We start from the raw sequence: 226700 nt of genomic DNA on the forward strand, positions 1-226700 counted from the left end.
GGCTGGGGCGCCAGCGGGGGCTTATTAGGGGAGTTTTGAGTGGGAATTGAGCTGATTTGACCTGGTTTGGTGGGGCGGGTGAGGCGTGTGTGAGGTAGCGGTTCGTGCTGCTGCCCGTTTCGGCATGGTCTGAAATGCTGGTTTCGCCCTGCTGGGCGAGTCCCTTTTGGCAGTTGCCCCAAAAGGAACCAAAAGGTCTTGCCCCTGCATCCGGGTCTCGCTTCGCTCGACTTCCCTCATTCCATCGCTGCTCCGAGGGTCGCCGCGTAAGGGCCATCCATGGCCCTTCACGGCTCTCGCGGCATCAATGCCGCTCGCCCCTCTACGCAGCGATTCCATTCGGCCTCCTGATGGGGCGTCCGGCGGAGCCTGAGGGTTGGTCGATCAGACGGTAGGCTGGGTTAAGCCCGCTCTTGAGTTTTCGGTTTCTTGCACAGCCCAACAGACGATGCCGAACGCCCCGTCAGAAGGGTGAGTGGAATCGTTGCGTAAGGGGTTGAGCCGCATGGATGCGGCGAAAGGCTTAAAGGGCCACGGATGGCCCTTGTAAGCCGCCCCCTGAAGCGACGATGGAGCGAACGAACCCGAAGCGAAGCGCAGGGCCGGATGCAGGGGGCAAGCGTTTTTGCTTACTTTTTCCGCGTCTGGAAAAAGTGAGTCGCCCAGCAGGGCGAAACCGATGCTTCAACCACCTCGCAAACAGGCCTTACAACCAAAACGACCCAGCGCCTCAGTTAGTCCCCCCCAAAAAAAACGGTGAGCCAATTCAACCCCCATCCCATTCATCCAACCGTCACATCTATCTGTTTCCGTGCCCTCACGCACTGGCGCGCACCCCGCCACGGAGACCCGATGAAATCCCTGCTCAAGCTCCACACCCTCACCCTGCTCGGCCTCGCCTTCGCCGCCAACTTCGGCCTGCAGGTCTACCTGGCGACCGGCCAGATCAAGCCCTGGGCCGACATCAACTGGATGGACGTCGCCGGCGAAGGCGGCTCGGCCATGCTCGCGCTGGCCTGGCTGATCATGCTGCTGCACAGCCGCCCGGCCGGCCGTGTGACCCGGTTGCTGGCGCTGGGCCTGGCATGCGTGTTCTTCTCCTGGTGGATGGACACCCTGGACGAATTCATCCAGCTGCCGGAACTGGCGATCTGGGACAACTGGCTGGAGACCGCGCCGATGCCCGTCGGCCTGCTGCTGCTGACCCTAGGCATCTACCACCTCAATCAGGAACAACGCGCCATAAGTCAGCAGATGAGCAAGCGCGAGAAAGGCTTCCGCGAGCACCGCCTGTTCGACAAGCTCACCCCATTAGGCGCTGCGGAATATCTGCGCCAGCAGGTACAGCAGGCGCTCGGTCACGCCCAGGCGGAACAGCAGCCGCTGTCGCTGGTGGTCGTGGACCTGGACGATTTCAACGCCATCAACCAGCGCTACGGCCAGGCCGAGGGCGATGCGGTACTGCAGGCCATGGCGCAGCTGCTGTTACTCAACCTGCGTCGCCAGGACCTGCTCTGCCGCCTGGCCGGAGATCGCTTCGTCGCGGTGTTGCCGAACACGGGCGAGACCCAGGCCCGAGTGATCGCGGATGAACTGCAGCAGGCCGTGGCCAGCCTGACGCACAAAACCGCGCAGCACGGCGAACGGGTACACCTGCATGCCAGCACCGGCACGGTGATGGCCTTCAACGAGGATGCCGAACAGCTGCTCAAGCGCCTCAACCTGAACCTGGCCAAAACCAAGCAGCAGCTTTCGCGCTGCGCCTGAGGAAGGGCCATGACTCCCGGTTACGATTGCGATACACGCTTTATCGCGGCACATCACCAGCCAGCCGTACTGATTGATCTGGCGTTGTCACGAGGCATCGACAGCCACCAATTACTGCGCGGCAGTGGGCTGTTCTATGAAGACGTCGTGGGCGGCCAGGCGCGGATCAGTCCTCTGCAGTTTCTGGCCCTGATTGGAAACGCGCAGCGCTTGCTTGGGGCGGACGACAGCAGCTTTCTGTTGGGCCAGCGTTTGCTGCCCGGCCACTACGGCGAGGTGAGCCACGCACTGACCCATGCCTGCACGTTGCAACAGGCGCTGGAACAACTGCAGCGATTCCGCGCGCTGCTCAGTCCGCTGCTGACGCCCCGAGTGGTGTTCGACGAGCAGCAGGCATACCTGTACTGGACCGACAGCTGTGGTTCCGGTGATCAGCAGCGATTTCTCACCGAGGCCAGCCTGACAGCCGTGGTTGCAATGAGCAGACGCCTATCCGGCGAGCGCCTGCCGTGGCGCTTCCACCTCGCCTACCCGCAACCGCGGCATGTCGAGCAGTACTGGGTGCACCTGGGCGAGCAGCTGACGTTCGCCAGTCAGATGACCATGATGAGCCTGCCGCTGGAATATCTGTACAAGCCGTGGCCTGGCGCCTCAGCCACCGCCGGACAGGTCGCGTATCAGGCGAGTTGCGCGCAGCTGGAAAGTCTTGGCTGGCCTGGCAGCTTTATCGATCAGCTGTATGACTATCTGTATGGGAACATTCGCGAGCCGTTGAATCTGGAGCGCGTCGCCCATGCTTTCGAGATGAGCCCTGCCTCGCTAAAGCGCAAGCTGCACAAGCACGGCACGGGCTTTCAGGAGCAGCTGGATCAGGTGCGCAAACATGTAGCGCTGTACCTGTACCAGATGAAGGGCTACAGCAACGATGAGGTTGCCAGTTACCTGCGCTTCAACGACACCACCAATTTTCGCCGCTCATTCAAACGCTGGACCGGTCTGGCGCCTAGCAGCCTGCGCCAGCTATTCCAAAGCTGAACCGGCCAGGCGAGTCGCCGCGCCTCGCCTGTTGCCTCGCTATCGGTCGGCTCGAAGTTCGGGATGTGCGACCTTTGCTTGAGTTGCCTGTGCTTCGTTCGCATCGCGCCGATGACTCAAGGTGGTCAGCGCTCGACGCAGCAACAGCGCTGCGATACCGGCAACTGCGAGAAAAGTGATTAGCACCGGTATGGCTTGTTGGTTTATGCGTCTGGCTCATCCTTGGTAAAGGGTCGCGGTCGCGATAGCGTTTTGATACTACCGGCGATTTTGCGCGAATGCCATTGCCGCAGCGGTCCTTGATGATCAAGGCACAGGTGCATTCTCGGACAAACGGTAGGACCCAACCGGTATCTGGCGAGTCGTATTTGCATCGTTACGCTTAATAACTCGTACCTGAGGGAGCCGATCCAGATGCATCGGGAATACACTAGGCAATACCATCAACTGCGTACCCACATCGAACGGATGCTCGACAACGGCGCAGTGATTGCTGAACGAGCGCCGCTGACGATCAGACGAGGGAATCAGGTTTATCAAGTCGCTTGCGGCATGCTGATCAGCGAGCAGAGCGCCCGCTGATACAACCACACCCGTAATCGCCACCGACCCCAGCTACCAAAGCGAACCGTGAGGGTCACACTACCTTGTCGACGGTCACCCGGTGCAGGGTTCCGCTCCCCTGCTCGAAGGCGCTGACATTGGCCAGTGTGGTCTCGGCAATATTGGTCAGCGCTTCAGCGGTGAAGAACGCCTGATGTCCCGTGATCAAGACATTGGGAAAGGTCGTCAGGCGCATGAACTGGTCGTCACTGATGACCCGCTGTGACAGGTCCTGAAAGAACAGGTTTTCCTCTTCCTCGTAAACATCCAGGCCCAGGCGACCGATCTTTCCGCTCTTCAGGCCATCAATCACCGCGCGCGTATCGACCACGCGGCCCCGGCCAGTGTTAACCAGCATCACACCCCGCTTCATCTGAGCGATTGCAGCGTCATCGATCAGATGGTGGGTTTCGGGTGTCAGTGGGCAGTGCAGCGAAATGATGTCCGCCTCCTCAAACAGCTGCTCCAGCGGCACGTAAGTGACGGACGCCTTTGCATCAGCGCTGGGGAAAGGATCATGGGCCAGTACCCTGCAGCCGAAACCACGCATGATGTCAGCGAAGATAAGACCGATCTTGCCGGTGCCAACGACGCCGACTGTCTTGCCGTTCAGGTCGAAGCCCAGCAGGCCATCGAGAGAAAAGTTTCCCTCACGAACGCGGTTATAGGCCCGAAAGGTCATTCGGTTGAGGCTCAGGATGAGCGCCACCGCATGCTCGGCTACCGCATGCGGCGAGTACGCCGGCACGCGCACCACGGTCATCTCTAGCCGCTCTGCCTCTGGAAGGTCCACGTTGTTGAAACCGGCCGAGCGCAGGGCGATCAGCCTGGTGCCATTGGCGTGTAGGAGCTGCAGTACTTCGCGGTCGAGCTTGTCATTGACGAACACGCAGACACCGCTGAACCCTGAAGCCAACGCTGCCGTTTCAACAGTCAACCGAGCGTCCAGGTAGACCAGTTGGTGCTGGTGCACCTGGTTGGCCTGATCGAGAAAAGTGCGGTCGTAGGGTTTGGTACTGAAGACGGCGATGCGCATGGACTGGCCTCCTCGCGAAACGGGATAAGCGGGCGACGGTACCCGTCACTTGATCTAACGAACGAAGCTAAAGGCAACCGCCCTACCGTTCAGCGAGACAGGCAAGGCCTGTATGACCTCACGCCAGCCCGTCGAATCGGGCATAAGGATTGCTGCAGGGCAACCGGTAGCCAAGAAAGCTGACCTTCGGATTGGTCTTGTTCTGCTGCCGCAGGTAATCAGTCGAAACCATGAAGTCCGTTAACAACCGGCGTTCGAAATTATCGACTCGCAGATCAGTGTAGGGCGTCCCTACACCGGTTTCCTGACGAATTTTGTAGAGCCCCATCAATGCAGTCAGCTTCTCCGAGCCGTAGTGGTTAGCCATTGCATCGACAAACTTGCGCTGGTCCTCCGGACCCATCTGGAAATTGCCCACCAGACGCTGCAGCAGTTGCGGAATGAAGACCTGGCGGTCCTCGTAGACCCAGGCGCCCGACCCGACCGCCACCAGACCAAGCGCGGCGGCGGATGAAAACAACAACGTACGACGTTTCATGGGCATTCCTTAGCTATAAAGCAGGTCGGCAGCACGAATGGATAAGGCGGCGGCCGTCAGGCTGGGGTTTGCCGGCGAGCAGCTCGGGTAGGTCGCGGTACCCACGACCACAAGGTTGCGCATCTTGTGATGCAGCATATGGCTGTCTACCACCGAACCGTCATCGGCCTGCCCCATGCGCAGCGTGCCCTGTACATGCGACTCGGTGAGACGCCACTCCCTGAAGTTGATCGACTCCACCGGCAGCGGCGCGAGCAGTTTTTCAAGGCTGTCCAGACCGTACTGAACCCCCTTCATGCCGTAATCCGACTCGCCCCGGTAATCGATGATCGCCTGCCCGGTCTGCGGGTCGATGACGACCCGGTTCTCCACATTGGGCAGGTCTTCGCTGACCAGCATCAACGGCAGGGTCTGGTTCCAGCGTCCGATTTCCGGACGCAGCCCATACGGCCAGCGATTTTCAAAGTAGACCAGACACGCCGAGTGATCCTTGCGGAAGTCACCGTCGTACAGGGAGTAATTAAGGCCAGTGGTGATAGTGCTTCCATCGAAATTGCCCAGGCCATCGAGATAGACCTCGACGTTGGCGCCAACCTGCTCGTGCAGGCCCATGCCGGTTTCGCCGAAGTTGATATCCGAACGCAACAGAATCGCAGGGCTCTGAATAGCATTAGCGCCCAGTACGAAAACGTCCCCGAACACTTTGAATTCCTGCCCTTCGGAGCGGATCGTCACGCCTTTGATGGTGTTGCCCTGATATTCGAGCGTACGTACTTCGGTCTTCAAGCACACATCCACCTTGGGGTGGCGATACAACTCGGCCAGGCCATTCTGCGCGGTGAACTTGGCATTCATCGGGCAGAGGTTACAGGTGGCATTGGCACAGCAGACACCACGGGTGCCGGTCGCAACCCGAGCGCGCCCGGTCGGCATGATGAAATGATGGTCGGGCATGGCCTCCTTCATCAGCATGTCGATGGAGGAGCCTTTGTGCGGCGGTTGAGGGAATGGCTGACTGCGAGGTAGCACGCGAGTCATGTCGGGGTCGCCGGCGATCGACATGATCTGCTCGGCCTGGCAGTAGTAAGGCTCAAGCTCGGCATAGCTCAGCGGCCAATCGTTACCGACGCCGTATCGAGTTCGGATGGCAAAATCGCTGGGGTGCAGACGGGGGGTTTGCGAGTACCAGCAGTTCATTCCGCCGCCGAGAGCGATGGTGGTGTTCCAGGGCTTCTCGCCGCGATTGTCGTAGGTGGACTCGGGTTTGATAGCCGAACTGCTCTGGGTTTTGATCTGCCAATCCCAGGGATGGAAGTCGCCCCACTCAATGATCAGCGCACGACCGGTGAGATGCTTCAAGGCTTCGGTGAGGAAGAAGCTCGAACCAAAACCAGACCCGATTACAACGAGCTCATAGTGTTCTTTGTTGATGTCCTTTGCGCTTACCCGGTTGATCTCCACGACCGATTCCCTTACTGCTGCAGCCTCATCGAAAACAGGCTGTCCAATCATTTACACGTCAGCAATGTCCCGCTGCGCAGCGCATGTCACCTGCTTAAACCCGGCGTATCGCTAAGACACGCTCTGGGAAGCCAGTTCTACGTGACCTTTGAAACGAAGCGGAGTTCCAGCCTGCTTAAGTCCTTGCGCGCGATGGGCTAGTCATTCAAGCCTTCCGATAGCCATCCTCGTACCCGGCGCCGGTCACGCCAGGAGGTCAGCTGATGGGTGAACGGGCTCTCCGGCACCAGCCGGCATTCCGGATTGCTGAGGTCGCCCAGCTTGAAGCGGCGCAACACACCCAGCGGGTGACGCTCTGGCCCGTAAAACGCCACTGCGCGGATTTCCAAGCAGTGGAACTGCCAGTCACCCACTGGCTGGTGGCCCTGAAGCTCGATGCCGTTGAGCTCGGCAACTCGCCGCAACATGCCTTGAAAAGTGCCTACGTGAATGAAATCACCACTGCTTAACGGCCCTTGGTGGGTGGTCTGGTGGATGGCGAGATCCGGCGGCACGTCGTCTTCCATGCTCTGGCGAATGTCGGTGATATCCACTTCCAACGGCCCACGTGACGTCACTATCGAGACCACGAGCTGATTGATGAACATCGGCTCGGCACTCATGTTGGAAATGATGCAAAGCGAGCCGAGACCCTTGCCAGCGCCTCGATTGATCAGCAGGCTCGGCTGACGCTGTCGTCTGAAGTTTCGCAAGAGCAAGTGCGCGTAAAACATCCACACCAAAAGCGTGCTCAAGGAGATCACTAAGGAAACGAGCTGCTGGTTCTTCATTAACCAATCGATCATGTAGGGCCTCGGTAAGTGATTCCCAGCTGAGACAGTCCAAACCCGACTGGGTGCCCCACCCCCATTCGGTGAGCGCCGCTCAATGCGGGGCCCGTCCAGCAGCAGGCACGAACGAACGCCAGCTGCTGCTGGTCCGAAACATGGAGCCCGCCAACAGTCGAGGGAAATCAAATGAAGAGCTTGAACATCGCTTCGTCAGTGTTACTAGCCCTGCTAGCAACGACCGCGTCGGCCAGTCAGGAACCGACTGAGCATGAGCCGGCCGACAGCAACAGCCAGGCCCAGCAAGACCTCGATAACGAGGCAAGCGCGCACGGCTACCAGAACCCTACCGGCGAAGACCCGCAACCGCGTCTGACCGAAGACACGATCGAAAATGCTCATGGAGACGACGAGGACATGAGCAACGGAGAGGAGCCTCAGGAGCGCTGATCGGCGATACGCGCCGCCATTGGCAGTTGTTGATCACCATCAGCTTGCTATCACGGCCCTCTGCGCGGGCCGTCTCGGCGTACGAGCCAAGCAGCAGGATGCTGCAGCGCGCCGCCGGAGTGCATGGCTACATTAGCCTTGAGCCGCAGCCGGGCGGCTGCGGCAGGTGAGTAAAACACACGGCTAATCGACGGCGCGCCTGAGCGTGAAAGCGCCCCGCAGCTCCCCGGCCTTGAAGCCACGAGCCTCATCCTCCGGGTAGTACTCGTCAATCAACGCCGCGAGTTCGGGCTTGATAGCTTCTCCATGACAGGCAAGGCAGCCCTCGCCAGTGGGAATGGCCTTCATCAGTCGAAACTCGCCGTCCACCACCTCGGCATGCGACATGCTCTGCAGCGGCTCACCTTGCGCAGCGCGCTGTTGAAATTGCTCGAGCACGGCGCGCTCCCAGGGATCGGGCGCATTACTCCGGTTGCGCAGTTTCAATGCCGTGCGACCCACCCGCCAAGGCGCCTCGCTATGCTCGGCAGTGATCTGCGGCGCCAGTTGCTGACAGGCTTGCACCGCCTGTTGCGGCCCGCCACTTTCCACCGCCGACTTCACCGTGGCCATCAGCTGCTGCTGAAACGGAGGAATGAGCGACATCCCCTCCTTGATCAACGGATCCAGGGGATCAGCCTGGGCGGACAAGCTCAACGCCAAACAGCTCAAGGGCAACAGATAGCGCATGAAAACTCCTTGCTGGCCTCGCGGCCGAATGCGATGAATGGAATTCAAATTCAACAGGGCCGGCGTTCATCGAACCGTCCTGCGACCAGGCAGCTTCGGCGCTGCGACGGACTTCCTAGGGGCCGCCGCGCGGGATGCGCACGCCAGCGCCGAAAAGCATATGTATTTAACTGTCTAGCCCTACGGCGAAGCGCTTCAGCGGCCTCCGCGCCCAGCTGCCATTTGCTTTAGCGGGTGTTCGGCTTCAGCACTCAGCCTGCCAACTCGCTGTGCAGCCGCGTGCCATGCAACAGGTTATCTGCCAAAGGGCAACGGCGTTCCACCTCGGCGAGGAATTCCTGTTTCTGCTCCAACGTCATGTCAGCATCGATCTCTACCCGCAGGCGCACTTCCTCGAAGCCGGGCCGCCCGCTGGTGTCACGCCCTAGCAACCCGGCCGGATCGTAGTCCGCCTCGACTTCGAAGCGCATGCCGCGCAGCTCCACCTTGCGCTGGTGGGCGAGGAAACGACCGATCGTTCCGAAGCAACCTGCAAGCGCCGCCAAGACCAGCTCCAGCGGACTCGGCCCAGCATCAGTACCGAACGCGGCACGCGGCTGGTCGATCAGCACCCGGTGATTGCCGCAGTCCACTTCGATTGCGAAGCCGTCACCCATACTGCCTTGAACACTGATGGTCTTCATGTGCGGTCTTGTCCTTAAGTAATGAGCCTTAAGTATTGAGCGAGCGGCTGGTGACGAAGCGCGAAAGCATCGAATGCTTTCCTGGCAGCGTTTTTCAGCTCTCGCTCATCACTTAACAACAATATAATATCTATTTTGATATTTTGTTTCCAGGCAAATCTACTTCCCGTCAGGCCTGCCAAACAAGCCCACCTGGTCAGATAAGGAATTCACGCAAGGAGCGAGGGCTTAGTACGGTGGTCGGAACCCAGCACTGCCCGCGGAGAAATCTGGCGAAACAGAGTGACGCGACATAGAGACGCAGAGGATGCAGAGCGACGCTGCCGCTAGGCAGAAAAAATCACAAAAACGAAAAAGCCCCGTGAATCATCTGATTACGAGGCTTCTTTAAGAATGGCGGAGAGATAGGGACACTCCGCCGAATTTGATACAAACCATCGTATCCGTGGCGTCTAGCCGGCATGCGCCCTTTTGGGTAGACTTTCTGGGTAGAAGCAGGAGATACGATATGCCAGATCATCTGGTTCAAAAAGGCGGTACATGGCACGTGCGATTGGACATTCCGAAGGACGTCCGATGGCATCACCTTTATCTGGGTAAAAGCGTACTCACGAAAACGTTAGCGACCGGCAATCGTCAATTGGCGAAAGAACTAAGTAGGCCAATTCTGGGGGAGTGGCAAAGGACATTTCGAGAAATCAGAGAACGAAAACTGTCCCCAACTTGGAAAATCGCTGCGGAAAAAATTGCATCCGAGTACGCGGACGCGGTTATAAAAGCAAAAGATGATTCTGATTGGGACAATGCCAAGGAACGCAGAATGCTTGGCATTGCTTCTATCATTCGAGAATATGGCATTGACGAAGATGATGAAGCTCTGAGTGACCTTGGACAAATCGCCGTCATGTTTGAGCGGCCTAAGATTGTGATAAACGATTCATTAATCAAGCAGTTCCATGAATCCCAAAAAAAATTGGTAATGGAAAAAACTGCATCAGCCCAAACATCGAATATCAAAAAACTTGCACATTACCTTTCAGTCCATGCACTTCCACTTGAGCACAAATCCGTAAGCCAATATATCGATTCGCTTGACCTTTCAAAAAAGACCAAGCAAAACGTGTTATTTGCAGGCAACGCTTTCTGGAGATTTTTGATGAAGAAGGACTCAGCGTTAAAGGAAGTGGCAAACCCATTTCAAAACCATGAATTGCCAGCGACCCCAAAAGGAAAACGAAAAAACAACAGTTATCGCCCTTTCGAGCGTCAAGATGTTGAGGACCTTTATCGGGCCGCACTCGAGCGAAAGGACATACCACTTGCTGCGATCATCAGGATTGGCGCCTACACGGGCTGCCGGATTGAAGAGATATGCCAATTGACTCGACATAGGGTGAAAGGCTCATACATCGAAATAATTGAAGCAAAAACCGAAGCAGGAAATCGCCAAATACCGATCCACAAAAACATACAACAATTGCTTAACGAGTTAGCGGAACAAAGCGAAGACGGCTTTCTGATACCAAGCAGCGGAAGAAACAAATACGGCATACGTTCGGACTCACTTTCCAAACGATTCGGCAGGTTGAAAAGTAAAGCAGGATTCGACAGCCGTTATGTTTTCCACAGTATTAGAAAAACAACGGCGACAATGCTTGAACATGCTGGCGCCCCTCCTTTAGTGATTATTGCATTGATGGGGCATGAGACCAAACAGATCACTTTTGATCTTTATTCAGCCGGCCCTAGCCTTGAGCAGAAACGGTCTGCCATCGACATGCTAGCGTTCAATTTTGATTGATCAAACCGTCATCTTGATTGCATCAAACGAGCCAGATCATTTCGTGTTTAGAAACCGCAAATCTTGGGGTAAGCTGAAAGGGTATTAACAATTCAGAACCCTTTTGCATTATTCCGGCCTACCCCACACGCACTGGCCGCCAGATTCTAAACGCAAGACTTACAACCACTACCATATCGAGACACACCCCGGCACGACTGGCGTCGAGCTGTAAAAGTGCCTGGGATAATTATTTCTCATTTGTGTAAGGGAAGAAGTGAGTGAGACGCAAAGGAATGCGTCCCTGTGAAGATCGACGGTCGCCGAAATAAAACAGCAGAGGATACCCAACACAGTCAAGAACTATCGAAATGAAAGAATACAATTTACAAAGATTCATGGGAACAGAAATCAACTGCAACTCAAATCGTCCGTGCACACTCAGGTACATAGAAGACCTATATGTACTGAGCAACTTGAGCGACACAATCTTCAAGAAACCGCTTGGTTTCCATCTGCGCATAAGATTAAACGAAGACGTGTCCATGGCGAAATTCAGTGCAATGCTGTCGAAGCACTATAGGAAATCAGGTTACAACCCATTACGATATACGGTAAAAGAAACCGATGATACCGGCGTGCATTATCATATCGCGATTGTAATTGATGGCAGAAAAAACAAGAAATCAAGCATCTCTCATATCCTGGCAAAATTACAACAAGCTGGTTATCTTCATGACTACAAGGTGATAGCACATAACACCCATCCTTTTGGGCATCCGCTGGAACACCAAATTGATAAGGACTCTTATTTCAGATGGATGTCATACCTGGCAAAAACAAAAACCAAAGCCACAGGAAAACAAAACAGTTCGCCTAGCAAAAAACTTGCATCATTGATAAAGGACTGGAGAGCTCAGGGAAAGCCAGACTTGAGGATAAATGTGGAAGTTTCAGCGACAAACTTATCTACGTACATGGATGAAACCGAATTTTCAAAGCCGGAAACTGAAACGGCATTTCATAATTATTATATAAATGCTTTAACTGTCTTTGGTTCACATACGAACACCGCTTCAAAGGCCCTACAAGACCCCTGTAAGCCCTGTATCTAATGCACCCTGTACCACCATAGCCATACGACGTCCAGCGCACCGCACAGACCTTACCAGGGCTATCTTACAAGCATGAAAAAAGGAGCCTTTCAGCTCCTTTTTTGTTGATCCAAGTCCAACCGGTGCTAAGCCAGAACAGCTTGCACTTGGACGGGTTCCTCATAATCAGCGCTTTCAATTTCACGCTTTACACGCATGGGGTCGGCCATCCACTTGATAACAACATCCCCAGCACCACGCCCGGTGATAACTACGGTACCAAATCCAAAAATACGTCCAATTATTCCTTGCTTGATCACAATCGACTCGATTGCGTTCAATCGCATCTCATCTGTTTTTCGCGAGATGATTCCATGCTTATAGATGACACGCTTGTTTGTCACGCCTTGTTCAGTAAATTTCCAAGACAGCCATACCAGCACGGCTGGAATAAGCCAAATACCAGCTGTTAACAAAGCGAATGTGAAATGCAACATCAGTACCGCTTTTACGATCCAGTGATGCTTGAAGATTTCTTTAACGGCCTCGCCTCTGGAAAGAGACTGTTCGATGTATGTCATGCCCTACCCTCCCTGTGAATGGCATTTTGCCATGCGGGAAGGATACTCAATGGTGCTGCACATTGTCACCTAACGGAACGGATCAAAAACGACCGTATTTGATACCAGAAAACTGGATTCGCTAAAGGGTGTCAAAAAATTGGGATTGACAATTTGAACCCCTTACGAACAATGACACCACATTTTTGAGCCAAGGCGCTTAGCTATGAGTCGTGTATTCCTGTACGCCCGAGTATCAACAACCGATCAAACTACGGCGAACCAATTGCACGAGGTTGAGGTTGCAGGATTCGACATTAAACCCGCCAGGGTCGTAGAAGAACAGGTCAGCGGCAGCGTACCTACATCCGAACGGAAAGGGTTTCAAAGCCTGCTGGCCAAAATGGAGGAGGAGGATATTCTTGTTGTCACCAAGCTTGACCGTTTGGGGCGGAATGCTATGGATGTGCGAACAACCGTCGAAGCACTCCACTACAAAGGCATCCGGGTTCACTGTCTCGCTCTAGGAGGGGTAGACCTTACCTCGCCGGCTGGAAAAATGACGATGCAGGTACTTGGGGCTGTGGCTGAGTTTGAACGAGACCTTCTGATTGAACGAACCCAAGCAGGTTTACAACGAGCTAAAGCCACGGGAACAAAGCTTGGGCGTCCAAAGGCTGCGTCTTCAGATGCAGTGCAAAAGATGAAAGCAGAAGGACTTTCCCAATCAATGATTGCCAATCAGCTAGGTGTCAGTCTTTCCACGATAAAACGTCTATGGCAACCAATGTGCAACAGGATGCAGTAGAAGACTCACGCCCCACCTACCGGCGAGGAAGCGATAGAACACTTCTAACCAAAACAGCAAAGAAATCAGCGCCCTAGGACAGACCTAGGCAATTACATTGGTATTCCTTTTTTTATGGCAAACTTCATAGCTTTGCTTAAAAGAATACCATTCAATGCATCTACATGATCTTTAAGAATAGGCGCTGACATTTCAGAGAACACGCTATACAAATTATTCTCTGACTTGAAGTCTCGATCAATAAAGCTCTTCCCATCAAAATATCCAGAAAAGAATCTATTCCTGTTATTCCCATGAGAGACGAGAAGATCAAAAACAACCATACCGGTCACATTAGAATCGGTTAATTCTTTTTCAACATCTGAAATGTGCTCAAGCGGACTTTCAATATCAGCAGCAAGTACTACCGCCGAAACATCGTGATTCTTGCCGTTATGTCTTTCAACAAGAAATAGATTCTTCACTATGGAAGCCTCTTGCAAGATTTATCGATTAACCCACAAACCTCATCACAGATACGAATAGCATCAGCAGCTGAAAGCGTTCTCGTCGCCGCCAAGACCGAGCTCATATGGAAAGTACCATGCCGCTGGGCTCGCCAATAAGTGTAGCACTCCCCAAGCGCCTCTGCCGTGCCCTGATCACAAACTGCAGCATGGTCCGGAGTCAAACTGTAGGTTGTCTGATCAGTATTTTTCAGGAAGTACTCACCGATTTTAGAGGCCTCACCGGGTCTAAAGTTCCGCGAAAGCAACTGAATCAGGAAACCTTCCAGGCCCCGCAAAGCTGGGAACGAGACAGCGGAGTAATCTTCCAGCTCGATATCAACCTTACACAAAGCAATAGAACACGAGATTTGCTTTCTAATATTCTCGTCCACCAAGTGATGGGTGGCTGGAATCTTATTCAAAAGCTCTGCTTTAACCTGAGCCCCCGTGACTGGTATTTTGAAAACACCAATTTGCTGAGCCAACAAGTCTTGGTAATTTAGTACATTACAGAAAAAATCATTTATCAGTATCGCCGTATTTAAAAAGCGACCCTGGAACTGTATCGACTTATTATTAAACTGCTTGATACGAACCACATCCCCAAACTTACCTTTTGCAGAAAAGACTTTACAGTGCGCTTCTTGATTTAACTCTTGAATTTCAACTTCTTCAGACTGAAGGAACTCAAACAAATCAGCGAATTGTTGCGGGTCTAAATTTCTAACGGTAAATTCCATTCTTTTTGGAGATACAACACAACACTTGTCCTTGACTTCGTTAGCAAATTTGTCGAAATGAGCATCAAGGCCAACAGCCTTACCTACAGTATAAAGCCCACCTTTCTTCGGAAAGAACTTGAGCATAGTTCTTTCACCATCAAAACTGAAGGTGTATTTCAATTCTTTGGGATTAGTCGAATTAGAAGTAACATCCAAAGCTCCAGCATCAACTAAACACTTTTCAACGGCTTCAATGTTCAGTAAAAGGTCTGCAAATGGGCTCTTACTTGCCATCGTCTAATCCTTGATGTGCGTGCAGCACCGATCCGTGCCCGCGAGAAAACGCCAGATTATGGGCTGTGCCTAAGGAACGACGCAATGCCTTCCTCGACAGCTACCCTCATTTTTCGCAACGAGAGCACCCGCTAGGAAACAACGAGCAGGATCAACCCTGTCACCCAGTAGCCGTCAAAGTCTCGCAACACATTGCACTTGGGTAGAACTGCTGGGTAGAACCCCAGAGCGAAAAGCCCCGTAACTCATTGAATTACGGGGCTTTTTATGTGGTGGCGGAGAGATAGGGATTTGAACCCTAGGAACTGTTGCCAGTTCAACGGATTTCGAATCCGTCCCGTTCGGCCACTCCGGCATCTCTCCAGCGGCGCGCATCATAGCAGTTCAGTGTGTTTTGTCTAACCCCAACTGCGCAGATTTTTTAGCGATGCCGTAGCAGGACAGCGATCCTGAGCGCATTAAACTCCCCGCTGGTTGCCAGCCGATCAGCTGGTCAAGCGCGTCAGTGCTTCACGGTATTTATCGGCAGTCTTCTGTGCAACATCAGCTGGCACTGGCGGGGCTGGCGGCTCCTTGTTCCAGCCGGTGGACTCGAGCCAGTCGCGGACAAATTGCTTGTCGAAGCTTGGCGGGTTGCTGCCTTCAGCGTAACTGTCTGCGGGCCAGAAGCGGCTGGAGTCAGGAGTAAGCACTTCATCCATCAGTGTCAGCTCGCCGTTTTCATCGAGGCCGAACTCAAACTTGGTATCAGCGATGATGATGCCACGCGTCGCAGCGTATGCCACGGCAGCGCTGTACAGCGCGATTGAGGTGTCGCGCACCTTCGCCGCCAGCTCTTTACCAATGATGCCTTCGCATTGCTCGAAGGAAATGTTCTCGTCGTGATCACCCACGGCTGCTTTGGTGGACGGCGTGAAGATCGGTTGCGGCAGCTTGGCCGCTTCTTTCAAGCCAGCTGGCAGCTGGATCCCGCACACGGTTCCACTCCGCTGATACTCCTTCCAGCCTGAGCCAACGATATAGCCACGCACGATGGCCTCCACTGCAACCGGCTTCAGTCGCTTGGCCACCACCGCCCGCCCCTCAACCTGGGGCAGCTCCTCGGCTGGCACAACGTCCTCTACCTTGTCACCAGTGAAATGGTTGGGGACGAGCTGCGCGAGCTTGTCGAACCAGAAGTTGGAAATTGCGGTAAGGATCTTGCCCTTCTCGGGTATCGGCTCGGCAAGGATCACGTCAAACGCGGAGAGCCGGTCGGTAGCGACCATAAGCATGCGCTTGTCGTCGATTTCGTACAGATCACGCACCTTGCCAGAATAGATTTTTTTCAGGCTCAGGGAGCTGGGAGAGGTCATGGCTTTTCTCGCGGTTGCCGAACCTACGCTGGCTTGCGCAACAGCGCAGACACAACGACTGGATCAATCATCAAACGAAACAGGCGAAACCGAGAGGTTTCGCCTGAATGGATTGGGGCGGACTGTCTCGTAGAGTCAGTCCAAGCTGTCCTTGAGCATGTTCAGCACGCGTCGGGACACATCAGCCGGAGCGACGGTGTCGAGGTCCTTGTCGAGGGTGACCTGAACCTTGCCGCCCACATCAGTTACGCGTACCTGATAGCGTTCGGCGCGGGCCTCGATCTCTTCGCGGTCAGGCGCTCCACCGAAGAGCCGGGAGAAGAAACCAGGTTTCTCATCCGGATTCGCCGCACCTTCCGACAGGTTGATGTAGTAGACGCCGAGGCTTCGATCAAGGTCCTCGACGAGAATATCGCTCGCCGCCAGCGCGCGACCGATACTCGACCAACCACGGTTGAAGTCCGTATCGAGCTGCAGCACCGGCTCGCCGCTACCGGCCTCACTCAGCGTCACACGGCTTGGCGCGTCATACTCGCGCTCAGCCAGCAGCGAGGCTGAGCCACCCTGGACGGTGCTGCTGTTCAGCCCAGCCTGCAACTCATCAAGCAGAACCCGATCGCGCTCCGCATCGATCGGCGCGGCCGGCCAGGCAACATTGGCACTGCTGCCTGCAGGACGTTGAACACTGACCAGGAAGATCTCACTGGTATCGCGCTGCACACCTGGCTCGACGCGAAGCCGGACGCGGGTCTCGCCTTCACCCAGTCCAAGATTGCGTACCAGCGCCGGCGCGAGCTGATCACGGGTCTGCCAGGCCGTGACGAACTCACCAGTCTGCGGTCGCTCTTCGGCAATCTGAAAGCCATTGTCGGTAAAGAACTGACGGGCTGACGCCCACACCTGCGAAGGCGCTCGCATTGCAACAAGCCAACGCGCATCTTCGGAAGTCTGCAGGCTGTACTCGCTCACCTCTTCGGCGGCGACCAGACGTTGCGGACGGGGCACTTCGTACTCGCCTGTCGCGCGGCTGTCGGCTACCTGCTGAGGGATCGGCAGCAGCGGCTCGATCGGGCGCAGCTCCGCATCGCCAGGCACCTGCATTGGCGGCACCTGTTGTGCCTGCAGGTAGTCGCTGCCACGGTCGCGGAAATATCCGTCTTCACCCCATAACCAGCCACAACCGCTGGTTCCAGAGATAATCAAGGCTAGGGTCGAGAGGCCGGCCAAACGCTTCATGCATGTTCCTTCATTAATAAACCAGTACACCTGAACTATCAGGCCAGCACACCTGACTGACGCATCGCCGCGCGAAGCGGCTCGTGGCAACGCTGGCTCAGCCAGGTAAGCGGCAGGCGAATGCCCTCCGGTATCAGGCCCATCTCATGCAATGCCCATTTCACCGGAATCGGATTGGCCTCGAGGAACAGCGTCTGGTGCAGCGGCATCAACAGCGCATTGATGGCGCGCGCCTTCTCTGCATCGCCAGCAATGGCAGCGGCACACAGCTCGCTCATCGCGCGCGGAGCAACGTTCGCGGTAACGGAGATGTTGCCCTTGCCGCCCATCAACATCAGCTCAACGGCAGTAGCGTCGTCGCCGGAGTAGACAAGGAAGTCATTAGCCACACGATCAAGCACCTCCTGACCGCGCTTGAGGTCACCGGTCGCTTCCTTGACGCCTACGATGTTTGGCACTTTCGCCAAGCGCTCGATGGTTTCAGGGAGCATGTCACAGGCGGTACGTCCAGGGACGTTGTAGAGGATCTGCGGAATCGCTACAGCTTCGGCAATGTGACGGAAGTGAAGATACATCCCTTCCTGCGTCGGCTTGTTGTAATACGGCGTCACCAGAAGGCAGGCGTCGGCGCCGGCCTGCTTGGCGTTTTCAGTGAGTTCGACGGCCTCGCGGGTGGAGTTGGCCCCTGTGCCTGCGATTACCGGAATGCGGCCGTTGACCTGATCAACAACGCGACGGATGACTTCAATGTGCTCGGATACTTCGAGCGTAGACGCCTCACCAGTGGTACCGACTGCAACGATTGCATTGGTGCCTTCCTGAAGATGGAAGTCGACAAGCTTGCTCAGGCTATCCCAATCAAGGCCACCTTGCGCGTCCATGGGAGTGACCAACGCCACCATACTGCCCGCAATCATGCAACCCACTCCTGCCGGAAAAAGAGAGGCGTAATGGTACAAGGCTCCCGAGCGCTTTGCGAGCACGCTGGAGGCATCACCCGCCGGAACGACTGAGCGTCGAAGTGGCAGGCGATTGTCGCCCCCAGTTCACGCATTCCCACTGACGACGCTTTTCGCTACCCTTAGCTGTTTTCGGCTTGGCTGGCCGACCGATTCATCACCGCCAGGAATCTGCATGTCCACCCCCCCAGTACCCCGAGAACAGTTTCTCGTCATCAGCGCCATGGGCCGTAGCCCAATGGCGCTCACCAATGTGCTTTGCCGAGCCAGCAACGAGAACCGCTGCGCCGTGGTAAGCACGCGCCTGACCCGACACGGAGAATGCTGTGCTCTGGTCCTGGAAATCACCGGAACCTGGGACGCGCTTGCTCGAATGGAGACGGCGCTACCCGGCCTGGCCAAAAAGCACGAGTTCACCACCAATGTAGTGCGCAGCGAAGCGCTGGAAACCCGACCGCAAGCGCTGCCTTATGTGGCGTATGTCAGCTCGGCCTATCGGCCTGACATCCTCAACGAGTTGTGCCAGTTCTTTATCGATCATCGTGTCGAACTTGAAGCCCTCACATGCGACACCTATGAGGCGCCGCAAACAGGCGGCACCATGCTTAACGCGACCATGACCGTGACGCTGCCGGCCGGCACGCAGATCAGCTGGCTGCGGGACCAGTTTCTCGATTTCGCCGATGCCTTGAACCTGGATGCATTGATAGAGCCCTGGCGCCCCCAGAACCCTTGAGTAGGATAATCACTATGTCTGTTGCCATTGACCAACCCGTGCCAACCTTCCAGGCACAGGCCACCAGCGATACACAGGTCAGCCTCGAGGCGTTGAAGGGCAAGCAGGTGGTCCTGTACTTCTACCCGAAGGACAATACTCCGGGCTGCACCACCCAGGGCCAGGGCTTTCGCGACCAGCACGACGCCTTCGTCGCCGCCAACACGGTCGTATTCGGCGTATCGCGGGACAGTCTCAAAACCCACGAAAACTTCAAGGCCAAACAGGGCTTTCCCTTCGAGCTGATCTGCGACAAAGACGAGCAGCTTTGTCAGATATTCGACGTGATCAAACTGAAAAAGCTTTACGGCAAGGAGTATCTGGGCATAGACCGGAGCACCTTCCTCATCGACGCTGACGGCGTGCTGCGGCAGGAATGGCGCGGGGTGAAGGTGCCTGGGCATGTCGAAGCTGTGTTGCAGGCCGCACAGGCATTGCAGCAGCGCTAAAAAACTGCGTAGCGGGCCGCAGCGCTAGACCACACGCGAGCCCGCCTTCACTTGCCAGCTGATTGCCGCCAGCGCGGACGGCCCAGCAGCTACCCGACGTGATCCACCACAGGCACCGTAGCCGACCGACGCGGCCACGCGTACAGCACTGCCTTGAACAGAGTGGCCAGCGGAATCGCGAAGAACACGCCCCAGAAGCCCCATAGGCCGCCGAACAGCAACACTGCACAAATGATCGCAACGGGGTGCAGGTTCACCGCTTCAGAGAACAACAGCGGAACCAAAACGTTGCCGTCCAGGGCCTGGATGATGGCGTAGGCCACCATCAAATAAATGAACTGATCACCCAGCCCCCACTGAAACAAGCCGATCAAGGCAATTGGAATGGTCACAACCGTCGCACCGATATAAGGCACGACGACCGAGATCCCGACAAGCATCGCCAGTAATGCCGCGTAATTCAGTTCCAGAGCGGCGAAAACCGCATACGAGACCACCCCGCAAATCAGAATCTCGATCGCCTTGCCGCGGATGTAGTTGGCGATCTGTACGTTCATTTCCTGCGCCACCTGAGTGATCAGCCCACGCTCGTGCGGCAGGTAACCACTGAGCCAGTCGTTGATCTGCTGGCGATCCTTGAGAAAAAAGAACACCAGAATAGGCACCAGGATCAGGTAGATCATCAGGCTCAACAGCAGAGGCAGGCTCGACAGCGAAGAGGTGAGCATGATCTGACCGTAGCGACCGACTTCGCCCCGAATGAAATCGATACCGCGCAGTACCTGCACTTCGGTGAGCAATTGAGGATAGCGCTCGGGCAGAAGAAGCAGCAGCGACTGCCATTCGACCAGCATCCGCGGCAGCTCGTTGAACAGCGTCAACACCTGCTGCCACATCAACGGCGCCAAAAATAGAATGCAGACGGTCAGCAAGCCGATGAACATAAGAAAAACCAACCAAACCGCTACCAGATGCGGCAGCTTGATTCGCTCCAGCGCGCCGACCAACCCTTGCATCAGGTACGCCAGCACCAGCCCAGCGATCACCGGGGCCAGCATGTGGCCAAGGGTCAGCACGGTCGCAAAGGCGACCACCAGCAACACCCCAAGGACCACCGCTTCCTCGTCCGAGAAATAGCGATGAATCCAGCCCCGCAACACGTTTAGCATATGCTTTCCTTAGCGGCCGTCAGGCCTTGCGCAGCCAGTAACGATAGAGACCTTCTTGCGCCTCTTCGTGAAGCAGCGAGTGGCCAGCCAGCTTGGCGAAACTACGAAAATCGCGTTGCGACCCGGGGTCTGTTGCCGTGACTTTCAATACTTGCCCGCTGGCCAACTGATTAAGTTCCAGTTTCGCCTTGAGCAGCGGCATCGGGCAGTCCAGCCCAACCGCATCCAGCTCAGCATCGCAGGCCATGCCGGGGGCGCCCTGTTGAGTCATGTTCATCTCCTCGAAAGGGCTGCAGGATACCGAGCTGCGCCCGGCTCTGGCCAGCGACCCGAGCACAAGGCTACAGTAGCGCTCCCGCCTTGAAGAGCCAGTCTGGATGAAATTGCTGCGCCCCACCCTGCTCACACTCGCCTGCCTGATCGGCCAGCCAGTGATAGCAAATGACCTACCCTCGCTCGGTGACTCCAGCTCGGGCATCGTCTCGCCAGAGCAGGAGCACCAGCTGGGCAGAGCCTGGCTCAGCCTGTTACGCGGCCAAGTCCCGCAGCTTTCCGATCCACTGCTCAAGGATTATCTGGAGCGCAGCGTCTACCGCCTGGCCGAGACCAGCCAGCTACAGGATCGTCGCCTGGAATTCGTACTGCTCGACAGCCCGCAGTTGAATGCCTTTGCCGCGCCGGGGGGCATCATTGGGGTCAATGGCGGATTGTTCCTTCATGCGCAGACTGAAGCCGAGTACGCCTCGGTACTCGCGCACGAACTGGCCCACCTGTCGCAACGCCATTTCGCTCGCGGGCTGGAAGCGCAGAAACGTATGCAGCTACCGCTGATGGCGGCCATGCTTGCCGGCGTCGTCGCCGCTGCGGCCGGTGCAGGCGATGCCGGCATCGCGGCGATCATCTCGACCCAAGCGGCAGCCATTCAGTCTCAGCGTCGTTTCTCCAGACAGAACGAGCAGGAAGCCGACCGGATTGGCATCATCAACCTCGAACGAGCTGGCTACGCCCCCCGCGCCATGCCTGAGATGTTCGGCCGCTTGATGCGTCAATATCGTTATGACCAGAAGCCGCCAGAATTCCTCCTCACTCACCCAGTCACCGAATCGCGTATTGCTGACACCAAGAACCGCGCAGAGCAGTACCCCGACACCGGCGTCGAAGATAGTCTGCGGTATCAACTTCTGCGCGCGCGCATGGACCTTAAATTCGAAAGCACGCCTGGAGTCAGCGCCAAGCGCTTCCGCGCGATGCTAGCCGACGATCCGAACCTGGACGCGGCTCGCTATGGCCTGGCACTGGCGCAGATGAAAAGCGGCCAGCTGAAGGAAGCAGAGGCGAACCTCGAGCCATTGCTGGCGAAGGAACCGGAAGATACAACCTACAACCTGGCCCAGATCGAGCTGGATATCACTGCTAACCGTCTAGCCGCCGCCCGCAAGCGCATGCAGACCCTGCTTGGCCTTTACCCGGGAAATTATCCGGTACGCCAGGCGAACATCGATCTGCTGATCAAGGAAACCAAACTGCAGGATGCTGAGCAGCAGCTCAACGCACTGGTCGAAGCCCGGCCGCAGGACCCGGATATCTGGTATCAAGTCGCAGAAATCCGCGGGCTCACCGGCAACATCATCGGTCTGCACCAGGCCCGCGCAGAGTATTTTGCGCTTGTCGGTGATTACGATCAGGCGATCGAGCAGCTGGACTTTGCCAAACGTCGCTCGGACAATTTCCAGAGCGCGGCACGAATCGATGCCCGGCAACAGCAGCTGATCGAAGAAAAGCGGATGGTGGAGGATATGTTGCGCTGAGTCATGCTGCGACCGAAAGCTGCGGCATGACTCAGACCGACAGCCGGCCCCGCGTGCAGCGTCAGGCGTTGCCAGCCTGCCGGATGCGCGCAGCCTGAGTGAATTCCAGCATGCGTTTGAGCGGCTTGATCGCTCGCGGAATCAATGCCGGATCGACCGTTATCTCGTCACGGCCAGTGCGCAGGCAATCTAGCGTGCGCTCAAGGGTATTCATTGCCATCCACGGGCAATGAGCGCAACTCCGGCAGGTCGCCCCACTGCCAGCTGTCGGCGCCTCGATGAACTGCTTGTCAGGGCAAAGTTGCTGCATCTTGTAAAAGATCCCCCGGTCTGTAGCGACGATGAACATCGGGTTGGACAGGGTCTGCGCAGCCTTGATCAGCTGACTCGTCGAGCCTACTGCGTCGGCAAGCGCGATCACCGATTCGGGCGACTCGGGATGAACCAATACAGCCGCATCGGGGTACAGCGCTTTCATGTCCTCCAGCTGCTTCGACTTGAACTCCTCGTGGACAATGCAGGCACCGTCCCATAACAGCATGTCGGCACCGGTTTCACGCTGCACATAGTTCCCGAGGTGCTTGTCGGGAGCCCAAATGATCTTTTCGCCGTTGTCCATGAGGCTCTCGACAATCTCAAGGGCGCAACTGGAGGTGACGACCCAATCGGCACGCGCCTTCACCGCAGCCGAGGTGTTGGCGTAAACAACGACGGTACGCTCTGGATGTTGGTCGCAAAATGCCGAGAACTCCTCGACCGGGCAACCCAGATCCAAAGAACAGGTGGCCTCCAGCGTCGGCATCAGGACGCGCTTCTCGGGATTGAGAATCTTTGCAGTTTCACCCATGAACTTGACGCCTGCGACAACTACGGTCTGCGCGCTATGTTCATTGCCGAATCTTGCCATCTCCAGCGAATCCGAAACGCAGCCGCCGGTCTCCTCGGCTAACGCCTGGATCACCGGGTCGGTGTAATAGTGGGCAACCAGCACCGCATTCTGCCGCTTCAACTCGGCGGCGATATCGCTGCGCAACTGCGCCTCCTGCTCGGACGTCAGCGGCTTGGGCTGCTTGGCCGCCAGATGAGCCTGCACAAGAATACGTTCGGGTATTTGCGTCATGTTCGCTGGTTCCTGCAAGCACGGCGGTGTACGAGCCGCCGATTATAGCCATCGAGGCCGAGAATACGGACGTAGCGAAAGGAAAGGTGAAGCGAGGAAAGACCGAGCATTTCACCCCTGCCGTTACCAAGGGGGCGGAATACTAGCCGAAGCTTTCAGAAAAGTGAAAGCGGATGGGGGAACAACAAAATACTGCCCTGAACTGAAAAGCCCGCCGACTTGCGTCCGCGGGCTCTGCATCACTTGCCTTTGAGCATGTGTCCACGCTCTTCGAGATTGGTGTGCCAATCCATTGCCTCGTGCAGAAGGTGTGGCGTCTGCCCGCCCTTCTTGCACGCCGCGTCGAAGTAAGCGTTCAAAGCTTCGCGGTAGGATGGGTGCACGCAATTATCGATGATCGCTCGCGCACGCTCACGCGGCGCCAGACCACGGAGGTCAGCCAGCCCCTGCTCGGTCACCAGGATGCTGACGTCGTGCTCGGTGTGGTCGACATGAGCGACCATCGGGACGACGCTGGAGATATTGCCACCCTTGGCGATCGACTTGGTGACGAAAATGGCCATATGCGCGTTACGAGCAAAGTCACCCGAACCGCCGATGCCATTCATCATCTTGGTGCCGCCAACGTGGGTCGAGTTGACGTTGCCATAGATGTCAAACTCGAGTGCGGTGTTGATGCCGATGATGCCGATACGACGCACAAGCTCCGGATGGTTGGAAATTTCCTGCGGACGAAGTACCAGCTTGTCCTTGTACTTTTCCAGGTTGCCGAAGACGCGGTTGTTGCAGCGCTCGGACAAGGTGATGGAGCAGCCGGAAGCAAAGATCATCTTGCCCGCATCGATCAGATCGAAGGTGGAGTCCTGCAGCACCTCGGAGTACATAACCAGGTTCTCGAACGGCGAATCGATCAGACCGCACATCACAGCATTGGCGATGTTGCCGATACCGGCCTGCAGCGGGCCGAGGCTGTTGCTCAGTCGGCCTGCATCGACTTCCTTCTTGAAGAAGTGGACCAGGTGGTTGGCGATAGCTTGAGTCTCATCGTCCGGCGGCGTGACTGTGGAATAGGAGTCAGGCTGGTCCGTAACGACGATAGCAGCGATCTTGGCCGGATCGATCGGGATGGCACCTGTGCCGATGCGGTCATCGACTTTCAGCAGTGGAATCGGCTGGCGATTCGGGCGCTCACCCGGGATGTAGATATCGTGCAGACCTTCCAGGTTGGGGTTGTGCGCCATGTTCAGCTCGATGATCACCTTGTCGGCAAACAGAGCCAGGTTGGCGGAGTTACCCACCGACGTGGTCGGCACGATGTGACCCTCTTCAGTGATCGCAACGGCCTCGATGATGGCAAGATCGGGTTTCTTGATCTGATGGTTACGCATCTGCTCGACGGTATGCGACAGGTGCTGGTCGATGAACATGACCTCGCCCGCGTTGATCGCCTTGCGCAGCGCTGCGTCTGCCTGGAATGGCATACGGCGGGCCAGGAGGCCAGCCTCAGCCATTAGGCCGTCCAGGTCGTTGCCTAGGCTGGCGCCGGTGATCAGGCTGATTTTCAGTGGGTTTTCCTTGGCGCGCTTGATCAGCGCCATGGGAACGGCCTTAGCCTCACCGGCACGGGTAAAACCGCTCATGCCGACAGTCATGCCGTCGAGAACATGGGTAGCGGCCTCGTCGGCGCTCATGACCTTGCTATGCAGGGAGGACAAGCGGATGCGATCAGAATACATTTGAGCCTCAAACCACTGTGAAATCGGAAGGTCGCAGTCTAGTACGTTTAAAGACGCTCGGGTCACATACCAAGGTCGTAGAGGAACTGACCTTAATAACCGTGTCCCACACAAGTTCTTGTTAATTTATAAACTGCGGGTATAAAAAAGCCGGATGACCTTTCGGCCTCCGGCTTTTTTCGTTCCCTAAGGGAATTTGGTGGGTCGTGTGGGATTCGAACCTACGACCAATTGGTTAAAAGCCAACTGCTCTACCAACTGAGCTAACGACCCGACGCGGAGCGCATGATACTGATTTGATTGAGTAAATCAAGTTTTTTTTGAAATCACTTGTAGCGGGTGACATCAGGGACACCAGCTTCGTGGAAGCCGGCTGCACGTAATCGGCAGCTGTCGCACTTGCCACATGCGCGCCCCTCTTTATCTGCCTGATAGCAGGAAACGGTCATGCTGTAGTCGACACCTAAACGCTCGCCAGCTTGGATGATCTCGCCCTTACTCAGCTTCTGCAGCGGGGCATGAATGGAAAACCCATGTCCTTCTACACCCGCCTTGGTGGCGAGATTGGCCAGCCGCTCAAAGGCCTCGACAAACTCCGGACGACAATCTGGATAGCCTGAGTAGTCGACTGCATTCACACCAATGAAAATGTCCCGGGCGCCAAGCACCTCAGCCCAACCCAAGGCCAGCGAAAGAAACAGGGTGTTGCGTGCCGGCACGTAGGTGACAGGTATTCCTTCTCCTAGCTCTTCAGGCACGGCGATACGGCTATCGGTCAAAGCCGACCCGCCGATCCCGTTGAGATTGATCCCAATAACCTTGTGCTCAACTACGCCCAAGTGCTGAGCCACCCGCTCCGCAGCCTGCAGCTCTGCGCGATGACGCTGGCCATAATCGAAACTCATGCTGTAGCAGACATAACCGTCAGCCTTGGCCATAGCCACCACGGTGGCGGAATCGAGCCCGCCGGATAAAAGCACTACCGCCTTTTTGCCAGTCATCATGAATACCTATTGAATACCGCTGCGAGCCGCAGCAACCCACCGCCGGTCAGTGCCCCGGGGCATCGTTCCAGAGAATTTTGTGCAGCTGCAGCTGCAGACGCACCGGAAGGTTATCGCGGACGATCCAGTCGGCCAGCGCGCGCGCTTCCACCTGTCCGTGACTAGGTGAAAACAGCACCTCACTCACCCGCGCATCCAGCCTGTACTCAATCAGCTTTGATACTGCCCAGTCGTAATCTTCGCGAGAACAGATCACAAACTTGATTTGGTCATTCGGCGTCAGATGACCAATGTTCTCGTAGTGGTTACGCGCCAACTCTGCCGAACCTGGGGTTTTCAAATCCACTACCCGACTCACCCGCACATCAGTCATCGATATGTCCAGCGCCCCACTGGTCTCCAGCGATACTTCATAACCGGCATCGCATAGACGCTCCAGCAGTGGGATGCAGTTCGGCTGAGCCAGCGGCTCACCACCGGTAACGCACACATAACGCGGTCGATACTCGGCGATACGGGACACAATCAAATCGAGCGACATGACTTCACCGCCGTTGAAGGCGTAAGCGGTATCGCAGTACTGACAGCGCAGGGGGCAGCCGGTCAGGCGGACAAACACAGTGGGCAAGCCACTGGTACGCGTCTCCCCCTGCAGCGAGTAGAAAATTTCGGAGATTCGTAAAGTTGGATGCATATCAGCCACGGGCGTGACGGCTAAACAGGCCATCCGCCTCCGTTGCGGGAAGGGGGCGCGATTCTAACGAAAAAACCCGCCGGATGGGCGGGCTTGGAAGCGGAGCAAAGTTTAGCTCTATCGATTCAGCTGACGCTGGGCCAACTGCGCAGCCGAGCTATTCGGGTAATCTGCAACGACCTGACGAAGAATTCCGTTGGCCTTATCACGGTTACCCAAACGCAATTCCACATCAGCGAGCTTGTACAACGAATCAGGAACTTTGTTGTGCTGGGGGTAAGCCTGACTAACCTTGGCGAACGCCTGTCCAGCACCCTGCAAATCTCCCTTGGCGAGATTCACTTCTCCCAACCAATACTGGGCGTTACCAGCATAGGGACTGCTCGGATACTTGCGGAGAAAAGCAGCAAAGGCCTGACTGGCCTTATCGAAGTCTTTTGCCTTGATAAGGTCAAATGCGGCGTCGTAATAGAGCTTTTCCTTTTCAGGATCGGCCGATTGACTGCCTGCCGTTTGCGGCGCAGAGCCACCGTTTGGAGCCTGTACCGGACCACTGGCATCGATGGCACCAGTAGCTGAAGAGTTCTGACTGGCCGATCGGCCCGTGGAGCCGTTCGACAAGCGACGATCTAAATCTTGATAGCGTTCCAGCCCTTCTTGTTTCAGGCGCTGAATCTCATTCTGTTGCACTTCCAACATCCCGCGCAATTGCGCGATCTCTTCCTGCATTTGCTGCAACTGCACGAAGAGCATGCCCTGCGCCGAAGACGGAGCTGACGCCCCGCCTCCGACATAGGCACCGCCAGTATCTGCCCCGGCCGAATAACCCGACCCGCCTGCACCACTTTGGGCTTGCGAGTCATAGTCAACAACCGGAACCTGAGCTGCCACAGAGAGTGGCAGACCAAGTGCAAGAAGCGTCAGAGCATAACGGTGCTTGAGCATGGCTAATTACTTACGCAGTTCAACGCGACGGTTCTGAGCCCAGGACTGCTCGTCGTTGCCCATGGCAACTGGGCGCTCTTCACCGTAGGAAACCAGCTCCAGCTGTGCAGGCGATACGCCCTGCAGAACCAGGTAACGCTGAACAGCTTTGGAACGACGCTCACCCAGAGCCATGTTGTACTCGCGAGTACCACGCTCGTCAGTGTGGCCTTCCAGAACAACGCGGTTGCCAGCGGACTTCAGATCCTTGGCATGAACGTCCAGAGCGCGCATGGCTTCCGGCTTCAGGTCCGAGCTGTCGTATTCGAAGTAGAAAGTAGTGATAGCGCGCAGAGCAGCTTCTTCGCTCATGCTGCCGTCAACGGCACCGCTATCAGCACCGTAACCAGCGTTTGGATCAATGGCAGTGGAGCCTTCGCCAGAGTCGTCGCCACCCTTGGACGAACAACCAACAGCTACGGCCATAGCCAGAGCCAGCGCAGCGAACTTACCGAATTTCAGCATTTCCATGTGTAACAACCCCAGGTGTGTTTTGGTTAGTAAAGCGTTGATACCGCATCAGTTCAGGTAAGGGGACCACGATGGCTCACGGACTTCGCCTTGAGCAGTAGGAAGCGGGAGCCTAACTCGACCATTGATTGATACGAGCATCAAGACTCCCCGGCCCTGCTGGCGGGTCGCGTAGATTAGCATGGTGCCATTAGGCGCAACAGTGGGCGATTCATCTAAACTTGTCTCGGAAAGAATGCGCAGATTCCCACGTTGCAAGTCTTGCGCCGCCACCTTGAAGTTCGTGTAACCCTCCTGACGGTGAATCATGACCAGCGTCTTTTCATCTGCAGACAGCTTCGGGTTGGCGTTGTAGTTGCCAACAAAGGTAACGCGCTCGGCGTTATTGGTTCCTAGGCGCTGCTTGTAGATCTGCGGTTTGCCGGCACGGTCTGACGTGAAATAGATGGTCTGGCCATCAGCGCCCCAGAAAGGCTCAGTGTCGATTGCATAATGATCGGTAAGCCGCTGTAGTTGACGCGAGCCGAGGTCCATCACATAGATCTCGGGATTGCCGTCCTTCGACAACACGAATGCAAGGCGATTGCCATCCGGCGAAAACGCTGGCGCCCCGTTTAGCCCTTCAAAATTAGTGATCTGTTCGCGACGGCCGGTATCGACATGCTGGATGAAAATCCGCGGGCGTTTTTGCTCGAACGAGACGTAGGCGATGCGGCGTCCATCAGGCGAGTAGCGTGGAGAGAGAATCGGCTCGCGGGACTGAAGCAAGGTAACTGCACGAGCACCGTCATAATCGGAACGCTGCAGGGTATAGCGCGTATTCGCACCACCAAGACGCTCAACGGTGACATACAGAAGGCGAGTCGAGAACGCACCTTTTATACCCGTGAGCTTTTCAAAAGCCTGATCGGACGCGTAATGCGCCATGTCTCGCAGTTGGTCCTGAGCACCACCGACGGTGCCGGTCAAAACCTGCTGCTCGGTAGTTACGTTGAACACTTCATAGCGAATCTGCAGCTTGCCGGCGCCTGGCGTTATGTTTCCGACCATGACGTATTGCGCGCCGAGAGCCTTCCAGTCACGAAAGATGATCTCAGTGCCGCGGGTGGGCAGACTGATCATGTTCTGCTTGGGAATCGGCTGAAATATTCCAGTATTGCGCATGTCATTGCCGATTATCTCGGCCATGTCTTCAGGCAGCACGGTACCGCCCTGCCAGCCAAACGGAACCACCGCGATAGGAATGGCGCGATCGGCACCGCTGGTAACGACGATGTTTTTCTCCTGAGCGACGGCACTGCCCAATACGAACAGGAGAAGAACGATGAAACCTCGAAGGTAATTGATCACAACGCTAGATCCTCAGGCGTAAATGTCATCGTGAACGAGCGATACGGCTGAAAGTCCTGAGCAGAGAGCCCCTGCATTTCGGTCAGCCGACCAATATTCTTTACTGCCGCTACCGCGGAACTGTCGAACGGAGCATCACCACTTGAACGTGAAACTGTCGCAGCGGTAATGGTGCCGTCCGGCAGCATGTTGACTCGTAGCGTAACCGACATGTTGTTTCGAGCCGACGGTGGCCGGGTCCAGTTTTCAGCGGCACGCATGCGAATCAGATCGTCGAAATTCCCGGAGGTCTGATCGCCCTGGGTATCAGCCAGCGCCTGCTGTCGCTCCGTATCATCGGAAAGCAGCTCGGCCAATGCCTGTGCCTTCTTGTCTTCAGCAGCTTTGCGGGCGGCCTCGGCTGCAGCTTTCTTTTTTGCCTCCTCGGCGGCTTTCTTCTTTGCTGCCTCAGCGGCCGCTTTTTTCTTCGCATCTTCTGCAGCTTTCTTTTTCGCCGCTTCGGCTGCTGCCTTCTTCTTTGCTTCCTCAGCGGCTTTCTTCTTCTGTGCTTCTTCGGCCGCTTTTTTCTTGGCGATCTCCGCCTGCTTCTGTTGCTCGGCTTTCTTTGCCTCGTCAGCTTTCTTGGCTTCGGAGGCGTTCTTTGCCGCATCAGCCTTCGCTGCCTCGGCCTTTCGAGCCTCGTCAGCCTTTTTTTGTTCCGCAGCTTTTGCGGCCGCCTGCTTTTGTTGCTCTACCTTGCGCTGCTCCAACTGCTCGGCTTCATATTGCTTTGCTGCGGTCTTCTGCGCTTCGCCGGCGATTTTCTGATTCGTCTGTACCTTCGCCTGACTCTGGGACTTGAGCTGATACAGGGTGGCCTGGACGATAGGCTTGGACGGCGGTAGTTCTGGCGTCATGGCAAAGCTGACGAACAGCGTCGCAAAAATGATTACATGCAGGCCCACCGCCAGAATGGTGGGCCAATAGAGGCTCTCAGAGCGCGAACGATCCGGCTGCTGCATCAAGGCGCCTCGGTAATCAGGCCGACGTTACCCACGCCCGCCTCCTGCAACCCACCCATAGCCGCCATTACCGAACCATAATCCACGGCTTTATCGCCTCGCACGAAGACCTGGATCTGCTTACCCTGACTACGGTTCTGGTTCATGATCGCGGTGACCGCCTTGGTCATTTCGTCGAGTGTCAGCGCCTTATCCTGGACGGTATCCGTATCAACCTCACTACCGATATTCCAGTAGTAAGTCTTGTCGGCCTTGATCGAGATTGTCAGGACCTGCGCATCATTATCCTGCGGCAGCACCTCGCTGCTCACTTTCGGCAAGTCGACTTTCACGCCTTGGTTGAGCATCGGAGCGGTCACCATGAAGATCACCAGCAGTACCAGCATCACGTCGATGTACGGCACTACGTTCATCTCGGCGACGGGTTTGCGTCTGTTGCGAATTCTTGCCATGGCCTATGGCCTCAATCTTCGGAGGTGTGAACTTTGCGATGGAGGATCGCCTGGAACTCGTCGGCAAAGGTGTAGTAACGACCGATAAGCATCTCGCCACGCGCCGCGAAACGGTTGTAAGCAATGACCGCTGGAATTGCCGCAAAAAGACCGATTGCTGTGGCAATCAGCGCTTCAGCAATACCTGGCGCAACCGTGGCCAGCGTGGCTTGCTGAACCTGAGCCAATCCGCGGAAAGAGTTCATGATGCCCCACACAGTACCAAACAGGCCGATATAGGGACTGGTGGAACCCACAGTTGCCAGGAACGGCAGGCCCTGCTCGAGCTTTTCTTCTTCACGAGAGATGGCGACTCGCATCGCACGGTTTACGCCATCCATCACCGCGTCTGGGTCAACACCCTGCTGTTGACGCAGGCGGGAAAACTCCTTGAAACCAGCACGAAAGATCTGCTCGACACCCGAGTCCGGGTCCGGATTGCTTCCAGCCTGTCGATAAAGTTTGGACAGGTCGATGCCCGACCAGAAACGCTCCTCGAAAGCATCCAGAGAACGCTTGGCGGCGCGGATCATATTGCCGCGCTGAAATATCAAGATCCATGAGGTCACCGAGGCGCCTACAAGAATCAGCATAACCAGCTGAACCACAAAGCTGGCGTTGCTGATCAGGCTCCACATGGACATATGATCGACGTTGGATTCCACGCTTACTCTCCTGCTGGGGGTAGACCCGACCTGACGAAAGCGGCACGCAGCAGCTCTGGGATAGGACGGGGTTTCAAACTCTCGGTGCGCACACACGCCACCACGAACTGCCCCTCGCAGAGCAGTACATCATCATCAGCTCGCCGCACCTGCTGTTTGAAACGCAGGCTTGCACGCTTCACTTCAACCACTTCGGCTGTCACCAGCAATTCGTCGTCCAGGCGCGCCGGCGCGTGATAACGCGCCTCACTGGAATGCACGACAAAAAGCAGGTCTTCACCGACCAGCTGCGACTGGGCAAAACCCAGGCTGCGCAACCGTTCGGTACGGGCCCGCTCCATGAACTTGAGGTAATTGACGTAATAAACGATGCCGCCCGCATCGGTATCTTCGTAGTACACGCGACAACGATGGGAGAACAATTGAGCTTGTGATTCCGCGCGCATACTAGTGCCAGGCCCTGCAATTGCCAATTGGGTAAAACAAAGAAATTTTCGTCACTCTGTGTCGCCACTGAAAAGATCGGGAGTCGGTGTATCTCCCAGGCGCTTCGGCAGGTTCAAACCAAAATGCAAATAGGCGTGCCGCGTGACGACGCGCCCCCTCGGGGTGCGCATGATGTAACCCTGCTGGATCAGATAGGGTTCAAGCACATCCTCGATGGTATGACGCTCTTCGCTGATGGCAGCCGCCAGGCTGTCGATACCAACCGGACCGCCATCGAACTTTTCGATCAGCGTCAGTAGCAGTCGGCGATCCTGATGATCCAGGCCGCGCTCGTCGACATCGAGCATGTTCAGCGCGAGGTCCGCCGTATTACGGCTGATCTCGCCATTGCCGCGCACTTCGGCGAAGTCGCGCACCCGACGGAGCAGGCGATTGGCAATACGCGGGGTACCGCGGGCGCGCCGGGCAATTTCGACAGCCCCTTCCGCCTCGATGGGGAGACCGAGAATTCCGGCCGACCGCGTGACAATGGTTGCCAAGTCAGCCGTCGAGTAGAACTCGAGACGCTGGACGATGCCGAAACGGTCGCGCAGCGGATTGGTGAGCATGCCGGCCCGCGTCGTCGCGCCAACCAGGGTGAACGGCGGCAGGTCGAGCTTGATCGAACGTGCGGCGGGCCCTTCACCAATCATGATATCGAGCTGAAAATCCTCCATCGCGGGATAAAGCACTTCCTCCACGATTGGCGACAGCCGATGGATCTCGTCGACGAACAGCACATCACCTTCTTCCAGGTTCGTCAGCAGCGCCGCCAGATCGCCCGGCCGCTCGAGCACAGGCCCCGAGGTGCTTTTGATCGAGACGCCCATTTCCTGCGCGATGATGTTGGCGAGCGTGGTCTTGCCCAGGCCCGGCGGACCAAAAATCAGCGTGTGATCCAACGATTCTTTGCGCCCACGCGCTGCACGGATGAAGAGGTCCATCTGCTCGCGTACTACCGGCTGACCGATGTATTCGGCTAGGCTCAGCGGGCGGATCGCACGATCGAACTGTTCTTCGCGTTCCCGGCCAGTGGCCGTGATGAGCCGATCAGCTTCGATCATGAGCGCCCACCTTCCGCCGATTCCGCTTCAGGCAGATCCGTCACGAGCAGCAATGCCTGGCGCAACGAGGGCGCGCCAGCAGAGCAAAATAAAGGCACACAAATCCGCCTCGTGACCAACGCCGTGGTGAACATTTGATATCGCACGTTAGACCATTCCCTTCAGTGCACGGCGGATCAGGTCTTCACTGCTCAAATCTTCTTCCTGTACGGCGGATACGGCTCGGCTCGCCTCTTGCGGTTTGAAGCCAAGAGAAATCAATGCGCTGACTGCGTCGCTCTCGGCGCTTGAGACTGCCACAGCACCGCGAGGTTCCACCACCAGCGTGGCGATGGACGGCATAGTCTCCCAGGCCTTGAAACGATCCTTCAGCTCGACCAGCAGGCGCTCGGCGGTCTTCTTGCCGACCCCAGGGATCTTGACCAGCACCGAAGTATCCTGCGCCTGAACACAGCGCACCAACTCATCCACCTCAAGGCCGGACATCAACGCGAGGGCGAGCTTTGGCCCGACACCGTTGAGCCGAATCAGCTCTCGGAACAGCTCTCGGTCGCGCTTTTCAGCAAAGCCATACAGCAGATGCGCGTCTTCACGCACCACCAGATGGGTATGCAGCGTGACCGGCTCACCCACCGTCGGCAGGCGATAAAGAGTGGTCATTGGCACCTCAAGCTCATAACCGATGCCATTGACGTCAAGAATCAGATGAGGCGGCTGTTTCTCCGCCAGGGTCCCGCGCAAGCGTCCAATCACTGTGATACGTCCTCGTTCGATCGATTCGCAACCGCTGGGATTGCTCAATACCTGCCTCCGGCATCAGCGCCGTAGCGGTCGACTACAGGCGCAGGCGACCGGCTCTTCGCTTAGCACCAGCAAGGCCATGCGGAATAAGGCTCTGACGATGATGTGCATGGCACAAGGCAATTGCCAGAGCGTCAGAGGCATCAATTTGCGGTTTCTGGGTCAACTTCAGCAGGTGCATTACCATCATTTGGACCTGCTGCTTGTCCGCACCCCCAGTTCCTGCAATCGCTTGTTTCACCTGCGTGGCGGTGTATTCGGAGATCTCGAGGCCCTGCTCGGCAGCGGCGACTATTGCAGCCCCCCTCGCCTGCCCCAGCTTCAAAGCCGAATCGGCATTACGCGCCATGAACACCTGCTCGATGCCCATCGTCACCGGACCATGCAGACGAATGACTTCGCTGACACCGCAGAATACTGCCTGCAAGCGTGACGAAAGCTCACCGCTGCCCGTGCGTATGCAGCCCGACGCCACATACTCGCAGGTGCGACCGTTATCCCGCACCACGCCGTAGCCGGTGATTCGTGAGCCCGGGTCTATCCCGAGAATTAGCGTCATGACACCGCCATACTGTCTATTTATCCAGCCGCCAGTATAAGGACGCCCCCTCTCGACGGCCAGAGACATAACGAGGCAGCAGACACTCCTCGAAAAAAAACCGGAAGCACCTCTGGTGACTTCCGGTTCTTTGTTTATGGCAACGGGTCAGTCCAGCTGCTCCATAACCTCATCCGGAATCTCGGCGTTATGGTAGACGTTCTGTACGTCATCCAGATCTTCCAGCGCATCAATCAGGCGAAGCACTTTCTGCGCAGTCTCCAGATCAGTGACCGGCGCCGCGATCGACGGGATCATGGCGATGTCCGCCTCGTCACCCTTGAACCCGGCCACACCCAACGCTTCGTTGACGGCATGGAAATCCGTAAAGCTGGTAGACACCAGAGCCGAGCCGTCATCGCCCATCTCCACATCGTCGGCGCCGGCTTCCAGCGCCGCCTCCATCAATGCGTCCTCTTCGACGCCCGTCGCAAAGCTGATCTGCCCCTTGCGATCGAACATGTAGGCCACCGACCCATCCGTACCGAGGTTGCCGCCGTATTTGCTGAAGGCATGGCGCACCTCAGCTGCTGTACGGTTACGGTTATCTGTCATGGCCTCGACAATGATGGCGACGCCGCTAGGCGCATAGCCTTCATAGGTCAACTCGACGACATTATCGGCCTCGTTGTTGCCTGCGCCGCGTGCGATGGCACGGTCGATCACATCGCGCGACATGTTCGCAACCAGTGCCTTGTCGACCGCCAAGCGCAGACGTGGATTGTCTGCGGGAATAGGCCCGCTCTTGGCGGCGACCGTCAGCTCGCGAATGAGCTTGGTAAAGATCTTGCCGCGCTTGGCGTCCTGACGCCCTTTGCGGTGCTTGATGTTGGCCCATTTGGAATGACCAGCCATTAACTGCCTCCCTTTCCGATCAACTTTTCATCTTGCTGAAACCAAGAGCCCAGGTTTCCCTGGGCTCTTGTGCCGTCATTCGGCTTTCGGCTGCTCACGCAGGCGAATATGCAATTCACGCAGCGCCTTGCCATCCACAGCACCTGGCGCCTGGGTCATGACGTCCGCAGCACTCTGGGTTTTCGGGAAGGCGATGACTTCACGAATCGATTGCGCGCCGGTCATCAGCATTACCAGACGGTCGAGGCCGAACGCCAACCCACCGTGCGGCGGTGCACCGAACTTGAGCGCGTCGAGCAGGAAGCCAAACTTTTCGTCCTGCTCTGCCTCATCGATGCCCAGGATGCGGAATACCGTCTGCTGCATTTCTTTGCGGTGAATACGAATCGAACCGCCACCCAACTCAGTGCCATTGAGCACCATGTCATAGGCACGCGACAGCGCACCAGCAGGGTTGGCCTCGAGTTCTTTTGGCGTGCATTTCGGCGCTGTGAACGGGTGATGCAGCGCACTGAGCGAGCCGTCATCGTTCTCCTCGAACATCGGGAAGTCGACCACCCACATCGGCGCCCACTCGCAGGTCAGCAGCTTCAGGTCATGGCCAAGCTTGATGCGCAGCGCGCCGAGCGCTTCGGATACGATCTTGGCTTTATCCGCACCAAAGAAGACGATGTCACCGTCGACGGCGCCGACGCGATCAAGGATCACGTTGAGCTTGTCTTCCGGGATATTCTTCACGATCGGAGACTGCAGGCCCTCGACGCCTTTGGCCCGCTCGTTGACCTTGATGTACGCCAGCCCCTTGGCACCGTAAATGCCGACGAACTTGGTGTAGTCGTCGATCTGTTTGCGCGGCATGCTCGCACCGCCCGGGACGCGCAGCGCCGCGACGCGGCACTTGGGATCATTCGCCGGACCGCTGAACACCTTGAATTCAACCTGCTGCAGCTGGTCGGCAACATCAACCAGTTCCAGCGGAATACGCAGATCCGGCTTGTCAGAACCATAGCGACGCATGGCTTCTTCGAACGGCATGTGCGGGAACTCGCCGAACTCAACGCCCAGTACTTCCTTGAACAGCTTGCGCACCATGCCTTCGGTGATTCCGATGATGTCAGACTCTTCGAGGAAGCTGGTTTCAATGTCGATCTGGGTGAATTCCGGCTGGCGATCTGCACGCAGGTCTTCATCGCGGAAGCACTTGGCGATTTGGTAGTAGCGGTCGAAACCCGCAACCATCAGCAGCTGCTTGAACAGCTGCGGTGACTGCGGCAACGCGAAGAAGTTACCGGCATGAGTCCGGCTAGGCACAAGATAATCACGCGCACCCTCAGGGGTCGGGCGCCCGAGAATGGGCGTTTCCACGTCGAGAAAGCCATTCTCGTCGAGGTAGCGGCGAATGCTGGCAGTGATTCTCGAGCGCAGCTTGAGCTTCTCGGCCATCTCCGGCCGGCGCAGATCAATGAAGCGATAACGCAGACGAGTTTCCTCACCTACATCGCTGTACTCATTGAGGGGGAACGGTGGGGTTTCCGCCTCGTTGAGGACTTCGAGCTCGTAACCCAGCACTTCGATAGCGCCAGACGTCATGTTCGGATTAACCGCACCGGCCGGGCGCAAGCGCACCTTGCCGGTAATCTTGATTACGTACTCGCTGCGCACCTTGTCTGCGGCGGCGAAGGTTTCAGCACGGTCGGGATCGAACACGACCTGAGCCAGGCCCTCACGGTCACGCACATCGAGGAAAATGACCCCGCCGTGATCGCGGCGACGGTGAACCCAGCCGCAAAGAGTGATTTCCTGGCCGTCCAGGCTTTCGTTCAACTGGCCGCAATAGTGGCTGCGCATCATGGTGAGGTTCGCTTCTCGCATCTTGAAAATTCGTTGGGTCGCTCGAATCGCGACTGTGCAGACGGCTGCCAACCGGCGCGCTGCCTGAGATGTCAATCGTCGGCAATGGAGGGATCAAGCACCAGCACCTCAGTACTTCCCCGCACGGCAAAACGAGCCGCCCGACACAAGCGCGGGATTATATCTGCATAATCATTTCAACGCAGCCGACTGCCGATAGGGTCTAGCAATCGAGCCCATAACCACCGGTATTGAACGGAAGCCGTCACCACCCTTCCAACCCCTTGATCGCCACTTCAAGCGCAGCGCTTCACCAAAGACACTCGTTTTCTGGCATAAATGTCAGCGAATTCACCAAACAGGAGAGAACCATGGAAATCGACATCGGTATTGCCGAACAGGATCGCGCCGCTATTGCGGAGGGCTTGTCCCGCCTGCTGGCCGACACCTACACCCTGTACCTGAAGACTCACAACTTCCATTGGAACGTGACAGGGCCGATGTTCAACACCCTGCACACTATGTTCGAGACGCAGTACACCGAACTGGCACTGGCTGTGGATGACATTGCTGAGCGGATCCGCGCGCTGGGCTTTCCTGCTCCGGGCACTTACGCGGCCTATTCGAAGCTTTCATCCATCAAGGAGCAAGAGGGCATCCCTGCTGCTGAAGAGATGATCAAACTCCTGGTTGAAGGCCAGGAGGCCGTAGTCCGCACGGCACGTGGCATTTTCCCGCTACTGGAAAAGGTAAGCGACGAGCCTACTGCTGACCTACTGACTCAGCGCATGCAGATTCACGAAAAAACCGCCTGGATGCTGCGCAGCCTGCTGGCTGCCTGACCGCTAGCAAGCGTACCCGCGTGCAACCGGGATAGCCGCATGAGCGGTTATCCCGCCGAAACCCCTCTAAAGCAAACCGAACGCTGGAAAGCTCAACACGACCCATCTCACCCTCGCTCAATCGCCAACCTCAACCTTATCGAATTGAGCGACGCCACTCTTTACTGTTAAATTCGCGCGCGCCGTAGGCCGGGCACCATCAAATATGAGCGATCGCCGCACTTACGCTCAGCGTCTCCACTTGCCCGAAAGCCTGCCGTTTTCTGTCGTGCTATTTAACTGCGAGTCATAAGAATGCTTAAGATCCTTCACGTATTAACGGGCGTAGCCGCCCTGTTGTTATCGTTCGTACCCAGCTTGACCGGCGCCATGCCTCTGCTGGTTCAGCCTGCAGCGTTGTGCCTGCTGCTTCTGGGCCTGCTGAACGTGCAGTTCGCCGCCTCAACTCAACTGAACACCAACGGTCATGCCCGTCCGCTTTTATTCGGCGCATCCGCACTGCTAATCGCTTCAGTCGCCATCCAGACTGCCATCGTATTGATTCCAGTCGCCAGCGTCGCAGGCCAGCCGGCAACCTTGGCCAGTCTCATGCTCGCTTTTATCGCCGTACTGCTGCAATTGGCAACAAGCCAAACCAAGGCCCCAAGCGCGAGCAGCTCCAACCGCGGCTCTGGCAAAATCCGCAAAGCCCAGCCCAGCCACGCCACTGCTCCGACAGCAGGACGCGAGACTGGCACCGTCAAGTGGTTCAATACTTCAAAGGGTTTCGGTTTCATTTCCCGTGACAGTGGCGACGACGTCTTTGTCCACTTCCGGGCAATTCGAGGCGAAGGCCACCGGGTACTGGTCGAAGGCCAACGCGTCGAATTCACAATCATGATGCGCGACAAAGGCCTTCAGGCTGAAGACGTAGTCGCCGATCAGCCGAGCCACTGACTGCTCAGGCAGGGCGCCAGCGCTCTCTACTGTTATAACGCCGCCGCCCTATCAATAATGGGGCGGCGGCGCTTCGTCTCCCTCCCCCTCCACCCTGCTTTGCAGGTCTTCCTGCCGCCTTGCGAGCAAGCCCAACTGCGCCTGCAGCCGGTCGACCGTACGCTGCTGCGCGACCAGTACATCGCTTAGTGTCTGGATAGTGTCGTCCTGAAAAGCCAGCCGCGCTTCCAGGTCGGCAATGCGTTGTTCCAATTCCATTACCTGTCCTCTTCGAACTGAAAGCCATTAGCGAGGACGAGCTTCAGCTTTTGCCTGATGCCCGCCAGCTGCGCTTCGCCATAAGGTTTGGTCGACTGAAAGCCCCACACCGGAGCCGGCCAAGCGGCGTCGTCCCGACGCCGGGCAATCACATGCACATGCAATTGGCTCACGACGTTGCCCAGTGCTGCCACATTCATCTTGTCCGCGCCAAAGGTGTCTTTGAGCATTTCCGCCAGGGCCGTCGCCTCTCGCCACAACAGTTGCTGATCGGCCGGGTCCAGCTGAAACAGCTCACTGACCGCCTCTCGACGGGGCACCAGGATGAACCATGGATAACTGGCATCATTCATTAACAGCAACCGGCATAACGGAAAATCACCCAGCGTCACCGTGTCCTGCTGCAAACGTTCATCGAGAACGAACATAACCGTCTCCTTTGCCTAATTTGATGTCGGCGCCAGCTAAGCTTTGTCTGGTCGTTTGCGGCAGGATACTCCAGCACCCGAAAGCGATCAGCAAGGCAACGTGCTCCGGCGAGGTGCAATCAGGTCAGGAACCAGCCCTGCTTTAGCGCAAGCGGCAACATGCCTCGGCTCGAATCGGCGCGAAAAATCAGTGAATGAATTTTGTGCACGGTTATTGCTTTGAACAAAAAAGCTGCATGAACGGGGGAAGAAAATCGCGGATAGCTGAGTTAAGCTTGCTCGCGCCAGTTTACCCAGCTACACAGTAATTCTCGGAAATACATTCCAGGCTTGCTGCAGGTCACGACCAGCTAGGCAAACGAAGGACTCAATTGAGCTTGTATACCGAAAATAAAGATGCCTCTTTCCGGCGCACGCAGGAAAGCAAGCACCAATTTGAAACCAAAGGAGCAATCACAATGCAAGTGATGAAGTGGAGCGTTATTGCAATGGCCGTTGCGGCCGGCACGTCGCAAATGGCTTTTGCGTCCAGCCAGTCCGAATCGGAAGGCTTTGTTGAAGGCAGCAGCCTGACCATCCTGAACCGTAACCTGTATATGAACCGTGATTTCCGTGATGACGGCAATGATGGTCAGAGCTATCGTGAAGCATGGGGCCATGGCTTTATTGGCACCTTCGAGTCCGGCTTCACCCAAGGTACCGTCGGTGTAGGTGTTGACGCGATCGGCCTGCTGGGCGTCAAGCTGGACACTGGCCGTGGCCGCGTAGGCAATGGACTGTTCCCTACTGACTCAGATGGCCGCGCTGAAGACGATTACTCTGAAGCGGGCGGCGCGATCAAATTCCGCGCCTCCAACACCGTTCTGAAATACGGTACCCAGTTCGTGGCTCTGCCGGTCTTTTCGACCGACGACAGCCGGTTGCTCCCGGAAACCGCAGAAGGCACACTGATCACGAGCAGCGAGATCGAAGGACTGGACCTAAACGCCGGTCATTTCACGAGCCTGAATGCTCAGGCTGCAACTGGTCGCGACAGCTTAACAAACGACGACGGCACAAAGCTCGACAGCATCAATTTTGTGGGCGGCACCTACGCCCTGAGCGACGCTCTGAGCACGTCGCTGTATTACTCCGATGTTGAGCTCCACCAAGGCGACGATTACGAAAAATTCTACGGCAATGTTAATTACAACATGGAGCTCGGCGCTGACCAGTCGCTGGCCTTCGACTTCAACATCTATAAGACCGACGTAGACGCCGCCAACAGCGACAACACTATCTGGAGCCTCGCGAGCACGTATAGCGTAGGGGCGCACGGCCTGACAGTCGCTTATCAGCGCTCCAGCGGCGATGCCGGCTACGGATATGGCTTCGACGGAGGTGGCACCGTTTGGCTCGCCAACTCGGTTCAGTATTCCGACTTCAACGGTGAAGACGAGAAGTCCTGGCAAGCTCGCTATGACCTGAACATGGCATCTTATGGCGTTCCGGGCTTGAGCTTTATGACCCGCTACATCAGCGGCGACGACATCAGCACTGCCACAGGTAATGGTGAGGAGCGCGAGTGGGACGTTGAAGCCAAATACGTCGTACAGGACGGCGCCGCGAAAGATCTTTCGCTCCGCCTCCGTCATGCTAAGTACTGGTCCGACAGCGACTATGCGCCTGTCAACGGCACTGACCTGACCGACCTGCGCCTGATCGTCGAGTACCCGCTGAGCATCCTGTAATACAGGCCTATCAGTTGTAACTCGAGCTAAAAAAGAAGCCCGGCCCTGCGCCGGGCTTCTTCGTTTAGGCACGCGCATGCTATCGGAACGATTCTGTACGTCTCCGTATCGCCACCGTACAATGCCGAGCCAAATTCTCAGCTCTGCAAGGACACAACGGCCCACATGCGCACCAGTCAGTTCCTGCTCTCGACCCTAAAAGAAACGCCTTCCGACGCTGTTGTCATCAGCCACCAGCTGATGCTGCGTGCCGGGATGATCCGCAAGCTGGCGTCCGGCCTCTACACCTGGATGCCGATGGGGCTGCGCGCGCTACGCAAGGCCGAGGCTATCGTTCGCGAAGAAATGAACAAGACCGGCGCGCTGGAAGTATTGATGCCTGGGATACAACCTGCCGAACTCTGGCAGGAAACCGGCCGTTGGGAGCAGTACGGTCCAGAACTACTGCGCCTGAAAGACCGTCATGACCGCGAATTCTGCGTTGGCCCGACTCACGAAGAGATCATCACCGACCTGGCGCGCAATGAGCTGAACAGCTACAAGCAACTGCCGATCAACTTCTACCAAATACAGACCAAGTTTCGCGATGAGATCCGTCCTCGCTTCGGCCTGATGCGCGGGCGCGAATTCATCATGAAGGATGCCTATTCGTTTCATGCTGACCAACAGTCACTGCAGGAAACGTATGACCGGATGCATGAGGCGTACTGCAAGATTTTCACGCGTCTGGGATTGAATTTCCGTCCCGTTCAGGCGGATACCGGCTCTATTGGCGGCACGGGCTCGCATGAGTTTCATGTACTGGCCGAGTCCGGTGAAGACGATATCGCCTTCAGCGACAGTTCCGATTACGCGGCCAACATCGAGAAAGCCGAGGCGATCCCCCGCGAGACTGAGCGCGGCTCCGCGACCGAAGAGCTCCGTCTGGTGGACACCCCAAAATGCAAGACGATTGCTGCACTAGTCGAGCAGTTTCAACTGCCTGTTGAAAAAACGATCAAAACCCTGCTTGTGCGGAGCATCGAGAAGGACCAACTGGTTGCACTGATCGTTCGTGGTGACCATGAACTGAACGAGATCAAGGCTGCGAATCTGCCTCAGGTCGCACAACCGCTGGTATTCGCGACCGAAGCGGAAATCCGCGCGGTCATGGGTGCCGGTCCTGGCTCGCTAGGCCCGCTGAACTTGCCGATCAGCTGTGTCATTGATCGTTCTGTGGCGCTGATGAGCGATTTCGTGGCGGGAGCCAACCAGGAGGACAAACACTACTTCGGCGTCAATTGGGAGCGTGACCTCCCGCTACCTGAGGTGGCGGATCTACGCAACGTGGTTGCAGGCGACCCAAGCCCCGATGGCGTCGGCACGCTGATCATCAAGCGCGGCATCGAAGTCGGGCACATTTTCCAGCTGGGGACCAAGTACAGCGAAGCGATGAACTGCACCGTGATGGGCGAGAACGGCAAGCCCGTCACCCTGACCATGGGCTGTTACGGCATTGGCGTGTCTCGTGTCGTCGCGGCCGCAATCGAACAGAACTACGATGACCGCGGCATCCTCTGGCCGGAGGCGCTCGCCCCGTTCCAGATCGCGCTGGTCCCGATGAAGTATGAAAACCAGGCCGTCCGCGAAGCAACCGATAAGCTCTACGCAGAACTCACTGCAGCTGGCTACGATGTCCTCCTCGACGACCGTGACAAAAAGACAAGTCCAGGCGTCAAATTCGCCGATATGGAGTTGGTAGGGATACCGCATCGCATAGTGGTAGGCGACCGCGGTCTTGCCGATGGCACTCTGGAATATAAGCATCGCCGTGATGCCGAAAGCCAGGCCGTCCCGGCTGCCGACATTCTCGAATTCATCAATTCCCGCGCCAGCCGCTGACGGAAATCATGCTCAACCGAAGTGCTTCAACCTGCGCCATGCTTTGCATGGCGCTTTTTATGAGCGGCTGCGCCAATCAGCTGCCTCAACGCAGCGAACAAGAAGCCCGCACCGAACGCAAACTGCTCGATCACAGCCTGCGCATCGAAGTAGGCGCGCCATTGCTCGAGCTTCCCCAGCGGCGCATCCGCATACTCGATCAGAAGACCTTCGAGGTGACTGACTTCGAGGTGACGCGGCGCTATGACCGCTATACGCCCTACCAACCCTGGCGCGAGCTGTACGAAATCCCGCTGGGCGCTGTAGCAGTGGTCGCAGGCGTCGGCGCCAATGTGCTCAATGTGGTGTTGCTTGGCAACCTACCGGAAAGCGCTACCCGCGACTGGATCAGCTATGGTTTTGCCGGTCTCAATCCTTTCATCAATGCCGAGTCCAACGGACGATCGCAGCAGAACCTTGCCAGCCTCGACGAGCAGCGACGCGACGCCCGGCTCGAGTATTCCAGCCTGCCGTGGGCTGAGCGTCCAGTGCAGGTCGTTACAGCTAACGAGACGCACGAACTTAGCACCGACCGCAACGGCGTGCTTCGCCTCAATCTGCTTGATGGCCCCTTTGCCGACCAGGACATCAGCCAGGTTGGCAAAATCCAGTTGCAGGTCGAAGACTCGCAGGACGGCACCCGAGCTGACGCCACGCTTCTTGTCAGCCGCGCACTGCGTGGCAAGCTGCTCGAAGCGCACGATCTGATCTTCGATGACCTCGAAGGTGACGATGTCAATCAGTGGGTGCATCGCGTCAAGCGGCTTTCAGAGCTTGGCCTGGAGGAGGAAGCCAGCGAGCTTGAACAGAGCCTGATTGAGCTGACCCGCAACGACCCAGACTTGCAGCAGGAGTTTCTCCAAACCCTGATGCAGGACGCAGGTCGTCAGGCTCACGATACCGGCGAAGGCGACTAGACTGCGCCATGAAGCCGCTCCCGCTCCTGTGGCTGCTGATGCTGCTCGCTGCCTGGCCAGTTTCTGCGACTGTTCGCCAGGCGCCGGAGCCAGAGCTTCGCGAACTGATGCAGCGCACCGTCGCTGAAGCCGAGAGCTTTCAGGATCGCTTTGATGCGGAAGTCTGGCTGCTCGATATGTCAACTCGTCTTAAGCGCTACGTTCGTGACCCGCGGGAGCGTCTGACTTTACTTCGGTTGGTGCATCAGGAGGCCAGCAAGGCGGGGCTCAAACCAGATATCGTTCTGGCACTGATCCATGCTGAAAGCCACTTCGACCGTTTTGCCATTTCCAGCGTCGGCGCGCAGGGCATGATGCAGGTGATGCCCTTCTGGAAAGCCGAACTGGGACGACCGCAAGACAATCTGACCGACAACGCCACCAACCTCCGCTACGGCTGCACCATCCTCAGTTACTACCTGAAGAAGGAAAACGGTGATATCAACCGAGCGCTGGCTCGCTATAACGGAAGCCTTGGCAAACATCACTATCCAGCAAAGGTGATCGGCTTCTGGCAGGACTTTTGGTACGTAAAACCGTAAATCCCCGAGCGTACCGCGAATTGCCGCTACCCTTCACTGCGCAGCTTATCCAGCCGAGCCAGCAATCCTTCCGCCGTTTGCTCACCAACCAGACTCTCGCGGACCTCACCGGCAGAATCGACGATATAGGTCACCGGCAGCACTGCACTGCGCGGAAGACCCAACCGCTCCGCCGGATCGACGCTAAGCACCCTGAAATCAATGTTCAGCTGCTCGGCTGCTGCGGCCAGCTCGTCGCCTTGCAGCCCGTCAAAATTGACCCCCAGCACGGTGATGTCATTCCGCGACTGATCCAATGCGTTCAATTCCGGGATTTCGGTACGGCAGGGGCCGCACCATTCGGCCCAGTAATTGATCAGCAACCACTGCCCGTCGAGCTGCTGCTCAGTGACAGCTGCGCCGTGCTGGTCCGCCCCCCAATCCTCACTACAGCCCACCAGCATCAAGCAGGCGAAGGCGCCGAGCATTCCGCTGAGTCCTCTGTTCATCCTCGTACACCTTTTGCTGCTGATTATCGGCCCGTCAGACCCGCTGCGACTGCAGCCAGTCTGCGACGCTACCACCAAAGAGGTTGGCCTGCTCGCGCTGCAGCAGCTCCATGGATTGGCGCAGCGTCGGATACCACGGCTCATCCAGACGCTCCGGTAACGCCTGCTTACCGGAGAGCGGCCAAGGGTTGGAGCGCAACAGCTGATCGAAGCTGTAGCTATTGAGATCGCGACAAAGCACCCAACCGGACGAGCCGGTTCGGCAGACGAGCTGCTCCTGTTCGAAGAATTCCAGGATCTCGTCCCACTCATCCTCGGGTAGCCTCCAGCCGCTCCGGTGCGCGTCGCGCAAGCGAACCTCACGCCCGGCCTTTTGGCTTTCGTAGAACACCCGCAACAAGCCGAGCATGACCAGCAGACGCGGTACCGAACGCCGCCGCCACTGCTGCGATGATGACAACCCACAGACCAGTTCGGCCCCGAACAATACGATCATCCAGGAAAGGTAAACCCACAACAGAAACAGCGGCACCGCGGCAAAAGCCCCGTAGATCAACTGGTAGCTGGGGAAATAGCTGACATACAAACCGAACAATTGCTTAGCCGTTTCGAACAGCACAGCGGTAAAGGTCCCACCGACCAATGCATGCCGCAGCGGCACGCGTGTATTCGGTACCGCCGCGTAGATCAACGTGAATGCCGCAACACTGAGCAGCAGCGGCATTGCTTTCAAAACGGTGCGTGCACCGATCAACGCATGCGGTCCCGATATCAGCGACAACGAGGTGATATAGGTGCTCATGGCGAACCCCGCCCCCAGCAACAGCGGCCCAAGGCTTAGGATTGCCCAGTACAGCAGGAAGCTTGAGATTCCACGGCGCGGTTGGCGCACGCGCCAGATCACGTTGAACGCCTTTTCAATGGTCAGCAGCATCATTAATGCGGTCGCCATCAGAAAACCCACGCCGAACCAGGTCAGCTGCCTCGCCTGGTCAGTGAACGCGACCAGATAGTCCTGAATGGTGGCACCAGTGGAGGGGATGAAATTGCTGAAGATGTACACCTGGATCTGCTCACCGATTCCCTGGAACGCTGGAATGGCGGACAGCATGGCGAAGGTTACCGTCATCATGGGCACCACTGCGAACAGAGTGGTATAGGTCAATGCGGCAGCGCTGTGCGGGCCGCGATCCGCGAGGAAGCGCTGCACCAGAAAACGACCGAACTCCAGAAAATCCTTGATCCGTTGATGCATTCAATCCCCTCGGTGCCAGTCGCGATCGTCGAAAACCGATTGCCCGCAGGCCAATAGCAATCAAAAGCCTACCTTGGCAGACAGCCCTCCGCGACCACCGTTTCAAGCCCCACGGCTTTGAGGGTTAGAATGGCCGCCTAAACTGGCGCGAAGCAACCTAAATGACCGACCTGATCCTTTACCACAACCCACGCTGCTCGAAATCACGAAACGCCCTGGAGCTGCTCGAACAACGCGGCCTCACCCCTTCCGTCATCCGGTATCTCGAAACACCGCCGTCGGCTGACGAGCTCAGGCAGATCCTTGCCCGACTGGGCATCAGCCCGCGCCAGCTGCTGCGCAGCGGCGAGGAAGAATACAAAACCCTGAACCTCACAGACCCAACGCTCACCGACGAGCAGATCATCGATGCCATGGTTGCGCATCCGAAACTGATCGAGCGACCGATCCTGGTTGTTGGCGATGCTGCGGTGATTGGTCGGCCACCGGAGAAGGTACTGGAGATACTGCCATGACTGCACCCTACGTCCTTGTGCTGTATTACAGCCGCCACGGCGCCACTGCGGAAATGGCCCGGCAAATAGCCCGTGGCGTCGAACAGGCAGGGCTTGAGGCAAGATTGCGCACCGTACCGGCCGTGTCAGCGGAATGCGAGGCTGTTGCGCCTGCGATCCCGCAGCAAGGCGCCATCTACGCAACGCTGGATGACCTTAAACATTGCTCCGGTCTGGCGTTGGGCAGCCCCACCCGCTTCGGCAACATGGCGGCCCCACTGAAATACTTTCTCGATGGCACCAGCGGGCTCTGGCTGACCGGTGAGCTGGTAGGCAAACCAGCCGGCGTGTTCACCTCGACTTCCAGCCTGCACGGCGGGCAGGAGTCCACTCTGCTGTCGATGCTATTGCCCCTGCTTCACCACGGCATGCTGGTGCTCGGTTTGCCCTATAGTGAAAATGCCCTGCTTGAGACTCGCGGCGGCGGCACGCCCTATGGCCCCAGCCACCATGCCGGAGCCGATGGAAAGCGGCTGCTGGACGAGCATGAAATCGATCTTTGCCGCGCACTGGGCCAACGCCTCGCGCAGACCGCCAAGCGTTTGGAGAATGACCGTGGCTAGAAAGCCAAAGCCCCTGCCATCGCTCGAATGGCTGACCCCACGGGTAAAACTCAGTCGCGCCATCAGCCTGGCCAGTTTCATTGGACTGGCCGTGCTATTGGTGGTCTGGAATCTGGCATTTGCCGACCTGCACGGCGCGCGGACCTGGGTGGTGGTCAGCATTCAGCTGATTCCACTCCTCCTGGTGGCGCCAGGGATGATCTCAGGGAGCCCGCGAGCCCATGCCTGGACCTGCTTTATCGTCAATCTGTACTTTATTCAGGGCGTGCTTGCCGCTATCAACCCGGCGCGAATGGTTTACGGCTGGCTGGAGGCGATCATCAGCCTGACGCTTTTCATAAGCGCCCTGCTCTATACCCGCTGGGCTTATCAGTACGGCCGCAAAGCGGCAGGCGAGAGCTGAGACGAGACGGGGGGAGGCGCAAGATTCTGAGGTAACGTTGAACGGCGTCGGTGGGCTGAAGCCCACCCTACGCCAGCAGTTCAACCTACTCCAGGGTGAGCCGTATGACGACGTTTCGGCTCGGCTTGGCAGTGCTGCCCTGCAAAGCCGTGCCGAACTCAACAGACTGCAGCCGGCATTCCTACCAGCCGAGCGTTTCCTTGAGAAACGGAATGGTCAGCTTACGTTGCGCCTGAAGCGAGGCTTGATCGAGCCGGTCGAGCAACTCGAATAATGCGCTCATGCTGCGGGCCCCACGCGTGAGAATGAAACGACCGACATCGTCCGGCAGATTCAGACCGCGGCGCGACGCTCGCAGCTGCAGCGCACGCAGTTTGTCCTCATCCGAAAGCTCCTGCAGCTGAAACACCAGCGATAGACTCAGCCGGGATTTGAGGTCTGGAAGCTGCACAGCAATTTCTCGCGGAGAGGCATCAGCGGCAAGCAACAGCCGTCGACCGCTGTCGCGAAGGCGATTGAACAGATGGAACAAGGCTTCTTCCCACACCGGATCGCCCGCTATCGCATCCAGATCATCCAGACAGACCAACTCGCTCTGCTCCAGATTATCCAGAAGCGCCGGGCCGTACTCCGCCACCTCCGCCAATGGCAGATATACCGCCAGCTCACCGCGCTGCTCGACGCGCAAGCAGGCGGCCTGAAGCAGGTGACTGCGCCCCACTCCGGTACCGCCCCACAGATAGATCAACTCATCGGACCAGCCAGCTGCGGGTGAACAGACGCGCTCGACATAGCCAAGCGCGGCCGCATTGGCGCCCGGGTAGAAGTTGGCAAAGGTGGCGTCGTCACGAAGACGAATGCCCAAGGGGAGCTGAATGGGTTTCATGGTTGGCGGGGTGGTTCGACCGGCGGTTCTGCGTAGAGGTCCGAGAGTTTATAGAGATCATGCACGTGGCGCAGCAGAACCATGATCACCGCTGCAACTGGCAATGCCAGAAGCACGCCGGTAAATCCGAACAATTGCCCCCCCGCCAGCACCGCGAAGATCACCGCCACCGGGTGCAGGCCGATACGGTCTCCCACCAGCAGCGGGGTCAGCAGCATGCCCTCCAGCATCTGTCCGACTGTGAACACCGCAGCGACGCCCAGCAGCGGGTAGAGCTCCAAACCAGACTGAAACAGCACGGCAATCACTGCCGCGGCTATGCCCACCACAAAGCCCATGTACGGCACGATGCTCGCGAGGCCAGCCAGCACGCCAATCAGCAGCCCCAATTCGACACCGATCAACATGAGCCCAGCCGAATAGACGACAGCCAGCGCCAGCATGACCAGTAGCTGGCCACGGAGAAAGGCGCCAATCACTTCATGACATTCGCGCATCAGCGCCATGACAGCATCCTCGCGCCGACGTGGCAGCAGCGTGCGCAGTTTGGCCATGATCAGATCCCAATCCCGCAGCAGGTAGAAACACACCACCGGCACCAGCAGGAGGTTCGCCAACCATGCCAGCAAAGCGATGCTCGACGCCGTAGCCTGACTGAGGATGACCGCCACCACATCCTTGGTGCTGCCGAGATTGGCTGAAAATGCACTCTTGAGCTGATCGACGCGCCAGAAATCCTCATCGAGGCCAAACTGTGCCTGCACCCAGGGCAACGCCGTCAGCTGCAGCCAGTCCAGCCCTTGCGGTGCCAGTTGATAGAGGTGCATCAGCTGTTTGCCGAGCATCGGCACCAACACCAGCAGCAGCAACAGACACAACAGCGTGAACAACGAGAAAACCAGAATCACGCCCCAGGTTCGGGACAGTTTCCAGCGCTCCAGCCGGTCAACCAGCGGGTCGCCCAGATAGGCCAGCAGGATGCCGACCAGAAAAGGTGAAAGGATTGGTGACAGCTGATAAATCAGCCAGCCAATCAGTAACAGGGCCGCCAGCCATAGCCAGCGGTTGTTGTGGGTGATGGTCATGTTCTCAACGTCTTGTCTGGGGTGATCCAAGGCCGCATGGTTTCGGCAGGCGCAAGGGAAACGATGAATCGATAAACGTTATGGCAGGCGCGATCTTGTGAGCGCCATTGCCTCTACCAGCGGTAGCGCAGCAAGGTGCCTTGCTCCACCGGCCGGGATTGCTCGGCTGCCGGCGTGCCCGGCTCCTCAAGTGTCCGGGTATCGACTGACTGTGCTTCAGCACTGCCAGCCGACACTTCGCCTTCGCCGTTAGGCTCGACACCGCCATTAGCGTCTGCAGTCTCCATTGATTGCGGGTCAATTTCATCGGCAGCGACTTCCTGCAGCCGCGCCAAAGCCAGTTGAGCCCGAAGCTGCTCTGGACTGGCGTTGAGGCGATACACCAGCCGATCACTGGCAACCTGCTGCAGGCGTGCGCCGAAGGGTTCGAGCAGGCGATCCAGTTCGGCAAAACGCTCCACGTCGGCCCCAAGCACCTCAAGCGTGATCTCCGATCTGTCACCGGGCTTGACGCGGTATTGCGGCGCCAGGAATGTACTCACAGCGAGCATCACCTCATCGGCCAGCGCAACGCGGGTGTCGCCACTCGCCTTGCCTTGCGTCTGCTTGTCACCCATCCAGAGGCGCCAGTCGGCTTCCCAGCTTTCGCCGGACTGTTTCGCCATGACAGCGAGCAGCCCGTCTGCATCGTACCGCTCCGAAACATCGCGAAGCGCCTGGGGGTCCTTTGCAGTGACTGCGTCAGAGGTAGCTACGAGCTGCTCACTCAGATCGGCCAGCGGCAAGCGCAACGGCAGGCCACGGTGCTGGGCGGCAGCACGCAAGTCAGAAGAACCTTCCTGCGCGTCACCAACGAGCTGCGAACCGTCAGCAGTCTCTCCCAGCCACCAGGTCAGGATGCTCGGACGCTCAGCACCCCACAGCGGAAGCCCCGCTGAACGCAGCGCACGCTCGGTAGTCACCGGGTCAAAGCTGACGACGACGGTGTCCCCTTCATAGGCATACCGGCTCACCAATTGCTGCGGATCGCTGCGCAATGGCGCAACGGCCTGCTGATCAGAGCTGGAATCGCCTGTCAGACGCAGCACCAGCGTGTCGAAAGCTTTGCGCAGCGCCTCTTCGCGCTCCGCTGGCTGTTGACTGGCAACCGGCTCACGCACTTTGTAGAGGTCGGCAAGGGGAACCGCCATGCTATGGGCAGACACAACTGCGCAGCAGAGCGCCAGAATACGGGGAAATACGCGCATATATAGAAACTCGCTGGCTAGCCAGTCATGGGAGCCTGCCGGTCGCGTGGCGGCGATCGGGTTCGGCTACGGTGAGCAAGCGTTATACCTTAAACAGGCCCCTAACTCGCGGCAACCGCAGCACTCACAGGCTGCGCATCTTGCCGCGCAATCTCATGTTTGTTCCTGGCACACCTGTTCGACATCACCGTTCGCGGGATGGTCGCTGTGCGGCAAGCCTGATAAAATCGCGCGCTTTCCGCAGACCGGTCCGGCGCCCTCGCCGCGTCGCGACAGAAGCCTGATTCTGACCCGGTCGCCCCGCACTCCCCTTCACAGGTCCGGATTCTTATGAGCAAGCAACCCTCCATCAGCTACAAGGACGCCGGTGTCGACATCGATGCAGGCGAAGCGTTGGTCGAACGCATCAAAGGCGTGGCCAAGCGCACCGCTCGTCCTGAGGTCATGGGTGGCCTGGGCGGCTTTGGCGCGCTCTGTGAAATTCCGGCTGGCTACAAGCAGCCCGTTCTGGTTTCCGGCACCGATGGCGTCGGCACCAAGCTGCGCCTGGCGCTGAATCTCAACCAGCACGACAGCATCGGCCAGGATCTGGTTGCGATGTGCGTGAACGACCTGGTTGTCTGCGGCGCCGAACCACTGTTCTTTCTTGACTATTACGCCACTGGCAAGCTCAACGTCGACATCGCCGCCACGGTAGTGACCGGTATCGGCGCCGGCTGTGAACTGGCAGGTTGCTCGCTGGTGGGCGGCGAAACCGCCGAGATGCCCGGCATGTACGAAGGCGAAGATTACGACCTGGCCGGCTTCTGCGTAGGCGTGGTGGAGAAAAGTGAAATCATCGACGGCTCAAAAGTAGCCGCTGGCGATGCACTGATCGCCCTTCCCTCTTCCGGCCCGCATTCCAACGGCTATTCGCTGATCCGCAAGATCATCGAAGTGGCGGGCGCCGATATCGAAAACACCCAACTCGACGGCAAGCCGCTCACTGAGCTCTTGATGGCGCCGACACGTATTTATGTGAAGCCATTGCTCAAGTTGATCAAAGAGACCGGCGCGGTGAAGGCGATGGCGCACATCACTGGCGGCGGCCTGCTGGACAACATCCCGCGCGTGCTGCCCGAAGGCAGTCAGGCAGTCATCGATGTCGCCAGCTGGCAGCGCCCTGCTGTGTTTCATTGGCTGCAGCAGCAAGGCAATGTCGATGAGCACGAAATGCACCGCGTGTTGAACTGTGGTGTCGGCATGGTCATCTGTGTCGCCCAGGATCAGGTCGAAACCGTACTTGCCAATCTGCGTTCATCCGGCGAAAGCCCTTGGGTCATCGGCGAAATCGGCTCGGCTGGCGAAGATGCCGAGCGCGTGCTGCTGAACAACCTGAAAAGCCATTGATGCACGCACCCTGTGATGTCGTCGTGCTGATCTCAGGGTCTGGAAGCAATCTCCAGGCCCTGATCGACAGCCTCGGCGAAGACAGCCCCGTGCGAATCCGCGCTGTAGTTTCAAACCGTGCAGAGGCCTATGGCCTGCAGCGTGCGCAGGCGGCGGACATCGATACGCATGTTGTGCAGCACAAGGGATTTGCTGATCGTGAAGCCTTCGATGCGGCACTGATTGAAATCATCGACGCCTATCAGCCGCAACTGGTGGTACTAGCCGGCTTCATGCGCATCCTCTCCGCAGGCTTCGTTCGCCATTACCAGGGTCGCCTGCTCAACATCCATCCCTCCCTGCTACCGAAATACAAGGGACTGGATACCCATCGCCGCGCACTCGATGCAGGCGACCAGGAGCACGGTTGCAGCGTGCACTTCGTGACCGAAGAGCTCGATGGCGGTCCTGTGGCCATACAGGCTCGCCTGAAGATCGAACCCAACGAAAGCATCGACCAACTGACCGATCGAGTGCATGCGGCCGAGCACATCATCTATCCGCTGGCTGTCCGCTGGTTCGCCGACGGCCGCTTGCGCCTTGCCGATCAAGGCGCGATGCTGGATAACGTGCTGTTGCCGGCCGCTGGCCATTTATTAGAAATCTAGGAGACATTATGCGTCGCGCCTTGCTGCTCGCTCTCGCCGTGCTGGCCCTGCCGGTTCAGGCCCTTGAGCTGAAGCCTTTCTCCGCCAGCTACACCGCGGATTGGAAACAGGTCCCTGTCAGCGGCACAGCCCAGCGCAGCCTGGAAAAGCGCGATGACAATACCTGGGAGCTGGACTTCGAAGCCTCAATGCTGGTTGCCAGCTTCAATGAGCGCAGCGTTTTCCAGGTCGAAGGCGAGACCTTCCTGCCGCAGAAATACCGACTCAAGCGCAGCGGGCTGGGCAAGGGCAAGTCCATCAAGCACGATTTTGACTGGCAAGCCAAACAGGTGGTCGGAGAAGACCGCGGTGATCCGGTTAAGCTTCCGCTGAATCGCGGCCTGCTGGACAAATCAACCTATCAGATCGCCCTTCAGCACGCGGTTGCAGCGGGCGAAAAGAGCATGAGCTACCAAGTAGTAGATGGTGACGAGATCGAGACCTACGATTTCCGTGTCCTGGGCGAGGAAAAGGTCAGCACGAAGGCCGGTCAGGTCGACGCCATCAAGGTCGAACGCGTGCGCGATCCGACGCAGAGCAAGCGACAAACTATCCTCTGGTTCGCCAAGAATTGGGACTTCATGCTGGTCCGCCTGCATCAGGTGGAAAAAGACGGCAAGGAGTATCAGATCATGCTCGAAGAAGGCACCGTCGACGGCCGAGCCGTCAAAGGTAGCTAATCCAACTGCGCCAGCCCCACTGCCGCAGCACTGCCCCGCCTGAATTCGAGCCCGTTCATGATCGCACCCCGCGCTTTACTGCTCAGCCTTCTACCGGTTTTTGCCGGTTGCCAGTCACTGCAATGGAGCGAAGAGGCTCCGCTGCGCTCGACCGAACGCCTGCAAGGCACCATTACTCAGGAGCACGGCGGGTTGCAATTCAGCAGCTGCCAGGGGCGACGCAGCCTCGCCTTGGTCGACAGCGGCGCGACAGGTTTACCCGATGACGTGCAAGCACTGACGGCGGGAAGCAACCAGCCTTTGTTTGCCGACTTGCGTGGCAGTCTGACCAATCAAGATGGCAACAGTGACCAGCTTCAGCTGACTCAGGTGTATCGCCTGCAAGCAGAGGGACCCGGCTGCAGCGACGCGGCATTCAACCAGTTGCTCCTGCGCGCGACAGGGCATGAGCCAGGCTGGAGCGTAAAGATCACCGACGGCGGCTTACTCCTTGAGCGTCCCGACCAACAGGCCTTGGCGCTACCCTACCTGGAAGAGCAACTGCCGGGCGGGCAGACCAACTTCAGTACCGAAGCCAACGATCAGCGCCTCGAACTGTGGGTGGCCCCGCAACGCTGCCTGGACAGCGCAACCGGCGCAGTCAACCATCTGACTGCCGAGCTACGCCTGGACGGCCAGACCTTACGCGGCTGCGCCTATTATGGCGGCGCCCGCCAAGACTGAATTTTTCGAGGCGCAGCCTGGCGCCTCTCGACGCTTCGAAGACCCGACCATGAATGACGCCCTGACCCTGCTGCAGCCCTATCCCTTCGAAAAACTGCGCGGCCTGCTTGCCGGTGCGCAGCCTCCAGCAGACAAGCGCCCAATCGCGCTGTCGATCGGTGAGCCGAAGCACCGCTCGCCCGATTTCGTCGCTCAGACACTGGCCGACAACCTTGACCAGCTTGCGGTGTACCCCACCACGCAGGGCATCCCGGCGTTACGCGAATCGATTGCCCGCTGGTGCGAGCGGCGCTTTGGCGTAGCCCAGGGAGCCATCGATCCGACACGGCATGTATTGCCAGTCAACGGCACCCGCGAAGCACTGTTCGCTTTTACCCAGGCCGTAGTCAATCGTGAGCAGGGTGCGCTGGTTATCAGCCCCAATCCCTTCTATCAGATCTACGAGGGTGCGGCGCTTTTGGCCGGCGCCACTCCACATTATTTGCCTTGCACCGCTGAAAATGGCTTCAACCCAGACTTCGACGCGGTTTCGGCAGATGTTTGGCAGCGCACGCAAATCCTCTTTCTCTGCTCGCCAGGCAACCCAACCGGCGCGCTAGTCCCGCTTGAAACGCTGAAGAAGCTGATTGCCCTGGCGGACGAGTTCGACGTCGTCATCGCCGCAGACGAGTGCTATAGCGAGTTGTATTTCGACGAAGACCAGCCGCCTGCCGGGCTATTGACCGCTTGTACAGCGCTCGGGCGCGACGACTTCAAGCGCTGCGTGGTCTTTCACAGCCTCTCCAAACGCTCGAACCTGCCTGGGCTGCGCTCTGGGTTCGTCGCAGGCGATGCCGATATTCTCAAGGCGTTTCTGCTGTACCGCACCTACCACGGCTGCGCCATGCCGGTGCAGACGCAATTGGCCAGCGTTGCCGCCTGGAACGATGAAGCGCACGTGCAGGCCAATCGGCAGCTGTACCGGGAGAAGTTCGACGCGATGCTGGACATCCTTTCACCCGTGATGGATGTGCAGCGGCCGGACGGCGGTTTCTATCTGTGGCCCAAGACGCCAGTGGATGACCAGCGTTTCACCCGCGAGTTATATGCACGTGAGCATGTCACTGTCGTTCCGGGCTCTTACCTGTCTCGCGAAGTCGAAGGATTCAGCCCAGGTACCGGCCGGGTCCGTATGGCGCTCGTGGCACCGCTGGAAGATTGCGTCGAGGCCGCAGAGCGGATTCGTGCATTCATCAAGACGCTTTGATGCCGGAACCGGACGCGCTGGCGTCCGGTTAGGCGATTTCAGGCAACGCCTGGCGGAATCATGTCCTTGCCATAGTCACGCAGCTTTTCAAGATTCTCCGGCTTCATATGCTCGGGAATATCAGCCTTGGTGTTCTCGTCTTGCCTGCTCTGCTCTTCAGTGCTCGGCTTTTCCGATTCGCTCATGACAACCTCCGTCAGATCGCATTTTCTTCCCAGATCAGCTCGCCTTCGTCGCTGACCTCCCTGACCTTGGTCAAGGCAGCTTCGGCAGCCACGTCCGCTTCAGACGCGAGGTCGTAACGGCGACCGTTGGCGACTTTGAAAACGTGTGCATTCTCATCAGTGCCGCGACGCTTGACGGCGATCACAGCCTCGAACCCCTCGTCAGCAGGAACGGCGGACGAAATAGCTTCGTGGTTCTCGAAATGCTTGCGTGCCATACAGGACCTCATCGTTACGATTGTGATCAATGGACAACGTGAAGGGTCGAAAAGGTCGAACCTCTTTCACTCGCGTGGACGAGTGCACGCAGCAGTGAAGTTGAGCCAGCTTCACGCTGCGGACGGCAGGCTTCGTCTCGTCATGGCATAATCCGCGGCCCAGTTTGGCCGGAGAAAGCGGAGCTGCTATGCCCGATAAAAGCAAAGGACGCTGTCTATACGGCATCAAGGCGTGCGACACCATGAAAAAAGCCCGTACCTGGCTCGACCAGCAGGGGCTAAGCTATGAGTTTCATGATTACAAGAGCGCCGGTATCGACCGCGCCCACCTGGAAGCCTGGTGCAACGAACATGGTTGGCAGACTTTACTCAACCGTGCTGGCACCACTTTCCGCAAGCTGAACGATGAGCAAAAAGCCGATCTTGACCAGGCAAAAGCCATCGAATTGATGCTGGCCCAGCCTTCGATGATCAAACGCCCGGTTCTCGATCTGGGCGACAAGACACTCGTTGGCTTCAAGCCAGACATTTACGCTGCCGAGCTGGCAGCCAAGAACTGAAACCGCTCGCCAAGACGAGCGCGACTAATAAAGGATTCCACCATGAGCAACTCCCTCTTCAGCCTGGCGTTTGGCGTCGGCACTCAAAACCGTCAGGGCAACTGGCTCGAAGTTTTCTATGCGCAACCCCTGCTTCGTCCAGCCGGCGAGCTGGTCGACGCGGTTGTACCGCTGCTCAATTACCAGGGCGGCAATCAGGCGATCACTATCAGCACCACACAGGCCGCACTACTGGCCGATGCAATCAAGACGATTGATCCCATTCAGCACGCGTTGCTTACCCGCCTCGCCGAAAGCCAGCGCCCGCTGGTGGTCACGCTGCTCGCCGAAGACGCCGCGCTGACCTCCACGCCGGAAGCCTACCTCAAGCTGCATCTGATCTCGCATCGCCTGGTCAAGCCGCACGGCTTGAACCTCACTGGCATCTTCCCGCTGCTGCCCAATGTCGCCTGGACTAACCAGGGCGCGGTCGACCTTGCCGAACTTGCCGAACGTCAGCTGGAAGCGCGTCTGAAGGGCTACCTGCTGGAAGTCGTTTCGGTCGACAAATTCCCGAAGATGACCGACTACGTAGTTCCGGCCGGCGTCCGTATCGCCGACAGCGCACGCATCCGTCTCGGTGCCTATGTGGGTGAAGGCACTACCGTGATGCACGAAGGCTTCATCAACTTCAACGCTGGCACCGAAGGGCCGGGCATGATCGAAGGTCGCGTCTCGGCTGGCGTGTTCGTGGGCAAGGGCTCGGACCTGGGTGGCGGTTGCTCAACCATGGGCACCCTTTCCGGCGGCGGCAACATCGTCATCTCGGTCGGCGAAGGCTGCCTGATCGGCGCAAACGCAGGGATCGGTATCCCGCTGGGCGACCGCAACACCGTGGAATCCGGTCTGTACATCACAGCCGGCACCAAAGTGAACCTGCTCGATGAACAAGGCGAGCTGGTCAAGGTGGTCAAGGCGCGCGAACTGGCCGGCCAGACCGACCTGCTGTTCCGCCGTAATTCGTTGAGCGGTGCGGTCGAATGCAAGACCCATAAGTCTGCAATCGAGCTGAACGAGGCGTTGCACGCGCACAACTAAGCGCAGCGTCAGACGTAGACGGGCCGGCTGCAGCCCGCCTGTCTACGCAGTTCTCCATCAGGCGTCCCGTCCTGCTTTCAGGAGTATCCATGCCGCTGACATCCCCCTGGCGCGCCGACTTCCCTGCCCTGGCTATCCTTGAGTCCCAGGGTCAGACCTACCTGGACAGCGCGGCCACATCGCAGAAGCCCCAGGCATTGATCGACGCCCTGACCGGCTATTACACCTGTGGCACCGCCAACGTCCATCGCGCGCAGCACCAGCCGGCTGAGCGAGCAACCCGCGCCTTCGAAGACTCACGGATCAAGGTGGCGCGCTGGCTCAACGCCGCCTGTCCGACCGAAATCGTCTTCACCCGCGGCGCCACAGAAGCGCTGAATCTGCTGGCTTACGGCCTGGAACACCTAATCACAGCCGGTGATGAAATCGTCGTCAGCGCCCTGGAGCACCACGCCAACTTGCTGCCTTGGCAGCAGCTGGCCCGACGCCAAGACGCGAAGCTGGTCGTATTGCCGCTCAACGCACACGGCATCATCGATATTGAAGCCGCAGCCAGCCTGATCGGCCCGCGCACCCGCCTGCTTGCCGTCAGCCAGTTATCCAATGTACTCGGGGCTTGGCAGCCGCTTGCAGAACTGCTGCCACTGGCCAAAGCGCAGGGCGCGCTCAGCGTAGTCGACGGTTCTCAAGGCGTAGTCCATGGTCGGCATGACATGCAGGCGCTGGACTGCGATTTCTATGTACTGTCCAGCCACAAGCTGTACGGTCCGGAAGGCGTCGGCGCGCTCTACGGCCGGGGCGAATCGCTGCTCAAACTCAGGCATTGGCAGTTCGGCGGCGAAATGGTCCGCGTTGCTGACTTCCAGAGTGCCGACTTTCATGCGGCACCGCTTGGATTCGAAGCCGGCACCCCACCCATCGGCGGGGTAATTGGGCTTGGCGCCACACTCGACTATCTGTCGAAGCTGGATGCCGATTCCGTCGATCGCCATGAACTGGCCCTGCACAACGAGCTGTTAAGAGGTTTGGCGCAACGACCAGGCGTGAGGCTGTTGGGCAGCCCTCAGTTGGCGCTCGCAAGCTTTGCCGTCGACAACATCCATCACGGTGATCTGGCCCACATCCTGACCGAACAAGGCATTGCCATACGCAGTGGCACCCACTGCGCGCAACCTCTGATGAAGTCTCTGGGGGTCGAAGGCGCGATTCGCGTATCGCTCGGACTGTACAACGATGGCGTCGATCTGCAGCGATTCTTCGGTGCGCTGGATCAGGCACTGGAAATGCTGCGATGACCGAGCTGCCCGAAGCTGCTCAGGAAACGCTGCAGGCCTTTCAGCTGGCGGCAGGCTGGGAGCAACGTGCGCGGTTGTTGATGCAATGGGGTGATCGGCTTGAGCCCCTGAGCGACGCCGAGCGCAATGAGCTCAACCTGGTTGCCGGCTGTGACAGCAAGCTCTGGCTGGTTGGCGATCAGCCAGGCGATAGCTGGCACTTTCGCGGCACCAGCGAGGCCCGTCTGTTGCGCGGGCTGCTTGCCGTGTTGCTGGCTCGGGTTAATGGCCTGGATGCCGATGCACTGCTGCGGCTGGACGTAGCGGACTGGTTCGGCCAACTGGGCCTCTCTCGGCAGCTCTCGCCATCCCGGGCCAATGGGATGAACGCCGTTATCGGCAGAATGCGCGAGCTAGCGACAGCTGCAGGCCCCTCGTCGAATGGCTGAGGCCGAACTGTGGCGGTTTCAGCTCGTCGAACGCTCCGCCGGTCTCCGAGCCCCGGCGACCAGCTTGTCCACCGCCCTCGCTGCAGCGACCAAGCCGAAACTGGCAGTCACCATCATTGACGCTCCAAACCCGCCGGCGCAGTCGAGCTTTACCCCCTCGCCGACAAAACTCTTGCTCTGGCAAACGCCGCCGTCCGGTTTGGGGTAGCGCAGTTGTTCGGTAGAGAACACACAGGGCACGCTGTAGGTCCGACCAGGCGTGCGGGAGAAGTTATAGTCGCGCCGTAACAGCGAACGCACTTTCGCCGCCAGCGGGTCGTTGAACGTCTTGTTCAGGTCGGCGACCTGGATCTGGGTGGGATCGACCTGTCCGCCAGCCCCGCCGGTCGCGATGATCTGGATCTTGCGCCGCTTGCACCAGGCGATGAGCGCGGCTTTAGCCGGTACGCTGTCGATGCAGTCGACAACGCAATCGAGCTGCTCGGTAATGTAGTCGGCCATGGTTTCGCGGGTAACGAAATCGGCCACGGGGTGAACCACGCACGCCGGATTGATTGCCCTGATCCGGGCCGCCATCTCGTCCACCTTTGGCTTGCCCACCGCCCCTTCAAGCGCATGCACCTGCCGGTTGGTGTTGGTGATGCAGACGTCATCCAGATCGAACAGGCTGATTGCACCAACGCCGCTGCGCGCCAGCGCCTCGGCCGCCCAGGAACCGACCCCGCCGATACCGACCACCGCGACATGCGCAGCCGCCAGCCGCTGCAGCCCCTCGGAGCCGTACAGACGGGCGATGCCGCCGAACCGTTGATCGTCGATAGACATGGCATACCTCAAACAAGACATTCGCGGATTATAGGCCCGAGCCCTCGCCGTCCCAACCAGGCATACCGAGGCGTTTTCAACAAGGCTGGTTCTGACCCGCTGCTGCCCTGCTTTTTAATTTAATATGGCGCCCTTTCCCCGCCTTACCCCGGAGCCGTGATGACCGCCGCCGCCCTCTCCCCGACCCTCGAACTTGCCTGCGAGCTGATCAATCGGCCATCGGTCACCCCGCTGGATGAGGGCTGTCAGCAGCTGATGACCGAGCGGCTCTCCGCCTGCGGCTTCGCCATCGAGTCAATGCACATCGAGGACGTCGAAAACTTCTGGGCAATTCGCGGCAACGAAGGTCCGGTCCTGTGCTTCGCCGGCCACACCGATGTGGTCCCTACCGGCCCGATACAGGCGTGGCAGAATCCGCCGTTCGCCGCGCGGATCGATGAGCATGGCATGCTCCATGGTCGCGGTGCGGCAGACATGAAAGGCAGCCTGGCGTCGATGATTGTGGCTGTAGAGCGCTTTACCGCTAAGCACCCGAACCACAATGGCCAGATCGCTTTCCTCATCACCAGCGACGAGGAAGGCCCTGCACACTACGGCACCAAGGCCGTCGTAGAACGTCTGCGGGAACGGGGCCAGCGACTGGATTGGTGCATTGTCGGCGAGCCATCGAGCACCACACTCGTCGGTGATGTGGTCAAGAACGGCCGCCGCGGCTCGCTCGGCGGCACGCTTACCGTTCGCGGCCAACAGGGCCATGTGGCTTACCCGCATCTTGCTAAAAACCCGATCCATCTGGCTGCGCCGGCCCTGGCCGAGCTGGCCGCCGAACACTGGGATGACGGCAACCCGTTCTTCCCGCCGACCAGCTTCCAGATCTCCAATCTGAATTCAGGCACCGGCGCGACCAACGTCATCCCCGGAACGCTGGAGGCCGTGTTCAATTTCCGTTTTTCCACCGAATCCACGGTCGAAGGATTGCAGCAACGCACCGCGGCGATTCTCGACAAGCACGGCCTGGACTGGAACGTCGACTGGGCGCTTTCAGGCCTGCCCTTTCTGACCGAACCAGGTGATCTGCTTGATGGCGTGGCTGCAGCGATCCGCAGCGTCACCGGCCGCGAGACCAAGCCCTCTACGAGCGGCGGCACCTCGGATGGGCGCTTCATCGCCACACTGGGCACCCAAGTGGTCGAGCTGGGGCCGGTAAACGCGACGATTCATCAGGTGGACGAGCATATCCTCGCCAGCGACCTCGATCTGCTCACCGAGATCTACTACCAGACCCTGGTCAACCTGCTCGCATGCTGATCTGTCCTATCTGCCACGGCGAGCTGGGTGCGGTGGAAAATGGCGTTGCCTGCCCGGCCAATCATCGGTTTGATCGGGCCCGTCAGGGCTATCTGAACCTGCTCCCGGTGCAACACAAGAACAGCCGCGATCCCGGCGACAACCAGGCTATGGTCGAGGCGAGGCGGCGCTTTCTCGATGGCGGCCACTACGCGCCGCTGGCGAAACGCCTGGCACAACTGGCGGCCGAGCGATCGCCGCGTCGCTGGCTCGATATTGGCTGTGGCGAAGGCTATTACACGGCGCAAATCGCTCAAGCGCTGCCCGGCGCGCAAGGCTATGCGCTGGACATTTCCCGCGAAGCCGTCAAGCGCGCCTGCAAGCGCGCGCCGCAGATCGACTGGCTGGTTGCAAGCATGGCCAGGGTGCCGCTGGCCGATGCCAGCTGCAATCTGTTGGCCAGTGTGTTCAGTCCGTTAGATTGGACCGAAGCACGCCGCCTGCTAGCGCCCGGCGGCGGCCTGCTGCGCATGGGGCCGACTCGGGAGCATTTATGGGAACTGCGAGGGCTGCTGTACGACGAGGTCCGTGATTACGACGACCAGAAGCATCTGTCGCTTATTCCTGAGGGTATGCATCTCGCACACAGCGAGACCCTAACCTTCGAGCTGCAATTGGATGACTCGCAGGCGCGCGCCGATCTGCTGGCGATGACTCCGCACGGCTGGCGCGCCAGTGCCGAACGCCGCGCAGCGGTCATTGAGGCGCCATTGCACGTTCGGGTTGCGATACGCTATGACTGGATTCAACGAGACTGATCAGAACCAACAAGCGAACGCTACCTCGACCTAAAGTCGACCCAGTGCGTCTGATGTGGCCTCTGAGGCCTCAACACTTTCCATCCAACCGGCTGCAACGTCAGCCAGACAAGGCCATTCCATGCGTCAACCGGATATCGAAATCTACCTCAGGGACGCCAGCCAGGACGCCGTCACTGACTGGCTGACCCAGGCGGTCGGAGCCTGCTCCCCCTGGCAAGCAAAGGGTAAAACCTTCAAGTGCAGGGCCGGCGACATTCCAGTGACCTGGCTGCCCAAGGCCGTGGGCAAGTGGCACAGCTTGCTGCTTGAAAGCGACGCCACGCCCTGGGAAGACGACATAGCCTGCGCCCGCGATGCCTATCAGGCACTCGGCGTGGAGATTCGCTGCGCACCGGGCGGTTGGCAGGAAGAGGAATCGGTGGAAGACGCCGACCGCTGGATCAGCGTCAGTGAGCGTGGTGAAGCTGAAATCGTCTGGCGCACCGACTGACCCTCAGTCAGCGCAGCGCACTCGATACATCTGTGACGAGACGCGAAGCCAGCAAAGGGTTACCGAGAGCGGAAAGTGAGCGGCTCAAGCCGCTCTCACGCGCTACTCGGAGCGACCAATCTGAAAAAACTGGCCATGGCTCCACACACCTAGCCAAGCGACACCATCGATATCTCGCGGAACAGCCAGCTCCACCAACTGGTAAAACACGTTGCGATGAATCAGCGCCTCGAGGTTTGCCCGTACATGAACGTAGGGCGCAGGCTCCTGCGTATCCGGATCCAGCTCGACCCGTATAGGGTGCTCGATTCCCGCTTCGGTTTCGTCGCCGACATTGGTGATAAAGCGCAGCACCTGGCCTTCGCCACTTCCTTCCACCACCAACTCGACAGCCACAAAAGGCGCGTCATCCACCTTGATGCCGACCTTCTCGACTGGGGTCACCAGGAAATAATCATCGCCGTCTCGCCGAATCACCGAGGAAAACAGCCGCACCATCGCTGGCCGCCCGATTGGCGTACCTTGGTAGATCCAACTCCCGTCGCGCGCGATTCGCATATCCAGATCACCGCAGAATGGCGGGTTCCACAGGTGTACCGGTGGCAGGCCTTTTTTCTCGGCCTTGGGAATCTGACTTAACAGGTTTGCAGCTTTTCCCGTATCGCTCATGTCGGCTCCTCAGCGCCCCAGGCCTATCAGGCGCCGGGCGTAATCACGCAAGGGCGGCCCCAACAAGACCTGTGGTGTCGCGTCATAAATGTTTAGCAAACCGCCTCGGCTGCGAATACTGGCGGTATCGACCAGATACCGATTGCCGGTCTCGATCAGCATCAACTGAACCACGCTGGTATCGACACCTAGCCGATCAAGCGCGCGCTGATCGTTGAGCTCGTCAAAACTGCCAATACGGTCATCGGCCGCGGCAAATCGCGAATACAACAAGTAATGGGCACCAGCAATCGCCGCCTGGTTCAATGCTTCCTCCAGCCCTACAGGTTCTGGAGCGCGCCGGACCAGCGGAAAGTAACGAACGAAGCTCTCAAACGCCTCTTCGGCCACCACGTTCGGTCGAGGATAGGCCCCGCCTGGGGGAACGAAATGCCCCTGCGCAATGTAGATGAAGGAATCCGGCTGCAGCCGCCACGAGGCGGACCTCACCGTCTCGCTATGGTCGAGAATGCCAACGTCTCGCAGTTGGTAGCGGGTTTCCTCGGCCATATCGCTGACCTTCATGCAGCCGCTCAGCATGAGCACGGCCACGATAAGGCTGAACACTTTCATCATTTGCACCAGTCATGACGGAAATCCGACGTTCGGCAAAGCAATGCAGCAAACACGCCAGTTCGCAGGAATGTGTCTCAGAGCCCCCGCTGCCACTCTTGGCGCAGCGGTGCACGCTCCGGTGATTCAATAGCCTGGCGGACCTGAGCCAACAGGGCGCGTTTGTCCTGACCGAGAACGCCCTTTAGAACCAGGTAATTCGAAGCATGGTCGCTGCGGAATACGGTGTCCTCGAGTTCCAGCGAATGCAGCAGGGTTTGGATCTCGGCAAACAGTGCCTGACGGTCAAGCGCCTCGAAATCCGCAAATCCTTCGCGAAAGCGCGCCTCGCCACCGGGGAAGCTGACGACAAGCGTAGACAGGTACTCAGGTTGCGCCTGGTTCATCAAGCGGGCCGAATTCACTGCATGCTGCTCGCTGAGGGCCTTTCCGCCCAGGCCGTTGAGGATCATCACCGAGCGGGTGATTCCAGCCTGTCGCAACTTATCCAATGCGCTAAGCGTCGACTCGTAGGTCTCACCTTTATTGACCCGCGCCAACACCTCGTCGTCGCCGGATTCAGCGCCTATATAAGCCATTTTGAGACCGGCATCGGCAAGCTCCTTGAGCTCGTCGACCGACTTCTTGCGAAGGTTACGCGGCAGGCAGTAGCTCGACACGCGCTCGACATCGGGCATGTGCTTCCGGATTTGCTTGAGAATAGTCAGCAGTCGGCGAGTCGGTAGTACCAGCGCATCTCCATCAGCTAAAAACACGCGCTGAACGATCAGTCGTTCGCCACATCGCCTGATCTCTTCGAGCACCTGCTCTTCATCACGAGCACGGAATTTCTTCTGCGGCTGAACATACATCTCGCAGAAGGTGCAGCGATTCCAGGAGCATCCATTGGTAACAGGCAAGATCAGCGAATGCGCTTCGCTTGGCGGCCGGAACACCGGCTCGATGTAGCTGATGGGAAATGTGCTGATCGGATGTACCCGCCTCGCCAGCTAGCCATTGCCGCTGGTCCAAGTTGCTAGTCGCGCTTGCGCTTGTTGCCCATACGTACGCCGATATCCATCAGGAACTGGAAAAAACCTTCCTGATCCTCGAGAACATTGCTCCAGAATGGCGAGTGATACAGCGCAACAGCTCCATGCACCAGAGCCCAGGCTGCGCAATAGTGGAAGTAAGGCGGCACATCTTCCAGCTTGCCTTCGGCGATGCGACCTTTGATCAACTGGGTCAGGTGCTCGAAGTTGGAGGCACGGATACGATGAAGCTCCTCGACCATGTCCGGCACCTGATTGCCCTTAACTACCTTTTCCTCGAGCCGGTCAAACAGGCGATAACGCTGGGGATCGCCCATGCGAAACTCGAAGTAGGCGCGCGACAGCGCTTCCTTGTCCTGATCGAGACTCGGCGAATGGAGCAGCTCATTCAGATCCCGCTCGTAGTCGAGCATCAGCCGAAGGTAGATTTCAGCCTTCGATTTGAAATGCTTGTAGATGGTGCCTTTGCCGATGCCAACCCTGTCGGCGATCATCTCGACAGTGACGCTGTCTTCACCTTGTTCGAGGAATAACTGGAGCGCCGTGTCGAGAATCTCTTGTTCGCGACGGCGAAATTCGCGGACCTTGCGGGATTCATTTTGCATAAGAGGCTGCGGAGTGAAAAATCGAAGCAGATGATTATGCCTGTTTAGTCAGAAAATGCACGGAACATTGCCTATGAGTACATTGAATGACGAATTTCCCCAAACCGAAGGCTTACGGTACCTAAATCACGCGGCTGTTGCGCCCTGGCCACGTCGAGCGAGCGATGCGGTAATCAAATTTGCCGAGCAGAACAGCACGATCGGAGCGCGCGATTATCCCCAATGGCTGGCGGTCGAAACCCGCTTGCGACATCGTCTGGCCAGACTGCTCAACGCACCCAGCCCAGCGGACATTGCGCTGGTCAAGAACACCTCGGAAGCACTTTCTTTCGTGGCCTTTGGGCTGGATTGGAAAGCAGGTGACCAAGTCGTCATAAGCGACGAGGAGTTCCCCTCCAATCGTGTGGTTTGGGAGGCGCTGCAACCGCAAGGAGTTGAGGTCATCCAGGTCAGTCTCAAGGGCAAAGATCCCGAAGGCGATCTGCTCGCGGCCTGTGGCCCGAGTGTGCGGCTACTGGCGATCAGTGCCGTGCAGTACGCAAGTGGGCTACGGCTTGATCTGGCACGACTCGGTCAAGGCTGCGAGCAACGAGGGGTACTGCTGTGCATCGATGCAATACAACAGCTGGGCGCACTGCCATTCAATGTTCAGCAGTATCGATGCGCGTTCGCCATGGCGGACGGGCACAAATGGCTATTGGGGCCGGAGGGCCTGGGGGTGTTCTATTGCCGTAGCGACTTGCGCGGTCAGCTCAAGCTTCACGAATACGGCTGGCATATGCTCGAGCACGCCGGTGACTATGACCGCAGCGACTGGCAGCCAGCATCCAGCGCCCAGCGCTTCGAGTGCGGCAGCCCAAATCTGCTTGGCGCCATGGCATTGGACGCAAGCTTGTCTCTGCTGGAAGAAGTTGGAATGGTCGCAGTGGGCCAGGCGCTGGCCGAACGCATTGAGCATCTTCAGCGCGAGCTGGAGGCCATGCCGGGAGTCGCGCTGCTGAGCCCAACCAATCCAGGCCGACGGGCAGGCATCCTGACGTTTCGGATTGACGGGATGGACAACCCGACGCTTTTTCAACGCCTCAAACAGGAGCAGGTCGTCTGTGCGCTTAGGGGCGGAGGGATCAGGCTGTCACCGCATTTCTACACGCGACCAGAGGTCATCGAGCAAACTTTGGCAGTCATCCATCGGCTGATCGTGAAGTGAGCGATCAGCCTGTTCGTGACTATTCCAAATCCGTTTAAAAAGGGCCGTATTCGCCCAGCAGGGTTAACGATCCGCACTAATACTTCAATCACTGGCCGCGCAATCCCCCCAATGCTCGGCCAGCTGAGGGAGCGAGGAACGTGACCTCATACTCCTAATGGTCTTGACCCGGCTCCTCGTGACGCCGGGTTTTTTTTGCCTGGATGTCAGGCTTCACTATGCGCTGCACGCCGGCTCGAAAGCCTCAACCGGAAGCACATCCAGATAAACAGCACCCAGAATGGCATGGCTATGATGGACGTTCGCAGACCTGGCATCGACAGCATGATGGCGGCAATCAATGCCACGAACGCCAGGCACAGATAATTGCTGAACGGGTACCAGAAGGCCTTGAAGGAAGGCTCGATACCCTGCGCTTTCATCGCCTTGCGAAACTTCAGGTGAGCAAGGCTGATCATTGCCCAGTTGATCAACAGCGCCGCAACCACCAGCGACATGAGCAATTCGAGTGCTGTTTGCGGCAGCAGGTAGTTCACCAGCACGCAGAGCATGGTGACCAGCGCCGAAAGTGCGATCGCCAGCACCGGCACGCCACGGCGATTGACCATCATCAGCACCTTTGGCGCATCGCCCTGCTCGGCCAACCCGTACAGCATGCGACTGTTGCAATACACGCCGCTGTTATAGACCGAGAGGGCAGCCGTCAGCACCACGAAGTTAAGGATGTGCGCCGCAGTGTCGCTGCCGATCAGTGAAAAGATCTGCACGAACGGGCTGCCGCTGTAAGGGTCACCGGCCGAGCCCAGCGTTTCCAGCAAGCTGTCCCACGGATAAAGCGCCAGCAGAACGCTGAGGGCGCCGATGTAGAAAATCAGAATCCGGTAAACAACCTGATTGATGGCTTTCGGAATGACCGTCCTCGGGTCCGATGCTTCGGCTGCGGTAATCCCCACTAACTCCAAGCCGCCGAAGGAAAACATGATAATGGCCAGCGCCATGACCATCCCGCTGATGCCGTTGGGGAAGAATCCGCCGTGGCTCCAGAGGTTGCTGAAGCCGGCCTGCTCGCCACCTGCGCCGCTCAGCAGCAAGTACAGGCCCAGCGCAATCATGCCAACGATGGCGCCAACTTTGACGATGGCAAACCAGAACTCAGTCTCGCCAAAGGTCTTCACATTGACCAGATTGATCAGGTTGATCAGCACGAAAAACACTGCAGCGGTGGCCCACGTCGGCACCTCCGGCCACCAGAACTGAACGTACTTGCCTACCGCCGTCAACTCGGCCATTCCCACAAGCACGTAAAGCACCCAGTAGTTCCAACCGGACAGAAAGCCCGCGTAGGGCGCCCAGTATTTGTGCGCGAAATGACTGAAGGACCCAGCAACCGGCTCCTCGACGATCATTTCACCAAGCTGACGCATGATAAGGAACGCGATCATCCCGCCGATGGCATAACCCAGAATCATCGAAGGCCCAGCGCTGCGCAGCACGCCAGCCGAGCCAAGGAAGAGTCCCGTTCCGATAGCCCCGCCGAGCGCGATCAGCTGGATATGCCGGTTTTTCAGGCCGCGCTGAAGCGGCCCAGTGTGCAGCGCATCGCTGGACATGGCGTCACCTTGTTTGGTCTGTGACGAAGAAAAGACGAGACTGACGGCCGGCCATGCATGAGCGTTGAGCCAACCGTCGCATCCTTATGCCGGCAGCCGGCGTCTGCGTGAAGCGGCGCGGATTGTACACCGCATCTGCAGAGAAGGCCCGCCACGCGCGCCGGTTTGCAAGCTGTCGCGGCGCGCTTCAGCTCTTGACGCGAGCCAAGGGAAACAGCCGCTTGAAATTTTCCGTAGTTTGCGCCGCCAGTGCCTCGAAACCGACGCCGCGCAGCTCAGCAAGGTACTCAGCGACTTCCCGCACATACTGCGGCAGGTTCGGCTTACCGCGATAAGGGACGGGGGCGAGATAGGGCGAATCCGTTTCAACCAGCAGACGATCCGCAGGGACACGGCGGGCCACATCGCGGAGCGCTTCGGCATTGCGGAACGTCACGATGCCCGATAGCGAAATATAGAACCCGAGATCCAGGGCGGACTTGGCCATGTCCCAGTCTTCGGTGAAGCAATGCAGCACGCCAGCCTGCGGCAACGACGCTTCGCGAAGCAGCGCCAGTGTGTCAGCGCGAGCCGCACGAGTGTGGACGATGACGGGTTTTCCGCAGACCTGTGCGGCTTCTAGATGCAGGCGGAACGACTGTTGCTGCAGCTCGGCGGCTTCGGGCTCGTAATGATAATCGAGCCCGGTTTCCCCGATTGCGACTACGCCGGGCGCGGCAAGCTCCTCCAGTAACCAGCCCAGCGCAGGTTCGGCACCAGGCTCGAGGTCCAGCGGGTGTACGCCCACCGAACAGTCGACGTCTGCATAGCGCTGCGAGAGCGCTTTGACCGCCGCAGTGTTCTCGGCGCTGACACCAATGCAGAGGAAATGCCCAACACCCTGTTGACGCGCTGCATCGAGCGCTGCATCAAGGGAGCCGTTGTGCGAGGCCAGATCGAGACGATCTAGGTGACAATGCGAGTCGATCAGCATGGAAACTACCCGAACCTAAACGCGCCATTGTAGAGCAAGCATCTGCTCATTCGCAGCCAGGTTCGTCAGGACAAGGTAGCTTGAGCAAAAACAGCAAAGTCCAGAAGGAGGCGAAGTGAAACGGGCAGCCGTCCGTTATCAACTTACATGGTGTGCGTTGGCCGGTCGGACTTCATCGCGCCGGCCAGGTAGGTTTCGATCTTGTTGCGCGCTGTCGAGTCGCCCTCATTGAATTGCACACCAACGCCCGCCGCCCGGTTGCCTTGAGCACCCTTGGGCGTAATCCAAACGACCTTGCCGGCGACTGGGATTTTTTCAGGCTCATCCATCAGGCTCAGCAGCATGAACACCTCGTCGCCGAGCTTGTAGCTTTTGTTGGTGGGAATGAACAATCCGCCATGCTTGATGAAAGGCATGAACGCGGCATAGAGCACCGACTTGTCCTTGATGGTCAGGGACAGAATGCCGTTACGCGGACCAAGGTTTGCAGGCAGGCTCATGCAGTATTCCTAACAACAGTTCCGATGGATTCTAGCTTGGCCCGGGCAAGCTTGCCCACTGCACCAGAAGCGCTTCGAGAAGCAAGACACGGTTAAGGTTGGCTTTGCCTAACACTTTCTGCCTGTGGGCAAGCAGCCAATCCTGAAACGCCAGCAGGCGGTCAGGTGACGATTTTTCCGCCAGGTACTGAACCACCTTCTGCATATCGGCCGTCCCAAGGCCACTTTCATCGCCGGTCATCTGAAAACGCAAAATCAGATGTGCCCACTCGCAAAACCAGTCGAACAACAAAATCAACGAATGCGGGTTCCAGGCTTCAGCGAGCTGACTGGGCGATTGCTGCTTTTTTAACAGCTTCTTCACCCCGTCAACCACCTGCACCCGCATATCAAGTACACCGGCACTGTGCAGTTTAAGCGCTGCCAGAGGCGAGTTGGCAGACAACGCAAGTAGCTCTGCTCGCTGCGCGGACGATACATCAGGAAGCTTGGCCGCCAGCCAATCAAGGCTCTGCTGGCGCTTCGGCAACGGACAGCTTTGCTGCACGCAGCGACTCTTGATCGTCGGCAGCAAGCGGCTGGGTTGATGGCTGATAAGCAACAGAACGGTATCGCCTGCTGGCTCTTCAAGGCTCTTGAGCAGCGCGTTGGCAGCGTTCAGGTTCATCGCTTCGGCCGGCTCGAGCAGCACGACCTTACGCCCGCCTAACTGAGCCGTCTGGGTGACGAACCCTACCAGCTGCCGAACCTGGTCGACCCGAATGGCCTTGTCGACCTCCTCGGGCTCCAGAATGTAATGGTCTGGATGGGTGTGAGCGGCCAGTAACAGACAGCCCTTGCAGCTCCCACAGGCGCCCTGTGCCGATGGTCGCTGACAGAGCAAAAGCGCCATGAGCTGTTCGGCTAGCGCACGCTTGCCGATGCCCGCAGGACCATGTAGCAAATATGCATGAGCGTGCTGTTGACGACCGGCAAGCAGATGCCAGAGATCAGCCTGCCAGGGAAGAATGCCGTCAGCCACGTGCACGGTCCAACACTTCAGGTAAAAGCCTATCCAGCGCCTCTTGCACCGCAGCCAGAGACTGCCCCGCGTCAACAATGCGGTAGCGCTGCCGGTCTTGCCCCGCGCGACGGAGATAGGTGTTGCGCACAGCCTCGAAAAAGCCGAGCCCCTCTTGTTCAAACCGATCCAGGCGCCCACGCGCAGCAGCCCGGCTCAGACCGACCTCTACAGGCAAGTCGAAAACTAGCGTCAGGTCTGGGCGCATCTCGCCCTGTACGAAACTTTCAAGCTGCTCAATGCGCTGAGTAGAGAGCCCGCGCCCACCACCCTGATAAGCGTAGGTGGCGTCGGTAAAGCGGTCACAAAGCACCACGGCGCCACGCTCAAGCGCGGGGCGGATGACCTGAGCAAGATGCTGGGCGCGCGCTGCAAAAACAAGCAAAAGCTCCGCATCACTGTTCATTGGCTCGTCGGCAGGCGCCAACAGCAGCTCACGAATGGACTCCGCCAATGGCGTACCTCCAGGCTCTCGCGTCAAGACGACATCAAGACCGTGATAGCGCAAGCGCTGGGCGAGGTACTCGCGGTTGGTGCTCTTGCCCGCACCCTCCGGCCCTTCCAACGTAATAAAGAGTCCTGTCACTGGGCATTCTCAATCGGCGCCGGGCTTTGCCGGAGCGGTGGGCTGGAACGGTAGTCTGATCGGCGCTTGAGTTGATATTCACGCACCGCGCGGTTGTGCTCGCTCAAGGAATTGCTGAAGACATGACTTCCGTCCCCCCGCGCGACGAAGTAGAGGCTTTTTCCTTCAACTGGATGCAGAGCAGCGTGAATCGCTTCGCGGCCAACCATAGCGATGGGCGTCGGTGGTAAGCCGCTAATCGTATAGGTGTTGTAGGGGGTTGGCCGGCGCAAATCACTGCGCGTGATACGCCCCTTATACTGTTCGCCCATGCCATATATTACCGTCGGGTCAGTCTGTAGCAGCATGCCTTGCTCGAGTCGACGAACGAAAACGCCGGCGATTTCGCCGCGCTCTGACGGTACCCCGGTTTCTTTTTCAATGATGGAAGCCATGATCAGCGCCTCGTAGGCGTCTTGATAGGGCAAGCCTTCGCTACGCTGTTGCCATTCCTCAGCCAGCACCGTCTCCAGCCGCGAATGGGCGCGCTGGAGCAGCTCGAGATCGGCGACACCACGGGTAAAACTATAGGTGTCTGGGAAAAAACGCCCCTCGGGGTGCGAGCCTTCTTGACCGAGGCGCTTCATGACCTCGTCATCCGACTGGCCAACTATCGTCTGCTGAACCGTGGGCAACGCCTCCAACGCGGCGCGCACCTGACGAAAATTCCATCCTTCGACGATGGTCAAGGTGTGCTGCACGACCTCGCCACGTTGCCATAGCCCGATCATGTCGCGGGCAGTCATCTCAGGCCGCAACTGATACTCGCCGCTGTGCAAGGTATGGCCGGAAAGCTCCAGCCGCCAATGCAGCCTCAACCAAAACGAGTCGCCCAATATGCCGTCTCGCTCCAACCGCTGAAACAAACCACTCGGCGTATCGCCGGACTGGACCTCGAGCGTTTGCGCTTCCCCGATCTGAAGTGCTTGCCCTAACGCGGTGTGCAGCTTCCAAAAGACCAGGCCGAGCGCCAGCGCAGCGACTAGCAAGGCGCCAATGAGCGCATAGGACAATTTTCGAATCACGTATTGCTCGACAGATCATTCACCAGGCGTTGAAGTTTACGTGTGACCGGCCCCACCGACCATACGCTGGCGTCCAATTGGCGCACCGGCCAGATACCGTACAGGCTGTTACACATAAAAACCTCGTCTGCGCGATGTAGCTGTTCGAGCGAAAGATCGCCGATCTGGGTTGATACGCCAGCTTGCCGCGCGCGCTCCAGCACTTCTTCGCGCATGACCCCCGCCACCCCACAACGATCGAGGGTCGGCGTCATCAACCGGGCCGAATCGACGATGAACAGGTTGCTGAACACGCCTTCGATGACCCGCCCGGAGGTGTCGCGCATCAGGCCTTCAGCGAACGCCGAATCCTGCCACTCGGCGCGGGCCAGCACCTGTTCCAGGCGGTTCAGGTGCTTCAGCCCGGCCAGAATCGGCTGCTCGGCCAGACGGGTCGTACAGGGGAAAAGGCGCACGCCCTGTTCGGCATGCGCACTCGGGTAATCAGGCAAGGGTGATCCGGTTAGGACGATTCGGGGCTGACAAGGAATGGGCGGGGCGTAGCCTCTCCTGCCCTCCCCCCGGCTAACAATGAGCTTAGCTACACCCCTTCCGAGCTCGGCACAGAAAGCGCTGAGGTAACTGCTCACGAGGTCGATATCACAGGGAATAGCCAGACGCTGACAGCCACGCGTCAGCCGCTGCAAATGCCGATCTAACAGCTCGGGCTGGCCGCCCACCACCTTGATCGTTTCAAATAAACCGTCGCCGTACGCAAGCCCTCGATCATGAACGGGCAGCGCTTCAGCCGGCTGCCCATCCACCCAGCTCAACGTCACTCGGCGAACCGGCGGAACACCAGCGATCCATTGGTGCCGCCAAAGCCAAAGGAGTTGGAGACCGCGACATCGATTGTCCGCGGTTTGGCCTCATGCGGAACGAAATCGAGGTCACACCCATCGCCAGGCTCATCAAGATTGATCGTCGGTGGCGCTACCTTATCGCGGATAGCAAGCACGCTGAAGATCGCCTCGACAGCGCCCGCTGCACCAAGCAGATGACCGACCATTGATTTGGTCGAACTGACCGACAGGTCGTAGGCGTGATCGCCGAATACCGCTCTGATTGCAGCAGCTTCGGCCTTGTCGCCGGCCGGTGTTGAGGTGCCATGAGCGTTGATGTAGTCAACCTGAGCGGGATCGATCCGGGCGTCTACTATCGCGTTGCGGATACAGCGCGCTGCGCCCGCGCCATCGTCAGGAGGCGAAGTCATGTGAAAAGCATCCGCGCTCATGCCGAAACCAATCAGCTCGGCATAAATCTTAGCCCCGCGAGCCTTGGCATGCTCGAGCTCCTCCAATACCAACGCGCCTGAACCGTCGGACAAAACAAAGCCATCCCGGTCCTTGTCCCATGGGCGACTGGCTGAAGCCGGATCTTCGTTACGCGTAGACAATGCGCGTGCCGCCGCGAACCCGCCGATGCCAAGTCCGCTGGCCGCCATTTCCGAGCCACCGGCAATCATCACGTCAGCTTCACCATAAGCGATGTTGCGTGCGGCCATACCGATGCAATGCGTACCCGTAGTACAGGCCGTAGCGATAGCGTAATTAGGCCCCTGCAGGCCCAGATGGATCGACAGAAAACCCGAAACCATGTTGATGATCGAGCCCGGCACAAAAAAGGGCGAGATTCGGCGAGGCCCTTGCTCGATCAACGCCTTGCAGCTGTTTTCGATATTGGTCAGGCCACCAATGCCCGACCCCATCGCGACGCCGATGCGCTCGCGATTGGCATCGGTAATTTCCAGCCCGGAGTCACGTACCGCCTGGAAACTGGCAGCCAGTCCATACTGGATGAAAAGGTCGAGCTTACGAGCCTCTTTTGCGGGCAGGTATTGCTCGACATCGAAATTTTTGACTGATCCGCCAAAGCGAGTGGAATAGGCGGAAAGGTCCATATGCTCTATCAGGCCGATACCACTGCGGCCGGCGAGAATCCCCTGCCAGCTGCTTGGCACATCGTTACCCAGCGGCGATAGCATGCCCATACCGGTAATTACGACGCGTCTACGCGACACAGCAATTCTCCTTGCATTCATTCGACTCGCCCTGTTCCGCTAGCATCTGCGCGGACAGAGAGCCTCCTTCACAGATGTCGGCCATAGGCACGACCAGCTGCATTCAGCAAACTCAAACAAAAGCCGCACTGCCCATTGAAGGCAGTGCGGCTTACTGGTTCGAAGCAGGACTACGACTTACTGCGCGTGCGCGTTGATGTAGTCGATAGCTTCTTGAACAGTGGTGATCTTCTCGGCTTGCTCGTCCGGGATTTCGGTCTCGAATTCCTCTTCCAGAGCCATCACCAGCTCAACGGTATCAAGGGAGTCGGCACCCAGGTCTTCGACGAAGGAAGCGCTGTTGGTAACTTCCTCTTCCTTGACGCCAAGTTGCTCGGCAACGATTTTCTTGACGCGTTCTTCGATGGTGCTCATACCTTGTTTTCACTCCTATGGAAAAATCAGGCAGCTGGTCTGCGCGGTAGTGTATAGAAAGCGTTTTCCGCATTTCAAGCTGAAAGCGGGCAAGCATGAACCTGCCTTCAACCATCTGTCTATAAACCAACCACAGTTTTATAACGAAACTAATCAGCCGTTATGACTGCATACATGCGTTTGGCGTCACATTAGCTCATGTACATACCGCCATTCACCGGAACCGTAGCTCCGGTGACATAGGCAGCGCCGTCAGAAGCTAGAAAGGCAACGACCTTGGCAATCTCTTCCGCCTGCCCAAGACGACCCAGCGGGATCTGCCCCAGCAGTGCGTCACGCTGAGCTTCGGGAAGCTCGCGCGTCATGTCTGTATCGATGAAACCCGGCGCCACGGAATTGACCGTGATGCCGCGCGAGCCGACTTCACGGGCTAGCGCCCGGCTGAAACCTTCAAGTCCGGCTTTGGCCGCAGCGTAGTTTACCTGTCCAGCGTTGCCCATGGCACCCACCACGGAACCAATGCTAATAATTCGTCCCCAGCGCGCCTTGGTCATACCACGCAAGACACCTTTGGTCAGACGGTACAGGCTGCTGAGATTGGTGTTTATGACGTCATGCCATTCATCGTCCTTCATACGCAGCATCAGGTTGTCACGCGTGATGCCAGCGTTGTTAACGAGAATAGCTGGCTGCCCCAGGTGCTGCTGAATATGCTCCAGCGTCGTGGCAACGGACTCATCGCTAGTAACATCCAATACCAGCCCAGCACCTTCTATGCCGTTCTCCTTGAGCGTTTCAGCAATGCGTTCAGCACCTGAAGAAGAGGTCGCCGTGCCAATCACAATGGCGCCCTGACGACCGAGCTCAAGCGCGATGGCCTGACCAATACCACGACTGGCTCCTGTTACCAGCGCGACCTTGCCTTGCAGATTCATACATATCTCCTTGTTCAGAGCGCTGCGCCACGGGTGGCAGCAAAACCTTCGGGGGTGTCCAGATTGTAGGTGCTGACGCCTTTGACGCAGCGCTTATTAAGGCCGGAAAGCACTTTACCGGGGCCGCACTCGACCAAACCGGTCACACCACGCTCGCTCAGCACAACAATAGTTTCGACCCAGCGAACCGGGCTATAGAGCTGAGCCAGCAAATCACGCTTAAGGGTGTCGAGATCCGAAACGATTGCCGCGCTAACATTCTGCACCAGCGGAATTTCAGGCGCCTGCCAGGCTGCACCGGTGACTGCCGCAGCAAAACGCTCGGCCGCCGGACGCATCAGGTCGCAGTGAGAGGGCACGCTAACCGGCAGCGGCATGGCGCGCTTGGCGCCTTTGGATTTGCAGATCTCAATGGCTCGCTCGACCGCTGCCGCATTGCCAGCAATCACGACCTGGCCAGGGGCATTGAAGTTGACAGCGCTGACTACTTCACCCTGCGCCGCCTCGCCACATGCCGCCAGCACCTCAGCATCATCCAGCCCCAGAATCGCCGCCATACCGCCGGTGCCGGCCGGAACGGCCTGCTGCATCAGCTGACCCCGCAACTCCACGAGCTTCACCGCGTCAGCAAACGGAAGGCTGCCCGCAGCAACAAGCGCCGAGTATTCGCCCAGACTGTGGCCTGCAACGAATGCCGGCTTCGCACCGCCCTCAGCCAGCCACAAACGCCATAGAGCAATTGAGGCGGTCAGAATGGCCGGCTGAGTCTTGTCAGTCTGGTTGAGCTGATCCTCTGGGCCTTGCTGGCAAAGCGCCCACAGATCGTAACCCAGCACAGACGAGGCCTCGGCGAAGGTGTCGATGACCTGCGACTGCTGTGAGCCATGCTCGGCAAGCATGCCAAGGGCTTGGGAGCCCTGGCCTGGAAAGACGAATGCAAGTGATGCAGACATGAAACGACTCTCTTGTGGTTGTTCGTCGGGAAAGAATACGCACGAGGGCGCAGCGAATTTCAGTTGGATGGCGAGCGATCGGTAGCAGTCACATCGCCAGGGTCGCTTGCGGACCGACCAGTCACAAGCAGGTGTTCGAGACGACCGCGCAATTGCGCTGGAAGATTTCGCTCCAGGTCCTGAGCAGCACGACCTATTGCCGACCGGAAACCTTCGGCCCCCGCGGCACCATGGCTTTTTACGACAATACCTTGAAGCCCAAGAAAGCTGGCACCGTTGTACTGAGCCGGCCGTAGGTCGGCCCGCAACTGACGCAACAGCGGCAGCGCCAGCGTACCCACCAGACGCGAAATTAACGAGCGGCGAAAAAGCGTCTCGACGCGGCGGGTAACCATCTGGGCCAGGCCTTCGCTGGACTTGAGCAGGATATTGCCAACAAAGCCATCGCACACCGCCACATCGGCCTCGCCACGAAACAGACCATCACCTTCGATAAAGCCTTGATAATTGATACAGCCAGCCTGCTGCAACAGCCCCGCCGCCGCTTTGACCTGCTGGTTCCCCTTGATCTCTTCTGTACCTATATTCAGTAACGAAACTCGCGGCCGCTCGATACCGAGACTTTCCGCCGCAACCGACCCCATTACCGCAAACTGATAGAGCTGCTCAGCAGTGCAGTCCACGTTCGCCCCGAGGTCAAGCAACAGGCACGGCCCCTTTAGCGTGGGAATAGCAGTCACCATTGCAGGGCGGTCGACCCCAGGAAGGGTTTTCAATACCTGGCGAGCAAGCGCCATCAGCGCTCCGGTATTCCCGGCACTGACACACGCCTGCGCCTGACCATCACGCACCATCTCCAAAGCGACGCGCATGGACGAGCGCGGCTTGGCACGCAACGCTTGCGCCGGCCGCTCATCCATGCCGATTACCTCATCGGCATCGACAATCGTTAGGCGAGCGCGATCGACAGCTGGATGCTGGGCGATGATTTCTTCAAGTATGGAGGATTGGCCAACCAGGGCCAGATGCAGCGAGGGGACTTCAGCCAGACATTGGACACTGGCTGGAACAATGCAGTGGGGACCGAAGTCCCCACCCATTGCATCGATCGCTATGACCGGAGCAGACAAGGTTTACTCGTCAGCGCCCTTATCGATCACTTTACGACCACGGTAAAAACCTTCCGGGGAAACGTGGTGACGCAGGTGAACTTCACCTGTGCTCTTTTCTACGGACAGGGCGTTCGGCTCGAGCGCGTCGTGCGAACGACGCATGTCACGGGCGGAACGGGATTTTTTGTTCTGCTGAACAGCCATTGGGATCAACTCCTAAACGTTTGGGTCACGCTTTAACTGAGCCAGTACGCTGAACGGGTTGGACCGCGATACCTCGTCCTCACTCGGCTCGGGCTCATCAGGCCCAGCCGGCGGCTGGCAAACTTCTGGGTCATGGAGTGGAACAATCGGAAGAGCAAGCAGAAGCTCCTCTTCAACCAGCGCCAGCAGATCCAGAGGATCCTCTCCCACTTCCAGCACGTCATAGCCCTTGGGCAGGTGCTGGCTGCTCGAACCCTCATTCACGACGGCATAATCGCACTCGCTGTGAATAGGCAGAACAACCGGCTCCAGACAGCGCTGGCAAATCATCGTGACCTCAACGTCCAGATCACTGTGAATGACCACAGTGCGCTGCTCGTCGCGCCCAAACTCAAAACTGGCGCGCACCACACCCTTATCGTCCTCAAGAGGATCGACGAGCCGCTTCAGCCCAGACAATTGCAGCTCACCCTTCAGGGAAGCCGCTCGGTCAGCGAGCTTGCGCGGATCTACGTGCGGAGGTATTGGTCCTTTCAACATAAGCGCGGCATTCTAGGGATGCGCCCCTCGACTGTCAAAGGAATTCAGCCGCACAATCGAGCCAATCCGACCACCAATCGGCACCCTATATAAAAGGAAGAAAAATGCGCCGCCTGCTTCTCGCTTCAAGCTCCCCCTACCGACGAGAACTGCTTTCACGCCTGCAACTGGAGTTCGATTGTGGCTCTCCAGAGATAGACGAGACCGCACACTCTGGTGAGCAGCCGGAACAGCTTGTACGCCGACTGGCTCTTGAGAAGGCTCGAGCATTAGGACGAACCCACCAGCAGCATCTGATTATAGGCTCCGACCAGGTAGCCGTGCTTGGAGAGGAGATCCTCGGCAAACCCTACACATTCGAGCGAGCGAAGCAGCAGTTACAGGCCTGCAGCGACAAAAGCGTCACCTTCCTGACTGGACTGGCGCTGCTTGACAGCCAAACCGGGACGACGCAGGTCGACTGCGTACGGTTTACTGTCCACTTCCGTACGCTCAGCGACCAGCAGATCGAGCGCTACCTTCAGGCCGAGCAACCCTACGACTGCGCGGGCAGCTTCAAGGCCGAAGGTTTAGGGGTCAGCTTGTTCCGGAGCACGGAAGGGCCAGACGTTACCAGCCTTATAGGGTTACCCCTGATCCGACTGGTCGACATGCTCAATAGCGCCGGACTCGAACTTCCCTGACAACCCATTAACGCAGTTGCGGACCCTGGAAACCCATCCACAGGGCCAACTGCGAACCAATACTGACGCCGAGCTGCTTGGTGAATCGCTCCAGAGGCGACTCTTTGACGGTAAAGTCGACCAGCTCATCCTCCCCAATCACTTCGCGCGCGACGTAGCTGGCATTGCCAAGGCCGTCGATCAGGCCGAGCTCAAGCGCCTGCTCACCAGACCATATAAGCCCAGAAAAGAGCTCGGGATGCCCGGCGACCTGCAGTCGATCGCCACGACCTTGTTTCACGCTATCAATGAACTGCCGATGAGTGGTCGCCAACACATTTCGCCAGAACTCGGTTTCTTCTGGCTTTTCCGGCTGGAACGGATCCAGAAACGCCTTATGTTCGCCGGAGGTGTACACCCGACGCTCGACACCCAGCTTGTCCATTGTCTCGACAAATCCGAAGGTTGCCGCCGTGACACCGATGGAACCAACCAAACTGGACTTGTCAGCGTAGATTTCATCCGCGGCGCTGGCGATGTAATAGGCACCCGAGGCACCCAGATCAGCGATCACCGCGTAGACCTTGATCGCCGGGTATTCGCCACGTAGCCGGCGGATTTCGTCATAGATATAACCGGACTGCACCGGACTGCCGCCCGGGCTGTTGATACGCAGTACCACTCCCTTGGTATTCGAATCTTCGAAGGCTGTGCGCAGCGCACCGACGATGTTGTCCGCACTCGCCGCCTCTTCGTCAGCAATCATCCCCCTGACATTGATCACCGCGGTATGGGACTCACCGACAGCCTTCCCGTCACCCATCTGCAACAGAGGCGAGAACATCAGCAGCGCCCCAAAGAGATAGACAAAGGTCAACAGCTTGAAAAAGATCCCCCAGCGCCGAGCTCGCCGCTGCTCCTGCACGCCAGCAAGCAGTGTCTTCTCCAACAGCTTCCAGCTGTTACCGTCTTCCTTGGACTCGCTCACAGGCCTTCCCCATTCATCCGACATATGCAACCACCTCAGCGGGACCAGCAGCAGAGCACAGCCATTCACCGAGCTCCGAAAAATGATTGATGGCCATGCGCGGCGAACACGACAGCAGCACCTCGAGAGGCTGCGCGCCATAGGACACCGCAACACTGTCTACGCCGGCTCGCCTAGCCATTTCCAGATCGAAAACCGAGTCCCCGATCATCAGGGCGCGCTCGGGACTGACGCCACAGTGCTCAAGAATCTCATGAATCATGAGCGGATCCGGCTTGCTGGCCGTCTCGTCGGCACAACGGGTTACATCGAAGAAATCACTCCAGCCCTGCCCTGCCAGCACCCTATCCAGCCCGCGCCGCCCTTTACCCGTCGCCACGGCAAGCTGGTGCCCTTGATCACGAAAGTGCTGTAAAGCCGTCGCCACTCCCGGATAGAGCGCCGACGGCTCAGACTCCAAGGCCAGATAATGATCGGCGTAGGCACGACGAAACGCCTCTACCAGCTTCCTGTCCGTCTCGCCTGGATACAGCACAGCTATCGCTTCTGGCAGCCCCAGGCCAATAATTCCCTTGATACTGTTCTCATCCAGGCGCGGCAGATCACACTTGGTAGCAGCCACCAGAATGGACTCGACGATACGCCCGATCGAATCCACCAATGTCCCATCCCAATCAAAGATCAGCAGTTCGTAGTTATTCACCAAGCCTCTCCAGCGTCCGGGCCCAGACTTCATCGACCGGCGCCTCCAGACTCAGTTCGCCACCATCGGGCAAAGGCACCTTGAGCGCATAGGCATGCAAAAACAGGCGTTTGCCACCCAGGTCACGAATAACGGCAGAAAACTCCTCATCCCCGTACTTGCTGTCGCCGGCGATGCCGTGTCCGGCATGCCGGGCATGCACGCGAATCTGATGCGTACGCCCGGTTACTGGCTTGGCCTCGACCAGCGTAGCGAAGTCGCCAAAACGGCGGAGCACTCGAAAAAGCGTCAGGGCGTCCTTGCCCTCGTCGGTGACCTCCACCATCCGCTCACCCGAACGCAGCGTGTTTTTCAGCAGGGGCGCGTTTACTTGTTTCTTGCTCGTATCCCAGCGCCCCCGTACGAGCGCCATATAACGCTTGTCGACACCATCACCGCGCAATTGCAGATGCAAGTGACGCAGCATGCTGCGCTTCTTCGCGATCATCAGCAGCCCAGAAGTATCCCGATCCAGGCGATGCACCAGCTCCAATTCCTTCGCGTCCGGGCGCAGCTGACGCAGCGCCTCGATCACTCCGAAACTGAGCCCACTGCCGCCATGCACGGCGATACCAGCCGGCTTGTTCAGCACGATCAATGCTTTGTCTTCGAAGACTATTGCCGCCTCAAGGCGATCAAGAAGGCCTTGCGCGAGCGGGACTGGCTCGTCCCGCTCGGGCAACCTGAGCGGCGGCACTCGCACGACATCACCTGCCTGGAGCTTGTACTCAGGCTTGATACGCCCTTTGTTAACCCGCACCTCGCCCTTGCGCAAGATGCGATAGATCAAGGTCTTGGGCACACCTTTAAGCTGTGTACGGAGAAAGTTATCGATGCGCTGGCCGGCAAGCTCCGGCGAGACCTCGAGCATTTGCACGCCGGAGGTCTGAGAGGGGGTATTTGTCATCCGCGGATGATATCAATTTTCCCTTATTTGAAGCACTTAAACATTGCTGTTATAGTCCAGGCGCCGCCAAAAGCGGACAGGTTGGGGAATGCCAGCGAAACCGCCATTTCCGACCCAGCAATGTTTGAGGACGTGAGGCCGTCCAACGGAGCTTTTCTCAAGTAGCACAAGTTCCGAAACAAGCCTTGAAGACATGATGCGTGCCCCCGATGGGGAATCACGATAATCGATAACCCGCTCCCGGATTCTGCGAGCGGCACCCGATTTTCAAAGTATGAGTGTTGGGTGGAGATGTACAGCCCTCGGATTGCGTAGCAAAGGCTTTCATAGACGCTTCATTCCGTCCGCTACCGCTGGCTGATTCCTCCTCCCGAACCATTGCTTCTGTTCCGACAGCAAGCAGGAGACGTCGTCGCGACGCTGGCCCAACTGGCCTCACATCGCTGGACACTGGAGTGCCTTACAACCATTCCTGACTCACCTGACACCGACCGCGAGAGTCGTGTGTGCCGAAACGCCGTTTCCGTTGCTCTGGAAACCGACGGTACTACATGAAAAGAATGCTAATTAACGCAACTCAGCCTGAAGAGTTGCGTGTCGCACTGGTCGACGGCCAGCGCCTGTTCGATCTCGATATCGAATCCGGTGCCCGCGAACAGAAGAAAGCCAACATCTACAAAGGCAAGATCACCCGCGTCGAGCCCAGCCTCGAAGCGGCTTTCGTAGACTTTGGCGCTGACCGCCACGGATTCCTCCCTCTCAAAGAAATTTCCCGCGAGTACTTCAAGAAGGCGCCAGAAGGCCGCGTCAACATCAAGGAAGTCTTGAGCGAAGGCCAGGAAGTGATCGTCCAAGTCGAGAAGGAAGAGCGAGGCAACAAAGGCGCAGCCCTGACGACCTTTATCAGCCTCGCTGGCCGCTATCTCGTACTGATGCCGAACAATCCGCGTGCTGGCGGCATTTCCCGCCGCATCGAGGGTGAAGAGCGCAACGAGCTCCGCGAAGCGCTGAATGGCCTCAACGTTCCGGCCGACATGGGCCTGATTGTTCGTACCGCAGGCCTTGGCCGCTCCAGCGAAGAAATGCAATGGGATCTGGATTATCTGTTGCAGCTGTGGACCGCCGTCAAGGAAGCCTCCCAGGATCGCCCCGCCCCTTTCCTGATCTATCAGGAATCGAATGTCATCATTCGCGCCATTCGCGACTACCTGCGCCAGGACATCGGCGAAGTGTTGATCGATAGCGTCGAAGCCCAGGACGAAGCCCTCTCCTTCATTCAGCAGGTCATGCCGCAGTACGCCAGCAAGATCAAGCTGTACGAAGACAGTGTGCCGCTGTTCAATCGTTTCCAGATCGAAAGCCAGATTGAGACGGCCTTCCAGCGCGAAGTGAAGCTACCGTCCGGTGGCTCCATCGTTATCGATCCGACCGAAGCACTGGTCTCCATCGACATCAACTCGGCGCGCGCCACCAAAGGTGGCGACATCGAAGAAACCGCCCTGCAGACCAATCTGGAAGCGGCCGAAGAAATCGCCCGCCAGCTGCGCCTGCGCGACATCGGCGGCCTGATCGTTATCGATTTCATCGACATGACCCCGGCGAAGAACCAGCGCGCCGTTGAAGAGAAAGTTCGCGAAGCACTCGAGGCCGATCGTGCACGCATTCAGGTTGGTCGCATTTCGCGCTTCGGCCTGCTTGAAATGTCCCGTCAGCGCCTGCGTCCGTCGCTCGGCGAAACAAGTGGCATCGTCTGCCCTCGCTGCAATGGCCAAGGGATCATTCGCGACGTCGAATCACTGTCACTGGCTATCCTGCGCCTCATCGAAGAAGAAGCCCTCAAGGACCGTACCGCCGAAGTTCGGGCGCGCGTGCCGTTCCAGGTTGCTGCATTCCTCCTCAATGAAAAGCGCAACGCCATTACCAAGATCGAACTGCGCAGCCGAGCGCGCATTTTCATCCTGCCAGACGATCACCTGGAGACCCCGCACTTCGAAGTGCAGCGTCTACGCGACGATAGCCCAGAGATCATTGCCGGCCAGGCCAGCTATGAAATGAGCCCAACCGAGGTTGAGGAGGCCCAGCCAGTCAGCTCGACGCGCACGCTGGTTCGCCAGGAAGCAGCCGTCAAAACCGCACCGCAGCGCACGGCGCCTGCGCCGACGCCTGTCGAAGCGCCCGCTGAGCTGCCTGCTCCTGCCGCTCAGGAGCCAAGCCTGTTCAAGGGGCTGGTCAAGTCCCTGGTCGGCCTCTTCGCCGGCAAGCAGGAAGCACCCGCTGCCGAAGTTGAGAAGAAGCCAGCCGCAACTAGCCGTCCACAGCGTAACGACGAACGTCGTAGTGGACGCCAGCAGAACCGCCGCCGTGACTCACGCAGTAATCGCGACGAAGAGCGCAAACCTCGCGAAGAGCGTGCCCCTCGCGAAGACCGCCAGCCTCGCGAAGAGCGTCAGCCGCGTCCGCCCCGCGAGGACCGCAAGCCGCGGGAAGCACGCGAACCCCGCGAGCCAGTAGAAGTCAGCGAAAGCAACGCGCAGCCACAGCAGCAGCCACGTCGCGAACGCACACCACGCGAGGAGCGGCAGCCGCGAGAAGAGCGCAAGCGCGAATTGCGCGCACCGCTCGATGACTCTACCCAAACCGAGCCAGTAGCAACGGCCGGTGAAGAAAGCCCTGAGCGCAAGCCTCGTGCGCCCCGCGAAGAACGTAAACCTCGGGCAGAACAAGCCGAGAGTACTGAAGAACAGCAAAGCGAAACTGCGGAGAACTCCCAGGAAGAGCAGGACTCATCAGAAGGTAGCGATCGTCCTCGCCGCCGCTCGCGTGGTCAGCGTCGCCGCAGCAATCGTCGCGACCGTCAACGCGATGCCAACGGCAACGAGATTGACGACGAAGTGCAGGCCAACAACGCCGAAGTCAGCGAAAGCAATGCGCCGGTGAAGTCAGAGCAGGTGGCTATCGCCGCGACTGCCGCCGCTCTTGCGGCAAACACCGCCGACACAGAAATCGCGCCTACTGAGGCTCAGACAGAAACAAAGGAAACGGAAGCATCTCTGCCATCCGAGACCTTTGACAAGGCTCCTGAGACCACCGATGCCGACAAGCCGGCCGATGCCACTGGACCGCTGGAAGGCGGAGCCGCGACATCTGTTATGGCAAAAGCCGAGCCAATCCCTGCGCCACGCGAAGCCAGCGAGCCGCAGAAATCGGCAAGCGAGCCCGAGCCCAAGGCCGCGCAAGCTGTAGCCGAACCAGTCGCCGAAGAGCCTGTGCAGAGCGCTGCAGCGGCTGAAGCACCAACCGTGACCACAGGCGGTCGTGCGCCCAACGACCCACGTGAGGTGCGTCGTCGCCGCTTGGAGCAAGAGCGTCTGGCTAAGGAAGCAGCTGAAGCTGAAACCAAAGCATCGACCGAAGCCAAAGCGCCGGCAGAGCTGGCCAGCCCTGAAATCGTTGTCACTGAGCCGGACAGCGATCCAGCCACCGAGCAACCGGTCGGCACCGCAAACGACAATGCGGAGCAAAGCTTTGAGACTACTCAGAAGCCGGAAGCCCCGCTGGTCGAAGCGGAAGCCGAACAGGCTGTCGCCGAACCGCTACAGCCTCAAGTAGATGCGATCAAGCCCGCTGCTGAAGCTAGTGCGGATGCATCCGAGGAAGCCAACCTGCAGGACGCCGACAAGCGTAAAGACTGACAGACTCGGCAATGCAAAAAAGGGATGCTTCGGCATCCCTTTTTTTGTAGGCGACGATCATTTAAGTGACGCCGCGCTGCGCCTTCGCCGGGCACACAGATAGCTGCAGAGTGGCTGACTAACGGCTGCGGTTAGGAATGCAATGACTGGATACAGAGCAGCCTAACCAAGTCTAGGTCAGACGACATTCGGCTCGATTTCCAACCGCACACCGAAACGCTCCAAGATGTCAGCCTGGATCTTTTCGGCAAGATGAAGGATTTGTTGGCCGGTCGCCTGACCGTAGTTGACAAGCACTAAAGCCTGCAGGCTATGAACACCCACATCCCTTTCCCGATAGCCTTTCCAGCCTGCGCGCTCGATTAGCCAGCCGGCGGCGAGCTTGACCTGCCCGTCGGGCTGCGGAAACGCGACCAGGCTGGGGTATTGCGCTAGCAAGGCATCAGCAGTCGATTGAGGAATCAATGGGTTCTTGAAAAAACTGCCAGCATTTCCGAGGACCCTGGGATCCGGCAGCTTTTCACTGCGAATCGAACAGACTGCGCGGCTGACGTCCATAGGAGTCGGTGAGTGGATGTCGTGCTGCTGCAGCCACTGCTGGAGGGGGCCATATTCGAGACTGAGTACCGCAGCCCTGCGAAGCACGAAGCGCACCCTAAGAATCACATAGCGTCCGGCCTGACGTTTGAACAGGCTGTCGCGGTAGCCAAATTCGCAGGCAGCCGGATCAAATTCAACCAGATTGCCTGTTTGGCAGTCCAGTGCGGTCAGCCCAGCGAAGACATCCTTGATCTCGACACCGTACGCGCCAACATTCTGGATTGGCGCTGCACCCACCGTACCGGGGATAAGGCTGAGGTTTTCCAGTCCAGCCAAACCCAGCTCTAAGCTACGCAACACGAATGGATGCCAGGGCTCGCCAGCCTCCGCCTCGATCACTACCCGCTGGCCGTCATCTTCGAGGACTCGAACACCGCGGCTCGCCATGCGCAGCACCAGGGCGTCTACGTCCCCGGTCAATACCAGATTGCTACCTCCACCCAGTATCCATAGCGGAACATCAAGGCGGCGGGCTTCATAGATCGCCTCGATTACTGCCTGATCGTCGTGCGCCTCAGTGAAGTAGGCAGCACGGGCTTCGACAGCAAAGGTGTTTAAGGCCTTGAGGGAGCGACCCCGCTCGAGTTGGAGGCTCATTGACGCCCTCTGATCTCATTGAGCAATTGGGCAGCGCCATGCTCAATCAGATCGAGCACCTGCTCGAAACCGTCCTCGCCGCCGTAATACGGGTCAGGGACGGCATCCTTGCTTAATCCGTATCGACGCAGAAACAGGTCGAGCTCTGCATTGCAGGCTGCAGGACGCATGGCATGCAGCCGATCCAGATTGTCGTGGTCCATCGCCAGTATCAGATCAAAACGCTGAAAATCGTCCACGGAGACCTGGCGCGCTCGTAACGCCGTGAGGTCATAGCCTCGCCTCGCGGCCGCCATACAAGCACGCGAGTCTGGGCCTTTGCCGACATGCCAATCGCCGGTTCCAGCCGAATCGACGGTGAGTCGGTCATCCATCCCGACCTTCTCTGCACATTTGCGAAACACCGCCTCAGCGGTGGGAGATCGACATATGTTACCCATGCAAACGAACAGGACCTTCACGTTAAGCTCCAAGCAGCTTGCGAACTCGCTCGAGGTCTTCGGCGGTATCGACCCCTGCCGGAGGCGCCTCGACCGCATCGGCAACGTGGATGCGTTTGCCATGCCATAGCGCACGTAGCTGCTCGAGGCACTCGGTATTCTCCAGCCAGCATGGGCCCCAAGCCACGAAGTCAGCTAAGAACCCAGCGCGGTAGGCATAGATGCCGATGTGCCGACGGTACGGAACATCGCTCGGAAGCGCCTCGGGATCACGCGCGAATTCGTCACGAGCCCACGGCAACGGCGCACGGCTGAAGGTCAGTGCGAGGCCATTGATATCGCTCAGCACCTTTACTACGTTCGGGTTGAAGAGCGCGTGCGGATCACTGATTGACTCCGCTAGTGTGGCGATAGCCGCTTCGGGGTGCGCAGCCAGATTGAACGCAACCTGGTCGATCACCGACGGTGGGATCAATGGCTCATCGCCCTGTACGTTGACAACTATCGCATCAGCCGCAAGACCCAGCTGGTCCGCCACCTCGGCAAGCCGATCAGTACCCGAGTTATGGTCGACCCGGGTCAGCAATGCCTGTGCACCGAAGCCTTCGCAAGCCTGCAGAATGCGCTGATCGTCCGTGGCGATCACCACCCGCTGCGCGCCGCTCCTGCAGGCCTGCTCCCATACGTGACGGATCATGGGTTTACCAGCAATGTCCTGCAGGGGTTTGCCTGGAAGGCGGGTGGATGCGTAACGCGCCGGGATCACGACGGTATAAGCGTTAGTCATTTGTCCAGACGCTCATCCACGTCAAGGGTGCGGGCTTCGCTTTCGAGCATCACCGGAATGCCGTCCCGGACCGGAAAGGCCATGCCGTCGGCCTTGCAGATCAGTTCGGACTTGTCATCGGCCAGCTTCAGCGGCCCCTTACAGAGCGGGCAGGCAAGGATATCGAGTAGTTTGGTGTCCATGGCGCAGTCCTTGGATGCAGCCGACTGCACCAGGCAGATCGGGCGACTTAGAGATGAACGGGCGGCAGCAAACGGTCAAGCTGGGCATCAAACCAGGCAACGAACGCTGCGGAAGGCTCGGCCTGGACTTGGAGATAACACCAGCCCGGCAGCGCGAAAGCCCGGCACTTGACCGCATCTTTTTCGGTCATCACCAAGGGTAGCTCTGGACTGAAACTCAGCTGCTCCAGGCTATAGCGGGCGTGATCGGCGAAGGCATGCGGAATCGGTCGCCAGTGTAGCGCCTCAAGCGTGGTGAAGAAACGCTGTGGATTACCGATTCCAGCAACTGCGTGCATCTGCTGGCCTGACGGGAAATGATCGAGCGACCTGACCTGCCCAGTGCTTAGCTCGATGAGCTTTGATGGCTGTAGGGCGAATCCAAAACCGGAGGAGCTGTCCGTCAGCGTGCCATTGATCAGCACCGCATCGACCGAGTCTAGTCGCTCCAGTGGCTCTCGCAGTGGGCCTGCAGGTAGGCAGCGCTGGTTACCCAGCCCGCGCGCCGCGTCGATAAGAACTAGCTCCAGGTCGCGAGCCAACCGGTAATGCTGCAGCCCATCATCGGAAAGAATCAGATCCAGCGACTCGAGTTCAAGCAATTTACGAACCGCGCGGGAGCGATCAGGATCGATCATGACCGGTGCGTTTGTCCGCTGCGCGATCAATAACGGCTCGTCGCCCGCTTCGGCCGCCGAATGCTCGGGCTCAACTCGCCACGGATACTCGGGTGGCCTGGCACCGTAACCACGGCTGACGACACCAACTCTCAGGCCCCGTCGCTGACAGTGCTCGATGAGCCAGAGAATCAAGGGGGTCTTGCCGGTGCCGCCAACGGTGATATTGCCGACCACCACCACAGGCACCGGCGAGCGATAGCAGTCGCTCACGCCATCGATGAACCGCTTCCGCTTAGCGGTCACCACGCGCCGGTAGAGCATTTCCAGTGGTGCGAGCAGCGCCAAGGCAGGATGCCCTGCGTACCAGGCCTGCTGGAGGCGATCAGCAAAGGACATTAGGGCTCCTGCTGGGCCTCAACGGTAGTGATGCGCAGATGCGCGAAGCCCAGCTTCCCGGCCGCATCCATGGCGGTAATAACCGCCTGGTGGGGAGTTTTGCCATCAGCACTGATGATCATCGGCCAACTCGTATCGCCGCCCGATTCCTTGCTGAGCGCCGCCATCAAGGTGTTCAGATCATGCTTGATCAGCGCCTTGCCGTTGAGACTGAAGTTGCCATTGACGTCGATAACAACCTCCAGCCGCTTCTGCTCACTTTCCTGCGGTGGCACACCGCTCGCCGCTTCAGGAAGATCAACCTGGAGCTGGGTTTCGCGAGTAAAGGTAGTCGTCACCACGAAGAACAGCAGCAGGATGAACACCACATCAATCAGCGGGGCCAGGCCGATGTCGACGTTTTCCCGCGCCTTGCGACGAAACTTCACGCCTTGCCCTCTCCTAGGTCGACGTCACGGTCACCCTGCACCACTTCAACCAGCTTGATCGCTTCCTGTTCCATGCCGACCACTAGCTCTTCGACACGGCGCAAGAGGAAACGATGGAAGAACAGTGCCGGGATGCCAACCATCAGACCCGCTGCGGTGGTAATCAACGCCTTGGAAATGCCCGCTGCGAGCAACGGCGCGTTGGCCATACCGGAGCCCATGAAGGCACTGAAAATTTCGATCATACCCAGCACCGTACCAAGAAGCCCAAGCAAGGGGGCGATACCGGCAATCGTACCCAGTGCATTAAGGTAGCGCTCCAGGTCATGGACAACGCGCGCGGCTGCTTCCTCGATACACTCTTTCATGATCTCCCGACCATGCTTGGAGTTAGCCAGACCAGCAGCCAAGATCTCGCCCAGCGGTGAGTCGGCGCGCAGCTCTTTGAGCTTCTGGTTGCTGAGCTTCTTGTCCTTGATCCATTTCCATACCTGGCCAAGCAGGTGCGGTGGAGTCACTCGACTAGGCCGGAGCGTCCACAGTCTTTCGGCAACGATACCGGCGGCTGCGATGGAACACAGGATGATTGGCAGCATTATCCAGCCGCCCGCTTTAACCAGCTCCCACACGAGATGAATCCCCCTCGAAAAAGTGGCGCCACTCTAGCATAGGGTCGCCAGCCCGCCGACGGCCCCGGTTCTCATTTTCCCGCCAGAATCGCTGCTCTGCACGTAATCCTCGTACTGGCTCGAAACCGCCTAGGCGAATCCGCATTGCACCCTGCTCAGCCGTATCATGGAGCTGCGCTCCAGCCGCCTGCAGCCGCCGCACCACATCTGGATGAGGATGACCAAATGCGTTATGCAAGCTGCGTGAGACCAGCGCATGCTCAGCTCCTGTTGCCTCGATGAATGCAGCGGAAGAGGAGCTGCGGCTGCCGTGATGCGGCACCAGCAACCAGTCGACGTCGAGCGGCAGGCCGCTCGCCAGCAGCAGATTCTCAGTTTCCGCGTCAATGTCCCCGGTGAGTAGCAGACGTTCGCCGTTCGCCTCGATCAACAGCACGCAGGAGGCCTGATTTCCATCCATGGCCTGCGGTGATTGCCAAAGCGTGAAGCGGACTCTATTCCATTCCCAGGCTTCGCCGGAGCGGCAGCTCTCGGCGCCTAAGGAAGCAGGCAGTCCGTCCAGCTCGCCACTGACTACCCGTCCAGCTGGCATCTGTCGCTGAATCGCCGATGCGCCACCCGCATGGTCGCTATCGGCATGACTGAGAAGCAGCAGATCTAGATCGCTGACGCCGAGCGCGCGCAAAGACGGCGATACCACGCGTTCACCGAGGTCGAAGTCACCATATCGCGGGCCTGCGTCATACAGCAGCGCATGCTGATGCGTGCGCACCAGCACAGCCAGCCCCTGACCCACATCGAGCAACCAGATGTCCGCCCGCCCATCCGGGGGCTCATTGGTGGGAGGAAACAGTAACGGCAGAAGAAGCACCAGACCCAGTGCCCGGAAAGGGATTCCGGAGGGCAGCAGAGTCAGCAGCACTCCAAGCGCAACCAGCAGCCAAGCCCAGACTGGCAATGATGCCGGCAGCCAGGCGGGCTGCCAGTCAGCAAGCCACTGCAGTACGTCAAAAAGTATTGCCAACAGCCCGCCGGCGATCCATAGCAGCGACTCGCCAGCGCCTGGCAGCCATAACAGGACCGTGCCCAGCAACGACAGGGGTACGATGACCGCGCTGACTAGAGGCACTGCAAAGAGGTTGGCGATAGGTCCGCTCAGGCTGACCGGCAAGCCAAGCACCAGCAAGATCGGCAATAGACCCAGAGCCATGCTCCACTGTGCGCGTCCTAATGCGCGCCACCAACGCCAGCTGCCAAGCCGACCACGAAATACCAGGGCAAGCAGCGCCACTGCAAAAAAAGACAACCAGAACCCCGACTGCAGCCCGACCAGTGGGTCCAAAAGCAGGACGCCATTGAGCGCGATCAATAGCGGCAACCAGACACCGAGCTGCCGATACCGCAAACGCCACAGAAGCACCAGGGTGACCATTACCAGCGCTCGCTGGACCGGTACATCAAAGCCTGCCAGCCAACCGTAGCCAAGCGAACCAGCCAATGCCAAACCGCAAGCGCAGGGCAACCAGGCGACTCGACGCGGCCAGACGCCCCAACGCACTAACAACGCGACCAGGCCATAGAGCAAGCCGGCAAGCATGCCTATATGCTGGCCTGAGATGACCATCAGATGAACGGTCCCGGTGTCCTGGAGAACGCGCCAGTCGGCGGTGGAGAGACTGCTGTCATCGCCTACCACCAATGCTGCGAGGGCGCCGGAACGTCCCTGAGCATCAACCGCCAGCAAACGCTGCCGCAGCTGGTCGCGCCATGCCAGCTCCCCTTCAGCCGCCGACAAGCGCTCTCCGGCTTTGATCGTGCCGCTGGCACCGATTCGCCGAGCCAGAAGCCAGGCCTCGTAATCGAATGGATGAGGATTGACCAAGCCTCGCGGCCTTTTAAGTTTGGCAGCGAGCCGCCATCGCTCCCCTGCCTGCATCACTGGACCGCCGTACCACGCAAGGCGAAGCCGGGAGGGAAGGCCGCTGTGCCGGGACGTTATATCGACCAGCTCAAAGCGCACCACACCACCGCGAACATCCGGCAGACCGCTTACCATGCCTTCCAGCCAGAACGTTCGGCCATCAAGCTCGACCGCAAGGCGGTCGTCCAAAGCGTCCTGGGCGCTGAGACAGGACCACGCAAACCCGCAGAGAAAGCAGCCGACCGCTCGCCAGCGAAACGGCAATAATGCCAGCCCCGCCGCCAATACGAATGGCAACACCGAGACGGGCGGCAATTGCGGTAAAAAACGCAGTAGCAGAAGGCCTGCTGCCAGCGCCAGCATCGCTGTACGCATTGGATCTCCCGGAGTCCTTTCCAGCGACGGGTCCCTCTGGACAACCCAGATGCCGCGCCCTATAGCCTGACCGACGTCCTGTCGGTGCTCACAGTGTAGAATTTATGTCACAAACTCCTCTCAGCGCCGGGTCTCGTTTCAGGCATAATCAGCGCGCTTCACCCCGCCAGAGAACCTTCATGCCGCGTCGTTTTTTCAAACGCTACATGCCGCACCCCGACCGTCTAAAGGCTCACAAGTCTTTGCGGTTTCTCGGCACGCTGACTCACGACCCCAACCTGCTCCATCTCAATCGGCATTCAGTTTCCAGGGCAATGGCCATTGGCTTGTTCTGGGCCATGATCCCGATGCCCTTGCAGATGCTGGTGGCCGCGCTGTGCGCCGTGCCGGCACGGGCGAACTTGCCGATCGCCGTGGGCCTGGTCTGGCTCACCAATCCACTGACGATGCCGCCGGTCTTTTACTGCAACTACAAGGTAGGTGCCTGGCTGATGGACACGCCGGTTTCCCCGATGCCGATGGAACTCAGCCTTGCCTGGGTGCGCCAGATGCTCGATAGCCACTGGCAGCCCCTGTTCCTCGGCTCTTTTGTCGTCGGAATCGTAGTAGCGATACTAGGCTACGTAGCCACGCAGAGTTACTGGCGCTGGTGGGTCGGTCGCAGTTGGCGCAAGCGGCAGATGGACCGCCGCTGACATCATCACCTACTCGTAGCGCAGCGCTTCGGCCGGCTGTGTCTGCGCGGCCCGCCAAGCGGGATAGACCGTCGCCAGAAAACTCAGCAGCAGTGCCGCCAAGGTGACCAGCAAGACATCTTGCAGCCGCAGTTCAGACGGCAAGGTGCTGATGAAATACACATCCGAACTGAAGATGTGCTGTCCCGACACCTTTTCCAGCCAGGACACGAGAGCGCTCACGTTCATGGCGCCGATCACCCCTAGCACGGTCCCTATCAGGGTCCCGGTCAGACCGATGATGCTGCCCTGCACCATGAAGATCGCCATGATCTGCCGAGGCGTTGCACCCAAGGTACGCAGAATCGCGATATCCGCTCGTTTGTCGGCGACCACCATGATCAACGTGGCGATGATATTGAACGCTGCGACCGCCACGATCAGCAAAAGCAGCAGACCGATCATGGTCTTTTCCATTTTCATCGCACTGAACAAGCTGCCCTGGGTAAGTGACCAGTCCTCGCCGCGGTACCCCTCACCTAGCCCGGCGACAAGCTCGCTTGCGATCTGGGGCGCCCGATAGAGATCTGCCAGCCTGACCCTGACGCCTTCGACCTGATTCGGCTGCCAACGAAGAATCTGAGCGGCATCTGCTCGGTGAATCATTGCCAGACTGCCATCCAGCTCAGCCCCGACTTTGAATACCCCAACGACGTTCAGGCGCTGCATTCGTGGCGTGATACCGCCAGGCGCATCGCTGAGCTCAGGCACGATAAGGGTGATCTTATCGCTCAGCTTCAGACCAAAGCGACGCGCGGTCATCAACCCGAGGATCACGCCTGATTCTCCAGGCTCAAGATCATCAAGGCTGCCAGCGACCATCTTCGTGCCAAGGATCGACACTTCACTTTCAGCCTTTGGATCGATGCCTTTGATTTCAATCGGCTGCATCAAGCCCCTGTAGGAAAGCATGCCTTCAAGCTGGGTGATTGGTGCCGTGCCGAGCACCCCGGGGTGCGCCTGCAGCTGCTGGGCCAGCGATTGCCAGTCATCCACTGGCCGCCCGTTACCGGCAATCACGGCGTGCGGCACCATGCCCAGGATGCGGTTGCTCATTTCTCGCTGGAATCCGTTCATGACGGACAGCACGATGATCATCGCCAGCACACCCAGCGACAAGCCAATCATGGACGTCAGAGAAATGAATGAAATGAAATGGTTTCGACGTTTGGCCCGCGTGTAGCGGCTGCCAATGAAGATACTGAGTGGCCTGAACATTAACCAGCCACCAACCGACCATCTTCCAGACGCAATATGTGATCCATCTGCCCCGCCAGTTGCGGATCGTGGGTGACAACAAGAAAGGCCGTACGCAGTGAGCTGCTCAACTCCAGCATGAGATCCTGAATCCCTTGAGCAGTATGGTGATCAAGGTTGCCGGTTGGCTCATCGAGCAGCACCAGCGCCGGACGGTTCGCCAGCGCACGGGCGATCGCCACGCGCTGACGCTCTCCCCCGGACAGCTCTGAAGGCTTATGCGCGAGTCGATGGCCCAGTCCGACACGCTGCAACAGTTCGCTGGCCCGCTTGCGCGCTTCCGGTATCGGCGTTTTGCCGATCAGCAGCGGCATGCAAACATTTTCCAAAGCACTGAATTCAGGCAGCAGATGATGGAACTGATAGACGAAGCCAAGCGCACGATTACGTAACAGGCCGCGATCCTTTTCGCTGAGCGCAGAGAGTTCTTCTCCAGCCAGCCAGACGCTCCCGTCGCTAGGCGTATCCAGCCCGCCAAGCAGGTTGAGCAGCGTGCTCTTGCCGGAACCGGAAGTACCCACGATAGCGACCCGCTGGCCTGGAAACAGCTCCAGCTCGAGACCAGAAAGCACACTGACCGACTCCGGTCCCTGTTCGTAGCGTTTGCCCAGGTTGCGGCAGCTCAGTACCGCAGCCTCGTTCGCAGACCGTTCATTCATAGACAACTCACTCATATCGTAACGCCTCGGCCGGTTGCGTCCGGGCCGCACGCCACGCCGGATACAGGGTGGCGAAAAAGCTGAGAATCAATGCTGCTGCGCAGACCTGAACCACGTCGACGGTCATCAGTCGAGACGGCAGATAGTCGATGAAATACACGTCTGCGCTAAGAAACTTGTGCCCGATCAGCCGCTCTAGCGCGGCGACCCAGCTACTGACATTGAGCGCTGCGAAGATGCCCAGCAACGCACCTACCAGTGTACCGACGACACCAATCACGGTGCCCTGGACCATGAAGATCGCCATGATCTGCCGCGGCGTCGCGCCAAGCGTTCGCAGTATCGCGATATCTCCACGCTTATCGGTCACAACCATCACCAGCGTCGAAATGATATTGAAGGCTGCCACCGCGACGATCAGCAGCAGCAGCAGGCCGATCATGGCCTTTTCCATACGGATCGCCTGATAAAGGTTTCCGTGGGTGCGGGTCCAATCCCGCGAATAGAAGTCATCACCCAGCTGGCCCGCCAGCTCCCAGGCAATGCGCGGGGCCTGGAACAGGTCGACGAAACGCAGGCGCAGCCCTTGAACCTGATCCGGCTGCCAGCGATGCAGTCGTGCCAGATCGGAGATGTTGGCCATGGCCACATGACCATCAATCTCGCCCGCCCCCACATGAAAGATACCGCGGACGGTGAATCGCTTCATGCGAGGGAATACCCCAGCCGGCGTAACGGTGACCTCAGGGGCCACGAAGGTGACCTTGTCGCCGACAGCTACGCCCAGGGTGCTGGCTGCCTTATCACCGATAACAATGCCGAACTCGCCGGGCGCTAGCTCAGCCAACGCACCTTCACGAAAGAATTGGCCCACTATGGATACTTCCGGCTCGATAACCGGGTCCACAGCGTTGATCAATATTTTGCTGACCTGCCCCCGATGGGTCAGCAGGCCTTGCATCTGTATGAACGGAGCAACCGCAGCGACTTGAGGATGCTTCATGAGCTGCTCGGCCACGGTCCGCCAGTCGTCGATCGGGGTTGAGCTTTCGACGGTAGCGTGAGGCACCATGCCCAATACGCGACTGCGCATTTCATGATCGAATCCATTCATCACCGATAGCACGACAATCATCACCAGCACACCGAGTGCCAGCCCGATCATGGACGTGAAGGAAATGAAGGAGACGAAGAGGCTGCGACGTCTGGCGCGTGTGTAGCGCGCCCCGATATACACGGACAGCGGTCTGAACATAAATCGTTGGGTTCGCTTTCGCTGGCGGGAAATAACAAGCTGAATGACGACGCCAAGCGGCCTGATACACTCAAGCCATCACTGCAGCTCAGGGATCGACATGCCCATAGAAGACACTGATGATCGCCGCGAATACTATCGTATCGAGGACATGATCGCACTGGAAATCCTGCCGCCGGAACACGCCGAAACAGTCTCAGGGGCGGGTTCGACGCAACGGTTCGCATTGCTCGGCGAACTTCACCAGCTCGACTTCGAAGCACAGCATCTGCTGCGTCAGATAGCCGAAGGCAACCGTACTCTGGCCAATTACCTTAAGGTACAGAACAAGCGTATCGACTTGATTGGCCAGGCGCTCGCTCAGGATCTACTGCAAGACCTCGGGCCTGCACGCGCCACCGTACTGTCAGAAGGCGGCATCAGTTTCGTCAACGACCAACCGCTTGACGTGGGCTCGACCTGGCTGCTGAAACTGGCGCTGATGCCACAAGGCCTGGGTATGTTGCTAACTGCACGCGTGGCGAGTTGCCAAGCCCTCGAGAGCGGGCATTTTGCGATCGGTACGTCCTTCGAAGCGCTGACTGATGCACAGCGACAACTGCTTGCACGACATATCCTGCAGAAACAGGCGGCGGAACGACGCCTGGCTCGTGAAAGCTCGCAAGGAACCTGATTGATGCGCCCTCTTCTGCTGCTACTGCTGATTACCAGCCTTAACGCGCCTGCAAACGCTGACGACATCAAGATCTCGCTCGGCCAGCAAGGCTTGGTCAACCTCCCGCTTCCCAGCCGCGGGGACGCGACAAACGATGTGCTTGATCATTTCGGTCTGGCCGATGAGGAACACCCGGCTGTTGGACAGCCACCAATCACTCGCTGGGATTACCGCGACTTTTCCGTCTATTTCGAGGGTAACCGGGTGATCGACAGCGTTGTCCATCCCCAACATCCCTCGTCATCACAACCAGAGAGACAACCGTGACGCTAATCTATGGCCACCGCGGCGCAAAGGGTGAGGCGCCTGAAAACACCCTGGCCAGTTTTAAGCAGTGCCTCGCTCACGGCGTTCGTCGCTGCGAACTCGACCTGCATCTTTCCAAAGATGGTGAGCTGATGGTCATCCATGACCCGACGCTCAAGCGCACCACAGGAAGACGCGGCAAGGTCGTCGAGCATGATGCAGAAGAACTGACCCAATACGACGCGCGCCAGGGAGGCCCCAGCTGGAAACAGCCATGCCCCATACCGCGCCTAGAAGAGCTGTTCGAGCAGTGCGAATTCGAGCACTGGCAGCTGGAGGTAAAAAGTGCCTCGCGCGTTCGCGCCGCGCGCTCCGTATTGGCGATTAAAGCGCTAGCCGAACGTCATGGTTTGCTTGACCGGGTCACCGTGACATCAGGTTCGCGAGAGGTACTGCGCGCCTTGAAACGACTGACACCTGAGCTTTCCTGCGGCCTGGTCGCCGAATATGCCTGGCTCGACCCGCTGAAAGTGGCCAAGCAATATGATTGCTCGCTATTGGCACTGAAGTGGACCCTATGCACGCCTGAGCGAATCGCCAAAGCGCGTCAACTTGGCCTGCACGTCTCGGTCTGGACGGTGAACGATCCGGCCTTGATGCGTCGACTTGCAGATTTCGGTGTTGACAGCCTGATCACCGACTATCCCGGCCTCGCCGTGACGACGCTACGCAACGCGTAAAGCAAGGCCGCCATCACTGGCGGCCTGAAATCCTGCCCTAAAAACTTTCCCGATTTGGCCAACGCCACCCTCGTGTATCTTCCCCGACCGGCTCAGGCCACCGGTCGGAGCCGCTCAAAAAAGCCGGTTTAGCCCGTCGAAGGCGGCGACGCGGTAGGCCTCGGCCATGGTCGGGTAGTTGAAGGTTGTATTGATGAAGTACTTAAGGGTGTTTGCCTCGCCCGGCTGGTTCATGATCGCCTGGCCAATATGGACAATTTCCGAAGCCTGATAGCCAAAGCAATGCACACCCAGTACCGCCAGCGTGTCGCGATGGAACAGGATTTTCAGCATGCCGACCGGCTCGGCTGAAATCTGCGCACGCGCCATGCCTTTGAAGAACGCTTTGCCCACCTCGTACGGCACCTTCGCTTCGGTCAGTTCACGCTCGTTCTTGCCGATCGAACTGATCTCCGGAATGGTGTAGATACCGGTAGGCACGTCATCGACAAAACGCCAGCTGTCGTTCTCCACGATACTGCCCGCCGCAGACCGCCCCTGGTCGTAAGCGGCGCTCGCCAGTGATGGCCAACCGATTACGTCGCCCGCCGCATAGATGTTGCCGACATCAGTGCGGTAATGCTCGTCGACTTTGATCTGACCGCGGCTATTGACCTTGAGGCCTATGTTTTCCAAGGCGAGCTTGTCGGTATTGCCGGTTCGACCGTTACACCAGAGGAAGGCATCGGCCTTGATCTTTTTGCCCGACTTCAGATGCAGGATCACGCCGTTGTCCACACCCTCAACGCGCTCATACTCCTCGTTATGACGGATAAGCACGTTGTTGTTGCGCAGGTGATAGCTGAGCGCATCGGAAATCTCGTCATCGAGGAAGCTGAGCAGCTGATCACGATTGTCGATCAAGTCAACCAGCACACCGAGGCCGCTGAAGATCGATGCGTACTCGGAACCGATCACGCCTGCCCCGTAGATAATCAGACGACGCGGGGTATGGCTCAAGGTGAGAATAGTGTCGCTGTCGTAGACACGCGGGTGAGAAAAGTCGACATCATCAGGGCGATAGGGACGAGAGCCAGTCGCGATGATGAACTGATTGGCCACCAGAGTTTCAACCATCCCGTTAGCACTGACCACTTCCACGGTCTGCTCATCAGCAAAGCTTGCGGTGCCAAAGAAGATATCAATGCGGTTACGCGCGTAATAGCCCGTACGGGAGGTGACCTGCTTGCCGATTACGCTCTCGGCACTCTTGAGAACGTCGGGAAATGAAAACCAACGAGGCTCACCGATCTGACGAAACAAAGGGTTGGTGTTGTACTGCATGATCTGCCGTACCGAGTGGCGCAGCGCCTTGGACGGGATGGTGCCCAGATGGGTCGAGTTACCACCCACGTGAGGCCTGCTGTCGACCACAGCGACCTTGCGCCCGGCCTTGACCGCGTTCATCGCCGCGCCTTCGCCGGCAGGGCCCGAGCCCAATATCACCACATCGTAATTGTAGACAGCCATATTCACCCCAGACCAGGCAGCAGGCAGCCCTGCCGCTGTTAACGAATTCGGGAAACCGGGTAGCGGAAGTTGCTTATCGGCGCGCCGCCAAGTGGCTCATTGCGCCGGTGGACGGTTTGCCTCGACCTTGCATGCAAAGACCAACGCTCGGGACACTGAATATCCCGAGCTTTCGATCAACTCGGCTGTCAGCGTCTGGTCGCGTCGTACGCGAGATCTGCTTTATCACCGTGGCTCGCCTGTTCATTGACTTCTTCACACTTCTCACGGCTCCCGCCGCAAATCGAACACTCTTTTTCAATGCCAAGATTGGCAATGCCCCCGCAGGAGCCGGCGATGGGCTTTCGACCCATGATCACGCCGATGGACATGCCGAACACCACCAGCAACATGACCAGAAAAACGATTAACCAAGTCATTCGCCTACTCCCGCACCGAATAGCTCATCAAAGGCCTCAGTGCTTTTGCTAATGAATTCCTGTCCTTCACGAATCACGAAGAACGCCGCAATGCCTCGCTCCGTCGCGTACGCCAGACCACGCTCGGGGCCGAGCACCATTAATACAGTAGACAACCCATCTGCCCTCAATGTCGAGCGATCGACAACCGTCACGGCGGCCAGGTGATGATCGATCGGCGCGCCGGTTACCGGATCAAGCGTATGCGAATAACGCTTGCCGTCACGCTCGAAATAGTTGCGATAGTCGCCTGACGTGGACACTCCATAGCCATTGAGCTCGACAATCCGCTGGGCTACTCGCTCATTGTCATGCGGCGCCTCGATTGCAATTCGCCAGGGCGCCCCATCAGGCTTACGGCCAAGCGCTTTGAGCTCTCCAGTGATCTCGACGAGGTAACGACGAACGCCGGAAGCCTCTAGGTTGGCGGTTACCCGTTCCACTGCGTAGCCGGCAGCGATGCTATTGAAATCAACCTGTACGGCTACATCCTTGCAAAGCTGTTCGCCATCAATCCGAATATGCTGATGCCCCATGTTTTCTCGAGCCGCGGCGATCTCATCGGCAGAAGGCACCCGCTCGCCGGTTCCATGGGGACCGAAGCCCCAGAGATCAAGCAAGGGTTCTACCGTCAGATCAAAAGCGCCTGCGCTTTCCTCCGAGAGCTGCTGGCCGGCGCGAAAAAGCTCGAGAACCTCGCCGGGCATGGCCATGCACGCGCCGGCAGGTAGCGCATTGAACGTCTCGATATCCGAGTCGGCACGGTAGGTCGACATCTGGCTGTCGATCTTGGCCAGAATTGCCTCCGTCTCGTCTCGCAACTGCTCTTTAGAAACAGCGGCGTCATCGGCCACATACTTCACTGAATAGGTGCTGCCCATGGTGGGCCCGCCGATACTTTCTACCTTGTCCTGAAACAGACAGCCCGTCAGGGCTGCCGCCAGGGCGGCAACGATGACGGGCTGAAGTAACGCATGGCTCATACTATCCGCCGAAGTCGTCGAGAAGGATGTTCTCCGGTTCGACGCCGAGGTCGGTGAGCATCTTGATCACCGAGGCGTTCATCATTGGCGGGCCGCACATGTAGAACTCACAATCCTCAGGCGCCGGATGGTCCTTCAGATAGTTCTCGTACAGCACGTTGTGAATGAAGCCAGTCGGACCTTCCCAGTTGTCTTCAGGTTGCGGGTCGGACAATGCAAGATGCCACTGGAAGTTGTCGTTCTCGGACTGCAGCTGATCGTATTCTTCGACGTAGAAGGCCTCGCGCATCGAGCGCGCGCCGTACCAGAAACTCATCTTGCGCTTGGATTTCAAACGCTTGAGCTGGTCGAAGATGTGAGAACGCATGGGCGCCATACCCGCACCGCCGCCGATGAAGACCATTTCCGCGTCGGTGTCTTTGGCGAAGAACTCGCCGAACGGTCCGTACACGGTCACTTTGTCACCAGGCTTCAGGCTGAAGACCCAAGAGGACATCTGGCCAGGCGGCAGATCATCTTTGCCTGGGGGTGGCGAAGCGATACGGATGTTGAACTTCACCAGCCCCACTTCCTCCGGGTAGTTCGCCATGGAGTACGCACGAATCACGGTCTCCTCGACCTTCGACACATACTTCCATTGGTTGAACTTGTCCCAGTCGCCGCGATATTCCTCCTGGATATCGAAGTCCTTGTAACGGACTTCATGAGGCGGGCATTCCAACTGCACATAACCACCCGCACGGAAGTCTACGTTCTCGCCCTCCGGCAGCTTCAAGGTGAGTTCCTTGATGAAGGTCGCCACGTTGGGGTTGGACAGAACCGTGCATTCCCATTTCTTGACGCCGAACACTTCTTCCGGGACTTCGATCTGCATGTTTGCCTTGACCGGCGTCTGGCAGGACAAGCGCCAGCCTTCCCCAGCTTCGCGACGGGTGAAGTGAGACTCCTCCGTCGGCAGCATCTCTCCGCCACCGCTTTCGACGATGCACTTGCACTGCGCGCAGGTACCACCGCCGCCGCAGGCAGACGACAGGAAGATATTGTTGGCCGCCAAGGTTTGCAGCAATTTGCCGCCAGCAGGGACCGTAATGGTGCGTTCGCCGTTGATCTCGATGCTCACGTCGCCGCTGGAGACCAGCTTGGCGCGCGCAGCGAGGATGATCACAACCAGTGCAAGCACGATGGCGGTGAACATGCCAATGGCGAGGAAAATTTCGTAACTCATCAGTTCATCCCGTCCTTACAGCTGTACGCCAGAGAAAGACATGAAGCCCAGCGACATCAGTCCGATGGTGATGAAGGTGATCCCGAGGCCCTGAAGGCCTTCCGGCACATCGCTGTACTTGAGCTTTTCGCGAATGCCGGCAAGCAAGGCGATAGCAAGCGCCCAGGACAACCCCGAACCCATGCCATAGACCACACTTTCAGCCAGGTTGTAATCGCGCTCTACCATGAACAGCGTGCCACCCATGATGGCGCAGTTCACGGTGATCAACGGCAGGAACACGCCCAGCGCGTTGTAGAGGCTGGGTACGTACTTGTCGAGGGTCATCTCCAGGATCTGAACGATCGCCGCGATTACGCCGATGTAGCTCAGCAGGCCGAGGAAGCTCAAATCGACTTCCGGCAGGCCAGCCCAGGACAACGCACCGGCCTTCAGCAGATAGGTGTAGATCAGGTTGTTGGCTGGAACGGTGATGGCCTGCACCACGATGACCGCGATACCCAGACCGATAGCCGTTTCGACCTTCTTCGAGATTGCGATGAAGGTACACATGCCAAGGAAGAACGCCAGGGCCATGTTCTCGATGAACACGGCACGGACGAACAGGCTGATGTAGTGTTCCATTAATAAGCCTCCTTGTTCGAGACCTGAGGCGCCATCTTGAAGGACGGCTTCTCGACCTGTTCCCGCTTCCAGCTACGGATGCCCCAGATGAACAGACCGATCAGGAAGAACGCAGAAGGCGGCAACAACAGCAGGCCATTCGGCAGATACCAGCCACCGTCATTGACGACGGGAAGAATGGTGTAGCCCATCAATTTACCCGCACCGAACAGCTCGCGAATGATCCCGAGCGCGATCAGCATGGCGCTGTAACCCAGGCCGTTGCCGAGCCCGTCAAAGAACGAAAGCACCGGCGGGTTCTGCATGGCAAACGCCTCGGCCCGACCCATCACGATACAGTTGGTGATGATAAGACCGACGAAGACCGAGAGCTGCTTGGACAAGGAGAACGCGTAAGCCTTGAGCACCTGATCGACCAGAATAACCAGTGACGCAATGATCACCATCTGCACGATCATGCGGATCGAACCAGGAATCTGGCTGCGGATCATCGAGATGAACAGGTTGGAGAATGCCACAACCAGTGTCAGCGCGATGGACATGACCAACGCCGTCTTCAGGTTGGAGGTAACCGCCAACGCCGAGCAGATACCAAGGATCTGCAGGCCGATGGGGTTGTTGTTGAAGACCGGATTTAACAGGACTTCCTTAATAGTAGGTTGCGACATACTCAAGCCTCCCCAGCGCGCAGGTTAGCGATAAAAGGACCGAAGCCGTTCTCACCGAGCCAGAAGTGCAACAGATTGTTGACCCCATTACTGGTCAGCGTTGCGCCGGCCAGTGCATCGACCTGATGGTCGGCTTTCGGGCTCTGCGGATCGACTCCACCTTTGACGATCTGAATCGCCAGCTCTCCATCCTCGTTGTACAGCTCCTTGCCTTCCCAGAGGCTGCGCCACTTGGGATTGTCGACTTCACCACCCAGGCCTGGTGTTTCACCGTGCTGGTAGAAGCCGAGGCCCGCCACGGTATTCAGATCCTCCTGAAGGGCAAGGAAACCGTAGAGTGTCGACCAAAGACCATAGCCACGCACGGGCAGTACCAGGGTATCCAGCTCTCCCTCGGTTTCAACGATATACACGACGCTGTACTTCTCGCGACGCTTGATCGAAGCGATGTCCTGCTCTGGTGGCAGTGCATCGGACAGCTGTGGGTCCTTCGCAGCAACCAGTGGGTCGAAGGTATTCGGATCGAACTCGTCGCTGAACTTGCCAGTTTCGAGATTGACCAGCTTGGCGACAATGCGCTCTTTATACAGCGCCTTCACCTCGGCGCCGGACATACCGGCCTCACCGAGCCCGGCAATCGCCAGAATGCTGCGCTGCTTGTCGAGCTGACGGTTCTCCAGCTGTGTCGGACGTAGTGCGACAGCCGCACCGGCAACAAATACCGAGCACACCAGACAAACCAGCAGGGCCACTATCAGCGTACGGACAGTGGATTCTTTTTGACTAGACATTGCGCGCCAGCCTCCGCTTGATATTGGCCTGGATGACGAAGTGGTCAATCAAGGGAGCACAGAGGTTGGCAAATAGAATTGCCAGCATCATGCCCTCAGGGAAGGCCGGGTTGACTACACGGATCAGCACCACCATCACACCGATGAAAATGCCATAGACCCACTTACCGGTATTGGTCATCGCAGCCGACACGGGGTCGGTGGTCATGTAGATCAGACCGAAGGCGAAACCACCCACCACCATGTGCCAGTACCAAGGCATGGCGAACAATGGATTGCTGTCCGAACCGATCAGATTGAACAACGAGCTCAGTGCGATCATGCCGATCATGGTGCCGGCAACGATACGCATCGACGCAATCTTGGTCATCAGCAGTACCGCGCCGCCAATGAAGATAGCCAGCGTACTGGTTTCGCCCAGCGAACCATGAATGGTGCCGACAAAGGCGTCCATCCAGGTGATACCGCTTTCCACAACGTTTTCTATGCCACCGGCAAAACCGAGGCTAAGAGCAGTGGCGCTGGCATAGCCGTCGACTGCAGTCCAAACCGCGTCGCCGGACATTTGTGCCGGGTAGGCGAAGAACAGGAACGCACGACCAGTCAGAGCAGGGTTGAGGAAATTCTTACCGGTGCCGCCAAAGATTTCCTTACCGATAACGATACCGAAGCTGATACCAAGTGCGACCTGCCAAAGCGGGATGCTAGGCGGCAGCGTAAGCGCGAACAGGACCGAGGTAACGAAGAAGCCCTCGTTGACCTCATGCTTGCGGATCGAAGCGAAAAGTACTTCCCAGAAGCCACCGACGATGAAGGTGACCGCATAAACCGGCAGGAAGTACGCTGCGCCTTGGATAAAGTTATCCCACGCACTGGTTGGATCGAAACCCGCCAACGCACTGATCAGTGCAAACTGCCAGCCTTCCTGTAAGGCAAGCAGATCGGGGCTTTGTGCGTAGATCAGGTTGGCCTGATAACCGGTGTTCCACATACCAAAGAACATGGCCGGAAAGGTGCAGAGCCAGACGGTAATCATCATCCGCTTCAGGTCAATGCCATCACGCACATGAGCAGTGGTCTTGGTAACGCTGCCCGGACGATAGAGGAAGGTGTCCGCCGCTTCGTAGAGCGCGTACCACTTCTCGTACTTGCCGCCCTTTTCGAAGTTGTGCTCGATCTTGTCGAGGAATTCGCGAATGCCCATGCCTTAACCCTCCTTCTCGATACGGGTCAGATTGTCTCGCAGGATCGGGCCGTACTCGTACTTGCCGGCACAGACGTAAGTGCACAACGCCAGGTCTTCTTCATCGAGCTCGAGGCAACCCAGTTTTTGCGCAACCTCGGTATCTCCAACGATCAGCGAGCGCAGCAGCTGGGTTGGAAGAATATCGAGCGGCATGACCTCCTCGTAGTTGCCCACCGGCACCATGGCGCGCGGGCTGCCGTTGGTGGAGGTTGAGAAAGCGAATTTCTTACCGCCCATCAGTTTGGAGATGTAGATATTGAGGATCGAGTGCTTGTCGCTACCGGCACGCAGGTAGTGCAGCATTTCCCGCTCCTTGCCTTCGCGCAGACAGGACACCTGCTGGTGATAGCGACCTAGAAACGCAAAAGCGCCATGCGCTGTACGGCCGCCCAAGACAGACCCGGACACGACACGATTTGCGCCAGGCTGCAGCTCGCCGGCGGTCAGTTCATCAAGATTGGCGCCCAGGCGAGTGCGTACCAGACGCGGGGTTTCTACGACCGGGCCGGCCAATGAGACCACACGCTCCACCGAAAGCTTACCGGTCAGAAACAGCGCACCGATCGCAATCACATCCTGATAACCGACCGTCCACACGCTTTTGGTGGCGCTTACTGGATCCAGGAAATGGATATGCGTGCCAGCTAGACCCGCAGGATGCGGACCAGCGAAGCGCTCAGTCTGAACTTTGGCAACCTGTTCGCCGGGCAGCGAAGCGCCATCGGCCTTGCACAGAAATAGCTTACCCAGATTGCCAAGAACCTTGAGCCCTGCTTCGAAATCAGCAGCCCGCTCCGCAATGATCACTGCTGGGTCGGCAGCCAACGGATGAGTATCAATGGCAGTGACAAAGATTGAGCTCGGCACGGCATCGATAGCCGGAACTTTGCTGTACGGACGAGTGCGCAACGCAGCCCAGAGACCGGCTTGCTGCAAATTCTCACGGACCTTCTCGTCACCCAGGCCTTCCAGCTCGGTCGAACCGTACTGGTTGAAAGTCAGCTCTTCGGTGCCCTCCAAATCGACGACCACCGATTGCAGGACGCGCTTTTCGCCACGGTGTATCGCGCTTACAACACCCGCACCAGGGGCGGTGAAGTGGACCCCAGGTATCTTCTTGTCGGAAAACAATACCTGACCCAGTTTCACGCGATCACCGACCTGAACTTCCATGGTCGGTTTCATGCCAGGGTAGTCAAACCCTACTACGGCGACGCTTCGCACGGGCCTTCCGGCCTCGATACGCTGCGCCGGCGCACCTGCAATGGGCAAATCTAGCCCACGTTTAATATTGATCATCGGCTCGCCTAACCACTGATTTTGAAAGACTTTTTTACAGGCCCAGCGATTTAGCTGAAGGTCGAATTGCACGACGCGCACCAAAAATATATTGGCGCGACGCTATGCCACGGGCCCAGGTAGAAATCCGCCCGATTATAGAGGCCGCGACACGTGACTGACCACCCAAGGCCTTCCAATTTTTTGACTGAAGACAATCGGTCATCCGCAACCGACTATTGACGCTTCGCCTGCAAGCACGATGAATACGGCATACGCGGCGAGCTGAAAAACGAAAAACGGGAGCCGAAGCTCCCGTTTTGTCTGCAGTGCTAGCTGCCTGTTAGCGTGGAAACGCAGGTGGGTTTACGCCCGCCATGTCTTCCATTACGCGCACCACCTGACAGCTGTAGCCGAACTCGTTGTCGTACCAGACATACAGCACGACACGGTTATCGCTGCAGATCGTGGCCTCAGCATCCACTACGCCTGCGTGACGAGAGCCTACGAAATCGCTTGAAACAACCTCCTGCGAATTGACGAAGTCGATCTGCTTCTGCAGGTCCGAATGCATGGCCATCTGGCGCAGGTACTCGTTGATTTCTTCGCGGTTCGTTGCCTTTTCCAGGTTCAGATTGAGAATCGCCATGGAAACGTTCGGCGTCGGAACGCGAATGGCGTTGCCGGTCAACTTGCCCTTGAGCACCGGCAGCGCCTTGGCGGCAGCTGTCGCAGCCCCCGTTTCGGTGATAACCATGTTCAGCGCAGCGCTACGACCACGACGACTGCCTTTATGGAAGTTGTCGATCAGGTTCTGGTCGTTCGTGTAGGAATGCACAGTCTCGACATGACCGTTGACGATGCCGTACTGGTCATTGACCGCCTTCAGCACCGGCACAATTGCGTTGGTGGTGCAGGACGCCGCAGATACAATTTTGTCGTCAGCCGTGATCTCGCCATGGTTGATGCCATGAACGATGTTCTTCAACTCGCCCTTGCCAGGCGCAGTCAGCACAACACGGGCAACACCCGGGCACTTGAGGTGCTGGCTGAGACCCTCGGCGTCGCGCCATTTACCGGTGTTGTCGACCAGCAGAGCGTTTTCGATACCGTACTCGGTGTAATCCACCGAAGCAGGATCGTTCGAATAGATCACCTGAATCAGGTTGCCATTGGCAGTGATGGTGTTGTTTTCGGCGTCGATGTGGATGGTGCCTTCGAACGGACCATGGACCGAATCGCGGCGCAGCAGGCTGGCGCGCTTGACCAGATCGTTGTCAGCCCCCTTGCGCACGACGATGGCACGCAGACGCAGGCCATCGCCGCCGCCCGTCTTTTCAATCAGGATGCGGGCGAGCAAGCGACCGATCCGACCGAAACCATAGAGCACGACGTCGGTGCCCTTGTGGACGCCGGTGGTGTTGCGCTTGCCAGCGACTTCAGCCAGCTCGTCACGCACGAACTGGTCAAGGCTGCGACCGTTCCCCTCGGCCTTGAACTTCCCCACGACTTTACCCAGGTCCACCGAAGCGGCACCCAGGTCCATCTGGCTCATGGTGGTAAGAATCTGATGAGTTTCATTGACGCACAGCTCGGCTTCGTCGGCCTGACGGTGACGCGCAAAACGATGAGCTTTGAGCAGTGCGATGACCGAACGGTTGATCAACCCACGGCCATAGATGGAAGTCACCACGTTGTTGTTACGATACAGCTGACCAATCAGCGGAATCATCGCTTCGGCGAGGGCTTCTCGATCAATCCATTCACCAAGACACTGGTCGGGCTTCTGAGTCACGGGCAGTTCCTTCCAACATGTAGGGGCTGAGAAAAAGGGCTACATTATGCCGCCGCACCCTAGCGTCGGCAATCTGTGCAGCCGAAACACTGACAGCGTTCCGCGCGGATAGTTACAATCCCGGCGGTCCATTTTTTATCGACCGGAGCCACGCCCACTCGTGTCCGTATTGCGCCTTCCGCCCATGCCTGCCGCCAGCGGCAAGCAAACCTGGGGCAACCTTCCTGGAGCTGCGCTGAGCCTGGCCATTGCCGAAGCCGCCAGCAACGCAGATCGATTCACTCTCCTCCTGACCGCCGACAGCCAGAGCGCCGAACGCCTGCAGGAAGAGCTTGCCTTCTTTGCGCCCGACTTGCCGGTTCTGCACTTTCCCGACTGGGAGACGCTGCCCTATGACGTTTTTTCACCGCATCAGGACATCATTTCCCAACGGATCGCAGCGCTCTATCAGCTGCCAGAGCTGACTCACGGCGTTCTGGTAGTTCCCATTACCACAGCGCTACACAAACTCGCCCCAAAGCGTTTTTTGCTCGGTTCCAGTCTGGTACTGGATGTCGGCCAGAAGCTCGATGTCGAGCAGATGCGTGCCCGGCTTGAAGCGGCCGGCTATCGCTGCGTCGATACGGTGTACGAGCATGGCGAGTTTGCAGTGCGCGGCGCGCTGATCGACCTGTTTCCGATGGGCAGCCCCCTGCCCTACCGCATCGACCTGTTCGACGACGAAATCGAAACGCTGCGCACCTTCGATCCGGAAAACCAGCGATCCATCGACAAGGTCGAGTCGATCCGCCTGCTGCCAGCTCGCGAATTCCCGCTGAAGAAGGAGTCGGTCACTGGCTTCCGCGCGCGCTTCCGTGAACGCTTCGATGTGGATTTCCGCCGTTGCCCGGTCTACCAGGATCTGTCCACCGGCATCACCCCGGCCGGAATCGAGTACTACCTGCCGCTGTTCTTCGACGAGACCTCGACACTGTTCGATTACTTGCCGGAGGACACCCAGGTGTTTTCGCTGCCGGGTATCGAGCAGGCCGCGGAGCACTTCTGGAAAGACGTACGTACTCGCTACGAAGAGCGTCGCGTCGACCCTGAGCGGCCATTGTTGCCGCCGGCCGAATTGTTCATGGCCGTCGAGGATTGCTTCGCTCACCTGAAGCTGTGGCCACGCATCGTGGCCAGCCAGGACGATGTGGAAAGCGGCATCGGCCGCGAGCGCTTTGCCGCCAGCCGCTTCCCGGAACTGGCGATCGATGCCAAGGCCAGCGAGCCGCTCGGTGCGCTTCGCCGATTCCTCGATGAATTTCCAGGCCGTGTGCTCTTCACTGCCGAATCGGCTGGTCGCCGTGAAGTTCTGCTGGAGCTACTGGCGCGACTGAAGCTACGCCCGCTGGAAGTTTCAGGCTGGCCGCAGTTTGTCGAAAGTGGTGAGCGTTTAGCCATCTCGATCGCGCCATTGGACGACGGCCTGCTTTTGCAGGATCCGGCTATCGCGCTCATTGCGGAAAGCCCGCTGTTCGGCCAACGCATCATGCAGCGCCGTCGGCGTGAAAAAGGTCGTGATGCCGGCGAGAACGTCATCAAGAACCTCACCGAACTGCGCGAAGGCGCGCCGGTGGTGCACATCGACCACGGTGTCGGTCGTTATCACGGCCTGGTCACGCTGGAAATCGAAGGCCAGGCTGCCGAATTCCTCATGTTGCAATACGCCGAGGACGCCAAGCTCTACGTGCCGGTTTCCAGCCTGCACCTGATTGCCCGCTACACCGGCAGTGACGACGCCCTCGCCCCGCTGCACCGCCTGGGTTCGGAAACCTGGCAAAAAGCCAAGCGCAAGGCCGCCGAACAGGTTCGCGATGTTGCTGCGGAGCTGCTCGACATTTATGCCCGTCGCGCCGCACGCGAAGGCTACGCCTTCGAAGATCCGCAGCTGGATTACGAAACCTTCAGCGCTGGCTTCCCGTTCGAAGAAACGCCGGACCAGCAGTCAGCCATCGAAGCCGTACGCCACGACATGCTTGCGCCCAAACCGATGGATCGCCTGATCTGCGGCGATGTGGGCTTCGGTAAGACCGAAGTCGCCATGCGAGCGGCCTTCATCGCGGTGCATAGCGGACGTCAGGTGGCGGTGCTGGTGCCCACCACCCTGCTCGCGCAGCAGCACTACAACAGCTTCCGCGACCGTTTCGCCGACTGGCCGGTGCGCGTCGAAGTGATGAGCCGCTTCAAGTCAGCCAAGGAGATTCAAGCCGCAGTCGACCAGTTGGCCGAAGGCAAAGTCGACATCCTCATCGGCACCCACAAGCTGCTGCAAGACGATGTGAAGTTCACCAATCTGGGCTTGGTGATCATCGACGAAGAGCACCGCTTCGGGGTGCGCCAGAAGGAACAGCTCAAGGCGCTGCGCAGTGAAGTAGACATTCTGACCCTGACCGCCACGCCGATTCCGCGCACGCTGAACATGGCCGTCGCGGGGATGCGCGATCTGTCCATCATCGCCACGCCGCCGGCGCGTCGACTTTCGGTGCGCACCTTTGTCATGGAGCAGCAGAACTCGGTCATCAAAGAGGCGCTACTGCGCGAGCTGCTGCGAGGCGGCCAGGTCTATTACCTGCACAACGATGTGAAAACGATCGAGAAGTGCGCCGCTGATCTCGCCGAACTGGTCCCAGAAGCACGCATCGGCGTAGGTCACGGGCAGATGCGCGAGCGTGAGCTCGAACAGGTGATGGGCGACTTCTATCACAAGCGCTTCAACGTGTTGATCGCCTCGACCATTATTGAAACGGGCATCGACGTACCGAGCGCCAACACCATCATCATCGAGCGTGCCGACAAGTTCGGCCTGGCTCAACTGCACCAGCTCCGCGGCCGGGTCGGCCGGAGCCACCACCAGGCCTATGCCTACCTGCTGACGCCGCCACGCAAGGCCATGACGCCCGACGCTGAAAAGCGCCTGGAAGCCATCGCCAATGCGCAGGATCTCGGGGCTGGTTTCGTCCTCGCCACCCACGATCTGGAGATTCGCGGCGCGGGTGAGTTGCTTGGCGATGGTCAGAGCGGGCAAATCCAGGCGGTCGGCTTCACCCTCTATATGGAAATGCTCGAGCGCGCGGTCAAATCCATTCAGAAAGGTGAACAGCCGAACCTCGACCAGCCGCTCGGCGGCGGCCCGGAAATCAACCTGCGCGTTCCGGCGCTCATCCCGGAAGATTATCTGCCGGATGTGCATACACGCCTGATTCTCTACAAGCGCATCGCTAATGCTGCCGATGAAAACGGCCTGCGCGAACTGCAAGTGGAGATGATCGATCGGTTCGGACTGCTGCCGGAGCCGGCCAAGCACCTGGTCAGGTTGACCTTGCTCAAGTTGCAGGCCGCCAGCCTCGGTATCACCAAGATCGACGCAGGCCCTCAGGGCGGGCGTATCGAGTTCGCCGCGGACACCAGCGTCGACCCGATGGTGCTGATCAAACTGATCCAGAGCCAGCCCAACCGCTACAAATTCGAAGGTGCCACGATGTTCAAGTTTCAGGTGCCGATGGAGCGTGCCGAGGAGCGCTTCAACACGCTTGAAGCGCTCCTCGAACGTTTGTCTGCGGATAAGCCTTAACGATGTCGATAACGCCTGTGCTCGCCACCCGACTCACCGATGCAGGGTGATTTTCTGCCCAACCTGCCAGCCGCATGGCGATTGCCGTTTTCTGAAAACGCTATCGCCAGGGGCCAACGGTACGCAGCGGAGAATCGCATTAGGATCGTGCGGGAGGATTCGCGGTACGTTGAAGCGACGTGTCGCGGTTCAGGTGGCAGCGTCTATCGCCAGTCGCTTGAGCTATCCCGCGATGGCAGGCTCAGCTGCCTCTGTAGCTGCCCGGTTGGCCTCAACTGCAAGCATTGCGCAGCCCTGATAGCAACCCTCGAAACGCAAGCCGAGCGCTTGCCTGCCAAGCAGAGCGAGCAGTCCGGTGAGCGCTTCCCTGACCGGCTGGAACAGTGGCTATCGCAGCTCCCGCAGGCGTTGGGCGACAACCTCCAAGCCGGCCACGGCTGGTGTCTGCACTATCTGTTATGCCCTGACTTCTCCATAGAGGTGTACAAGGCGCGCCAACACAAAGACGGCACTTGTGGTGAGCGACAGCCCTACTACGGTCTGCGTGAAGCCGGCTTTCGCCAGCCAAACTTCATGCAACCGCTGGATCTACGCATTGCCGCACTGGCTACGCTGGGCCGCACGTCAGGTAACGGGTTCAACCCGAACGGCGAGAACGGCGGCGAAATCCTGCGACTGATTCTCCAGACCGGTCGCGCCTTTCTCAGTTGGGATCAGCCCCCTCTGCAGCCCGGAAGAACCCGCCAGGCGCGCTTCAGCTGGAACGAGCAATCCGACGGCAGCTTCAAGCCTGGCCTGGACATGGCCGATACCGACGGCCAACTGATCACCACTGTGGACCCGCTGTACTACTTCGACAGGACCCGGAACGAACTGGGCTTGGTCGATCACGGTCTGCCGATGTCGCTGGCCCGACACCTGCTCGATGCACCTGCGGTGCCGTCCGCCCAGGCCGCCCTGTTCAGCCTGACGCTGCATGAAATCGCCCCACAACTGCCGGCCCCCGCCAAGCCTGAAGAACATCAGGTCGATGACCTGCTCCCCCTGCCCCACCTGAGCCTCGGCAGTCATCTGGCGGTCAACTACCAGCCCAGCAGCGGGCGCATGGTCAGCGAGCACCAGCATCGTGCCGGGCTGAGTTTCCTCTACGGCCGCACTCAGGTTCACGGCAAAGCCAAGCCTGGTCAGCGCGTACGCCAGACCGAAGGCACTCGCGTGCTTAGCATTGCCCGCCAGCCAGACGTCGAGCAGGCACTGCGTCAGCAATTGCAGCAACTGGGTTTCCGTCCGGCGCTGCGTCAGAGCCTGGCGCTTCCCAAGGACTCGGCAGAGATGTTCGAGCTGCAGAACGAGGCGGCCTGGCTCACTTTCACGCAGACCCAGCTCTCCCCGCTGCGCGAGCAAGGCTGGCAGGTGGTCATGCAGCCCGGCTTTGCTTATGACGTGACACAGATTGATGCCTGGTATGCCGAGGTCGACGAACCGCCCGAGCACAGCTGGTTCGACCTGGAACTGGGCATCATCGTCGAAGGTGAGCGGATCAGTCTGTTGCCGGTTCTGCTCAGCCTGATCAGGCGCAGCCCGGCCCTGCTTTCAGCGCAAGCGCTGGCGCAACGCAGCGACGAAGAGACCCTTCGGGTGCAACTTGCCCGACGCCGTGACGGCGATGATCAGCCACTGCAAGTGTTGCTGCCTTTTGGTCGTTTGAAGCCCATCCTCGCCACTCTGTCCGAGCTATATCTGCAGGAACAGCCAAACGGCGAAAACCTTCGGCTGGAGCGATCCGATGCAGCGCGGCTGGCCGAACTGGATGCGCTTCCCTTGCAATGGAAGGGTGGCGAGCACTTGCGGGAGTTCGCCCAGCGACTGCGCGACTACCGCGCGCAGGACATCAGCCCACCGCAGGGTCTGAACGCAACGCTGCGCCCCTATCAGCTGGATGGCCTGCGCTGGATGCAAACCCTACGCACTCTCGCGGTCGGCGGTATCCTGGGCGACGACATGGGCCTGGGTAAAACATTGCAGACCCTTGCTCACCTGTTACTCGAGAAGCAAGACGGCAAGCTGGACCGCCCCTCGCTCGTCGTGATGCCCACCACGCTTATCCCCAATTGGCAGGACGAAGCGGCCCGCTTCGCGCCTTCACTGAAAGTCGCGACGCTGCATGGGACGACACGTCGAAAGCTCTACCAGCATCTGGGCGATTACGATCTGCTGCTCACCACCTATGCGCTGCTGCCCAAAGACATCGACCTGCTCGCAGAAACACCGCTGCATGTGCTGGTGCTCGATGAAGCCCAGAACATCAAGAATGCCAGCAGCAAGGCGGCACAAGCCGCCGGACGCCTGGACGCCCGCCAGCGCCTCTGCCTGACCGGCACGCCGCTGGAAAACCATCTGGGCGAACTCTGGTCGCTGCTTCATTTCCTCATGCCCGGCTGGCTGGGTGACACCAAGCAATTCAACCGGGACTACCGCACGCCCATCGAGAAACACGGCGACGCCGAGCGGCTGGAGCACCTCAGCAAACGGATAAAACCTTTCCTGCTCAGGCGGCGTAAAGAGCAGGTTGCCCAGGAGCTGCCGCCGAAAACTGAGATCCTGCACTGGGTCGAACTCAGCCCGGCTCAGCGCGACCTGTACGAAACCGTACGACTGGCCATGGACAGCAAGGTCCGCGAGGAGATTGACCGCAAAGGCCTGGCGCGCAGCCAGATCGTTATCCTCGATGCACTGCTCAAGCTGCGTCAGGTGTGCTGTGATCTGCGCCTGGTCAAGGGCGAAGCCGTGCGACCAGTTCGTGGCGGCACCTCAGGCAAACTCGATAGCCTGATGGAGATGCTGACCGAACTGCTCGCTGAAGGCCGGCGCATCCTGTTGTTTTCACAGTTCACCTCGATGCTCGCGTTGATCGAAGACGAGCTGCAGAGCCGCGCCATCGACTACGTTCAGATCACCGGCGAAACCAAGGACCGGCGCACCCCGGTCAAGCGGTTCCAGAACGGGGACGTCCCGCTGTTTCTGATCAGCCTGAAAGCTGGCGGTACTGGCTTGAACCTGACCGCCGCCGACACCGTGATCCATTACGACCCCTGGTGGAACCCGGCCGCGGAAAATCAGGCCACCGACCGCGCCCACCGCATCGGTCAGGACAAACCGGTATTCGTTTACAAGCTGATCGCCAGGGCTACCGTCGAAGAGAAGATCCAGCAACTGCAGCAACGCAAAGCCGAACTGGCTTCCGGCGTGCTGGACGCCGGTGAGCAAGGCGGCTGGCAACTGGAGCCGAGTGATATCGAGGCGCTGTTTGCGCCACTGCCCTAGGGAAATGCATATGCGCCGACTGGTTGCCCCTGCCGATTACGATCGCGTCTACGACATCTACATGCACGAAACGGTGGTGCCTTTCCTCGGCTTCGACCCGATGCCACGGGAGGCTTTCAGCAAGGTGTTCAACCCGTTGTTCGAGAGCGGCTGTTTTTACCTGTACGAGGTCGATGGCGAAGTGATGGGCTTCTACAAGGCGCAGCGGCATGTTGGTCGCACCGCCCATGTGGCCTACCTGGGAACCTTGGCCGTGGCGCCGGAAGCGCAAGGCCGAGGCGTCGCCGTTGCAATGATGCAGGACGCGATCTCGCGGCTGTGGCAAGCGGGCATCACCCGTATCGAGCTGACAGTTGAGGCGGACAATCCCCGTGCCATCGCGTTTTATGAACGCCTGGGCTTTGTCCACGAGGGTACTCAGCGCGCGGCCTACAAACGTGCCCGCGACAGCGGCTACGTCGACGAGCTGATGTACGGGTTGCTGCGGAACGATTGATCGCAGGTCGCCGAGGTGCCGGGCGAGCCAAGCCGCCTCGGCACAATGGGCAGCGGGTCAGCTTTTCAGCTTCACCGTGGTCTGGGCCACTAGCTCGCCCTGATAGCGGGCAATGGTCAGTTCCTTGTTCGAAGGCTGACGCGAGCCATCACCGCCAGCGATAGTCGAAGCGCCATAAGGCGTTCCGCCGTTCATTTCGGAGATGTCGAAGAACTCGCCGATGCCATAACCGGTCGGCACGATGATCATTCCGTGGTGGGCCAGGGTGGTCCAGGTCGAGGTAATGGTCATCTCCTGGCCACCGCCGGTGCCGGTGGAAGTGAACACGCTGGCGACCTTGCCATGCAGCGCGCCCTTGGCCCAGAGCCCGCCGGTCTGGTCGAGGAAGGTGCGCATCTGACTGGACATGTTGCCGAAGCGCGTTGGCGTACCAAAAATGATCGCGTCGTAATCGGCCAGCTCCGAGGGATTGGCGACCGGCGCCTCCTGGTCAACCTTGCCGCCTGCATTTTTGAAAGCCTCTTCCGGCATGGTTTCCGGCACGCGCTTGACGGTCACTTCCGCCCCTTCCACACGACGCGCACCTTCGGCCACTGCATTGGCCATGGTTTCGACGTGGCCATACATTGAGTGGTACAGCACGAGAATCTTTGCCATTTTCAGTTTCCTCTTCCTGGGTTGTATTCCTGCTTTAGTCGATACGCTCAGCGCACATCGACCAGCACAATTTCGCTGTCTTCCAACGCCTTGATGCTCAGCCGCGTCTCATCTCGCACGGCGACCCCATCGCCTGCCGCCGCAATTCGCTCACCTACTGCGATACGCCCGCTGGCAGGCACCATGTAGACCTTACGGTCCGGGCCAATGTCGTATTCGGCAACCTGACCGGCCGAAAGTGTCGCGGCAACCAGACGGGCATCGGCTCGTATGGGCAGGGCGTCGCCGTCTTCAGCCATGCCGCTGGCCAGGGTGACGAAGCTGCCAGCCCGCTCGCCTGCTGGAAAAGGTCGTGTGCCCCAGGCGGGCGGTAAGCCGGACTGGTCCGGATAGATCCAGATCTGGAAGATCTCGGTGGTCTCGTCTTCGAGGTTGTATTCGCTATGGGCGATGCCGATGCCCGCGCTCATCACCTGTACGTCACCGGCCACGGTCCGCCCACGATTGCCGAGGCTGTCCTCATGGGTGATCGCCCCCTTGCGCACATAGGTGATGATTTCCATGTCACGGTGCGGATGGGTCGGGAATCCGGAGTGCGGGGCGATGCTGTCGTCATTCCAGACCCGTAGATGGCCCCAGTGCATGCGCGCCGGATCGTGGTATTCAGCGAACGAGAAGTGATGACGCGTATCCAGCCATCCGTGTTGAGCAGCGCCAAGGCCCACGCGGGGACGAATATCGATCATTGCAGAAGCCTCAATGTCTGGCCGGCTCGACTGTCGGCGCCGAGCGGCGGAATGAAGCCATCTTCTATTGGATCGGCGAGTGCATGGTTGGATTATTCCGCACAAATCAATCGCAAAAACCGATACGTCGGCTTGTCAGTCGAGAAAAGCAAGCACATCCTCCAGCAGCAACTCGGGCACCTCTTCAGGCAAATAGTGCCCAGCCGGTAACGCCTTGCCTCGTACGTCCTGCGCCACCACACGCCACGCCTTCAGCGGATCGAAGCATCGCTCGATGATTCCGTGCGCCCCCCAAAGCACCAGTAACGGTGCCTGGATCATTCGCCCAGCGGCGCGATCAGCACGGTCATGCTCAAGGTCGATGCCGGCACTGGCCCGATAGTCTTCGCAGAACGCGTGGATGGTGCCCGGCTGCTTCATGCAACGAAGGTATTCGGCGTAAGCCTCCTCAGTGAATGGGTGCACATGATCAGCACGAGTCGCCACGGCGCTTTGCAGAACGAGTTCAGGGTTCGCTTCGAGCAGGGTTTCCGGCAGCGGCGCCGGTCGGATCAGAAAGAACCAGTGCCAATAGGCACGCGCGAAGGTTTCGTCGGTCTGGCTGTACATGGCCAGGGTCGGCGCGATATCCAGCAGGATCATCCTCCGTACCGCTTCAGGATGATCCATCGCCAGCCGATGGCTAACTCTCGCACCGCGGTCATGGGCGAGAATGTCAAAGTGCTCGAAGCCCAGCGAGCGCATCAGCTCGACCTGATCGCGCGCCATTTCGCGCTTGCTATAGGCGACGTGGTTCTCGCCGCCGTCGGGCTTGCTGCTATCGCCATAACCACGCAGGTCAGCCGCCACGACGGTGAAGCGCTCAGCCAGCTGATCGGCGATTTCGTGCCAGATCACATGGGTTTGCGGGTAGCCGTGCAGCAAGAGGAGGGGCGGACCGGAGCCGCCCTTCCGATAGTTGATCCGAACGCCATTGACCTCGCACTTGCTACGCTGGAACTGCTCGAACATGGGACCGCTCCTGAGATGGTGCCCTAAGCCTAGGCGTACCCGAAGCAATCGCAACAGGCTCAAGGCCGCAAACCAGCGTCAGCCCAGCGCCAGCGGCAGGAACAGTGCGATCAGGATACCCAGCAGACTCATCCCCAGCGCCGAAAACGCGCCACACTCGTCCCCCTCCTCCAGCGCCCGCGCCGTACCGATGGCGTGCGCATTGATGCCGTAGCTCAAACCGCGTGCCGCCGGGTGATCGACCCCAGCCCAACCCAGCAACAGTGGGCCCAAGGCCGTACCGATCACGCCCGTCAGCATGACGAAGACCGCCGCCAGCGACGCGAGGCCGCCCAATTGCTCAGCCACCAGCATGGCAATCGGCATGGTTGCCGCCTTTGGTGACAGGCTCATCAATACGGCCATGTCCGCGCCCAACAAGCCGGCAATGGTCAGCGTCAGGACGACGCCCAGCACCCCGCCGCTCACCAGGGTGATAACGATCGGCCAGAACAGCTGCTGAATGCGGCGGATATGACGGTACAACGGCACCGCCAAGGCGACCGTCGCAGGGCCGACCAGGACGGCGATCATCGACGCATCGGCCCGATAGTTCGCATAGTCGATGCCGCACAGGTACAGCGTGCCGACCACCAGCAACATGCCAACCATCACCGGCTGCAGCACCAGCCAGCCGCTGCGCCGGTAGAGCGCCAGCGCCAGCTGAAACGCAATCAGCGTGAGCCCTACGGAAAACAGCGGATGATCCAGCGTCATGGCCCAAACGCTGCGCCAATCGAGACCGCTCATGCCTGATCCTCACGCTGCCGATCCATTCGTCTGATCAGCGTCTGCATCAGCCAACCGCAGAACGGCACGGTCACCACCAGCGACAGGACCAATCCGGCGGCAATAGCCGGCAGGTCGGCGAGCAACGCATCGCTGCTGGTCATGATTCCCGCCGCCGGCACGATGAGCAGCAACGGCAAGTACTGCAACAGCAGCGCAGCGGTCTTCTCGAGGGGCTCAGGAATGCCTCGCCGCAGCAGTAACAGCGCAAACAGCAACACCATGCCAATGATCGGGCCCGGCAAGGCGGGCAGCAGCGAGAGGTGGATGACGCTGCCGAGCAGCTGCAGTACGACCAGCCAGGTCAGGCCTTTGAGAATCATCAGGGGTCCTATCAAGCGGTTGAGCGGAACGGGTAATCATGCCGGGAATGGGCGCTGACAGCACGCTTCGGCCACAGCCGACGAACTATGACTTGCCTCGCGCGCCTCGAAACAGGTGCAGATGGGCACGGAAAAACCGTATCAGCTGCTCGCGGTGACTGTGGCCTGGCGTCGCATGCTACAGACACGGTACAACGTTCAAATTTACCGAGGTCGTCGCCAAAACCCTACGTTACGCCGGCGCACGCCTTGGATGGACCGTCGGATGCTAATCCAGACCAGCACAGCGGCCATCTGATGCGTATTTTTCAGCGGTACCTGATCCTGTTATGCGAAACACCCTGATCAGATCATCGGCGCCGCCTGATATAGCCTGACAGGGGCACCCCAATGACCGAACGCATCCCCGCAACAATCATCAACACCGTCGATCCACGCAAACCGATCCGCCTGACCCCGGCACAGGCGGGCGGGCCGATTAACACCCGCAGTTTTACCGGCCTGTTCCGCAACCTGCGCCTGATAGGCGGCGGACTTTTGTTCCTGCTCTATTTCGGCACCCAGTGGTTGACTTGGGGCGGACGCCAGGCGGTGCTATGGGATCTGAACAAACAACAGTTCCATATCTTCGGGGCGACATTCTGGCCGCAGGATTTCATCCTGTTATCGGCGTTGCTGATCATCGCCGCCTTCGGCTTGTTCTTCATCACCGTGCTCGCGGGGCGCGTCTGGTGCGGCTACGCCTGCCCGCAAAGCACCTGGACCTGGCTGTTCATGTGGGCTGAGAAAGTCACCGAGGGCGATCGCAGCCAGCGAATCAAGCTGGACGCCGCCCCGCTGTCACTCAGCAAGCTGTCACGGCGCGCTGCCAAGCACGCCGTCTGGCTGGCCGTGAGCCTGGCCACGGCGATTGCCTTCGTCGGCTACTTCACCCCGGTCCGTGATCTGCTCATCGACCTGTTCAGCCTGCAGCTGGGCGGGACCGCCGCTTTCTGGATTTTCTTCTTCACCGCCGCGACCTACATCAACGCCGGCTGGCTGCGTGAACAGGTGTGCGTGCACATGTGCCCCTATTCACGCTTCCAGAGTGTGATGTTCGATGCCGACACGCTGGTGGTGTCCTACGATACCGCCCGGGGTGAGCAACGAGGCGCGCGGCGCAAAGACGCCAATCCACACGCCGAGGGTCTTGGTGACTGCATCGACTGCACGCTGTGCGTGCAGGTCTGCCCCACCGGCATCGATATCCGCGACGGTTTGCAACTCGACTGCCTGAGTTGCGGTGCCTGTATCGACGCCTGCGACAGCGTCATGGACAAGATGGGTTACGCCCGGGGTCTGGTCCGCTATACCTCCGAACGTGCGCTCGAAGGCGACCAGACCAGGCTGCTGCGACCGCGTCTGATCGGCTATGCCGGAGCGCTGGTAGTTATGATCGGTGCCTTCGTCTGGGCGTTGGAAGCGCGACCGACGTTATCCCTGGATGTAACCAAGGACCGCACCCTCTACCGAGAGAATATCCATGGCCAGATCGAAAACATGTACAGCCTGAAAATGATCAACAAAACCCAGCAGCAGCGCGACTATCTGATCACCTTGGGCGAAGGCCCCTACGAGCTGCACGGCCCGCACCAGATCAGCCTAACCGCAGGTGAGATCGTCGACGTACCGGTCAGCGTGGCGCTCGTTGACGCCAATGGGGGTGCGCACGCCAAACTGCACTTTTCGGTCACTGACGCGAGCGACCCGGCACGCCAGGTAACGGCGCCAAGTACCTTCATTGCTCCGAGGGTTCGGTAGGATGGTGGCAGCTCGCACGAGCCCGCTCACGCGGCTGACCGATATTGCCCCTTGCTGAAGCGGAAGCAGATGAAGCGCTACGAGAAATTCGCTGACGAAATAGCCGAACTGATCCGCTCCGGCGTGCTGGCGCCCGGTGAAAAGGTGCCGTCCGTGCGCCATGCCAGTCGCACCTACGGCGTTAGTCCCTCCACCGTATTCCAGGCCTACTACCTGCTGGAGGATCGCGGCTTGATCCAGGCCCGGGCGCGCTCGGGCTATTTTGTCCGCGAGCACGCCAGACGCCTGCTTCCCGAGCCCGAGATCAGCCCACGCCTGAGCGAAACCACCGATGTCGACGTTAGCGAACTGGTGTTTTCGGTGCTCGCCTCGCTGCGCGATCCGGACACCGTTCCGTTCGGTTCCGCCTTCCCCAGTCCTGATCTGTTCCCGCTGCAACGCCTGGCGCGCTCAATGGCGCACACCGTGCGCGAGATGCCGGGGCGTGAAGTGATCGCCGAGATGACTACCGGCCACCCTGACCTGCGCCGGCAGATCGCGCTGCGCTATATGGTCAGCGGAGTCATGCTGCCGTTGGACGAGCTGGTAATCACCACCGGCGCCATGGAAGCGTTGAATCTCTGTTTACAGGTGGTCACCCAGCCGGGGGATCTGGTCGCCATCGAAGCGCCCGCGTTCTATGCCACTTTGCAGGTGCTGGAGCGGCTCAAGCTCAAGGCTGTGGAAATCCCGGTGCATCCGCGGGACGGAATCGACCTGAGCACCCTGGAAAGCCGGCTGAGCAGCTTGCCGATCAAGGCTTGCTGGTTCATGAGCAGCCTGCAGAATCCGCTCGGAGCGAGCATGAGCGAAGCAAACAAAGAGAACCTCTATGCGTTGCTGCAGCGCCATCAAGTCCCGCTGATCGAAGACGACGTCTACGCCGAGCTGTACTTCAACCAGGAGCCGCCGAAACCGGTCAAGAGCCACGACCGTGACGGATGGGTGATGCATTGCGGCTCTTTTTCCAAAAGCCTGGCGCCGGGTTACCGGATCGGCTGGGTGGCGGGCGGCCGCTATGCCGAACAGATCAGCCGCCTCAAGCTGATGACGACGATCTCACCCTCGGTGCCGGCCCAAGCGGCTATCGCAGATTACTTGCAACACGGCGGCTACGACCGCCATTTACGTAAATTGCGTCATGCACTGGAGCGTCAACAGGGCGAAATGCTTGCCTCCGCCGCGCGTCACTTTCCGGCCAGCACCCGGGTAACGTGGCCCAGCGGCGGCTACTTCCTCTGGTTCGAATTTCCCGAGGGGGTCGATTCGCTGCAATTGTTGCAGCTGGCGCTCGCGCAGGGCATCAGCATCGCTCCAGGCCCGATCTTTTCAGCCACCCGGCGCTTTCGCAACTGTGCACGCCTGAACTACGGCCATCCCTGGGACGAGCGCAGCGAAAAAGCGATGGAGCTGCTCGGGCGGATCGTGAAATCGTTCAAGCGCCCGGTTCGATAGCGGCGCTGCGTGACGCGAGCGCCCCTGTTCCAGACCCGGGAACTACACCTCGATCGTGCCCTGTAGATACAGGACCGCATGCCCGGCGACAAATACGCGCTCGCCTTCGACCCGGCAGTGCAGCAAACCGCTTCGGCGTGAGGCCTGCAGCGCCAGCAACTGCGTCTTGCCCAGCCGCTCGCTCCAGTAAGGCGCAAGGCCTGCATGGATGGAACCGGTGACCGGGTCTTCATCCCCGCCGTTGGCCGGCCAGAAATAGCGCGATACGAAATCCTGCTGGCGACCCGGTGCCGTTGCCACGACATCCAATGGTGCCAACGTTTTGAGTAGCGACAGGTCGGGTGCCAGCTGGCGCACCTGATCCTCATCGTCGTACACGGCAAACCAGGCCTGACGGTTTCGCAGCACCGCCCGCGGCAACGTCCGAAGACCATTGAACAGCTCAACCGGCGGATTCTCGACGGACTCCGGGGCACGGTTCGGAAAGCTCATTTCCAGCAAACCATCATCCAACTCGGCGACGCTGATATCGCCTACCGCAGCGGCACGGAAAGTCAGCGGAGCCGTGGCCAAGTTCTGTCCCAACAACACGAAGGCGCTGGCCAGGGTGGCGTGCCCGCAGAAGTCGATTTCAGTCAGCGGCGAAAACCAGCGAATGAGAAACGCACCGTCAGGCTCGCGCACTAGAAAGGCCGTTTCCGACAGGTTGTTCTCCACGGCGATGGACTGCATCTGTGCGTCGCTCAGCCAATGCTCCAACGGAACCACAGCGGCCGAGTTGCCTTTGAACAGCTGCTGGCTAAACGCATCGACCTGATAGATCGGCAGTTTCATCATCTCTCCCTCGCCCTTGCGCGAGCCCTTCATTAGGTTCGCGAAGCGGAAGAGTGTCGCCGAGCACAGGCTGATCGGCAAAGGCCATTTGCGATAAGGGGCCGATGCGGTCAGGTGCCCCTAACCGCTCGCCCGCCATCGTCAGGCCTTGTTCTCAGTACTCGCTGTCAGCGTCGGCTTCAAGGGCTCGCCGACGGGCTGGCATTGCGACTGCGCACCGGGCTGCAGATACGGCTGCAGTATCGGCGCCATGCCTTTGAGCACCTGTACCGGTAGCGCAGAGGTAAAGCGGAAGCTGTCCGCCCCGCGGCCCGGCACGTAGGCTGTCAGCGTGCCGAAGTGATTGGGCCCGAGGTAGAACACGAAGGTCGCGGTGCGATTCAGCGCCAGCGAGCTGATCAGTCGGCCGCCCGCGCCGACAGTCTGGATACGGTTGTCACCCGTCCCGGTTTTGCCGCCAACCCGCAGTGCTTCACCATCAGTCTGCATGAAGCTGCCGCGCAAGCGCCGCGCGGTGCCATCTTCGACCACGCTGGCAAGCGCTTCGCGCAAGGCCGTCGCCACCTCACTGTGCAACACCCGCACCCCGACATCCGGCTTGATGCCAAGGCGAGTCTCATACGGCGTGTCGCTGGCGAAATGCAGGCTGTCGATGCGCACACTGGGCAGCCGCACGCCGTCATTGACGATGATGCCCATCAATTCGGCCAACGCCGCCGGGCGGTCGCCCGAGCTGCCCAGCGCCGTAGCCAGCGAAGGCACCAGATGGTCGAAGGGATAGCCCAGACGCTGCCAGCGCCGGTGAATATCGGTGAATGCCTCCACCTCGAGCATGATGCGAATGCGGCTGTCACGTGCGCTCTTGTGACGGCTGCGGAACAGCCAGCCATAAACTTCCTGGCGCTCGGCGGTGCTGGCCGCGATGACCTCGGTAATGCCAGCCTCCGGATGCTTGATCAGGTAACCCAGCAGCCACAGATCCAGCGGGTGGACGCGGGCAATGTAGCCCTGGTCCGGCAGACTGTAGGAACCCGGCGCGTAGCGTTCGTACAGCGAGTCGACCGCCTTGTCGGTGAGGGTGGCCATTGGCAGACGCGCCTTGAGAAAACGCTCGAAAGTCGCGCGGTCCGCTTCGGGCATCAGATACCGGTGCACTGCAGCCAACCTCGATGGCGTCGGGCGCATGCCATCCAGCAGTGCCTCGATGCGTTCGTCCGCGCTCTTGTCGCGATACTTGCGCCAGAAACGCTGCAGAAACACCGAGCCTTCGCGATCGGCAAAACGCTGCAGGTACTCTCGCCGCTCAGGGTTGTCATCACTCCTGAGCAGCTCGGCGCCGTTGGATGTCTGGTAGGTGCTGTAGCTCACCAGATCGCGCATCAGCCGAACGAATGGGAGGTTGATCGATTCCTGCAGCGCTTCGCGCATGGTCGGCAGGCGGCCGTCGTCCTCCCGGCGGAAGTTGCCGAAGCGGTGCATGCCAGCGCCGGTAAAGAAGCGCTCGGCCGGACTGGCCGAGTAGCGACGCTCCAGCGCTGCATCAAGCATGGCTGGCAGGTTGCGATCCTCATGCTGAATCAGATAAGCCAGCGCCCAGCGAGTCAGCGGATCCACCGCCTCAGCCTTGCGCAAGGTGGCGACATCGCTCTTCGCGTAACGCTCGTGCAGCTCGGCGATGACCTCCAGATAAGTGGTCAGCACCCGCAGTTTGGCAGTCGAGCCCAGCTCCAGCTTGCTGCCCTCGTTGATGTCGAACGGCTGGTTGGTGTTGTCGGTCTGCACCCGCACGCGGAAGCCCTGCTCGCCGCGCTCGAACAGCGTGAAGCTGTAACGCACATCGCCGGTACGCTCAGGCGACAACATGCGCTCGCCAAACAAGCCCACCTCGCCTGCGAATGCTGGATCCGCCAGTCGATGCAGATAGTTGCTGATCTGTCCTTGCAACTCGCCGTGCAGCGGCGTGGTTGCGGCCAGATCCAAGCGGTCGAGCTCATACAACGACACGCCCAGCAGGTTGCTCAGGCGCATCCGCGCGGCCGTGATGCCCTTGCTGGAAGGCACCTCTCGAATGCCCGGCTCGAGACGCAAATTGCGGAACTCAACCAGCTGCTGCAACGCGGCGTTGCGCAACCGCGTACCGATCACACCGCCATTAGCCAGCAAGCGGATATGGCTGTCGGTGAGCTCCGCCATGTCGGCACGCCCTGCTCCCAGGTAATACGACGGGCGCCGCTGAGCGATCAACAGCGAGAGCACCTGTCGCAGCGCAAGCCCCTGCGTTTCATAACTGACGCCTTCATTGCGCCGAGCATCGAGGACCCGGTTAACCTCGGCGAAATCAGCGCCGTACCAGAGACGCAGACCGTCGGCGATGCCATGCACCTCGCCGTGGCCATAGGCGGCAGAGAGCGGCACGCTGTTGAGGTAATCGCGAACGATGCGCTGCCGGGTGACCATGGTTTGCTGGCCTTCGCGGTAGGTCCGCACGCTGGCGGAAATCATCTGCCGGATCTTTTCCTCGGCGTCACCGGTGCGTCCTTCGGGCGAGTGACGGTACTTTTCGACCTGCGTAGCCAGCGTGCTGCCGCCGGCCGCCTGCACCGGCAGACCCAGTTTCTTCTCTACCTGGCTGACCGCTGCCATGGTGAACCGTGGCCAATCCACTGCAGGGTTGGCGCGCGGACGGCCGGCGTCGAGCAGCCCACGGTCCTCGATGAACAACAGGCTCATCGCAATGACCGGCGGAACTTCATCGAAGCTCTCGTAGTATTGGTGGGGATAACTGTTGGCATACAGCGGCTCGCCGCGACAATCATCGATGGTCAGCCCTGCCTTGGATTTCTCCGGGTACGGGACAAAGAAGCCACGCTGGACGTAGCGCAGCAGCGCTGGCGAAAAGCTCACCTGCTGCTGCACTGTGAAGCCGCGTTGGGTCAGCCGTTCCAGGAACATCGGCAAGGCCGCATAGCCCAGGCGGCGGTCGAACGGACCCGCATCGGGAAACTGGATGCTACTGCTCGCCCCCGGTTCGATCTGGTAATCGAGATTCTCGGCGTAACGGTTAAGCCAGAGCGCCTGCAACTTCGAGGTATGCATTTCATGCCAGGCGGCATAACCACCCCCGGCCAGTAATGAAACGCCCAGAAACACACCCATGCGGCGCGCCAGACGGCTACCGTGCGAGCGTGTTCGACCGGGCTTATCGGCGGAAGGCGAGCGCTTGCTGCCCCCTGCCCGGGATTTATCGTTTCGCCATACTGCGCCCATCGTTTCCGGCCTGGCTTCAAGGAAATTTACAGGCTTAAGCTTAGCTGGCGACGCTGCGCTCGATGTGTGCGAGCAGACGAACGGAAAGGCTCAAAATGGCGCCCTGACAGCGAACTGAACCGGCTGCGCAACGACGCGACTCACTCCACCCAGCGGGGGTAGAAACCGAGCCGCGCCTGCAACCGGGCATCCCTGCCTTGCGAGACCTCGACGGGCAGCGCCTCCGCGAGACTTTCGGTGCTGGTGGCATCGCCTCGAAAGAAGAAGCGCCGACCGTCATCGAGCGTGAGAAACAGGCCCAGGGCGCCATGACCTGCCAGTTTCACCAGAACCAACCGTTCGTCGCCAAACAGATCGAGACTTTTCTCGAACCCGTAAACAGCGCGGCGCTCGAAGCGAAGCGGCTGCCACCTGACCCCGTGGGAAAACTGTCCCGGAATGACCGCTGGCGGCGTTGCATTTTGTGCGTAGTGGATGCTCTCCGGGCTTGCGAGCACCGACAGTTCAGGGAAATCGGCCAGGCCGGAGGCGTGACTCCAGCGCGCGCAGCCCAACACCACTTGATCTACCGCCAGGCCATCTTTCTCGAGCTGGTCACGCACCGGCTGCACCTCGCTGTAGCGCTTAACGCGCCAGGGAATTGCGCCGTCTAGCTGGGCGTCGATCTGCCGGCCAAGGCCACTACCGAACAGCAGACGCTTGCCGCCGTGCTCGACCATTACGGCTATATGATCGATCTTTTCGGGTGCCACCCAATGGCCGTCACGCCAGGCGTATTCGCCGCTGGATGTGGTCTGCCCGGTTCGGATCAGGCTGAAGCGCAACTCCGCGGCCGGCAGCGCGCCGGACAGAAGCATCAATGACACCGCCAGGCTCTTGAGAACACGCATGGCTCAGACTCCTTCATCAGGCAAAAACGGAGAACGATCACGCCCGGCAAATGCCAGCGGCAGGCGTAAGCGCCGAAGCACGACTGGATAGTAGACAGACCTGTCTGTACACTGCAAGCGCTTGTACTGCCTTGAGGAGGATTGGAGCGAACAGAACCGCTCCCGCATAATGGCCGGCCGAGGAGATCCACATGGCAACCAACAAACGCGACCTGCTGCTCGCCACCGCCGAGCGGCTGTTCTACACAGAGGGCTACCACGCCACCGGCATCGACCGGATTCTCAGCGAATCGGGCGTGGCCAAGATGACCCTGTATAAGCACTTCAAATCGAAGGACGAACTGATCCTGGCGGTACTGGAGGCGCGCCAGCTGCCGATGCTTGAGCGTTTGCGGGAAGCGCGGCAGGCGTTACCGCCGCGCAAGGCGCTGTTAAGCGTGTTTGATGGGTTGAACAACATGATCCACAGCCCGACCGCGTTCTGTGGCTGTCTGTTCATCAATGCGGCGGCCGAATATCAGGATCGAGAACACCCGATCCATCAACGCGCCGCGGGATACAAAGCGCAATTTCAGCGCCATCTGTGCGAGCTGCTGGAGGCGCTCGACGCACCCCAGCCGGAGCAACTCGCTCGCCAGCTGCAGTTTCTTATCGAAGGCGCACTGAGCATGGCGCACATCGAGGGCCCCGGCGACCAGGCGCTGCTGGCTAAGGCCTCAGCGGAACAGTTGCTGCAGGCGGCCGGCGTCTAGAGACGCCAGCTTACCGGGCTTCTGATCAGCGCTGAGCCGTTTCCTTGACCCTGAACCACGCCGCGTAGAGCGCTGGCAGGAACAGCAACGTCAGCGCGGTCGCAACGATCAGCCCGCCCATGATTGCCACCGCCATCGGACCGAAGAACACGCTGCGTGACAGCGGAATCATCGCCAGCACGGACGCCAGCGCCGTCAACACGATGGGCCGGAAGCGCCGCACGGTGGCATCGATGATGGCATTGAAGCGATCCTGCCCGGCGCCGATGTCCTGCTCAATCTGATCCACCAGAATTACCGAGTTGCGCATGATCATGCCCGACAGCGCAATAGTGCCGAGCATCGCCACGAAGCCGAAAGGCTTGCCGAACAGCAGCAGGAACAGCGCTACACCAATCAACCCCAGCGGCGCGGTGAGAAACACCATTGCCGAGCGTGAGAAGCTCTTGAGCTGCAGCATCAGCAGGCTGACCACGACAATCACGAACAGCGGCATCCCGGCGTTCACCGAGGCCTGACCACGACTGGAGTCCTCTACCGTTCCGCCGACCTCCAGCAGGTAGCCGCTGGGCAGCGCAGCGCGCACATCGCTCAGGGTCGGCTCGATCTGCTTCACCAGCGAGGCTGGCTGCTGGTCCCCGTAGATGTCGGCACGCACCGTCACCGTTGGCATGCGGTTACGATGCCAGATGACCCCCTCTTCGAAGCCGTATTCCAGAGTGGCGACCTGCGACAAGGGCACGCTGCGGCCGCTGGCGGTGGGAATCGCCAAGCTCGGCAACATCGACAAGGTTTCGCGTTCGCGCTCTGTCCCGCGGATCAGAATTTCGATCAGCTCATTGTCTTCGCGGAACTGGCTCGCCGTAGTGCCGGTAAAGGTGCGTTTGAGGAAGTTCGAGAGTTCCACCGTACTGACGCCCAGCGCACGGGCACGGTCCTGATCCACGTTCAGCCAGACCACCTTGCTCGGCTCCTGCCAGTCGAGATGGACGTTCGCCACATAGGGGTTCTCGCGCACCTTTGCCGCAACCTGGCGTGCGAGCTTGCGCACCACATCGATATGCTCGCCGGTGACCCGGAACTGCACCGGATAGCCCACGGGCGGACCGTTCTCAAGACGGCTGACACGACCGCGCAAGGTCGGGAAATCATCGCGCAGTCGCTCGATCAGCCAGCTACGCAAGGCTTCACGCTCCTCGATGCTTTCAGCCAGTACCACGATCTGGGCGAAGCTGGTGGCCGGCAACTGCTGATCCAGCGGCAAGTAGAAGCGCGGCGACCCGCTGCCGACATAGGCCACGTAATTATCGATGCCGGCGCGGTCCTTGAGCATTTCCTCAAGGCGATGCACCTCGGCTTCGGTGGCCTTGAGCGACGCGCCTTCGGCCAGCTTCAGATCGACCATCAGCTCCAGCCGGCCGGAGGCGGGAAAGAACTGCTGCGGCACGATGCGGAACAAGCCGATCGCGCCGACGAACGCCAGCAACGTCAGGACGATAACCGTCTTGCGCCGCTGCACACACCAGTGGATCACCCGCCGCACACGCTGATAGAACGGCGTCGAATACGGGTCGTGACCCTGATCGCTGCCGCCATGCTTTTGCGCATGACGCTTGGCCAGATCGGGCAGCAGCTTCTCGCCCAACAAGGGCACGAACACTACGGCGGCGATCCAGGAGGCGATCAGGGCGATGGTCACCACCTGAAAGATCGAACGGGTGTATTCGCCCGTGCTGGACTGCGCGGTGGCAATCGGTAGAAAGCCCGCGGCGGTGATCAGCGTACCGGTGAGCATCGGAAAGGCCGTACTGGTCCAGGCATAACTCGCGGCCTTGAGCCGGTCGAAGCCCTGCTCCATTTTGATCGCCATCATTTCCACGGCGATGATCGCGTCGTCCACCATCAGGCCCAGCGCCAGCACCAGCGCACCGAGGGAAATCTTGTGCAGACCGATGTCCAGGTAATGCATGGTCGCGAAGGTCATCGCCAGCACCAGCGGAATCGACAGCGCGACCACCAGCCCCGTACGCACGCCCAGCGAGAAGAAGCTCACCAGCAGCACGATGATCAGGGCCTCGATCAGCACCTGCACGAACTCGCCGACACCGGTCTTCACTGCCGCTGGCTGGTCGGACACCTTGCGCAGCTGCATGCCTGCCGGCAGCTCCTGTTGCAAGCGTGCGAATTCGGTCTGCAGCGCCTCGCCGAGCACAAGGATGTCGCCGCCGGACTTCATCGACACGGCCAGCCCGATCGCAGGTTCGCCCATGTAGCGCATGCGTGGCGCCGGCGGGTCGTTGAAGCCGCGGTAGACCTCGGCCACATCGCCGATGCGGAAGGTGCTACCGGCCACCCGGATGGGGAAGTCCCGAATCTGTTTTACCGTGTCGAAGCTGCCGGTGACGCGAAGCTGTACGCGGTCACTGGGCGTCTCCACAAAGCCTGCCGACATCACCGTGTTCTGAGCCTCAAGAGCCTGTTTGACGGCCTCCAGCGGCACGCCCAGATTGGCCAGCTTGACGTTGGAAAGCTCGATCCAGATCTTTTCGTCCTGCAGCCCGATCAGCTCGACCTTGCCGACATTCTTCACTCGCTGTAGCTGCAACTGAATGCGGTCGGCATAATCCTTCAGCACGGCGTAATCGAAGCCTGAGCCAGTCAGCGCGTAGATGTTGCCGAAGGTCGTGCCAAACTCGTCATTGAAAAAAGGACCTTGCACACCGGCAGGCAAGGTATGGCGAATGTCACCAATCTTTTTACGGATCTGGTACCAGAGATCCGGTATCTGCTCGGAGCGCATCGAATCGCGTGCCATAAACGTCACGTTGGATTCGCCGGGCCGTGAAAAGGACACGATGCGCTCGTATTCACCCGTTTCCATCAGCTTTTTTTCGATGCGTTCGGTGACCTGCTGCGAAACCTCCTCTGCAGTGGCGCCGGGCCACTGGGTCTGAATCACCATCGCCTTGAAGGTAAAGGGCGGGTCTTCACTTTGACCAAGCTTGCTGTACGACAGGGCACCTACCACGGCCATCAGCAGCATCAGATAGACAACGATCTGCCGGTTGCCCAACGCCCATGCGGAGAGATTGAAGCGCATCCTGATTACTCCTGCGTCGCCAGCTCGACCGGACGGTTGTCACGATCGACCGCCCTCACCGACTGATTCTCGTGGAGCATCTGAACACCGGCGAGGACAACCCAGTCGTCGGCCTGCAGCCCCTTGAGGATGGGCACAGAAGAATCACCAAAGGCCCCTGTCTGCACGGCAACGCGCTCCAGCGTGGCGTCCTCCTTGACCCGCCAGACGTAAGCCTTGCCCTGCTCGGCGGTGACCGCCGAAAGCGGCACCGCCAAGGGCACCTCGCCATTGCTGCGGATTGACACCAGCGCGCTCTGGCCAAGCTCGGCAGGCACCTTGGCGTCGTCGAAGGCGACACGCGCCGAGTAGGTGCGCGACTGCGGGTCGGCAGCCGGCGACAGTTCGCGAATGTGGCCGGCGTAGGCTTTGCCCGGCTGCGACCAGATTTCCACCGATACCGGCTGGCCAACCGAGTAGCGATCCAGCGCCTGTTCCGGCAGATTGATCGCTACCTCGCGCTCGCCATCGGCAGCCAAGACGAAGGCCGTCTGGCCGGCGCCAACCACCTGCCCCACCTCGACCCGGCGTTGGGCAATCACGCCTTCGTGCGTTGCGCGCAAGATGGCGTAGCCGACCTGGTTGTTGGCCACATCGAATTCCGCGCGCACTTGCTGCAAGCGCGCCTGCGCGGAGCGGTAGGCATTTTCAGAAGAGTCGAATTGCGAGCGGCTGACCAGCTGGCGATCCATCAAGGTCTTGTAGCGCTCATGCTCGGCACGGGCGACCCGCAGGTTGGCTTCAGCCGCCGCCACCTGAGCACGGATGCCCTCGAGCTGCAGCCGCACGTCCTGCGGGTCAAGCTTGGCCAATGGCTGATCCTTGCGCACCCGCTCCCCGGCTTCGACCATCCGCTCGGTGACCTTGCCGCCGATACGAAACGCCAGCTCGGGCTCGTAGCGTGCATGCACCTCCCCCGGATAGCTTTCGAAGGCTTCACTGGCGGGCTGCGGCTGGACCACCATCACGGGCCGCGTAGAGAGCTGCTCGGGTTCACCATTGCCGCAACCGGCTAGCAAGGCGAAACCAAAAGCACCGAGGAAGGGCAAGGCATGTCGGAACACGTCGAATCTCTCTCTGTCGCAAGGTGGGTTCTAATACTTATACTGCGCGGTATAGTAAAAATACCGAACTCACCAGTCTAGTATTAAAAACACCCATGACCGACAGCTCACCCGCACCGTCCGGCCCAGGCCGTCCAAAGGACCCCGCCAAGCGCGAGGCAATCCTTGCGGCTGCCCAAACCCTGTTTCTCGGCAATGGCTATGAAGGCAGCAGCATGGACGCCATCGCCGCCGAAGCCGGCGTGTCGAAGCTCACGCTGTACAGCCACTTCAAGGACAAGGAGGCGCTATTCGGCGCAGCGGTAAAGGCAACCTGCGAAACGCGTCTGCCGCGCCGGCTGTTCGTGCTGGAGGATGGGCGTGAATTCCGCTCGGTCCTGCTAAATATTGCCCAGGCTTTTCACGAGCTGGTCATCAGCCCCGAATCCATCGGTCTGCACCGGCTGATGGTGGCAATGGCGGCGCAGAACCCAACGTTGTCGCGGATGTTCTTCGATGCAGGCCCACAGAAGCTGCTGTTCGATCTGGAGCAGTTGCTAGACCAGGCGCACCGCCGCCAGTTGCTGGATGTGCCCGAGCCGATGCGCGCCGCGGAACATTTTTGTTCGTTGATCAAAGGCGCCGCACACTTTCGTCTGCTGATCGGCTATGCCGAGCGACTGGACGCCGAAGACGGCAAGCGGCATGTCGAGGATTGCGTTGGCCTGTTCATGCGCGCTTATGCGGACCATACCCGTACGGTCGACTGAAGCAGCCTGTGTCCTGCTGCGAAAACGAGCTCTGCTTCAGCAACAGCCGGCCGCGGCGGCGGCGGCGCGGCCGGCATGGTTGCCCTTAATCGTGGCTCAGGGCACCGATCCGGTGAATGGACAAGTCCGCACCATTGAACTCATCTTCGTGACTCAGGCGAATGCCGACCGCTGCCTTTAGCACGCCATAGACGAGAAAGCCGCCAACCAGCGCAACCAGCACGCCGAGACCTGTGCCGATCACCTGGCTGATGATGCTGATGCCGCCCAGCCCACCCAGCGCCTGCTGACCAAAGATTCCACAAGCCAGCCCGCCCCAGACGCCGCAGAGGCCGTGCAATGGCCAGACACCGAGCACATCGTCGATCTTCCATTTGGCCTGCGCCGCAGTGAATGCCCAGACAAACAGGGCGCCAGCTACTATGCCCGTAGCCAGCGCACCGATTGGGTGCATCAGATCTGATCCTGCACAGACTGCAACCAGCCCAGCCAAGGGCCCGTTATGCAGAAAGCCCGGGTCGTTGCGGCCGACCGCCCATGCTGCCGCCGTTCCTCCAACCATGGCCATCAGCGAGTTGATCGCCACCAGCCCGCTGACGCCCTCAAGCGTCTGGGCGCTCATCACGTTGAAGCCGAACCAGCCGACGATGAGAATCCACGATCCCAGCGCAAGGAACGGAATGTTCGAGGGCGCGAAGGCCACCAAACGGCCGTCACGGTATCGACCATTACGGCGGCCAAGAAGAATTACTGCGCCGAACGCCAACCAGCCACCCATACCGTGCACCACTACCGAACCGGCGAAATCATGGAACGGCGCACCAAACTGCGCTTCCAGCCAAGCCTGAACGCCAAAGTTGCCGTTCCACATCATGCCTTCAAAGAACGGATAGATGAACGCAACGATCAACAAGGTGGCGCAGAGCTGTGGCCCGAATTTGGCGCGCTCGGCGATGCCGCCGGAGATGATCGCGGGTATTGCAGCGGCGAACGTCAGCAGGAAGAAGAACTTGACCAATGAATAGCCGTTCTCCGCGACCAGCCGGTCGGCCGGCTGCAGAAAGGTCACGCCATACGCAACCCAGTAGCCGATGAAGAAATACGCCAATGTCGAGACGGCAAAATCGGCGATGATTTTCGACAGCGCATTGACCTGATTTTTCAGGCGTACGGTGCCGACCTCCAGAAAGGCAAAACCGGCATGCATTGCCAGGACCATCACCGCGCCCATCAGGATGAACAGGGTGTTGGCACCGTGAATCAGCACTTCTACCGCACTGCTTGGGTTATCCATCTACTACGTCCTATGGTAAGCGCACCAAAACAGCAAACCGCCCCCATTGCACGCACCAAGATGCGTCACGGGTGAGCAGAGGTTTGCTATCGACTGTCGCGGCGGACTTGTGAGATTTTCATCCCCGACAAACCAAAGCGTTTATTTTCAGACACTTAGGCTCAATCCCGCCTGGCTCAGCGGCAGATCGTTGCGCCATTTAGGGGCCACGTTCCAACCGCACGCACCAGACAAATGCAAGTGGTGTACCAACGAAACGGCGGCGCGAGCGATTTTAGCGCAGCGGATGTCCGTCGGAGCTGGCGAGCCAGGCGAGGACGACAGCCATCGAGGTTACAAAGCAAAGAGCGTGCGGTATTCGTCCTGCGCCAGCTGATCGGTCAGACCGCTGACGAAGTCCTGAAGCATGCGGCAGCGGTAGTAGAAGTCCCACAACGCCTGGTCTTCACTTCCCTCAGGATGCGCTTTCAGCGACTCGTGATAGGCCTTGATCAGCTGACTGGGCAGGCGCCGGGCGAGCATTTGCAGGTGCGGCTCGCTACGGCAAACGCCTTCCGTCAATGCCCGGAAGGTCTCCGGAGCGACGGCCAGCAGCGGCGCGTAGGCGTCCAGCAGCCCCTGGAGGATTCGGTAGCCCTGCAACTGCAAGGTTTCTACTTCGCGGTGACAGAACACGTGATCCATCGCGACATCCTTGAAGGTCTGCACAATGGCGTTTGGCAGACTTGCGTCTTCCAGCAGCGCGCGGTCCAGCGTGCCGTCGTAGACCGCCTCGATATGCTCGATAAATTGCTGCGCGGCGTGCTGCACCAGCGGGTGGACCATATTCACCCGCAGCCAGATGAAGAATTCGCCAACCTTGTTGATCGTCTCTTTGGCAGCACGCGCCTGGGCGTACTCGACCATGCTGCGAAAGCTGCGGCCGGTATTCGCGATCGGCTCGTCGGGCGAGCCGTGCTCGGAGAACTTGTCGATCAGCAGCTGTGACAACTGCTCAATGGTGAAGATGCCCTTCTCCACCGAGTCTTCGATATCGGCAAGGCAATAAGCGATATCATCGGCCGCCTCCATGATGTAGGCCACCGGGTGACGCGTGCCAGGTTGTAGGCCCAACGCGGCCTGCAGATCGTCGACAAAAAATTCCTCTGAAAGGTAGAAGCCTGGCTTCTTCAACAGATAGGCGCCGGGTGATCCCTTGGCCGGCTTGGGCGCATAAGCGGCGCGCACGTATTTCAGCAGGCCCGCCGTCTGTGTGTAGGTCAGGTTAAGCCGTAGCAGGCTAACGACTAAGCGAATCGCCTGAGCGTTGCCTTCGAACTGTTCGAGGTCGAGCAGCATACGACTGCGCAATTCGCTATTGCCTTCACCGTTGGGGACAGCGGCGTCGAACAGCGTGTTCAGGTTCCGCTTGAACCACTCGCCAATGGCAAACTCGCCAAAGTGCCCAAACGGTGGGTTGCCGATGTCGTGCATCAGGCACGTCATTTCAACGAGGCTTTCCAGCGCACCTTCCAACCCATCCAGGCCGTATTGCGTCGCCCGCTCACCGAGCTGTTTGTACAAGGTGCGCACAATGAAGCGACCCGTCTGCTGGACTTCGAGTGAGTGGGTCAAACGGCTGCGCACCGCTGCGTTGCGCTCCAGCGGGAAGACCTGAGTCTTCTGCTGTAAACGCCGCACAGCGGCGGAGTTGATAATGCGACCGCGGTCGCTCTCAAGCTGGTCGATGACCAATGACAGATCACCTTCGGAGGCTTTGAGACCCGGCTCGACGCGCCCATAAGGCCGCTGACGGGAAATCTTGTCCTTGAAGTTCACAGACCGCGGCATGATTCGAACTCGTTAAACGACGGAATCGCGAGCCTAGCGCGGCACAGCGGCTTTACCAAGCGATCAGGCGCCAACTGCGCTTGTCGTTTAGAATCGCCCGCTCAGCTTGAGGAGCAGACATGGGCCGGTCGGAGTTTCATCAGCAACACGCCGAACGAGCGACCGCCGAAGCGCGACGGCTACTTGAACAACGGCAAGCCTTGGGCGCCCGCTGGCTGGCCTGGGTTGCCACCGAGCTTTATCACCTCAAGCCGCCAGAGTTCGCCGCTATGGTGCGCCGCGAGCTGGCCCGTCTCAATGAAGGCTGAAGCCAGCCCCATAGCTCACCTATCCAGATCAGGGCGCCCTCATGCAATGGCCGGTTGAAGGTCCCTTCCTACGCGACCAGCTTCTGCGACTGCCGGGTACGGAGAAGCCTTCAGCCATCGACAAGCAGCTGGCGATGGGCGAGGTCTGGCTCAATCTCAACGGGCTACAGGGCGACCGTGTCGCCGATCACCGTTTCCATGGCGGGCCGGATCGCAGCCTTTGCCACTATCCGGCCGAGCACTACTCTCACTGGCGCAAGCTGTATCCGCAGCTGTCGGCCATTGGTCCCGCCGCGTTTGGCGAAAATCTCTCGACGCTGGGCCTGGATGAACGACAGGTATGTATCGGGGATCGCTTTCGCTGGGGCGATGCCGTGATCGAAGTCAGCCAGCCCCGCTCGCCTTGTAGCAACCTGGACCGGCGACACAGCGTCCGTGGCCTCGCTCGCCATATGGCCAAAAGTGGCCGAACCGGATGGCTGTACCGAACCCTTGAACCCGGCGCTATCGAACTCGGCGCGGATCTGCACTTGATTGAGCACCCGTGGCCGACCGCCAGCGTGCTTCGCGTCTGGCGCGGCTTCGTCAATGACGACGTCAACGACATCGAACTTGCCTGGCTGGCCAACCTGTCACCGCTGGCAAGTGAATATCGCACGCGCTTTCGTCAACGCCTGGACAGCAGGCGACGGCAACAGGATCAGGCGGCGTTGTTCTGACAAGGGCAAGCGACGTCATGCCGCTGTTCAGACGCAACGCCGACCACGACAATACGCCTCCACCAAAGCGACCTCAGAAGAAGGTCGCCAGCAGCATCGAGCGCCTGCCCTGCGTGTAAACCACCCGAATCGATACCGAGGTTTACATGAGCATTACATCCGTCGACATCTGTCGGGCCGCCGACTGCCTGCAAGGTTTTGTGGGTTTCAACGGCAAAACCGGCCAGCACATCGTTCGGTTTAGCGAAGACTCGTTCGGCATGGATGTCGCCGACAGCAGCATCACACCGGCGAGCGAATTTGTCTGGCAAACCATCGATAACCAGCTGATGACGCTCAAACGTGAGCTGATTCAGCTGCTCCTCGACCAGAACATCAATGACCGGCTAGCCATCACCGAGCCGTTACTTGCCTACATGCGCCGAAATGATTTGCCTGAGATCCAGGCACAGCGTGTCAGACAATGACAAGCGCCGTTTGACTATAAATCAGCCAGTCATCAGACAACACCCTCAAGTTATGGCGGTTTAAGCCGATGTCGTTGTACGACCATCACCATCGGCTCTGCCAGCTTGAGGAACAACAATGAAAAATCTCAAAGTCAGCTACAAGCTGACGCTTGGCTTCGCTGCGGTACTGCTGCTCACCGTCTGCGTGGCCGCTATCGGCGTGCTCAGCATGGATGCTCTGATCTCAAGGAGCGATAAAGCGCAGACCGCAGAAAACCTACTCAACGAAGCCAACCAGATCCGCTATGCACAGGTGCGTTTCGAAGAGCGAGGCGATGAGAAATACGTTGCCCAGGTAACCGATGCGGTAGCGAACATTGCTCGACTGGTCGAACAGAAAAAAGCCAGCTTCTCGGAACCGCAGGACCGGGAGTTGCTGCAAACCATCGCCAATCAGGCGCGAGAGTACCAGGCCGCATTCGAAAAGCTCGTCGCAATGCATGCACTGAAAAAGCAGACACGCGCCAACTGGGTTGAAGCAGGCAATACCACTGACAAACTGATAGCCAACCTGGAGCAGCGCTGGAACGGCGTTCAAGGCAACCCGGTCTTACACCCGACCGGAGACATTGCCAATATCGCGCTGATGACGACTGAGCTCTCCAAGCAGAATCGACTGCTGCGCTTCACCGTCCGCGGATATCTGATGGAAGAATCCGAAGCCGCCCTGAACACCCTGAACCAGCAGTTTGAAGCGTTGAACGCAGCCATTGCACCGCTGGAGCAAGAGCTGATCGGTCCCCAAGCCGAAAACCTGAAAACCCTCAAGGCCAGCGCGACCGAGTACGTCGACCTCGTGAAGAAACTGCCGCCCATCGTTGCCAGTCAGCAACAGACGCGCCAGGACATGGAGGCCATTTTCGCGAAACTCTACGAGGAGGCCAGGGGCATCATCTCCAGCCAGACCCAGAAGCGTGCCGATGATGCTCAAACCAAGAAAATTCAGGTCATCGGTATTACCTTGGCGGCGATCCTCCTGGGCGCTCTGATCGGCTGGCTAATCGTCCGTCAGATAACGCAGCCCCTCAACCAGGCAGTGCAGATAGCCGAGCGCATCGGTGCTGGGGACATGACCGGTCAGCCTCCCGAGCCACGCCATGACGAGTTCGGCCAACTGCTCCAGGCGCTGGGCAAGACGCGCGGCAACCTGCAGGCGCTGATCGGAAGTATCGGTGGTATCACTGCACAGCTGGCCAGCGCCTCCGATGAGCTTTCCGCGGTGACCGAGCAGACCAGCGCTGGTGTCAGCAGCCAGCGTCAGGAAACCGATCAGGTCGCTACGGCCATGCATGAGATGACCGCGACGGTGCAAGAAGTCGCACGCAATGCCGAAGAGGCGTCGAGCGCCGCCCAGCGCGCCGATCGGCAGGCCGTTAAAGGCAACACGGTTGTCCAGCGCGCCCTGTCGCAGATTGACCGACTCTCGAATGAGGTCACGCTATCGGCCGAGGCCATGACCCAGCTGAACCAGGAAACCGACGGCATCAGCACGGTGCTGACCGTCATCAATGGCATTGCCGAGCAAACCAACCTGCTTGCCCTTAACGCGGCTATTGAGGCCGCACGGGCCGGTGAAGCCGGGCGCGGGTTCGCGGTGGTAGCCGATGAGGTGCGCGGCTTGGCCCAGCGCACACAGCAGTCCACTGCGCAAATTGAAGCCCTGATCGCTACCCTGCAGAAAGGCGCCCGCACCGCATCTGGAATGATGGACAGCAGCAGCACTCTGGCCCGCGATACCGTCACCCTCGCAAGAGAAGTGGGCACCGAGCTGCAAGCCATTACCGAAACCGCTTCAGTCATTCAAGCAATGAACCAGCAGATCGCCACGGCGGCTGAACAACAGAGCTCGGTTGCTGAGGAAATCAATCGCAGCGTGCTCAGCGTTCGCGACGTGGCTGACCAATCCGCTGAGGCGGCCCGGGAAACGGCTGCGTCCACCGCCCGGCTTGCGCAGTTAGGCGGCGAACTGCAGACGATGATCGGGCGGTTCAAGGTATGAGATTCGGCCCCTCGCCACGGCAAAAACCGCCGCTATCCAATCCTGTCTGGCAGGCGTAGTCTCGGCTTCATTCATCTTTGATCTTCACGCTCACGCCAAGGTGCACTGGCCCAGAGCAGACCCACGCAGGGATGCACAACCAAGCCGATCAATCGCGAGGCGACACCATGAGCAAGGGTATGGATACTAAGAAGAACGCAAAGAAGAAACCCCAGAAGACGGCGCAGGAGAAGCGCACGGCCAAGAGGGAAAAAGCTAACGGCATTACACCACTACTGGGCAGTCACGCCGCTCGGTAACGCCATAGTGGTAGAAGCGCGCCCCGCACGGCATGCCGTCGCGGGGCGTTTTGCTGTCAGGCTGTCGAGCTACCAAAGGCAGTGCGCACGCGGCTGACCAGCCAGCCTCCGCCTACATTGATCCCCAGCCCCAGCATGACCAGCAATGCACCGGCCGCCTGCAACAGGCCCAGATGCTCATCCAGCAGTGCGGCAGCAGATGTCAGGCCGACGACGGGCACCAACAGTGAGAAAGGCGCAACGGTATTCGCCGGATAGCGGGACAGCAGTCTGCTCCAGAGCCCGTAGCCAAGAATCGTCGCACCGAAGGCCAGGTAGATCAGCACCAGTGCCGAATCCATCCCGAACCCGCCCAGCGCGCCCTTGATCGCTTCCGGCCCCTCCAGCACCCAAGACAGGGCGAAGAACGGAATGGGGGGGATCAGACTGCCCCATACGACCAGCCCAACCAGATTCACCTTGCCCACCTTGCGGGTGACAATATTGCCCATTGCCCACATCGAGGCTGCGCAGATGGTCAGCAGGAAACCGGCCAGCGTCATGCTCCGATCGCCTTGCATGCCGATCAGCAGTAATCCACCAGCGGCGATCACCAACCCGACCAGATTGCTTGCACGGAGCCGCTCGCCAAGAAACAGAACGGCAAAGAACAGCGTGAAAAATGCCTGCGACTGCAAAACCAGGGAGGCCAGGCCGGCAGGCATACCGACCTTCATCGCGGAGAAGAGAAAAGCGAACTGACCGAGCGATATGGTCCCGCCGTATGCCAGTAGCCAGCGCAGCGGCATCTGTGGCCTTTTGATAAACAGCACCGCCGGAAACGCAGCGAGCATGAAACGCAGTGCGCCCAGCAGCATCGGCGGGATGTCATCCAGGCCGACCTTGATTACGACGAAGTTCATGCCCCAGACAACGATCACAACCAGGGCCAGCATCAGGTCCTTTGGCGACATGGCACAGTTCCCAGACAAAAACGCATTAGAGCCGCGTGTGTCGATCACGTACTCATACAGCAGGCATGCAATTGGGCGTTACAGTCGACAGCCAGACGCACCATACGTCCTGCTGCATCCCTGGAGTTGCGCGAGGCCCGTGCCTGCTGCCGCCGCAACGGCTAGAATCGCCGTCAGTCGATCTCCATCAACTTCACCAATCACGAGAACATTCATGGGCGCACAGTGGAAAGCGAAACATAAGGAAGCGGCAGCCAACGCCAAGGGACGCACCTTCGGCAAACTGTCCAAGGAAATCATGATCGCGGCCCGCAGCGGCGCTGACCCGGACATGAACCCTCGCTTGCGCCTGGTAGTCGAGCAGGCCAAGAAGGCCTCGATGCCCCGTGAGACCCTGGAACGCGCTATCAAGAAAGGTGCGGGCTTGCTTGGGGAGAGCGTCAACTATGAGCGCACCACCTATGAAGGCTTCGCCCCTCATCAGGTCCCGGTGATCGTCGAATGCCTGACCGACAACGTTAACCGCACTGTGGCCGAGATCCGCGTGCTGTTTCGCAAGGGCCAGCTCGGCGCCTCCGGCTCGGTCGCCTGGGATTTCGATCACTGCGGCATGATCGAAGCAGCGCCGGCTAGCGCCGATGCCGATGCTGAACTGGCCGCCATCGAAGCGGGCGCCCAAGATTTCGAAGCCGCTGAAGACGGTGCCACACTGTTCATCAGCGATGCCACCGACATGGACGTGGTCTGCCGGGCCCTGCCGGAGCATGGCTTCACTGTCCAGTCGGCACAGCTCGGCTACCGTCCGAAGAATCCCGTCACGACGCTGTCCGAGGCCGAACTGGAAGAAGTCGAAGCCTTTCTCAGCGCCATCGACGCCCATGATGATGTACAGAATGTCTATGTCGGCCTGGCCGGCTAACGAACACTGCAACCGTTGAGCTAGAGGCACAGCGATGAGTACAAACAAACCCAATACGCCCTACGCACAGCGCGAACAGGGTTATCGTGAGAAGGCCCTGAAGATGTACCCCTGGGTCTGCGGACGTTGCGCAAGGGAGTTCTCAGGCAAGCGCCTGAGCGAGCTGACGGTCCATCACAAGGACCACAACCACGACAACAACCCGGAAGACGGCTCGAACTGGGAGTTGCTCTGCCTGTACTGCCACGACAACGAGCACTCGCGTTACACCGACAATCAGTACTACGCCGAGTCGAAACCAGGCGGTGACCTAGGTCCGAAGGAGACCTTCAAGGCCTTCGCCAACCTGGGCGATCTCCTCAAGAAAAAACCGGACTGAGTCCAGCCCGGTATGGCGGCGCCGGTTACTTCACCAGCAGGACCGGCACCGATACTTCATGCACGACCCGATTGGCGACCGAGCCCATCAGCATGCCGGTAAAGCTACCCAGACCGCGGGTGCCCATTACCACCGTGTCACAGCCGAAGCGCTGCACCGCATCATTAACCTGCTCAGCCACATTACCCAGAATTGCGTGAGTCTGGTGTGGAATCCCGGCCGTCTGCAGCGCGGTAGCGGCATCTGCAAGAGTACGGTTCGATTTGTCGATAAAGCTCTGGTTCAGCTCATCAACCGTACCCGCGGTAACGAATTCGCCGTAGAGCACCGGCTCCTGCTGTACGTTCAGCACATGTACCTGCGGCGGCTTAGGCGCATCGGCGGCAAAATCGATGATGTATTGCAATGCCCGCTTGGCATTGTCCGAACCGTCATAAGCGAGAAGAATGTTGCGCATAGCGAGTCTCCAACCGGATTTGACGACAGCATAGACCATCAACCAAGCGCGCTTGAGTGCCAAAACCGCATCCGTTGCTCTGGATCAATCTCCCCGCCCCGCTGCCATTTCGAGGGCTTAACATGAGTACTACAACTGACGTTCCGTTTGGTACGGGCGATGCTTCATTCCAGGCAGCCGGTGGCGAGTCTGGCCTGGCTCGCCTGGTCGAAGACTTCTACCTGATCATGGACGAACTCGAAGACGCTCGCTGCGTCCGCCACCTGTACCCACGCGATCTGGCCGAGTCACGCAAGAGGCTGGCTGCGTTTCTTTGCGGCTGGCTGGGCGGCCCACGTCGCTACGCGGAACACTACGGCAGCATCAGCATTCCGCAGTTCCACACTCGCTGGACAGTGGGCGAAGCCGAGCGCGATGCCTGGCTTAAATGCATGGAGCTGGCGATTGCCAGGCAGGGATATACCGATGCGTTTGCTGACTACTTGTTGATTCAGCTGCGAGTCCCTGCAGAACGGATTCTTCAGGCCGGCCGGCCGGCATGCCCCGGACAGTTAACCACAACTGTGATCTAGCTCGGTTTGCTACGAGGCCGAGTCTCTGGCGCCTCGCCGCGTCAATCCTGCGTAGTCGACACTGGCTAGGTCACGCTGAGCTACGCGGCCAACGTGGTTAGAGAAGATCGGTTGCCTCGGTGGAGCAACAAAGCAGTCGGTGATGCGGAAGGATTTCTAGGGAAGCGGCATCGAGATTGTCCGATTCCCGGCGTCATCTTTGGATAGCTAGATTAACCGGTCTGCGAAGTACTTGTTGCCGCGTTCAAGCGGACCGGCAAGACTCTTATTCGCCCAGCAATCGGGTCTCTCTATCCATGAAGCAAGCCTGCACGGATTAATCTTTTTTAGCTCGACATAAAGAGCAAGTGCGATGCGGTTAAACATCGCACTCGTAGGCCTCAGTAGTTGTAGCCGATACCGACGCTGTAAAAGAACGCACCGTCATCGTAACGATCCCGCGCATCGCTTCCACTTTTGAAGAGGAATTGATATTCGGCCATAGCAGTGATGAACGTCTTGTCCTGTACCCAGTATTTGATACCGACTTCCGGACCGCCCATGAAGGTCTCATCAACCTCCTCGCCGTAAATCCCGCCGACACTCACCCCGATGAAGGGACGGGTGTTGCCGCTACCGAAGTGATAGTCGTAGAACACACGGGTGGAACCGTCGAACTGCACGCTTTCCCCTTCTGAATCCCGAGCATTCACGGTTTGCCGTACGCCCCACATGGAGGACTCGTCCAGGTATGTACCCCAACTACCCTGTAGGGAGAAAACTGTATCGTCGAAGTCCTTATCGCTACTGCCCGCACCACCCAAGGTTACTTCGCGATCACCTGCCACTGGAGCGGCAACTGCAATAGCGGGAAGCATGGCGGCGACCAGGAGGGTAGTTTTGAAAAGTCTGTTCATGACAACACCTCTTGTTGTTGCTAACTATGGCGGAATACGCAACTTATTTGATGCGCACTGTTAATGACAGGAACGCGCCGAGACTGTTCATTTTATTTTAGGTATACATCGTAAGTCGTTGGATTTAATGATTTTTTTACTTAACGAACCAGCCAGATAAACACTATTTTTTAGTATTAAACAAACGAAACGGCAAACTAGCGAAACGGCGTTACGACGTTACGGCCAATACGGCCGCCATAGCAAAGAGCTCCAATCACATGTTTATTCTTGCCCCCAACAGCACAGCTTTGGTGAAGCGCTTTGCCAGTTGCGCTAGATAGCAGCGGGACGAGTCAGATAGGTCTGGATCGAACGACTTCACTTGGCATAGTCGGTCGTGCCTGCCCTGCTTCCTTCGCACAGGCAGGCATAGAACAACAAGCTGTCCACTTGATCGCCGCTTTAGAGCAGCGACCCGCCTGTTGGCCTAGAACCCAGCACCCAAAACGATGCTATTGGTGCCCAACTCAGCTGGCCCGTTGACGAGATAAACATCGGTTAATATCCGTCAGCACACAGATGGAGAACTGTTATTGGAAGCCGTTCAGCTGCGTCAGCTGCCCGGTGAATGCCGAGCCTTACTCAACAAGTTTTACCGAGCCCATCGCAGCCATATGCGAGCGCCGGCTGGCGCCTGCTATTGGGTCGCCGAACACTCGGACATTCTTGCCGGCCTATGCCTTTCAGACATAGTCCACGGGCAATGGCTTACCGGCTTGCTGGTCACTCCGAACCTCCGCGGCCAGGGGCTGGGAAGGCGTCTGGTTGCGCAGGCACTGGCTGGCTGCGATGGGCCTGTGTGGCTGTTTTGCGAACCGAGGACGGTACCTTTCTATGAATCACTGGGCTTCGCTGAGGCCATTGTATTGCCAGAGGCGCTCGCCTCCCGCTTGCAGCGGTACAACCGACACAAAAACCTCGTGGCGCTATGTCACGAAAACGAGAGCACCCGATGACTTTCACCACTCTCAGAATCGCCACGGCCTGCCTGCTTGATGAAGCGGGACGCATCCTGACTGTCCGCAAGCGCGGCACCCAAGCGTTCATGTTGCCAGGTGGCAAAATCGAAGCAGGCGAAACGCCTCAGCAAGCAGTTGAGAGGGAGTTGCTCGAAGAACTGGGCCTGCGGATAGACCCGTCGTTGCTAGACTCACTCGGCCATTTCCAGTCAAGGGCAGCCAACGAGCCGGATCATTGGGTGGAAGCTGACGTCTACTTCACCCGCCTGGAAAGCGCGGTAACGCCACAGGCGGAAATAGACGCGCTGAAATGGCTGGATCTAAATGCAGAGCGCCAGGAACACCTAGCGCCCTTACTGCGAGAGCAGGTACTTCCCGCCTTGCGCCATAGGCTGCTTACAGACTAACGGAAGGGCGCCGGCCAGCTGTTACGGAGATATAGGGTCACTCGCAGGGAAAGTCTCTTCGAGGGCCTCATCCAGCTGATCGTCATCAGCCTCATCGGGATTACGTTTAACCGGATCTTCTTCATCCCGCCCAGGCTGGGCCGGTTGATTACGTTCGTTGCCGTTCATGGTTTGCTCCTCTGAATAGGTTATGGCTGTTAGGCCGTCTACCCATGCAGTGGTTCGCGCACCGCCCCAACAAAAATGCCAGGCAAAAAAAAGGGGCGGGGGTTAACCCCCGCCCGCCTCCTTCCCTACTTCCTTTTTTTTCCTACTCATCGTCCTGATGAAACCGCTTCCAGCGGTTGATCCTGCTCGACATCCATGCCGGCTGTGCTTGTCCCTGAACACAGTTGCAATATTAGAGCTTTGCGCGACAACGGCAACTGTGGAAAATGCATGGTGGCAACGATGCCATCATTCGACAAAATTAAATTTCCCAATAAAAACATAGTGTTATCAATAATTTTTTCTCCCTATAGCGATCCACTCGGCCGGCCTTGCAGGCTTGGCTTACAAAGCTTGTAAGCAAATACCTACACAACGGATCGCCTATGGGGAAATCATAGCAACGGAGTTAATGCTGCCCTCTTTTCATAACAGCCGGACAAGGTACCGCGACAGACTATGACGGGAAGAGCGACGTGCTCCTTACCTAGCAGGTAAGGAGCAGAGAGCAAAAGGGGCTAGCGGAATAGCGACTCACTGGAGAGGCCGTTGCGCTCCAGAATCTCACGCAGGCGCTTGAGTGCTTCGACCTGGATCTGCCGAACCCGCTCACGCGTTAAGCCAATTTCCTGGCCAACCTCCTCCAGCGTGCAGCTTTCATGGCCCCGCAGACCAAAGCGTCGAATAACCACTTCCCGCTGTTTCTCGGTCAAGTCGGAAAGCCATTGATCGATGCTCTCGGATAGATCGTCGTCAAGCAACAGCTCGCACGGATCGCTCGGCCGGTCATCCGTCAGAGTATCCAGCAACGTCTTGTCAGTGTCAGGGCCTAACGAGACGTCTACAGAGGTCACCCGCTCGTTCAGCCCCAGCATGCGCTTGACCTCAGCAACCGGCTTTTCAAGCAGGTTGGCGATCTCTTCCGGGCTGGGCTCGTGATCAAGTTTCTGAGTGAGCTCGCGTGCGGCACGCAAGTACACGTTCAGCTCCTTGACCACATGAATCGGCAAACGAATGGTCCGAGTCTGATTCATGATCGCCCGCTCGATCGTCTGCCTGATCCACCAGGTGGCGTAGGTCGAGAAGCGGAAACCACGCTCTGGATCGAACTTCTCGACCGCGCGAATTAGGCCGAGATTGCCTTCCTCCACCAGATCCAGCAAGGACAGACCGCGATTGACGTAGCGCCGCGCGATCTTCACGACCAGCCGCAAATTACTCTCGATCATGCGCTTGCGGCCCGCCGGATCGCCCTTCTGTGCAAGACGCGCGAAGTGCACTTCCTGCTCCGGCGTCAGCAGTGGGGAAAAACCAATTTCGTTGAGGTAAAGCTGGGTGGCGTCGAGCGCGCGAGTGTAATCGATGAATTTGTGTTGCTTGACCGTTGCGGTCTTGGACTTGGTGCCACCTGAACCGACTCGGGAGATCTCGGCATCCGGATCTACATTCAGAGACGGTTCCATGAGTAGAACAGCATCGTCTACGTCAAACTCCGGCACTTCTTTTTTGAGAGCCATTATTGTTTTCCTGTTCTGAGTTCGACAACAGGCTTGGGCGTCACGCGTTCCCTGGCATCGCTCAAGCCCCTCCTAGGGCCGGAACAGGTTGAATCAAATCATCGCTTTGGCAGGTATTGCAGCGGATCTACAGGCTTGCCTTGGCGGCGAATCTCAAAGTGCAGTTTCACCCGGTCGGTTCCAGTCGATCCCATCTCGGCAATGGTCTGCCCAGCTTTGACTTGTTGACCCTCCTGAACCAGCAGCCTGCGGTTATGGCCGTAGGCACTTACATAGGTATCGCTGTGCTTGATGATCACAAGTTCGCCGTAACCCCGTAAACCACTGCCGGCGTACACAACAGCCCCATCAGAAGCAGCTAAAACAGGCTGTCCTAATTCCCCGGCGATATCAATGCCTTTATTCAAACTTCCGTTTGAGGAAAATCGACCGATCACACCCCCCCCTGCAGGCCAGGCCCAACCGCTTGCAGACCGGGTCACTGCCTTGATAGGAGTACTCGGCGCGGCAGGTCTGGCCGCCGGTGCGCTGGGGCGCGTCAAAGGAGGCGGCGTTGGCACCGGGTTGGTGACAATGGTTGGCGTGCGGGGGACAGGAGGCGGGGTTTTGGTTTCCGGACGAGCGGCAACGGCACGGGGCGCCTGGCCACTGAAGCGAATCGTCTGACCCGGATAGATGACATGCGGCGGACGGATATTGTTCACCCGTGCCAGGTCGCGCCAATCCCAGCCAAAGCGGAAAGCAATCGACCAAAGTGAGTCGCCGCGCTGAACCGTGTAATGGCCGCTGGTGACACGGTCCCGGCTATTACGGTCTACGACGCTCACGCCGCCTGAAGGCGAGCTGGCGCACCCGGCCAATAACGAACCCGCCAACAAGGCGACAAGCGCGCAACGGAATGAGGAACTGCGTATCCACCGCGTGCTGGCTGTGAGCTTCAATACCCGCTCCCTAAGATCGACAAAGTCGGTTCAGACGCTTTGCGTGACTGGCTGGTGACGTCCGGCAAACCACTCCAACCCAAGCACCAGGGCGATACCGGCTACCGCGAGCAAGATCGCCAGCAAAAGCTGCGGATCCTGCCCGGTCAGATCGCCATAGGCGCCCGGCAGGAGGTTCTGCTCCAGCAGCGGCACTTGTTCACCGTGCGAGTTGGTGCGCCAGGTGAGCGTTTCTTTCCATGGCCAAACCTTGTTCAGCGAACCAAGCATCAGTCCGGTAAGAAACGCCAGAGTGAGGTCGCGCCAGAGGCGCAGGACCCAGCTCAGGACACGTGCAAAGCTCAACAAGCCGACCAGGCAACCGGCGGCAAAGGTCAACATGACACCCAGATCCAAGGCTTTGACTGCGCCTAGAACCACGGGGTAAAGGCCGAGCAGCACCAGAATGAAGCTTCCGGATATACCCGGCAGGATCATGGCGCAGATGGCGATGGCGCCAGCAAAAAACAGGCTGACGCTGCTGGTACTCCACTGCATGGGCGCGGCAACAGTAATCCAGTAGGCAAAACCGACGCCAAGACACAAACTGACCAACCGCGACAGGTTGCGACGCTGGATTTCCTTGCTGACTAAATGCACGGAAACCAGAATCAGACCAAAGAAGAAAGACCACACCGGAATCGGATGCTGCTCGAGCAGATAGGTAATCAATTTCGCCAGGCTGAGCACACTGGTCAGAATGCCGGCGAACAGCACCAGTAGAAAGCTAGCGTTGGCGATGCGCCATGCTTCGGCGATGCGCCCCTTCAACAAAGCCGGGATGGCGTTTGGCACCGCACCGATGGAGCGCAGCAATTCATCGTAGATTCCGGTTATGAATGCCACGGTTCCGCCCGAGACGCCGGGCACCACATCAGCCGCACCCATCGCCATGCCTTTGGCGTACAACAGCAACGCGTTTTTCATGCTTCCATCCGCTGTGATCAAACTACAGGTCCATTGAGCAGCGGCACGAAGCGCACGGTATCCAGCAAATGGCGGGAAAAACCGTCTTCCTCTCGAATGATCAGCATCAATTGCTGGACTTCGCCAACCCCGACCGGAATCACCAGCCGTCCGCCGGGGGCCAGTTGATCGAGCAGAGCCTGGGGCACGTCGGCTGCCGCCGCGGTAACGATGATGCCGTTGTAAGGAGCCAGCGCAGGCCAGCCCTCCCAGCCATCACCCCAGCGAAAGACCACATTGCGCAACTTGAGTTCGACCAGGCGCTCTTTGGCGCGATCCTGCAGAGCCTGAATACGCTCGACGGAGAACACCCGCTCCACCAGCTGCGCCAATACCGCTGTCTGGTAGCCGGAACCCGTGCCAATCTCCAGCACCTTGTCCAATGGGCCGTCAGCCAACAGCAGTTCACTCATACGCGCCACCATGAAGGGCTGCGAGATGGTCTGGTTATGGCCGATAGGCAGCGCGGTGTCTTCGTAGGCGCGGTGAGACAGTGCTTCATCAACGAACAGGTGGCGCGGCGTGCGCCGAATCACCTCAAGCACGCGAGGGTCTGACAACCCTTCCTCGTAGAGCCGCTGAATCAGTCGGTCACGAGTGCGTTGCGAGGTCATCCCAGTGCCGTGGCGCAGCAGGTCATCGGATCCGCGGTTCACAACACGCCCTCCAGCCAACTGTTGAGGCCATCGAAGGCCTCATGAAAGGTTCGGTCCAACTGCAATGGCGTAATCGAAACGTAGCCCTGCATTACCGCATGAAAATCGGTGCCTGGCCCGCCGTCTTCAACGTCCCCAGCCACCGAAATCCAGTAACCATCCTTGCCACGCGGATTAGCCTGCTTCACAGGCGGCTTGGCCCTGCTTCGATGGCCCAGGCGCGTCAGCTGGATGCCGCGCAGGTGATCCAGCGGCAGGTTTGGAACATTGACACTCAACACCGTACGCGGAGGGAGCTCAAGCGAGGCCTGATGCTCGACCAGCTTGCGCGCGACGTAGGCGGCTGTAGGCAGGTTATCGGTCAGCCGCGACACCAGGGAAAAAGCGAACGCGGGCTTACCGGTGAATCGCCCTTCGATGGCTGCGGCGACAGTACCGGAATACAGCACGTCGTCGCCTAGATTGGCGCCCAGATTAATACCTGAAACCACCATGTCGGGCACGTCTTCCAGCAGGCCGTTGATGCCCAGGTGAACACAATCCGTCGGCGTGCCGTTCACGCCGATAAAACCATTCGGCATGATCGTGGTATGAAGCGGGCGATCCAGGGTCAGCGCACTGCTGGCGCCACTCATGTCCTGGATTGGGGCCACCACCCTGCACTCGGCATAATCCGCCAGCGCGTCATAAAGCGCGGCGAGCCCAGGTGCATACACCCCGTCGTCGTTGGCGATCAGAATACGCATCAGATGTCCGTCTGCCCTGCCAGGCTGACCAGTTCGCGCACCACAGCAGTGGCAAAGCATCCGGTCGGCAGGACGAATTCAAGTTGCAGAATGTCAGGCTCGGGATAATGCCACGACAAGCCGCCCATTGGGAGGCGAAGAATGCGCCGTTCATGCTTCATTCCGGCTTCTGCGAGCCACTTGGCGATTGACGGCTCCGTTGCGGCAACCTGCATCTCCAGTGCTTGAACATCGCCCGAGGCGGGCGACTCACCGGCGCCCCAGAGCGGACCGGTCGGATGCAGATCCAGCACGGCCAGCCGTGGATCGCTGCATTCAGCCTCGCCGGCAGGAAAGAAGCTGCGGCTGTCGGTGAAGGCCAGCAGATCACCGACCCGCGCCTGATTCCAACTACCCGCCGCAACTCGTTCAGCTAACACTCGATTGAACAGATAACTACGCCCCGCCGATAGCAGACGCGAGCGGAGATTGCGCTGTACCGGAAGCTCTTGCCTATCCGCATACTCGCGGGCGCCGTGGACATTTCCTCCCTCATGACCGAAGCGCTGCAGGCCAAAATAGTTGGGGACACCTTCCCTCTTGATTCGCTCGAGACGCGCATCGAGTTCGGCGTGGTCGGCTTTCAGTTCCGTCAAGCGAAGGGTAAAGCCATTGGCCGAATGGGCACCGCGCTGCAGTTTTCGCTGATGACGGCCGCTCTGGAGAATCGTCAGGGTTTCGTTTTCGGCCCCGGCCAGTGCAGGATCAGCTTTGCCCGGCAGATGCAGACTGAACCACTGGCGGGTCAGAGCCTGACGATCTTTCAAGCCGGCATAGCTGATATTGCGCACCGGAACGCCAGCAGCCCGCGCCAGGCGACGCGCAGCCTCCTCCGTGTTGAGGTTGCGCTTTTCCACCCAGAGCCAAAGATGCTCACCGGCACCAGACAAAGGGATGTCGAGCACCTCGTCGACCTGGAAGTCCTCCGCCACAGCCTTGAGCACGGCGGAGCCACAGGCCCCGCCATGTGCCGTTGGGCCGAGCAACTGATCCTCGGTCATGCGCCGACCAGCAGCGCGACGGCATGCACGGCAATGCCTTCTTCACGTCCGGTAAAACCAAGCTTCTCGGTAGTGGTGGCCTTGACGTTGACCTGATCCAGGTCGACTTGCAGGTCTTCGGCGATCAGGGTTCGCATGGCCTCGATATGTGGAGCCATCTTGGGTGCCTGGGCAACGATGGTGGCGTCAATGTTGCCAACCTTCCAGCCCTTGCTTTGCACCTGTTTGAGCACATGACGCAGCAGGACGCGGCTATCGGCCCCCTTGAAGGCCGGATCGGTGTCCGGGAAGTGCTTACCGATATCACCAAGCGCCGCCGCGCCAAGCAATGCATCGCTCAGGGCGTGCAGCAACACGTCACCGTCCGAATGCGCGAGCAGTCCGAACCTGTGAGAAATCTGTACCCCGCCGAGGGTAACGAAGTCGCCCTCACCAAAACGATGCACGTCGTAGCCGTGGCCGATTCGCATAGTCATATGCCCTCGAAAAGATCAGCTCGCGATTCTACAGGACAGCAGCAACCATTGAAGCCGCAGCGGTAGGAACCCTGCAGATCAATATCAACGATAACCACCATCAACCGAATCGATCTCATATCGTTTTTTACCGATATATAGTTCGCCTCATCGCGATATACGAACCGGACGACACCATGCCCGAAGAACTGGACGACATGCTCAAGGCAATTGCCCACCCGTTGCGGCGGGAGATTCTGGCTTGGCTGAAAGAGCCGCAACGCTATTTTTCCGAGCAGCACCATTCGCTTGAAAACGGTGTGTGCGCCGGGCAGATCGACCAGCGCGCCGGGCTGTCGCAGTCCACGGTTTCGGCCCATCTGGCAACACTGCAACGAGCGGGACTGATCACCAACCGCAAGGTCGGTCAGTGGCATTTTTTCAAACGCAATGAACCGGCTATCGAAGCCCTCGTAACCCGTCTTGGCCGTGAACTCTGAGCTTCGCAGTCCTCACCTTGTAAGGAGCAGCATCGCTATGCCCACACTTTTCGACCCGATCAAGATTGGCGAACTGGAACTGGCCAACCGCATCATTATGGCCCCGCTGACCCGTTGCCGCGCTGAGCCTGGCCGCGTACCGGGTGACCTGATCGCCGAATACTACACCCAGCGGGCCGACGCAGGCCTGATCATCAGCGAAGCCACCTCGGTCACACCGATGGGCGTCGGCTACCCGGACACCCCCGGTATTTGGTCGGCCGAGCAGGTACAGGGCTGGAGGAAGGTAACCGATGCGGTCCACGCCAAGGGCGGCAAGATCGTGCTGCAGCTCTGGCATGTCGGCCGAATTTCCGACCCGTTATACCTGGACGGCCAGCTACCGGTCGCCCCTAGTGCCATCAAGCCCGCCGGTCATGTCAGCCTGGTCAGGCCGATGAAGGACTTCGAAACCCCACGCGCACTCGAGACCGAAGAAATCGCCGGCATCGTCGAGGCTTACCGCAAGGGGGCTGAAAATGCCCGGGAAGCAGGTTTCGACGGCGTAGAAATTCACGGTGCCAACGGTTACCTACTCGACCAGTTCCTTCAGGACAGCACCAACCAGCGCACCGATCAGTACGGCGGATCACTGGAAAACCGTGCACGTCTCCTGCTGGAAGTCACGGACGCTGCGGTTGGGGTCTGGGGCGCTGGCCGCGTGGGCGTGCACCTGGCCCCACGAGCCGACGCTCACGACATGGGCGACTCCAATCGTGCAGAAACCTTCGGTTATGTCGCGAGTGAGCTGGGCAAGCGCGGTATCGCCTTTATCTGCACTCGTGAGAAAGCCGGCGAGGACAGCCTCGGACCGCAATTGAAGGAAATCTTCGGCGGCGTCTACATCGCCAACGAGCGCTTTACCAAAGAACAGGCCAACGCCTGGCTTGAAGAAGGCAAGGCCGACGCGGTTGCATTCGGCATTCCGTACATCGCCAACCCCGACCTGGTCGAACGCTTACGCAAGGACGCTCCGCTCAACGAGCCTCGGCCTGAGTTGTTCTATGCGAAAGGTGCCGAAGGTTTCACCGATTATCCATCGCTCTAGCTCCTTGCGATGGAAGGCCCGACCGGGTAACCGGTCGGGCCTTTTTTGTGCTTGCCGCTAATGACGCGCAACGCCTTGCATCGATAGGCCTGGGGCATTTGCGCTGTCGGCAACGCTGCAGCGATCTATCCACCGTGAAAGCCATCAGTGGTAAGCGCACCGCCCCGAGAGAAAAGGTTCTGCTATCGCAAAACAGCCAGCTCAACGGCAAACGCAACACACCTCAAGCCTTCAGCGCCTGCGCATGATGACGCAAATGATCGTCGATAAAGCTGCTGATGAAGAAGTAGCTGTGATCGTAGCCAGGCTGGGTACGCATCGTCAGCGGATGATCCGCCGCTCTTGCGGCTGATACCAACGCCTCAGGCTTCAACTGGTTGACCATGAAGTCATCACGATCACCCTGGTCGACCAGTATCGGCAACTTCTCCTGCGCCTTGGCGATCAAGGCGCAGGCATCCCATTCACGCCAGCGAGAGCGATCTTCACCGAGGTAATTGGAAAAGGCCTTTTCACCCCACGGACAGTCGGCCGGATTGGTGATCGGCGCGAAGGCCGACAGCGACTGGTAGCGGCCAGGATTCTTCAAGGCGCACACCAGCGCACCGTGACCGCCCATGGAGTGTCCGCTGATGCCGCGCTTATCAGAGACCGGGAAGTTTGCCTCGATCAGCGCAGGCAGCTCATCAACCACGTAGTCGTGCATACGGTAATGCTGGGCCCATGGATCCTGAGTCGCATTGAGGTAGAAACCCGCCCCTAGACCGAAGTCATAAGCGGCATCAGGATCATCAGGCACATCAGGCCCGCGCGGGCTGGTATCTGGCGCGACGATGATCAAACCAAGTTCTGCTGCAAGTCGATGCGCACCCGCTTTCTGCATGAAGTTTTCATCGGTACAGGTCAGGCCGGACAGCCAGTACAGCACAGGCAGCTTTTCGCCCTGCTCCGCCTGAGGCGGCAGGTATACGGCAAACACCATATCGCAGTTCAAGCTGGCAGAGCGGTGGCGATAGCGCTTGTGCCAGCCACCGAAGCTCTTCTGGCAGGAAATATTCTCGAGGCTCATGGGCCCTCCTGAAGCGGGCCGGTGGTGTTCGCCAGGCAAGGCAAAGCACCACGGCCCGACATGCGAAGTCAATAGTGGATGACGGTCCGAATGCTCTTGCCTTCATGCATCAGGTCAAACGCATGGTTGATCTCGTCCAGCCCCATGTTGTGGGTGATGAAGGTATCCAGCGGGATCTCACCGGTCTGAGCCTTCTCCACATAGCCCGGCAATTCGGTGCGCCCTTTGACGCCGCCGAAGGCGCTGCCACGCCAGACGCGGCCCGTGACCAGCTGAAACGGACGAGTGCTGATCTCCTGACCCGCGCCGGCCACACCGATGATCACCGATTCGCCCCAACCCTTGTGGGCACATTCCAGCGCGGCGCGCATCAGCTGGACGTTGCCGACACACTCGAATGAATAGTCAACGCCACCATCGGTCATCTCGACGATGACTTCCTGGATCGGCTTGTCGTAATCCTTCGGATTGACGAAGTCGGTCGCGCCCAGTTCTTCGGCGATGGCGAACTTCGACGGATTGATGTCGATCGCGATGATTCGGCTGGCCTTGGCCATCTTTGCGCCGATGATCGCTGCCAGGCCGATGCCGCCCAGGCCGAAGACCGCTACAGTCGCGCCCTCTTCAACCTTGGCGGTGTTGAGTACCGCACCGATCCCTGTGGTTACGCCGCAACCCAGCAGGCAGACCTTGTCCAGTGGCGCTTCCTTGGGAATCTTCGCTACCGAAACCTCAGGCAACACGGTGTATTCGGAAAACGTCGAAGTACCCATGTAGTGGTAAATCGGCTGGCCGTTGTAGGAAAACCGCGTGGTGCCGTCCGGCATCAGGCCCTTGCCCTGGGTCGCGCGCACCGAACTGCAGAGGTTGGTCTTGCCGGATTTGCAGAATTTGCACTGGCGGCATTCGGCGGTGTACAGCGGGATCACGTGATCACCCACCGCCACCGAGGTAACGCCCTCGCCGACCGCTTCGACGATGCCGCCACCTTCGTGACCGAGGATGCATGGGAAGACACCTTCCGAGTCTTCGCCGGAGAGCGTGTAAGCGTCGGTGTGGCAGACGCCAGTCGCAACGATGCGCACCAGCACCTCGCCAGCTTTGGGCGGCTCGACGTCCACTTCGACAATTTGCAGAGGCTGATTGGGGGCAAACGCGACTGCGGCACGGGACTTGATGGTCATGGCTGGCTTTACTCGTGGATGAATGGTGAAGCGCAGTGTAGTTTTATCAGCAGACAGGGTTAATAAGCTGATCGTGGAAACATTATTGCCAGGCAGGGCTAATTCAGCCCTCTACCGAAAGGATCGCTTATGAACCGGTGGGAAGGCTTGGACGAATTCGTGGCAGTCGCTGAAGCGGGCAGCTTCATGCGCGCCGCCGAACATCTGCGCGTATCGTCATCTCATGTAAGTCGGCAAGTGGCGCGGCTTGAGGAACGCCTGCAGGCCCGCTTGCTCTATCGCACCACCCGCCGTGTATCGCTGACCGAAGCCGGCCATACCTTCCTCTCTCGCTGCCAGCGTTTGATCGAAGAGCGCGACGAAGCCTTTCACGCCATCAGCGACCTGCATGCCGCCCCCACAGGGTTATTGCGGATGACCGCTGCAGTCGCGTACGGCGAACGCTTCATCGTGCCGCTGGTAAACGAATTCATGGCGCAGCACCCTCAATTGCGGGTCGACATTGAATTGTCCAACCGCACGCTCGATCTGGTGCAGGAAGGTTACGACCTGGCCATACGCCTGGGCCGACTCAGCGAATCACGGCTGGTCGCTACGCGCATCGCCCCGCGGGCGATGTATCTGTGCGCCGCACCGAGCTACCTCGAGCGCTACGGCCGGCCTCACACGCTTTCCGAGCTGGCGCGGCACAATTGCCTGATAGGCACCGTTGATACCTGGACGTTGCAGATCGAAGGTCGCGAGCAGCCTTTCAAGCCCTCTGGCAACTGGCGTTGCAACAGCGGCCAGGCGGTGCTGGACGCTGCACTACGGGGCTTCGGGCTATGCCAGCTACCGGACTATTACGTCCAGGAACCGCTGCGCCGCGGTGAACTGGTGTCCTTGCTCGAAACCTATCAGCCGCCGAATACAGCCGTATGGGCCGTCTATCCGCAGCGGCGCTATCCCTTGCCAAAGGTCCGGCTATTGATCCAGGCATTGAAGCAGGGCCTGGCAAGCCGCCCTGAATACCGCAACGAACGCAATTGAGTTGCGACTGCGCCGCGCGTCCGACTGCCAGCGTCAGGCGGAACCCGAATTAACCCACCACGTCGAAATCCTGAAGCCGGTGCCTCCGGCCCTCTGCTTGAGCGAGCCGGCCATTCAATCAGGAGGACATCATGCAGATTCTGGTGAACAGCAATCATAGCGTCGACGTGACCAGCAACCTTGAGGAGCACGTGAAGGCGACGGTCGAGAGCGAACTGGAGCGCTTCGACGATCAGCTGACCCGAGTCGAAGTTCATCTCAACGACGAGAACAGCGGCAAAAGTGGTCCGCAGGATAAGCGCTGTCAGATGGAAGCACGCGTCAAAGGGCACGAGCCCATCTCGACCAGCCACAAGGCGGACTCGCTGAATATGGCTATCGACGGCTGTGCCGAAAAGCTAAACCACGCACTAGCCCATGCGCTGGACAAGAAACTCAATCACCACTGAACGCCGCCTATGCGACCCGCCAAAGCGGGCCGATCGTCACCCGTGAGGAACCGAACCATCTGACAACGAGTGAGGCCGTACATGAACAGATTGCTCGATCGAGAAACCATGTCCCAACTGCTGGCAAAACGCGAAGCGCCCTGCCTGTCACTTTATCAGCCCACCCACCGCAGTTTCCCCGAGCGTCAGCAGGACCCGATTCGCTTCAAGCACCTCGTCCGTGAGCTGGAAGACTCGCTCAAGCAACAAGGCCGGGGGGATCAGGCCAAAGCATTGCTTAAGCCGTTCCAAGACCTGATGAATGATCCCGACTTCTGGAATTCCAACCGTGATGGACTTGCCGTCTTCGGTGCGGTGGATTATTTCGAAGTATTCCGCTTGCAACGCAGCGTTCCCGAGCTCGCCGTCGCCAATGATCGAATGCACCTCAAGCCGCTACTGCGTATCGCGCAGTCTGCTGATCGCTATCAGATACTGGCGATCACCCTCAACTCGGTTCGTTTATTCGAAGGCAACCGCGACGGCATCGACGAAGTCCGCTTGGGCGACGGGGTACCGAAAACACTTGAGGAAGCATTGGGGCGCGATCTGACCGAGAAGGGGCAGACCGGCTTCCCGCAAGGCTACAGCCGCTCCAGCGAGCGTGGCGACCCAATGCAGGTAGAAAGCGGTGGCGCTGGCCGCCAAGACGAAATCGATCGAGACCGGGAGCGTTTCTTCCGTGAAGTCGACCGCGCAATTCTCGAGCACCACAGCCGCAAGTCGCGACTGCCGCTGATCCTCGCCGCATTGCCGGAGCATCAGTTTCACTTTCGCAAACTCAGCCACAACGAGTTCATGCTTTCGGAGGGGATCGAAAGCGATGCATCGTTGCTGAGCCATGACGAACTTCGGCAAAAGAGCTGGATGGTCATGCAGCCGCGCTACCTCAAGCGTCTGGAAGGCTTCATCAACCAATACGGCGTCTCGCACGGTCAGGGACTGGCTACCGACCAGCTTGAGCAGATCGGCCAGGCGACACTCGAAGGCCGCGTTGCCACGCTTCTGGTGGAGGCGGAGCGTCAGATTCCAGGAGTTGTGGACAAGCAGCAGGGTAAGGCGGTCGCAGTGGAAGATGACACCGCGACGACGCCCGACCTGCTCGACGAGTTGACGATATGGACGCTGGAACAAGGCGGCGAGGTGATTGCTGTGCCTACCGAACGCATGCCAACTGAAAGTGGTGCCGCTGCAATCTATCGGTACTGATCGCAACGCCTCTAGAGCTGCGATGCAGAGCGCATCGACTTTACTTTGTGCCGAGCATTCTGAGCAGCGCTGGACTCACGATTTCCAGCGCTGCTCCAGCCATTGAAGATCCTCTGGACGAGTGATCTTCAGATTGTCGGCCCGACCTTCAATCAAACGCGGGTGGTATCCGGCCCATTCAAGCGCGGACGCTTCATCAGTCACCGCCACCCCGCTAGCAAGCGCATCCGCCAAGGCCTCGCGCAACGACCCAAGCCGGAACATCTGTGGGGTAAACGCCTGCCAGATGACGCTGCGATCAACCGTCTCCTGGATGCGGCCGTCTGTATCTGCACGCTTGAGCGTATCGCGCGCCGGCACGGCGAGCAGCCCACCAACGGGATCTGTGGCAAGGGTCTCCAGCAGCTGATTAAGATCCGTGAGTGTCAGGTTGGGTCTGGCGGCGTCGTGCACCAGCACCCAGTCGTTGTCCGTGGCACCGAGGCCAGACAGTCTTCGCAGGCCGCCAAGCACGGAGTCGGCCCGCTCGCTACCGCCATCGGCACGGTGAACCCGCGGATCTATCGCGCAAGGGAGATCCGGCCAATAGGCATCATCACGCGCCAGACAAACCACCAGTCCCATGAGCTGGGGATGACCCAGGAAACAATCCAGGGTGTGTTCCAAGATCGTCCTTCCAGCCAGCTGCAGATACTGCTTGGGACGGTCGGCTCGCATGCGACTGCCAATGCCGGCAGCCGGAATAACGACCCAGTAAGACGGGAGATTGTTTGCACTCATTCGGTGAGCTGAAAGAGAGTTTCGCCCTCTTTGACCATGCCCAACTCATGCCGAGCACGCTCTTCCACAGTTTCCATACCCTGCTTGAGCTCTCTGACCTCGGCTTCAAGAATTCGGTTGCGCTCAAGCAACCGCTGGTTCTCGCCCTGCTGCTCAGCGATCTGTTTGTTCAGCCCGCTGACCTGGGCGAGGCTGCCCTCGCCCACCCACAGGCGATACTGCAAGCCACCCAGGAGCAGAATCAGGACAACAAACAACCAGTAGGGACTGCGCATGGAGGGCATGGATCGAATTCGATTGGTTTCCAGTGACGTTGTATAAGCGGCGGTCAGCGACATGGCCCGGCTTTCCTTTGCTGGCTAGCGCATCGCCGTGCGGCGACCTTAACAGCGCTGACCGTTATCCACAAAAAAGGGCGACTAACGCCGCCCTTTTCTAGCATGCCCCAGCTTTTCTAGCGATAGCCAGATTAGCCGCGAAACTCGGCACGTCCCTTGTAAGCCGCTTTTCCGCCAAGCTGCTCTTCGATACGAAGCAGCTGGTTGTACTTGGACACCCGGTCCGAGCGGCACAGTGAACCAGTCTTGATCTGGCCGGCAGCAGTTCCTACTGCCAAGTCGGCGATGGTGCTGTCTTCGGTTTCGCCAGAGCGGTGCGAAATCACCGCCGTGTATCCAGCAGCCTTGGCCATCTGGATGGCTTCCAGGGTTTCGGTCAGCGAGCCGATCTGGTTGAACTTGATCAGGATCGAGTTACCGATGCCCTTCTCGATGCCTTCCTTGAGGATCTTGGTGTTGGTTACGAACAGGTCGTCGCCCACCAGCTGAACTTTGCTACCGATCTTGTCGGTCAGAACCTTCCAGCCAGCCCAGTCGGACTCGTCCATGCCGTCTTCGATGGAGATGATCGGGTAGCGCTCGGCCAGGCCCGCCAGGTAGTCAGCAAAACCGGCGGCGTCGAAGACTTTGCCTTCGCCGGCGAGGTCGTACTTACCGTTCTCGAAGAACTCGCTGGAAGCGCAATCAAGCGCCAGGGTGACGTCATCGCCCAGCGTATAACCGGCGTTAGCCACCGCTTCTGCGATGGCTGCCAGGGCGTCTTCGTTGGATGCCAGGTTCGGTGCGAATCCACCTTCGTCACCAACCGAAGTGCTCAGGCCACGGGCCTTCAACACGGCTTTCAGGTGGTGGAAGATTTCGGCGCCCATGCGCAGCGCATCAGCGAAGGTCTTGGCGCCGACGGGCTGAACCATGAACTCCTGAATGTCGACATTGTTGTCGGCATGTTCACCACCGTTGATGATGTTCATCATCGGCACCGGCATGGAGTACTCACCCGGCGTGCCATTGAGGTTGGCAATGTGCGCGTAGAGCGGCAGATCCTGGTCCTGCGCAGCGGCTTTGGCAGCAGCCAACGACACGGCAAGAATGGCGTTGGCTCCCAGCGAGGCTTTGTTTTCGGTACCGTCCAGTTCGATCATGGCGCGGTCCAGCGCCTTCTGATCCAGCGGGTCCTTGCCCAGCAGCAGATCACGGATAGGGCCATTGATGTTGCCGACAGCCTTCAGCACACCCTTGCCCATGTAACGGCTCTTGTCGCCATCGCGCAGTTCCAGCGCCTCGCGGGACCCAGTGGAAGCACCGGACGGCGCACAGGCGCTGCCGGTAATGCCGTTATCCAGGATAACGTCCGCTTCAACAGTGGGATTGCCACGGGAGTCGAGAACCTCACGCCCTTTGATGTCGACGATCTTTGCCATTTTTATTAACACTCCGTAGATAGCTTCAAGGCTTCAAGCAGTTTCGATTGGCGCAAAATTCTTGATCAGATCATCCAGCTGCTTGAGCTGGGTGAGGAAGGGTTCGAGCTTGTCCAAACGCAATGCACAAGGACCATCGCACTTGGCATTTTCCGGATCCGGATGGGCCTCAAGGAACAACCCGGCCAGCCCCTGGCTGAGACCGGCCTTGGCCAGATCGGTAACCTGTGCGCGACGACCGCCAGCCGAGTCGGCGCGGCCACCCGGCATCTGCAGCGCATGTGTGACATCGAAGATCACCGGATATTGCATCCGCTTCATGATGTCGAAGCCGAGCATGTCGACGACCAGGTTGTTGTAGCCAAATGAGGAGCCGCGTTCGCAGAGAATCAGTTGATCATTGCCGGCTTCTTCACACTTGGTGAGGATGTGCTTCATTTCCTGCGGCGCGAGGAATTGCGCCTTCTTGATATTGATCACCGCACCGGTCTTCGCCATCGCCACCACCAGATCGGTCTGGCGCGAGAGGAAGGCCGGCAGCTGAATGATGTCGCACACCTCGGCCACCGGCTGTGCCTGGTGAGGCTCGTGAACGTCGGTGATCACCGGAACGCCGAAGGTCTTCTTCACTTCTTCAAAGATGCGCATCCCCTCTTCCAGGCCAGGGCCTCGGAAGGAGTTGATCGAGGAGCGATTGGCCTTGTCGAAGCTGGCCTTGAAGATATAGGGAATACCGAGTTTCTCGGTGACCGTTACATAGGTTTCGCATATCTGCAGTGCAAGATCGCGAGACTCCAGCACGTTCATCCCGCCAAACAACACGAATGGCTTGTCGTTGCCGATCTCGATACTGCCGACGCGAATGGTCTTCTGACTCATGCCTTGCCCGCCTTGTAATCCAGCGCTGCCTTGACGAAGCCACTGAACAGCGGATGACCGTCGCGCGGTGTGGATGTGAATTCAGGGTGGAACTGGCAGGCCACGAACCAGGGATGATCTGGCGCCTCGACCACTTCGACCAACGCGCCGTCACCGGAGCGACCGGTGATCTTCAGGCCAGCGGCCTGCAGTTGCGGCAGTAGGTTATTGTTCACTTCATAGCGATGGCGATGACGCTCGATGATGCGCTCCTTGCCGTAGCAGGCGAACACATTGGAGCCTGCCTCCAGACCGCATTCCTGCGCACCCAAACGCATGGTGCCACCCAGGTCTGACGCATCGCTGCGGGTTTCCACAGCACCGGTGGCATCTTCCCACTCGGTGATCAGACCCACGACCGGATGGGTGCTGTCCTTGTCGAACTCGGTGGAATTGGCGTCGGTCCAGCCAAGCACGTCACGAGCGAACTCGATCACCGCAACCTGCATGCCGAGGCAGATGCCGAGGTAAGGAATCTTGTTCTCGCGAGCATATTTGACGGTGGCGATCTTGCCTTCCACGCCGCGCAGCCCGAAACCACCCGGAACCAGGATCGCATCCATGCCTTCCAGCAGGCTGGTGCCCTGGTTTTCGATGTCTTCGGAATCAATGTAGCGAAGGTTCACTTTGGTACGGCTCTGGATGCCAGCGTGGCTCATTGCCTCGATCAGAGATTTGTACGCATCCAGAAGTTCCATGTACTTGCCGACCATGGCAATGGTGACTTCCCGCTCCGGGTTCAGCTTGGCGTCGACCACACGATCCCATTCGGACAGATCGGCGCCGCCGCACTCCAGACCGAAGCGCTCAACCACAAAGTCGTCCAGCCCCTGAGCATGCAGCACGCCAGGGATCTTGTAGATGGTGTCAACGTCTTCAAGGCTGATCACCGCGCGCTCTTCGACGTTAGTAAACAGTGCAATCTTGCGCCGTGAGGAGACGTCGATCGGATGGTCGGAGCGGCATACCAGTACATCCGGCTGCAGACCGATGGAGCGCAGCTCCTTGACCGAATGCTGGGTTGGCTTGGTCTTGGTTTCACCAGCCGTGGCGATATAAGGGACCAGCGTCAGGTGCATCAGCATCGCGCGTTTCGCGCCCACTTCGACGCGAAGCTGGCGGATTGCCTCAAGAAAGGGTTGCGACTCGATGTCGCCGACCGTGCCGCCAACCTCCACCAGCGCGACGTCAGCATCGCCAGCGCCTTTGATGATGCGGCGCTTGATTTCGTCAGTGATGTGCGGAATCACCTGAATGGTGGCGCCCAGGTAGTCACCACGGCGCTCGCGACGCAGTACATCTTCGTAGACGCGGCCGGTGGTGAAGTTGTTGCTCTTGGTCATCGTGGTGCGGATGAACCGCTCGTAATGGCCCAGATCTAGATCGGTCTCGGCGCCGTCGTGGGTGACGAACACCTCACCGTGCTGGAACGGGCTCATGGTGCCCGGATCGACGTTGATGTAAGGGTCCAACTTGAGCATCGTGACCTTCAGGCCCCGCGCCTCCAGGATGGCCGCCAATGAAGCCGAGGCGATGCCTTTCCCCAATGAAGAAACAACACCACCCGTGACGAAGATGTAGCGCGTCATGAAAAACCCTAGAAGTCTGCGTTAAGCGGTCAGCGCCGCCGGGGAAAAGCGAAGGTGCCATCGCGCCTGAGGCGGCAATAGCTCAACTGCCACGGTTTTCGAAGAAAGCCGCAGAAGCTGTGTTGGGACGGGAGCGTAGTCTACTCGAAAGACCCTACCAGCTCAAACCTAGCGTCGGCCGGCGGCGACCACTGCAGCGACAGGGCTTGGGCATCGAACTGCGGCAGATTGGCGACCGCAATGAGCTCACCGTCTAGAAACAGCAGCGGTAGACGCGAGCGCACGAAACCTGGCACGCCAGCCTCATTGAGCAACCGCTTGAGGTCACGCCGGCCACGGTTAGGAATTCTCAGTGACTCGCCGCCCTGACGATAGCGCACCTGCAGCAAGCCCTGCCCAGCGTAGCCGCTCAGGCGCAGGAGGCCGTTGCCGGGCAGCTGCAGGTCAGTGCTCGGCTGCGGCCAGTCGACTGGCCCCGCCATGGTGGCCAACCAGGGCCCCGATAACCACCAGAGGCAACCATCGCCTCTGTGCAGCTCGCCAGCAGCCAAGCGCCAGACCGGAGCGGCATCCGGAGCGGCATCGCGCAACGCATCCCAGCCAGCCCAATGATCGCTATCGGGAAGCGCCGTCAGATCAGCCAACCAATAGCGCAACGCATTGCGCTGACGAGCGGGACTGAGCGATTCGAGTGACAACAACGAGAGCTTCGGCATCGGTAACCACTGATACCGGCAAGGCGCATGAGCTTTGCGCAGATCAATTTCGGCGAGCTCATCCAGCAACTGCTGTGCCTCGCCCAGATGCCCGGCGGCGCGCGCCATATTTTCCACGGCTCGAGGCCAGCGCTGCCGGAGTACTGGCATGACACGATGACGAAGAAAGTTTCGCGCATGTTCGGTGCATTGGTTGCTTGGGTCCTCGACCCAGCTGAGGCCCTGCGCTCGCGCGTAGGCCTCCAGCTCTTCACGCGAGGCATTGAGTAAAGGCCGCACAAGCCAGCCCTCACCCAGCGCGCGTACTGCTGGCATGCTGGCAAGGCCACGCACCCCCGCGCCACGCAGCAGGCGAAAGACCAGGGTCTCCGCCTGATCGTCTCGATGCTGACCCGTGAAAAGCACGTCGGCTGTGTTCAAGCACTCGCTGAAAGCCGCATATCGCGCAGCTCGCGCGGCGCTTTCGAGGCTCGGACCAGGCTCCACCCGTACCCGCACAACCTGCAACTCAATGCCGAGGCTTCGGCAGATGGACCGGCAGTTCTCCGGCCAACCCTCGGCTGCAGGCTGCAAACCATGGTGGATATGGATTGCGCTTATTGGCGGGAGATGTTCGCGACTCGATAAGCGCACCAATAGATGCAGCAGCGCGGTGGAGTCCAGCCCACCGGACAAAGCCACACGCCAGCGCGGCGCGGTACGCCATGGTTGCAATGCATCAAGCAGCCGAGACTCGAGAGACATCTGATTGCAGCTCAGAATAAACGAAGGTCAGCATAAGCTGGATATGGACGAACGCTAGCCAATTGCACGGAATCAGTGGGGCGCTGAAACAATCTGGCAAAGCGAAAGGCTCAGACACGAAAACGGCGGGAAAGCCCGCCGTTTCGCTCATCGGCCACCTAATTATCAGGCAATGCCGTAGCTCATCAGACGCTCGTAACGCCGCGCCAGCAGGGCCTCGGTATCGAGCCCTTTGAGCATGTCGAGCTGAACGGTCAACTCGTCACGCAGCGACGCCGCGATCGCCGCCGGATTACGATGGGCGCCGCCCAGCGGCTCGGGTACGACCTTGTCGACGATACCGAGATTCTTCAAACGCTCAGCGGTTACACCCATCGCCTCGGCAGCTTCCGGCGCCTTGTCAGCAGTCCGCCATAGAATGGAGGCGCAGCCTTCAGGCGAAATGACCGCATAAGTCGAGTACTGCAGCATGTTCAGCTGGTCGCAAACGCCAATAGCCAGCGCACCACCGGAACCACCCTCGCCGATCACCGTGGCGATGATGGGGGTTTTCAGCCGTGCCATGACCCGCAGGTTCCAGGCAATTGCCTCGCTCTGGTTGCGCTCTTCAGCATCGATACCCGGATAGGCGCCAGGTGTGTCGATGAAGGTGAGGATCGGCATCTTGAAGCGCTCGGCCAATTCCATCAGGCGGCACGCCTTGCGATAGCCCTCAGGACGGGGCATACCGAAATTACGACGCACCTTTTCGCGGACCTCTCGACCTTTCTGATGACCGATGATCATCACCGGCTCGCCGTTCAAGCGAGCCGTACCACCGACGATTGCGGCGTCATCGGAGAAATGGCGATCGCCATGCAGCTCTTCGAACTCGGTGAACAGGTGTTTGATGTAATCCAGCGTGTAAGGGCGCTGCGGGTGTCGGGCCAGACGAGCGATCTGCCAACTGGTGAGATTGCCGAAGATGCTCTCGGTGAGCGACTCGCTCTTGTCCTGCAGGCGGGCAATCTCATCGCCAATGTTCAGCGAGTTATCATTACCAACCAGGCGCAATTCTTCGATCTTGGCTTGCAGGTCGGCGATCGGCTGTTCGAAATCGAGAAAATTCGGGTTCATAGGCATCCGTCATGCGTCGACGGCCAGGCGGCCGGGAGCTGTTCCGTTTTTTGCGCCCTACCTTACGGGACGGACGCATTCAGGTCGAACAAAATGTTCAAAATCATGACCCGATCAGAGATCAGGCCGGTTCAGGACGCCGATGGTTCTCGCACCTGCAAAGGTGCACCCATCGGCGGGTCCCACTATCGGTATTGCAGAAAGACGTTGTCGCGCCCGAACTGGTCACGCAATGCCTGAATCAAGTTGTCAGCAGGGTCGATTCGCCAACCTTCGCCGAACTGCAACAGAGCCCGGGCATCAGCGCCGATGTACTCCAGCGTAATCGGACAGGCGCCGCGATGACGACCGCAAACATCGGCCAACCAACGGACCCGATCGCCTTTTAGCGCATCGCTGGCCACTTTGACTCGCAGACTTTCGGCCAACCCTGTTCGGGCCTCCTCCAGACTCATGACCCGCTTGGCTCGCAGGCGCAATCCTCCCGAGAAATCATCATTACTGACTTCGCCCTCTACCACCACCAGAGCATCGGTCTGCAGTAACGCCTGAGCGCTGTTGAAGGCTTCGGCGAACAGCGAGGCTTCGATCCGCCCCGAGCGATCGTCCAGGGTAATAAAGCCCATCTTGTCGCCTTTCTTGTTCTTCATGACCCGTAGGTTGACGATCAGCCCGGCTACAGTTTGCTCGCCCCGAGCAGGACGCAGATCGATAATGCGCTGACGAGCAAAGCGGCGGACCTCGCCTTCGTATTCATCGATTGGATGCCCGGTAAGGTAGAGGCCAAGGGTGTCCTTCTCGCCTTTCAGACGCTCCTTCAAGGACAACTCGCGAGCTTTGCGATGGTTCGCATAGACATCTGCTTCGGGCTCAGCAAACAAGCCCCCAAACAGGTCCGCATGGCCGCTGTCGAGGCTGCGTGCCGTCTGCTCTGCTGCCTGGATCGCCTCTTCCATTGCCGAGAGCAGCACCGCCCGATTGCGATCGATATTGGCCTGGTAGGCTTTCGGCTCATCTGAGAAATATGGCCCAAGGCGATCCAGCGCGCCTCCACGGATCAGGGCTTCGAGGGTGCGCTTGTTGATTCGCTTGAGATCGACCCGGCTGCAGAAATCGAACAGGTCCTTGAACGGCCCACCTTCCTTGCGACATTCACAAATGGCTTCGACCGGGCCCTCACCGACGCCTTTGATCGCGCCAAGCCCGTAAATGATCCGACCATCGTCACTGACCGTGAACTTGAACTCGGAGTTGTTCACATCAGGCGCGTCGATGCGCAGCTTCATGCTGCGGCATTCTTCGATCAGCGTGACCACTTTGTCGGTGTTGTGCATGTCCGCCGAGAGAACCGCTGCCATGAAAGGCGACGGGTGATGCGCCTTGAGCCAGGCGGTCTGGTACGAAACCAGGCCATAGGCCGCCGAGTGAGATTTGTTGAAGCCGTAGCCGGCAAACTTCTCGACGAGGTCAAAAATGTTACCGGCCAGATCAGCGTCGATGCCGTTGTTGGCACAGCCTTCGATGAAGCCGCCGCGCTGCTTGGCCATTTCCTCGGGCTTTTTCTTACCCATGGCGCGACGCAGCATATCCGCCTGGCCAAGGGTATAGCCGCCCATGACCTGCGCAATCTGCATCACCTGCTCCTGATACAGGATGATGCCGTAGGTGGGAGCCAGCACCGGCTTGAGGCCCTCATACTGGTAATCCGTATGCGGGTAGGAAATTTCTGCCCGGCCGTGCTTACGGTTGATGAAGTCGTCAACCATGCCCGACTGCAGCGGGCCAGGTCGGAACAGCGCCACCAGAGCGATGAGGTCTTCCAGGCAGTCCGGCTTGAGCTTTTTGATCAGCTCTTTCATCCCGCGCGATTCAAGCTGGAAGACTGCGGTCGTCTCGGCTTTTTGCAGCAACGAATAGGTCGGCTTGTCGTCCAGCGGGATGAAATCAATGTTGACCGGATCGAGCCCCTTGCGCGCCTGCTCGCGGTTGATGGTTTCCAGCGCCCACTTGATGATGGTCAGGGTACGCAGGCCAAGGAAGTCAAACTTGACCAGGCCCGCCTGCTCGACGTCATCCTTGTCGAACTGAGTCACCAGGCTGCCGCCTTCGTCATCGCAGGCGATAGGTGCAAAATCTGTGAGCTTGGTGGGCGCGATGACCACTCCGCCGGCGTGCTTGCCGGTACCGCGCGTGATCCCTTCGAGCTTGAGCGCCATGTCCCAGATTTCCCGGGCGTCTTCGTCGACGGCCAGGAAATCCCGGAGCGGCTCTTCCATTTCGTAGGCTTTCGCCAGAGTCATACCGACTTCGAAGGGAATCATCTTCGACAGTCGATCAGCCAGGCCGTAAGACTTACCCTGCACCCGCGCCACGTCACGCACCACGGCCTTGGCTGCCATGGTGCCGAAGGTAATGATCTGGCTGACCGCGTTGCGGCCGTACTTCTCCGCCACGTAGTCGATGACCCGGTCACGGCCATCCATGCAGAAGTCGACGTCGAAGTCGGGCATGGAGACCCGCTCCGGGTTAAGAAAACGTTCGAACAGCAGGTCGTAGGCCAGCGGATCGAGATCGGTGATCTTCTGCACGTAGGCCACCAGCGACCCCGCACCCGACCCCCGCCCAGGCCCAACCGGCACGCCATTACTCTTCGCCCACTGGATGAAGTCCATGACGATAAGGAAGTAGCCGGGGAAGCCCATCTGAATGATGATGTCGAGCTCGAAATTCAGCCGGTCGATGTAAACCTGCTTTTTCGCCTCATAGTCCGGCGTGTCCTTGGGCAGCAGCACCTCGAGCCGCTCATCGAGCCCATCGAACGATACCTTGCGGAAATATTCGTCCATGGTCATGCCATCCGGCACCGGAAAATCGGGCAGGAAGTAGGTACCGAGCTGCACTTCAATGTTGCAGCGCCGGGCGATCTCTACGGTGTTCTCCAACGCCTCTGGCAGATCGCTGAACAGCTCCCACATCTCCTCAGGCGTCTTCAGATACTGCTGATCTGAGTAATTGCGCGGCCGCCGCGAGTCGTCGAGGGTGCGGCTCTCACCGATACACACGCGCGTTTCGTGGGCTTCAAAATCTTCTTGTTTGAGAAAGCGCACGTCGTTGGTAGCCACAAGCGGAACACTGCAGCGCTGCGCCAATACCACCGCCGCATGCAGATGTTCTTCGTCGTTGACGCGGCTCGTACGCTGTACTTCAAGATAGAAACGCTGCGGAAAGGTTTGCCTCCACTCATCCAGCAACGCCTCAGCCAAGGCTTCTTCGCCATCGAGCAGCGCATGGCCGATCTCCCCTTCCTTGGCGCCCGACAATGCAATCAAACCATCTGCCGCGCCTTTGACCCAGTCGCGCTCAATGATGATCTGATCGTTACGCTGACCTTCTGTCCAACCGCGCGAAACCAGTTCAGTCAGGTTGCGATATCCCTGGCTGTTCATCGCCAGCAAGGTCAAGCGGCTGAGCGGTCCATCTTCATCGCGGCTGGCCAGCCAGATATCGGCACCACAGATCGGCTTGATCCCCGCGCCTTGTGCTGCCTTGTAGAACTTGACCAGCGAGCACATGTTGCTCTGGTCCGTGACCGCCACCGCTGGCATTCCTGCGCTTGCTACCGACTTCACCAACGGTTTGACGCGCACCAGTCCGTCAACCAGAGAATATTCAGTGTGCAGACGGAGGTGGACGAAGGAGACGGGCATGAACGAACCTTGGACTGGCGAAACGACAAGCCGCGAATTGTACCGGAAAGCCGCAGCCGATTAAGACGGCGTTTAACCGCTTGTGGATCAGCGGAAAGCACGCCTCGATAGACTGAGGAATGCCGGCGAAGATCAGCCTAGCAGGCTAGCCGCTTCGGCGGTCACGCGCTCAACCACGGCGCCGCCTTGCTCCAGGAGGTTGCGCACAGGCGCGAAGGAACGGCGATGGATGATGGTCGGGCCGAGACGCCGCAGGGCGTCGAGGTGATGCGGCGTTGGATAGCCTTTATGAGCGGAAAGCCCATAACCGGGATAGCACAGGTCCAGCGCACACATTTCCCGATCCCGGCTGACCTTGGCCAGAATCGATGCAGCGGCAATTGCGGGTACCTGTGCATCGCCCTGTATGACCGGTGCGCTCGGCACCGCAAGCTGGGGGCACCGATTACCGTCGATCAAAGCCAATCGAGGTCTGACGCTGAGCCCTTCGACTGCACGCTGCATGGCCAGCATGGTGGCATGAAGGATGTTCAGCTGATCGATCTCATGCACCTCGGCGCGAGCAATGCACCAAGCCATCGCTTTCTCGCAAATCTCATCGAATAACGCCTCGCGGCGCGCCTCGGTGAGCTTCTTCGAATCGTTCAAGCCCTCGATCGGACGCAAGGGGTCAAGGATCACCGCTGCAGTAACCACGGGTCCACACAGCGGCCCACGGCCCACTTCATCGACGCCAGCGACCAGCTCTTCAACCAGATTGAAATCCAGCCCGATTTGCATCAGCGCGCGCCTATCAGTTCAAGCACTGCATCGGCCGCCTGGCTCGAGGCATCGCAACGCAGCGTACGGTGAATCGCATCAAACCCGTCGGTCTGCCTGTCGCCGTTATCCAGCAATGGCGACAACAGCTGAGCCATTGCGTCTGGAGTCGCAGCGTCCTGAAGCAACTCAGGGACAAGTAGTCGCTGGGCCAACAAATTAGGCAAGGCCACATACGGGCTTTTAACCAGGCGCTTGAGGATCCGAAACGTCAGCGGTGCAACGCTGTATGCCACCACCATGGGCCGCTTGTATAGCAAGGCCTCGAGCGTTGCGGTGCCAGAGGCGATCAGCACTGCATTGCAGGCGGCCAACGCCTCATGGGAACGACCGTCGAGCAACGTCAGCGGCAGGTCCCGTCCTGTCAGCATCTGTTCCAACTGAGCTCGCCGCTCGGGACTGGCACAGGGCACCACGAAACGAATCCCCGGACGCATCGAGCGCAATCGATCGGCTGCGGCCAGGAACAGTTCGCCAAGGCGAGCCACCTCTCCGCCCCGACTACCGGGCATCAACGCCACGACCAGCCCGTCCTGCGGCAGATTCAATAGAGCCCGCGCCTCGGCTCGATCAGCTACTAATGGGATAGTGTCGGCCAGTGGGTGACCTACAAAACGCACCGCCACCTGATGGTCGTCGTAAAACTTCGCCTCGAAGGGAAACAGCGTCAGCATCAGGTCGCAGGCTTCACGGATTTTCAACACACGCTTTTGACGCCATGCCCAGACCGAAGGGCTGACGTAATGCACCGTCCTGATACCAGCACGCCGCAATTTAAGCGCCAGGTCCAGATTGAAATCCGGCGCGTCAATTCCGATAAACACATCGGGACATACTTCAAGCAAGGTCTTGAGCAGTCGTTTGCGTCGCCCGAGCAGTTCCGGTAGGCGCCCGAGCACCTCAACCAACCCCATGACAGCCAGGCGTTCTTGCGGAAAATAGGATTTAAGCCCCTGCGCCTCCATTCGAGGGCCGCCCACGCCAACGAATTCGACCATCGGATGCTGCACCTTCAGCGCTTGCATCAATCCGGCGCCAAGAATGTCGCCAGACGCTTCGCCAGCAACCAACGCAACTTTTAGAGGTTTTGACATATCAGCGGGTGATACCGCGGTTCGAAGCCCGCACTGAGTCTCTAAACAGCGCTACCTCAGGAAATGCCTGGGCATCCACCTCGAGCGCAGTCAGTGCAGCCTCTACCGTCAATCCCTTGCGATAGACGACTTTATAAGCATTGCGCAGTGCCATGATGGCTTCGGTGCTGAAGCCCCGGCGACGCATGCCTTCGAAGTTCATGCTGCGCGCTTCGGCCGGGTTGCCAAATACCGTCACGAACGCGGGAACGTCTTTGCCTATGGCCGTGCCCATGCCGGAAAAGCTGTAAGCACCGATGTGGCAATACTGATGGACAAGGGTGTATCCGGACAGGATCGCCCAGTCACCCACATGCACATGGCCAGCCAGCGCTGTGTTATTGACCAGGATGCAATGATTGGCGATGACGCTGTCATGGCCAATGTGCGCATAGGCCATGATCAGGTTGTGGTCACCGAGCGTGGTCTCGCCTCGATCCTGCACGGTGCCGCGATGAATGGTCACCCCTTCGCGGATCACATTGTGATCACCAATCACAAGGCGGGTAGGCTCACCCTTGTATTTGAGGTCGGGGGTATCTTCACCCACAGAGGAAAACTGGAAGATTCGATTGTGCCGGCCGATACGGGTCGGCCCCTTAATGACCACGTGAGACGCGATCACGGTACCCTCGCCTATTTCGACATCCGGGCCGATGATCGACCACGGGCCGACCTGAACGTCATCCGCCAGCCGGGCCGCAGGATCGACGATGGCGCGAGGGTCGACCAAACTCATATCTTCTGTTCCGCACAAATGATTTCCGCCGAGCATACCGGCTTACCGTCAACACTGGCGCGGCAATCGAACTTCCAGATTCCGCGCTTGGCGCTGATGAAAGATGCCTCGAGCGTCAACTGGTCGCCCGGCACGACGGGTTGACGGAAACGCAGCTTGTCCGAGCCAACGAAAAAGTACAGCGTGCCATCGGCTGGCTTCGCACCCATCATCTTGAAACCAAGCAGTCCCGCCGTTTGGGCCATGGCTTCAATGATCAATACGCCAGGCATGATCGGATGTTGCGGGAAGTGGCCGTTGAAGAATGGTTCGTTGATGGTGACATTCTTGTAGCCGCGAATACGCTTGGCATCCGTGTCTAACTCCACCACCCGGTCAACCAGCAGAAAGGGGTACCGGTGGGGAAGGTATTCGCGTATCTCGTTGATATCCATCATTTGGAAAAAAAGCCCGTAAGGAGAATGGGAGTCTGCACAGCCATATAGCCGAGCGACCCGCTGGCAAATGCCTTCTGAAAGGAGCGATCAGACGGTATGGTCAGCCATCAGAAGCCGTATCCCCTTGCGGGGTCACGGATGCCAAGCGCTTTTCTACCTGCTGCAGCCGGCGCGCCATGTCGTCAAGGTGCCGAATCCGAGCAGCACTCTTGCGCCATTCCGCGGCAGGCTGCATGGCCGTTCCAGAAGAATAGCTTCCCGGCTCGGTGATCGACCGCGTGACCATGGTCATGCCGGTGATGAACACGTTATCGCAGACCTCGATATGCCCAACGAGCCCAGCGCCGCCCGCAATCATGCAGTTACGACCAACCTTCGTGCTACCGGAAATGCCGGAACAGCCTGCCATGGCAGTGTTATCACCGATCTGTACGTTATGCGCGATCATGATCTGGTTATCCAGCTTGACGCCATTGCCTATAACCGTATCCGATATGGCACCTCGGTCGATGGTGGTATTGGCGCCAATCTCGACGTCATCACCGATACGCACGCCACCGAGCTGAGCAATCTTTTCCCAACTGCCCTGCTCATTGGCGAAGCCGAACCCTTCACCTCCGATCACCGCACCGGGCTGAATGACCACGCGTTCGCCGATGATTACGTCGTGACAAAGGGTGACGCGAGCAGCGAGCCGCCCTCCCGCGCCTATGCGACTTCGTGCACCGACAAGGGATTGTGCTCCGATCTCCACACCGGGGCCCACCCAGGCATCTGCCTCAATCACCACCTGCGCTCCAATACGCGCCGAGGGATCAACCGAGGCACTGGGATCAACAACTGCAGTGGGGTGAATACCGATGGGCGCCAGTGGGCGCCTCTCAAACAGATGCGAGAGGCGTGCATAGGCAAGATATGGGTTGGCTACAACCAATGCGGCACCGGTGTAGCCATCAGCATCCTTGGCGGTAAGCAGCACGCCGCCCGCTCTCGTCGCGGCCAGAAATTTCCGGTACTGCGCATTGGCCAGAAAGCTCAAATGCTCAGGGCCAGCATCCTGCAACGTCGCGAGACCTGACACTTGCAGCGAGCCATCGCCGCGCAGGTCGGCACCGAGCCGTTCGGCCAGATCGCCGAGCGTATAAGCCACTCTGATCATTAGCGCAGCTGATTCATGCGCTCAATGACCTGGCGGGTGATGTCGTACTGCGGCTTGACATCAACCACCGCGCCACGCTCGAGCACCAGATCATAGTCACCCTTTTTGATGACCTCTTCGACTGCCTTGTCCAGCTTTGGCTTGAGCTGCTTGAGCATGTCACGATCAGCGGAGGCTTTAGACTCGTTCAGCTCCTTCGACAGAAACTGGAAGTCGCGGGCCTTTTGCTTGAATTCAAGCTCAAGACGCTCACGTTCAGCCTGCTGCATCTTATCGCCGTCTTTGCCCAGACGGTCCTGAATGCGCTTGGCGTCGCTCTCCAGTCCTTTGAGCTTCTCCAGCTGTGGGCCGAACTTCTTCTCTGCGTCGACCGAGTAGCGCTTGGCTGCGTCCGATTCGAGCAGAGCCATCTGATAGTTCATCACCGCTATTTTCATTTCAGCAAATGCGGGGGTCGCCACTAGAGCAGCGGCAATGACAAGCAATTGGGTCAACTTACGCACGGTATATACCACTCTTCAGGAATGCGCCGGAGCATGGCTCCAGATGATTAAAAGGTTTGGCCCAGGGAGAACTGGAAGACCTGAGTATCCGCTTCGTCCGGCTTCATTACTGGCATCGCCAGGCTGAAACTCAGCGGTCCCATAGCAGTGATCCAGGTCAGACCGACACCGACCGAGCTGGCCATGTCGCCGATATCGATATCGCTGCATTTAGCCGAGCCCGACGGACAATTCGTATCGTAGACGTTACCTACGTCCCAGAACACCGAGGTGCGCAACGAGCGTTGATCCTTGACGAACGGCATCGGAAATAGCAGTTCCATTCCGCCCTGGATCAACACGTTACCACCGTAGGGCAGCGCATCCTGATCAGGGTCGGCAATGGTGCCCTCATTCCCGGTTACAGGCTCGCCACGGCTCGGCGTGCTGCGCGGCCCGAGACTGCTGTCCTCGAAACCACGGACGGAGTTGAAGCCACCGGCATAGTAGTGCTCATAAAACGGCAGCCGTGATGTCGAGCCATAGGCGTCCCCATAGCCCAGCTGCGTATGCAGCCGCATGGTGTAGGTCTTGGTAACCGGCACGAACAGCTGAGCGTTGTAATCGAGTTTATAGAACGACAGGTCGCTGCCTGGAATGGTGGTCTCCAGTGACAGGCTCTGTGAATGACCCCGGGTTGCCAGAACGCCACGGTTCAACGTCGACTCAGACCAACCGACTGAAGCCTTGAAGTTGAGATAACTGTCGCCTTCCTGCTCGATGAAATCGAAAATCTCATCAACCGTGTAGCGTCCACTGTCGATCGTGTCCTGTTGCGCGGACAGACCAAACGAAAGCCTCGAAGTCTCGCTGATCGGATAGCCAATGTTCACACCGCCACCCAGACTGTCGACCGAGTAGCTTGAAACGTCGTAGTCCAACTCGTCGTAGTCGGTGGTTCGATAGAAAGCGTTGTAGCCAAGGCTTACGCCGTCTTCGGTCCAGTAGGGATCCACAAATCCGAAGTTGTAGCGCGACTGGTACTCGCTGCGTGTGAGGCCTACGCTGACACGATTACCGGTGCCCAGGAAGTTGTTCTGACTGATCGACCCGCCGAGAATCAGACCCGCATTCTGCGCAAATCCGATGCTCGCCATAATCGAGCCAGATGGCTGTTCCTCGACGCTGTAATTCACATCGATCTGGTCGTCGGTGCCTGGGACCTGCGGCGTCTCGACGTTCACTTCCTTGAAGAAGCCCAAACGTTCGAGACGAGTCTTGGACTGGTCGATCAGATAGGTCGATGCCCACCCGCCTTCCATTTGGCGCATCTCGCGTCGCAACACCTCGTCTTCGGTCTTGGTGTTGCCGCGGAAGTTGATGCGATTGACATATGCACGCTTGCCCGGATCGACCACGAAGGTAATCGATACAGTGTTGTCCTCGTCGTTGGTTTCCGGCACGCCGTTGACGTTGGCGAAGGTATAGCCCTCATTGCCCAAGCGGCGAGTGATCAGCTCCGAGGTGGTAGTCATCACCTTTCGCGAGAAGACCTGCCCTTCCTTTGCCAACAGCAAGGATTGCAGCTCTTCTAGGGGCACTTTCAAATCGCCGCTCAATTTAACGTCACTGACGGTATAGCGGTCGCCTTCAGCGATGTTTACCGTGATATAGACGTCTTTCTTGTCTGGCGTGATGGACACCTGGGTAGAGGTGATGTCCATGTTGATATAGCCGCGATCCAGGTAATAGGAGCGCAGACGCTCAAGATCACCGGACAGCTTCTCCCGCGCGTACTTGTCGTCGTTGCGGAAGAACGACAACCAGTTACTGGTCTTCAACTCGAACAGGTCGGAGAGGTCTTCGTCAGGAAACACGGAGTTACCCACGACGTTGATATGCTTGATTGCAGCGACGGAGCCTTCGTTGATGTTGATCTTCAACGCGACGCGGTTGCGAGGCTGCGGAACAACCTCAGTTTCGATCGTGGCCGAGTAGCGACCCTGCGCAACATACTGCCGCTGCAACTCGTTGCGCACACCTTCGAGCGTGGCGCGCTGGAAGATTTCACCTTCGGCGAGGCCTGACTGCTGGAGACCGGAAAGCAGGTCTTCGGTCTTGATTGCCTTGTTACCATCGATTTCGATGCCAGAGATCGACGGGCGCTCGACTACGTTGATTACCAGCACATCGCCCTCACGGCCGAGCTGGATGTCTTCAAAAAAACCAGTGCGAAACAACGCTCGGGTTGCATCGACCAGCCGACTGTCGTCAGCTGCCTGACCGACATTAAGCGGCAACGCGCCAAAGACACTGCCAGCAGAGACACGCTGCAGCCCGTTGACGCGTATATCGGAAATAGTGAAGGACTCGGCGTGAACTTCGGCAATCATCAGTGCGGAAATTACCGCAGGTAGCAGCAGACGTTTCATGAAGTCCTTTCTTTTCAAACCTGATAATTGAACCTGCGCGTGGCGCGGCGACATCAAGGTATATGGCGGTTAAAGGCGGCCAAGGTCGTTGACCAGCGCAAGCAGCATCACCCCAACAACCAGGCTGATACCGATCTGTACTCCCCAACCCTGGACCCTGTCCGACAAGGGACGTCCACGGACCCACTCGACCAAGTAGAAGAGCAGGTGCCCTCCATCCAGGACAGGGATAGGCAATAGATTGAGTACCCCAAGACTTATGCTCAGGTAGGCGAGGAAATTCAGGAAGTCGCCCACGCCCGACTGTGCAGAAGCGCCCGCCACTTTAGCAATGGTTATCGGACCGCTCAAGTTTTTTACCGAGAGCTCCCCGAACAGCATTTTCCTAAGCGAATCCAGTGTCAGAACGCTCATTGTCCATGTGCGACGAAGCCCTTCACCGACAGCTTCGACGGGACCATGACTGACCTGACGCAACATTTCCGGTGGCCATTCCCCCCCCGCAACGCCAGCACCAAGATAACCCCGACGCTTATCCCCATCACCACGCTCAGCCAGCGTCAGGGGCAGTTCAATCTGCTGGCCGTCACGCTCGACCCCCAGTAACACTGCCCGTCCGGCCAGCGGCTTGACCCGATCTATTACTGCTTGCCATTCGGTCAGCACCTCTCCATCAAGACTGACCAAACGATCCCCTAGTTGAACACCAGCAGCCTGAGCCGGCCCTTCCGGATCCAGCTGGGCAACCACCGGTGCGATTTCCGGACGCCAAGGGCGAATGCCCAGCGAACCGATCGGGTCAGGTTCTTCGGCGCCTTTCAGCCAATCCGTCAGCTCCAGCTGCAGCCGTTGCGGCTGATCACCATCAACGCCACGCACCAACATCTCCAGCGAGCCGCTTTCACCTAGTCGCCGGATGAGCTGCAAGTTGACCTCAGCCCAACCAGCCGTTGGCTTGCCGTTGATTTCGACGATTTCCTGCCCTGGCATCAGCCCTGCCCGCTCAGCAAGGCTACCGACCTCTACCGCGCCCACAACCGGACGGACCTGCTCGGTGCCCAGCATGGCCAACGCCCAGAAGAACACCAGGGCAAGCAGAAAGTTGGCTAACGGCCCAGCCGACACAATGGCGAAACGCTGCTTTACGGTTTTGCGGTTGAAGGCCTGCTCCAGCAGAGCGGGCGGTACGTCGCCCTCGCGCTCATCGAGCATCTTGACGTAGCCGCCAAGAGGGATCGCAGCGAGAACGAACTCGGTACCCTGGCGGTCATGCCAGCGCAACAACGGCCGACCAAAGCCTACCGAGAAGCGCAGAACCTTGACGCCGCAACGACGAGCTACCCAGAAATGCCCAAACTCGTGGAAGGTTACCAGTACACCCAGCGCCACGAGGGTGCCAATGATCATGTACAGCGCGCCCATATTTCCTCTGCCTCGAAAGGTCTTTTAGCAGCCTGTCAGCCCGATCAATGCCGGAGCGTCACAGCCAAGTTGGGACTTTTGATCACTATCGATCGCGGGTTTGCAACCAGCTCGAAGCAAGCTTGCGAGCCTGCGTATCGGCGGCAAACACGTCAGCAAGGCAACGAGCCGGAACCGAAGCCTCCTGATCGAGAACGTCCTCGATAATACTCGCGATTTCAGTGAAGCGAATGCGGCCGTTCAAGAAAGCATCCACAGCCACCTCATTTGCGGCATTGAGCATCGCAGGCGCCGTTCCGCCGTCCTGAGCGGCTTGGCGGGCGATCCGAAGACACGGAAATCTGTGCTGGTCGGGGGCCTCGAAATCCAGACGGGCCACCTGAAGCAGGTCGAGGGCGGACACGCCTGAGTCGATCCGCTCCGGCCAGGCCAACGCATGTGCAATAGGTGTGCGCATGTCGGGGTTACCCAGCTGCGCCAAGACCGAACCGTCGACGTAATCGACCATCGAGTGGATGACGCTTTGCGGGTGAATCACGACCTCGACCTGATCCGGGCGAGCATCGAACAGCCAGCAAGCCTCGATGAGCTCAAGCCCCTTGTTCATCATGCTCGCCGAATCGACCGAAATCTTGCGACCCATGGACCAGTTCGGATGAGCACAGGCCTGATCAGCAGACACAGCAGCGAGCTGCTCCAGAGGCAGTTGACGGAACGGCCCACCTGAGGCGGTAAGCATAATTCGCCGGACGCCGACACGGCTCAGGCCGGCTGCATAATTGCCAGGCAGACACTGGAAGATGGCGTTGTGCTCGCTGTCGATGGGCAGCAACACTGCCTCGCTGTCATGCAGCGCCTGCATGAACAGCGCGCCGGACATGACCAACGCTTCTTTGTTCGCTAACAGGACCCGCTTGCTGGCTTGAACCGCCGAGAGCGTCGGACGCAAACCGGCCGCACCAACAATCGCGGCCATGACCACATCGACCTCGGGATGCGCTGCAACCTCACTCAGACCACCCTCACCTACCAGCACCCGAGTTTTGATGCTATCGCTGTCGAGTTGCTCCTGCAGCACACGAGCCCTGCTGCTATCAGCCACTACGGCATACCGGGGATGGTGCAGTCGGCACAGCTCACGCAACTCGGCGATGCGACTGAATGCAGTAAGTGCAAAAGCCCGGTAACGCTCGGGATGACGGGCGATGACATCAAGCGTGTTCAACCCGATGGAACCCGTCGCGCCAAGAATTGTTACCTGCAGCGGGCCACTCACCATGCACCCCAACCGGCGAGCCATAGCAGAACCGTGAATACGGGTACCGCAGCGGTCAAGCTGTCGATACGATCCATCACGCCACCGTGCCCTGGAAGCAGCTGGCTGCTGTCCTTGATACCAGAGCTGCGCTTGAACATGCTTTCGGTCAGATCACCAACAACGGAAATGACCACTACCAGAGCCGCACCCAACATAGCGAGCACTAGCTCACGTGTGGACCAGGACTGATAGAGACCTACAGAAAACGTAATCAGCAGGCTGGTAACCAATCCACCAATCATCCCCTCCCAACTCTTGCCCGGACTGACCTGCGGAGCGAGCTTGCGACGACCAAAGGTTTTGCCCGCCGCATAGGCACCGATATCAGCACCCCAGACCAGTACCATCACAGCAACGATCAGCCAATTGCCCTGCGGCCACTGTTTTAGCAAAACCAGACCCTGCCAGGCGGGCAACAGAATCAACAATCCGATAAGCAGGCTGCCGGCACGCCCACCCCAGTGCCGCTGACTTCTGGGATAGCTGACCACCAACGCCGCAGCCGCCAGCCACCAGACCACACTGATCGCTAGCAACCATGACGCCAGAGCGGGAACTGAATACAACCCAGCAAGCATCAGAGCGACCGCCGCTGCATAAAGAACCCGGACCACCTGAGCCTCGAAACCTGCCAGACGCGCCCACTCCCAGCCCCCAAGCACGACGACAAGGCCAATGAACAGCGCAAAAGCGAGACCTTCAAGAAGAAAAAACCCAATCAGTGCGATCGGAAGAAGGATGGCTGCCGTGATGATGCGATGCTTCAGCATTCAGCTCGTACCTCTATTTCTACCTGATCCCCGGTCTTACCGAAACGCCGTTGACGCTTGGCGAAATCGGCCAATGCAGTACGCATTGCGTCGTGCTTGAAATCGGGCCAAAACAGGTCCGAGAAATACAACTCAGCGTAAGCCAGCTGCCATAAAAGGAAATTGCTGATGCGCCGCTCACCTCCGGTACGAATGCAGAGGTCCGGCGGAGGCATGTCACCAGTTGCCAGATAGCGCTGAAAGACGGCAGGCGTGACCTCATCCGGATTCAGACGACCCTCCTGCGCTTCGTGAGCCAATCGCTGTGCGGCTTGGAGTATGTCCCATTGGCCGCCATAGTTGGCAGCCACTTGAAGCACGAAACGGCCTGCTCCCGCGGTCATCCTCTCAGCCTCAAGCATTGCTGCCTGCAACTCCGGATGAAAGCGAGAGCGATCACCAATGATTCGCAAGCTGATGCCATTTTCATTGAGCTTGCGCGCTTCGCGGCGTAGAGCAGTCAGAAAGAGCTCCATCAGAGCCCCAACCTCTTCAGCAGGCCTTTGCCAGTTCTCACTGGAAAAGGCAAACAGCGTCAGCACCTCAACACCTGCCTCAGCGCAGACCTCGATAACGGCTCGCACCGCATCGACACCGGCCTTGTGCCCAGCCACGCCGGGCAAGAGACGACGCTTCGCCCAGCGATTGTTACCATCCATGATGACTGCGACATGACGGGGTACATTCCGCCCGGCAATCTGCCTGACCTTATCCATGAAACGACTCTACCTGCGCTCAATCACGCTGCGAACAATGGGAGAAACCGCCAGCGGCAGCTTCCGGGGATACGACTGGTTAGCCCCTCGCGCCGGAACCTGCTTGGCTCGGCGCACTCCGACGTGTGCAGTACGGACGAAGTCCGGTACAGCGACATCAAACAGCCATCAGGTCGTTTTCCTTACCTTCAAGCGCCTTGTCGATTTCCGCAACGTACTTGTCGGTCAGCTTTTGAACGTCGTCCTGTCCGCGTCGTTCCTCGTCTTCGCTGATTTCCTTCTCCTTTACCAGATCCTTCAACTGGGCAATGGCATCGCGACGGATATTGCGCACGGCGACACGAGCATTCTCGGCCTCCGAACGCGCCTGTTTGGTGTACCCCTTGCGGGTCTCTTCAGTAAGCGCAGGCATCGGCACGCGGATGGTAGTGCCAGCCGTGGCGGGATTCAGGCCGAGATCGGAAGTCATGATCGCCTTTTCGACTGCCTGAATCATGCCTCGATCAAAGACCGTAAGGGCCAGAGTGCGCGAGTCTTCCGCGGTTACGTTGGCTATCTGGCGCAGAGGCGTGTCACTGCCGTAATAAGACACCATAACGCCGTCGAGAATACTCGGATGAGCACGACCGGTACGAATCTTGGCGAACGCGTGCCCCAGCGATTCCAGGGTTTTCTTCATGCGTTCCTGTGCGTCTTGCTTGATCTCGTTGATCATTGATACTGCTCCTCGATCAGGGTTCCTTCGGCGCCGCCAAGCACAATATTGAGCAGAGCACCGGGCTTGTTCATATTGAACACCCGCAGCGGCATGTTGTGGTCGCGGCACAGGCAGATGGCGGTCAGGTCCATGACGCCCAGCTTGCGGTCAAGCACATCATCATAAGTCAGCTGTTCGAACTTTTCGGCATTCGGATCCTTGAATGGGTCCGCCGTATAAACACCGTCAACCTTGGTGGCCTTGAGCACCACATCGGCATGAATCTCGATGGCACGCAGGCAGGCGGCCGAATCGGTGGTAAAGAACGGATTGCCGGTGCCCGCGGAGAAGATCACCACTTCGCCGCTCTTCAGGTGACGCATCGCCTTGCGGCGGTCGTAATGGTCAGTAACACCGACCATCGAAATCGCCGACATGACCAGTGCGGGGATGTTTGAGCGCTCCAGGGCATCACGCATGGCCAGGGAATTCATGACCGTAGCGAGCATACCCATGTGGTCGCCAGTTACACGGTCCATGCCCGCAGCAGACAGCGCAGCACCACGGAAGAGGTTGCCGCCGCCAATGACCAGGCCAACCTCTACGCCAATGCCCACTAGCTGCCCAACCTCCAAGGCCATGCGATCGAGCACCTTGGGATCGATGCCAAAGTCCTCGGACCCCATAAGGGCCTCGCCGCTTAATTTGAGCAGAATGCGTTTATAGCGAGGATTGCGTGCACTCATCTGCTGAGCCATTGGCGTTGTCTCTCCTGCGGCGTTTGTATGACTAGGCTGGCCTGCAGCCGAAAAAAATGTCTGCGCTATGACAGCGCAGTATCGCGTTGGTGCCAAGCGGTGACCGTCGCGTTGGCGAAAAACATTTCAACCCTCCAATCCGACAAAGAGGCCGCGCGCGTAAGCGGGCAGCCTCTTTGAGGACAGCAGAAGCGTCTTATTGCTTGGTGGCAGCTACCTGAGCGGCGACTTCAGCAGCAAAGTCGACCTCGGCGCGCTCGATGCCTTCACCTACTTCGTAACGCACGAAGGAAACGATTTCGGCACCAGCCTTCTTAGCCAGCTCACCAACCTTGACGTCCGGATCCTTGACGAAGGCCTGTTCGACCAGGCTGGCTTCAGCAAGAAACTTGCTGATACGGCCTGCAACCATCTTCTCGACGATTTCGGCCGGCTTGCCTTTGATCTTGTCTTCGTTCAATGCCAGGAAGATTTCCTTTTCCTTTGCAACAGCCTCTTCGGAGACCTGCGACGGATCCAGGAACTGCGGGTTGCTAGCAGCGACGTGCATGGCGATTTCCTTCGCCAGCTCAACGCTACCACCCTTCAGCGCAACGAGCACACCGATGCGGTGACCGTGCAGATAAGCACCTACCAGATCCGCCTCAACGGTAGTCAGGCGGCGGATATTGACGTTCTCTCCGCACTTGGCAACCAGCGCTTCACGATCAGCTTCCTGAGCTGCAACCAGCGGCGCAGCATCGGTCATCTTCTCGGCAAAAGCCTTCTCGACGCTGTTGCTGACGAAATTCTTGAAGTCGTCCTGCAGGGCCAGAAAGTCGGTCTGCGAGTTGACTTCGATAATCACGGCACGCTTGTTGTCATCAGCAACCTTAACCGCAATAGCGCCTTCTGCAGCAATGTTGCCAGCCTTCTTGGCTGCCTTGATGGCACCCGCAGCACGCATGTCATCAATGGCTTTCTCGATGTCGCCACCAGCAGCGGTGAGTGCCTTTTTGCAATCCATCATGCCTTGGCCAGTGCGCTCGCGCAGTTCTTTAACCAGGGCTGCAGTGATCTCTGCCATGTTCGCAAATCCTCTCGATTCGATTGTCGATCATGCCCTCACTCGGGCGATCAATTCGGAATTGGCAAAAAGGGGGCATAGCCCCCTTTCTGTTCAACGGGTATCAGCTAGGCGACAGATGCGCTCAGCCTTGAGCGGCCTCGGCAGCTGCCTCTTCGACGAACTCGTCAGCACCGCCAGCGTTGTTCTGACGACCACGCAGCACAGCGTCCGCCATGGAGCCGAGATAGAGTTGCACGGCACGGATGGCGTCATCATTACCAGGGATGATGTAGTCGACGCCTTCCGGGCTGCTGTTGGTATCAACGATGCCGATAACCGGAATACCCAGCTTGTTGGCTTCGGAGATAGCAATGCGCTCGTGATCAACGTCAACAACGAACATGGCGTCCGGCAGGCCGCCCATGTCCTTGATGCCGCCGAGGCTACGATCCAGCTTTTCCAGATCGCGAGTACGCATCAGCGCTTCTTTCTTGGTCAGCTTCTCGAAGGTCCCGTCCTGAGCCTGGGTTTCCAGCTCACGCAGACGCTTGATCGAGGCGCGAATGGTCTTGTAGTTGGTCAGCATGCCGCCCAACCAGCGATGATCGACGTACGGCGAGCCACAACGAGCAGCTTCTTCGCGAACGATCTTGCCAGCGGAACGCTTGGTGCCAACGAACAGAATTTTGTTCTTGCCTGCAGCCAGCTTCTCAACGAAACGCAGAGCGTCGTTGAACATCGGCAGGGTTTTCTCAAGGTTGATGATATGGATCTTGTTGCGCGCGCCAAAGATGTACTTATTCATCTTCGGGTTCCAGTAACGGGTCTGGTGGCCGAAGTGCACACCGGCCTTCAGCATATCGCGCATAGTGACTTGAGACATGAGAGTTCCTCAGATAAGTCGGGTTAGGCCTCCACGCGTCCCGATATCCAACTCTTGCGAGCACCCAGGATACCGTGTCGACACGTGTGTGGGGTCAGGCTCGGCAGGTAGTCCCGCAGAGCGGCGCGTTTTATAGCACAAGCAAGCATCGGAGGCTAGCGCGTGCTGACATTGAATGAAGTTATCAAGGCTGCCTATGTTTTGCCGGCGCCGCCAGGGCCGCCTGCAGGCCACGCCCTCTTTGGTTTATCATTTGCCGCTTATATCTATTCGCCTGCGCCTCTTGGCGCCAAGAGGGTTGCATGACTGTTTCCATCAAGACGCCTGAAGACATCGAGAAAATGCGCATTGCCGGCCGCCTGGCCGCCGAGGTGCTGGAAATGATCGGTGATCACGTCAAGCCGGGCGTCACCACCGAAGAACTGGACCGCATCTGCCACGAGCACATCGTCAACGTGCAACAGGCTGTACCCGCCCCGCTCAACTACAAGGGCTACCCCAAATCGATCTGCACCTCAATCAACCACGTCGTATGCCATGGCATCCCCAACGACAAGCCGCTCAAAGACGGTGACATCCTCAACATCGACATCACGGTCATCAAGGACGGCTACCACGGCGATACCAGCCGAATGTTCATTGTCGGCAAAGCGCCAGAGTGGGCCGAGCGACTCTGCAAGGTAACGCAGGAATGCCTTTATAAAGGGATCGAAGTGGTCCGCCCCGGTGCGCGCCTTGGGGACATTGGTGAAGTGATTCAGAAGCACGCCGAGAAGAACGGTTTCTCCGTCGTCCGCGAGTACTGCGGACATGGCATCGGCAAGGTTTTCCACGAAGAGCCGCAGGTGCTGCACTACGGCCGAGCCGGGACCGGTCTTGAGCTAAAGGAAGGGATGACCTTCACCATTGAACCAATGATCAACCAGGGCCGGTCAGAAACCCGTCTGCTTGGCGACGGCTGGACAGCTATTACCAAGGACCGCAAGCTATCCGCCCAATGGGAACACACACTTGTGGTCACTGCAGATGGCTATGAGATCTTCACCCTTCGCAGCGATGACACCATAGCCCGCACATCGCCCTGATTTTTTTGATGCTTTGACGGAGGGCGACGGTATGCCTCAGGTTGATTCCGAATTGTTCGACCGCAGCCAGTTCCAGGCTGAACTGGCACTCAAGGCCAGCCCCATCGCCGCCTTCAAGAAAGTCATTCGCAAGGCCAGAGAGGTGCTCGATGCGCGCTTCCTCGCCGGCCAGGATATCCGTAGCCTGATCGAAGGCCGCGCCTGGTTCGTTGACCAGATCCTGCGCGCCGCCTGGGGCCGCTTCGACTGGAGCAATGAAGCACAGATCGCGCTGGTCGCGGTAGGCGGCTATGGGCGAGGCGAACTGCACCCCTATTCCGATATTGATCTGCTGATCCTCCTCGATAATAACGATCAGGAAATTTTTCGGGACGCCATCGAGCGATTTCTAACGCTGCTCTGGGACATCGGCCTGGAAGTTGGCCAGAGTGTGCGCTCGGTACAGGAGTGTGCCGAGGAGGCACGTGCAGACCTGACCGTCATCACCAACCTCATGGAGAGCCGCACGATCGCCGGCCCCGAGCGCCTGCGCCAGAACATGCTGAAGGTCACCAGCCCTTCAGAAATGTGGCCCAGCAAGGAGTTCTTTCTAGCCAAGCGTAACGAGCAGGCCACCCGCCATTCCAAGTACAACAATACCGAGTACAACCTGGAGCCAAACGTCAAAGGCTCCCCTGGCGGGCTGCGTGACATACAGACCATTCTGTGGATAGCGCGGCGCCAGTTCGGTAGTTTGAATCTCAGCGCTATCCTTGATCAGGGATTCCTGACCGAAGGCGAATACTCACTGCTGGTGGCCGGGCAGGAGTTCATTTGGCGTGTCCGTTACGGGCTTCACATGCTGGCCGGACGCGCGGAGGATCGCCTGCTGTTCGACCACCAGCGCAGTCTCGCCGCCCTCCTTGGCTACGAAGACAGCGATGCCAAGCTGGCGATCGAGCGCTTCATGCAGAAGTACTACCGCGTCGTGATGAGCATTTCAGAGCTAAGCGACCTGGTCGGACAGCACTTCGCCGAGGTGATCCTCTGGGAAGGCGACAGCGGCGATGCGGTGCCGCTTAACAGCCGCTTCCTGGTGCGCGACGGCTATCTGGAAGTAGCCGATGATTCGGTGTTCAAGCGCAGACCCTTCGCCATACTGGAGATCTTCGTACTGCTGGCCCAACACCCCGACATTCAGGGTGTACGAGCGGAGACCATCCGCCTGCTCAGGGACCACCGGCATCTGATCGACGACGAGTTTCGCAGCGACATCCGCAACACCAGCCTGTTCATCGAGCTGTTCAAATGCAAAGAAGGCATTCACCGCAATCTGCGGCGCATGAATCGCTACGGCATTCTCGGGCGGTATCTGCCCGAGTTCGGCCATATCGTCGGGCAGATGCAGCATGACCTCTTTCATATCTACACGGTCGATGCCCATACGCTCAACGTCATCAAGTACCTGCGAAAACTGAGCAAACCTGGGGTCGCCGAAAAGTATCCACTGGCCAGCAAATTGGTGGAACGACTACCCAAACCGGAGCTCATCTACATCGCCGGGCTCTATCACGACATCGCCAAGGGCCGTGGCGGCGACCATTCGGAGCTGGGCGCAGTGGATGCGCAGGAATTCTGTGTACGCCACAAGCTGCCTGCATGGGACACGCGCCTGGTGGTATGGCTGGTCGAGAACCATCTTGTGATGTCAACGACCGCCCAGCGCAAGGATCTGTCGGACCCTCAGGTGATCAACGACTTTGCCCAGCAGGTAGGTGACGAAACCCACCTCGATTACCTGTATGTGCTGACTGTTGCAGACATCAATGCAACCAACCCGACGCTCTGGAATTCCTGGCGGGCAAGTCTGCTGCGCCAGCTGTACACCGAAACCAAACGCGCCCTCAAGCGTGGCCTGGAAAACCCACTTGGGCGTGAGGAGCAGATTCGCCAGACCCAGCGAGCCGCACTCGACAGTCTGGTGCGCAACGGAACCGATCCAGATGATGCTGAACAGCTATGGTCGCAGCTGGGCGATGACTATTTCATGCGTCACAGCTCGGTCGATGTGGCCTGGCACACCGAAGCCATCATCGAGCACCCGAGCGACGGCGGTCCGCTGGTCCTGATCAAGGAAACCACCCAGCGTGAATTCGAAGGTGGCACTCAGATCTTTATCTATGCGCCAGATCAGCATGACTTCTTCGCCGTGACCGTCGCGGCCATGGACCAGCTGAACCTGAACATTCACGACGCCCGAATCATTACCTCGAGCAGCCAGTTCACGCTGGACACCTACATCGTGCTGGACGCCGACGGTTCACCCATCGGCAACGACCCTGAGCGCACAGAAGAAATTCGACAAGGGCTGATCACCGCGCTGCGGAACCCGGATGATTATCTGACCATCATTCAGAAACGCGTACCGCGGCAGCTCAAACATTTCGCGTTCCCTCCGCAGGTCACCATTCACAACGACATGCAGCGCCCGCAAACGATCATCGAGGTCGTTGCACCAGACCGCCCCGGGCTACTGGCGCGCATCGGCCAGCTGTTTCTGGACTTTGACCTCTCGGTACAGAACGCCAAGATCGCCACGCTGGGCGAGCGTGTAGAGGACGTTTTCTTCGTTACCAATGCTGACAACCAGCCTTTGTCAGACCCGCAGCTATGCACTCGCTTGCAGCAGGCCATGATCAAGCAGTTGACCCAGGACAACGAGCATCAGCCCTCACCTAGCAGCATCGTCATCTAATCAGCAACGGCATCCTGCCTCGGCAACGAGGCGGTAGCGAGCGTCGCCGGGGACTGAGTCAATCCCAGGGCTTGCCTCGGGTTTTCTCTGTGTAGGGCAGCCTCTGCTGCATGGCTGCCTTCGCCAGCACATGCGCGCTGACCGGCGCGGTCAAAAACAGAAACAGAGTAATCAGCACCTCATGGACGCTGAGGCCGTTACCCTGATTACTGAAGAAGATCATCGAAGCGATGACGATCCCACCGACTCCAAGCGTGGTCGCCTTGGTTGGCCCATGCAAACGTGTAAAGAAATCAGGAAGACGATACAAACCGATCGCCCCTACCAGGGCAAACACGCTTCCCACTATCAGAAATGCGCTTACCAGCAGCTCTATCCAGAATGGCATGCAGCCTCCTCAGTCGATGATCTCGCCGTGCAACAGGTGTTTCCCCACTGCCACGGTACTGACGAAGCCCATCACCGCGATGAGCAGAGCAGCCTCGAAGAACAGGTCGGACGCGAGCCAGATGCCAAACAAGACGATCAAGGCCAACGCATTGATGTACAGGGTGTCGAGCGCCAACACCCGATCAGGCATGTCGGGCCCCTGAACCAGCCGCACCACATTCAGGATCGCTGCGATTCCAATGATCGCCATGCACAGCGGAATTACATACGTGAGCATTCGAAAATCTCCAGCAGCGGTGTTTCGTACCGGTTTTTCACCTCGGCCACCAGCGCTTCCGTGTCGGGCGCATCCAGCGCGTGGATCAACAGCATCTTGTGGCCGGGCCGCAAAGCAGCCGATACCGTCCCTGGGGTCAGCGAGATGATGCTGGTCAGCACAGCGAGAACGAACGGATGCTCGATCGCCATCGGCACTTCGACGAAGGCAGGCCGCAGCCGATCCCGAGAACTGAGCACCAGCTTGGCCACGCTGACATTGGCCACGACGATGTCGTAAAAGACCTTCAACAGGAACAGGCAAAGCTTCAACGGGCGGCGGACCTTCGGCAGATCGACCAGAAACCCCTGCACCAACAAAGGTATCGCCCAGCCCAGAACCAGTCCAAGCACCAGATGCCCCACGCTTAGCGCATTACTGAGAAGCAACCAGAGCAGCGCCAGCAGCAAGGTGAGCGCGGGGTTTGGAAGCAGGCGGGACTTCATGCCTCACCTCCCCGAATGATTTGCATATAAGGCCCCAGATCGAACAGCTGCGCTGCCGTCGCCTGCATATAGGCCTGAATCGGCTGCGCCACCACGACCAACAACACGCTGCCCAACAGCAATCCGAAGCTGGCCACCACGCGCACTCGATCCGCAGGTCGCCCGACGCTGACCGCCTCACTTGGCCGCCAGAACACCATACTGCCGGCCCGGCTTAGCGCGATGACCATCCCTAACCCGCCCACCAGCACCACAGGCCACAGCAGCAGGGCGTCGACTCCAGCAGGCACAGCCTGCAGCAGCATCACCTTGCCGATGAATCCTGAAAAAGGCGGGAGCCCGGCGATCGAAATCGCACCGGCAAAAAACAATGCCCCCAGCATCAATGGCTGCTTGAGCGCTGGTGCCGAAAGCAGCTCTGAGGCCATATCGCCGCGCTGGCGAGCAATGAGGTCAGCGAGCAGGAACAAGCCCCCGGAAACCAGAGTGCTGTGAACCAGGTAATACAGGGCAGCACTGAGGCCCGCCTCTGACCCCAGCGCGATACCGGCCAGCAGGGTGCCCACCGAAACCACCACCAGATAGGACAGCAGGACCTGCAGGTTGCGCGCCGCCAGCGCACCCAGTACGCCGCCGATTAGCGTGAGCATCGATAGTGGCCACAACCAGTCGAGGACCATGTTGCTCAGTACACCCGCTTCGCTGCCGAAAATCAGTGTGAAGACTCGCACGATGGCGTAGAGCCCAAGCTTGGTCATGATCGCGAACAACGCCGCCACTGGCGCAGTTGCCGCGGCGTAGGCTCGTGGTAGCCAGAAATACAGCGGCAGAATCGCGCCCTTTAGTGCGAAAACCACTAGCAACAAGTAGCCCGCCGCAGCGAGAAGCGGCGCGTCGGCCGGGTCGGCCGCACTGACCCGCCCCGCCAGGTCGGCCATGTTCAAGGTTCCGGTCAGGCCATAAAGCATGCTGACGCCGATTAGAAACAGCGATGAACCCAGCAGGTTCAGCACAACGTAGTGGATGCCCGCCTGCACGCGCTTCGCACCGTGGCCATGAAGCAACAGCGCGTAGGACGAGATCAACAGGATCTCGAAGAACACGAAGAGGTTGAACAGATCACCAGTCAGAAAGGCGCCGTTGATGCCTGCCAGCTGGAACTGAAACAACGCATGGAAGTTCGGGCCGCGCTCGTCATCTCCACGTGCGGCATAAAGCACCGAAAAGCCAGCAAGCACCGCGGTCACCAGCAACATCAAGGCACTCAGCCGATCCAACAACAGCATGATGCCGAACGGCGGCTGCCAGTCACCGAGACGATACACGGACAGCTCGCCAGCATTTGCTTGCCAGGCCAGCCACATGGCCAGCGGCACCAGCAGCCAGGTGGCGGTTACTGATAGCAAGCGCTTAAGCGATGCGCCACAGCGATGAATCAACAGCAAACTGCACCCGACCAACAGGGGCAGCAGGATCGGCATGATCAACGCATGATTCATTTGCCCGGCTCCCGACCATCAACATGATCGGTACGCAGCTCGCCCAGACCGCGAAGGGCCAGCACCACGACGAATGCGGTCATGGCGAAGCCTATGACGATTGCAGTCAACACCAAGGCTTGCGGTAAGGGATCACCGTACTCAGCGCTCGCTCCGATGATTGCCGGAACCCCTGTCGAAAGACGCCCCATGGCGAATATGAAGAGATTCACAGCATATGAAATCAAGGTCAGCCCCATGACCACCGGAAATATCCGTGCACGTAGTAGCAAATACACGCCACTTGTCATCATCACGCCCAACGTGACCGCATAGACGATTTCCATCAAACCACCTCCTTGCACGACTCGTCCTGACTGACATGACCGAGGTTGGAAAGAATCAGCAGTGTCGCCCCTACAACAGCCAAATACACACCGAGATCGAACAGCATCGCGGTTGCCAGCTCGAAGTCGCCAATTAACGGAAGATGAAAATGGCCGAAGGCCGAGGTCAGGAAGGGCCGACCGAACAACCAACTGCCGAGCCCGGTCAGACCGGCAATCAGCACACCAAGCCCGGCCACGCCGTGATAGCTGAACGGCTGACGCTGCTGCGCCCAGACCACACCATGAGAGATGTACTGCAGAATCAGGGCGACTGCTGTAATGAGCCCAGCGATGAAGCCACCCCCAGGCAGATTATGGCCGCGCAAAAAGATGAATACCGACACCAACAGCGCCATCGGCAACAGCACGCGCGACAGCGTGTCGAGGACCATCGGGTGCCTGTCGGTGGACCATAGCCGGCCGCCGTAATCCCTGACCGGGTGAGGCAGATGCAAGCCATGAAGCAGGCCATAGATCCCTACTGCGGCAATTGCCAACACGGCGATCTCGCCCAGAGTATCGAAGCCACGGAAGTCGACCAGGATGACGTTGACCACGTTGGTTCCACCGCCTCCGGATACGCTGTTCTCGAGAAAGAACGAGGCAATGCTGTCATACGGCCGACTCAAGACCGCATAGGCAAGCAAGGCCACCATGGTGCCAAAGGCCGACGCAATGATCAGATCACGGAAACTGCGCAGGCTGCTCGACTCGACCGGCGTACGGTCAGGCATGAAAAACAAGGCCAGGATCAGCAGGATGATAGTCACTACCTCAACTGAAATCTGAGTCAGGGCCAGATCCGGTGCCGAGTACCGGGCGAACACCAGGGCGACCAACAGCCCCACCACACTGAGCACCATCAGCGCCATGAGACGTCTGCGGTGAAAGATCACCGTCATTACCGACGCCAGGGCGAGTAACAGCATCCCAACAACGGTGATGCCGTCCAGCGGCGTTAGCGGTACGGCGCCGCGCAGCGCTTGCAGGGGAGTCAAGGCATACACAACTACCAGCAGCGAGCTGACCAGCATCAGCACCAGATACCGCTGCAACGATCCGTTCTCCATGCGCTCGGTCACCCAGCGCGCCGTTGCAGCTATACCGCTGACCACCTGAGCAAAGACCTGCAGCGAATCGACACGCGGCAGCCCTTCATACCAGCGAAACGCCCACTTGCGCATCGAGTAGATCAACAGGCCACCGCCCAGCGCCACGAAACTCATCGCCAAGGGGAGGTTGAAGCCATGCCATATGGCCAGGCTGTAGTCAGGAACGTCACCGCCCAGGCTGCCGGCAACAGCCGCAGCCAACAAAGGTGCGACAGTGTAGGCCGGCAAGGTACCCACCAGCAGGCAAAGCAACACCAGGATCTCAACGGGAATCTTCATGTACCGCGCCGGCTCATGCGGCGGATATTTGGGCAGGTCGATCGGTTCGCCGTTGAAAAATACGTCGTGCACGAAGCGCAGCGAGTAAGCAACTGAAAAGGCACTCGCCAGCGTCGCCAGAGCCGGGATCGTCCAGTAAAAGCTACCCAACAGATGCTGGTCGAGCGTCTCGGCAAAGAACATCTCCTTGCTGAGAAAGCCGTTTAGCAGCGGCACGCCGGCCATCGCCAGTGACGCCACCATTGCCAGCGCCGCGGTGTGTGGCATGTACTTCAACATGCCGTTGATTCGCCGCATATCGCGAGTTCCGGTCTCGTGGTCAATGATCCCCGCGGCCATGAACAACGAAGCCTTGAACGTTGCGTGATTGATGATATGGAAGATCGCAGCCACCGGCCCGAGGCGTGAATCGAGACCGAACAGCAAAGTGATCAGACCCAGGTGACTGATGGTCGAATAGGCCAGCAACCCTTTCAGGTCGTGCTGGAAGAGCGCCATGACCGCGCCGATCAGCAAGGTCGCCAAGCCCGTCAAACTGACCAGATAAAACCACCATTCCGAATCGGAAAGGGCCGGGTACATCCGCGCCAACAGAAACACGCCGGCCTTGACCATGGTCGCGGAGTGCAGAAATGCCGATACAGGGGTGGGCGCCGCCATCGCCTGTGGCAACCAGAAGTGAAACGGAAACTGCGCCGACTTGGTAAATACACCGAGCAGAATCAGAATCAAGGTCAGCGGATACAAGCCGCTGGCGCGGATCAAATCACCCGACGCCAAGACAGTGCTTAGCTCGTAGCTGCCGACGATATGCCCGATCAGCAAAATACCCGCCAACAGCGCTAGCCCGCCGCCGCCTGTAATTGCGAGGGCCATGCGTGCGCCCTGGCGTGCATCGGAGCGGTGATTCCAAAAGCCAATCAACAGGAACGACGAAAGGCTGGTCAGCTCCCAGAACATCAGCATCAACAGAAGGTTTTCAGCTAGCACCACACCGAGCATGGCGCCCATGAACAATAGAAAGAAGCCGAAAAAGCGCCCCATCGGCTCGCTCTTCGACAGGTAATAGCGTGCATAAAGGATGACGAGCAGGCCGATGCCGAGAATCAGCAGCGCAAAGAGAAATCCCAGACCGTCCAACCTCAAACTGAGGTTCAACCCCAGTTCGGGTAGCCAGGGCAGGGTCTGGACTTCCGTCTCGCCGCCAAACACGGCGGCACGCTTGGACAACAGCAATGCCAACGCCAGCAATGGGGCCAGACCGGCACCGAATGCACAGGCAGATCGCCCAAACCGTTCAAGCAGCAACGGCAGGCATATGCCCAGGAATGGCAACGCGATGATCAGCGCAAGCGCCATGAGTAAAACCCCTTAAGCCGTGCGTGCGCACGGCAGTTATATCCCTTGGTCGGCCCTTCGCAGCCCGAAGGGGCATGGCGGTGTGCGCCGATTATCCATACCGACCGTAGCAACGTCATGGATTCAAGTATTTCGAAAAACAAAAAGCGCAGCCTAAACACCGTATCAGCCGGCATTAAGGCTGCGCCCTGTCTCCAAATCCGCGTGGAAAAATTGCCTGCGATTCATCGCATCTGACTGGCGTCCGCGACAGCCCGTTGCTAATCCTCCCCGGCCAAGACGAACGGTATCAGGGTGCGATACGGCTCGTGCCATTGACCGTCATGATGCGCACGCGCTGACCGACACGAAACACCTGATTGGGCTCGACTTCCTGAACATAGGCGCGCATGTTGCCGTCATCCTCACGCACCGTGATTTCAACGCCCTGAGCCCGTGTGATGCCCTCCTCCGCTGCTGAACCGAGCATACCGCCGGCCAGTGCGCCGATCACCGCCGCCACGGCACTGCCCCGACCGCCACCAACCCCGCTACCAGCAATACCACCGACCACAGCGCCTGCGCCGGTACCGATTGGGGTCTTGGTCCCTTCGAGCTTGACCGGGCGCAATGACTCGATCGTGCCATAACGTACCGTCTGGACGGTCCGCGCCTCGTCGCGGGAATAGCTATCCCCGGTAAGGTTGGAAGTACAACCGCCGACGGCAAGCGCCACGGCGGCGAACGAAGCAACAACGATAGAGTGGCGCATAGGTACTCTCCTGGGAAACGAGGTTGAACCCGACCGTGGTCAGGCGGTGCGGCGATGAAACACTTGGCAACCGCCTCGACCTGACTCAGCATTCATTCAACTAGGACCGTACTTTACCCGAGGCGATCCCGTCCCGCATGCAGGTCGCTCGCTCAGGCTGTTACTCGAGACTATCCATGGACTACTTCATTATCACCATCGTTACGCTGGCCGGGCTGGTTTTCCATGCCTGGCTGTTCATCCGATTCAGACGCTGGGCGGACCGGGACCTGGCGCTTTCGTTGGCAGGAGATGACCCACAGAAGCAAGCGTGGGTCTTGCAGCGCCTTTCAGCTGCGAAAGATGCGCGCGTCAAACGAAAGGACTTGCAAGCATGGCTGGAAAGCGAATTGGCGCTCTACAACGAGCGCTGACATGAAAAAGAGGCCGCAACCGGCCTCTGATCAAAAGCTGAGCCCTCGGCTCAGGGCGCCAGACGCTCGCGCTGCCAGTAGCTGGCCAGGCGTCGATAGTTCAGCCGGTCATGCAGACGGCTGGGACGTCCCTGCCAGAACTCCATTCGCTCCGGCAGCAAACGATAACCGCCCCAATGAGGAGGGCAATGCGGGGCCTGGTCCAGAAAGCGCTGCTCCGTCTCGGCGAGAAGCCGCTCAAGCTCGGCACGATCGCGAATCACATGGCTTTGGGGTGAAGCCCAAGCGCCAAGGCGGCTACCCAGCGGACGCACCTGATAGTAAGCATCCGACTCGGCCGCGCTGACCTTCTCGACCCGCCCCTCGATACGTACCTGACGCTCCAGGCTGGGCCAGAAGAAGGTCATCGCAGCGAACGGACATGCTTCCAGCTGCTCGGCCTTGGCACTGTCATAGTTGCTGAAAAAGGTGAAGCCACGTTCATCCAATGCTTTGAGCAGAAGCACTCGGCAATGGGGGCGACCCTCGGCGTCTACCGTCGCCAAGGTCATGGCATTCGGTTCGACTGGCGGCTGCTCCGTTTGCACCGCATCCTGAAACCACTGCCGAAAGAGTTCGAACGGCTCTTCCGGCGCGTTCACTTCACTGAGTCCGTCACGCGTGTAATCGCGGCGCATATCGGCCAAGGATTGGGTCATCGCTGGTTTCCTGGAAGACAGTTGAAGCCAAAGCTTACCGGCTCTATGCGTTACCTCGCTTGATTCAACGCAAAAGTAGGCCGAACGGGCAGCGGGTCGATGACAGAGCGCCGGGTTATTTGGCTTTGCTGACTTCTGCGGCAGCGACTTGGGTCGGCTTGGCAGGCGCCTCGCTGTACTGGGTAATCAGCGCTAGCAAGGTTGGCTGAGGAGCCAAGACCATCTCGACACGCCTGTTCAGAGCACGGCCTTCTTCGTGCTCGTTTGAAGCACGCGGCATATCTGAACCTAGCCCACGAATGCGCAGCCGGTCGTGTTTCAAGCCACTCAGCCGGAAAATTGCCGCTATGGCTCCGGCACGCTGGCGGCTGATGTCGCGGTTAAGATCGGTCGGTCCCGTACTGTCAGCATGGCCAACCACAACCACGGCGGTCTTCTCGTCGCCTTCCACCAATTTCGCCACCCGACTGAGCGGGCCAAGCGTTACAGGCAGCAGCATGCCGGGGCGGTCGGGGTTGAAGGAGCCATCGACAGGTGCAGTGACCACTAACACGCCCTCGCGGCGCTCAAGCTCGAAATGACTGTCCTTTAACGCATCGCGAAGCCGCGGCTCGTACCCATCCAACCAGGCAGCGTCAATCACTGGACTCGGCGCAGCAACCACTTCCACCGGCTTGTCGTCGTTGGAGCTGCAGCCGGCAATGACCATACAGAGTACAAGAGAGGCGCTTTTCAGCAGGTTCATGAGCCAATTTCCGTGGAAGAGGGTTGCGAAAACAAACTGCGTGGGTTGAACACGCAGCTTAAGCAAGGATTTGACTCAAATTGTGGACGCAGGTCCTTGTTCTGCAAAGTCTCACCCAGCCAAACAGACGAGTGGTTCAACCGATACATGCCTTAACTACACGCGCCAGAGATTGCGCGCGTGGATCCATCAGCACGTAAGGCCCCATAGTGTTGGTGACAAAGCCGAAGGCCACATCGCGCTGAGGATCGGCGAAACCGATGCAACCGCCGGCCCCCGGGTGGCCGAATGCGCCCGGCCCCATTCCGAAGGTGGCGTTCTCAACGTCCGGCTGGTCTAGCCAGCAGCCCAGCGCGAAACGAGTCCGGGTGAGCAGCGTGCGGTCCTCACCGATGCAGTGTTCTCGCGTCATCTCGTCCAGCAGCTGGTAATCAAGCAGCTCCCCACGCAACAGGCCGTCATAAAAGCCCGCCAACGATCGCGCATTACCATGCCCGTTGGCAGCTGGCTGTGCCATTCGACGCCACTCCGGCTTATTCGCGCTGTTCATGATCGACGGTGGATTGGTAAAGGCGAGAGCCGTGAGCGATTGCGGATCGCACATCAGGGCTTTAATTACTCGTTGGGCAGCTGCATCGCCAAGGTTGTTTTTCTCCCGTGTCAGATAACCGACTCGGTCAAACTCGCTATCGGCCAGACCGATATGGAAATCGAGCCCCAAAGGCCGAGCGGTGCGCGCAACTATCGCTTCACCCGGCTCACGGCCGTCGGCACGACGGATCAGTTCGCCTAGCAACCAACCATAGGTGATTGCGGCATAGCCGTGACCTTCACCTGGCGTCCACCAGGGCGTCTCGGCTGCGAGCGCCGCAGTCATCTTTTCCCAATCGTACAGAGCTTCGGGCGGTAGCGGCTGGCGAACCGCCGGCAGCCCGGCCTGGTGGCTGAGCAGTTGCCGTAGCGTGATGTCCTGTTTGCCGTTGACACCAAATTCCGGCCACACACGGGCAACCGGCTCATCCAGCTGCAGCTTGCCCTCCGCGACCAACTGCAGGGCAGCCACCGCAGTAAACGTCTTGGTGCAAGAAAAAAGATTGACCAGGGTGTCGCTCTGCCAAGCCTGTTCACCGGCATTATCTGCGACGCCAGCCCACAGATCGACGACGGTTTCGCCACCAACCTTCACGCAGACAGCGGCGCCACGCTGCTGGGTCCGCACGAAAAGCTCGCTGAATGCGTCCCTGACCGCTTCGAAACGAAGATCGAAATACCCCTGAATTTGCACGTTTGTGCTCCTTACCAGGCTGATGGATTCAGCGCATTGTTCCAGTCACACCGAATCTGGCAAACAAATTCGAGTTCGCTGAAGAGACAATCATTCACTTGAATAACGGCGCATCTTGCTCGCTAGGCCAACATGCCACTAACCGATCTCGCGGCGGAACGGCGGCAACGCATTGAGGATGGCCTTTCCGTAGCGCTGCGTGACGACCCGGCGATCCAGCAGCGTGATCGTGCCGCGGTCCTCCTCAGTACGTAGCAGCCTTCCGCAGGCCTGTACGAGGCGCAAGGAGGCATCAGGTACGGCGATTTCCATGAAGGGATTACCGCCTCGCGCCTCGATCCACTCGGCCAACGCCGCTTCGACCGGGTCATCGGGAACTGCAAACGGAATCTTGGCAATCACCACATGTTCGCAATACGCACCAGGGAGGTCGACGCCCTCAGCAAAGCTGGCGAGCCCGAACAGCACGCTCTTCTCGCCATCGTCCACACGCGCCTTGTGCTTGTTAAGGGTCTCCTGTTTGGACAGATTGCCCTGAATGAGCACCCGCCGTCGCCAGTCCCGCTCCAGCCCGTCGAAAACGTCCTGCATCTGTTTACGCGACGAAAAAAGTACCAGCGTGCCGCGTGAAGCTTCCACCAGCTGCGGCAGATCCCGCACGATCGCCCCCGTGTGTGCAGCGGCATCCCGCGGGTCGGCCTTGAGATCGGGCACCCTCAGTACCCCAGCGTCCGCATGATGGAACGGACTCGGCACCACTGCAGTGACGGCACAACGTGGCAACCCGGCGCGCATGCGGTAGCGATCGAAACTGTTCAGTGCGGTGAGCGTGGCCGAAGTTACCAGCGCGCCGTAGCAGACGTTCCACAGATTGCGGCGCAACGTCTCGGCCGCCAGGATCGGACTGGCGTTGACTTCGATATCGAACAGAGCGCCACCATCGGCCAGTGTGAGCCAGCGCGCCATGGGTGGGCTGTCTTCTGGATCGTCGACGGTGAAGGCCGTCCACAGCTCCCAGTTGCCCTGGGCCCGAGTGAGCAGACTGCCGAATAATGGATACCACTCCTCGGCCTGATGGCTGGCGATGCCCACACCCGTTTCGCCATCCATCGCCTCTTTGAGCAACTCGGTCAGCCGGGTGAACAGATCGTTCAGCTTGGCGAAGCCCTTTTTCAGCTCGATACCCAGCTCGATCAGATGCTCCGGAACCACACCACCCACGAACCGATGACGAGGCCGCTCGCGGCCCTCCATGTCTTCGCCGGCTCGGAAGTCAGCCAGCTGTTCGCAGGCACTGAACATGAATTGCTGTTGGCTGCGAAGGTCTCGGGCGATTTCCGGAACCGCCTCGATCAGCCGGCCGAGATCGCCCGGCAGCGGATGCTGGGCGAGCAGCTTGGTCAGGTTCTTTTCGACCTGGGCAAGCCACTCGGCGGTAGAACGCAGGCGGGTGAAATGAGCGAAATGCCCGATCGCCTTATCCGGCAGATGATGGCCTTCGTCAAAGACATAGAGTGTGTCGCGCGGATCGGGCAGCACCGCCCCACCACCCAACGCGAGGTCTGCGAGCACCATGTCATGATTGGTGACGATGACGTCAACCTTGGTCATGCCTTCGCGCGCTTTGTAGAAGGCGCACTGCTGAAAGTTGGGGCAGTGGCGCCCGGTGCATTGACTGTGATCAGTGGTCAGGCGCGCCCAGTCGGGATCAGCCAGCTCTTCAGGCCAACTGTCGCGATCACCATCCCAGCGGTTGCCTGCGAGCTTCTCGATCATGCTTCCGAAAAGCTTTTCGCTCCGCTCGTCCACATCGATGCGAAAGCCCTCTTCTTCGAACAATTGAGCGGTTGCGCTCTGCGCCTGCCCTTCCTGCAGCAGTGCGTCGAGTTTGGACAGGCAAAGATAACGACCGCGTCCCTTGGCCAGAGCAAAGGAAAAGCTCAGGCCGCTGTTGCGCATCAGATCCGGCAGATCCTTGTGCACAATCTGTTCTTGCAACGCGACCGTAGCTGTTGCGATCACCAAGCGCTTGCCCGCCGCTTTGGCCGTCGGAATGGCAGCCAGGCTGTAGGCGACAGTCTTGCCGGTGCCGGTGCCAGCCTCCACCGCGACGATGGCGGGTTCCCCATCGCGCCGCCCCTCATCGTCGGCCTTGATCGCGCCGAGCACTTTCGCCACTTCGGCGATCATCAGACGCTGGCCATAACGGGGCTTAAGGCCCTTGGCTTCGAGAAACTGCGAGTAGGCGCCCTGGATCTGGGACTTGAGTTCAGTGCTGAGCATGGGCGCGGATGCTGTATATATTTTCAGTATTTCTGGAGGGTGGCTATGATAACGCGCGTTTCCTCAACCGCCACCGGAGATTTCCCATGACCGCATTCGCCGCGCTCTATTCACTACATGTACTGGCCGCAGTGATCTGGGTGGGAAGCATGTTCTTCGCTTGGATGGTCCTGCGCCCAGCGGCTGTTTCCACGCTACAGGCACCGGAACGGCTGAAGCTTTGGGCCGAAGTGTTTCGCCGCTTCTTTCGATGGGTCTGGGTTTCGGTGCTGGTGCTTCCGATAAGTGGTATCGGTATGTGGCACATGCGCTTCGACGGACTGGAGGCTGCGCCTCGCTACGTCCACATCATGGCCGGGATGTTCCTGGTGATGCTCGCCCTGTTCTTGCGCATACAGCTGCTGCAACTGCCCCAACTCAAGCGCGCGATCACCGCGCAGAACTGGCCGGACGGTGGCGCTGCATTGGGCCAGATCCGCAAGCTTGTCGGCATCAATCTACTGGTGGGTCTGGCCGTGGTGGCGCTGGCAAGCGCGCGCCCCTTGTTCTGAGGCGGCCAATCGAAACAAAAAAACCGGGTCATACAACCCGGTTTTTTTACAGAGCCTGCGTTACGGACGCGCTTCGACCGAAGCCTCAACGCGACGGTTAATGGCGCGGCCCAGCTCGGTCGAGTTATCAGCGACCGGACGCGACTCACCATAGCCCACCGCTTCAAGACGGTTGGCTTCAACACCGTAGCGGTTTACCAGTGCATCGCGAACGGACTCGGCACGCTGCATGGACAGACGCTGGTTATAAGCGTCAGTACCGATGGAATCGGTGTGACCTTCTACAGTCGTCGAGGTCTGGTCGTACTGCTTCATGAAGTCAGCAAGCACTTCGATGTCGTCGTATGCGTCCTGACGGATGGTGGCTTTGTCGAAGTCGAATTTTACGTCCAGCTCAACCCGTACGGCCTCCATCACAGGCTCGGGCTCCGGCTCAGCCATCGGTGCAGGCTCAACCGTTTCAACCACGGCGACAGTCTCCTGCTCGGTGCCATTGGCCCAGCAGTAGGCTGCAGCCATGCCGCCACCAATCAATGCGCCATAACCTGTGTAGGTGCTGCTTTCTATCGCGCCCAACGCGGCGCCGGTTACGCCGCCAACAGCCGCGCAGCTGGGCCAATCTTGTTTCTGCACCCCTGCGCAGCCGGCCAGAAAGGTGGTCATCACAATCACGGGTACTGCTGTCCGTAAGCTACTCATCGTTAAAGCCTCCTAATGTGGGATCAGCCAGAGCTTTATGCGCCATAGCATAAGCAGCTCCAGTTATATCGAGACTAGGACGGCAGGCGCCAGCGCGCTAGTCTTTATACTTTGACAGACCGAGCGGACTGCAATTTCTGCATTCCGCTACGCCTGATATCGAGGAATCCCGGCTTGACCGCATCCCGCTCATCGCAGACGCCGCAGCAAGCTTTGGCCGCCCTGTTGGAACAACACCGTCCGGCCCGATTGCTGTATGTCGGTCGTAGCGAACTGCCCGCAATCGACGCATTCAGCCACAGCCATAACCATTGCCAGATTGATCGCGCACTGACCGGCCCACTGCCTGCAGGCCTCGCGGCCCGCCGCTACGATCTCGCCCTGGTCGCTGACTGCCTGGAACACCTCCCGAAGCGCGACGGCCTGCAGTTGCTCGGCGGCATTCGCAATCTCAACACCAGCCGCATGGCGGTTTTGGTCGATCTGAATGCGTCGGACTGGCAGGCAACCGATTTTTACTCGCTGGCCTTACAGCTCAGCGGACGCTTCGAACGAGGCGGCCAAACGGTGACCCTCTTCACCTACGACCTACTGGATTACAAGCAGGTTCCAGACTGGCTCAATGCAAAGTACTGGGCCAATCCGCAAATGTTCGGCAAATATTGGTGGTGATTGACGATGTCTGATGATCAACCGACAGACGCAAATTGCCCCTGCGGCACCGGCGACCCCTACGGCGAATGTTGCGGCCGTTATCATCAAGGTCTGCCAGCGCCTAGCGCTGAACAACTGATGCGCTCGCGATATAGCGCCTACGTTGTCGGGGCTATCGCTTACCTGCAGGCCACCACGCTGCCGGCACAGCAACAAGCTCTGGATCTACAGTCTATGAAGGAGTGGAGCGCCAACAGCACCTGGCTGGGACTGGACGTTGAGCAAAGCCAAGTGCTCGGCGGACAGCCAGAACATGCGCTGGTCAGTTTTACCGCACGATGGCACGACGGAGCCGGAGAGCACGCTCAACATGAGCGCTCAGCGTTCGTGCAGCACAATGGACGCTGGTACTTCATTGACCCCACTGTCCCGCTGAAGGCCGGTCGCAACGACCCGTGCCCGTGCGGGAGCGGTCAGAAGTACAAGAAATGCTGTGCCACTTACTTCTAAAGAGCCAGCCAAAAAAAACCGGCTGACGTGACGCTCAGCCGGTCGTTGGACTCAACGTCCAATCACTTCTCGACGAATGCTCGCTCGATCAGGTAGTGCCCAGGATCGCCCATCCGCGGCGATGCCTTCAGACCAAAGCTGTCGAGCACTTCGCTTGTTTCGGCCAGCATACTAGGGCTACCGCAGATCATCGCACGGTCGTCTTCCGGGTTGATCGGCGGCAGGCCGATATCCGCAAACAGCTTGCCGCTGCGCATCAAGTCGGTCAGACGCCCTTGATTCTCGAACACCTCGCGCGTGACGGTGGGGTAATAGATCAGCTTCTCTTTCAGGGCCTCGCCGAAGAATTCGTTCTGCGGCAGGTGCTCGGTTATGAACTCACGGTAGGCAACTTCGTTTGCGTAACGAACACCATGCACCAGGATGACTTTCTCGAAACGCTCATAGGTTTCCGGATCCTGGATCACGCTCATGAAAGGCGCCAGACCGGTTCCCGTACTCAGAAGATAAAGATGCTTGGCCGGCAACAGGTCGTCCAGCACCAACGTGCCAGTCGGCTTACGACTGACCATTAGCGAATCACCTTCTTTCAGGTGCTGCAGGCGAGAGGTCAGCGGACCATCTGGCACCTTGATACTGAAGAACTCCAAATGCTCTTCATAATTGGGGCTCGCAATGCTGTAAGCACGCATGAGGGGTCGCCCTTCTACTTCGAGTCCGATCATCACAAACTGACCATTTTCAAAGCGCAGCCCCGGATTGCGGGTGGTTTTGAAACTGAACAGCGTGTCGTTCCAGTGATGCACACTGAGGACTCGCTCAACGTTCAGGTTGCTCATGTAGTGCTCCCCTTCTAGCGCACAACGGCGCATCAATATTTGCTGGCAGTTTACCGGGCCGACTAATATCCGCTAAACGAATATTAACGATATATGTTATCGGTTATATAGATATGCATTTCACACTCCGGCAGTTACAGGTGTTCGTCGCGTTCGCGCGGCATGAAAGCGTTTCCCGTGCGGCTGAAAGCCTTGCCCTTTCACAGTCGGCGACCAGCACCTCGCTGGCCGAACTGGAGCGCCAGTCGGGTTGCCAGCTTTTCGATCGTGCCGGTAAACGTTTGTGGCTGAACGCATTAGGCCACCAGCTATTACCGCAGGCAGTAGGCTTGCTCGACCAGGCCAAAGCAATTGAGGATCTGCTCGCTGGCAAAACGGGATTCGGCTCGCTGAGCGTGGGCGCCACCCTAACGATCGGCAACTACCTCGCCACCTTGCTCATCGGCAGTTTTATGCAGCGCCACCCTGAATGCCGAGTGAAACTCCATGTGCAGAACACCGCGCATATTGTCCAGCAGGTTGCGCAACATGAACTTGATTTAGGTCTGATTGAGGGCGACTGCCAGCATCCAGAGATCGAAGTATTACCCTGGGTCGAGGACGAACTGGTGGTGTTTTGCGCGCCCCAGCATGCGTTGGCCGCCCACACTGCGGTGAGCCTGGATCAACTCTCGCGCGAAGCCTGGATTCTCCGCGAACAGGGCTCTGGTACTCGGCTGACCTTCGACCATGCCATGCGCCATCACCCGGCCAAATTGAACATTCGGCTTGAGCTGGAGCATACCGAGGCGATTAAACGAGCCGTTGAATCCGGGCTCGGGATCGGCTGCATTTCAAGATTGGCGCTTCGCGATGCATTTCGCCGGGGCAGCCTGGTCGCTCTGGAAACACCCGAACTGGACCTCGCGCGGCAGTTCTATTTCATCTGGCACTCGATGAAATATCAGACCGCCGCCATGCGTGAATTTATCGAACAATGCCGAGCGCTGACGGCAGGCGTCCGCCGCAGTGATGAGATTGTGCTGCCGACGATTGCCTGACGCTGAGCCAGCGCGGTCGGCGAGGCATCTACAGGCAACAACGTGCTTTCAGCTGCTGGGGATTGAGCCCATCTGCTGCAACAGTAGAGCAGCCTGGGTTCGGGTGCGAACGCCCAACTTGCGAAAGATTGCGGTCACATGCGCCTTGATGGTCGCCTCGGAAACACTGAGTTCATAGGCGATCTGCTTGTTTAGCAAACCGTCGCACACCATGGTGAGCACGCGAAACTGCTGAGGCGTGAGGCTTGCGAGCCCTTCGCTGGCAGCCTTGGCTTCGGGGCTGACGTGCGCCACATCCTCGATATTGCTAGGCCACCAGACGTCACCATCAAGCACGACCCGAACAGCCTGCTGAATCGTTTCGAGTGAGCTGGATTTGGGTATGAAACCGCTGGCGCCAAACTCGCGAGAGCGAGCAACAACCGCAGCGTCTTCCTGTGCGGAGATCATCACAACAGGCAGCTGGGGATACTGACCTCGCAGCAGCACCAGCCCGGAGAATCCATAAGCGCCGGGCATATTGAGATCCAGCAATACTAGATCCCAGTCCGATGTTCGGGTCAGTTGAGCTTCGAGCTCGGCAATGCTAGCCGCCTCGGAAAGCCGAGCATCATCGCCCAGGCCAAGCGTCAACGCTTGCTGGAGGGCACTGCGAAACAGGGGATGATCATCGGCGATAAGGATTTCGTAAGCAGCCATGGCGGACCTATAGTTTTTATTGGCGCTTCACCTGCCTGAGCCGGGTGCTGACAATCAGGACGGCAAGAACCCGCAATATGCTCGAGGGTGACCGCGGTGATGATATCGCGCCACCACGCGAAATTCGATCATCGTTCCGCATTTAATCAGCCGTTTGCCGCGCCGGACGGCGAAGCGGTGGCAAAGCCCCTCGGTTTGATGCAAAGTTCGCGGTTTTTCCGCACGAGTTCAAACATGCGCAAACAAGCCCTTCGCGCCGATTTCTTAATGCTGATCACGGCCATGATCTGGGGAAGCGCATTCGTCGCACAGCGGGTCGGCATGGATAACATCGGGCCTTTCCTGTTCACCGGCATGCGCTTCGCATTGGGCGCAATCGTATTGCTGCCCTTGTTGCTGCACCAAGGCCGAGGCGCTGCTCGCCACGAGCCATTCTTGCAGCGCGGATTGCTGCTCGGAGGCCTCAGCATGGGCCTCGCACTCACTATAGGCATCAACTTGCAACAGGTTGGCCTGCTGTTTACCAGCGTGACCAACTCCGGATTCATCACTGGCTTGTACGTCATCGTCGTGCCCTTACTCGGCCTGGCTATTGGCCAGAGGACCGGCATGGGCACCTGGCTAGGCGCAATACTCGCCGTGGTTGGCATGGCGCTGCTCAGCATCGACGAAAACTTTCAGATCGCTTCCGGCGACTGGATACAGTTGGCTGGCGCTTTCGTATGGGGCATTCATGTGTTGCTGGTGAGCTTTTTCGTGGGTCGTCATGACGCCATTCGCCTGGCCTTTCTGCAATTCGTGACCTGCGCGGTCGTCAGTCTGCTGCTGGCGGCAGTCTTCGAAGAAGCCAGTCTGAACAGCATCTGGCTTGCCGCGCCGGCCCTTATCTATGGCGGAATGTTCGCAGTGGGGGTTGGTTATACCTTGCAAGTCGTGGCGCAGAAGCACGCAATCGCCTCGCACGCGGCCATCATCCTCTCGCTCGAAGCGGTGTTCGCAGCGCTTGCTGGAGCATTTTTGCTTGATGAAAGCCTAAGTCCGCGCGGTTATTTTGGTTGTGCGCTGATGTTCGTTGGCATGCTCGCCGCCCAACTCTGGCCGCGCAAGGATGTACCCGTGCCGGCTGCTACCGAAATCCCACAGGTGGCCAGGCACTGACCCACAGGCCAATATCAGCGCTGGCTAAGGGCAGCCAGCGCTCGATGAGTGGCATCCTCGGGGTCTGGTGCGCGGTGATATTTGGCACCTAGGTAATGATCAGTGAACGCATCGAGCCAGGTATCCAGCGCCGCGGAGCCTTGGTCATCTCCAGCCAAGCCCAAGCACAACGCAGCGACCTCCGCGGTGCACAGGTGTTCGCTGCGGGTCGAGCGGCGCAGGCGATAACGTGACAGTACGTCGGCCTGCAAGCTCAGCACTGGCAGATGATTCAGATAGGGGCTTTTACGAAACATCTTGCGCGCTTCGGTCCACGTCGCATCCAGCAGGATGAACAGCGGGCGCTTCCCCGGTGTGACCACAAGCTCCGTAACCACCCGATCTGGTTGCGCGTACTCACCCGGAAAGACCACCAGGGGCTGATAGCGGGCATCGGCCAGCAGCTCTAGCAGCGCAGCGTCTACACCGGTTCGTTGCCAGGTGAAGGCATAGGTTTCAGCCACGATATCGGCAATCAGCCAACCGGTATTGCTCGGTTTCAGCGGCTCGATATCGTGCATGATCAGGCAGACCGCGCTATTGGTCGTCACCGATGGCAGCCAGTCACACAGGCAATGGCTGAAGGCAACTCGGCAGCGGGCACACCGCGGCGAGCGCGAACCGCGGGCAATGAACGGTTTGGCGCTACGCGCCAGGCGAGCATCGCGAAGGCGGACGACGGCGTGAGTCATGATTGTTCGATCAACAGAGGGGGAGCGGAGTTTAACAGCCGCCCCCAAACCATGGCAGCGCTGAACCGTGAGGACCGACACCGGTCGAACGACGGCAGTCATCAGGAGATCACCATGCGCCGTCTGACCACACTTTTAACGCTTTGCCTCGCCCTGCCCTTCGCCCACACCGCATCCGCACAGGACCAGGCGCTCAGCCAATTGCTGGAAAAAGTCGCCCGTGAAAGCAGTGTAGGCACTCCACGTGCGATCAACTCCGACCTGCTCGACGAGGGCTACAGCGTCGACGGAAACGAGCTGGTCAACCATTTGAGCGTTCAACCGCGCCACGCCGCGCAGATGCGAGACAACCCCAAGCAAGTCCGCACCCAACTGGCCGCCAGCGTTTGCAACAACGAGGGCCTGCGTCAGCTGATGAGCCAGGGCGCAGTGTTGCGCTTCGAGTTCAGTGAGTACCAGAGCAAGAAACCGATCACCACGGAACGCTATCGCTCCAGCGATTGCTGAAGCCGGCAACACGCCAAGGGCAGCATCGGCGCTGCCCTTTGACAGGTCTGACTAGCGCAGCACGCGCGGATCGCCCTTGCCCGCGACCGCAGCCGCCTCATCTGGCTTGAGCAGTGCGGTTCGCGGTATATCGAGCAAACGTGCGCAGGCGGCCAATACATTCGCCCAGCTCGCCCGGTTGGCGAATTGCATACCGCCCTCGTCCAGCGTGCCACCACGATTGCGATAGCCCAGAACCGAATTTCGTCGCACGTCCGGCAAAATCGGCCAGAGATGACCACGCGCCACTTCGGGCCGCATGTGAGTGAGCAGCACCCTCATCTCCATCTGTTCGGGAAACAGGCGCTCGGTTACACCCTCGGCCGCAAGCGCCTCGATCTCCCAACGATCCCGCGGTGCGCGGAAGCGACCCGGCTCCTGCAGATACACCAGACGATAGCTGACACGCGCTTCTTTGAGGCGCTGAGTGGCACGTTGCATTTCAGTCAACTGATAGCTGCCATTGGCAATCAGAAGGATGGGGTTATCACCCTTCTGCTCGTCAACGATAATCGCGCCGTCACGGGCAAGCTGCTCGGCCTGCGCCTGATTGAAAATAGCTGGCCGCTCTCGCTTGGGCATGACCAGGCAAGCCAGCGCACCGCGGGTCTGGTAGATCGAAGGCAGCAGTGCCATGGCGCTGTTGTGGTCTGCCGGGAACAAAACTCTCGCCATGTCGCTCATTTCGCTCAGCAAGGCCTCGCAAAAAGTGGTGTCCTGGTGCGACTGCTGGTTCTTGCCATTTTCCCAGGTGTGAGACGTGGCGATGATGGGCCAGCCAAGCCAACCGGCTGGCCGCCCAACCTCCTTCTGCTGACGGGAGAAAATCAGGGTTTGGCGTACCGCGCCGAGCATCTTCACGCAGAACGCCTCATAACTGGCAACCAGGTTCAGGCCGCCCTGGTTGGCAAGACAGGCGGAAACCACGGCCTCTTCATTCAGTGCCGTGATGATCTTTCCGTCCACCGCCTCCAGCTCTCCCTCAGGATCGACCACGCGGTGCTTCATAGCTATGAGTACGCCGCCCAAGCGATTGCTGGCCAGTTCATCGGGGTTACCCACACGGGGGCGCAGTGACGGATTGGCACGGGTGAGTTCGACAAAGAAATCATCTACCGCTGCCATCGGGGAACAGGCGTGATCGTGATACCGGAGCGGCGGCATGACCGGAGCATTGGGCCGCCTGGTCGCGAGGACGTTGTCGCGCTCGGCAGGGCGCGCATGGCGGGACTGCGCAACCAGCTGGCGAGCTTGCTCAAGCTCATCCCAGGGAACGAAAAGCGGGGCGGCATGAGTATTGAACAACTCACGCGAAGCGTCATCGACGCTCGGGTTGCCCGGCAGCGGCAGGTTATGCGCTGCATTGCGGCCTGCACCATAGAAGCCGAATCCCTTGATCGTCTCGGCTATTCCGTAGGGGATCGGCAGCGGATAGCGCAGCAGACCGCGGGATTTTTCCTCGACACGCCGAACCAGGCGCTGCTCCATCTCCAACAGGGCGCAGACGAAAGCAGCCGGGTCACGCCCATCGAACGGAATAGGGTCAAAGCCACAACGGCTAAGATGCTGGCGAAACCCCTCAAGCCCCTCGTGAGTGCCAAGCTGGGTCCGTTGTTCGATACGCCGACCATTGGCGATCATGATGGGCAGCGCTACACCGCAATCCTCGGCACGCCACCAGCGCGGAATCCAGTCGCTGCCGCGCTGCTCCTCTGCTGCACCATCGGATAGAAAGGCCACCAGCGTCTCGCCAGGCAGTGGCATGTGGGCATATTGCAGCTCGGCGAAGCCAAGGTATCCGCCTTCGGCGACACCGCCCCCAGTGTGTGCATTGACATGGCTGCCGAGAGGCGCTGAGGGGCTGCCATCCGCCGCCTGATGGTAGCCGTAGAAGTCTTCGAGGAGCCGATTGATGCCCGCCTCGCCATCGCCGTAGGCTTGCTTCTGTTCGGGGTGCAGATTGTCGGTAAGCAGATTCAGCGCTTCGATCGCTGCAACGCAGTGGCCCTGCCCCATCAACCAAGCACGTGTACTGCCGGTCAGGGCGTTCAGTCCTAGATAACCGGCGTAGGCAGGCACCATATTAAGAGAACCGCCGGTATGCCCTTCTGGCGCAACCTTGAAGTCCTCGGCGCTGAGTTCAGAGCCGTCCAGCCGAACGCGACGCGCATAGGTCATGTGTACAACCAGCCACAGGCCAGCCGAACCGATCCGGTCGATCGCCTGCAACAGCCGATACACACTTGCCAGATCCGGCTGCAACTCGGCCTGTACCAGCTGATGGGCCAGGCGAAACACGGCAGCCTGGGTTTCCAAAGCATGTTCAAAGGGTCCGTACCCGGTTCGCCAGCGAGCGAACTCCGGCTGGATCTCCGCATGATGGTCCAGCTCGTCAAGACTGGGCAGTAGCTGATTCATGAGGCACTCCGTTGGTGGGCATTGGCGATAGTCTAGTCAGCGTCTAGCGGGCTCTCTCTGATATGCATCAAGATGAGCTGCCGGCATAGCGGGCATGCTGGGCGCAACTGTACAAACAGGAGGTTCTCATGGCTTTGCTCAGCTTTCTCGGCGCCATCCAACAGGTCACTGGATCCTGTTATCTGATCGAAACCCATGATGGCGTTCGCGTCCTTCTCGACTGCGGCATGCGCCAAGGTCGGCGCGAAGAGGAGGCCGGCAACCGTGCAGGTTTTAGCTTCGACCCGCAGACCCTGAATGCCGTGGTGCTGTCACACGCACACATCGACCATAGCGGCTTGTTACCGAAGCTCGTGGCAGCAGGATTCAAAGGGTCGATTCATGTCACCGAAGCGACCGGGAAGCTGGTCGAGCTGATGCTGCTCGACTCGGCGAACATCCAGGAAAAGGACGCCGAGTGGGAAAACCGTTGGCGCGCGCGTCTGGGCAAGCCGGCTATCAAGCCGCTCTACACACGGGTCGACACCGAACGCATGCTTGCGCAACGACAGCCTCACGCCTATGGCGACGTCTTCGAAGCCGCACCGGGGGTCTCCGTGACCTTCTTTGATGCAGGACACATCCTTGGCTCAGCCATCGTTCAAGTCGACGTCACCGACTTTGGCGCCACCCGCCGCCTGGTATTTTCCGGGGACCTCGGCAATGCCTGCTCGCCCCTGATGCACGCGCCGACGCCACTGCGCGAAGCCGACGTAGTACTGATGGAGTCCACCTATGGGGATCGCGACCACCGCGATCATCAGGCAACCATCGAAGAACTGGCCGAGATCCTTCAGCAAGCCCACCGTGATGGTGGCAACGTACTCATGCCGTCCTTCGCCGTTGGCCGCACGCAAGATCTGATCTATTACCTCGGCCTTCTGTACCACCAAGGCCGAGTGCCTCAGCAAGTGGTCTTTCTGGACAGCCCGATGGCCATCGGCGCAAACGCAATCTACTCACTTTTCCAGGAGCAGCTGGACATAGAACCAGGCGCAGCACCCGATAGTAACCGGCAGCGTATCGAGACATGGCTGCCGATATTCAGGGCGACGCCAACCCCTGAAGAATCGATGGCCATCAACCGTTTCAAAAGTGGCGCGATCATTATCGCCGGCAGCGGCATGTGCAATGGTGGGCGCATTCTTCATCACTTCAAGCACAACCTCTGGCGTAAGGAATGCCATTTAGTCATCCCAGGCTTCCAGGCGAGCGGCACACTTGGTCGCGCCATCGTCGATGGAGCGAAAACCGTCAAGCTGATGCATCAGCGCATAGCGGTGAACGCCCAGGTCCATACGTTGGGCGGTTTCTCCGCGCATGCGGGGCAATCGCAGCTGATCGAATGGGCTAGCCACTTCAAGTCGCGCCCTGAGCTGTATCTAGTCCACGGGGAGCTGGACAAGATGCGTACATTGCAGGAGGCCCTGCGTGCTCGCCTCGATTGGCAAGCCCGCATTCCGGAACCGGGGGATCGCATCGCACTCTGATGGCCGGAACTGATGCCCCAGACATAAGCTGCACGCGCGATGATCGTGGCTGTTAACCGAGCGATAGAACCGACGTTCGACATCTTCGCGCTGAGCTACTGTTAGGCATGAAACAAGTGCGTCACCAACGCCAAATGCCGACATATCATCATCCAGATTGTTTTCGGCGGCTGTCTGGACTGACTCAGACCACAGGGCGAGATACGGTTCTCGCGCCTGGCGGATGAGCAGCGCCCCAGCTTCCACAGGGAGACCTTGTATGCCTTTCGAATCGGACGATTACCTGTCGCGACATTTCAAAACCAGTGGTGCCGAGCTATCGAAGAAAATCGATGAACTGGTTGCACTCGTAGTTCCATCCAGCAGCCAGAACCTGCCCCTGTATCGGGAAATGCTGGTTACCGTCATGCGCATGGCTCAAGCCGACCGAAGTCGCTGGGATGCCAAGATTCTGCTACAAACCATGCGTGAAATGGAGCACGCCTTCAGCCGCCTCGATCAGTTCAAGCGTCGCCGTAAAGTGACCGTTTTCGGCTCGGCGAGAACGCCCATCGAACATCCGTTGTACGCGCTCGCCCGCGAGCTCGGCGAGACGCTTGCACGCTACGACCTGATGGTTATTACCGGTGCCGGTGGCGGCATCATGTCGGCTGCCCATGAAGGCGCAGGCATGGATAACAGCCTTGGCCTGAACATCACCCTACCCTTCGAGCAGCATGCTAATCCGACGGTAGATGGCACCGACCACCTGCTGTCTTTTCACTTCTTCTTCGTGCGCAAGCTGTTCTTTATCAAAGAGGCCGATGCGCTGGTGCTCTGTCCCGGTGGTTTCGGCACACTGGACGAGACCCTGGAAGTACTCACGCTGGTCCAGACGGGCAAAAGCCCACTGGTGCCGATTGTGCTGCTGGATGAGCCCGGCGGCACATTCTGGAAAGACGCGCTGAATTTCATGCGCCGTCAGCTTGAAGGCAACCGTTACATCCTTCCAACCGATATGCGACTGATGCGCTTGGTAGACAATGCCGAAGACGCTGCTGCTGAGATCGATCACTTCTACAGCAACTTCCACTCGAGCCGATGGCTGCAAGACCGCTTCGTCATGCGCATGAATCATGTGCTGACCGATTCCGCCATGTCCTACATGAACGAACATTTTGCCGACCTTTGTCTCAAAGGCCGCTTCGAGCAGCAAGCGTGCTGTGAAATGGAATTGGACGAGCCGGAACTGCAGCCGTTACCCAGGCTGAGCTTCGTATTTAACGGAAGGGATCATGGCCGGCTACGGGAGCTGACCGACTTTATCAATGCAAAGGAACACTGGGCTTCGCCGCTGAGCGCTGAAGATTGAAGTAGTGCGAGCTCAGTTAGTGACGCGATCTCGACCAGCAGCAAAACGGCCACTATCCAATCCGGATCAATCGAACGAAGCGCCCCGCAGAAGGCGACCAATCGAATCCAGGGGATAACCTCGGTAGCTCAAAAAGCGGCCCTGGCGGGCCCTTTCACGCTGATTGCCCGGTAACTCACCGAACTTTCGCAACCAGACTTCGCGCAACTGCTCATTCCAGTCGAAGCCACTGTCACGTAACGCCTGCTCGATTTCCTCCCGCGGGAGGCCTCGCTGGGTCAGTTCCTCACGTATGCGCAACGGGCCGTAACCCGCATTAGCACGCATGCGCACAAAACTTTCCAGATAGCGAGCCTCGCTGAGCAGCCCCTCATCAGCCAGTTTTTCCAGGGCTGGCTCGATGAGATCAGGCGGGGCACCACGCGAACGCAACTTGCGACTCAGCTCCATACGTCCGTGCTCGCGCCGGGCCAGTAAATCCATAGCGGCCCGCCGCACGGCGGCAGGGCTGTCGAGCACGACCGGCATGCTGCTTAGAGGTCAGCTTCGGCCAGGTCTTCAACGACCGGATTGGCCTTGCTGCTCGGAGAAACCACCAGCAACTTGTCACGAATCTGCTGTTCGATCTCGCGACCGATCTCTGGATTCTCTTCCAGGTATTTAGCAGCGTTGGCCTTGCCCTGACCGATCTTGTTGCCTTTGTAGGCATACCAGGCACCAGACTTCTCGACCAGTCCCTGCTGAACGCCGAGGTCGATGACCTCGCCATTGCGGTAGATGCCCTTGCCGTAAAGAATCTGGAACTCGGCCTGACGGAACGGTGGCGCCACCTTGTTCTTGACGACCTTGACGCGCGTTTCACTGCCGACCACTTCGTCGCCTTCCTTCACCGCGCCGGTACGGCGGATGTCGAGACGAACCGATGCATAGAACTTCAATGCGTTACCGCCGGTGGTGGTTTCCGGGCTGCCGAACATCACACCGATCTTCATGCGGATCTGGTTAATGAAGATAACCAGGCAGTTGGCGTTCTTGATGTTACCGGTGATCTTGCGCAGCGCCTGAGACATCAGACGAGCCTGCAGACCGACGTGGGTATCGCCCATCTCGCCTTCGATTTCCGCCTTGGGAACCAGAGCCGCTACGGAGTCGACAATGATCACGTCGACCGCGTTGGAGCGCACCAGCATGTCGGCGATTTCCAAAGCCTGTTCGCCGGTATCGGGCTGTGAAACCAGCAGGTCGTCTACATTGACGCCAAGCTTGCCAGCGTAATCGGGATCCAGCGCATGTTCGGCGTCGACGAAGGCGCAAGTGGCGCCGGCCTTCTGAGCCTCAGCAATGACGGAAAGCGTCATGGTGGTCTTACCGGAAGATTCTGGACCGTAGATCTCGACGATCCGACCTTTAGGCAGACCGCCAATGCCGAGCGCGATGTCCAGGCCCAGCGAGCCAGTGGAAATGGCCGGGATCGCCTGGCGATCATGATCGCCCATGCGCATGACCGCGCCTTTACCGAACTGCTTTTCGATCTGGCCCAAGGCGGCAGCCAAGGCGCGCTTCTTGTTCTCGTCCATTACAATCCTCACTTGATCAAGAGGGCCAGAGGCCACGACAACTGTATAAGTAGACAGTATTAGAGCATAGGCAAAAACGAGCGCCTAGCCCTCAATGGGATTTTCTCCGGCCACTAGGCGGATCAATCCGACGAGCGCAGCCTCCACACTCTGCTCACGAACAGACTGTCGGTTGCCGTCAAACTGGAAGCGTCTTGCAAACCGCTCACCCTCGCCCCCCCAGGCCAACCAAACCGTACCGACCGGCTTATCCGGCGATCCACCGCCCGGCCCTGCTACGCCGCTGACGGCAACGGCGTAGCGCGCTCCGCTGGCGACCTGTGCGCCGCAGACCATCGCTTCTACAACCTCACGACTCACTGCGCCCACTTCGGAAAACAGATGTTCCGGCACCTGCAGCTGACGCGTTTTCTGACGGTTCGAGTAGGTGACAAAACCAGCCTCGAACCAGGCCGAGCAGCCAGCAATGCGGGTAATGGCCTCGGCAATACCTCCCCCTGTGCAAGATTCGGCGGTGGTTACTTGCGCCGACTTTTGCTGGAGCGCGTGGCCTAGCTGGGCCGCAAGTTCGGTCAAGGCGGACATGAAGGCTCCTTATATCGATATCAAACGCTACCTTAGCAGCGCACGTTTCTGAGGGTCAGCCACACGTCGCCAGACACAGCCTGATGAATGCCATCACCGAACGGTCCAGTGGCGCTGCATTTCAAGAAACAGAAACGAGGCGGTCCAGGTGATCAAAACCAAGCCCGTCAACGCCTCGATGCCCGTCAGAAATCGAATGGCGCCGACGGGGTGGATATCCCCGAAACCGACGGTCGTGAAGGTCGTGAAAGAGAAATAGGCACAGTCCAGCAGGCTGCCGCTGAACTCGCCGGCCAGCGTCCCCCAGCCAGTCGCGTGGTGCATGAGGTAGTAGGCAAAGGCGAACACCCAGACCTCCACCGCGTGCGCGGTCAATGCGCCAAACACACCAAACACTATCCCAACGCGATGATGGAAATGTGGGCTTGCCCTGCTTGCAGATAGGCGCGACAGAAACTCGTAGTGAATCGCCACGACTACCGCAACGACGATGACGTTGACCAACGTAACGAGAAGTAGATTCGCCGATGCGTTCGACGCCTGTTCTAGAGCAGACATAGCACTTCCAAAGCAATCAAACCCATGCGGGGCATCCCAGGTATCGGCTCGGCAGGTTGGCCCGTCGCATACATGCAGGCCATGATAACCTTCCCGGTTTATTTCATCCTGCACACAGTGCCACCAACGGTGGCCGATACCTGAACGGGATCGAGCCGCGCCCGCGCTGTTACCTGCACATCGCCCCAAGTCGAGCTATATGTCACAAGACCTGTCCCATCACACGCCCATGATGCAGCAGTACTGGAAGCTCAAACGCGAGCACCCTGATCAGCTGATGTTCTACCGCATGGGCGACTTTTACGAGCTGTTCTACGACGACGCCAAGAAAGCGGCCAAGCTGCTGGACATTACCCTGACCGCGCGTGGCCAGTCCGGTGGCAATGCGATCCCTATGGCTGGCATTCCGTTTCACTCGGCCGAGGGCTATCTCAGCCGTTTGGTGAAGCTTGGCGAGTCCGTGGTGATCTGCGAGCAGATTGGCGATCCGGCCACCAGCAAGGGCCCGGTGGAACGACAGGTGGTGCGGATCATCACCCCCGGCACGGTGAGTGATGAAGCGTTACTCGACGAGCACCGCGACAACCTGCTTGCGGCGGTGGTCGGCGATGAAAAGCTGTTCGGCCTGTCGGTCCTGGACATCACCAGCGGCCGGTTCAGCGTGCAGGAGTTCGGCGGCTGGGAAACGCTCCTGGCTGAAGTCGAACGTCTCAACCCGGCCGAGCTGATGATCCCGGACGATTGGCCGGCAAATCTGCCGGTGGAGAAACGCCGCGGTGTGCGCCGTCGCGCGCCTTGGGATTTCGACCGTGACAGCGGCTTCAAGGGCCTCTGCCAGCAGTTCGGCACTCAGGACCTGAAAGGCTTCGGCTGCGAGCAGCTGACGCTGGCCATCGGCGCCGCGGGTTGCCTCCTGACCTACGCCAAGGAAACTCAGCGTACCGCTCTGCATCATTTGCGCAGCCTTCGTCACGAACGCCTCGACGAGACAGTGATTCTCGACGGGGCGACCCGGCGCAATCTGGAACTGGACATCAATCTCGGCGGGGGACGGGAAAACACCCTGCAATCAGTGGTCGACCGCTGCCAGACCGCCATGGGCAGCCGCCTGCTCAGCCGCTGGCTGAATCGTCCGCTGCGTGATCGACGCGTGCTCGAGGCCCGCCAGGACTCGATCACCTGCCTGCTCGAGCACTATCGGTTTGAACAGATCCAGCCGCAGCTGAAGGAGATCGGCGACCTCGAGCGCATCCTCGCGCGGATCGGCCTGCGCAACGCGCGTCCCCGCGATCTGGCGCGCCTGCGCGACGCGCTCGCGGCACTGCCCCAGTTGCAGGAAGGCATGCAGGAGCTGGTGGCGCCGCATCTGATCGAGCTGGCAGCCACCATTCGGACTTATCCCGAGCTGGCTGCCTTGCTGGCTAAAGCCGTCATCGATAATCCACCGGCCGTGATCCGTGAGGGTGGCGTCCTGAAAACAGGCTATGACGCCGAGCTGGACGAGTTGCAATCGCTGTCGGAGAACGCCGGCCAATACCTGATGGACCTGGAAACCCGCGAGAAGGCCCGTACCGGGTTGGCTAATCTGAAAGTTGGCTATAACCGCGTGCACGGGTATTTCATTGAGCTGCCAAGCAAACAGGCCGAATCGGCCCCAGCCGATTACATTCGCCGGCAGACACTCAAGGGGGCCGAACGCTTTATCACGCCCGAACTGAAAGAATTCGAAGACAAGGCGCTGTCTGCCAAGAGCCGCGCATTGGCTCGGGAAAAGCAGCTCTACGACGAATTGCTGGAACGCCTCATTGGTCATCTCGCGCCACTGCAGGACAGTGCTGCAGCGCTGGCCGAACTCGACGTGCTGAGCAACCTGGCCGAACGGGCACTGACGCTTGATCTCAACCGCCCACGTTTCGTCGAGCACCCCTGCCTGCAGATCGAGCAAGGCCGTCATCCGGTCGTCGAGCAGGTCCTGCAGACGCCGTTCGTCGCCAACGATCTCAACCTTGATGACGACACCCGCATGCTGGTCATCACCGGTCCTAACATGGGCGGTAAGTCGACCTACATGCGTCAGACCGCGCTGATCGTCCTGCTGGCGCAGATCGGCAGTTTCGTTCCGGCGAAGGCCTGCGAGCTGTCCCTGGTCGACCGCATCTTCACCCGCATCGGCTCTTCGGACGACCTGGCCGGCGGCCGCTCGACCTTCATGGTGGAAATGAGCGAGACCGCTAATATTCTGCACAATGCCAGCGACCGCAGTCTGGTGCTGATGGACGAAGTCGGTCGAGGCACCAGCACATTCGATGGCTTGTCGCTGGCCTGGGCGGCTGCCGAGCACCTTGCCAAGCTGCGCGCCTACACCTTGTTCGCGACGCATTACTTCGAGCTCACCGTGCTTCCGGAAAGCCAGCCAGCGGTGGCCAACGTGCACCTGTCGGCCACCGAGCACAATGATCGCATCGTCTTCCTTCACCACGTCCTGCCAGGTCCGGCAAGCCAGAGCTATGGCTTGGCCGTGGCACAACTGGCTGGCGTGCCAGGTGAGGTGATCCAACGCGCACGTGACCATCTGTCGCGGCTGGAAACTACCAGTCTGCCTCACGAAACGCCGAAAATGGCGCCCGGCCAGCCTGCCCCACCCATGCAGAATGACCTCTTCGCCAGCCTGCCCCATCCGGTGGTCGAAGAATTGGTGCGGATCAATCCCGATGATATGAGCCCGCGCCAGGCGCTGGACCTGCTATACAACCTGAAAGCGCGTGTTTGACGGCTGCTAAAAGCTGATAGAATCGCGCGCATTTTTGGATATAGGCGGCATTTGCCTGGTGTCGCCATAGTCCTGCCGAACGGGGGCGTCATTGCAACGCCACCTGACACGCCCGAGGAGATAGCTAGAAATGACCTTCGTCGTCACCGACAACTGCATCAAGTGCAAATACACCGACTGTGTGGAAGTCTGTCCGGTGGACTGCTTCTACGAAGGCCCGAACTTCCTGGTCATTCATCCCGACGAGTGCATCGATTGCGCGCTTTGTGAGCCGGAGTGCCCTGCCCAGGCGATTTTCTCCGAGGATGAAGTGCCGGATGATCAGCAGGAATACACCCAGCTGAACGCCGATCTGGCGGAAGTTTGGCCGAACATTACCGAGAAGAAGGACTCGCTGCCCGATGCCGAAGAGTGGGACGGCGTGAAGGACAAACTGCAGTATCTGGAGCGCTAAGCGCCAGAAACGAAAAAAGCCCGCGATGCGGGCTTTTTTCTTGGCTCAGCGGTCAGGCGCGATCAACGCCCTTCTTCACTGTGTCTTTGGCTTCGCCCTTGACTTGCTGAGCGTCGCCTTTGACTTCCTGACGCTGGCCTTCGCCTTTCATGCGCTCGTTATCAGTCGCCTCGCCCAGACCCTGCTTGGCCTTGCCCGCGGCTTCGTTGAGGTTGCCTTTCATTTTATCTCCGGTACTGCTCATGGCGCGTTCCTCTCTGCTTGGGTACGTTCAGTTGACAGAGCCGCTCCGACAATAGTTTCGTTTTCCCGAGGAACGGTTCGGCAGGGTCATCAATCATTGCGTGCTTTGGCCAGGCGATCCATTAACGGCCGGCCCGCAAGATGTAGAAACAGCGGCGCGCCAGCGATCAGATAGAAGTAGTAGGTCACAAATCGCCAGATCAGGATCGCCGCCGCGGCCGTCGACTTCCCCACGAACGGCGCAAGCAAGGCTGCGGAAGCAAGTTCGGCGCTGCCCGCACCGCCCGGTAGCAGGCTCAGCTGCCCAGCCGTCAAGGCCAACATCTGCACGATAAACGTCCAGGCCCAGGCCAGGGATTTGTCCAGGCCCAGCAAGGTGAGATAGAGCACGCTATAGCGCAGCAACCAATGCAACGTCGTCAGAACGAATACGCTTAGCAGGATCGAAAGCGGCAATCTGAAACACTCAAGCACGGCATTGCGAAAACTCAGTGCCTTCTTGGCCCAGCTGCGCTGTCGAGCGCCCTTCACACCGAGCCGGCTGATCAACCAGCCATTGAGTATAAATACCTGCCGGTGAAAGCGCCCGAGCAACGCCAGCAGCACCATCAGGCCGATCAGCAATGCCGCACTGACGCCCAATAAACTGGCGATATAGGTATTCAGCGATTGGGTGACCGCATAGATGAGCACACCCACCAGCGCACAGGCAAAAAACAGCAGATCGGTGAGCTGCTCGACGGCATAGGTCGCGGTGCCCTTGGCGGGCGGCACGCCATGGCGCAGCAGCAACGCCATCATGGTCAACGGGCCACCCGCGCCGCCGGGCGTGGCACAGATGGCAAATTCCGTGGCGATCACGATGCCCACCGCTCGGTGCTGGCCCAGGCGTCGACGGCCGACAAGCAGCCGCAGCCGTAGCGCGTTCAAGTACCAGCCAACAACGATCATGCCCAGCATCAGCAACAGCAACCCCGGTGGAAAGCTGCGCAACCGCTCGAACAAACCGCTGCCGCCGAGCAGAATCGGCACCAGTGCCGCCACTACTAAAGCGCCAGCGAGCAACCACCAGCGACGATTCATGCCGCGGCGCTCGAGGCCAGTATGTGTCGATCAAGCCAGTCAATCTTTGTCACCGGCTTGCGCCCGTCCGCCAAAAGCCGAGTCAGCAGGTCCAGCCAGTATTGCCGCGAGAACCCATGCCGCATGTCCACCGGATGCAACCCGAGCCGCAACACCGGCGATTGCTGGTGCCGCTTGAACATCTGCTCGCTGATCAGCCGCGACATGCCGCGGCGCCAAGCGCTTCGAGCACTCCAGACCAGCCCCGGCGCGTCAACGGTTTGATAGTCGGGCAACAAGTAGAAGTGGCCTGGGTCGCTGGTATAGGTCAGACCGGTTGCCGCCAAGGCTTGCCGAGCACCCGGCCCCAACAGCCAGGCAGGGGCCACGAAACCATGAAGGGGCCACTGGTGGCGCTGAAACAGCTCAATACCGCGCTGCAAGCGCCTGGCGGACTCCTCGCAACTGAGCGGGTAGAACTCGCCTTCATGGGTAAAGACGCGGCGCATAAACCAGTCTCGTGGCGTGCGTGGCGAGGGGGCTTCATCTGCGTGGTAGAAACCATGCAGGATGAGCTCATCGCCACGTGCAAGCCGCCCGTCCAGCAGGCGTCGAAAATCAACATGATCGTCGAGCCGGTTGCGACGGTGAAAATCCGGCACCACAAGCCAGCAGATCGGTATCTGACCCAGCGCGTCGACCGCTTCGACGAAGGGACGGTAATCGGGCCAGGTCTCGGGCGCCACGTCATGCAGCACCAGCATCAGGCTGCGCTCAGCCATGCACGGCAACCGGCAATTCAGCGGTGCCCAACACGGCGTGATAATGCGCCAACAATCCGGCTACCACCGCATCCCATGCGTGATGCGCCTCGACATGCTGACGGGCCTGCATCCCCAGCAGACGTGGGTCGTCCTCGAATAACTCCCGGACGGTCTGCGCCATCGCTGGAGCGTCCAAAGGGCGACATAGCCGACCGGTATGGAAGGGCACCAGTTCTGGCAGGGCGCCGGCGCGTGCCGCAATCACGGGTATCCCACTGGCCATGGCTTCGAGCGCCACCAGACCGAAAGTCTCCTGATTTCCGGCGTGCAGCAGCACGTCACTGCTGGCCATGTAGCGCGCTACGTCCGCCGCCGGGCAAAAACGATCGATCACCGACACGTTGGGCGGCACGCGATGGGGCATGCCGGAACCGACCAGCAGCAGGTGGTAGGGGTCACCCAGCCGGCGTGCGGTCTCCAGCAGAACATCGAGGTTCTTTTCGCGAGACCCGCGCCCAGCAAAGATCATCAACCGAGTATCGTCAGCAAGGCCCAGTTCGCGGCGCACTTGCGGATCGCGCAGGCTTGGCCGAAAGGTGTCCAGATCCACGCCCAACGGCTGCACATAGACGTTCTCGACCCCGAGCGACGTCAGCTTTTGCGCCATTACCTGGCTTGGCGCCAGCACCCGGTCGAAGCTGCTGTACAGCCGCGACACATAGCCATTCATGTTAGTGCCCAGCCACCCGCCGATGCGGTTACTCACTAACAAAGGAAGATCCGAGTGGTAGAAGCCGATCACCGGCACGTCCAGGCGTCGCCCGGCGTCCAGAGCCGCCCAGGCAGTCATATAGGGGTCCCCTACTTCGATCACGTCGGGACGAAGGGAGCGCAATTGATTCCGCCAGGGAGCGCGCCGTACAGGAAACCGATAGCCCCTGCCAAAAGGCAGTGCAGGCGCAGGTATCTGATAGATGCCGGCATTGTGGCTATAGCGCTCACCCGGCACGAGGATGCTGTGGCGGACGCCCGCATACTGCTGCAGCCGGCGGTGCTTGGCCTCGAGATAAGTACGCACACCGCCACTGGCGGGGGCGTAGAACATGGTCATGTCGGCAATGTGCAAGGTGGAGCATCTCCATTAGGTCTCGATGCAAAACCTTCGGAGCCGGGCCCGTCAGCCGTAATCTGCCGCTCTTTGGCGGTGTACAGCGAGACCACCGCTCGAAAGATTCTGCAATGAAATCAATGGACCACCGCCCCTGACAGTTGTTCGCCGGCGCACCGGCGTTATCCGCCGCTAGCCGTCGACACGCTTGTCGCCCTCAGATTTACCCTCTGCGGAGGCATGTTCGATTACGGCATTCATCTCGGCACCGAAGAGCAGCACCGCTGCCGATATGTAGAAGTACAGCAATAACACGATGACCGCCCCGATACTGCCGTAGGTCGCGTCGTAGTTACCGAAGTTCTGTACATACAAGCCAAAGGCGATGGAGGCGGCAATCCAGACAATCACAGCTAGTACCGAGCCTGGAGTGATGAAGCGGAACTCCTGTTCGACATCGGGCGTGACGTAATAAATCACCGCCAGCACCAGCATCATCAGCACCACCACAACGGGCCAGCGCAGCCAGGTCCAGAGGGTGACCACGATGTCCTTCAGGCCAACCTGATCGGCCAACCACTCGATGACTTGTGGGCCGACAATCATCAATGCCGCGGTAGCCAGCAGAATCAGCGCCAGGCCGATGGTGTACACGACCGAGAGGAGGATCAGCTTCCAGGTTGGCCGCCCTTCCTCGACGTCATAGGCCTTGTTCATCGCGTTCATCAACGAGCGAACCCCGATTGAGGCCGACCACAATGCCACGAGAATACCGAAGGAAAGGAAGCCACCTTTTTCCTCCTGCATCTCGTCAATGACAGGGTTGACGAGACTAAGGGCGTCGGGCGGTAACACCAGCGAAGCCTGCTGACGAAGCCAAGTGAAAAACTCTTGCAGATCTAGCAGACCCAGCAGGGCGATCAGAAACAGCAGAAACGGAAACAACGAGAAAATGGCACGGTACGCCAAGGCCGACGCATAGGTAGTCATGTCGTCGTTGCTGAACTCCTTGAAGGTGCGTTTCAGCAGCTCGAAGCCGCCTATACCACGCAAATCCAGCATCGCCATTCCCCCGTTCACTGTGATTAAAGCCGAAGCCGTTAATCGTGGGACGACCCCCGCCTGCAAGAGTTCGGCCCACGTGACGGGCGACGCAATGTAGTGCCCGCTCGCATCGCACGCGCCCCACCGGCTTAAGCACGACTGAGGCGTGGCGCAGGAACTTTCTTCGCTCGCAACGCTCTTGATGAAGTCGCCAATTTGGTCCAGCGCTGACCGAAAGCGCACGCACAGCTGCCAGGTACAAATCGCTTAATCCGCGCGTTTGGCTTGGCAGGAGCAGCAACCCGGACGCCAGCCATGGCTTTTGTCGCGATCAGCGGCCGCAGGAGCACTGAATGAAATCGGCCTATGCCACGGACGCAGCCCAGCCTGGAATGAAAGCCGACCTCGTCAAATACGCTCGACTCATAGTGACCAAAGGCAGCGGCGCCGGCGCTACGCTCGGCCTGAATATTCTGTTGGCGCGGTTTCTCGTGCCAGAGCTTGCCGGTACCGTGTTTTTTTGCGTGGCGCTGGGCATCTTTCTGTCGCTGCTCGCACGACTGGGCCTCGACATCGCTTGCCTGAAGAACATTTCATCCTTACACGAAGGGCAGCAGCGCAGCTATTTCGACCGTGCACTGATACTCGCAGCGCTGATGAACATTCCGGCGTTTCTGATAGGTCTGGCAGTGGTGTATTTCTCCGAGACCACACAAGCCTATTTCGTTCATGCGGCAGTTCTGTTCGCAGTCACTGCGCTTGGCCTGTCACTGCTGAGCATCGCCAGCGAAACCTTGAAGGCCAAGCACAAAACCAGCGAAGGCCTGTTCTGGCAGACGGCGTTTCAGCCTGCACTGACGCTTCTACTGGTGGCAATCACCGGCAATGACCTAACGACGGTAGTGGGCTGCTTCGCGTTCAGTTTCACGCTGGCCATTCTCGGGTCGATCTGGCGCGCCCGCACCAGCCTGCCCCCGTCAGGATCAGAGGCTGCGCTGGGCTGGCGAGCCATGCTCATTCTCTGCATACCGCTGATGCTGATCGCCGTC

The 226700-nt window shown here is 59.0% G+C and carries 229 protein-coding genes, 2 tRNA genes and 2 pseudogenes (1 of these 233 cut by a window edge); 75 read left to right on the forward strand and 158 right to left on the reverse strand.

The features are described from left to right. The first annotated feature begins 852 nt into the window (after positions 1–852). On the forward strand, positions 853–1767 hold the full coding sequence (locus ALTERO38_RS12895; RefSeq protein WP_148924784.1) for a diguanylate cyclase domain-containing protein: 915 nt from the start codon (positions 853–855) through the stop codon (positions 1765–1767). 9 nt (positions 1768–1776) lie between these two features. Then, the gene (locus tag ALTERO38_RS12900; RefSeq protein WP_159968645.1) at positions 1777–2802 is read left to right on the forward strand and encodes an AraC family transcriptional regulator; all 1026 of its coding nucleotides are present in this window, start codon (positions 1777–1779) and stop codon (positions 2800–2802) included. A 39-nt stretch (positions 2803–2841) separates the two neighbouring features. Here the strand turns inward: ALTERO38_RS12900 and ALTERO38_RS21820 are convergent, their stop codons facing one another. Then, positions 2842–2988, reverse strand: coding sequence for a DUF2973 domain-containing protein (locus ALTERO38_RS21820; protein ID WP_159968646.1), 147 nt, complete (start codon positions 2986–2988; stop codon positions 2842–2844). Between the two features lie 228 nt (positions 2989–3216). Here ALTERO38_RS21820 and ALTERO38_RS12910 point away from each other — a divergent pair, with 228 nt between their 5' ends. Then, positions 3217–3384 carry a hypothetical protein gene (locus tag ALTERO38_RS12910; RefSeq protein WP_178114586.1) on the forward strand — a complete coding sequence of 56 codons (168 nt, stop codon included), beginning with the start codon at positions 3217–3219 and terminating at the stop codon, positions 3382–3384. A gap of 55 nt (positions 3385–3439) precedes the next feature. On the opposite strand, the gene ALTERO38_RS12915 is transcribed toward ALTERO38_RS12910, so the two are convergent. The 4 genes from ALTERO38_RS12915 to ALTERO38_RS12930 all read right to left on the reverse strand — a co-directional run bounded on the left by ALTERO38_RS12915 (position 3440) and on the right by ALTERO38_RS12930 (position 7285). Then, positions 3440–4441: a 2-hydroxyacid dehydrogenase gene (locus ALTERO38_RS12915; RefSeq protein ID WP_159968647.1), complete on the reverse strand. Its 1002-nt coding sequence runs from the start codon at positions 4439–4441 to the stop codon at positions 3440–3442. 118 nt (positions 4442–4559) lie between these two features. Continuing rightward, positions 4560–4979: a hypothetical protein gene (locus ALTERO38_RS12920; RefSeq protein ID WP_159968648.1), complete on the reverse strand. Its 420-nt coding sequence runs from the start codon at positions 4977–4979 to the stop codon at positions 4560–4562. 9 nt (positions 4980–4988) lie between these two features. Further along, positions 4989–6440: a GMC oxidoreductase gene (locus ALTERO38_RS12925; protein ID WP_159968649.1), complete on the reverse strand. Its 1452-nt coding sequence runs from the start codon at positions 6438–6440 to the stop codon at positions 4989–4991. Positions 6441–6637: 197 nt separating this feature from the next. After that, the gene (locus ALTERO38_RS12930) at positions 6638–7285 is read right to left on the reverse strand and encodes a hypothetical protein (RefSeq protein WP_159968650.1); all 648 of its coding nucleotides are present in this window, start codon (positions 7283–7285) and stop codon (positions 6638–6640) included. Between the two features lie 171 nt (positions 7286–7456). On the opposite strand from ALTERO38_RS12930, the gene ALTERO38_RS12935 reads away from it, so the two are divergent. After that, on the forward strand, positions 7457–7717 hold the full coding sequence (locus ALTERO38_RS12935; RefSeq protein ID WP_159968651.1) for a hypothetical protein: 261 nt from the start codon (positions 7457–7459) through the stop codon (positions 7715–7717). Positions 7718–7900: 183 nt separating this feature from the next. Here the strand turns inward: ALTERO38_RS12935 and ALTERO38_RS12940 are convergent, their stop codons facing one another. Further along, positions 7901–8446, reverse strand: a complete 546-nt coding sequence (locus ALTERO38_RS12940) for a DUF3365 domain-containing protein (protein WP_178114588.1) — start codon at positions 8444–8446, stop codon at positions 7901–7903. 251 nt (positions 8447–8697) lie between these two features. Then, positions 8698–9129, reverse strand: a complete 432-nt coding sequence (locus ALTERO38_RS12945; protein WP_159968652.1) for an OsmC family protein — start codon at positions 9127–9129, stop codon at positions 8698–8700. A gap of 508 nt (positions 9130–9637) precedes the next feature. On the opposite strand from ALTERO38_RS12945, the gene ALTERO38_RS12950 reads away from it, so the two are divergent. Further along, positions 9638–10930 carry a tyrosine-type recombinase/integrase gene (locus tag ALTERO38_RS12950; RefSeq protein ID WP_159968653.1) on the forward strand — a complete coding sequence of 431 codons (1293 nt, stop codon included), beginning with the start codon at positions 9638–9640 and terminating at the stop codon, positions 10928–10930. Between the two features lie 350 nt (positions 10931–11280). Further along, positions 11281–12024, forward strand: a complete 744-nt coding sequence (locus ALTERO38_RS12955; protein WP_159968654.1) for a hypothetical protein — start codon at positions 11281–11283, stop codon at positions 12022–12024. A 125-nt stretch (positions 12025–12149) separates the two neighbouring features. On the opposite strand, the gene ALTERO38_RS12960 is transcribed toward ALTERO38_RS12955, so the two are convergent. Further along, positions 12150–12584, reverse strand: coding sequence for a PH domain-containing protein (locus ALTERO38_RS12960; protein WP_159968655.1), 435 nt, complete (start codon positions 12582–12584; stop codon positions 12150–12152). 205 nt (positions 12585–12789) lie between these two features. Between ALTERO38_RS12960 and ALTERO38_RS12965 the strand changes: the two genes are divergently transcribed. Further along, a complete protein-coding gene (locus ALTERO38_RS12965) occupies positions 12790–13371 on the forward strand; it encodes a recombinase family protein (protein WP_159968656.1) in 582 nt (193 codons plus the stop codon). Between the two features lie 92 nt (positions 13372–13463). On the opposite strand, the gene ALTERO38_RS12970 is transcribed toward ALTERO38_RS12965, so the two are convergent. The 6 genes from ALTERO38_RS12970 to dapA all read right to left on the reverse strand — a co-directional run bounded on the left by ALTERO38_RS12970 (position 13464) and on the right by dapA (position 18383). Next, positions 13464–13835, reverse strand: coding sequence for a type II toxin-antitoxin system RnlB family antitoxin (locus ALTERO38_RS12970; RefSeq protein ID WP_159968657.1), 372 nt, complete (start codon positions 13833–13835; stop codon positions 13464–13466). Further along, positions 13835–14875, reverse strand: a complete 1041-nt coding sequence (locus ALTERO38_RS12975) for a type II toxin-antitoxin system RnlA family toxin (protein WP_159968658.1) — start codon at positions 14873–14875, stop codon at positions 13835–13837. The genes ALTERO38_RS12970 and ALTERO38_RS12975 overlap by 1 nt, the downstream gene beginning before the upstream one ends. Before the next feature lie 273 nt (positions 14876–15148). Further along, positions 15149–15238 (reverse strand) — tRNA-Ser (locus ALTERO38_RS12980). Between the two features lie 122 nt (positions 15239–15360). Then, entirely contained in the window at positions 15361–16230 is an 870-nt protein-coding gene (locus ALTERO38_RS12985) for a phosphoribosylaminoimidazolesuccinocarboxamide synthase (RefSeq protein WP_159968659.1), read from the reverse strand. 135 nt (positions 16231–16365) lie between these two features. Next, the gene (bamC, locus tag ALTERO38_RS12990; protein ID WP_159968660.1) at positions 16366–17466 is read right to left on the reverse strand and encodes an outer membrane protein assembly factor BamC; all 1101 of its coding nucleotides are present in this window, start codon (positions 17464–17466) and stop codon (positions 16366–16368) included. Between the two features lie 38 nt (positions 17467–17504). After that, positions 17505–18383: a 4-hydroxy-tetrahydrodipicolinate synthase gene (dapA, locus tag ALTERO38_RS12995; protein WP_102834750.1), complete on the reverse strand. Its 879-nt coding sequence runs from the start codon at positions 18381–18383 to the stop codon at positions 17505–17507. A gap of 217 nt (positions 18384–18600) precedes the next feature. Between dapA and ALTERO38_RS13000 the strand changes: the two genes are divergently transcribed. Next, positions 18601–19161, forward strand: coding sequence for a glycine cleavage system protein R (locus tag ALTERO38_RS13000; protein ID WP_148924725.1), 561 nt, complete (start codon positions 18601–18603; stop codon positions 19159–19161). A gap of 14 nt (positions 19162–19175) precedes the next feature. Then, positions 19176–19649: a peroxiredoxin gene (locus ALTERO38_RS13005; protein WP_159968661.1), complete on the forward strand. Its 474-nt coding sequence runs from the start codon at positions 19176–19178 to the stop codon at positions 19647–19649. Between the two features lie 89 nt (positions 19650–19738). On the opposite strand, the gene ALTERO38_RS13010 is transcribed toward ALTERO38_RS13005, so the two are convergent. Together ALTERO38_RS13010 and ALTERO38_RS13015 are read right to left on the reverse strand one after the other, a co-directional pair. Next, positions 19739–20818 carry an AI-2E family transporter gene (locus tag ALTERO38_RS13010; RefSeq protein ID WP_102834753.1) on the reverse strand — a complete coding sequence of 360 codons (1080 nt, stop codon included), beginning with the start codon at positions 20816–20818 and terminating at the stop codon, positions 19739–19741. Between the two features lie 19 nt (positions 20819–20837). Further along, positions 20838–21089, reverse strand: a complete 252-nt coding sequence (locus ALTERO38_RS13015) for a sulfurtransferase TusA family protein (protein ID WP_159968662.1) — start codon at positions 21087–21089, stop codon at positions 20838–20840. Between the two features lie 106 nt (positions 21090–21195). Between ALTERO38_RS13015 and ALTERO38_RS13020 the strand changes: the two genes are divergently transcribed. Next, on the forward strand, positions 21196–22626 hold the full coding sequence (locus tag ALTERO38_RS13020; protein ID WP_159968663.1) for a M48 family metalloprotease: 1431 nt from the start codon (positions 21196–21198) through the stop codon (positions 22624–22626). Between the two features lie 61 nt (positions 22627–22687). On the opposite strand, the gene nadA is transcribed toward ALTERO38_RS13020, so the two are convergent. From nadA to aspS, 17 genes are all read right to left on the reverse strand, one after another. Continuing rightward, positions 22688–23746, reverse strand: coding sequence for a quinolinate synthase NadA (gene nadA / locus ALTERO38_RS13025; protein ID WP_102834756.1), 1059 nt, complete (start codon positions 23744–23746; stop codon positions 22688–22690). A 239-nt stretch (positions 23747–23985) separates the two neighbouring features. Then, positions 23986–25482, reverse strand: coding sequence for an acetyl-CoA hydrolase/transferase family protein (locus tag ALTERO38_RS13030; RefSeq protein ID WP_159968664.1), 1497 nt, complete (start codon positions 25480–25482; stop codon positions 23986–23988). Between the two features lie 197 nt (positions 25483–25679). Next, a tRNA-Lys gene (locus ALTERO38_RS13035) sits at positions 25680–25755 on the reverse strand. A 53-nt stretch (positions 25756–25808) separates the two neighbouring features. Further along, on the reverse strand, positions 25809–26483 hold the full coding sequence (queC, locus tag ALTERO38_RS13040) for a 7-cyano-7-deazaguanine synthase QueC (protein WP_159968665.1): 675 nt from the start codon (positions 26481–26483) through the stop codon (positions 25809–25811). A 49-nt stretch (positions 26484–26532) separates the two neighbouring features. Beyond that, complete coding sequence (gene queE, locus ALTERO38_RS13045) at positions 26533–27180, reverse strand: 7-carboxy-7-deazaguanine synthase QueE (RefSeq protein WP_159969705.1); 648 nt, start codon at positions 27178–27180, stop codon at positions 26533–26535. A 117-nt stretch (positions 27181–27297) separates the two neighbouring features. Further along, on the reverse strand, positions 27298–28125 hold the full coding sequence (ybgF, locus tag ALTERO38_RS13050; protein WP_159968666.1) for a tol-pal system protein YbgF: 828 nt from the start codon (positions 28123–28125) through the stop codon (positions 27298–27300). A 6-nt stretch (positions 28126–28131) separates the two neighbouring features. Next, positions 28132–28635: a peptidoglycan-associated lipoprotein Pal gene (gene pal / locus ALTERO38_RS13055; protein WP_102834760.1), complete on the reverse strand. Its 504-nt coding sequence runs from the start codon at positions 28633–28635 to the stop codon at positions 28132–28134. A gap of 48 nt (positions 28636–28683) precedes the next feature. Further along, positions 28684–29961, reverse strand: a complete 1278-nt coding sequence (gene tolB, locus ALTERO38_RS13060; RefSeq protein ID WP_372239419.1) for a Tol-Pal system beta propeller repeat protein TolB — start codon at positions 29959–29961, stop codon at positions 28684–28686. A gap of 20 nt (positions 29962–29981) precedes the next feature. Next, the gene (gene tolA / locus ALTERO38_RS13065) at positions 29982–30986 is read right to left on the reverse strand and encodes a cell envelope integrity protein TolA (RefSeq protein ID WP_159968667.1); all 1005 of its coding nucleotides are present in this window, start codon (positions 30984–30986) and stop codon (positions 29982–29984) included. Next, entirely contained in the window at positions 30986–31438 is a 453-nt protein-coding gene (gene tolR / locus ALTERO38_RS13070) for a protein TolR (RefSeq protein WP_102834763.1), read from the reverse strand. The genes tolA and tolR overlap by 1 nt, the downstream gene beginning before the upstream one ends. A gap of 11 nt (positions 31439–31449) precedes the next feature. After that, a complete protein-coding gene (gene tolQ / locus ALTERO38_RS13075; RefSeq protein ID WP_073300710.1) occupies positions 31450–32142 on the reverse strand; it encodes a protein TolQ in 693 nt (230 codons plus the stop codon). A 2-nt stretch (positions 32143–32144) separates the two neighbouring features. Then, complete coding sequence (gene ybgC / locus ALTERO38_RS13080) at positions 32145–32588, reverse strand: tol-pal system-associated acyl-CoA thioesterase (RefSeq protein ID WP_019342533.1); 444 nt, start codon at positions 32586–32588, stop codon at positions 32145–32147. A gap of 51 nt (positions 32589–32639) precedes the next feature. Next, positions 32640–33692, reverse strand: coding sequence for a Holliday junction branch migration DNA helicase RuvB (gene ruvB / locus ALTERO38_RS13085; protein ID WP_102834764.1), 1053 nt, complete (start codon positions 33690–33692; stop codon positions 32640–32642). Between the two features lie 147 nt (positions 33693–33839). Continuing rightward, complete coding sequence (gene ruvA, locus ALTERO38_RS13090; protein WP_148925017.1) at positions 33840–34445, reverse strand: Holliday junction branch migration protein RuvA; 606 nt, start codon at positions 34443–34445, stop codon at positions 33840–33842. Positions 34446–34527: 82 nt separating this feature from the next. Then, positions 34528–35052, reverse strand: coding sequence for a crossover junction endodeoxyribonuclease RuvC (gene ruvC / locus ALTERO38_RS13095; protein WP_102834766.1), 525 nt, complete (start codon positions 35050–35052; stop codon positions 34528–34530). A 147-nt stretch (positions 35053–35199) separates the two neighbouring features. Then, positions 35200–35946 (reverse strand): YebC/PmpR family DNA-binding transcriptional regulator, encoded by a 747-nt coding sequence (locus ALTERO38_RS13100; protein ID WP_148924713.1) that lies wholly within the window; start codon positions 35944–35946, stop codon positions 35200–35202. A 75-nt stretch (positions 35947–36021) separates the two neighbouring features. Then, positions 36022–37797: an aspartate--tRNA ligase gene (gene aspS, locus ALTERO38_RS13105; RefSeq protein WP_159969706.1), complete on the reverse strand. Its 1776-nt coding sequence runs from the start codon at positions 37795–37797 to the stop codon at positions 36022–36024. A gap of 371 nt (positions 37798–38168) precedes the next feature. Between aspS and ALTERO38_RS13110 the strand changes: the two genes are divergently transcribed. The 3 genes and pseudogenes from ALTERO38_RS13110 (at position 38169) to ALTERO38_RS13115 (ending at position 39575) form a co-directional block, all read left to right on the forward strand. After that, on the forward strand, positions 38169–38639 hold the full coding sequence (locus ALTERO38_RS13110; protein ID WP_045428739.1) for a Dps family protein: 471 nt from the start codon (positions 38169–38171) through the stop codon (positions 38637–38639). Positions 38640–38933: 294 nt separating this feature from the next. Then, positions 38934–39203 (forward strand): annotated as a pseudogene (locus tag ALTERO38_RS21655) (cold shock domain-containing protein membrane protein); the annotation flags it as partial. Between the two features lie 114 nt (positions 39204–39317). Beyond that, on the forward strand, positions 39318–39575 hold the full coding sequence (locus tag ALTERO38_RS13115; RefSeq protein ID WP_256061632.1) for a cold-shock protein: 258 nt from the start codon (positions 39318–39320) through the stop codon (positions 39573–39575). 51 nt (positions 39576–39626) lie between these two features. Here ALTERO38_RS13115 and ALTERO38_RS13120 read toward each other — a convergent pair whose 3' ends face one another. Together ALTERO38_RS13120 and ALTERO38_RS13125 are read right to left on the reverse strand one after the other, a co-directional pair. Next, positions 39627–39833 (reverse strand): SlyX family protein, encoded by a 207-nt coding sequence (locus tag ALTERO38_RS13120; protein WP_102834769.1) that lies wholly within the window; start codon positions 39831–39833, stop codon positions 39627–39629. Further along, positions 39833–40261 carry an HIT domain-containing protein gene (locus tag ALTERO38_RS13125; protein WP_148924712.1) on the reverse strand — a complete coding sequence of 143 codons (429 nt, stop codon included), beginning with the start codon at positions 40259–40261 and terminating at the stop codon, positions 39833–39835. The genes ALTERO38_RS13120 and ALTERO38_RS13125 overlap by 1 nt, the downstream gene beginning before the upstream one ends. Before the next feature lie 458 nt (positions 40262–40719). Between ALTERO38_RS13125 and ALTERO38_RS13130 the strand changes: the two genes are divergently transcribed. From ALTERO38_RS13130 to ALTERO38_RS13145, 4 genes are all read left to right on the forward strand, one after another. Next, positions 40720–41991, forward strand: a complete 1272-nt coding sequence (locus tag ALTERO38_RS13130; protein WP_148925015.1) for an OprD family porin — start codon at positions 40720–40722, stop codon at positions 41989–41991. A 165-nt stretch (positions 41992–42156) separates the two neighbouring features. Continuing rightward, positions 42157–43872 (forward strand): proline--tRNA ligase, encoded by a 1716-nt coding sequence (locus tag ALTERO38_RS13135; protein ID WP_159968668.1) that lies wholly within the window; start codon positions 42157–42159, stop codon positions 43870–43872. 8 nt (positions 43873–43880) lie between these two features. Next, positions 43881–44828, forward strand: coding sequence for a hypothetical protein (locus tag ALTERO38_RS13140; protein ID WP_159968669.1), 948 nt, complete (start codon positions 43881–43883; stop codon positions 44826–44828). 8 nt (positions 44829–44836) lie between these two features. Then, entirely contained in the window at positions 44837–45409 is a 573-nt protein-coding gene (locus ALTERO38_RS13145) for a lytic transglycosylase domain-containing protein (RefSeq protein ID WP_159968670.1), read from the forward strand. A gap of 26 nt (positions 45410–45435) precedes the next feature. Here ALTERO38_RS13145 and ALTERO38_RS13150 read toward each other — a convergent pair whose 3' ends face one another. Then, positions 45436–45897 (reverse strand): TlpA disulfide reductase family protein, encoded by a 462-nt coding sequence (locus ALTERO38_RS13150; protein WP_159968671.1) that lies wholly within the window; start codon positions 45895–45897, stop codon positions 45436–45438. 34 nt (positions 45898–45931) lie between these two features. After that, positions 45932–47152, reverse strand: a complete 1221-nt coding sequence (locus tag ALTERO38_RS13155; RefSeq protein ID WP_148924708.1) for a virulence factor BrkB family protein — start codon at positions 47150–47152, stop codon at positions 45932–45934. 161 nt (positions 47153–47313) lie between these two features. On the opposite strand from ALTERO38_RS13155, the gene arsC reads away from it, so the two are divergent. From arsC to ALTERO38_RS13170, 3 genes are read left to right on the forward strand one after another with little or no spacing between them, the layout of a single operon-like run. After that, a complete protein-coding gene (gene arsC, locus ALTERO38_RS13160) occupies positions 47314–47667 on the forward strand; it encodes an arsenate reductase (glutaredoxin) (RefSeq protein ID WP_159968672.1) in 354 nt (117 codons plus the stop codon). Continuing rightward, on the forward strand, positions 47664–48269 hold the full coding sequence (wrbA, locus tag ALTERO38_RS13165; RefSeq protein ID WP_102834778.1) for an NAD(P)H:quinone oxidoreductase: 606 nt from the start codon (positions 47664–47666) through the stop codon (positions 48267–48269). The genes arsC and wrbA (ALTERO38_RS13165) overlap by 4 nt, the downstream gene beginning before the upstream one ends. Beyond that, a complete protein-coding gene (locus tag ALTERO38_RS13170; RefSeq protein WP_127838834.1) occupies positions 48262–48672 on the forward strand; it encodes a DUF2069 domain-containing protein in 411 nt (136 codons plus the stop codon). The genes wrbA (ALTERO38_RS13165) and ALTERO38_RS13170 overlap by 8 nt, the downstream gene beginning before the upstream one ends. A 181-nt stretch (positions 48673–48853) precedes the next feature. On the opposite strand, the gene hda is transcribed toward ALTERO38_RS13170, so the two are convergent. The 3 genes from hda to ALTERO38_RS13185 all read right to left on the reverse strand — a co-directional run bounded on the left by hda (position 48854) and on the right by ALTERO38_RS13185 (position 51890). Then, positions 48854–49558 (reverse strand): DnaA regulatory inactivator Hda, encoded by a 705-nt coding sequence (gene hda, locus ALTERO38_RS13175; RefSeq protein ID WP_148924704.1) that lies wholly within the window; start codon positions 49556–49558, stop codon positions 48854–48856. Beyond that, positions 49555–50643, reverse strand: a complete 1089-nt coding sequence (locus ALTERO38_RS13180) for an AI-2E family transporter (protein ID WP_102834780.1) — start codon at positions 50641–50643, stop codon at positions 49555–49557. The genes hda and ALTERO38_RS13180 overlap by 4 nt, the downstream gene beginning before the upstream one ends. Positions 50644–50756: 113 nt before the next feature. Further along, positions 50757–51890, reverse strand: a complete 1134-nt coding sequence (locus tag ALTERO38_RS13185) for a DUF2066 domain-containing protein (protein ID WP_159968673.1) — start codon at positions 51888–51890, stop codon at positions 50757–50759. Between the two features lie 330 nt (positions 51891–52220). On the opposite strand from ALTERO38_RS13185, the gene purM reads away from it, so the two are divergent. Genes purM through dapC form a run of 5 tightly spaced genes read left to right on the forward strand, consistent with a single transcriptional unit; the run spans position 52221 to position 56614 of the window. Beyond that, positions 52221–53279 (forward strand): phosphoribosylformylglycinamidine cyclo-ligase, encoded by a 1059-nt coding sequence (gene purM, locus ALTERO38_RS13190; protein WP_159968674.1) that lies wholly within the window; start codon positions 52221–52223, stop codon positions 53277–53279. After that, entirely contained in the window at positions 53279–53926 is a 648-nt protein-coding gene (gene purN, locus ALTERO38_RS13195) for a phosphoribosylglycinamide formyltransferase (protein ID WP_159968675.1), read from the forward strand. Before purM ends, purN begins: the two co-directional genes overlap by 1 nt. An 8-nt stretch (positions 53927–53934) precedes the next feature. Continuing rightward, complete coding sequence (locus ALTERO38_RS13200; RefSeq protein WP_102834784.1) at positions 53935–54645, forward strand: DUF3108 domain-containing protein; 711 nt, start codon at positions 53935–53937, stop codon at positions 54643–54645. 57 nt (positions 54646–54702) lie between these two features. Then, positions 54703–55368, forward strand: a complete 666-nt coding sequence (locus ALTERO38_RS13205) for a COG3650 family protein (RefSeq protein WP_159968676.1) — start codon at positions 54703–54705, stop codon at positions 55366–55368. A 49-nt stretch (positions 55369–55417) separates the two neighbouring features. Then, positions 55418–56614: a succinyldiaminopimelate transaminase gene (dapC, locus tag ALTERO38_RS13210; protein WP_159968677.1), complete on the forward strand. Its 1197-nt coding sequence runs from the start codon at positions 55418–55420 to the stop codon at positions 56612–56614. A 38-nt stretch (positions 56615–56652) separates the two neighbouring features. Here the strand turns inward: dapC and ALTERO38_RS13215 are convergent, their stop codons facing one another. Continuing rightward, positions 56653–56799 carry a hypothetical protein gene (locus tag ALTERO38_RS13215; RefSeq protein ID WP_159968678.1) on the reverse strand — a complete coding sequence of 49 codons (147 nt, stop codon included), beginning with the start codon at positions 56797–56799 and terminating at the stop codon, positions 56653–56655. A gap of 11 nt (positions 56800–56810) precedes the next feature. Further along, on the reverse strand, positions 56811–57056 hold the full coding sequence (locus ALTERO38_RS13220; RefSeq protein WP_102834786.1) for a hypothetical protein: 246 nt from the start codon (positions 57054–57056) through the stop codon (positions 56811–56813). Positions 57057–57244: 188 nt separating this feature from the next. Here ALTERO38_RS13220 and ALTERO38_RS13225 point away from each other — a divergent pair, with 188 nt between their 5' ends. The 4 genes from ALTERO38_RS13225 to ALTERO38_RS13240 all read left to right on the forward strand — a co-directional run bounded on the left by ALTERO38_RS13225 (position 57245) and on the right by ALTERO38_RS13240 (position 60416). Next, positions 57245–57616 carry an ArsC family reductase gene (locus tag ALTERO38_RS13225; protein WP_102834787.1) on the forward strand — a complete coding sequence of 124 codons (372 nt, stop codon included), beginning with the start codon at positions 57245–57247 and terminating at the stop codon, positions 57614–57616. Positions 57617–57658: 42 nt separating this feature from the next. After that, positions 57659–58693, forward strand: a complete 1035-nt coding sequence (gene dapD, locus ALTERO38_RS13230) for a 2,3,4,5-tetrahydropyridine-2,6-dicarboxylate N-succinyltransferase (protein WP_102834788.1) — start codon at positions 57659–57661, stop codon at positions 58691–58693. An 89-nt stretch (positions 58694–58782) separates the two neighbouring features. Continuing rightward, complete coding sequence (locus tag ALTERO38_RS13235) at positions 58783–59988, forward strand: aminotransferase class V-fold PLP-dependent enzyme (RefSeq protein ID WP_159968679.1); 1206 nt, start codon at positions 58783–58785, stop codon at positions 59986–59988. Continuing rightward, on the forward strand, positions 59985–60416 hold the full coding sequence (locus tag ALTERO38_RS13240; protein ID WP_159968680.1) for a SufE family protein: 432 nt from the start codon (positions 59985–59987) through the stop codon (positions 60414–60416). Before ALTERO38_RS13235 ends, ALTERO38_RS13240 begins: the two co-directional genes overlap by 4 nt. An 18-nt stretch (positions 60417–60434) precedes the next feature. On the opposite strand, the gene tcdA is transcribed toward ALTERO38_RS13240, so the two are convergent. After that, complete coding sequence (gene tcdA, locus ALTERO38_RS13245) at positions 60435–61241, reverse strand: tRNA cyclic N6-threonylcarbamoyladenosine(37) synthase TcdA (protein WP_159968681.1); 807 nt, start codon at positions 61239–61241, stop codon at positions 60435–60437. Between the two features lie 159 nt (positions 61242–61400). Here tcdA and dapE point away from each other — a divergent pair, with 159 nt between their 5' ends. The 3 genes from dapE to ALTERO38_RS13260 all read left to right on the forward strand — a co-directional run bounded on the left by dapE (position 61401) and on the right by ALTERO38_RS13260 (position 63839). Beyond that, a complete protein-coding gene (dapE, locus tag ALTERO38_RS13250; RefSeq protein WP_102834792.1) occupies positions 61401–62549 on the forward strand; it encodes a succinyl-diaminopimelate desuccinylase in 1149 nt (382 codons plus the stop codon). Beyond that, positions 62543–63346 (forward strand): putative RNA methyltransferase, encoded by an 804-nt coding sequence (locus ALTERO38_RS13255; protein WP_148924693.1) that lies wholly within the window; start codon positions 62543–62545, stop codon positions 63344–63346. Before dapE ends, ALTERO38_RS13255 begins: the two co-directional genes overlap by 7 nt. A 121-nt stretch (positions 63347–63467) precedes the next feature. Next, positions 63468–63839, forward strand: a complete 372-nt coding sequence (locus ALTERO38_RS13260) for a hypothetical protein (RefSeq protein ID WP_102834794.1) — start codon at positions 63468–63470, stop codon at positions 63837–63839. Between the two features lie 102 nt (positions 63840–63941). Here the strand turns inward: ALTERO38_RS13260 and ALTERO38_RS13265 are convergent, their stop codons facing one another. The 4 genes from ALTERO38_RS13265 to ALTERO38_RS13280 all read right to left on the reverse strand — a co-directional run bounded on the left by ALTERO38_RS13265 (position 63942) and on the right by ALTERO38_RS13280 (position 66756). Further along, positions 63942–64508, reverse strand: a complete 567-nt coding sequence (locus tag ALTERO38_RS13265; RefSeq protein ID WP_159968682.1) for a DUF1285 domain-containing protein — start codon at positions 64506–64508, stop codon at positions 63942–63944. 9 nt (positions 64509–64517) lie between these two features. Further along, positions 64518–65123 (reverse strand): DUF4823 domain-containing protein, encoded by a 606-nt coding sequence (locus ALTERO38_RS13270; RefSeq protein WP_073300746.1) that lies wholly within the window; start codon positions 65121–65123, stop codon positions 64518–64520. A gap of 74 nt (positions 65124–65197) precedes the next feature. After that, positions 65198–66088 carry a radical SAM protein gene (locus ALTERO38_RS13275; RefSeq protein WP_159969707.1) on the reverse strand — a complete coding sequence of 297 codons (891 nt, stop codon included), beginning with the start codon at positions 66086–66088 and terminating at the stop codon, positions 65198–65200. 47 nt (positions 66089–66135) lie between these two features. Beyond that, positions 66136–66756 (reverse strand): TetR/AcrR family transcriptional regulator, encoded by a 621-nt coding sequence (locus ALTERO38_RS13280; protein WP_019342493.1) that lies wholly within the window; start codon positions 66754–66756, stop codon positions 66136–66138. Between the two features lie 73 nt (positions 66757–66829). Here ALTERO38_RS13280 and ALTERO38_RS13285 point away from each other — a divergent pair, with 73 nt between their 5' ends. Continuing rightward, on the forward strand, positions 66830–67963 hold the full coding sequence (locus ALTERO38_RS13285) for an aminotransferase class V-fold PLP-dependent enzyme (RefSeq protein WP_159968683.1): 1134 nt from the start codon (positions 66830–66832) through the stop codon (positions 67961–67963). Between the two features lie 206 nt (positions 67964–68169). Here the strand turns inward: ALTERO38_RS13285 and ALTERO38_RS13290 are convergent, their stop codons facing one another. From ALTERO38_RS13290 to ALTERO38_RS13355, 14 genes are all read right to left on the reverse strand, one after another. Next, positions 68170–69573 (reverse strand): amino acid permease, encoded by a 1404-nt coding sequence (locus tag ALTERO38_RS13290; RefSeq protein WP_102834799.1) that lies wholly within the window; start codon positions 69571–69573, stop codon positions 68170–68172. A 187-nt stretch (positions 69574–69760) separates the two neighbouring features. Beyond that, entirely contained in the window at positions 69761–70546 is a 786-nt protein-coding gene (locus ALTERO38_RS13295; RefSeq protein ID WP_159968684.1) for a TatD family hydrolase, read from the reverse strand. A gap of 143 nt (positions 70547–70689) precedes the next feature. Then, positions 70690–71046, reverse strand: coding sequence for a PilZ domain-containing protein (locus ALTERO38_RS13300; protein ID WP_019342489.1), 357 nt, complete (start codon positions 71044–71046; stop codon positions 70690–70692). A 31-nt stretch (positions 71047–71077) separates the two neighbouring features. After that, entirely contained in the window at positions 71078–72067 is a 990-nt protein-coding gene (locus tag ALTERO38_RS13305; protein ID WP_159968685.1) for a DNA polymerase III subunit delta', read from the reverse strand. Continuing rightward, positions 72060–72692, reverse strand: a complete 633-nt coding sequence (gene tmk, locus ALTERO38_RS13310; RefSeq protein ID WP_159968686.1) for a dTMP kinase — start codon at positions 72690–72692, stop codon at positions 72060–72062. Before tmk ends, ALTERO38_RS13305 begins: the two co-directional genes overlap by 8 nt. Then, positions 72689–73756 (reverse strand): endolytic transglycosylase MltG, encoded by a 1068-nt coding sequence (gene mltG, locus ALTERO38_RS13315; protein WP_159968687.1) that lies wholly within the window; start codon positions 73754–73756, stop codon positions 72689–72691. The genes tmk and mltG overlap by 4 nt, the downstream gene beginning before the upstream one ends. Further along, positions 73753–74568, reverse strand: coding sequence for an aminodeoxychorismate lyase (gene pabC / locus ALTERO38_RS13320; RefSeq protein WP_159968688.1), 816 nt, complete (start codon positions 74566–74568; stop codon positions 73753–73755). Before pabC ends, mltG begins: the two co-directional genes overlap by 4 nt. Positions 74569–74570: 2 nt before the next feature. Then, positions 74571–75815 (reverse strand): beta-ketoacyl-ACP synthase II, encoded by a 1245-nt coding sequence (gene fabF / locus ALTERO38_RS13325; RefSeq protein ID WP_159968689.1) that lies wholly within the window; start codon positions 75813–75815, stop codon positions 74571–74573. A gap of 177 nt (positions 75816–75992) precedes the next feature. Beyond that, positions 75993–76229 (reverse strand): acyl carrier protein, encoded by a 237-nt coding sequence (acpP, locus tag ALTERO38_RS13330; RefSeq protein ID WP_003283670.1) that lies wholly within the window; start codon positions 76227–76229, stop codon positions 75993–75995. 191 nt (positions 76230–76420) lie between these two features. Next, complete coding sequence (gene fabG / locus ALTERO38_RS13335; protein ID WP_102834806.1) at positions 76421–77164, reverse strand: 3-oxoacyl-ACP reductase FabG; 744 nt, start codon at positions 77162–77164, stop codon at positions 76421–76423. Between the two features lie 14 nt (positions 77165–77178). Further along, complete coding sequence (gene fabD / locus ALTERO38_RS13340; RefSeq protein WP_102834807.1) at positions 77179–78117, reverse strand: ACP S-malonyltransferase; 939 nt, start codon at positions 78115–78117, stop codon at positions 77179–77181. A 59-nt stretch (positions 78118–78176) separates the two neighbouring features. Continuing rightward, complete coding sequence (plsX, locus tag ALTERO38_RS13345; RefSeq protein ID WP_148924684.1) at positions 78177–79247, reverse strand: phosphate acyltransferase PlsX; 1071 nt, start codon at positions 79245–79247, stop codon at positions 78177–78179. A gap of 3 nt (positions 79248–79250) precedes the next feature. Further along, the gene (rpmF, locus tag ALTERO38_RS13350) at positions 79251–79433 is read right to left on the reverse strand and encodes a 50S ribosomal protein L32 (RefSeq protein WP_019342480.1); all 183 of its coding nucleotides are present in this window, start codon (positions 79431–79433) and stop codon (positions 79251–79253) included. A gap of 12 nt (positions 79434–79445) precedes the next feature. Beyond that, entirely contained in the window at positions 79446–79973 is a 528-nt protein-coding gene (locus ALTERO38_RS13355) for a YceD family protein (protein ID WP_148924683.1), read from the reverse strand. Between the two features lie 104 nt (positions 79974–80077). Here ALTERO38_RS13355 and ALTERO38_RS13360 point away from each other — a divergent pair, with 104 nt between their 5' ends. Further along, a complete protein-coding gene (locus ALTERO38_RS13360) occupies positions 80078–80656 on the forward strand; it encodes a nucleoside triphosphate pyrophosphatase (RefSeq protein ID WP_148924682.1) in 579 nt (192 codons plus the stop codon). Positions 80657–80663: 7 nt separating this feature from the next. Here the strand turns inward: ALTERO38_RS13360 and sppA are convergent, their stop codons facing one another. From sppA to rluC, 3 genes are read right to left on the reverse strand one after another with little or no spacing between them, the layout of a single operon-like run. Further along, positions 80664–81647, reverse strand: coding sequence for a signal peptide peptidase SppA (gene sppA / locus ALTERO38_RS13365; RefSeq protein ID WP_148924681.1), 984 nt, complete (start codon positions 81645–81647; stop codon positions 80664–80666). After that, entirely contained in the window at positions 81637–82326 is a 690-nt protein-coding gene (locus ALTERO38_RS13370; RefSeq protein ID WP_148924680.1) for an HAD-IA family hydrolase, read from the reverse strand. Before ALTERO38_RS13370 ends, sppA begins: the two co-directional genes overlap by 11 nt. Beyond that, positions 82319–83272, reverse strand: a complete 954-nt coding sequence (gene rluC / locus ALTERO38_RS13375) for a 23S rRNA pseudouridine(955/2504/2580) synthase RluC (protein WP_159968690.1) — start codon at positions 83270–83272, stop codon at positions 82319–82321. Before rluC ends, ALTERO38_RS13370 begins: the two co-directional genes overlap by 8 nt. A gap of 551 nt (positions 83273–83823) precedes the next feature. Here rluC and rne point away from each other — a divergent pair. Further along, positions 83824–86964 carry a ribonuclease E gene (rne, locus tag ALTERO38_RS13380; RefSeq protein WP_218581729.1) on the forward strand — a complete coding sequence of 1047 codons (3141 nt, stop codon included), beginning with the start codon at positions 83824–83826 and terminating at the stop codon, positions 86962–86964. A 177-nt stretch (positions 86965–87141) separates the two neighbouring features. On the opposite strand, the gene murB is transcribed toward rne, so the two are convergent. The 8 genes from murB to ALTERO38_RS13420 are packed head-to-tail and all read right to left on the reverse strand — an operon-like array spanning position 87142 to position 93978. Beyond that, positions 87142–88161 carry a UDP-N-acetylmuramate dehydrogenase gene (gene murB / locus ALTERO38_RS13385; RefSeq protein WP_159968691.1) on the reverse strand — a complete coding sequence of 340 codons (1020 nt, stop codon included), beginning with the start codon at positions 88159–88161 and terminating at the stop codon, positions 87142–87144. Then, entirely contained in the window at positions 88158–88622 is a 465-nt protein-coding gene (locus ALTERO38_RS13390) for a low molecular weight protein-tyrosine-phosphatase (protein ID WP_159968692.1), read from the reverse strand. Before ALTERO38_RS13390 ends, murB begins: the two co-directional genes overlap by 4 nt. 1 nt (position 88623) lies before the next feature. Beyond that, positions 88624–89388 (reverse strand): 3-deoxy-manno-octulosonate cytidylyltransferase, encoded by a 765-nt coding sequence (kdsB, locus tag ALTERO38_RS13395; protein ID WP_159968693.1) that lies wholly within the window; start codon positions 89386–89388, stop codon positions 88624–88626. Then, positions 89385–89570, reverse strand: a complete 186-nt coding sequence (locus tag ALTERO38_RS13400; protein WP_102834818.1) for a Trm112 family protein — start codon at positions 89568–89570, stop codon at positions 89385–89387. The genes kdsB and ALTERO38_RS13400 overlap by 4 nt, the downstream gene beginning before the upstream one ends. Before the next feature lie 47 nt (positions 89571–89617). Further along, positions 89618–90625, reverse strand: coding sequence for a tetraacyldisaccharide 4'-kinase (gene lpxK, locus ALTERO38_RS13405; protein WP_148924676.1), 1008 nt, complete (start codon positions 90623–90625; stop codon positions 89618–89620). Next, a complete protein-coding gene (locus ALTERO38_RS13410; RefSeq protein ID WP_159968694.1) occupies positions 90625–91053 on the reverse strand; it encodes a biopolymer transporter ExbD in 429 nt (142 codons plus the stop codon). The genes lpxK and ALTERO38_RS13410 overlap by 1 nt, the downstream gene beginning before the upstream one ends. Beyond that, complete coding sequence (locus ALTERO38_RS13415; protein WP_102834821.1) at positions 91050–91682, reverse strand: MotA/TolQ/ExbB proton channel family protein; 633 nt, start codon at positions 91680–91682, stop codon at positions 91050–91052. Before ALTERO38_RS13415 ends, ALTERO38_RS13410 begins: the two co-directional genes overlap by 4 nt. Beyond that, the gene (locus tag ALTERO38_RS13420; RefSeq protein WP_178114589.1) at positions 91666–93978 is read right to left on the reverse strand and encodes a DNA internalization-related competence protein ComEC/Rec2; all 2313 of its coding nucleotides are present in this window, start codon (positions 93976–93978) and stop codon (positions 91666–91668) included. The genes ALTERO38_RS13415 and ALTERO38_RS13420 overlap by 17 nt, the downstream gene beginning before the upstream one ends. A 179-nt stretch (positions 93979–94157) precedes the next feature. Here ALTERO38_RS13420 and ALTERO38_RS13425 point away from each other — a divergent pair, with 179 nt between their 5' ends. Next, entirely contained in the window at positions 94158–94673 is a 516-nt protein-coding gene (locus ALTERO38_RS13425) for a DUF2062 domain-containing protein (RefSeq protein WP_102834822.1), read from the forward strand. Positions 94674–94682: 9 nt separating this feature from the next. Here the strand turns inward: ALTERO38_RS13425 and ALTERO38_RS13430 are convergent, their stop codons facing one another. From ALTERO38_RS13430 to ALTERO38_RS13440, 3 genes are read right to left on the reverse strand one after another with little or no spacing between them, the layout of a single operon-like run. Next, positions 94683–95930, reverse strand: coding sequence for a lipoprotein-releasing ABC transporter permease subunit (locus ALTERO38_RS13430; RefSeq protein ID WP_159968695.1), 1248 nt, complete (start codon positions 95928–95930; stop codon positions 94683–94685). Continuing rightward, the gene (gene lolD, locus ALTERO38_RS13435) at positions 95930–96628 is read right to left on the reverse strand and encodes a lipoprotein-releasing ABC transporter ATP-binding protein LolD (protein WP_102834824.1); all 699 of its coding nucleotides are present in this window, start codon (positions 96626–96628) and stop codon (positions 95930–95932) included. The genes ALTERO38_RS13430 and lolD overlap by 1 nt, the downstream gene beginning before the upstream one ends. 7 nt (positions 96629–96635) lie before the next feature. Next, positions 96636–97883 (reverse strand): lipoprotein-releasing ABC transporter permease subunit, encoded by a 1248-nt coding sequence (locus ALTERO38_RS13440; protein WP_148924673.1) that lies wholly within the window; start codon positions 97881–97883, stop codon positions 96636–96638. A gap of 100 nt (positions 97884–97983) precedes the next feature. On the opposite strand from ALTERO38_RS13440, the gene ALTERO38_RS13445 reads away from it, so the two are divergent. Genes ALTERO38_RS13445 through ALTERO38_RS13455 form a run of 3 tightly spaced genes read left to right on the forward strand, consistent with a single transcriptional unit; the run spans position 97984 to position 99584 of the window. After that, complete coding sequence (locus tag ALTERO38_RS13445) at positions 97984–98556, forward strand: PilZ domain-containing protein (RefSeq protein ID WP_159968696.1); 573 nt, start codon at positions 97984–97986, stop codon at positions 98554–98556. A 3-nt stretch (positions 98557–98559) separates the two neighbouring features. Then, complete coding sequence (locus ALTERO38_RS13450) at positions 98560–98865, forward strand: phosphodiesterase (protein ID WP_159968697.1); 306 nt, start codon at positions 98560–98562, stop codon at positions 98863–98865. Further along, positions 98862–99584, forward strand: coding sequence for a glycerophosphodiester phosphodiesterase (locus tag ALTERO38_RS13455; RefSeq protein ID WP_159968698.1), 723 nt, complete (start codon positions 98862–98864; stop codon positions 99582–99584). The genes ALTERO38_RS13450 and ALTERO38_RS13455 overlap by 4 nt, the downstream gene beginning before the upstream one ends. A 114-nt stretch (positions 99585–99698) precedes the next feature. On the opposite strand, the gene sthA is transcribed toward ALTERO38_RS13455, so the two are convergent. From sthA to ALTERO38_RS13505, 10 genes are all read right to left on the reverse strand, one after another. Continuing rightward, entirely contained in the window at positions 99699–101093 is a 1395-nt protein-coding gene (gene sthA / locus ALTERO38_RS13460; protein WP_159968699.1) for a Si-specific NAD(P)(+) transhydrogenase, read from the reverse strand. Positions 101094–101281: 188 nt separating this feature from the next. Next, entirely contained in the window at positions 101282–101512 is a 231-nt protein-coding gene (nqrM, locus tag ALTERO38_RS13465; protein WP_102834830.1) for a (Na+)-NQR maturation NqrM, read from the reverse strand. Continuing rightward, complete coding sequence (locus ALTERO38_RS13470; protein ID WP_256663944.1) at positions 101509–102432, reverse strand: FAD:protein FMN transferase; 924 nt, start codon at positions 102430–102432, stop codon at positions 101509–101511. Before ALTERO38_RS13470 ends, nqrM begins: the two co-directional genes overlap by 4 nt. A gap of 103 nt (positions 102433–102535) precedes the next feature. Then, entirely contained in the window at positions 102536–103762 is a 1227-nt protein-coding gene (nqrF, locus tag ALTERO38_RS13475) for an NADH:ubiquinone reductase (Na(+)-transporting) subunit F (RefSeq protein ID WP_178114644.1), read from the reverse strand. Between the two features lie 12 nt (positions 103763–103774). Continuing rightward, positions 103775–104383, reverse strand: coding sequence for an NADH:ubiquinone reductase (Na(+)-transporting) subunit E (nqrE, locus tag ALTERO38_RS13480; RefSeq protein ID WP_102834833.1), 609 nt, complete (start codon positions 104381–104383; stop codon positions 103775–103777). Then, entirely contained in the window at positions 104383–105057 is a 675-nt protein-coding gene (locus tag ALTERO38_RS13485; protein WP_178114591.1) for an NADH:ubiquinone reductase (Na(+)-transporting) subunit D, read from the reverse strand. Before ALTERO38_RS13485 ends, nqrE begins: the two co-directional genes overlap by 1 nt. Continuing rightward, positions 105054–105842, reverse strand: a complete 789-nt coding sequence (locus ALTERO38_RS13490; RefSeq protein ID WP_102834835.1) for a Na(+)-translocating NADH-quinone reductase subunit C — start codon at positions 105840–105842, stop codon at positions 105054–105056. The genes ALTERO38_RS13485 and ALTERO38_RS13490 overlap by 4 nt, the downstream gene beginning before the upstream one ends. After that, complete coding sequence (locus ALTERO38_RS13495) at positions 105835–107046, reverse strand: NADH:ubiquinone reductase (Na(+)-transporting) subunit B (RefSeq protein ID WP_159968701.1); 1212 nt, start codon at positions 107044–107046, stop codon at positions 105835–105837. The genes ALTERO38_RS13490 and ALTERO38_RS13495 overlap by 8 nt, the downstream gene beginning before the upstream one ends. 3 nt (positions 107047–107049) lie before the next feature. Next, positions 107050–108387: a Na(+)-translocating NADH-quinone reductase subunit A gene (locus ALTERO38_RS13500; protein ID WP_102834837.1), complete on the reverse strand. Its 1338-nt coding sequence runs from the start codon at positions 108385–108387 to the stop codon at positions 107050–107052. A 322-nt stretch (positions 108388–108709) separates the two neighbouring features. Next, positions 108710–110161, reverse strand: a complete 1452-nt coding sequence (locus tag ALTERO38_RS13505) for a glyceraldehyde-3-phosphate dehydrogenase (protein ID WP_102834838.1) — start codon at positions 110159–110161, stop codon at positions 108710–108712. Between the two features lie 160 nt (positions 110162–110321). Between ALTERO38_RS13505 and mfd the strand changes: the two genes are divergently transcribed. From mfd to ALTERO38_RS13520, 3 genes are read left to right on the forward strand one after another with little or no spacing between them, the layout of a single operon-like run. Further along, a complete protein-coding gene (mfd, locus tag ALTERO38_RS13510; RefSeq protein WP_159968702.1) occupies positions 110322–113768 on the forward strand; it encodes a transcription-repair coupling factor in 3447 nt (1148 codons plus the stop codon). Positions 113769–113807: 39 nt separating this feature from the next. Further along, positions 113808–117092 (forward strand): DEAD/DEAH box helicase, encoded by a 3285-nt coding sequence (locus ALTERO38_RS13515; protein ID WP_256663898.1) that lies wholly within the window; start codon positions 113808–113810, stop codon positions 117090–117092. Positions 117093–117102: 10 nt separating this feature from the next. Beyond that, positions 117103–117588 (forward strand): GNAT family N-acetyltransferase, encoded by a 486-nt coding sequence (locus tag ALTERO38_RS13520; protein WP_256663899.1) that lies wholly within the window; start codon positions 117103–117105, stop codon positions 117586–117588. Positions 117589–117645: 57 nt separating this feature from the next. Here the strand turns inward: ALTERO38_RS13520 and wrbA (ALTERO38_RS13525) are convergent, their stop codons facing one another. The 5 genes from wrbA (ALTERO38_RS13525) to ALTERO38_RS13545 form a co-directional block, all read right to left on the reverse strand. Continuing rightward, positions 117646–118245, reverse strand: coding sequence for an NAD(P)H:quinone oxidoreductase (gene wrbA, locus ALTERO38_RS13525; protein ID WP_102834841.1), 600 nt, complete (start codon positions 118243–118245; stop codon positions 117646–117648). Positions 118246–118292: 47 nt separating this feature from the next. After that, complete coding sequence (locus ALTERO38_RS13530; RefSeq protein ID WP_159968704.1) at positions 118293–118991, reverse strand: pirin family protein; 699 nt, start codon at positions 118989–118991, stop codon at positions 118293–118295. 135 nt (positions 118992–119126) lie between these two features. Then, a complete protein-coding gene (locus tag ALTERO38_RS13535; RefSeq protein ID WP_159968705.1) occupies positions 119127–120002 on the reverse strand; it encodes an alpha/beta fold hydrolase in 876 nt (291 codons plus the stop codon). A 78-nt stretch (positions 120003–120080) separates the two neighbouring features. Then, entirely contained in the window at positions 120081–120791 is a 711-nt protein-coding gene (locus ALTERO38_RS13540) for an LrgB family protein (RefSeq protein WP_159968706.1), read from the reverse strand. Continuing rightward, positions 120788–121153 carry a CidA/LrgA family protein gene (locus ALTERO38_RS13545; RefSeq protein ID WP_102834845.1) on the reverse strand — a complete coding sequence of 122 codons (366 nt, stop codon included), beginning with the start codon at positions 121151–121153 and terminating at the stop codon, positions 120788–120790. Before ALTERO38_RS13545 ends, ALTERO38_RS13540 begins: the two co-directional genes overlap by 4 nt. A 390-nt stretch (positions 121154–121543) precedes the next feature. On the opposite strand from ALTERO38_RS13545, the gene ccoG reads away from it, so the two are divergent. Together ccoG and mapR are read left to right on the forward strand one after the other, a co-directional pair. Then, positions 121544–122953, forward strand: coding sequence for a cytochrome c oxidase accessory protein CcoG (ccoG, locus tag ALTERO38_RS13550; protein WP_159968707.1), 1410 nt, complete (start codon positions 121544–121546; stop codon positions 122951–122953). A 69-nt stretch (positions 122954–123022) separates the two neighbouring features. Further along, positions 123023–124447, forward strand: coding sequence for a GntR family transcriptional regulator MpaR (gene mapR / locus ALTERO38_RS13555; protein ID WP_159969711.1), 1425 nt, complete (start codon positions 123023–123025; stop codon positions 124445–124447). Between the two features lie 42 nt (positions 124448–124489). Here the strand turns inward: mapR and ALTERO38_RS13560 are convergent, their stop codons facing one another. From ALTERO38_RS13560 to ALTERO38_RS13570, 3 genes are all read right to left on the reverse strand, one after another. Next, positions 124490–125269, reverse strand: a complete 780-nt coding sequence (locus ALTERO38_RS13560; RefSeq protein ID WP_159969712.1) for a PhzF family phenazine biosynthesis protein — start codon at positions 125267–125269, stop codon at positions 124490–124492. Between the two features lie 153 nt (positions 125270–125422). Beyond that, positions 125423–128548, reverse strand: coding sequence for a transglycosylase domain-containing protein (locus ALTERO38_RS13565; protein WP_178114593.1), 3126 nt, complete (start codon positions 128546–128548; stop codon positions 125423–125425). Positions 128549–128688: 140 nt separating this feature from the next. Next, a complete protein-coding gene (locus ALTERO38_RS13570; RefSeq protein WP_159968708.1) occupies positions 128689–129438 on the reverse strand; it encodes a Zn-dependent hydrolase in 750 nt (249 codons plus the stop codon). A gap of 191 nt (positions 129439–129629) precedes the next feature. Between ALTERO38_RS13570 and ALTERO38_RS13575 the strand changes: the two genes are divergently transcribed. Continuing rightward, the gene (locus ALTERO38_RS13575; protein ID WP_148924660.1) at positions 129630–130190 is read left to right on the forward strand and encodes a TetR/AcrR family transcriptional regulator; all 561 of its coding nucleotides are present in this window, start codon (positions 129630–129632) and stop codon (positions 130188–130190) included. A 25-nt stretch (positions 130191–130215) separates the two neighbouring features. Here ALTERO38_RS13575 and ALTERO38_RS13580 read toward each other — a convergent pair whose 3' ends face one another. Beyond that, positions 130216–133290, reverse strand: coding sequence for an efflux RND transporter permease subunit (locus ALTERO38_RS13580; RefSeq protein WP_159968709.1), 3075 nt, complete (start codon positions 133288–133290; stop codon positions 130216–130218). Positions 133291–133295: 5 nt separating this feature from the next. Then, a complete protein-coding gene (locus ALTERO38_RS13585; RefSeq protein ID WP_159968710.1) occupies positions 133296–134393 on the reverse strand; it encodes an efflux RND transporter periplasmic adaptor subunit in 1098 nt (365 codons plus the stop codon). A 95-nt stretch (positions 134394–134488) separates the two neighbouring features. Here ALTERO38_RS13585 and ALTERO38_RS13590 point away from each other — a divergent pair, with 95 nt between their 5' ends. After that, positions 134489–135142 (forward strand): TetR/AcrR family transcriptional regulator, encoded by a 654-nt coding sequence (locus ALTERO38_RS13590; protein WP_159968711.1) that lies wholly within the window; start codon positions 134489–134491, stop codon positions 135140–135142. Between the two features lie 85 nt (positions 135143–135227). Here ALTERO38_RS13590 and ALTERO38_RS13595 read toward each other — a convergent pair whose 3' ends face one another. Both ALTERO38_RS13595 and dgt read right to left on the reverse strand, forming a co-directional pair. Then, on the reverse strand, positions 135228–136436 hold the full coding sequence (locus ALTERO38_RS13595; RefSeq protein ID WP_159968712.1) for an ammonium transporter: 1209 nt from the start codon (positions 136434–136436) through the stop codon (positions 135228–135230). Positions 136437–136769: 333 nt separating this feature from the next. Then, entirely contained in the window at positions 136770–138266 is a 1497-nt protein-coding gene (gene dgt / locus ALTERO38_RS13600; RefSeq protein ID WP_159968713.1) for a dGTPase, read from the reverse strand. A 119-nt stretch (positions 138267–138385) separates the two neighbouring features. Between dgt and ALTERO38_RS13605 the strand changes: the two genes are divergently transcribed. The 5 genes and pseudogenes from ALTERO38_RS13605 (at position 138386) to ALTERO38_RS21830 (ending at position 141801) form a co-directional block, all read left to right on the forward strand. Further along, a complete protein-coding gene (locus tag ALTERO38_RS13605) occupies positions 138386–138574 on the forward strand; it encodes a hypothetical protein (RefSeq protein WP_159968714.1) in 189 nt (62 codons plus the stop codon). A 41-nt stretch (positions 138575–138615) separates the two neighbouring features. Beyond that, positions 138616–139293 (forward strand): MOSC domain-containing protein, encoded by a 678-nt coding sequence (locus ALTERO38_RS13610; RefSeq protein ID WP_159968715.1) that lies wholly within the window; start codon positions 138616–138618, stop codon positions 139291–139293. Positions 139294–139439: 146 nt separating this feature from the next. Beyond that, on the forward strand, positions 139440–139760 hold the full coding sequence (locus ALTERO38_RS13615; RefSeq protein WP_102834857.1) for a DUF2025 family protein: 321 nt from the start codon (positions 139440–139442) through the stop codon (positions 139758–139760). A 211-nt stretch (positions 139761–139971) separates the two neighbouring features. Continuing rightward, positions 139972–140946: pseudogene (locus ALTERO38_RS21825) on the forward strand (methyl-accepting chemotaxis protein); the annotation flags it as partial. A 75-nt stretch (positions 140947–141021) separates the two neighbouring features. Then, positions 141022–141801: a methyl-accepting chemotaxis protein gene (locus tag ALTERO38_RS21830; RefSeq protein ID WP_372239420.1), complete on the forward strand. Its 780-nt coding sequence runs from the start codon at positions 141022–141024 to the stop codon at positions 141799–141801. Between the two features lie 355 nt (positions 141802–142156). Here ALTERO38_RS21830 and ALTERO38_RS13625 read toward each other — a convergent pair whose 3' ends face one another. After that, positions 142157–143053: an EamA family transporter gene (locus tag ALTERO38_RS13625; RefSeq protein WP_159968717.1), complete on the reverse strand. Its 897-nt coding sequence runs from the start codon at positions 143051–143053 to the stop codon at positions 142157–142159. 214 nt (positions 143054–143267) lie between these two features. On the opposite strand from ALTERO38_RS13625, the gene ALTERO38_RS13630 reads away from it, so the two are divergent. After that, the gene (locus tag ALTERO38_RS13630; RefSeq protein ID WP_148924650.1) at positions 143268–143972 is read left to right on the forward strand and encodes a YebC/PmpR family DNA-binding transcriptional regulator; all 705 of its coding nucleotides are present in this window, start codon (positions 143268–143270) and stop codon (positions 143970–143972) included. Positions 143973–144006: 34 nt separating this feature from the next. Then, positions 144007–144351, forward strand: coding sequence for a YajD family HNH nuclease (locus ALTERO38_RS13635; RefSeq protein WP_148924649.1), 345 nt, complete (start codon positions 144007–144009; stop codon positions 144349–144351). A gap of 25 nt (positions 144352–144376) precedes the next feature. Here ALTERO38_RS13635 and ALTERO38_RS13640 read toward each other — a convergent pair whose 3' ends face one another. After that, positions 144377–144808 carry a universal stress protein gene (locus ALTERO38_RS13640; protein WP_102834862.1) on the reverse strand — a complete coding sequence of 144 codons (432 nt, stop codon included), beginning with the start codon at positions 144806–144808 and terminating at the stop codon, positions 144377–144379. 122 nt (positions 144809–144930) lie between these two features. On the opposite strand from ALTERO38_RS13640, the gene ALTERO38_RS13645 reads away from it, so the two are divergent. Further along, positions 144931–145380 (forward strand): group II truncated hemoglobin, encoded by a 450-nt coding sequence (locus tag ALTERO38_RS13645; protein WP_148924648.1) that lies wholly within the window; start codon positions 144931–144933, stop codon positions 145378–145380. A gap of 380 nt (positions 145381–145760) precedes the next feature. Here the strand turns inward: ALTERO38_RS13645 and ALTERO38_RS13650 are convergent, their stop codons facing one another. Next, positions 145761–146276: a hypothetical protein gene (locus tag ALTERO38_RS13650; protein WP_102834864.1), complete on the reverse strand. Its 516-nt coding sequence runs from the start codon at positions 146274–146276 to the stop codon at positions 145761–145763. Positions 146277–146932: 656 nt separating this feature from the next. On the opposite strand from ALTERO38_RS13650, the gene ALTERO38_RS21555 reads away from it, so the two are divergent. Beyond that, complete coding sequence (locus tag ALTERO38_RS21555) at positions 146933–147274, forward strand: GNAT family N-acetyltransferase (RefSeq protein WP_256663946.1); 342 nt, start codon at positions 146933–146935, stop codon at positions 147272–147274. Beyond that, the gene (locus tag ALTERO38_RS21560) at positions 147271–147684 is read left to right on the forward strand and encodes an NUDIX domain-containing protein (protein ID WP_256663900.1); all 414 of its coding nucleotides are present in this window, start codon (positions 147271–147273) and stop codon (positions 147682–147684) included. Before ALTERO38_RS21555 ends, ALTERO38_RS21560 begins: the two co-directional genes overlap by 4 nt. Positions 147685–147705: 21 nt before the next feature. On the opposite strand, the gene ALTERO38_RS13660 is transcribed toward ALTERO38_RS21560, so the two are convergent. The 8 genes from ALTERO38_RS13660 to ispF all read right to left on the reverse strand — a co-directional run bounded on the left by ALTERO38_RS13660 (position 147706) and on the right by ispF (position 154266). Next, positions 147706–147852: a hypothetical protein gene (locus ALTERO38_RS13660; RefSeq protein ID WP_178114594.1), complete on the reverse strand. Its 147-nt coding sequence runs from the start codon at positions 147850–147852 to the stop codon at positions 147706–147708. 557 nt (positions 147853–148409) lie between these two features. After that, positions 148410–149408 carry an RNA polymerase sigma factor RpoS gene (gene rpoS / locus ALTERO38_RS13665; RefSeq protein WP_102834865.1) on the reverse strand — a complete coding sequence of 333 codons (999 nt, stop codon included), beginning with the start codon at positions 149406–149408 and terminating at the stop codon, positions 148410–148412. A gap of 98 nt (positions 149409–149506) precedes the next feature. Beyond that, positions 149507–150349 carry a peptidoglycan DD-metalloendopeptidase family protein gene (locus tag ALTERO38_RS13670; protein WP_372239377.1) on the reverse strand — a complete coding sequence of 281 codons (843 nt, stop codon included), beginning with the start codon at positions 150347–150349 and terminating at the stop codon, positions 149507–149509. A 30-nt stretch (positions 150350–150379) separates the two neighbouring features. Next, positions 150380–151315: a DUF368 domain-containing protein gene (locus ALTERO38_RS13675; RefSeq protein WP_159968718.1), complete on the reverse strand. Its 936-nt coding sequence runs from the start codon at positions 151313–151315 to the stop codon at positions 150380–150382. 17 nt (positions 151316–151332) lie between these two features. Then, positions 151333–151968 carry a protein-L-isoaspartate(D-aspartate) O-methyltransferase gene (locus tag ALTERO38_RS13680; RefSeq protein WP_029404859.1) on the reverse strand — a complete coding sequence of 212 codons (636 nt, stop codon included), beginning with the start codon at positions 151966–151968 and terminating at the stop codon, positions 151333–151335. A gap of 38 nt (positions 151969–152006) precedes the next feature. Further along, positions 152007–152756 carry a 5'/3'-nucleotidase SurE gene (surE, locus tag ALTERO38_RS13685; protein WP_148924646.1) on the reverse strand — a complete coding sequence of 250 codons (750 nt, stop codon included), beginning with the start codon at positions 152754–152756 and terminating at the stop codon, positions 152007–152009. Further along, positions 152756–153796, reverse strand: coding sequence for a tRNA pseudouridine(13) synthase TruD (truD, locus tag ALTERO38_RS13690; RefSeq protein ID WP_148924645.1), 1041 nt, complete (start codon positions 153794–153796; stop codon positions 152756–152758). The genes surE and truD overlap by 1 nt, the downstream gene beginning before the upstream one ends. Beyond that, positions 153793–154266, reverse strand: coding sequence for a 2-C-methyl-D-erythritol 2,4-cyclodiphosphate synthase (ispF, locus tag ALTERO38_RS13695; RefSeq protein WP_148925006.1), 474 nt, complete (start codon positions 154264–154266; stop codon positions 153793–153795). Before ispF ends, truD begins: the two co-directional genes overlap by 4 nt. 182 nt (positions 154267–154448) lie before the next feature. On the opposite strand from ispF, the gene ALTERO38_RS13700 reads away from it, so the two are divergent. Beyond that, entirely contained in the window at positions 154449–154751 is a 303-nt protein-coding gene (locus ALTERO38_RS13700; RefSeq protein WP_102834869.1) for a helix-turn-helix transcriptional regulator, read from the forward strand. A gap of 37 nt (positions 154752–154788) precedes the next feature. Next, positions 154789–155838, forward strand: coding sequence for an alkene reductase (locus tag ALTERO38_RS13705; RefSeq protein WP_148924643.1), 1050 nt, complete (start codon positions 154789–154791; stop codon positions 155836–155838). Positions 155839–156061: 223 nt separating this feature from the next. On the opposite strand, the gene fghA is transcribed toward ALTERO38_RS13705, so the two are convergent. Both fghA and ALTERO38_RS13715 read right to left on the reverse strand, forming a co-directional pair. Continuing rightward, a complete protein-coding gene (gene fghA, locus ALTERO38_RS13710; RefSeq protein WP_148924642.1) occupies positions 156062–156907 on the reverse strand; it encodes an S-formylglutathione hydrolase in 846 nt (281 codons plus the stop codon). Between the two features lie 68 nt (positions 156908–156975). Then, entirely contained in the window at positions 156976–158091 is a 1116-nt protein-coding gene (locus ALTERO38_RS13715) for an S-(hydroxymethyl)glutathione dehydrogenase/class III alcohol dehydrogenase (protein ID WP_102834872.1), read from the reverse strand. Between the two features lie 129 nt (positions 158092–158220). Between ALTERO38_RS13715 and ALTERO38_RS13720 the strand changes: the two genes are divergently transcribed. The 3 genes from ALTERO38_RS13720 (at position 158221) to ALTERO38_RS13730 (ending at position 160817) form a co-directional block, all read left to right on the forward strand. Beyond that, a complete protein-coding gene (locus ALTERO38_RS13720) occupies positions 158221–159120 on the forward strand; it encodes a LysR family transcriptional regulator (RefSeq protein ID WP_102834873.1) in 900 nt (299 codons plus the stop codon). A gap of 131 nt (positions 159121–159251) precedes the next feature. Then, complete coding sequence (gene hpf / locus ALTERO38_RS13725) at positions 159252–159569, forward strand: ribosome hibernation-promoting factor, HPF/YfiA family (RefSeq protein WP_102834874.1); 318 nt, start codon at positions 159252–159254, stop codon at positions 159567–159569. Between the two features lie 81 nt (positions 159570–159650). Then, on the forward strand, positions 159651–160817 hold the full coding sequence (locus tag ALTERO38_RS13730; protein ID WP_159968719.1) for a hypothetical protein: 1167 nt from the start codon (positions 159651–159653) through the stop codon (positions 160815–160817). Between the two features lie 75 nt (positions 160818–160892). Here ALTERO38_RS13730 and ispD read toward each other — a convergent pair whose 3' ends face one another. The 23 genes from ispD to rpsB form a co-directional block, all read right to left on the reverse strand. Then, positions 160893–161597 carry a 2-C-methyl-D-erythritol 4-phosphate cytidylyltransferase gene (ispD, locus tag ALTERO38_RS13735; protein ID WP_159968720.1) on the reverse strand — a complete coding sequence of 235 codons (705 nt, stop codon included), beginning with the start codon at positions 161595–161597 and terminating at the stop codon, positions 160893–160895. Next, the gene (gene ftsB / locus ALTERO38_RS13740; RefSeq protein ID WP_073301032.1) at positions 161594–161872 is read right to left on the reverse strand and encodes a cell division protein FtsB; all 279 of its coding nucleotides are present in this window, start codon (positions 161870–161872) and stop codon (positions 161594–161596) included. The genes ispD and ftsB overlap by 4 nt, the downstream gene beginning before the upstream one ends. Before the next feature lie 194 nt (positions 161873–162066). Next, complete coding sequence (eno, locus tag ALTERO38_RS13745; RefSeq protein WP_102834877.1) at positions 162067–163356, reverse strand: phosphopyruvate hydratase; 1290 nt, start codon at positions 163354–163356, stop codon at positions 162067–162069. Between the two features lie 33 nt (positions 163357–163389). Next, complete coding sequence (gene kdsA, locus ALTERO38_RS13750; RefSeq protein ID WP_148924638.1) at positions 163390–164235, reverse strand: 3-deoxy-8-phosphooctulonate synthase; 846 nt, start codon at positions 164233–164235, stop codon at positions 163390–163392. Continuing rightward, a complete protein-coding gene (locus ALTERO38_RS13755; protein WP_148924637.1) occupies positions 164232–165863 on the reverse strand; it encodes a CTP synthase in 1632 nt (543 codons plus the stop codon). Before ALTERO38_RS13755 ends, kdsA begins: the two co-directional genes overlap by 4 nt. A 140-nt stretch (positions 165864–166003) precedes the next feature. Next, positions 166004–167323: a tRNA lysidine(34) synthetase TilS gene (gene tilS, locus ALTERO38_RS13760; protein WP_159968721.1), complete on the reverse strand. Its 1320-nt coding sequence runs from the start codon at positions 167321–167323 to the stop codon at positions 166004–166006. A gap of 165 nt (positions 167324–167488) precedes the next feature. Continuing rightward, the gene (locus tag ALTERO38_RS13765; RefSeq protein WP_102834881.1) at positions 167489–168439 is read right to left on the reverse strand and encodes an acetyl-CoA carboxylase carboxyltransferase subunit alpha; all 951 of its coding nucleotides are present in this window, start codon (positions 168437–168439) and stop codon (positions 167489–167491) included. 185 nt (positions 168440–168624) lie between these two features. Further along, the gene (gene dnaE, locus ALTERO38_RS13770; protein WP_148924635.1) at positions 168625–172146 is read right to left on the reverse strand and encodes a DNA polymerase III subunit alpha; all 3522 of its coding nucleotides are present in this window, start codon (positions 172144–172146) and stop codon (positions 168625–168627) included. A 132-nt stretch (positions 172147–172278) separates the two neighbouring features. Continuing rightward, complete coding sequence (gene rnhB / locus ALTERO38_RS13775; protein ID WP_148924634.1) at positions 172279–172926, reverse strand: ribonuclease HII; 648 nt, start codon at positions 172924–172926, stop codon at positions 172279–172281. After that, entirely contained in the window at positions 172926–174059 is a 1134-nt protein-coding gene (gene lpxB, locus ALTERO38_RS13780) for a lipid-A-disaccharide synthase (RefSeq protein ID WP_148924633.1), read from the reverse strand. Before lpxB ends, rnhB begins: the two co-directional genes overlap by 1 nt. 1 nt (position 174060) lies before the next feature. Next, positions 174061–174837 (reverse strand): acyl-ACP--UDP-N-acetylglucosamine O-acyltransferase, encoded by a 777-nt coding sequence (lpxA, locus tag ALTERO38_RS13785; protein WP_148924632.1) that lies wholly within the window; start codon positions 174835–174837, stop codon positions 174061–174063. Then, the gene (gene fabZ / locus ALTERO38_RS13790) at positions 174834–175274 is read right to left on the reverse strand and encodes a 3-hydroxyacyl-ACP dehydratase FabZ (RefSeq protein WP_148924631.1); all 441 of its coding nucleotides are present in this window, start codon (positions 175272–175274) and stop codon (positions 174834–174836) included. Before fabZ ends, lpxA begins: the two co-directional genes overlap by 4 nt. A gap of 100 nt (positions 175275–175374) precedes the next feature. Then, a complete protein-coding gene (lpxD, locus tag ALTERO38_RS13795) occupies positions 175375–176433 on the reverse strand; it encodes a UDP-3-O-(3-hydroxymyristoyl)glucosamine N-acyltransferase (protein ID WP_148924630.1) in 1059 nt (352 codons plus the stop codon). After that, positions 176433–176936 carry an OmpH family outer membrane protein gene (locus tag ALTERO38_RS13800; protein WP_102835037.1) on the reverse strand — a complete coding sequence of 168 codons (504 nt, stop codon included), beginning with the start codon at positions 176934–176936 and terminating at the stop codon, positions 176433–176435. The genes lpxD and ALTERO38_RS13800 overlap by 1 nt, the downstream gene beginning before the upstream one ends. 47 nt (positions 176937–176983) lie before the next feature. Next, entirely contained in the window at positions 176984–179347 is a 2364-nt protein-coding gene (bamA, locus tag ALTERO38_RS13805; protein WP_159968722.1) for an outer membrane protein assembly factor BamA, read from the reverse strand. A 69-nt stretch (positions 179348–179416) separates the two neighbouring features. Further along, on the reverse strand, positions 179417–180769 hold the full coding sequence (rseP, locus tag ALTERO38_RS13810; protein ID WP_148924629.1) for an RIP metalloprotease RseP: 1353 nt from the start codon (positions 180767–180769) through the stop codon (positions 179417–179419). Between the two features lie 85 nt (positions 180770–180854). Next, entirely contained in the window at positions 180855–182069 is a 1215-nt protein-coding gene (gene ispC / locus ALTERO38_RS13815) for a 1-deoxy-D-xylulose-5-phosphate reductoisomerase (RefSeq protein ID WP_256663901.1), read from the reverse strand. Beyond that, positions 182042–182857: a phosphatidate cytidylyltransferase gene (locus tag ALTERO38_RS13820; RefSeq protein WP_159968723.1), complete on the reverse strand. Its 816-nt coding sequence runs from the start codon at positions 182855–182857 to the stop codon at positions 182042–182044. Before ALTERO38_RS13820 ends, ispC begins: the two co-directional genes overlap by 28 nt. Next, a complete protein-coding gene (gene uppS, locus ALTERO38_RS13825) occupies positions 182851–183612 on the reverse strand; it encodes a polyprenyl diphosphate synthase (protein ID WP_102834891.1) in 762 nt (253 codons plus the stop codon). The genes ALTERO38_RS13820 and uppS overlap by 7 nt, the downstream gene beginning before the upstream one ends. Positions 183613–183769: 157 nt before the next feature. Then, positions 183770–184327, reverse strand: coding sequence for a ribosome recycling factor (frr, locus tag ALTERO38_RS13830; protein ID WP_025240920.1), 558 nt, complete (start codon positions 184325–184327; stop codon positions 183770–183772). Continuing rightward, positions 184324–185067 carry a UMP kinase gene (gene pyrH, locus ALTERO38_RS13835; RefSeq protein WP_045429014.1) on the reverse strand — a complete coding sequence of 248 codons (744 nt, stop codon included), beginning with the start codon at positions 185065–185067 and terminating at the stop codon, positions 184324–184326. Before pyrH ends, frr begins: the two co-directional genes overlap by 4 nt. Before the next feature lie 196 nt (positions 185068–185263). Then, complete coding sequence (gene tsf, locus ALTERO38_RS13840) at positions 185264–186133, reverse strand: translation elongation factor Ts (protein WP_102834893.1); 870 nt, start codon at positions 186131–186133, stop codon at positions 185264–185266. Positions 186134–186257: 124 nt separating this feature from the next. Next, complete coding sequence (rpsB, locus tag ALTERO38_RS13845) at positions 186258–186998, reverse strand: 30S ribosomal protein S2 (protein ID WP_102834894.1); 741 nt, start codon at positions 186996–186998, stop codon at positions 186258–186260. 302 nt (positions 186999–187300) lie between these two features. Here rpsB and map point away from each other — a divergent pair, with 302 nt between their 5' ends. After that, complete coding sequence (gene map, locus ALTERO38_RS13850) at positions 187301–188083, forward strand: type I methionyl aminopeptidase (RefSeq protein ID WP_102834896.1); 783 nt, start codon at positions 187301–187303, stop codon at positions 188081–188083. A 31-nt stretch (positions 188084–188114) separates the two neighbouring features. After that, on the forward strand, positions 188115–190817 hold the full coding sequence (locus ALTERO38_RS13855) for a [protein-PII] uridylyltransferase (RefSeq protein WP_159968724.1): 2703 nt from the start codon (positions 188115–188117) through the stop codon (positions 190815–190817). 58 nt (positions 190818–190875) lie between these two features. Here ALTERO38_RS13855 and ALTERO38_RS13860 read toward each other — a convergent pair whose 3' ends face one another. The 7 genes from ALTERO38_RS13860 to ALTERO38_RS13890 all read right to left on the reverse strand — a co-directional run bounded on the left by ALTERO38_RS13860 (position 190876) and on the right by ALTERO38_RS13890 (position 197337). Next, complete coding sequence (locus ALTERO38_RS13860; RefSeq protein WP_102834898.1) at positions 190876–191205, reverse strand: Na+/H+ antiporter subunit G; 330 nt, start codon at positions 191203–191205, stop codon at positions 190876–190878. 9 nt (positions 191206–191214) lie between these two features. Beyond that, positions 191215–191484: a K+/H+ antiporter subunit F gene (locus ALTERO38_RS13865; RefSeq protein ID WP_102834899.1), complete on the reverse strand. Its 270-nt coding sequence runs from the start codon at positions 191482–191484 to the stop codon at positions 191215–191217. Next, positions 191469–191969, reverse strand: coding sequence for a Na+/H+ antiporter subunit E (locus ALTERO38_RS13870; protein WP_148924624.1), 501 nt, complete (start codon positions 191967–191969; stop codon positions 191469–191471). Before ALTERO38_RS13870 ends, ALTERO38_RS13865 begins: the two co-directional genes overlap by 16 nt. Beyond that, complete coding sequence (locus ALTERO38_RS13875) at positions 191966–193468, reverse strand: monovalent cation/H+ antiporter subunit D (protein ID WP_159968725.1); 1503 nt, start codon at positions 193466–193468, stop codon at positions 191966–191968. Before ALTERO38_RS13875 ends, ALTERO38_RS13870 begins: the two co-directional genes overlap by 4 nt. Then, positions 193465–193794: a Na+/H+ antiporter subunit C gene (locus tag ALTERO38_RS13880; RefSeq protein WP_102834902.1), complete on the reverse strand. Its 330-nt coding sequence runs from the start codon at positions 193792–193794 to the stop codon at positions 193465–193467. Before ALTERO38_RS13880 ends, ALTERO38_RS13875 begins: the two co-directional genes overlap by 4 nt. After that, positions 193794–196586, reverse strand: coding sequence for a monovalent cation/H+ antiporter subunit A (locus tag ALTERO38_RS13885; protein ID WP_148924622.1), 2793 nt, complete (start codon positions 196584–196586; stop codon positions 193794–193796). The genes ALTERO38_RS13880 and ALTERO38_RS13885 overlap by 1 nt, the downstream gene beginning before the upstream one ends. Positions 196587–196875: 289 nt before the next feature. Next, complete coding sequence (locus tag ALTERO38_RS13890; RefSeq protein WP_159968726.1) at positions 196876–197337, reverse strand: glycine zipper 2TM domain-containing protein; 462 nt, start codon at positions 197335–197337, stop codon at positions 196876–196878. Positions 197338–197513: 176 nt separating this feature from the next. On the opposite strand from ALTERO38_RS13890, the gene ALTERO38_RS13895 reads away from it, so the two are divergent. Then, positions 197514–197750 carry a hypothetical protein gene (locus ALTERO38_RS13895; RefSeq protein ID WP_159968727.1) on the forward strand — a complete coding sequence of 79 codons (237 nt, stop codon included), beginning with the start codon at positions 197514–197516 and terminating at the stop codon, positions 197748–197750. Between the two features lie 50 nt (positions 197751–197800). Here the strand turns inward: ALTERO38_RS13895 and pdxH are convergent, their stop codons facing one another. The 4 genes from pdxH to dinG all read right to left on the reverse strand — a co-directional run bounded on the left by pdxH (position 197801) and on the right by dinG (position 202761). Next, positions 197801–198448: a pyridoxamine 5'-phosphate oxidase gene (pdxH, locus tag ALTERO38_RS13900; protein ID WP_159968728.1), complete on the reverse strand. Its 648-nt coding sequence runs from the start codon at positions 198446–198448 to the stop codon at positions 197801–197803. A gap of 115 nt (positions 198449–198563) precedes the next feature. Further along, positions 198564–199193 carry an OmpA family protein gene (locus ALTERO38_RS13905; protein WP_148924620.1) on the reverse strand — a complete coding sequence of 210 codons (630 nt, stop codon included), beginning with the start codon at positions 199191–199193 and terminating at the stop codon, positions 198564–198566. 136 nt (positions 199194–199329) lie between these two features. Further along, positions 199330–200478: a serine hydrolase domain-containing protein gene (locus ALTERO38_RS13910; RefSeq protein ID WP_159968729.1), complete on the reverse strand. Its 1149-nt coding sequence runs from the start codon at positions 200476–200478 to the stop codon at positions 199330–199332. A gap of 138 nt (positions 200479–200616) precedes the next feature. After that, positions 200617–202761, reverse strand: coding sequence for an ATP-dependent DNA helicase DinG (dinG, locus tag ALTERO38_RS13915; RefSeq protein WP_159968730.1), 2145 nt, complete (start codon positions 202759–202761; stop codon positions 200617–200619). A gap of 86 nt (positions 202762–202847) precedes the next feature. On the opposite strand from dinG, the gene ALTERO38_RS13920 reads away from it, so the two are divergent. Beyond that, complete coding sequence (locus ALTERO38_RS13920) at positions 202848–203312, forward strand: CopD family protein (protein ID WP_159968731.1); 465 nt, start codon at positions 202848–202850, stop codon at positions 203310–203312. A gap of 60 nt (positions 203313–203372) precedes the next feature. Here ALTERO38_RS13920 and ALTERO38_RS13925 read toward each other — a convergent pair whose 3' ends face one another. Further along, positions 203373–203975: an OmpA family protein gene (locus ALTERO38_RS13925; protein ID WP_102834911.1), complete on the reverse strand. Its 603-nt coding sequence runs from the start codon at positions 203973–203975 to the stop codon at positions 203373–203375. A gap of 210 nt (positions 203976–204185) precedes the next feature. On the opposite strand from ALTERO38_RS13925, the gene ALTERO38_RS13930 reads away from it, so the two are divergent. Then, complete coding sequence (locus ALTERO38_RS13930) at positions 204186–204683, forward strand: DUF6231 family protein (RefSeq protein WP_159968732.1); 498 nt, start codon at positions 204186–204188, stop codon at positions 204681–204683. 6 nt (positions 204684–204689) lie between these two features. Further along, the gene (locus tag ALTERO38_RS13935; RefSeq protein WP_148924616.1) at positions 204690–205175 is read left to right on the forward strand and encodes a YchJ family protein; all 486 of its coding nucleotides are present in this window, start codon (positions 204690–204692) and stop codon (positions 205173–205175) included. A gap of 62 nt (positions 205176–205237) precedes the next feature. Here the strand turns inward: ALTERO38_RS13935 and fpr are convergent, their stop codons facing one another. Then, positions 205238–206014, reverse strand: coding sequence for a ferredoxin-NADP reductase (fpr, locus tag ALTERO38_RS13940; RefSeq protein WP_159968733.1), 777 nt, complete (start codon positions 206012–206014; stop codon positions 205238–205240). 113 nt (positions 206015–206127) lie between these two features. On the opposite strand from fpr, the gene ALTERO38_RS13945 reads away from it, so the two are divergent. After that, the gene (locus ALTERO38_RS13945; protein ID WP_102834915.1) at positions 206128–207054 is read left to right on the forward strand and encodes a LysR family transcriptional regulator; all 927 of its coding nucleotides are present in this window, start codon (positions 206128–206130) and stop codon (positions 207052–207054) included. A 48-nt stretch (positions 207055–207102) separates the two neighbouring features. Here ALTERO38_RS13945 and erdR read toward each other — a convergent pair whose 3' ends face one another. Continuing rightward, positions 207103–207753: a response regulator transcription factor ErdR gene (gene erdR / locus ALTERO38_RS13950; RefSeq protein WP_159968734.1), complete on the reverse strand. Its 651-nt coding sequence runs from the start codon at positions 207751–207753 to the stop codon at positions 207103–207105. A gap of 234 nt (positions 207754–207987) precedes the next feature. Between erdR and ALTERO38_RS13955 the strand changes: the two genes are divergently transcribed. After that, complete coding sequence (locus ALTERO38_RS13955; RefSeq protein ID WP_159968735.1) at positions 207988–208911, forward strand: DMT family transporter; 924 nt, start codon at positions 207988–207990, stop codon at positions 208909–208911. A gap of 14 nt (positions 208912–208925) precedes the next feature. On the opposite strand, the gene ALTERO38_RS13960 is transcribed toward ALTERO38_RS13955, so the two are convergent. Then, a complete protein-coding gene (locus ALTERO38_RS13960) occupies positions 208926–209642 on the reverse strand; it encodes a tRNA-uridine aminocarboxypropyltransferase (RefSeq protein WP_159968736.1) in 717 nt (238 codons plus the stop codon). A gap of 114 nt (positions 209643–209756) precedes the next feature. Between ALTERO38_RS13960 and ALTERO38_RS13965 the strand changes: the two genes are divergently transcribed. Continuing rightward, entirely contained in the window at positions 209757–210149 is a 393-nt protein-coding gene (locus ALTERO38_RS13965) for a PA3611 family quorum-sensing-regulated virulence factor (RefSeq protein WP_102835039.1), read from the forward strand. Positions 210150–210200: 51 nt separating this feature from the next. On the opposite strand, the gene ALTERO38_RS13970 is transcribed toward ALTERO38_RS13965, so the two are convergent. Further along, the gene (locus tag ALTERO38_RS13970; protein WP_159968737.1) at positions 210201–212606 is read right to left on the reverse strand and encodes a xylulose 5-phosphate 3-epimerase; all 2406 of its coding nucleotides are present in this window, start codon (positions 212604–212606) and stop codon (positions 210201–210203) included. A gap of 128 nt (positions 212607–212734) precedes the next feature. On the opposite strand from ALTERO38_RS13970, the gene ALTERO38_RS13975 reads away from it, so the two are divergent. Both ALTERO38_RS13975 and ALTERO38_RS13980 read left to right on the forward strand, forming a co-directional pair. After that, the gene (locus tag ALTERO38_RS13975; protein ID WP_159968738.1) at positions 212735–214135 is read left to right on the forward strand and encodes an MBL fold metallo-hydrolase RNA specificity domain-containing protein; all 1401 of its coding nucleotides are present in this window, start codon (positions 212735–212737) and stop codon (positions 214133–214135) included. A gap of 259 nt (positions 214136–214394) precedes the next feature. Next, the gene (locus ALTERO38_RS13980) at positions 214395–215486 is read left to right on the forward strand and encodes a TIGR00730 family Rossman fold protein (RefSeq protein WP_159968739.1); all 1092 of its coding nucleotides are present in this window, start codon (positions 214395–214397) and stop codon (positions 215484–215486) included. A 66-nt stretch (positions 215487–215552) separates the two neighbouring features. Here the strand turns inward: ALTERO38_RS13980 and recX are convergent, their stop codons facing one another. The 4 genes from recX to ALTERO38_RS14000 all read right to left on the reverse strand — a co-directional run bounded on the left by recX (position 215553) and on the right by ALTERO38_RS14000 (position 218206). Next, positions 215553–216014 (reverse strand): recombination regulator RecX, encoded by a 462-nt coding sequence (recX, locus tag ALTERO38_RS13985; protein WP_159968740.1) that lies wholly within the window; start codon positions 216012–216014, stop codon positions 215553–215555. Between the two features lie 5 nt (positions 216015–216019). Continuing rightward, positions 216020–217063 (reverse strand): recombinase RecA, encoded by a 1044-nt coding sequence (gene recA / locus ALTERO38_RS13990; RefSeq protein WP_159968741.1) that lies wholly within the window; start codon positions 217061–217063, stop codon positions 216020–216022. A gap of 84 nt (positions 217064–217147) precedes the next feature. Beyond that, positions 217148–217648, reverse strand: a complete 501-nt coding sequence (locus tag ALTERO38_RS13995; protein ID WP_159968742.1) for a CinA family protein — start codon at positions 217646–217648, stop codon at positions 217148–217150. A gap of 93 nt (positions 217649–217741) precedes the next feature. Continuing rightward, entirely contained in the window at positions 217742–218206 is a 465-nt protein-coding gene (locus ALTERO38_RS14000) for a potassium channel family protein (protein WP_159968743.1), read from the reverse strand. 199 nt (positions 218207–218405) lie between these two features. Here ALTERO38_RS14000 and mutS point away from each other — a divergent pair, with 199 nt between their 5' ends. Both mutS and fdxA read left to right on the forward strand, forming a co-directional pair. Further along, positions 218406–220976, forward strand: a complete 2571-nt coding sequence (mutS, locus tag ALTERO38_RS14005; RefSeq protein ID WP_159968744.1) for a DNA mismatch repair protein MutS — start codon at positions 218406–218408, stop codon at positions 220974–220976. A gap of 130 nt (positions 220977–221106) precedes the next feature. After that, on the forward strand, positions 221107–221430 hold the full coding sequence (gene fdxA, locus ALTERO38_RS14010; RefSeq protein WP_102834926.1) for a ferredoxin FdxA: 324 nt from the start codon (positions 221107–221109) through the stop codon (positions 221428–221430). 52 nt (positions 221431–221482) lie between these two features. On the opposite strand, the gene ALTERO38_RS14015 is transcribed toward fdxA, so the two are convergent. The 5 genes from ALTERO38_RS14015 to ALTERO38_RS14035 all read right to left on the reverse strand — a co-directional run bounded on the left by ALTERO38_RS14015 (position 221483) and on the right by ALTERO38_RS14035 (position 225675). Next, the gene (locus tag ALTERO38_RS14015; RefSeq protein ID WP_045429079.1) at positions 221483–221674 is read right to left on the reverse strand and encodes a CsbD family protein; all 192 of its coding nucleotides are present in this window, start codon (positions 221672–221674) and stop codon (positions 221483–221485) included. Between the two features lie 89 nt (positions 221675–221763). Next, positions 221764–222756: a lysylphosphatidylglycerol synthase transmembrane domain-containing protein gene (locus tag ALTERO38_RS14020; RefSeq protein WP_159968745.1), complete on the reverse strand. Its 993-nt coding sequence runs from the start codon at positions 222754–222756 to the stop codon at positions 221764–221766. Next, a complete protein-coding gene (locus ALTERO38_RS14025) occupies positions 222753–223517 on the reverse strand; it encodes a DUF2334 domain-containing protein (protein WP_159968746.1) in 765 nt (254 codons plus the stop codon). Before ALTERO38_RS14025 ends, ALTERO38_RS14020 begins: the two co-directional genes overlap by 4 nt. After that, entirely contained in the window at positions 223510–224625 is a 1116-nt protein-coding gene (locus tag ALTERO38_RS14030) for a glycosyltransferase family 1 protein (protein ID WP_159968747.1), read from the reverse strand. The genes ALTERO38_RS14025 and ALTERO38_RS14030 overlap by 8 nt, the downstream gene beginning before the upstream one ends. A 174-nt stretch (positions 224626–224799) precedes the next feature. Then, positions 224800–225675, reverse strand: a complete 876-nt coding sequence (locus tag ALTERO38_RS14035) for a YihY/virulence factor BrkB family protein (RefSeq protein ID WP_159968748.1) — start codon at positions 225673–225675, stop codon at positions 224800–224802. Positions 225676–226004: 329 nt separating this feature from the next. Here ALTERO38_RS14035 and ALTERO38_RS14040 point away from each other — a divergent pair, with 329 nt between their 5' ends. Next, positions 226005–226700 carry the 5' portion of a polysaccharide biosynthesis C-terminal domain-containing protein gene (locus ALTERO38_RS14040; protein WP_159968749.1) on the forward strand. 576 nt of this gene lie beyond the right edge of the window, so the window shows 696 of its 1272 coding nt (coding positions 1–696); its start codon is at positions 226005–226007; the stop codon falls past the right edge of the window.

Source organism: Pseudomonas sp. 9Ag (assembly GCF_902506445.1).
In the GTDB taxonomy this organism is placed as follows: Bacteria; Pseudomonadota; Gammaproteobacteria; order Pseudomonadales; family Pseudomonadaceae; genus Stutzerimonas; species Stutzerimonas stutzeri_AB.

Coding starts and splice junctions, on each gene's coding strand:
- ALTERO38_RS12895 (WP_148924784.1), top strand. CDS start 853: ATGAAATCCCTGCTCAAGCTCCACACCCTCACCCTGCTCGGCCTCGCC.
- ALTERO38_RS12900 (WP_159968645.1), top strand. CDS start 1,777: ATGACTCCCGGTTACGATTGCGATACACGCTTTATCGCGGCACATCAC.
- ALTERO38_RS12910 (WP_178114586.1), top strand. CDS start 3,217: ATGCATCGGGAATACACTAGGCAATACCATCAACTGCGTACCCACATC.
- ALTERO38_RS12915 (WP_159968647.1), bottom strand. CDS start 4,441: ATGCGCATCGCCGTCTTCAGTACCAAACCCTACGACCGCACTTTTCTC.
- ALTERO38_RS12920 (WP_159968648.1), bottom strand. CDS start 4,979: ATGAAACGTCGTACGTTGTTGTTTTCATCCGCCGCCGCGCTTGGTCTG.
- ALTERO38_RS12930 (WP_159968650.1), bottom strand. CDS start 7,285: ATGATCGATTGGTTAATGAAGAACCAGCAGCTCGTTTCCTTAGTGATC.
- ALTERO38_RS12935 (WP_159968651.1), top strand. CDS start 7,457: ATGAAGAGCTTGAACATCGCTTCGTCAGTGTTACTAGCCCTGCTAGCA.
- ALTERO38_RS12940 (WP_178114588.1), bottom strand. CDS start 8,446: ATGCGCTATCTGTTGCCCTTGAGCTGTTTGGCGTTGAGCTTGTCCGCC.
- ALTERO38_RS12945 (WP_159968652.1), bottom strand. CDS start 9,129: ATGAAGACCATCAGTGTTCAAGGCAGTATGGGTGACGGCTTCGCAATC.
- ALTERO38_RS12950 (WP_159968653.1), top strand. CDS start 9,638: ATGCCAGATCATCTGGTTCAAAAAGGCGGTACATGGCACGTGCGATTG.
- ALTERO38_RS12955 (WP_159968654.1), top strand. CDS start 11,281: ATGAAAGAATACAATTTACAAAGATTCATGGGAACAGAAATCAACTGC.
- ALTERO38_RS12960 (WP_159968655.1), bottom strand. CDS start 12,584: ATGACATACATCGAACAGTCTCTTTCCAGAGGCGAGGCCGTTAAAGAA.
- ALTERO38_RS12965 (WP_159968656.1), top strand. CDS start 12,790: ATGAGTCGTGTATTCCTGTACGCCCGAGTATCAACAACCGATCAAACT.
- ALTERO38_RS12975 (WP_159968658.1), bottom strand. CDS start 14,875: ATGGCAAGTAAGAGCCCATTTGCAGACCTTTTACTGAACATTGAAGCC.
- ALTERO38_RS12985 (WP_159968659.1), bottom strand. CDS start 16,230: ATGACCTCTCCCAGCTCCCTGAGCCTGAAAAAAATCTATTCTGGCAAG.
- bamC (WP_159968660.1), bottom strand. CDS start 17,466: ATGAAGCGTTTGGCCGGCCTCTCGACCCTAGCCTTGATTATCTCTGGA.
- dapA (WP_102834750.1), bottom strand. CDS start 18,383: ATGATTGCGGGCAGTATGGTGGCGTTGGTCACTCCCATGGACGCGCAA.
- ALTERO38_RS13000 (WP_148924725.1), top strand. CDS start 18,601: ATGTCCACCCCCCCAGTACCCCGAGAACAGTTTCTCGTCATCAGCGCC.
- ALTERO38_RS13005 (WP_159968661.1), top strand. CDS start 19,176: ATGTCTGTTGCCATTGACCAACCCGTGCCAACCTTCCAGGCACAGGCC.
- ALTERO38_RS13010 (WP_102834753.1), bottom strand. CDS start 20,818: ATGCTAAACGTGTTGCGGGGCTGGATTCATCGCTATTTCTCGGACGAG.
- ALTERO38_RS13015 (WP_159968662.1), bottom strand. CDS start 21,089: ATGACTCAACAGGGCGCCCCCGGCATGGCCTGCGATGCTGAGCTGGAT.
- ALTERO38_RS13020 (WP_159968663.1), top strand. CDS start 21,196: ATGAAATTGCTGCGCCCCACCCTGCTCACACTCGCCTGCCTGATCGGC.
- nadA (WP_102834756.1), bottom strand. CDS start 23,746: ATGACGCAAATACCCGAACGTATTCTTGTGCAGGCTCATCTGGCGGCC.
- ALTERO38_RS13030 (WP_159968664.1), bottom strand. CDS start 25,482: ATGTATTCTGATCGCATCCGCTTGTCCTCCCTGCATAGCAAGGTCATG.
- queC (WP_159968665.1), bottom strand. CDS start 26,483: ATGACTGGCAAAAAGGCGGTAGTGCTTTTATCCGGCGGGCTCGATTCC.
- queE (WP_159969705.1), bottom strand. CDS start 27,180: ATGCATCCAACTTTACGAATCTCCGAAATTTTCTACTCGCTGCAGGGG.
- ybgF (WP_159968666.1), bottom strand. CDS start 28,125: ATGCTCAAGCACCGTTATGCTCTGACGCTTCTTGCACTTGGTCTGCCA.
- pal (WP_102834760.1), bottom strand. CDS start 28,635: ATGGAAATGCTGAAATTCGGTAAGTTCGCTGCGCTGGCTCTGGCTATG.
- tolA (WP_159968667.1), bottom strand. CDS start 30,986: ATGCAGCAGCCGGATCGTTCGCGCTCTGAGAGCCTCTATTGGCCCACC.
- tolR (WP_102834763.1), bottom strand. CDS start 31,438: ATGGCAAGAATTCGCAACAGACGCAAACCCGTCGCCGAGATGAACGTA.
- ybgC (WP_019342533.1), bottom strand. CDS start 32,588: ATGCGCGCGGAATCACAAGCTCAATTGTTCTCCCATCGTTGTCGCGTG.
- ruvB (WP_102834764.1), bottom strand. CDS start 33,692: ATGATCGAAGCTGATCGGCTCATCACGGCCACTGGCCGGGAACGCGAA.
- ruvC (WP_102834766.1), bottom strand. CDS start 35,052: ATGACGCTAATTCTCGGGATAGACCCGGGCTCACGAATCACCGGCTAC.
- ALTERO38_RS13100 (WP_148924713.1), bottom strand. CDS start 35,946: ATGGCTGGTCATTCCAAATGGGCCAACATCAAGCACCGCAAAGGGCGT.
- aspS (WP_159969706.1), bottom strand. CDS start 37,797: ATGATGCGCAGCCACTATTGCGGCCAGTTGAACGAAAGCCTGGACGGC.
- ALTERO38_RS13110 (WP_045428739.1), top strand. CDS start 38,169: ATGGAAATCGACATCGGTATTGCCGAACAGGATCGCGCCGCTATTGCG.
- ALTERO38_RS13120 (WP_102834769.1), bottom strand. CDS start 39,833: ATGGAATTGGAACAACGCATTGCCGACCTGGAAGCGCGGCTGGCTTTT.
- ALTERO38_RS13125 (WP_148924712.1), bottom strand. CDS start 40,261: ATGTTCGTTCTCGATGAACGTTTGCAGCAGGACACGGTGACGCTGGGT.
- ALTERO38_RS13130 (WP_148925015.1), top strand. CDS start 40,720: ATGCAAGTGATGAAGTGGAGCGTTATTGCAATGGCCGTTGCGGCCGGC.
- ALTERO38_RS13135 (WP_159968668.1), top strand. CDS start 42,157: ATGCGCACCAGTCAGTTCCTGCTCTCGACCCTAAAAGAAACGCCTTCC.
- ALTERO38_RS13140 (WP_159968669.1), top strand. CDS start 43,881: ATGCTCAACCGAAGTGCTTCAACCTGCGCCATGCTTTGCATGGCGCTT.
- ALTERO38_RS13145 (WP_159968670.1), top strand. CDS start 44,837: ATGAAGCCGCTCCCGCTCCTGTGGCTGCTGATGCTGCTCGCTGCCTGG.
- ALTERO38_RS13150 (WP_159968671.1), bottom strand. CDS start 45,897: ATGAACAGAGGACTCAGCGGAATGCTCGGCGCCTTCGCCTGCTTGATG.
- ALTERO38_RS13155 (WP_148924708.1), bottom strand. CDS start 47,152: ATGCATCAACGGATCAAGGATTTTCTGGAGTTCGGTCGTTTTCTGGTG.
- arsC (WP_159968672.1), top strand. CDS start 47,314: ATGACCGACCTGATCCTTTACCACAACCCACGCTGCTCGAAATCACGA.
- wrbA (WP_102834778.1), top strand. CDS start 47,664: ATGACTGCACCCTACGTCCTTGTGCTGTATTACAGCCGCCACGGCGCC.
- hda (WP_148924704.1), bottom strand. CDS start 49,558: ATGAAACCCATTCAGCTCCCCTTGGGCATTCGTCTTCGTGACGACGCC.
- ALTERO38_RS13180 (WP_102834780.1), bottom strand. CDS start 50,643: ATGACCATCACCCACAACAACCGCTGGCTATGGCTGGCGGCCCTGTTA.
- ALTERO38_RS13185 (WP_159968673.1), bottom strand. CDS start 51,890: ATGCGCGTATTTCCCCGTATTCTGGCGCTCTGCTGCGCAGTTGTGTCT.
- purM (WP_159968674.1), top strand. CDS start 52,221: ATGAGCAAGCAACCCTCCATCAGCTACAAGGACGCCGGTGTCGACATC.
- purN (WP_159968675.1), top strand. CDS start 53,279: ATGCACGCACCCTGTGATGTCGTCGTGCTGATCTCAGGGTCTGGAAGC.
- ALTERO38_RS13200 (WP_102834784.1), top strand. CDS start 53,935: ATGCGTCGCGCCTTGCTGCTCGCTCTCGCCGTGCTGGCCCTGCCGGTT.
- ALTERO38_RS13205 (WP_159968676.1), top strand. CDS start 54,703: ATGATCGCACCCCGCGCTTTACTGCTCAGCCTTCTACCGGTTTTTGCC.
- dapC (WP_159968677.1), top strand. CDS start 55,418: ATGAATGACGCCCTGACCCTGCTGCAGCCCTATCCCTTCGAAAAACTG.
- ALTERO38_RS13215 (WP_159968678.1), bottom strand. CDS start 56,799: ATGAGCGAATCGGAAAAGCCGAGCACTGAAGAGCAGAGCAGGCAAGAC.
- ALTERO38_RS13220 (WP_102834786.1), bottom strand. CDS start 57,056: ATGGCACGCAAGCATTTCGAGAACCACGAAGCTATTTCGTCCGCCGTT.
- ALTERO38_RS13225 (WP_102834787.1), top strand. CDS start 57,245: ATGCCCGATAAAAGCAAAGGACGCTGTCTATACGGCATCAAGGCGTGC.
- dapD (WP_102834788.1), top strand. CDS start 57,659: ATGAGCAACTCCCTCTTCAGCCTGGCGTTTGGCGTCGGCACTCAAAAC.
- ALTERO38_RS13235 (WP_159968679.1), top strand. CDS start 58,783: ATGCCGCTGACATCCCCCTGGCGCGCCGACTTCCCTGCCCTGGCTATC.
- ALTERO38_RS13240 (WP_159968680.1), top strand. CDS start 59,985: ATGACCGAGCTGCCCGAAGCTGCTCAGGAAACGCTGCAGGCCTTTCAG.
- tcdA (WP_159968681.1), bottom strand. CDS start 61,241: ATGTCTATCGACGATCAACGGTTCGGCGGCATCGCCCGTCTGTACGGC.
- dapE (WP_102834792.1), top strand. CDS start 61,401: ATGACCGCCGCCGCCCTCTCCCCGACCCTCGAACTTGCCTGCGAGCTG.
- ALTERO38_RS13255 (WP_148924693.1), top strand. CDS start 62,543: ATGCTGATCTGTCCTATCTGCCACGGCGAGCTGGGTGCGGTGGAAAAT.
- ALTERO38_RS13260 (WP_102834794.1), top strand. CDS start 63,468: ATGCGTCAACCGGATATCGAAATCTACCTCAGGGACGCCAGCCAGGAC.
- ALTERO38_RS13265 (WP_159968682.1), bottom strand. CDS start 64,508: ATGAGCGATACGGGAAAAGCTGCAAACCTGTTAAGTCAGATTCCCAAG.
- ALTERO38_RS13270 (WP_073300746.1), bottom strand. CDS start 65,123: ATGATGAAAGTGTTCAGCCTTATCGTGGCCGTGCTCATGCTGAGCGGC.
- ALTERO38_RS13280 (WP_019342493.1), bottom strand. CDS start 66,756: ATGCAAAATGAATCCCGCAAGGTCCGCGAATTTCGCCGTCGCGAACAA.
- ALTERO38_RS13285 (WP_159968683.1), top strand. CDS start 66,830: ATGAGTACATTGAATGACGAATTTCCCCAAACCGAAGGCTTACGGTAC.
- ALTERO38_RS13290 (WP_102834799.1), bottom strand. CDS start 69,573: ATGTCCAGCGATGCGCTGCACACTGGGCCGCTTCAGCGCGGCCTGAAA.
- ALTERO38_RS13295 (WP_159968684.1), bottom strand. CDS start 70,546: ATGCTGATCGACTCGCATTGTCACCTAGATCGTCTCGATCTGGCCTCG.
- ALTERO38_RS13300 (WP_019342489.1), bottom strand. CDS start 71,046: ATGAGCCTGCCTGCAAACCTTGGTCCGCGTAACGGCATTCTGTCCCTG.
- acpP (WP_003283670.1), bottom strand. CDS start 76,229: ATGAGCACCATCGAAGAACGCGTCAAGAAAATCGTTGCCGAGCAACTT.
- fabG (WP_102834806.1), bottom strand. CDS start 77,164: ATGAATCTGCAAGGCAAGGTCGCGCTGGTAACAGGAGCCAGTCGTGGT.
- fabD (WP_102834807.1), bottom strand. CDS start 78,117: ATGTCTGCATCACTTGCATTCGTCTTTCCAGGCCAGGGCTCCCAAGCC.
- rpmF (WP_019342480.1), bottom strand. CDS start 79,433: ATGGCTGTTCAGCAGAACAAAAAATCCCGTTCCGCCCGTGACATGCGT.
- ALTERO38_RS13355 (WP_148924683.1), bottom strand. CDS start 79,973: ATGTTGAAAGGACCAATACCTCCGCACGTAGATCCGCGCAAGCTCGCT.
- ALTERO38_RS13360 (WP_148924682.1), top strand. CDS start 80,078: ATGCGCCGCCTGCTTCTCGCTTCAAGCTCCCCCTACCGACGAGAACTG.
- sppA (WP_148924681.1), bottom strand. CDS start 81,647: ATGTCGGATGAATGGGGAAGGCCTGTGAGCGAGTCCAAGGAAGACGGT.
- rluC (WP_159968690.1), bottom strand. CDS start 83,272: ATGACAAATACCCCCTCTCAGACCTCCGGCGTGCAAATGCTCGAGGTC.
- rne (WP_218581729.1), top strand. CDS start 83,824: ATGAAAAGAATGCTAATTAACGCAACTCAGCCTGAAGAGTTGCGTGTC.
- murB (WP_159968691.1), bottom strand. CDS start 88,161: ATGAGCCTCCAACTCGAGCGGGGTCGCTCCCTCAAGGCCTTAAACACC.
- kdsB (WP_159968693.1), bottom strand. CDS start 89,388: ATGACTAACGCTTATACCGTCGTGATCCCGGCGCGTTACGCATCCACC.
- ALTERO38_RS13400 (WP_102834818.1), bottom strand. CDS start 89,570: ATGGACACCAAACTACTCGATATCCTTGCCTGCCCGCTCTGTAAGGGG.
- lpxK (WP_148924676.1), bottom strand. CDS start 90,625: ATGTCCTTTGCTGATCGCCTCCAGCAGGCCTGGTACGCAGGGCATCCT.
- ALTERO38_RS13420 (WP_178114589.1), bottom strand. CDS start 93,978: ATGCGTACAGCGATGCTGGCGCTGGCAGCAGGCCTTCTGCTACTGCGT.
- ALTERO38_RS13425 (WP_102834822.1), top strand. CDS start 94,158: ATGCCGCGTCGTTTTTTCAAACGCTACATGCCGCACCCCGACCGTCTA.
- ALTERO38_RS13430 (WP_159968695.1), bottom strand. CDS start 95,930: ATGTTCAGGCCACTCAGTATCTTCATTGGCAGCCGCTACACGCGGGCC.
- lolD (WP_102834824.1), bottom strand. CDS start 96,628: ATGAATGAACGGTCTGCGAACGAGGCTGCGGTACTGAGCTGCCGCAAC.
- ALTERO38_RS13440 (WP_148924673.1), bottom strand. CDS start 97,883: ATGTTCAGACCGCTGTCCGTGTATATCGGGGCGCGCTACACACGCGCC.
- ALTERO38_RS13445 (WP_159968696.1), top strand. CDS start 97,984: ATGCCCATAGAAGACACTGATGATCGCCGCGAATACTATCGTATCGAG.
- ALTERO38_RS13450 (WP_159968697.1), top strand. CDS start 98,560: ATGCGCCCTCTTCTGCTGCTACTGCTGATTACCAGCCTTAACGCGCCT.
- sthA (WP_159968699.1), bottom strand. CDS start 101,093: ATGGCTGTCTACAATTACGATGTGGTGATATTGGGCTCGGGCCCTGCC.
- nqrM (WP_102834830.1), bottom strand. CDS start 101,512: ATGACTTGGTTAATCGTTTTTCTGGTCATGTTGCTGGTGGTGTTCGGC.
- ALTERO38_RS13470 (WP_256663944.1), bottom strand. CDS start 102,432: ATGGGCAGCACCTATTCAGTGAAGTATGTGGCCGATGACGCCGCTGTT.
- nqrE (WP_102834833.1), bottom strand. CDS start 104,383: ATGGAACACTACATCAGCCTGTTCGTCCGTGCCGTGTTCATCGAGAAC.
- ALTERO38_RS13490 (WP_102834835.1), bottom strand. CDS start 105,842: ATGTCTAGTCAAAAAGAATCCACTGTCCGTACGCTGATAGTGGCCCTG.
- ALTERO38_RS13495 (WP_159968701.1), bottom strand. CDS start 107,046: ATGGGCATTCGCGAATTCCTCGACAAGATCGAGCACAACTTCGAAAAG.
- ALTERO38_RS13500 (WP_102834837.1), bottom strand. CDS start 108,387: ATGATCAATATTAAACGTGGGCTAGATTTGCCCATTGCAGGTGCGCCG.
- ALTERO38_RS13515 (WP_256663898.1), top strand. CDS start 113,808: ATGCAGGGTGATTTTCTGCCCAACCTGCCAGCCGCATGGCGATTGCCG.
- ALTERO38_RS13520 (WP_256663899.1), top strand. CDS start 117,103: ATGCGCCGACTGGTTGCCCCTGCCGATTACGATCGCGTCTACGACATC.
- wrbA (WP_102834841.1), bottom strand. CDS start 118,245: ATGGCAAAGATTCTCGTGCTGTACCACTCAATGTATGGCCACGTCGAA.
- ALTERO38_RS13530 (WP_159968704.1), bottom strand. CDS start 118,991: ATGATCGATATTCGTCCCCGCGTGGGCCTTGGCGCTGCTCAACACGGA.
- ALTERO38_RS13535 (WP_159968705.1), bottom strand. CDS start 120,002: ATGTTCGAGCAGTTCCAGCGTAGCAAGTGCGAGGTCAATGGCGTTCGG.
- ALTERO38_RS13540 (WP_159968706.1), bottom strand. CDS start 120,791: ATGAGCGGTCTCGATTGGCGCAGCGTTTGGGCCATGACGCTGGATCAT.
- ALTERO38_RS13545 (WP_102834845.1), bottom strand. CDS start 121,153: ATGATTCTCAAAGGCCTGACCTGGCTGGTCGTACTGCAGCTGCTCGGC.
- ccoG (WP_159968707.1), top strand. CDS start 121,544: ATGACCGAACGCATCCCCGCAACAATCATCAACACCGTCGATCCACGC.
- mapR (WP_159969711.1), top strand. CDS start 123,023: ATGAAGCGCTACGAGAAATTCGCTGACGAAATAGCCGAACTGATCCGC.
- ALTERO38_RS13565 (WP_178114593.1), bottom strand. CDS start 128,548: ATGGGCGCAGTATGGCGAAACGATAAATCCCGGGCAGGGGGCAGCAAG.
- ALTERO38_RS13570 (WP_159968708.1), bottom strand. CDS start 129,438: ATGCGTGTTCTCAAGAGCCTGGCGGTGTCATTGATGCTTCTGTCCGGC.
- ALTERO38_RS13575 (WP_148924660.1), top strand. CDS start 129,630: ATGGCAACCAACAAACGCGACCTGCTGCTCGCCACCGCCGAGCGGCTG.
- ALTERO38_RS13580 (WP_159968709.1), bottom strand. CDS start 133,290: ATGCGCTTCAATCTCTCCGCATGGGCGTTGGGCAACCGGCAGATCGTT.
- ALTERO38_RS13590 (WP_159968711.1), top strand. CDS start 134,489: ATGACCGACAGCTCACCCGCACCGTCCGGCCCAGGCCGTCCAAAGGAC.
- ALTERO38_RS13595 (WP_159968712.1), bottom strand. CDS start 136,436: ATGGATAACCCAAGCAGTGCGGTAGAAGTGCTGATTCACGGTGCCAAC.
- dgt (WP_159968713.1), bottom strand. CDS start 138,266: ATGCCGCGGTCTGTGAACTTCAAGGACAAGATTTCCCGTCAGCGGCCT.
- ALTERO38_RS13605 (WP_159968714.1), top strand. CDS start 138,386: ATGGGCCGGTCGGAGTTTCATCAGCAACACGCCGAACGAGCGACCGCC.
- ALTERO38_RS13610 (WP_159968715.1), top strand. CDS start 138,616: ATGCAATGGCCGGTTGAAGGTCCCTTCCTACGCGACCAGCTTCTGCGA.
- ALTERO38_RS13615 (WP_102834857.1), top strand. CDS start 139,440: ATGAGCATTACATCCGTCGACATCTGTCGGGCCGCCGACTGCCTGCAA.
- ALTERO38_RS13625 (WP_159968717.1), bottom strand. CDS start 143,053: ATGTCGCCAAAGGACCTGATGCTGGCCCTGGTTGTGATCGTTGTCTGG.
- ALTERO38_RS13630 (WP_148924650.1), top strand. CDS start 143,268: ATGGGCGCACAGTGGAAAGCGAAACATAAGGAAGCGGCAGCCAACGCC.
- ALTERO38_RS13635 (WP_148924649.1), top strand. CDS start 144,007: ATGAGTACAAACAAACCCAATACGCCCTACGCACAGCGCGAACAGGGT.
- ALTERO38_RS13640 (WP_102834862.1), bottom strand. CDS start 144,808: ATGCGCAACATTCTTCTCGCTTATGACGGTTCGGACAATGCCAAGCGG.
- ALTERO38_RS13645 (WP_148924648.1), top strand. CDS start 144,931: ATGAGTACTACAACTGACGTTCCGTTTGGTACGGGCGATGCTTCATTC.
- ALTERO38_RS13650 (WP_102834864.1), bottom strand. CDS start 146,276: ATGAACAGACTTTTCAAAACTACCCTCCTGGTCGCCGCCATGCTTCCC.
- ALTERO38_RS21555 (WP_256663946.1), top strand. CDS start 146,933: ATGCGAGCGCCGGCTGGCGCCTGCTATTGGGTCGCCGAACACTCGGAC.
- ALTERO38_RS21560 (WP_256663900.1), top strand. CDS start 147,271: ATGACTTTCACCACTCTCAGAATCGCCACGGCCTGCCTGCTTGATGAA.
- ALTERO38_RS13660 (WP_178114594.1), bottom strand. CDS start 147,852: ATGAACGGCAACGAACGTAATCAACCGGCCCAGCCTGGGCGGGATGAA.
- rpoS (WP_102834865.1), bottom strand. CDS start 149,408: ATGGCTCTCAAAAAAGAAGTGCCGGAGTTTGACGTAGACGATGCTGTT.
- ALTERO38_RS13675 (WP_159968718.1), bottom strand. CDS start 151,315: ATGAAAAACGCGTTGCTGTTGTACGCCAAAGGCATGGCGATGGGTGCG.
- ALTERO38_RS13680 (WP_029404859.1), bottom strand. CDS start 151,968: ATGACCTCGCAACGCACTCGTGACCGACTGATTCAGCGGCTCTACGAG.
- surE (WP_148924646.1), bottom strand. CDS start 152,756: ATGCGTATTCTGATCGCCAACGACGACGGGGTGTATGCACCTGGGCTC.
- truD (WP_148924645.1), bottom strand. CDS start 153,796: ATGACCGAGGATCAGTTGCTCGGCCCAACGGCACATGGCGGGGCCTGT.
- ispF (WP_148925006.1), bottom strand. CDS start 154,266: ATGCGAATCGGCCACGGCTACGACGTGCATCGTTTTGGTGAGGGCGAC.
- ALTERO38_RS13700 (WP_102834869.1), top strand. CDS start 154,449: ATGCCCGAAGAACTGGACGACATGCTCAAGGCAATTGCCCACCCGTTG.
- ALTERO38_RS13705 (WP_148924643.1), top strand. CDS start 154,789: ATGCCCACACTTTTCGACCCGATCAAGATTGGCGAACTGGAACTGGCC.
- fghA (WP_148924642.1), bottom strand. CDS start 156,907: ATGAGCCTCGAGAATATTTCCTGCCAGAAGAGCTTCGGTGGCTGGCAC.
- ALTERO38_RS13715 (WP_102834872.1), bottom strand. CDS start 158,091: ATGACCATCAAGTCCCGTGCCGCAGTCGCGTTTGCCCCCAATCAGCCT.
- ALTERO38_RS13720 (WP_102834873.1), top strand. CDS start 158,221: ATGAACCGGTGGGAAGGCTTGGACGAATTCGTGGCAGTCGCTGAAGCG.
- hpf (WP_102834874.1), top strand. CDS start 159,252: ATGCAGATTCTGGTGAACAGCAATCATAGCGTCGACGTGACCAGCAAC.
- ALTERO38_RS13730 (WP_159968719.1), top strand. CDS start 159,651: ATGAACAGATTGCTCGATCGAGAAACCATGTCCCAACTGCTGGCAAAA.
- ispD (WP_159968720.1), bottom strand. CDS start 161,597: ATGAGTGCAAACAATCTCCCGTCTTACTGGGTCGTTATTCCGGCTGCC.
- ftsB (WP_073301032.1), bottom strand. CDS start 161,872: ATGCGCAGTCCCTACTGGTTGTTTGTTGTCCTGATTCTGCTCCTGGGT.
- eno (WP_102834877.1), bottom strand. CDS start 163,356: ATGGCAAAGATCGTCGACATCAAAGGGCGTGAGGTTCTCGACTCCCGT.
- kdsA (WP_148924638.1), bottom strand. CDS start 164,235: ATGAGTCAGAAGACCATTCGCGTCGGCAGTATCGAGATCGGCAACGAC.
- ALTERO38_RS13755 (WP_148924637.1), bottom strand. CDS start 165,863: ATGACGCGCTACATCTTCGTCACGGGTGGTGTTGTTTCTTCATTGGGG.
- tilS (WP_159968721.1), bottom strand. CDS start 167,323: ATGTCTCTCGAGTCTCGGCTGCTTGATGCATTGCAACCATGGCGTACC.
- ALTERO38_RS13765 (WP_102834881.1), bottom strand. CDS start 168,439: ATGAACCCGAATTTTCTCGATTTCGAACAGCCGATCGCCGACCTGCAA.
- dnaE (WP_148924635.1), bottom strand. CDS start 172,146: ATGCCCGTCTCCTTCGTCCACCTCCGTCTGCACACTGAATATTCTCTG.
- rnhB (WP_148924634.1), bottom strand. CDS start 172,926: ATGCAAATCGGGCTGGATTTCAATCTGGTTGAAGAGCTGGTCGCTGGC.
- lpxB (WP_148924633.1), bottom strand. CDS start 174,059: ATGTCAAAACCTCTAAAAGTTGCGTTGGTTGCTGGCGAAGCGTCTGGC.
- lpxA (WP_148924632.1), bottom strand. CDS start 174,837: ATGAGTTTGGTCGACCCTCGCGCCATCGTCGATCCTGCGGCCCGGCTG.
- fabZ (WP_148924631.1), bottom strand. CDS start 175,274: ATGATGGATATCAACGAGATACGCGAATACCTTCCCCACCGGTACCCC.
- lpxD (WP_148924630.1), bottom strand. CDS start 176,433: ATGATCAGAGTGGCTTATACGCTCGGCGATCTGGCCGAACGGCTCGGT.
- bamA (WP_159968722.1), bottom strand. CDS start 179,347: ATGAAACGTCTGCTGCTACCTGCGGTAATTTCCGCACTGATGATTGCC.
- rseP (WP_148924629.1), bottom strand. CDS start 180,769: ATGGGCGCGCTGTACATGATCATTGGCACCCTCGTGGCGCTGGGTGTA.
- ispC (WP_256663901.1), bottom strand. CDS start 182,069: ATGGCTCGCCGGTTGGGGTGCATGGTGAGTGGCCCGCTGCAGGTAACA.
- ALTERO38_RS13820 (WP_159968723.1), bottom strand. CDS start 182,857: ATGCTGAAGCATCGCATCATCACGGCAGCCATCCTTCTTCCGATCGCA.
- uppS (WP_102834891.1), bottom strand. CDS start 183,612: ATGGATAAGGTCAGGCAGATTGCCGGGCGGAATGTACCCCGTCATGTC.
- frr (WP_025240920.1), bottom strand. CDS start 184,327: ATGATCAACGAGATCAAGCAAGACGCACAGGAACGCATGAAGAAAACC.
- pyrH (WP_045429014.1), bottom strand. CDS start 185,067: ATGGCTCAGCAGATGAGTGCACGCAATCCTCGCTATAAACGCATTCTG.
- tsf (WP_102834893.1), bottom strand. CDS start 186,133: ATGGCAGAGATCACTGCAGCCCTGGTTAAAGAACTGCGCGAGCGCACT.
- rpsB (WP_102834894.1), bottom strand. CDS start 186,998: ATGTCTCAAGTCACTATGCGCGATATGCTGAAGGCCGGTGTGCACTTC.
- map (WP_102834896.1), top strand. CDS start 187,301: ATGACTGTTTCCATCAAGACGCCTGAAGACATCGAGAAAATGCGCATT.
- ALTERO38_RS13855 (WP_159968724.1), top strand. CDS start 188,115: ATGCCTCAGGTTGATTCCGAATTGTTCGACCGCAGCCAGTTCCAGGCT.
- ALTERO38_RS13860 (WP_102834898.1), bottom strand. CDS start 191,205: ATGCCATTCTGGATAGAGCTGCTGGTAAGCGCATTTCTGATAGTGGGA.
- ALTERO38_RS13865 (WP_102834899.1), bottom strand. CDS start 191,484: ATGCTCACGTATGTAATTCCGCTGTGCATGGCGATCATTGGAATCGCA.
- ALTERO38_RS13870 (WP_148924624.1), bottom strand. CDS start 191,969: ATGAAGTCCCGCCTGCTTCCAAACCCCGCGCTCACCTTGCTGCTGGCG.
- ALTERO38_RS13875 (WP_159968725.1), bottom strand. CDS start 193,468: ATGAATCATGCGTTGATCATGCCGATCCTGCTGCCCCTGTTGGTCGGG.
- ALTERO38_RS13880 (WP_102834902.1), bottom strand. CDS start 193,794: ATGGAAATCGTCTATGCGGTCACGTTGGGCGTGATGATGACAAGTGGC.
- ALTERO38_RS13885 (WP_148924622.1), bottom strand. CDS start 196,586: ATGGCGCTTGCGCTGATCATCGCGTTGCCATTCCTGGGCATATGCCTG.
- ALTERO38_RS13890 (WP_159968726.1), bottom strand. CDS start 197,337: ATGCGCCACTCTATCGTTGTTGCTTCGTTCGCCGCCGTGGCGCTTGCC.
- ALTERO38_RS13895 (WP_159968727.1), top strand. CDS start 197,514: ATGGACTACTTCATTATCACCATCGTTACGCTGGCCGGGCTGGTTTTC.
- pdxH (WP_159968728.1), bottom strand. CDS start 198,448: ATGACCCAATCCTTGGCCGATATGCGCCGCGATTACACGCGTGACGGA.
- ALTERO38_RS13905 (WP_148924620.1), bottom strand. CDS start 199,193: ATGAACCTGCTGAAAAGCGCCTCTCTTGTACTCTGTATGGTCATTGCC.
- dinG (WP_159968730.1), bottom strand. CDS start 202,761: ATGCTCAGCACTGAACTCAAGTCCCAGATCCAGGGCGCCTACTCGCAG.
- ALTERO38_RS13920 (WP_159968731.1), top strand. CDS start 202,848: ATGACCGCATTCGCCGCGCTCTATTCACTACATGTACTGGCCGCAGTG.
- ALTERO38_RS13925 (WP_102834911.1), bottom strand. CDS start 203,975: ATGACCACCTTTCTGGCCGGCTGCGCAGGGGTGCAGAAACAAGATTGG.
- ALTERO38_RS13935 (WP_148924616.1), top strand. CDS start 204,690: ATGTCTGATGATCAACCGACAGACGCAAATTGCCCCTGCGGCACCGGC.
- fpr (WP_159968733.1), bottom strand. CDS start 206,014: ATGAGCAACCTGAACGTTGAGCGAGTCCTCAGTGTGCATCACTGGAAC.
- ALTERO38_RS13945 (WP_102834915.1), top strand. CDS start 206,128: ATGCATTTCACACTCCGGCAGTTACAGGTGTTCGTCGCGTTCGCGCGG.
- erdR (WP_159968734.1), bottom strand. CDS start 207,753: ATGGCTGCTTACGAAATCCTTATCGCCGATGATCATCCCCTGTTTCGC.
- ALTERO38_RS13955 (WP_159968735.1), top strand. CDS start 207,988: ATGCGCAAACAAGCCCTTCGCGCCGATTTCTTAATGCTGATCACGGCC.
- ALTERO38_RS13960 (WP_159968736.1), bottom strand. CDS start 209,642: ATGACTCACGCCGTCGTCCGCCTTCGCGATGCTCGCCTGGCGCGTAGC.
- ALTERO38_RS13965 (WP_102835039.1), top strand. CDS start 209,757: ATGCGCCGTCTGACCACACTTTTAACGCTTTGCCTCGCCCTGCCCTTC.
- ALTERO38_RS13970 (WP_159968737.1), bottom strand. CDS start 212,606: ATGAATCAGCTACTGCCCAGTCTTGACGAGCTGGACCATCATGCGGAG.
- ALTERO38_RS13975 (WP_159968738.1), top strand. CDS start 212,735: ATGGCTTTGCTCAGCTTTCTCGGCGCCATCCAACAGGTCACTGGATCC.
- ALTERO38_RS13980 (WP_159968739.1), top strand. CDS start 214,395: ATGCCTTTCGAATCGGACGATTACCTGTCGCGACATTTCAAAACCAGT.
- recX (WP_159968740.1), bottom strand. CDS start 216,014: ATGCCGGTCGTGCTCGACAGCCCTGCCGCCGTGCGGCGGGCCGCTATG.
- recA (WP_159968741.1), bottom strand. CDS start 217,063: ATGGACGAGAACAAGAAGCGCGCCTTGGCTGCCGCCTTGGGCCAGATC.
- ALTERO38_RS13995 (WP_159968742.1), bottom strand. CDS start 217,648: ATGTCCGCCTTGACCGAACTTGCGGCCCAGCTAGGCCACGCGCTCCAG.
- ALTERO38_RS14000 (WP_159968743.1), bottom strand. CDS start 218,206: ATGTCTGCTCTAGAACAGGCGTCGAACGCATCGGCGAATCTACTTCTC.
- mutS (WP_159968744.1), top strand. CDS start 218,406: ATGTCACAAGACCTGTCCCATCACACGCCCATGATGCAGCAGTACTGG.
- fdxA (WP_102834926.1), top strand. CDS start 221,107: ATGACCTTCGTCGTCACCGACAACTGCATCAAGTGCAAATACACCGAC.
- ALTERO38_RS14015 (WP_045429079.1), bottom strand. CDS start 221,674: ATGAGCAGTACCGGAGATAAAATGAAAGGCAACCTCAACGAAGCCGCG.
- ALTERO38_RS14020 (WP_159968745.1), bottom strand. CDS start 222,756: ATGAATCGTCGCTGGTGGTTGCTCGCTGGCGCTTTAGTAGTGGCGGCA.
- ALTERO38_RS14025 (WP_159968746.1), bottom strand. CDS start 223,517: ATGGCTGAGCGCAGCCTGATGCTGGTGCTGCATGACGTGGCGCCCGAG.
- ALTERO38_RS14035 (WP_159968748.1), bottom strand. CDS start 225,675: ATGGCGATGCTGGATTTGCGTGGTATAGGCGGCTTCGAGCTGCTGAAA.